The organism is Blautia marasmi (assembly GCF_900258535.1).
GTDB classification, from domain to species: domain Bacteria; phylum Bacillota; class Clostridia; order Lachnospirales; family Lachnospiraceae; genus Blautia; species Blautia hominis.
Genome location: NZ_OIWX01000001.1, coordinates 2827501 through 3058186 on the forward strand (window position 1 = coordinate 2827501; position 230686 = coordinate 3058186).

A 230686-nucleotide genomic window follows, 5' to 3' on the forward strand; every position below is an offset into this window, starting at 1 on the left:
GCGAAGGAGGGGTCTGATAGGAAAAACCGTCAGACAACCCAAAAGCGTGATGCGTACCGAACTAAAGTAGGGAAGTGTGTGAGCCATGCGTCAAGAAAAGCCGCTATTGTTTATACCGTACCCGTACCGTAAACCGACACAGGTGGATGAGGAGAGAATCCTAAGGCCGACGGAAGAAGCATTGCCAAGGAACTCGGCAAAATGACCCCGTAACTTCGGGAGAAGGGGTGCCAGGGAGACCTGGCCGCAGAGAATAGGCTCAAGCAACTGTTTAGCAAAAACACAGGTCTATGCGAAACCGAAAGGTGAGGTATATGGGCTGACGCCTGCCCGGTGCTGGAAGGTTAAGAGGAGATGTCAGGAGACGAAGCATTGAATTTAAGCCCCAGTAAACGGCGGCCGTAACTATAACGGTCCTAAGGTAGCGAAATTCCTTGTCGGGTAAGTTCCGACCCGCACGAAAGGCGTAATGATTTGAGCGCTGTCTCGGCAATGCATCCGGTGAAATTGAAGTACCAGTGAAGATGCTGGTTACCTGCGCCAGGACGGAAAGACCCCATGGAGCTTTACTCCAGTTTGGTACTGGGGTCCGGTATTGCATGTACAGGATAGGTGGGAGGCTTTGAAGGCATGACGCCAGTTGTGCTGGAGCCAATGTTGGGATACCACCCTTGCAGTATTGGGCTTCTAACCATCCGCCGTGACCCGGCGGTGGGACAATGCCAGGCGGGGAGTTTGACTGGGGCGGTCGCCTCCGAAAGAGTATCGGAGGCGCCCAAAGGTTCCCTCAGAATGGTTGGAAACCATTCGCAGAGTGCAAAGGCAGAAGGGAGCTTGACTGCGACACCGACGGGTGGAGCAGGTACGAAAGTAGGGCTTAGTGATCCGGTGGTATTAAGTGGGAATGCCATCGCTCAACGGATAAAAGCTACCCTGGGGATAACAGGCTTATCACTCCCAAGAGTTCACATCGACGGAGTGGTTTGGCACCTCGATGTCGGCTCATCGCATCCTGGGGCTGTAGTAGGTCCCAAGGGTTGGGCTGTTCGCCCATTAACGCGGTACGCGAGCTGGGTTCAGAACGTCGTGAGACAGTTCGGTCCCTATCCGGCGTGGGCGTAGGATATTTGAGAGGAGCTGTCCTTAGTACGAGAGGACCGGGATGGACGGGCCGCTGGTGTACCTGTTGCAGTGCCAACTGCATGGCAGGGTAGCCAAGCCTGGAAGGGATAAACGCTGAAGGCATCTAAGCGTGAAGCCCCCCTCAAGATGAGATATCCCATTCTATAAAGAAGTAAGACCCCTTGAAGACGACGAGGTGGATAGGGCAGAGGTGGAAGTGCAGCAATGTATGGAGCTGACTGCTACTAATCGGTCGAGGGCTTGACCTAAGCACGGAAGTGCGAACGGCGGGTAAGAAAAAAGGTTTTTGTGTTTTGTATATGCGGTTTTGAGGGTACGGTGTATCAGTGTATCTATTCCTCCTTAGCTCAGTCGGTAGAGCATGCGGCTGTTAACCGCAGTGTCGTTGGTTCGAGTCCAACAGGGGGAGTTTTTTGGCTCCATGGTCAAGCGGTTAAGACACCGCCCTTTCACGGCGGTAACAGGGGTTCAAATCCCCTTGGAGTCATTCAATAAAGAATGAAATAATAAGTTAAACAGGTACGCCGATGTGGCTCAATTGGCAGAGCAGCTGATTTGTAATCAGCAGGTTATCGGTTCGAGTCCGATCATCGGCTTTATGGACCTTTAGCTCAGTTGGTTAGAGCAACCGGCTCATAACCGGTCGGTCCTGGGTTCGAGTCCCCGAAGGTCCATTTATTAGTTAAAGGTTACAATTTTATAGGTTTTGGCCCAGTGGCTCAGTTGGTTAGAGCGCCGCCCTGTCACGGCGGAGGTCGAGAGTTCGAGTCTCTTCTGGGTCGTTTTGCCGCAGTGGCGGAACTGGCAGACGCCCGGGACTTAAAATCCCGTGGGTAGTGATACCCGTACCGGTTCGATTCCGGTCTGCGGCATCGTATTAAGAGCGTAATTTACGCTCTTTTTTTCGTTATTAGCATAATCGAAAATAGAAGTAGGAGGAGTACCTAAGGTGCTTCTCCTTTTTAGCAGATACAGAATTGTAAGAAATCCGTAAGGAATCTGTCCATTGTTTTGTAAGACAGAGGGGGTATTATAAATACAAGCTTTAAGGAGGAGGAAACATGAGCGAATGTATTCTAGTGGCAGATGATGACAGAGAGATCGTAAAGGCCATAGCTATTTTATTGGAGAGGGAAGGCTATAAAGTCCTGCCGGCCTATGATGGCCTGGAGGCATTGGACCTTCTTGCACTGAACCGGATCCAGTTGATATTGATGGATGTCATGATGCCCCGCATGGATGGCTTATCCGCTATTATGAAAATACGTGAGAGACGAAATATCCCGATCATTGTCCTGAGTGCTAAAAGCGAGGACACAGATAAGGTATTGGGACTTTCCATGGGAGCGGATGATTATGTGACCAAGCCATATAATTCACAGGAACTGGTTGCCAGAGTAAAAAGCCATCTCAGGCGTTATACCAGATTGGGTGATATTAATGCAGTGAGTGCCTCAAAGGAATTTAAGAGCGGCCGTCTTAGCTATCATGCGGAGGAACGGGTTCTGTATGCTGACGGGGAGTCCGTGAGGCTGACTGCCACGGAGACAAAGATTGTGGATCTGTTCATGCGCAACCTGGGACGTGTATTTTCAGCGGAGGAGATTTACCGCCGAGTCTGGGAGGAGGATGCTTTTGCCCCGGAGAATACAGTTATGGTGCATATCAGACGCATTCGCGAGAAAATTGAACTGAATCCAAAGGAGCCAGAATATTTAAAGGTGGTGTGGGGAATTGGATATAAAATCGAAAAAATGTAAAGTGATAGCAGCCTGGGCAGCGTTTTTCCTAAGTATTTGCCTGCTTGTGGAGAGTGGTGTGGCCGCTCTGAATGTGCTGAGTGGGAATGGCCCCCGCGGAGTGAGTACCAAAGATGCATTTTCATCAGATTATGAGGACACAAAGGAATTTCGCAGATTTTTGTCAGATTACCTGGATACCTTTCTTTCCATGGCAACAGGCGGACCGGTGAATTGGTATGGAAGGTATGGGGATGTTGCGTATTCTAATGACACCTCATGGAATATTGGAGATATTGAGAATACAGCCACTGCTGTAGTCGAGGAAATTGCTGAACAGGGCTGGGACTACAACGGGGATTACAGCGAGGATGACTGGGAGTACACGGTATCTCCGAAACAAGTGCATGCGTCTATAAAAAATGATAAAAATCTGCTCTATGATATCCGGTATGACGGTAAGTCGGTGTATACCAATGATGATGAAGGGGTTTTGAAGAACGGAGAGAAAGACCTGCCTTCTGATTATAACTTTTATCTGTCCTTTGCAGATGGAAAAGCATCTGTAGTTAAAGACAAAAAAGCCGTGGATGTGTATGGGGATAATCTATACCGGGATGACAGCAAGTGGCAGATCCCAGGGTACAAGAACTATACGGTAGATGATAAAACGAAGAAGGCTGAAGTACGCATGGCAGTCAGAAAAACGCCGGTAAACTATGTGCAGGGAAACTATTCTAACGACTCGGGAAGTTATTATGGAACCAGCAGCCTTTATGATACGGTCAGAAATCTGAAACAGGCCCAAAACGCCTATATAGCCCAAATTGTAAAATTTATCGTTGGTCTCATACTGCTGGGGATTTACCTGGCTTTGAGAAAGTATAAAAAAGATGGTGACAGGGCCATAGCGGTTTGTACAGGCAAGGTCTGGATGGAATGTAAAGCCGGGCTGGTCATTCTGGTGATCGCAGGGGGCATTGCAGGGCTTAATAACTATATAGATATTTATTATGGATGGGGGTATTATGAATACGCGGCGGAAGTTTTATATCCGATGATGTATTCCCTGTTTGCAAATCCCATTTTGGTGCTGGTATTTTTTTGGACCTTGTATCTCTTTGTGAATGATTACAGATATAACAAAAAGAGACCAAGGAAAACACTGGTCAAAGATATACAAAAACTTCTTCAGACCAGGAATATGGAATATCCTTTTCAAAAAAAAATGATCCGTAAATTTTCGCCGGTCATGATTTCCGGTATTATCTTATCAGTCATTGCGGCTCTGGCTTGTTTTGTGGCAGGGTATTACCTGTATGATGATGGCGGGAGTTTTGGAGTTGTATTGCTGCTTGTGGCTTTGGTAGTCCTTGTCATTGTACTTCTGGTGGGAATGATGAAACAGTATGCGTCCGATAACCAGGTATTTGCAAGTGAGATCGGCCGGTTAGTTGATCAGATAACAAAAGTTCACGATGGCAACATGACAGACAAACTGAAAGTGCCGGAAGATTCTGACCTGTATGAAGCTGTGCAGCAGTTAAATGACATTCAGAGCGGTATGGATACGGCATTGTCGGAAAGAATGAAAAGTGAGCGCATGAAGGTGGAGCTGGTGTCCAATGTATCGCATGATATTAAGACGCCCCTGACATCCATTATCAGCTACGTGGATCTTATGAAGCAGGAAGAAAATCTTCCGGAGGAGGTTAAGGATTATATACGCATTCTGGACGTTAAGTCCCAGCGGCTGAAATCTATGGTGCAGGATGTTTTTGAGATCAGCAAAGCGGCATCCAGGCAGCTTCCTGTAGATCTGGAGGACCTGGATCTGGGCAAACTGCTCCGTCAGACCCTGGCAGACATGGAAGAACAGATTGAAGAGAGCTCCGTGACAGTCAAGGCACAGATCCCTGCAGATGCGGTGATGATCCATGCGGATGGCAGCCGTCTGTACCGAGTGTTCCAGAACCTGCTGCAGAATGCTCTGAAGTATTCTCTGAACGGCTCCCGTGTGTTCATTACACTGAAAACAGACAGCAAAACAGCCAAAACCACTGTTAAAAATATCTCCCAGGACGAGATTCCTTGTGAGATTGACTTTACAGAACGTTTTGTGCGCGGAGACGAGAGCCGTACCGACGGCGGAAGCGGATTGGGACTTTCCATTGCCAGAAGTTTTACGGAGGCATGCGGAGGTGTTTTCGGAATAGAAGTGGATGCGGATTTGTTTGTGGTGACGGTGGAATTTCCGATTCTTCAGGATTGATACAATGAAAATGGATCACAGTTTCATTGTGGGAATTATAGAATGGTTATTTAACTAACACGTTTGATATAATAGAAAGGATTGCTCGGTGGGTTCGTAAATGTATGAACCAACTGGGGCAATCCTTTTTTTATACGCGCTGTACATGAAAGCACACCTTTCAGATGCGTGAAAAATAAAGAAAAAAGCAGTTAGTGTTTTTTGTATACAAACATAAAATAACACATAAAAATCCGGAAAAAAAGCCATATAATAATGGATAAAAAAAGTCTAAAAACAAATTGCACGCGGAAAAATACATAAAAATCAAGAAGTTTCCCTTTTTGTATGGCACGCGGCAGGTCAGAAGTTGTCAGAAAAATAATTTCACACATTAACGTGGTAGATAAGACAAAAAAATACAAAAAATCGTTAAAAAGTTGTTGTTAATTTCTTATCAATATGATATCCTAAATCAGTAACGCGAAATCAAATTCAACACCAAACCCCTAGAATCTGGGGCAATTGAGTTAAGATACTTTAACGGAATGCTATACTCAATAAAAAGGAATTTGTGATTTCATATTTTTTTGAACTTTATTTGTTAAAAAAAAGACAATAACAACAGCCCATATGGAAGGGGAAAGGAGCAAGCATGAGTAGTAAAATTACTGTCATCGGAGCCGGAAGCGTTGGTTCAACGATTGCTTACACATTATCAAACGGGGATATCGCATCAGAGATTGTATTGATTGATATCAACAAGGAAAAAGTTGCAGGGGAAGTAATGGATATCGCGCAGGGAACCTGTTTCCGCGATCCCGTTAATATCGTTGCAGGTGAATACGAGGATGCTAAGGATTCCGATATCGTAATTATCACATCAGGAATTGCCCGCAAACCGGGTCAGACAAGAATCGAGCTGACACAGACCAATGTAAATATTTTAAAGAGCATCACACCGGAAATCGTAAAAGCTGCACCGAATGCTCTTTACATCATCGTAAGCAATCCTGTTGACATTATGACTTATGTGTTTACAAAGATTTCAGGACTGCCGGAGAATCAGATCATCGGTTCCGGAACACTTCTGGACACTGCGCGTCTCCGCTGCGGACTTTCTGAACACTTTAAAGTTGCTCAGAAAAATATCCACGCTTATGTATTTGGTGAGCATGGTGACACTTCCTTTATTCCATGGACAGGTGCATATATATCAGGCGTGAGCCTTGACGAGTATTACGAACTGGCTAAGAACCTTGGAAAGAACGTGGAAGAGCTTGACAAGGAAGAAATGCTGACTTATGTCCAGAAATCCGGCGGCAAGGTGATCGCAAACAAAGGAGCAACCTTCTACGCGGTATCTGCAGCAGTATGTAAGCTGTGCGGAATCCTGCTGGCATCTTCTGACTCCATCGCAACCGTTTCCTCTATGATGCACGGCGAATACGGCATTGAGGATGTCTGCGTGAGCACACTGACTCTGGTTGGGCCAAATGGTATCCAGGGCAAAGTGCCGATGCGCATGAACAAAGAAGAGATCGCAAAACTTCAGGCAAGTGCCAACGCACTGAAGGAAGTTATCAAACATATAGAACTGTAGAAATAGGATAACTGTTCAGCATCCTCGGTTCCCCCAGACGGGAACCATGAGGGTACTGTTCCGTTTCCGGGATTATTAGGAGGAACTATGAAGTACAGTTATTATCCGGGGTGTACCCTGAAGACAAAAGCAGTGGAACTGGATGCTTATGCCAGAGCTTCTGCAAGGGCACTGGGATTTGAACTGGAAGAAATTGAAAACTGGCAGTGCTGCGGCGGCGTTTATCCGCTGGGTACTGATGAGATCGCCACAAAACTTTCTTCCGTCCGTGCTCTCAACGAGGCCAAAGAAAAAGGCCAGGATCTGGTAACGCTCTGTTCTGCCTGTCATCATGTGATCAAACGTGTCAACGATGATATGAAGAATGTAGATGACATCCGCACCAGAGCCAATAATTATATGCAGCTTGAGGAACCCTATGCAGGTGAGACGTCAGTGCTCCATTTTCTGGAGGTACTCCGTGACCGCATAGGTTTCGACACGTTAAAGGAGAAAGTAACCGCTCCGCTTACCGGGAAAAAGATAGGCGCTTATTACGGATGTCTGCTCCTTCGTCCAAGCACGCTTCTGCAATTTGATGATCCGGAGAATCCCGCCATCATTGAGGATTTCATCCGGGCCATCGGAGCAGAACCGGTTATCTATCCATACAGAAATGAATGCTGCGGCGGCTACATATCCCTGAAAGAAAAAGAGATGTCAAAGACCATGTCTGACAAGATCATGGAAAGCGCATCCGGTTTTGGAGCAGATATGCTGATCACTGCCTGTCCATTATGCCTGTATAACTTGAATAAGAGCACAAGCGGCAGCAAACTTCCTGTATTTTATTTTACAGAGCTCCTGGCAGAAGCTCTGGGCGTGAAAGAGGAGGTGGCAAAAGCATGAATACTCCAAAGAAACAGGCTGAAATGATAAAGGAGATCAGCGGCGTCAATCCGCTGAAATGTATGAAATGCGGCAAGTGTTCTGCGTCATGTCCATCCTACAACGAAATGGATATCAAACCTCATCAGTTTGTATCTTATGTGCAGAATGAAGACATTGAGTCCCTGGTAAATTCAAAATCCCTCTGGAAATGCCTTTCCTGTTTTGCGTGCGTGGAGCGCTGCCCAAGGGATGTGAAGCCTGGTAAACTTATTGACGCGGCAAGACAGCTGGTTGTCCGTGAAAAGGGCGGGGATTATCTGACGGCTGACGAGATCCCCGAGCTTTTGGACCCGGAACTTCCCCAGCAGCTTTTAGTCAGTGCATTCAGAAGATACAGGAGGTGAGGTTAAGTGCAGAGAATAGGTGTATTTGTCTGTCATTGCGGCAGTAACATTGCCGCCACGGTAGATGTGAAAAAAGTAGTGGAAATGGCTAAAATGGAGCCGGGAGTTGTCCATGCGGAAGACTATCAGTATATGTGTTCCGAGGCGGGACAGTCCAAGATCGCAGAGGCCATAAAAAATGAGAAGCTTACAGGACTTGTAGTATGTTCCTGTTCACCGCGTATGCATGAGACCACTTTCCGGAAAGCAGCGGAGAGAGCCGGCCTGAATCCATACATGGTGGAGGTTGCCAATATCCGTGAACATTGTTCCTGGATCCATAAGGACATGGAGGAGGCCACCAAGAAGGCAGTCATCCTTGCAAGAGCGGCAATCGCCAAAGTAAACTTAAACGCATCCCTGAAGCCGGGAGAGAGCCTTGTAACCAAACGTGCACTGGTGATCGGCGGGGGTATTGCAGGTATCCAGACGGCGCTGGATATTGCAGAGGCCGGATATGAAGTGGATATTGTGGAGAAGACCCCAAGTATCGGAGGAAGGATGTCACAGCTTGACAAAACATTCCCCACCCTTGACTGTTCCGCATGTATCCTGACACCAAAGATGGTGGAAGCATCTGCCCATGAGAAGATCAACATTTATACATACAGTGAAGTGGAAAAGGTTTCCGGCTTTGTGGGTGATTTTACTGTGGATATCCGCAAGAAAGCCAGAAGCGTAGATATGGACAAGTGTACAGGCTGCGGTGTCTGCCAGGAGAAATGTCCCTCCAAGAAAAATGCAAATGAATTTAACAGAGGGCTGAACACAAGAAGCGCCATCTACACACCATTTGCCCAGGCTATCCCCAATGTCCCGGTAATTGACAGGGAGAACTGTATTAAGTTCAAAACAGGTAAATGCGGTGTCTGTGCCAAGGTATGCCAGGCAGGTGCCATTGATTATGAGCAGAAGGATGAGATCGTTACAGAGAAGTATGGTGCCATTGTAGTTGCCACCGGTTTTGATACTATCAAACTGGACAATTACGATGAGTATGCATACAACCAGAGCAAGGATGTTATCACATCCCTGGAGCTGGAGCGTATCATGAACGCAGCTGGACCGACCAAAGGCCATCTGGAGCGCATGTCTGACGGAAAAGCCCCCAAGAATATGGTGTTTATCCAGTGCGTGGGCAGCCGCTGCGCAGACAAGCGGGGAAAGAGCTATTGTTCTAAGATCTGCTGTATGTACACAGCAAAACATGCCATGCTGATCCGCGACAAGTATCCGGATGTGAACGTGACTGTATTTTATATTGATGTCCGTACCCCGGGCAAAAACTTTGATGAATTCTACAGAAGAGCCGTGGAGGAATACGGTGTGAACTACATCAAAGGCCAGGTGGGAAAAGTCGCTCCCCAGCCAGACGGACAGTTACTCGTACAGGGCGTTGACCTCATTGATAACAAGCAGATCCTCATGGAAGCAGACATGGTGGTCCTGGCCACAGCCATTGAGCCGGACCCCTCTGTGAGAAAGATTGCTACCATGCTCACAGCCAGCATTGACACCAATAACTTCCTGACAGAGGCACATCCCAAGCTTCGTCCGGTGGAATCCCCCACAGCAGGTATTTTCCTGTCAGGCGTATGCCAGGGACCAAAGGATATTCCGGAGACCGTTTCTCAGGCAGGTGCTGCAGCGGTGAAAGCCATCGGACTCCTTGCAAAAGATAAACTGATGACCAACCCATGTACAGCCAAATCCGATGAACTTCTCTGCAACGGATGTTCCACCTGTGCAAATGTGTGTCCTTACGGTGCCATCACCTATGAGGAGAAAGAGGTGAATGACCACGGTATCCGCGAGACACGCCGCATTGCAGTCGTGAACAATGCACTGTGTCAGGGATGCGGAGCCTGCACAGTTGCCTGCCCGTCAGGAGCCATGGATTTACAGGGATTCTCCAACAGACAGATCATAGCGGAGGTGGATGCAATATGTCGATAGAAGCAAAAGAAGAATTCAGGCCTAAAATTGTGGCATTCTGCTGTAACTGGTGCAGTTATGCAGGCGCGGACCTGGCCGGCAGCAGCCGTCTGGCTTACCCTGCAGATGTTAAGATCATCCGCGTGCCATGTTCCTGCCGTGTAAATCCCATGTTCATTCTGCGGGCATTTGAGAAAGGTGCAGACGGGGTGATCCTCTGTGGATGTCATCCGGGAGACTGTCATTACAGCACAGGAAATTACTATGCCAGAAGGCGTATGACACTTTTATTCTCCATGCTGGATTATATCGGTGTGGAAAACGGACGTACCCGTGTGGAATGGGTGTCCGCAGCAGAGGGTGTAAAATTCTCCACCACCATGAACGAATTTGTGGAAAAAGTACGCTCTCTGGGCAAGAATGTAAGATTGGAGGATTTGAGATGCAGGAACTTGTAGCAGCAACGAGCCAAGTGGGAACTTGCTCACATTTGGCGACTGCAGAACAACGAGAGTCGCAGACTCGAGTGATAAACCGTGCAAAAGAGCTGTTAGCGGACGGTACCGTGGCCCGTGTCCTCGGCTGGAAAGCGGGAGACCTGCCTTATAATCCGGAACCGGCTTATTTTGAAAAAGAAGAGGACTTTGAGAACTTCGTGTACAACGGGTTCTGCGGAGCCAATTTAAGCAAATATATGATCGAGGCTTCCAAGCTGGAGGGGAAGACCCTTGTATGTCTGAAACCATGTGACACTTACAGCTTTAACCAGCTCATTAAGGAGCATAGGGTCGACAGAGAAAAAGCCTATATTATAGGCGTTGGCTGCAAAGGCAAGCTGGATATTGAAAAGATCAAGGGCATGGGGATCAAGGGAATTGAGAGCATTTCCGGAGCAGAGATCACAGAGGAAGCGGACACACTTGCCATCCGGACTCTTTACGGAGAGAAAACATGTTCCTATGCAGATGCCATGCTGGAGAGATGCCATGTCTGCAAGGGCAAAGAACATAAGATTTACGATGAGCTGATCGGGGAATCAAAAGAGACAAAGGATGCAGAACGTTTTGACGGTGTGGCGGCCATTGAGGCTATGAGCCCGGAGGAGAAATTCGCATTTTTCCAGAAAGAGTTAAGCAAATGTATCCGCTGTAATGCCTGCAGAAATGTATGTCCTGCATGCAGCTGCAGAAAATGTGTATTTGACAGCAACAAGTTTGACAGTTCCCAGAAGGCCAATGCGGATTCCTTTGAGGAGAAGATGTTCCATATCATCCGCGCGTTCCATGTGGCAGGGCGCTGCACAGACTGCGGAGAATGCAGCCGTGTATGTCCCCAGGGAATTCCCCTTCATCTGTTTAACCGGAAATTTATCAAGGATATTGATGAATTCTACGGAGAATATCAGGCCGGCGAGGATACAGATTCAAAAGGGCCGCTGACAAACTTTACATTTGATGACGTAGAGCCAGGCATTGTGGCAGAAAGGGGATAATGTATGTATAAGACAGCAAAAGAAAATCTGGCGGCATTATTCCAGTTAATTGCCGGTGCCCAGGAATTATATGTCCCGGTAAAGGTGAGCGGACAGGTGAACTTCAGGGCATGGAGTGAGGACGCGGAGGTGGACCTGGATACACTGAAGACAGTGAAATCCCCCAAAGACGTATTTTTCCCTCAGAGTGAGGATTTGTATACCTGCAAAAAAGACGGGAAAAAACTGACCATTGAACCGGAAGCACTGAAAGAGCAGGATTTCGTGGTATTTGGAATGAAAGCCTGTGACGTGAAGGGCGTGGAAGTTTTAGATAAAGTATTTTTAGCTGATCCGGTGGATTCCTTTTATGCGGCAAGACGTGAACATGGGACCATCGTAGCCATGGCGTGTCATGAACCGGAGGAAACCTGCTTCTGTAAGGTGTTTGGCGTGGACTGCGCAGAGCCTGCAGCGGATGTAGCTGTATGGATGGCGGGAGATGCGCTTTACTGGAAGCCTCTTACAGAGAAGGGAGAAGCCCTTACAAAATCTGTGGACAGCCTTTTGACGCAGGCCGATGCTGATGCGGAAAAGAAAGTGGAGGAAGAGAAAGCTTCCATCCGCGCAATTGTTGAAAAACTTCCTTATACCAATCTTTCCCTGGAAGGATGGGATGGGGATATGTTAAATGAAAAATTCAATTCTGAACTTTGGGAAGAGCTGTACAAGCCTTGTCTGGCGTGCGGTACCTGTACCTTTGTATGTCCCACCTGCCAGTGTTATGACATCAAGGATTATGACACAGGCCATGGGATCAAGAGATACCGCTGCTGGGATTCCTGCATGTACTCAGATTTCACCATGATGGCTCACGGAAACAACCGTACAAGCCAGATGCAGCGTTTCCGCCAGAGATTTATGCATAAACTGGTATATTTCCCGGCAAACAATGACGGGATGTATTCCTGTGTAGGCTGCGGCAGATGTGTGGAAAAATGCCCGGCTTCCTTAAATATTGTGAAAGTTATCAAATCCTTTCAGAAACAGGGAGGTGACAAATAATGAGCGAATGTACCTGTCATAAAAATTATACGCTGGATACGCTGATTCCTCAGGTGGGAGTCATTACAGATATCCGACAGGAGACACCGGACGTAAAGACCTTCCGGGTAAATGCACCGGAGGGCGGAAAGCTTTTTGAACATATGCCCGGACAGTGTGCCATGGTGTGTGCACCGGGCATCAGTGAAGGTATGTTTTCCATTACTTCCTCACCCACAAATAAAGAATTCCAGGAATTCAGCATCAAGAAATGCGGTATCCTCACAGATTATCTTCACAGCCTTGAGGTTGGCGACGAGATCACGGTGAGAGGTCCGTACGGTAATCATTTCCCGGTAGAGACCGAGTTAAAAGGCCAGAACCTGCTGTTTATTGCAGGCGGTATCGGTCTTGCACCTCTTCGCTCTGTTATCAACTATGTGCTGGATAACAGAGAGAACTACGGAACCGTGGATATTCTCTATGGTTCCCGTTCCGCAGACGATCTGGTCCAGTTAAAAGAGATACAGGAAGTCTGGATGAAGACAGAGGGTGTGAACGTATATCTGACCATTGACCGGGAACAGGAAGGCTGGGACGGCCATGTGGGATTTGTACCCAACTACTTAAAAGAGGTGGGATTCACCACAGACAAGACAGCCCTTGTCTGCGGACCGCCGATCATGATCAAGTTCGTGCTGGCAGCCCTCCAGGAGATGGGATTCTCTAAAGAGCAGGTCTACACAACACTAGAACTCCGTATGAAATGCGGCGTAGGCAAATGCGGCCGCTGTAATATCGGTTCCAAATATGTGTGCAAAGACGGACCGGTATTCCGCTGCGACGAGATCGACGAATTACCTAACGAGTATTGACAGGCAATGAGCAGTGCGCCGGAACGTCCAAGCTGGCAGCGTTGTGCTCGCACATAAGCGGACAGATTGTACGTTGCGGCATAGGGCGAATGCCCTCAACCGAGATGAAGCAAAGCGGAATCGAGGTGGCACTGCGGAGTAGAGGCAGTGCGCCGGAACGTCCAAGCTGGCAGCGTTGTGCTTGCACATAAGCGGACAGATTGTACGTTGCGGCATAGGGCGAATGCCCTCAACCGAGATGAAGCGAAGCGGAATCGAGGTGGCACTGCGGGGCAAAGATGAAGTTGATGAAAGGATTGATACCTATTATGGAAAAAATGGTTAATGTATTTTTCTTCGGTAAGAAATACAGTGTGCCTGCGGATCTGACGATCATGACAGCCATGGAATATGCCGGATATACCCTGAAAAGAGGATGCGGCTGCCGTCATGGTTTCTGCGGAGCATGTGCTACGATATACAGGATCAAAGGAAAGAACGAGCTGAAGACATGTCTTGCCTGTCAGACACAGGTGGAGGAGGGCATGTATGTGGCAAGTATTCCTTTCTTCCCTACAGACAAGAGAACGTATGATATAGAGGAGATCAAACCCACCCAGCAGATCATGATGGAGCTGTATCCGGAAATCTATAGCTGTATCGGATGTAATGCCTGTACAAAAGCCTGTACACAGGATCTGAACGTTATGCAGTACATCGCTTACGCACAGAGAGGTGAATTTGAGAAATGTGCAGAGGAATCCTTTGACTGTGTAAGCTGCGGCTGCTGTTCCGTAAGATGTCCGGCCGGTATTTCTCATCCTATGGTTGGTCTTCTTGCAAGACGCCTCACAGGAAAATATATTGCACCTGAGACAAAACACCTGGAAAACCGTGTGGAGGAGATCCATAAGGGTGCTTACGATGAACTGATCGAGCAGATTATGGAAAAACCCATTACGGAAATGCAGGAACTTTACAATACCAGAGAGATTGAGAAATAAGGAGGATAGCCATGTTTACACCAGAAATGCTTGAGTCCATTAAAAAGGTGGAAGCCACCAGAGACGAGCGTATGGGCATGGAACCCAGACGTATGACTGCTGATGAAAAGGATGCCCTCTTGAAGGCCTATCATCCGGACTATAAAAAAGACGGGTTTACTGAGATTAAGATCGGCCCGAACAAGGGCCAGAAAGCGCCCACAGAGCTGGGACATTTACTCCACTCCAACAGCCGTCTGTTAAATGTGGATATAGATCTGAACAAAGTGGATTATGACGTGGACGTGCTGGTGATCGGCGGCGGCGGAGCAGGCTCTTCTGCAGCCATTGAAGCTCATGAAGCAGGCGCCAATGTTATGATCGTCACAAAACTGCGTATTGGGGATGCAAACACCATGATGGCCGAGGGCGGTATCCAGGCAGCAGATAAAGAAAATGACTCTCCGGTCCAGCACTATCTGGACGCTTTCGGAGGCGGACACTTTGCAGCCAGGCCGGAACTGCTGAAAAGACTGGTCATGGAGGCGCCTGACGCGATCCAGTGGCTGAACAAGCTGGGCGTTATGTTTGACAAGGACGCAGAGGGAAATATGGTTACCACCCACGGAGGCGGTACTTCCAGAAAGAGAATGCATGCCTGCAAGGACTACTCCGGTGCGGAGATCATGCGTACTCTGCGGGATGAGGTTATAAACCGTCAGATCCCTGTTGTGGAGTTTACTTCCGCAGTGGAATTGATCAAGGATGACAAGGGACAGGTTGCAGGTGCTGTTCTGCAGAATATGGAGACAGATGACTACCTGGTGGCAAAAGCAAAGACAGTCATCATTGCCACAGGCGGTGCAGGACGTCTTCATTACCAGGATTTCCCAACTTCCAACCACTACGGGGCAACCGCAGACGGACTGGTTCTGGGATACCGCGCAGGCGCTCCGCTCTTATACCAGGATACCATTCAGTATCACCCAACAGGTGTTGCTTACCCGGCACAGATTTTCGGAGCCCTGGTCACAGAGAAGGTTCGCTCTCTGGGAGCTATGCTGGTAAACATTGACGGTGAAGCGTTCATGCATCCTCTGGAAACACGCGACGTGGCAGCAGCTTCCATTATCCGCGAGTGCAGCGACAGGGGAAAAGGTGTGGCCACGCCTCTGGGCAGCGGTGTATGGCTGGATACTCCCATGATCGAAAGGATCGGCGGAGAGGGAACTATTGAAAAACGTATCCCTGCCATGCTTCGTATGTACATGAACTATGACATTGATATGAGAAAACAGCCGATTCTTGTATATCCTACACTCCATTATCAGAACGGTGGTCTGGAAATCGGCGGGGACGGCTACACGAAAGCTATTGATAATCTGCTGGTAGCAGGCGAGGCAGTGGGTGGGATCCACGGAAGAAACCGTCTTATGGGCAACTCTCTTCTGGATATCATTGTATTCGGCCGCAATGCAGGCAAGGCTGCAGCAGCGAAAGCAAAAGAGACAGAACTGGGATCCATGACACTGGAACATATTGAACAATATGCAGAGGAACTGAAAAACGCAGGCATTGCTTCCGATGATGTATCTCCATTACTGCTTCCCAAGTATGCCCGTCATGAAAGATAACAAGTAAGACAGGAGAGTGAACGTATATGCGCGAAATTATGGCAAGCCAGATAACAGATGTCATTGAGAATCTTTGCATTCAGGCCAATGAACATCTGCCTGAGGACGTAAAATGTGCAATTAAAGACTGCAGGGCCTGTGAAGACTGGGAAATCGCACAGGGTGTGCTGGACAATATTATTGAGAACTTTGAAATTGCTGACGAACAGAATGTTCCAATCTGCCAGGATACCGGTATGGCCTGTGTATTCCTGGAAATCGGACAGGATGTACATATTTCAGGCGGCAATTTATGCGATGCTGTAAATGAAGGCGTGCGCCGCGGATATGACAAGGGGTATCTGAGAAAATCCGTAGTCAAGGACCCCGTACGCAGAGGCAATACCGGAGACAATACGCCGGCTATGATCTATACAGAAATCGTTCCCGGAGAGCAGATCAAAATCACAGTGGGACCAAAAGGGTTCGGAAGTGAGAATATGAGTGCGATCCGCATGTTCAAGCCTTCCGCAGGACTTCAGGGGATTAAAGACTTTATCCTGGAGACCGTCGAGACCGCAGGCCCGAACCCATGTCCGCCTATGGTAGTGGGCGTGGGTATTGGAGGTACTTTTGATAAGGCGGCTCTTCTCGCAAAGAAAGCACTGATGCGCCCCATTGATTCTTCCAATGAAGACCCATACTATGCAGAGCTGGAAGTGGAAATGCTGGACAAGATCAACAAGCTTGGCATCGGTCCCCAGGGATTCGGCGGCAAGACCACAGCCATTGGCCTGAACATTGAAACCATGCCTACACATATTGCAGGTATGCCATGTGCCATCAATATCAACTGCCACGTGACCCGCCACAAAACGGAGGTGATTTAAATGGAAAAACATATTACACTGCCCCTCACCGAGGAACTGGCAAAAACGCTCCATGCAGGAGATACCGTATATGTGACCGGAACGATCTATACCTCACGTGACGCAGGCCACAAGCGTATGTGCGAAGCCCTGGCAAGAGGCGAGGAACTTCCTTTTGACCCGGCAGATGCCACGATATATTATGTAGGTCCTACACCTGCAAAACCCGGTCAGGTGATCGGCTCCGCAGGCCCGACTACCAGCGGACGTATGGATGCCTATGCGCCCACTATGATGTCTGTGGGGGCCAGAGGCATGATTGGAAAAGGTGCCCGTCTTCCGGAAGTGATAGAGGCTATGAAAAAATACAGCGGTGTTTATTTCGGAGCCATCGGCGGAGCAGGCGCCCTGCTTGCAAAATGTATCAAGAAGGCAGAACTTATTGCGTATGAAGACCTGGGTGCGGAAGCGCTGAGAAAATTATATGTGGAGGATATGCCTCTGTTCGTTATCATTGACAGCGAGGGAAAGAACCTGTACGAAGAGGGAAGAGCCGCATATCTGGCACAACATAGAGAATAACAGACAGCAAAGACGAGCCTATAGAGACAGACCGCTTCTGAAATGACAGGAGCGGTCTTTGATAACACATTAAAAGAGGGAATGGAGAAAATATAATGACAAACCTATTAGAAGCACTTATGATACTCTGCTTCGGCTTATCATGGCCGATCTCAATCCGTAAATCCTGGATTTCCAGAACAGCAAAAGGAAAGAGCCTGTTCTTTGAATTTTTTATCTGGATCGGTTATGTATTCGGTATTGCCCGTAAAGTGATCCTGTGGATGGAAGCAGGGGCAGCAGGTACCTCACTTGACTGGCTGTTCTATTTGGGATGGTTCTTCTACATACTGAATATTGTGGAGATTTCCATTGATATGGCGCTTTACTTTAGAAATGTAAAACTGGATAAGGCAAGAGAAAAAGCCTGAGATCACCAAAACTTTTCCCCGGATAGTGGTGTGCAGACAAGGGCCATATGGGTCCACAGCCCGGTTCTAAGATTTTGATTCGTTACATAAACTGATACAGAATGTGACCGGGGGCCGGACATGAACAGACAGAGATGGAAAAAATATGGTTTTATGGCAGAGGTCATTGTGCTGACCCTGACAGCCGCGCTTTGCTGGAAAGATGTTTCACAAGGTGCCTTTGCCGCCGGACATGGCGCAGAGCAGGCAGAGAATAACTCTTCGTCAGAAAGTGCAGAGGATTCCGGCACGGGCAGCGGAGGGAATTCTGGCACCGATAGTGCGGAGGATTCCGACACGGGCAGCGGAGGGGATTCTGGCACCGATAGTGCGGAGGATTCCGACACGGGCAGTGGAGGGAATTCCGGTACGGACAGTGGAGGGAATTCCGGCACCGACAGTACGGGGAAGGACTACATAAAGTGGGTGGACTTCCATGTGACAAGTGAGGCCATGCGGCAGGCCTGTGCCTACGATGTGGATACATATGGGCAGGAAGGCCATCTTAACTGGGTGGACCTGCTGGCTTATCTGGGAGCCAGATACGGCGGTGATTTCAAGCAGTATAAGGCAAAAGACATGGATGAGATTGCCGAAAGGCTTCAAAAAGGTGAGACTACAGTGGAAAAACTGTCCGCTGAGATCAAATCTTTTGATTACTATCGGGAAGCCTACGGTGCAGTTCTGGATGGGCTGGTGGGAGAATACCAGATAGAGGCAGAAGACCAGGGACAGGGCGCCCAGGGTCAGGAGAGCCAGGGGGAAGTAAGCTGGACAAAAAAGTACGGTCTGAAAGGCTACAGCCCTATAGCAAAAAGTTTTCCCTATAACGACTATGACGATTTCGGTGTGGCCAGAAGTTATGGCTACAGGCGGGAACATCTGGGACACGACATGATGGGGCAGACAGGTACTCCCATTGTTGCGGTGGAATCCGGCTACGTTTCTGCCATGGGATGGAACCAGTATGGGGGCTGGCGGTTGGGTATCAGCAGCTTTGACGGCAGACGGTATTATTATTATGCTCACCTGCGGCAGAATTTTCCCTACTGCAAATCCCTGGAAGTGGGCAGCATTGTGCAGGCCGGGGATGTGATCGGTTATATGGGCCGTACCGGATACAGCGCCAAAGAAAATGTGAACAACATTGACACCACCCATCTGCATTTTGGACTGCAGCTTATCTTTGACGAATCCCAGAGGGAGGGAAACCATGAAATCTGGGTGGATGTCTATGAACTGGTGAAGTTTTTGTATAAGAACCAGTCAGAGGTAGTGAGAGATGATGCCACAAAAGAATGGTCAAGAGTATATCAGATAAAGGACCCTGAGGCTTCGGCGTATTTGGAGTCAGACCAGGGAAAACAGACAGCGGACATTGATCCCGCAAACAAATAAGATGTATTTTTCAGTCCAAAAAGAAATAAAAAGTTTTTACATTTTAAAAAAAGAGGCCGTATCAAAAGGAACAGTGACGATTTGCTGTCCTTTTGATACGGCCTTTTGATCATGCAAGGATTCTGGCCAGAACCACAAGCACATATACGTGCAGGGGATAATACACGTAGAAAAAGTATTTCATCCTTCTTCCCCGCTGTCCGTTATATAGCAGGATAAAGGGAAGGGAAAGGATCATAAACCACTGGTCATTCAGAATGAACAGATTTTCATAGGTCATTCCCCCGCCTGCTGCAGAGAGAAAGAAGAACCCGGACATAAGTACATAGAAGACGGAAAGACCAATTTTTTTATCCCTGAGAAAATAAAATCCGATTCCAAGGGCCACCCAGAACACAGAGCCTTCCACAAAGATTGGTGAGGGGATCAGAGTGCTTAATACGCGGACAGCCATTCTTCCTATAAATGAAACACCGGCGGCATTTCCCAGAAACAGGGTGACTGCAATGCTGGAAAATACAGGGATCAGGAACATAGCCAGGGCAGCACCTGTTTTTTTTCGGTTTTTTTCCTTTACACTTTCGACCAAAAGTTCCACAGCCCAGATATAAAGCCCTACAAGAAACAAAGTGGCAAACATGCCGTTAATTACCATGGCACCATTGGGATGAGGCAGATAAGAGTTGATCAGGTCATTGCCCACAGACATGAGAACAGAGGCAATATACATCCGTTTGAGATAAGCTTTCCGGTCATGGGTATGGGAAAAGCCCTCTGCCATTGCAAACAGAAACAGCGGTGCGGAAATCCGTCCAAGCAGAGTGAAAAAATGGGGGACAGGCAGGATCCCGCCGCCCAGATAATAGTAAATATGGTCAAGCGTCATAAGTAAAAGAGCCAAAACCTTCAGGGAATAGGAAGTAAATCCCCATCCAGTGACGCTTTTTTTGTCTGGTGATGCAATTATATTCATTTTTATTCCTCCGTATTTGATGTATTTCAGTTACAGATTATAAACAATGAAAGGGGAGTTATCCATCGATTAACCTTACATTTTTGGGCCGAATGTTACAGATTTGTAATATAGTTCAAATTTACCCAAATCACTGACAAGAGAAAGAACAGATACTTTGGTACAATAAAAGGAAAAAAAAAGGCAGACAGCAAGATACCGGAGGTTTGCAGGACAGATATGGGGCAGATCGCTCCATATCTGTGCATCGCGAAGCGTGTTACTGTTTACAGAACTGCGCTTTTTGCAGGGCTGTAAATAGTAACATTAGCTGTGAATGGCAGTAACAAAAGGATTGACATTTGTCTGAAAAAATAGTAGACATAAGGTAACCGGCTGTAAGTATAAAAAGGATGAGGATAAAATATGAGATATACAGATTATGTTTTTCAGGTGCCCGAGGAGAAAATCGTACGGCTGATCACAGATACAGATGCAAAAAATGAAGCGGATGACGACTTTGCCGTGGTACAGGCGCTTCTCAGCCCCAAAATAGAAAATGTAGGTTTAGTGGCAGCCCATTATGGCACAGACAGAGATAGGGACAGTATGGAGAAAAGCTACAGAGAGTTGGAAACTTTGGTAGGGAAGATGGGATTTGACGGGCAGGTGCCCCTGTATCATGGTGCGCCCTGCGGTCTGCCCGATGCGGGGACTTTTATAGAAAGTGAAGGAGCAAGGCTGATCGTGGAAGAGGCCATGAAGGGGGATGACAGGCCTTTGTTTGCCGTTTTTCTGGGGCCGCTGACAGATATAGCCAGCGCTTATCTGATGGAACCACGTATTGCCAAAAGGCTGACTGTTATCTGGATCGGAGGAGGGCTTTATCCCGACGGCGGTGAGGAGTTCAATCTGGGCAATGACATTCATGCAGCAAATGTAGTGTTTGGATCTGATATGGAAGTGTGGCAGGTGCCTAAGAACGTCTACGAGATGATGCCGGTAACTTTGGCAGAGCTTGAACTGCGGGTAAGACCCTGCGGGGAGATTGGTGAATATCTCTGTGACCAGCTCATGGAACATGCTATGACAGAGCAGCCAAGGAAGAGTGCGTTTAGGACAGGGGAATCCTGGGTGCTGGGAGATTCACCGGCAATTGGACTGATCCTTTATGAAGACAGGTTTTCTTTTGAGTGGAAACAGGCTCCTGCAGTGGGGGCTGACATGAACTATATACATACGGGCAGATTCCGTCCTATAAGAGTTTACAATAAAATAGATTCCCGGTTGATACTGGAGGATCTCTATGCCAAGCTGGCTTTATTTGCACAAAAGCGGAGGGAAGCAGATGGAGTATGTAAAAGATGAAATGGTATTTGAACGGGAATTTCCCTATCGGATGTTTTTATCAAATTCCCGGCAGATGTATCTGCATTCTCATGACCTTTTAGAGATCAATCATGTAAAAGAGGGAAGCGGCTATTATCTGATAGAAGAGAAAGAATATGAGATACACCCGGGAGATATTTTTATCATCAATAATCAGGAACGCCATATGGCAGTGCATGACGGCAGCCTTGTGCTGGAAGTCATAGTGTTTGACCCCTCTCTTTTGTGGGAGCAGAGGCGGGGGTACCAGTTTCTGGAGCCTTTTTTCAACAGAAGCACATCCTTTACCAACTGTATCAGAAAAGATACGCAGGGGTATGAGTGTCTGATGGAGGCATTTTCCCATATCCGTCTGGAGTACAGGGATAAAAAAGCAGGGTGGGAACTGTTTGTAAAATCCTGGACGCAGCTTTTTATGGCGGAGTTGTACCGTATTTATCTGGAAATACAGAGTGAGGAGGAGCAGACGGCAGGCCGGCATCAGATCTTCACACGGCTTCAGCCTGTGGTGGACTATATTCACGAGCATTATCTGGAGCAGATCGAACTGGATGATCTGGTGAAAGTAGCGATGATGAACAAGAGTTATCTTTGTTCTTGTTTCAAGAATGTGCTCCACATTCGGATGTTTGAATACATTGACCAACTGCGCATAGACAGGGCCTGTATGCTGCTGTCCACCACCAGCCATACCATCACGGAGATTGCCATGATGAGCGGCTTCAATAGTGTATCATATTTTAACAGAGTATTTAAAAGGGGACGGGATATGTCTCCCGGGGAATACCGCAGAGCAGTGACCAGTAGGGAGAGTGGAACGTGACATTTCGATAAATCCAAATATAGTTCAAAGATTGCCGGATATCAGACAAGCGTTCAGGATATGCCCATGATATGATAAATGCATAGCAATGGAGCACCTGAAGACAGAACAGGATAACAAACGGCGATTTATTGAAAATGGATAGTAGGAGGAAGTTGGAATGCGGTATAAAAAAGACTGGGAAGCTACAAAACAGAGATTTGAGGATTATTGGAAAGGGGAAAATACAGGAAGGCCGCTCATGCGCGTTACAGGCGTGAAGCCCGGTTATTATCCCTTCCAGATACCGGAGGAGATCAAGTCTAAAAGTCTGGAAGAAAAATATATGGACCCGGAAAGCGTGGTAAGGCGTTATCGTTATTATTGCGAAACCCATGAGTTTCTGGGAGAGAGTTTTCCGAATTTGAATGCGGATTTTGGTCCCGGTTCTCTTGCGGCATACCTTGGAAGTGAGATCGAGTTCCAGGACAGAACGGTATGGTTTCATCCCTGCGTAAAAGAGTGGGAGGATTATCCGGAATTGAAATTTGACCCGGAGAATAAATGGTTCAAAAAACATATTTGGCTTTTTGAGGAGTGCAAAAAGTTGATCGGAGATGATTTTCCTATTGCCATTCCGGATTTAATGGAAAATGTGGATGTGCTGGCATCCCTGAGAGGTTCCATGGATCTGCTTTATGATATGATCGAGGAAGATAATGATATTGTAAAGAGAGTACAGCAGGTAACAGACTGCTATCAGCAGTATTATGATGCATTCTATAAATATGCACAATATGAGGGCGGAAGTGCGTACACGGTGTTCCAGATTTTCGGAAGCGGAAAGACCCAGAAGCTGCAGTGTGATTTTTCGGCACTTCTGTCACCGGATTATTTCCGTACCTATGTGCTGGATTCTCTGAAACAGGCCACAAAGAGCCTGGATCATGTACTGTACCACTTAGATGGTCCGGAATCTATCAAACACATGGATGCCTTGATGGAAGTAGAGGGGATTGATGCCCTTCAATGGACCAGCGGTGACCATGGCCCGGACGGAACTATGGAAGAGTGGGATGTGATATATGACAAGGCCAGGGCAGCAGGAAAACAGCTCTGGGTAAAAGTGTACACCGGGGACCTGAAAGACTGGATCCGCAATACAGACCGCATTGTTAAAAAATACGGCTCCAAAGGTCTGTATCTGTTCTTCAACGATATGCCGCTGGAATGGGCAGAGGAACTGATGGACTATGCGGAAAAGAACTGGTGTGATGTAAAAGGAAGTTTTTAACTCAATATTCAGATTCAAAAAACCATTGTTTCTCATGGAAACAGAGGTTTTTTGAACTCTTCTGTGGTATACTGAATACACTTATGATTTATCTGTTCATAAGTTCTGCTTTTTGGCCGAAAGGCTGTCAAATGGGGTATTCCCCCGTTATTTCCATATTTAAAACAAAATAAGGGTCATTTTTCAGGGGAAAGTCTTGAATAATCTATAGGTTTTTTCTATACTTAGATATAGAAGAAGGTCTTCCTTTGGTCATATGACCTGTATAAGGAGGGCATTTATGGCAGCAAAAGAGAACCGGAAATACAAAAACAGTGTGTTTGTGGATCTGTTTTTTGAGGATGAATCCGCAGAGGAAAATGAGATTTCACTATACAATGCACTGCATGAGGACCCCCTTCCGGAGGGAACAAAGGTCCGGAAGATCAGAGTGGACGATGTACTCTATATGAACTTTTGCAATGACATATCTTTTGGCATTGAGGATAAGGTGATGGTGTTTGGAGAGCACCAGTCAACGATCAATGAAAACATGCCGCTGAGGGAACTTCTGTATATAGGCCGCGCATTAGAACAGATCGTCCCGGTGCGTGACCGTTACAGGAAAAGGATAGTAAGGATTCCGACGCCTGAGTTCTATACTTTTTACAATGGGAAGGAACCCTGGGCAAAGGAGAAGACACTGCACTTGTCAGATGCATATGCAAAAAAGGATGAATCCCCCATGCTGGATCTCTGTGTGAAGGTTATCAACATAAACCCGGAAGAGGGTCATGAAATCCTTGACAGGTGCGGGATACTGAGAGAGTACAGTGAATTTGTTGAAATCCTAAGGAAACATCAGCGGACGGGCAGCCCTGATGCATACAAAAATGCCATTGAGGAATGTATGAAGACGGGAATACTGGCTGATTATCTGAAAAAGAAAGGCAGTGAGGTGGTAAATATGCTGATAGCAGAGTATGATTATGATCTGGATGTGGAAGTACAGCGTGAAGAAGCCTATGCAGCGGGAAGACAGGAGGGAATGCAAGAAGGAATACAAGAAGGGAGACAGGAAGGTCAGCAGGAAAAATTGGAGGAATTGATAAAAAGAAAATTGAAAAAGGGAAAATCCATTGATGTCATTGCGGAAGAGCTGGAGGAAAGCCAGGAGGTGATCGCCGGAATGGTTAAGACGTTACAGGATACCTGATTTCCGAAAACAAAAAAGAATACATACTCTAAGAAGAGATAGTTAGCGGCTATCCTCTGTGGTCAGCACCATAGAGGATAGCTTTTTATATACTCTGCGTTCTATAAATTTTTCAACTTCATCTCTCTGCGGTAAGCATTGGGGGCTGCGCCGTATTTCCTTTTGAACTGGCGGTTAAAATAGGTCTGGCTGGAAAAACCGGCCCGGTCTACAATTTCCTTGAGTTTCATATCTGTATGTTCTACCAGATCTGCCGCGTATTTCAGGCGTTCTTCATTTACATAATCATTGAAATAATATCCGGTCTGCTGGCGGAAAATATTTCCCAGGTAAGAGGGATGCATATTCAGCCTGGCAGCCAGGGTTTTCAGGGAAATATCTTTATCTGAGAACTCATGTACCGCAGCGATCACCGCGTCCACGCATGGGTATGTGGCTGACTGGTCCTTGTGCTTTCTATCCACAATTTCGTAACAGGTACAGATAAATGTGTGCAGATACTGAAAAACACGGGATTCATCAGAAAAGTCACATACTATATTTTTCAAAAGTTCAATGATCTCCGGTTCCGGCTGCATCTCAGCGGAGGTCTGAAACACACCCCAGTTTAAGGTTCCAAGTACAAATGCCGAACGCCGTGAGGAGGGAATCGTGGAAAACAGATCCTTTAACTGTTCCATGTAGATATCCTTTGGCACAGTGTCATAATCACGCTCAATGATGCTGACAGAAACCATAGACAGATCCATATCCTTTGAGATGATACGGTGCATGGGGCTGTACTGGAGAAAAAGGTATTTGGCCGCATTTCGGTAACTGACACTGACTTCCTCATAATTATCAACGGTATTCCCGGTTGAGATAAAAAACGGAAAGTCCAGGATGATCCGCGCATTGTCTGTTTGTGACAAAAGACTGTCGATGGAGTGTGTTTGATTGGGGCTGCTGACAATACAGACCAGCCGTGTGGGCGTCTCAAAATAAAAATGGCTGATATAATTTCCTACGAAAAGAGAGAGAAGGTAATCAAACAGCCCGGCCATTTTTTCTTTGCCTTGCGGATAGGAGGCGGAAACGGTAAAGATCATGACCGTATAATTGTCCAGGTTGAGGTTAATGCCAAGCATCTGCGCACGGGTGATAAACTCATCTTCACTTAGAATGCCTTTTACCCAGTTCTCAATAAAAAGGCTTCTGAAGGTCAGCATGGTGGAGCCGTAGGTTCCTGACAACTCAGCCCGCTCCTGGATATGGCCCACAATATTACTGATGGATTCCCGCAGTTCGTCGGGGTCCAGAGGCTTCAGCAGATAATTTTCCGCTCCGTGGCGCATGGCGGAACGCACATACTCGAAATTATCATAGGCGGAAAGTACCAGTATAGAAATGAGAGGATTGATTTTCCGAACCTGTTCGATCAGCTCGATCCCCGTCATCTGCGGCATGGATATGTCTGTGATCAGCAGATCCGCAGAGTGGTGTTCCAGATAGGTAAGGGCATCACAGGGATTGGTAGTACAGCAGCAGAGTTCAAAGTTAAAACCCGACCAGTCAATGGCGGTTCTCATACCGTCCAGCACAAAAGATTCATCGTCTACGATCACAGCCTGATACATGGGTAGGCCCTCCTTGATTTATTATAAGCTATCATATACGACGGAACCATTGCGCATATCTGTCGCATAAAAAAAACTAAAATGATCGCTGTAGTTCTAATGGTATCGGATAAATTTCACAAAGTCAAGAATGCCAAAAAGAATTATATGAAATTAGTTCAAAAATGTTGAATCTCTACTATATAAAACCCATGGGGCGGAAGATATACTCTTGTTATAAAGAAAAGGAAACCGGAAGGAACCGGAATAAAAGGAAACAGGAGGGAATGGATTATGGTGGCAAAGCGGGGAAAAGGATACGCTGCCCGGAAAACTTTGAAAAAACAGCTTTGGGAATACAGGTGGATTTATGTGTTGGGAATCCCGGGGCTGATCGTTATGTTTTTAATGTTTTATATGCCCATGCGCGGGCTTTTGATGGCATTTCAGGATTACAATCCCCAAATAGGTATTCTTGGGAGCCCGTGGGTGGGGCTGAAGCATTTTAAGACATTGTTAGCAGAACCGAAATTTTACAATATGTTAAAGAATACGCTGGTCATCAGCGGACTGAGTCTGCTGACGTTCCCGGTCCCTATCTTTCTGGCAATGATCATGAATGAGGTCAGAAATAAGACCTTTAAGAAATTTGTGCAGACCTCTGTATACCTGCCTCACTTTCTTTCCTGGGCAATTGTAGCCAGCCTTACCTTTTTCCTGTTATCCACGGAACAGGGATTTTTGAATAAACTGGCAGAGATGAGAGGAAATGAGGCTACCGCATATCTGTTCAGTACCAAATGGATCTATCTGATCATTGTTGTCCAGTCTCTGTGGAAAAGCATTGGTTGGAATTCCATTGTATATCTGGCCGCGATCTCGGGGATTGACCAGAGCCTGTATGAAGCAGCCAAAATGGATGGAGCCAACAAATTTCAGTGTATGATGAAAATAACACTTCCAAGTATTATGCCGACCGTTATGGTTATGCTGATTCTTCGTATGGGAACCATCATCTCTGTGGATTTTGAGCAGGTATTCCTGATGAACAACCCCATGGTCAAATCTCATCTGGAAGTATTCGAGGTATACATATTTAACAATAGTATTGCAACAGGCAGCACCCAGTATTCCTATACAACTGCCATTGGTCTCTTCAAATCTGTTGTCAATACTGCACTGGTCATATTGACAAACTGGATCACCAACCGTAAGGGTTATGAAGGGGTTATGTAATGGAGGGAAGGAAAGGAGTTTACAGAGATGTCGAACGTGGTAAAAATTAAGAAAAAAAATGACCTGGGTATGAGGGCAAAAGAGAATGTATACCAGGCTATATTGTGGGTGTTCCTCCTGGCTATTGCTGCCAGCATGATACTTCCCTTTGTATATGTGGTGGTGCTTTCCTTTACAGACTCCTCCGTTTATGTGGCAGGTGAGTTCACGCTCTGGCCGAAAAAATGGTCTATGGCAGCATATGAACTGATCGTTACAGGGACAGGATTTTTGAATTCGCTGAAATCCACACTGATCATCACGGCAGTGGGTACGCCTCTGAGTGTATTCTTAAATGCAGGTGTGGCATATATGCTCTCCAAACCCATTCCGGGTAAAAAATTTATCAATACCTATGTCATGTTCACAATGCTTTTTGCAGCAGGTATGGTACCAAACTTCATGAATATGAAGTCCCTGCATCTGATCGACAGCTATTGGGCCTGCATCCTTCCCGCGGCCTGCGGGGCGTGGTCCATTATGGTTATGCGTTCTTTCTTCCAGTCATTGCCCATAGAACTGGAGGAAGCAGCTAAAATAGACGGCTGCGGACAGCTTAGGATTTTTGGCACGATCGTAATCCCCCTGTCCAAGCCCATGCTGGCAACCATGACATTGTTCGCTTTTGTCGGTTACTGGAATACCTATTTTAACTCCATCATGTACATAACATCCACGGCAAAATCCAGTCTGCAGGTGTATGTACAGAAAGTAGTTCTCTCATCCAATATTTCAGACGTGATTGACGTCCAGTCCAGTGTTGCCAATGCTGTGCCGCAGGAAGTTATGCGAATGGCAGCAGTAGTTGTTGTAGTTTTGCCCGTACTGGTCATCTACCCGTTTCTGCAAAAATATTTTCAGTCAGGTATGATGGTGGGAGCAGTAAAAGGCTGAGTATAAAAAATAAAATTATATCATTACAGGAGGTTTTCAAAATGAAAAAGAAGTTTAAAAAACATGCAGCCCTCACAATGGCAGCAGCCATGGCAGTGTCTTGCCTGGCAGGGTGCGGCGGCTCCGATGATGCGGATGCGGCGGCAAAAAAAGGAACGGGGATAAAGAAAGAGGAAAAGGAATCTTCCAAGGACAGCAATGGCAGAATGACTATCTCCGTAATGGGAATTGACTGGGGATATGGACCGGCCCAGGACAGTGAGATGGAAAAATACTGGGAAGATCTCTTTGATGTGAATCTGGATATCCAGTGGATCAACTGGGAGGATTACGATCAGAAGGTAAACACTATGATCGCCGCGGGAAGTATTCCGGATGTAGTGCAGATCAGCAAGGAGGGAAATGGTTCTTATTATTATCCAATCTTCACACAGGCTATAGATGCAGGCGTTTTCCTTGATATGACACCCTACCTTTTTGACAACGGAAACGGGATCGCAGAGACCAACGCAGTTATGAAAAACTGGGGCGAGGATATGTGGAACCAGGCAAAATATAATGAAGGTATCTATATCATGCCCCGGTCCAATACGGAAAAAGGCCAGTATTCCGGTATTGAAGTGCGCAGGGATCTGATGAAAAAATATGGGTTTGAAGAGGAGCCGGCCACTATGGACGAGCTGAAGACATGGTTGATCGACTTGTCCAATGCGGCCACAGAGGGAGAAGGCAAAAAAATCTATGCCCTGGAATACTTTGGGGACAACTTCATGGATACCCATCTGAAAGCTTTTGCAACTGCATTTACGGGACAAACGGACTGGACTATAGATGAGAACGGAGAGTATCAGTATATGCAGTTCAATGAGAAATATATTGATTTCCTGAACTGGGTAAAAGACCTTTACGATGCGGGCGTCATTGACCCTGAATTTGCATTGAATAACAGCGATACTTCCAAGTGGAAAGCCGGAAATTCCATTGACTATCTGGCAACCTGGTATAACTGGAACCAGTCCGCAGACCTGGTAAGCGACAAAAACTTTGATGAGAGCGCACCGGAGGGATGTGAAGCATGGTGCCTGAAGCCGGTGAAAGGACCGGAGGCGTATACAGTAAGTCCAAACTATACAGACATTGATTCCTGTATCGCTATAAGCGCAGACTGTTCCGAGGAAAAACTGGAAAAGATCATGGATATGTTCAATGCAACAGAAGAAAAATATCCAGGATATAATGATGTGATGAAATTTGGTATCCAGGATGTACATTATACCCTTCTGGATGACGGAACAAAGGATACGACAGACGAAAAATATAAAAAGGCCAGACAGGATGGATATGTAGGTGCGTGGAATCAGATCTTACTGAAAACAGACGTGGACCAGATAACAGACAAATTTATGAAAGACGGCGCAAAAAAAGCTTCTGATGAGAGTATTCAGAGAGCAAAAGAACTGAAGGAATTTGTCACCAATGACCTGCAGGCCACAGGAATGAAAAATGAGATCCAGAACCTGCAGTCAGAGACATACAACAATCAGTGGAATGTGCTGACAGACGATGTGAATACCATGTGCACGCAGTATGTTATGGGGCAGATCGGTGAGACAGAGTGGGAAACTTTTGTGAAAGGTATCGTTGACTCTGCCGACTACAAGGCAATACAGAAAGAGTTCAAAGACTCCGCTAAGGGCGGAAAATAAGATCATGACAATAGAAAGTTCGCAAAGCATACTTTCTTTTGTCTAACCGCGGCAGCAGAGAAAAGCCTCTTCAGTACAAAAATATATCAGGTATTTGGTACTGAGGGGGCTGTTTTTATAGACTGGGAGGAATTATGGAACAGATCACAATAATCAAAAATGAGACTTGCAGCGTCAGAATAGAACTGGGGATACAGAGAATCACAGAAGCACTCCAACATGCAGGATATGCGGTGGCAGAGGAGAAAATGCCTGAAAATTTTGTGGATTACCGAAATATACCGGGTAAAAAGCTTTATGCAGGGGTTAGGAAGGAGGATAGATTTCTTCAATGGCTGGAGGAAAACGAGATTCTTATCTTTCATACAAAGGAGCCGGAGGAGGAAGGATTTTACATAGAGTCCTGCCCTGCACGGCTTACGGTCATCAGCGGAGGAAGTGAGACGGGAGCCCTGTACGGCTGTATGGAACTGAAGGAGAGAGTGGAACGGATGGGGGAGATGCCGGCAGAGATCACCTTTGGAGATGCACCGGTATTCAAACTGCGCGGTCCGGCCGTTGGCCTTCAGAAGACAAAAGTGGAGGCTCCCCGCCTGACCTATGAATATCCCATCACACCGGGGCGTTTTCCCTGGTTTTATGACAGGGAAATGTGGACGAAATTCATGGATATGCTGCTGGATATGCGGTGTAATGTCCTCTATATCTGGAGCGGACATCCGTTTTCCTCTCTTGTAAAGGTGCCGGACTATCCGGAGGCATTGGAAGTGACAGAGGAGGAGTTTCAGCAGAACAGAGAGCTTTTCGGCTGGCTTACAAAGGAATGTGACAGAAGAGGGATCTGGGTGGTGCTGAAGTTTTACAATATCCACATTCCGCTTCCGTTTGCCCGTGCTCACGGACTGGAACTGCTTCAGAGCAATATCAGTCCCCTGGTGGCGGATTACACAAGACAATCTATCCGGGAGTTCATCAAATCCTTTCCTCATATCGGCCTTATGGTCTGCCTGGGAGAAGCGCTTAGGGGAACACAGAATAAGACGGACTGGTTTATCGACACCATTATTCCGGGCGTAAAAGACGGGGTAAGGGAAGCGGGACTTGCGGAGGAACCGCCCATTATCCTGAGGGGCCATGATTGTGACCCTATTGGGGCTATGGAGGAGGCAAAGAAAAGATATACCAATCTGTACACTATGTGGAAATATAACGGGGAAAGCCTTACAACCTACTATCCAAAAGGCAATTGGCAGAAAATACACCAGTCCCTTTCCGGTCTTGGAACCACTCATATTATGAATATACATATTCTGGCGGATTTAGAGCCATTCCAGTTCAATGCACCTCTCTATATCCAGAAATGCGTACAGGCGGGGCAGAACCGCTATGGCTGTAACGGACTTCATCTTTACCCGCTGTTTTACTGGGACTGGCCGTACACACCGGATAAAGTTTCACCTCGCCTTTTGCAGATGGACCGTGATCATATCTGGTTTGCCGCATGGTTTAGGTATGCATGGAATCCGGACCGGGAGGAAAACACGGAGAGGGAATACTGGGAAAATGTTTTTGCACGGCACTATGGGATCTCACGAGAATCAGCAGAAAAACTTCTGGCAGCACAGGAAAATGCCGCCCAGTGTGCGCCAAAGCTTTTGGGCCGTGTGGGCATTACGGAGGGAAACCGCCAGACACTCAGCCTGGGCATGAGCATGAGCCAGTTTACCAATGTGACAAGATTCCGGCCCAACCGGGAATTATGGGAATCTGTGGCAAGAAAAGGCGAGCAGCCGGATGACTATATGAAAAAAGAAGTGAACCGGGAACCGCATCTGGGTGAAACCCCTTATGACTGTGTGGAAGAAGTCAGCGCCCATGCAAAGAAAGCCCTTGCGCTGTGCGAAGCGGTGATAAAAGCGGAAGGGGAGGACAGGGAGGAACTGAACCGCCTTTATACGGACGCACAGGCTGTCTACAGTATGACCATTTCCTACTGCAGAAAGATAGAGGCAGCTATGGAGATCCTGCGGTATAAGTATACCATGGATGAAAATTGCAGGGGGGATATCACGTTTCTTGAAAAAGCAGAACAGAAAATGGCAGAGTCCCTAAAGGAGTACAAAAAACTGGCGGCGCTGACGCAGGAGACTTACCTCTATGCCAACAGTATGCAGACACCCCAGAGAAAGATCCCCTTTCCAAATGGAGAGACCTACGGGCACTGGACAGCCTGCCTGCCGGAATACCGGAAGGAATTGGAACATTTCAGAGCACATCTGGCAGAGCTGCAGCAGGGAATCCTGCCCACAGATCATGCAAAAGAAGTCACTGCAGAACCTCTGAAACCGGCGCCTTATACGCTTTTGAAATCCGAAAGTTGTGAGCCTTATGATCTGAAAAAGGGAGAGAGTGTATTTTCTGACTGCTCCTGCAAGATCATCAATCTGGCACCGGAGCTTGCCAATCTTACAGGTGTGCGCATGGGACTGGGAGCAGCCATTGAGGAGGGCGTTACGGTGAAGCTGGAGCTTCCTCAGGACTCTTATGTGCTGGTAGGGTATATGAATGCAAAAGGCGTGGAGTGGCTGCAGCTTCCGGACCTGGAGACCAACACCCATGCAGATGACAGGGGAGGCCTGACGGTGGTCTATGCAAATGCCATGAAGGCGGAGGCGTGCCCGCCCATCAATATACATGCCTACCGCTATGAGAAGGGAACCCATGAGATTTATTTTGGCACAGGAGCCTTTTTGATAGCAGGCGTGATAGCATCGGATACAGTGATGAAGCCGAGAAATGCAAATCTGGCCGGTGAGGGACTGGAAACCCTGGACTGGCTTTATGAGGAATAGAAAGAGCAAAAGGAGAGAATTTCAAGTGGCAGATAAATTACCAAGAGAGATGACGGGAGCGGAACTGAAATCCATGCTGAAAAGCAGCATCAGCCTGAAAAGTCTGGGAGGTGTCAAATGCCCGGAGCTGAAGCTTGCGCCGGAGGATCTGCAGTGGTGGAGAGATGCCAAGGTGGGCATGTTTGTACATTGGGGTCTGTATTCGATCCTGGGAAGAGGAGAATGGGCGCGCTTTAATGAGCAGATACCGAAAGAAGAGTATGAGGCCCTGGCTGACGAGTTCATTCCAGAGGATTTTTCCATGACCGAGTGGACAGAGCTGGCAAAGGATTTCGGCGCGAAATATATGGTGATGGTCACCAGACATCATGATGGGTTTGCCCTGTGGGACAGTCCTGCAAGCTATGAAGGGTTTACTTCCTATGAGAGAGGGGCAAAAAGAGACTTTGTAAAAGAATATACAGAGGCGGCAAGGGCGGCAGGCCTGAAGGTGGGGCTTTATTATTCCCCTATGGACTGGAGGTTCCCCGGATATTTTGATCCGGAGGGACTGCCAAAGAATGCACAGCTTATGAAAGACCAGTGCTACGGGCAGGTGGAAGAACTGTGCAGCAAATATGGCCCTGTGGATATCATGTGGTACGACGGAGGCTGGCTGGCCCACAAGGGAAGCGATACCTCCAGCGCCTGGTTCTGGGAGCCGGTAAAACTCAACAAATTAGTGCGCAGATATAATTCCAAAACTCTGCTGAATCCGCGGTCCGGTTACGAAGGCGATTTTTACTGTGACGAGGGTTCTCATGAGATTACAGGAAAGATCATTCCTGTACCCTGGGAAAAAAACATGTGCGTATGCAGCGGCTGTTCCTGGGGCTGGATGGCAGATGACTCGGTTTCCAGTTTTGAATGGCTGATAAAAATGCTGGTGGACGTTGTGTGCCGTGACGGCAACTGGCTTTTGAACGTAGGCCCTGACAGAAACGGAAAGCTTTCGGATGAGGTGAAAAACCGTATGCGGGAGATTGGCGCATGGCTTGCAGAGTACGGGGAGGCTGTCTATGGAACAAGAGGCGGCCCCATTGAGCCGATGGATGGAGTTTACGGGAGCACATCAAAAGAGAATAAAATATACTTTCATGTACTGGATACAGATGTGTGCAGCAAAAGCCAGATCCCGTTTGAGGGCTATAGAATTGAGACCGCGGCCCTGTTCCATGGGGAGCAGGTGCCTTTTGAACAGAAGGATGAAGCGTTTTCGCTGGATCTAAGCGGCGTAAAAAATCCGGAGCTAGACACCATTGTTGTGCTGACCCTGGATAAGGAAGTAGAGAGAAAAGAAAATTCGGAGATACATTTCACCGGAAAATAAAGAGAGCAGGAGGAAGGATCATGCAGTATGGAGTGGCATATTACCCGGAGCATAAGAGCGTCGGGGAGCTGGACCATGATATGGAGCTTTTGACAGCATCCGGCATCAACACAGTGCGCATGGGGGAGTTTGCCTGGTGCAGGATGGAGCCGGAGGAAGGCAGATATGATTTTGAGTGGCTGGAGGAGGCGGTGGAGCGTCTCGGAAAAGCAGGGATCCGCAGCATCATCTGCACGCCTACCGCCTGCCCTCCGGCATGGCTGGTTTACCGGCATCCGGAAATGCTGTATGTGGATAACAGAGGAAAAAAGCGGCCTTTCGGCGGCCGCCGTTTCTACTGTTACAATAATCCGGTGTACCGGGAGTATTCTGCTAAGATCACAGAGGAGATCGCAAAGCGTTTTGGGAAAAATCCGTACGTTTCAGGATTTCAGATTGACAATGAGCCGGCTCAGGAGGCATCCGGCAGGTGCCGCTGTCCGGTGTGCCGGAAAAAGTTCTCCAGGTGGATGGAAGATAAATATAAGACCATCCGTGAATATAACAGGCGCAGCGGCAATATCTTCTGGGGACAGGATTATGAGGATTTTGACCAGATAAAGCCGCCGGTAAATACAATAGAGGTCAGCGCTTGGCAGGATATGCCGGTATACTTTGAAAATCCCACTTTAAGGCTTGAATTTGAGCGCTTCAGCAGCCGGTCCCAGATCGAATACCAGAATATCCAGGCAGATATCCTGCACAGATATACGGACTATCCGGTGACAACCAACGGAACCGGACTTGCCACCAACAGTATTGACTATTATGAGAGCACGAAAAATCTGGACTGCTACGGATTTGATTATTACCCGGGCCTCAGGGACGCGGCGGTAGATTCGTTCCCTTACGCCTTTGCCAGGGGAGTAAAGGAAGGGAAGCCCTTCTGGGTTATGGAATTTATGTCGGGCGGCGGCCATCGGTTCGGCGGTTCCGGGCGTGTTCAGCCCAATCCGGGAGCACTGAAACAGGCCGTCATCCAGTCTTTTGCCCACGGAGCGGACATGATGCTGCATTTTCAGTTCAGGACATTTCCGTTCGGAGCGGAACAGCTCAATTATGCCATTGTGGATATGGATGGTGTTCCGAGACGCAGATATTATGAAATGCAGGACACAGCAAAATTACTGAAACAGCTTGCGCCTGTGGAGAGAGCGGAATTTTCCAACCAGGCTGCAGTCTGTGTGGATTATGATTCCCACTGGGCACTGCGCATGAAGCCGGTCAATGATCCGGACTTTCAATATCTGGACTACGCGGGAAGGATGTACCGGATCTTGGCGGAGCGGGGATACAATGCGGATGTTATCAGCTTTGACGCTGATTTTTCCAAGTATAAACTGTTGGTGCTCCCCGCGGCATTTATCACGTCCGGGGCGTTTCAGATGAAGCTGCGCAGATATGTGGAAAATGGAGGCATCTTACTTGCCACATTCCTGACATCCGTAAAAAACAAAGATAATGTGGGATATACGGAAACACTTCCCGCAGGCCTCACAGATGTGTTCGGTGTGTCTGTGGAGGAGGTGGAGCCAATCTTTGCGGGCAACCGTAATCAGGTACATCTGACTTTAAAAGATACGGAGGCAGACAGCGGGGACGGTATGTGGTGTGACCTGCTGGGGGGAACGGCGGAGGCTCTGGGAACCTATACCAGTGACTACAAAAAGGGTGCTATGATCGTCAGCAAAAATTCCTTTGGAAAAGGAAAAGCCTGTTATCTGGGGACCAATCTGAGTGAGAAGGCTATGGGTGGACTTTTGGCAGACCTGTGCAGGGAAGCTGGGATAGCCCCCAACCCGGTGAGGGCAGAAAAGAATGTGGAAGTGGTGCACAGGGTGCTGGACGGCGAAGACTATTATTATATCTTTAATTTTACAGCCGGGGATACTGTGGTAAAGACAGAGGTTCCCGTATACGATAATCTGTTAGGGTGTGTGTATGAAAATGACATACCAATGGAGAGAAACGGATTTGTACTGGTAAAAAGGTGGAGGCAGAGATGATTAAAAAGACAGGATTTATTACCCGCGTGGTGTGTACCCCTGATGGGCTGGTGAGAGAACCGGGAATGACCATAACAGATCCGGGGACCTATGACACGGTTGTGTGCACCCCGGGAATGGAAAAAGAAGCTGTTATTTTTGAAAACCATAAGACACAGTTCCTTGTACAGACAGAATATGAATTTACGCCCCGGGAGATCTGCAGGTTCATGATCGAGGGCGGAAAAGCCAGGATCGTCACAAAAAAGACCATTGACGGAGAGCGCTCCTTTGTGGAGAATGCAGCCACAGTGAAGACAGGGGATTCTTATTCCTGTACGCTTAGATTTAAGATAAGCGGGGAGGAAGCCATTTACGGACTGGGGCAGCATGAGAGAGGGATTTACAACTACAGAAATACGAAAGAGTATCTCTATCAGAATAACATGCAGATCCCCATGCCGGTGTTCCTGTCCTCCGCCGGATATGCGGTTGTTTTTGACGCGGACTGCCTGATGACTTACGAGGAAGCTCAGAATGAGATCCGTCTGGATTTGGATGCTGCGGATCAGATCAATTACTATGTGATCACCGGGGAAGGTTTTGACAGACTGGTTGAGGGGATCCGCTGCCTGACAGGGCAAGCTGTCATGCTCCCGCGCTGGGCATTTGGGTACATACAGTCAAAAGAGCGGTATGTATCCCAGGAAGATATCCTGGATACCCGGAAGGAATTTAAAGACAGGCAGATTCCCCTGTCCTGCCTGGTTCTTGACTGGAAATCCTGGGAGGAGGGCAAATGGGGCAACAAGATCATGGATAAAAACCGTTTTCCGGATCTTTCATCCATGACGGAGCAGCTACACGAAGATGACACGGCATTCATGGTATCGATATGGCCGAATATGAACCGGGGATGCGAAAATAACCGGGAAATGCTGGAGGCCGGAAAGCTTTTGGCAAACCTTTCCACCTATGATGCCTTTGACCCAAAAGCCAGGGATCTATACTGGCGCCAGTGTGAACAGGAATTGTTTTTAGGGGGCACGGATGCCTGGTGGTGTGACTCCACAGAACCCTTCACACCGGACTGGAATGGGCTGGAGAAAAGAGAGGATGGACAGCGGTATGAGCTGGCAAAAAGTGAGCTGACAAAATATTTTGATGCAAGGATCGCAAATAACTTTGCACTGGCTCATGCCAAAGGGATCTATGAACATCAGACGGCAGCGTGCAGGGAGAAAAGAGTAGTAAACCTGACCCGTTCCGGTTCCCTCTCCATTCAAAAATACGGAACGGTTCTCTGGTCAGGGGATATCATGGCCACCTGGGATGTTTTCCGCAGGCAGATCGCCGAAGGGCTCTCCATGTGTATGTCAGGCATCCCTTACTGGACACTGGATATCGGCGCCTTTTTTGCTGGCTCCACCCAGGGATTCCGCCGCTTCAGCAATGTGCGTGAGGGGGAGGCGCCCTGGTTCTGGCAGGGGCTTTTTGAAAAAGGTGTACAGGATCTGGGATACAGGGAATTATATACCAGATGGCTGCAGATGGGAACCTTCCTTCCTGTCATGCGCTCCCACGGAACAGATACACCGAGGGAACCATGGAACTTCGGGGAGCCCGGGGAGAAATATTATGACACCATAGTATCCTACATTCGTTTCCGTTATAAGATGCTTCCCTATTCCTATTCCCTGGCCCATATGGTTGAGGAGGATTCCTATACCATGTTCCGAAGCCTGATGTTTGACTTTGCCTGTGATCCGCAGGTAAAGAATATGGCGGGAGAGTTTATGTACGGCCCTGCCTATCTGGTCTGCCCTGTGACAAAAGCCATGGAATACGGTCCTGAGAATGAGAAGCTGAAGGGTCCCAAGAGCTGGGAAGTTTATCTCCCGTCGGGTGCACAGTGGTATCACCAGAAGACAAAGGAATTATATACAGGAGGCAGGGCTTATGAGGTGGAAGCCCCTGTGACCTGGCAGCCTGTTTTTATCCGGGCAGGTTCCATAATTCCCGTAGACAGCAAATGCGGCAAAAAAGGCATTGCCGATACCATTGAGGTTTATGAGGGTGCGGATGGCCGTTTCCTATATTATATGGATAACGGTATGGACTACCGGTACCGGGAAGGTCAGTATGCAGCCATTTCCATGCAGTACGATGATGAGACGAAGACCTTATCTCTGGACAAAGTGCAGGGCAGCTATGACTATCCAAGGACTTTTGGCATCTGCTTTTACAGGAAAGACGGCACGCTGAAAAAGGGAAAGATGGATTACTGCGGAAAAACAGCCTCCTACATGTTTGGCTGAGACTTACCCCTGGGGGCTTCCAAGGGTTTCAGGAAGCATGGGAGGGATCCGGAAAGTTACCCGGAATCCATGGTCTCCGAAACCTCTGGAGACATGCAGGCCGGAATCCTTGCCGAATACCAGCATCAGCCGTGTATTTACATTGGAAAGTGCAAAACCGTTATCCTCGTTGCGGCTTAGGACAGGCTGGGAAAGTTTTTCTTCCAGTGCAGCCAGGTCTTCTGAGGATATGGAATAACCGTCATCGTCAATGTAGAATTCCAGCCAGTTTTCCCCATTCTGTTTTACCGGCTGTACAGAAACGGTAAGAAAATTGTCATCCCGGTCCGGGACAAGACCGTGTACAAAATAATTCTCGATAAGGGGCTGCAGGGTGTTTTTGGGGATGCCGTAAATTTTCAGGGAGCCTCCGATGATGAATTCGTAGTCAAAGTTACCATAGCGGTACATGTACAGGTTGATCAGGTTTTCACAGAGATTCAGTTCCTCGCCGATGGAGACATAGAGGTTGCGTCTTGTCTGGTTCCGGTACATTTTTGAGAGAAGCAGCAGCATCTGGGAGGCATCACTGTACTGACCCTTCATGATCTGAACCCGGATCTGTTCCAGGGTGTTATACAGGAAATGGGGGTTGATGCTGGTCTGCATGGCATACAGCTCTGCCTTCTTTTGTGATATTTCATAGAGGTATGCTTTTTCCACATTTCGCTGGAGCTCATCACACATGCCGTTGAAGCTGCTGATGATCTGTGTGAATTCATCATTGCTTTTCGGTACGGGCAGCCGGTATTCCAGGTTGTTTTGTCCTACAAGGCCCATACCGGCCTGGATGGTCTTGATCTTCCGGTCTGAAGTACGCAGGGTGACCACGTAGAGAAGAATGGATGAAAGGCAGATAAAAAGGGCGAGGGATGCCAGGATTATCTGGGAAAAGCTGTTTTCTACCAGGGAAGCGGGAATCTGGTAGCCGGTATAATATTCATAGCGGCTGCTGCCTGTCCAGGCATGGTAATAAGGGTCCCCATGCAGCATCCGGCGGACCGCGGAGGTCTGCTGGGTATTGCCATCAACAGAGGTGATGTCAGGAAGGATCAGATCTTTCGGTGAGGTGTATTCACCTGCGGAGTTATAGATAATATGATCCTCCTTGTCCGTAATGGTGAAGACTCCCGATTCGTTCAGATGGGAGTCTGCTATGGCATTGGAAAACTCTGATACCCCATACAGAAGGATCATCTGTCCAAAGGGGATCAGCTCGTCTCCGGAGTAGTCAAAAACTGTTCCTGTAAGGCCGTACACATGATCCCCCGGTTTTTCATATTCGGAGCTGAGGGAATCAAGCTGGGCATCAGAAAGGACACGGAGCCGGTAAGGTTCCATCTTATAAGTGTTCTGACTGAGCTTCAGGGGCGTGATGGTGTCGTAAGCGGGACTGTACTGGTAAAGCCGTCCTGTTCTGGTCAGCAGAAGAATGCCGCGCAGATTCTGGTCATACCGGCAGATCTCCCCCAGCATCTGCACAATGGAATAGTTTGTGGAGGAATCAGGGGAAAAGCCTTCTCTGTAAAGCCTGCAGAGTGACTGGTATCTGGATTCGCTGGAAAATACAGGGGCCAGGGTGTTGGCCATGGAATTCTGCCTGGCAGTCAGGATGGCGGAGAGATTGCTGATCACAATATCATAATCTTTGAGAAAATCATTTTTTTCCTGCTCCTTAATGAGGCGGCTGCTTAAAAGAAAAAGAGAAACGGTGACCGTACATACAGTGATGATACAAATCAGCAGCATTTTAGAATAATATCCGGATGCCAGTTTCTTGATCATGGGTATCTCCTTGTTTATGGGAATGTATAGTGTTATCTGTTATAATGAAGACAGTAAAATGGCGGTTTAAGATGCCTATATTATAGCAGTGGATATTAAAAAATGCAATTACGATACCAAAGGATGCAGATACGGGAGGAAGAGGAAATGACTGGATCAGATAAGGGCAGAAGGAAGAAACAGGCTGAAACAGGATGGAAAAAGAAGGTTGTTTTGGCAGGGACGGCGGTTTTGGTCCTGACAGGATGCGGAGCCGGGGGCAAAAGTGCTTTGACTGAGGAAAACGGGGAAAATGATGTAGTGCTGACGGCTTTTGTCCAACAGGCAGTTACGGCAGACGCAGGGATCTGGGAAGGATGGGCAGCCAGAAAGCTTTATGAGGATACGAATATCAAAATAGAATTTTATCCCACCGGGACCGGAGTAGAGCAGAAGCTGAAGCAGTATATGGCATCCGGTAACCTTCCGGATATTATAGGCTTTAAGGATTTGGACCAGGCACAGATGGCCATGGACGCGGGGCTGCTGCTGCCGCTTAATGAGTATGAGGAGATTCTTCCATCCATATTCGAGACTGAGTATTATGAGAAGGCAGTGGATTATTCCAGAGAGTACAACAGCGGCAAAACAGGAAATTTATATATTATGCCCACTTCCATAGGCCCTGTCTCAGAGAATGCTTACAACTGGATGCCCATGCTGCAGTGGGATACTTACAAGAAAGCAGGAAAGCCAAAGGTGGAAACGCTGGAGGATTATCTTGATGTTGTGGAGAAAATGGTGGAGATCAAGCCATACACCCAAAACGGGGAGAAGGTATACGGATTTTCACTTTTTACCGACTGGGATAAATATTCGGTTCTGGAGATTGCGGCCCTCTCTTATTTCTACGGTATTGACACCGAGTATATATCACCTCTCATGGAGACAAATGTTCTGACAAAGGCCACCAGTTCCATACTGGACGAGAACAGTTTTTATAAGCGGGCACTCCACTTTTATTATGAAGCCAACCAGAGAGGTCTTCTTGACCCGGATTCCAGGACCCAGAGTTACAGTAACCTGGAGAAAAAATTCAGTCAGGGGCGGATCCTGTTCTCCTGGTTTTCCTGGCTGACAGGAACCTACAATGATGTTCCTTCCGGACATGTGAATAACAAATACATTCCGGACGGTTATGTAAATATTCCGGCGGACGATATGAAGATTTATGAAGCCCCGGACCAGACCATTGGAAGGAACTGGTACTATGCAGTCAGCAAAAACTGCAGAAATCCAGAGAAGGCATGTGAATTTCTCAATTGGTTTTATGATCCTCAGGTGGAAAAATATCTGTATAACGGGCCGGAGGGATGTCTGTGGGAGTATGACAGTGAGAAAACGCCGAAAGTCACAGAAGAGGGCTGGGAGATCATCAATAATAAGTCAGAGGATCTGATGCCGTTTGAGAACGGCGGCTCCTTTGCAGACGGTATTGACCCCTTCAATGCCCTTGGACTCCAGGCGTCCACAGTTATGGAAGACGGACACACCATCAGTTACAGGTACTGGCCGGACAGCGGGAAAAATAACGAGACGCTGGTTCAGCGGGAGATCAATGGATTTTTAGGCACAGATACCATCGGTGAGTATCTGAGGAAAAATGATATGATAGCAAAATCCACCATGGCAGTCAATATGATACCCACCGCGTCGGATGAGATGAAGACAAAAGTTTCGGCTATCGGTGAGATCGTCCGGGACATTTCATGGAAAATGGTCTATGCACAGGATGAGCAGGAGTTTGAAAAACTCTGGGAGTCCATGAGGGCACAGGCCGGACAGCTTGGTATGGAACAGGTTGAGACATATTACAGGGATGCCTGGGAAGCTGCGGTTAAAAAGGTGGAGGATTATGAATAGGGAGAAATATTTTGAAACAGATAAAATTTGACACGACACTGAGAGATTCCCAGGGGACGCAGGTGGCGCCCATAGACCCGGAAAACTTTGATCTTGAAGCATATGGGGAATATGAAGCCTCCATGCTGGAAAAAAACAGGGATTTTTGGGAAGGACAACAGGGTCTGCTGGTGTACCGGAGAGTGCGGGCAGACGGCGTATTTTATGATAAATGCAGGGATTACGGAGAATCTCTGGCATTGCAGCTCGGGGCCCTGAAAAAAAGCATGGATTATAAAGCAGATATCGCCAATTTTCTGGAGCCGTGGTATGGAATTGGGTATATTGCATCCTGTTTCGGCAGCAGTTACCAGTGGCTGCCCCAGCAGGCGCCCAGCGTTAAGGCGAAATTTTCATCTTCCCGGGAAATCCTGGATGCGGACTTTGTCCCCATATCACAGACACCGGAGGGCCGCAGGAACCTGGAAATGATAGAATATTTCATGGATAAGACCAAGGGAAAGGTTCCGGTATCCTTCAGCGATATCCAGTCGCCCCTCAATATGCTCACGTACCTGCTTCCGGTGACAGACCTGTTCATGGAAGTTTTCGAGAACCCGGATGGACTGAAAAGTGCTGCGGCACTGTGTGCGGACCTTCTGATCGGCTTTCTGCAGGAACAGAAAAAACTGATCGGTGATGCACTTGCAAGCCCGGGACATGGATTTGCCAGCAGCAGGGCTTTTGCGGGTGTGGGACTCAGTGATGATACCTCTATCATGATAAGCGGTGAGGATTACCGGGAACTTTTTCAGGGATCAGACGAGAGGATCGGAAATATCCTGGGCGGCATGGCATATCATTCCTGCGGCGTGTGGGAGAAAAAAATCCCCATGGTGAAGGGGTTCGGGAATATCCTCAGCGCAGACGGGGCATTTACCATTGAGACAGATCCCAGTCCAAATGATCCGGGGGTGTTTGGTGAGGCGTTTGCCCACAGCGGAATTATTCTCAATGCCAGGGCAGTGGGAGATGAGGAAAACAGCTTCCGGGCTTTTGAACAGCTTTGGAGGCCGGGGCAGCGCCTGATCTGTGTGACATACTGCAAAACACCGGAGGAACAGGAAAGACTGTACAGGCGTCTGCATGAGTTGGAGGAAAAGACAGGACTATGAGATATGATATAACCTTTCATCCAAGCTGGTGGCATAAGAATGCCGGCGTGGATTTTACCCAGGAATTTTTTGATGACCCCAGGTACCGGATAGAATGTGATGTGCGCATGAGAAAAACATTGTACGAACACTTCGGGGATTACGGGATTGGGGATAAGGAGCCAAAGAGACGTCCGCTTCTGGGCACAGACCTGCTGGCAGCAGGGTATCTGCATTCTGAGATACTGGGCTGCCGGATACGCTTCCAGGCAGATAATTCGCCGCAGGTGGAATGTCTGAATCTGGATGAGGATGCCATAGGGGAGGTGAAAGTGCCCAATCTGGATGAAAGCCCGGTATGGGCCGGAATACAGAAACAGATGGATTACCTGAAAGAGAGATTCGGCTATGTGGAGACCTATGTGAACCTCATGGGAATCCAGAATATAGCCATGGACCTTATGGGGCAGGAGGTGCTCCTCTCCTATTATACAGCCCCGGGGGAGGTGGAAGCTCTGTTGGAAAAGATAACGGAGCTTTCATTGGAAGTGGGAAAACGTTTTTACCGTCTTTCCGGTGATATTTCAGGTGGAGTGACCGCCATTGTCCGCAGGACGGTGCCGGATGTATATCTGACTTCAAACTGTTCCGTTGAGATGGTGTCCAATGATATATATGAAAAATTTCTCCTGAAGCACGACCGGAGGCTGGCAGATGCCTTCGGACAATTTGGCATCCATCACTGTGGGAAAAGTATGGAACACGTGGTGGATGGGTATTCCAAGATAAAGAACCTCGCGTTCGCCGAGGTGGGGGCCTTCTCTGATATAAAGGCGGTCCGGGGAAAGCTGCCGGGTGTGTTTTTGAATGCCAGATACAGCCCGGTCCGTCTGATGAGCGCCTCAGAAACCCAGATCACGGAGGAGGTGCAGGCCCTTGTAAGGGATGGGCAGGAAAACGGCAGAAAGGTGTCCGTGTCCTGTGTGGGCATTGACAGTCAGGTCCCCGATACACAGATACGGTATTTTCTCCGGGCGTGCAGGGAGATAAAAGGAATAGAGTAAAGAGAGATAAGTGAGGATATATAAATGAAACGGATAAAACTGGGCTTTGCCCCAACCAGAAGAAGTATTTTCAGCGCCCCGGATGCCCTGAAATATGCAGCTCTTACAAAAGCCCGCCTTTTGGAACTGGGCATAGAGGTGGTGGATATTGAGGATATAAATGAGGAAGGACTCCTCTACGATGACGGGGATGTTTCGCAGATAGCTGAAAAGTTTTTAAAAGCAGGGGTGGACGGTCTCTTCCTTCCGCACTGTAATTTCGGTACAGAGTATGTGTGCGCAAGGCTTGCAAAAACACTGCGGATCCCTGTTCTTCTGTGGGGGCCGAGAGATGAGCGGCCGGATGAGAACGGGATCCGGTTAAGGGACAGCCAGTGCGGGCTTTTTGCAACGGGAAAGGTATTCAGAAGATTTGGGATTCCTTTTACATACCTGACAAACTGCAGGCTGACAGACCCGGAATTTGCCAATGGCATTTCCAATTTCCTGGCTGTGTGTAACGTGGTGAAGGCATTTAGAAGCACCAGGATCTTACAGATTGGGCCCCGTCCCTTTGATTTCTGGTCAACCATGTGCAATGAGGGAGAGCTGCTGGAAAAATTTAATATCCAGCTTTCCCCGGTGCCCATTCCCGAGCTGACCGCAGAGATAAAGAGGGTAAAAGAGGAGGGTACTGAAGCTGCAGAGGTGGCTGCCTGGTGCAAAGAAAATATGTATATAAAGATCAGGGAACATGAGCTGGAAAATGTGGCGGCCCTGAAAGTGGCCATGAAAAACCTTGCAAAGAAATACGGATGCAATGCCATTGCCATCCAGTGCTGGAACGCTTTGCAGGGTGAGATCGGCATTATGCCCTGCGCCGCCAACTCCCTGCTTAATGAGGAAGGGATCCCTGTTGTATGTGAGACGGATATCCATGGTGCCGTTACAGCGGTTATGGCGGAGGCTGCCGGCATGGATGAGGCACGTACCTTTTTCGCGGACTGGACCGTACGCCATCCTGACAATGAGAACGGAGAGCTGCTTCAGCACTGCGGCCCATGGCCTGTTTCTGTGGCAAAGGAGAAACCGGCTATAGGATATCCTCTTGCCTTTGAGCATCCGGGGGCAGTGGAGGCAGAGGCAAAGCACGGTGAGATGACCCTGTGCCGTTTCGACGGTGATAACGGGGAGTATTCTCTGCTTCTTGGCAGCGCCAGGGGTGTGGAAGGGCCTTACACAAAGGGGACCTATGTATGGGTGGAAGTGGAGAACTTAAAACGGCTGGAAAACAAACTGGTCTGCGGCCCCTACATCCATCACTGTGTGGGTATCCATAAGAACGTGGTCCCTATTTTGTATGAAGCATGTAAATATATAGGCGTGACACCGGATCTATATGACCCGGTGGAGGATGAAGTCAGGGAAGCGGTTTATAACCCGGTTAAATAAAGGAGCAAAGACAGATGAATGATTTAAAAGCAAAGGCATATGCCATGCGAAGAGATGTCCTGGACATGGTTTACCGGGCCAAAACAGGCCATATCGGCGGTGATTTCAGTGTGATGGACATACTGACAGCGCTGTATTTTAAAGAGATGAATATAAGTCCGCAGAATCAGGATGACCCGGACAGGGATTATTTTGTCATGAGTAAGGGGCATTCGGTGGAGGCTTATTATGCAGTTCTGGCTGCAAAGGGTTTTTTTCCGGCAGAGGAAGTGAAAGAACAGTTTTCTGTATTTGGCTCAAAATATATTGGGCATCCCAACAATAAGCTGCCCGGTATTGAGATGAATTCCGGTTCCCTGGGGCATGGGCTTCCTGTCTGTGTGGGCATTGCAAAGGCATGCAGGATGGATAAGCGGCCAAGCCGTGTTTATACGGTAATGGGGGACGGTGAACTGGCCGAGGGATCTGTATGGGAGGGGGTTATGGCGGCCTCCCAGTATGGTCTTGATAACCTTCTGGCAGTTGTGGACAGAAACCGCCTGCAGATATCCGGGTGTACGGAGGATATCATGCATCATGACAATCTGGCCGCCCGGTTTGCAGCCTTTGGCTGGGAGGTGCTGACGGCGGCTGGGAATGATGCGGATGCGCTCTTAAAGGCATTTGAGAGAGCAAGAAAGGCGAAGGGAAGGCCTGCAGTTGTCATAGCGGATACCATAAAGGGCTGCGGGGTCTCCTTTATGGAAAATGCGGCAGAATGGCATCACAAAGTGCCCACAGCCCAGCAGTATGAACAGGCTGTGAGGGAATTAACAGAAAAAGAGGAGGCAGCCCGCAATGAATAAAATACCTAACAGGCAGGCGATCTGCCATGTATTAAATGAGCACGCGGATACCGATAAAGATATTGTAGTGCTCTGTAGTGATTCCAGAGGCAGCGCTTCCCTGGCTCCTTTTGCAGAGGCACATCCGGAACAGTTTGTGGAGGTGGGGATAGCGGAACAGAATCTGGTGAGTATTTCCGCGGGAATGGCCAAGGCAGGCAAGAAGCCTTTTGCAGCATCCCCGGCCTGTTTTTTAAGCACCAGAAGTTATGAGCAGGCAAAGGTGGATGTGGCCTACTCCGATACAAATGTAAAATTGATCGGTATCAGCGGAGGCATCAGCTATGGGGCACTGGGCATGAGCCATCATTCTGCCCAGGATTTTGCAGCTATGTGTGCAATTCCCAATATGCGTGTTTATGTGCCCAGTGACCGGCACCAGACCAAAAAGCTCATTGAGAACCTTTTAAAGGATGAGAAACCGGCTTACATCCGTGTGGGGAGAAATCCGGTGGAGGACATCTATACAGAGGAGAATGTACCGTTTGTTATGGACAGGGCAACTATCCTTCGGGACGGTACAGACGTGGCACTCATCGCCTGCGGGGAGATGGTGCGCCCTGCCATGGAGGCGGCAGAGATACTGCAGGAGAAAGGCATCTCTGCCTCAGTCCTTGATATGTACTGTCTGAAACCGCTGGACGAGGAAGCGGTGATCCGGGCGGCCTCCCGTGCAAAAGCAGTGATCACTGTGGAGGAACATGCGCCATACGGCGGTCTTGGTTCCATGGTCAGCATGATAATAGGTGCAGACTGCCCGAAAAGGACAGCCTGTATGGCACTTCCGGACGCCCCTGTGATCACGGGAACATCAAAGGAAGTATTTGATCATTATGGTCTGAACAAAGAAGGGATCGCCAAAAAGGCAGTGGAGTTATTGGGATGAAGCAAACATATTGTATCGGAATAGACCAGAGTACCCAGGGCACCAAGGCTATGCTGTTTGACGGCCGGGGAGATCTGCTTCTGCGCACGGATAAATGCCACGCCCAGCTTATAGATGAGAAAGGATGGGTGGAGCATGATCCGGAGGAAATCTACCAAAATACCCTGAAAACTGTAAAGGATCTGTTGGAACAAAGCAGGATAGACAAGGGAAAGATTGCCTGTGTGGGCATCAGCAGCCAGAGGGAGACAGCGCTTGCCTGGAACCGTCACACAGGAAAACCTGTATATAACGCAATTGTATGGCAGTGTGCCAGAGGAGAAGGCATCTGTAAGAGGCTGGAAAAAAGCGGCGTCTCAGAAGAGGTCAGGAAGCGGACCGGGCTGCTTTTATCACCCTATTTTTCCGCAGCCAAGCTGGCCTGGATCCTGGAACAAGTTCCGGGTGTCAGAACGGAGGCCGAACGGGGAAATATCTGCTGCGGCACAGTGGATTCCTGGCTTGTATACCGCCTGACCAAAGGAAAAGAATTCAGGACAGATTACTCCAACGCATCCAGAACACAGCTTTTTAATATTACCGCCCTTGCGTGGGATGAAGAACTTCTGGCTTATTTCGGGATACCAAAGGCGTGTATGGCGCAGGTCACAGATTCCGACGGTTTCTTCGGAGAGACAGACTTTGAAGGACTCTTACCCCATGCAGTGCCCATACACGGTGTTCTGGGAGATTCCCACGGAGCATTGTTCGGACAGGGGTGTCTGCGGCGGGGGATGATGAAAACCACCTACGGCACCGGATCTTCTATTATGATGAATATCGGGGAAAAGCCCGTATTTTCGGATTTGGGAGTTGTGACCTCCCTTGCCTGGAAGACAGAGGGGGAGGTCCGGTATGTACTGGAAGGAAATATCAATTATACCGGTGCCGTGATCACCTGGATGAAGGACAGGCTTGGCCTGCTGACTGCCCCGGGGGAGTCGGAAACCCTGGCCCGTGAAGCCAATCCGGCGGATAAGACATATCTTGTACCTGCATTTACCGGACTTGGGGCGCCCTACTTTAGAAGCGACGTGTCGGCTGCCTTCTGCGGCATGAGCCGTACAACAGGAAAGTCCGAGCTGGTCAAGGCAGGGCTTGAAAGTATTGCATATCAGATCGCAGATGTGGTGTCTCTTATGAAAAAGGCGGGGGAGGTTCCCCGTATAGAACTGCGTGTTGACGGCGGGCCCACCAACAATAAATGGCTGATGCAGTTTCAAAGTGATATTCTGGGCAGCACCGTTTATGTGCCGGATGCCGAGGAGCTGTCCGGAATCGGGGCGGCTTATGCTGCGGGACTGGGGTGCGGGATCTACAAAAAGGAGATGCTTTTTGAAGGAAAACACGGCACGTTTTATACACCTGTGATGTCAGGGGCAGAGCGGGAAAGAAAATACAGAGGATGGCAGGATGCTCTGTCTATGCTTCTGAAAAGTAATACAGAAGATGGATGACACTTGGAGGGCAGCCGGGCACGTCGCTGTGGTCCTGCATGGGTTTTTGTCCGAGACTGTGAATGGACGGGACATTACTGTATATTCAGGATAGAAAAGGAGTCAGAATGCTGAAAGTAAAAAAGATACATATGGATTATCAGGTCAATCCGGTGGGCGTGGAGGCTATGCCGCAGTTTGGATGGGAACTGGAAAGTGACAGAAGAAATGTGGTGCAGACAAGCTACAGACTGCAGATCGCAGCGGACCGGGCATTTTCGGAACTTATATATGACAGCGGGCAAATACAGGACCGTGAATCAGCGCATATTTTTGTTAAGGATACAGAGATCATGCCGGCATCTAAATATTTTGTCCGCGTCCGGGTATGGACAGCAGAAGAGGAGACAGGATGGAGTGAAACGGCCTGGTTTGTCACATCTCTTTTGGATGAGGGTCTTAAGGCTCCGTTTGTCTCCGGGGAGACGGATGATTCCTATAAAGAGGAGTCAAAAGGCACATATGTAAGGGGAACTTTCCGGGTAAAGGGAAAAGTAAGGGAAGCCTACGCATATACCACTGCCCTTGGTCTTTATAACTTTTATCTGAACGGGGAGAAGGTGGGGGAAGACGAGATGACACCGGGCTGGACCTCCTACCGCAGACATCTGCTGTATCAGACCTATGATGTGGCTTCTGCTCTGAAAGAAGGCATAAATGTGGCAGGGGCCATGCTGGGCGCCGGATGGTATAAGGGAATTATGGGTCTTACACGTGCCAGAAACAACTATGGCAGCAAAACCGGATTTGCCATGCAGATATATATCCGGTATGAGGACGGAAGTACAGAGACAGTGTGCACCGGCCCATCCTGGAAGGGGTGTGACGCTCCGGTTGTGTTTGCGGATATTTACAACGGCGAAATTTATGATGCGGCGAAAGAAATCCCAGGTTGGGCCGTGGATGCAGCCCCACAGGGAGAATGGAGAGATGTGGTACTGGTACCCTTTGATACAGGGGTTCTCCGGGCACAGAGCGGTTCCAGGGTCCGGGTAATGGATGAACTGCCTGCAAAGCGGATCTTCAGAACGCCGAAAGGGGAACTGGTCGTTGATTTCGGCCAGAACCTGGCAGGACGCATCCGGGTGACTGCATACGGAAAACCGGGTGACGTGATCGAGCTGCACTGTTTTGAGGTGCTGGACCATGAAGGGAACGTATATCTGGATAATCTGCGGCATGCAAAGGCTTCCATGAAATATACATTTGCCAGAGAGGGAACCGTCACTTACCATCCTCATTTTACTTATATGGGCTTTCAGTATGCAAAGATAGTCTCCTGGCCCGGAGAGGCAGAGAAAGAAAATTTTACGGCCTGTACCCTGCATTCAGAGATGGAGAGGACAGGAAACATAACCTGTTCCCATCCGCTTTTAAATCAGCTTCACCACAATTACCTGTGGGGGCTGAAGGGGAATTTTCTGGATGTGCCCACAGACTGTCCCCAGAGAGACGAGCGCCTGGGATGGACAGGGGATGCACAGATTTTCTGCCGTACCGCCTGCTATCTTATGAATACCTACACCTTTTATAAAAAGTGGCTCAGAGATGTGGAGGCGGACCAGACACCGGAAGGGGGCGTGCCCCATGTGGTGCCCAATATAGAAGAGGGCCGTACGGACGGAAACTGGCTTCTGAGACAGGGGCCTCATTCCGCAGCAGCCTGGGCGGACGTGGCAGTGATCAATCCCTGGACTTTGTATCTCATGTATGGGGATAAGGCCATTTTAGAGAGGCAGTACAGCAGTATGAAAGCTTGGATTGATTTCATGAGGTGTCATTCGGAAGATCATATCTGGAATTATAAACTGCAGTTTGGGGATTGGGTTGCCCTGGACGCGGAGGAGGGGAGCTATTTCGGCGCTACGCCCAATGACCTGACTTGTACGGCATATTATGCGTATTCCACCGGACTTTTTGCAAAGATGGCAAGAGTCCTTGGGAAAGAGGAGACTGCCCGGGAATATGAAAAGCTGTACAGCCATATTGTGGAAAAATTCCAGAGGACATTTTTTAAGGATGACGGAACCATGACTGCCCAGACACAGACAGCCCATATTGTTGCCTTGTATTTCAAACTGGTACCGCAGGCATATGTGAAGAAGACTGTGGCGGGACTGAAACGGCTCCTGGATAAGGAAAACGGGCATCTGGTCACCGGTTTTGTGGGTACACCGTATTTCTGTCATGCCCTCAGTCAGAACGGGTGTGTAAAAGAGGCTTATGATCTGCTTCTGAAGGAGGATTTCCCCTCCTGGCTGTATCAGGTGAAAATGGGTGCCACTACGGTCTGGGAACACTGGGACGGCATTAAGCCCGACGGTTCCATGTGGAGCCCCGGCATGAATTCCTTTAACCATTATGCTTACGGCGCCATCGGAGAATGGATGTACCGGGTCATGGCCGGTATTGAGGCTGATGAAGCCTGCACAGGTTTCAAACATGCTGCTTTTTATCCGCGCATAGGCGGCGGCCTGCAGTTCGTGGACGGTACTTATCATTCCATCTATGGGGAGGAGGGTGTGCGCTGGGAAAGGGAGGATGACAAGGTTATACTTACAGTCAGGATCCCTGCCAATACCACTGCCAGCGTGCGCTTGGACGAGGCAGAAGAGGTTCTGGAGGCGGACAGCCTTTCCTTTGTACAGAAAAGTGGCTATATGGAGGCAGAAGCCGGGTCAGGCACTTACCGTATCCTTTTCCGGAGAGGAGATCAGCATGGACTTGGGAATCTGTAAAATATACGAAAACACGACATGATAGATTTCAAGGTGTCGCAGATATCTCTAATAACCTGCAGGCAGAATGGTATAATAAGGACAAATAAAAAACAGCAGAAAACGCTGGAATTGAAGGATTGGGAGGATAACGATTATGGCAGTGAAAATGCTTCCGAAAAAAATGGCAGGTGCGATACTTCCGGGGAACAGCTCGGTTGAAATGAAAGAGTTCGATGTGCCCAAACCGGGCCATGGACAGGTGCTGATCCAGACAAAGGCAACCACGATCTGCGGCAGTGATATCCGCTGCATTTACAGGGAACACGTGGGAAAAGGACCGGAGGGGTATATTCCCGGCATGGTGGCAGGCCATGAACCCTGCGGTGTGATCGTGGAGGAAGGCGAAGGCCTCCGCAGATTCAAAAAAGGTGACAGAGTGATCGTTTATCACATTTCCGGATGCGGAGTGTGCAATGACTGCCGCAGAGGATATTATATTTCCTGTAAAAGCAAATTCCGCCAGGCATACGGCTGGCAGAGAAACGGCGGTATGGCTCCGTACATACTGGCAGAGGAGAAAGACCTGATCGCCCTTCCGGATGAACTTACATACAAAGACGGTGCACAGGTAGCCTGCGGATTCGGTACGGTTTATGAGGCGATTGAAAAGATCGGTATCAGCGGAAATGATGCGGTTTTGGTCACAGGGCTGGGACCTGTAGGACTGGCGGCCCTTATGCTTGCCAAAGCGCTGGGGGCGAATAAATTGATCGGTGTGGAAATGAATGAGTACCGCATTGATCTGGCTAAAAAATTGGGGCTTGTGGACCATGTATTTAAACCAGGCGAGAACACCCTGGATGAAATTCTGGCAGTGACCGGAGGCCATGGCGTAGAGCGGGCCATTGATGCCAGTGCCAATGATGCAGGCCGCCAGCTTGCCATCCGTGCCACAAGAGAGTGGGGCAAAATTGCATTTGTGGGAGAGGGCGGTACCTGTACCTTCAATCCAAGCCCGGATATTATTCACGGACAGAAGACCATTTACGGTTCCTGGGTGACAAGTCTGTGGAGGATGGAAGAACTGGTGGAACGGCTGGTGCGCTGGAACATCCATCCGGAGGACCTGATCACAGATGAATTTTCCATTGAGAGAGCCGGAGAGGCTTATAAGCTGATGGCAGGCGGACAGTGCGGCAAGGTTGCGGTTATTTTCGGCGACCAGGATGAAAGGTAGGTTTATTATGGCAAAAGGAGTAGACCCGGCAATAGTACCATACAAAACTTTATATACAGGTGCCAGGATGCCCGCTATGGGTATCGGTACCTTTGGTTCTGATAAATATTCTGCAAAGCAAGTATCTGACGCCGTATATGGTGCCGTCGAAAGCGGATACCGCCTTATAGACTGCGCTTCCGTTTACCAGAACGAGAAAGAGATCGGCGCTGTCCTTGGGAGGCTCTTTGAAGATCAAGTTGTAAAGAGAGAGGAACTGTTTATCACCGGAAAAGTGTGGAATGACATGCACGGGGAGGGGGAGGTCATAGCATCCTGTAAGCAGAGCCTTGCGGATCTGGGTCTTTCCTATCTGGATCTGTACTTTGTACACTGGCCGTTTCCCAATTATCATGCACCGGGGTGTGACGGGGATTCCAGGAACCCGGATTCCAAACCCTTTTCCATAGAGGAGTTCATGGGTGTGTGGAGACAGTGCGAGCAGCTTTTGGAGGAGGGGCTTGTGCGCCACATCGGCATGTCTAATATGACCATACCGAAGCTGGAAGCAGTGCTTCCCCTCTGCAAGATCCAGCCTGCAGCCATTGAGATGGAGCTTCATCCGGGCTTTCAGCAGCCGGAATTGTTTGATTACGTGCAAAAACACAATATCGTGCCAATCGGCTACTGTCCCATTGGCTCCCCTTCACGCCCGGAGCGTGACAGGACCTCTGAGGATGTTGCGGATACCCAGATGCCGGAAATCCTGGAGATCGCGGAAGCACACGGGATACACCCGGCAGTCGTGTGCCTGAAATGGGCTGTGCAGCGGGGACAGGTGCCAATCCCCTTCTCTGTGAAGGAACCACAATATATCAGTAATCTGAAATGTACCACCGAGGACCCGCTCACAGATGAGGAGATGGAGAAGATCCGTCTTGCCGACAAGAACTGCCGCCTGGTAAAAGGCCAGGTATTTCTCTGGGCCGGTGCAAAGGGCTGGGAAGATCTGTGGGATGTGGACGGAAACATCACAAAATAGAAGCATAGAAAACAGCACAGAGAACTGCGGAGGCGATTCACTGTGCTGTTTCTTTTTCTGACAACAGGAGCTTTGCAAAGAGACTTACTGTTGTCTGCCGCCCGGTTTATGCCGTGCAGGATGTTATTTTGTATAGTGGACGCCTTTCCAATACATAGGTGTGGTGACCTCTGCGATTTCCGGCAGTTCCACGCCGTCAAGCGCCCATTTTTTAAACTCCTCAAATCCGGTGCGGTCCACAATATAGCCAATGTGTTCCTTGCCGCCCGGTGCGGAGCGGTCGATATAGTGTTCCACGTATTTGTAGGTATTCAGGATGATCTTAATTATACTGTCCTCATCCGCCCATTTGATGAAGTCTTCGCCCAGACGCGGGTTTCTCTTTCCGGTTCGTCCGAGAAGTGTGAGGCGGTAATATTTCTTTTCGTCCCTGGTCCATGCGGAAGCAGGGCAGTTCAGGACACATTCGCCGCAGCCGATACATTTTTCTTCGTTTCTCTTTGGGCGGTAGTTTACGGTCTCCAGAGCCTCCACGGATTTGCGGCGGCAGTATTTCACGCAGGCACCACAGTTTACACACCGATCAGGGTCCAGGCGGGGAAGCGTCATGCCCATGATGCCGAAATCGTGCATGCGGACCTTGGCGCAGTCATTGGGACATCCGGTGAGAGCGATCTTGAAATGCAGATCATTGGGGAAGATGGCTTTTTCAATCCGCTGTGCAAATGCGGTGGTGTCGTAGCAGGCGTAAGGACATACACGGTTTCCAATGCAGGCACTTACATTTCTGGTGCCGGAGGCAGGATAACCTGTGCCTGGGTCAGTCTGGTTGATGTCCAGCCCTTCTATAATGGGCTGAAGCATCTCATTGACTTTGGGCATATCCGCATAGTCTATGCCGGGGATCTCAAATCCCTGCCGGTTGGTAATGTGTACCGTTCCGTTGCCGTACTTCTCTGCGATATCCTGTATCATGGACAGATAACTGGCATCCATATGGCCGCCTGGCACACGGACACGGGAGGCTGTTTTGCCGCGCTCTTTTGTGACGCGGAATGCATTTTTCTTTAAAGCCTTTGTATTGACATCCATTCCCTGCACCTCCTAATCCAACAGCTGGCGGCCCTTGGTAAAGTTAAAGACAGGACCGTCCAGACATACATAGACATCATTGATCTTACAGTGGCCGCATTTTCCAAGGCCGCAGCACATTTTGCGCTCCTGGGAGATCCAGATCTGTTCTTCTTTTAATCCCCGGTCCATAAGCGCCATGGTGGAAAAACGCATCATGGCAGGCGGGCCTACTACAATGGCACAGGCGTCCTCCATATTCCGGAACTCCAGGTCAGGGATATAGGCAGTTACCAGCCCTTCTCTGTAGGATTCATCACCTTCCCGGCTGTCAACCGTGAGGATCAGGTTCAGATTTTCTTCCCAGAGCTTCAGATCCCGATGGAATAAAATGTCGTGTGGGGATTTGAAACCGGCAATGACTGTGACACTTTTTGCTGTCTGGGGATTGCGGGCAAAATGATCGATCACGCCGCGTACCGGGGACACACCGGTACCGCCTGCTACGATGACAAGCTCTTTATTCTTATAAATTTCCAGGTCAAATCCATTTCCGTAAGGACCACGCAGGAGCAGGGTGTCCCCTTCATATTGTTCAAATACTTCATTTGTGACTTTACCCACACGGCGTATGGTCAGATCCACAAAGCCGTCCCCTATGCCGCTGACAGAGATGGGAGCCTCGCCGTATTTGGGGATGGATACCTCAAAGAACTGGCCGGGTCTTACATCGCCGGTGTATTCCATGCGGAAGGTGTACTCTATGTCTGTGTGACGGATCACTTCTTTGATCTCAGAGCGAAAAGGGATATATTCATTTTTTATCATAAATCTTCCACCTCCTTCATGGCATCAGAAAGACGGTTCAGACAGTTTGAGAAGGAAATGTACTCCGGACAGACATCGTCACAGCGTCCGCAGCCCACACACATCTGATAGCCGGCTCTCTGTTTGAAATCCAGTGCCTTATGCATGACTTTAAAGCGCATACGTTCCCCGTTGGTTTTGCGGTAACTTCCTCCGCCTGCCACATCGGTGTAGCCATCCACCATACAGGAGGCCCACACTCTGCGTCGTTCGCCCACCTTGCCGTTATCTGTATAGAACAGATCCTGCATGGTGAAGCAGGTGCAGGTTGGACATGAGAGATTACAGCGTCCGCAGTTTATGCAGCGGCTGTCATATTCTTTCCAAATGGAGCTTTTGGCTGCTTTGGCGGTGAGCTTTTCGGGAATATGTACGCGGGTCTTTGTCTCTGTCACAAAAGAGGGGGAGACGGCTTCTTCAGAGACCGCATATTTTTGAAAGAGTTCTTTCTGTTCTTCCCATTTTACATCTATTTTCCAGGTTTCGTCCGCAAAATCCAGGCTGAAATCATAATCAGAGTTTTTATTTGTCCCCATATCCACGCAGAAGCAGGAGTCAAAACTGGAGGAACAGCCAAGGAGCGCGAATCTTACATGGTCACGAAGCTGTCTGTAGTAGGAATCTTCGGGGCCGTTTTCCAGATACATGTAGTCCAGACGGCGGATTGCGTGAAGGTCGCAGCTTCTCAGGAAGATAATGGCGTCCTTTTTAGGGGGATTAGGTTCCGTCACCTTATCCTCTGTGAAATAAAATAAGGTCTGGGAAATGGGAAGCAGCACCTCCTTGGGGGAGAAGCGTGATTTCCTGTCAAGTACGATCTCTTCAGGGGATGTGATCCTGTCATAGCGGATCAGATCCGTGTCGGAAAAGGCTCCCTTTTTCGGAAAATGTTTGGGAGCGTAAAGGTCATAAGTTTCGGTAAGAGCAGAAAAGACTTGCCGTAAATCCTGCGTCTTGTAACAATAACCCATAATTTCACCTCTTTCATAAATGGTGTGAGAACGCAAAAAAACTGCGGCTTCACTTATTTGGCTGCAATGGAACGTAAGGTATGACCGTTCGGTTTCCAATGCTTATGCAGATAAGTATAGCCGCAGTATTTTTAAAATGCCGTGATGATTCTCACGTTTTATAAAGTTTTTTGTGTTTTACTGTCTTCTGAAACGATTAAAGCAGGCGTATATCTCCTGAGCCCTGGGCATAGCCAGTCCGCACGGGGTGTAGGAAGTCCCGCAGACAGAGGAGAGGCCTTTTGTCTCAAGGTGGTGCAGGAGCAGCCTGACAATCTGGTCTAAAGTCCTTTTTCCGTCTATCAGGTTTTCACAGGCATAGCGCAGGATGGCGGCAAGCGCTGCCGTCTGCTCGTAGTCTGTGAGCTGTTCCACATACCGCAGGTCTACAGATTCCTTACCGATGGAAAAGGTGTAGCGGTCATGTGTTTTGGTCTTTAAACTCCGTTCTTCCCTGGCGTCGTTTCCGCTGTCTTTCGGCCCGCGTCCCCGGTGGCGGGGGGAGGAATCACGAAAATCCGGTGTGGTCATGATCCTGCGGCTTTCGGGCAGGACAAAGGCAGGGGTGTCTGCAGGGGGAAGCGGAAAGTCTTTGCAGAGTTTTTTTACAGATTCAGTGATATCCACCGGGCGGTAGCAGTCCATCTGGATGATCGTGTCTGCAATGTGGAAGAAAGCGCCGCTGCTGCCTGCAACCAGGATGGTGGAGATCCCCGCTTTGGTGTATAAATCCCTGGCACGCTCTAAAAATGGAGTGATAGGTTCCTTGTGCCGGCTGATCACATGCTGCATGAAGGTATCACGGACCATAAAGTTGGTGGCAGAGGTATCTTCATCTATGAAAAACAGATGGGAACCTGCTTCCATGCTCTCCACTATGGCGGCAGCCTGGGAGGTGCTTCCGCTGGCATCCGGTGTGGAGAAGCAGTGGGTATCCTTCTTGTTGGGAAGGTCATTGATGAACATGGAGATGTCCACATCTTTTACAAAACGTCCGTCCTCGGAGCGCAGCTTCACTGCCGTGTCATCTGCAATGACGTACTCTCTGCCATCCCCTGCAATGTGATTGTACACACCGGATTCCAAGGCGTTCAGAAGAGTGGATTTTCCATGGTAGCCGCCGCCCACAATCAGGGTAATGCCCACAGGAATGCCCATGCCGGTGATTTTACCCTTATGGGGAAGGTGAAGCTCTGTGCGCATGGATTCCGGGGAGGAGAAGGGGACGCAGTCTGAAAGCGGCTTGTCCGATACGCCGCTCTGTCTGGGAAGGATGGCGCCGTCCGCCACGAAAGCGGCCAGATTTCGGTTTTTCAGCTCTTCTCTGATGAATTGCTGGTCTTCTGCCAAAAAGAACACATTTTCTACAGCTTTGGCATTCTGGTTTTTATACAGGAAGGATTTCCGCACACATACCGGCAGAAATTCAAACAGGATTTTTTCCAGCTCAGGAGCATTGATGGTCCTGCCGTTTGCAGGGAAACCTACGGTAAAACGGGCAGTCAGATCCCTGTCCGTGATTTCACAGGCAGTGCGGTCCAGGATTTCCTGTCCGCAGCGGCTTACAGAGATAAGCCCGCTTTTTCCGGAACCTTTGGCCTTGAAGCTGAAATGATACACCTGTTGTTCAAACTGTCTGTTCAGATAGTCCTGAAGGGCGATCCGGGTATGTTTTTCCTTGTAGTATTGGGACGGAAATCCCGCCGTCAAAAGAGGGATCCGGATACTCAGGCTGGAGGGGGCCGCAAAAGGGTCGCCCTGCACATGGTCAATGGATAATGTATAGTCACCAAAAGCGTAGACACCCCGCAGATCCTTGTAGGCAGGATAACTTTTCCGGTGGATGGAGGCCAGCATGGTCTTCAAATCTGATGATGCTCTCATAATATTGTAACTCCTTTATAATAGGTAAATTGCGCTTATCTTTTACTATAAACAATTCGCCGAAAAATGGCAAGTATAGAGGATAAAAAAGTTGTAACTGTTCAGTACCTTCCCAGTTACGGGCAAAAATCCATGCAGAATCGCCTTGGGTGATGGGATTTTTGCTTGCAGCTCAAGGTTTTTTTACGGTCGGCGCAGTAAATGCGCAGACCTACTGTATAGTTACAAAAAGTTTAAAAAAACCTATTGACATTTTTCGTACCATAAGATATAATAAGTTTCGTTGCTAAGGCAATAACAAATTAATATCTATCCAATGATTGGATGTGCGCGTAGCTCAGCTGGATAGAGCGTCTGGCTACGGACCAGAAGGTCGGGAGTTCGAATCTTCTCGCGCACGTTAAAACCCTTGTAGAATGAAAATTTTACAAGGGTTTCTTTTTGTTCAGATATATAAGCTGATAAAAGACATATCCGGTGCTGCGATCTTGTCTGCTTCGGGGAGGCCGCAGCCTTTCATGAAGTCACGGACAAAGACCAGAATGTGGCAGTAGCACGCACTGAGCTGTCCGGCAAAGGCTTTCCGGTCTTTTCTGCGCAGATATTGAAAGGCCTGCAGACCCATCTGGTTAATGATATTGGACATTTGGCTGCCCTCCGGATAGAAAGAAAAATAGTATCCCCAGTGCAGCATTTTTTTAACCTCCTTCAGAATGATCCGGAAGGGATACAGCGGCATCCGCGCTGTGATACAGTCCATAATTAAGTCCAGGGGAATGGCGTATGGTTCCCGGAATCTTTCCTCCAGTGATCTTAGATTCTCTTCTGTTATCAGGTCAAAGGTCAGCGTGACGGCAGGGGGAGCAGCCAGGGCCATGAACTGGAGACTGCTTAAATACAGCAGCGTGTCATTTTTATATGTCTTGTCCTTCATGCAGGAGTAAGTAGCCCGGTCATTGAAAAGAGTGACCTGCGTTCCTTTGACATTGTAGGTTTTGCAGAAGCCCAGCCTGTTCAGGTTGGAGAGCGCCCTGCGCACTGTGGCTATGGAAACTTGATACTGCCTGGACAAAGCCTCCTCTGAGGGCAGAAACTCCTTGTCTTTATAAATCCCTATTCCTATTTTGTCAATGATATCCCTGGTGATCTGCATATAATAATGGTCTCTGCCAAGGTCCGCATCCCAGGAGTATAGATTTTCATCAGATTCCTGTATCTGCGGATACTCCGGGGAAAGCCTGTCCAGGTATTTTTTGATCATATCTTTGGTGAACCGGTAATGCGCAGTAAAATAGCGCAGCGCCTCCTCCCCGTTTTCCGGTTTCAGGAGTCCGGTGTGCCAGAATGTGTTTTGTTTTATGATATTATCTGCAGGCTCAGTCAGGGAATCTCTGTGTTCCCAGAAGAAGGGGATCTGTGCATAGAGTTCAAGACTGATATATAAGTCCCGGAACAGCAGGCTGCCGGAAGCGGAAAGAATTTCATGCAGAAAGGTGGAGTAAGTCTGCCATTTGTTTCTGTGGGCTTTTTTCTCCTGCGCCAGGATCCAGAGGCAGTTCTGCATTTTTTCCTCACCGCAGACCATGGCGGAAAAGGAGAAAAGAGGAGGCATCAGCAGTGCCATGGTTTCATACACAGACAGAATGGAGGATCTGTGCGAAAGGATAGTCTTTATGGAAGGTTCCCGGGATGCACCTGCCTCAGGTATTTGGGCCTGCCCGTATATCACAAGGGTGGGTCTGCGCTGGGCTGTCCGGATATAGCCCTCACGTGCCAGTGCTTTCAGAACATCCCTGGCTGTGCGCATTCTCACATGATATATTTCACAGAGCTGACTCATGGAAGGCAGTGTGCTTCCGTATGGGAGAAGCCCGGTTACGATCTGTTTTTTCAGGCTTTGGTATAAAAAGTCAAATAATCTGTTTTTCTGTTCCATAGTACCGTCTCCTTTGCGCCGATAGTATGTGTATTATTATAATACTATATGTACATGTACACAAATATCAGATTGCACAGAAAAAGAAAGCCATTGTAGAATATTTTAAAAGAGAAAAGAAACCGTATTACAGCAGGAGTGTGGAACATGAGACGAAGAGCTGGAAGGGGCTCTGCATATCAGGGGCCTTTTTTAATAAGCGGGGCCCAGGTGGGGATCATCTCTATGGTTATCCTGGTTACACTGATGATATCTGCCTGGAATGTTATTGACCTTCAAAAGGTATTGGCCCGCAGTACAGAAGAATATTTGAACGATGTGACCATGTATATGGCGGGAGAGATAGGCAATACCATGAAACATAAATCCCGGGATCTGAAAATGGCGGCGGACCTTATCGCAGATGAAGATAAGGCCGGACTTGAAACCATACTGGAACAGAAAGCCAAAATATTGGAATTTAATTTTCTGGGGCTTATCGACAGACAGGGAGGTATGGTGCATACACCACTGCCCGAGACCATTGGCGCGGCGGATCTGGAGAAAATAGGGAAACTGGATTGTGTCAGGGATTCCTTTGAGGGAAGGGACGGGACCAGTTATCTTGGCGGTCAGGAGATCATCTATTCCGTGCCGGTTTATAGGGACGGTACGGTGGAGTATGTCATGGTGGGTACTCGGAGCAAGGAAAAAATGCAGGCTATGATCGCGTCCAAGAGCTTTGACGGTGAGAGCCTGAGCTGTATCATTGACAGCAGCGGGAAGGTGATCCTATCCCCCACAGACCTAAAGCCGTTTCTTCAGCTGGAAGATATCTTCAAGAAAAGTGGGGACCGGGAAGTCGTATCTGAGCTGGAAGAGATGCTGAAGGACATGCAGAAAGGTGCGGGCGGAATACTGAAATTCACTTCGGTGCATCAGGAGGAGCTGTTTCTGTCTTATGATCCCTTGGGAGTTAACGACTGGGTTCTTCTGACCATCATACCTGCGGATCTGATCTCAGGCAGTCTGGAAGGGAATATATGGAGATTCTTTTTGATCCTGGGATTTGTAATGGCAGTGTTTTTTGTCCTCCTTGTGAAAGTGTACCGCTTTTTCAACACAGGGAGAAGGGAGCTGGAGCGTTACGCCTTTCAGGACAATGTCACCGGAGGGATGAACCAGGCTGCTTTTTGCCTGAAATATAAAGAGACAGCGCTTAAAATGGAGCCTTCTGCCTTTTGTATTGTCATGATGAATGTAAAAGGCTTTAAGATGATCAACGAGAGGTTCGGTATTGAGGGCGGCAATGAAATGCTGTGTTATATCCATCAGGTACTGCAGCGCCATATCAGGCCATCCGAAAATGAATTTGCGGCCAGAGCTGAATCAGACAGTTTTTTTCTGTGTCTGCGGGAGGCGGAACCGGAACGTATACAGACGAGGCTGAAGACTGTGATTGCGGAGATCAATTCATTTTCCGGCACCGAGGCACCCCATTACCCGGTATCTTTCCGCCAGGGAGCCTGTATCATTGAAGATCCGGGTGAGGAGATCACGATCTTACAGGACCATGCGCGCCTTGCGGAACAGAGCAGTGAGAAAAAAGCAGGGGAGGAATGTGGGTTTTACGATGAGGGATTTGCGGAGCGCCTGAAATGGGAGGAGGAGATGAACGAAATGTTTGAGGATTCTCTTTCCGGCCATGATTTCCAAGTGTTTCTGCAGCCAAAGATCAGTCCAAAGTCAGGGGAAACAAAAGGGGCGGAGGCACTGGTTCGGTGGCAGCATCCTAAAAAAGGTGTGATTTATCCATCAGATTTCATTCCCCTGTTTGAGCGGAATGGAAAAATATGCAGGCTGGATATATATGTGTTTGAAAAGGTATGTGCTCTTATGAAAAAATGGGAGGAAATGGGCAAAAAGCTGATCCCCATATCTGTCAATTTGTCGAGACAGCATTTCAGTCGGCCGGAATTTCTGGAGGAATTATCCGTGATCGCAGGCCGTTATGGCGTCAGAACAGACTTGCTGGAATTTGAGCTGACAGAATCCATATTTTTAGAGGAGAATCAAATAGACATAGTAAAAGAAAGCATCCGTCAGATGCATAAACTGGGGTTTCGGTGTTCCCTGGATGATTTTGGCTCCGGATTTTCCTCCCTGGGCCTGTTAAAAGAGTTTGATGTGGATGCGCTGAAGCTTGACCGGATCTTCTTTCAGGATATGCACAGTGAGAAGGCGAGGGATGTGATCGCCTGTCTGATGGAGCTGGCCAAAAAGCTGGATGTGAAAAACGTGGCGGAGGGGATTGAAGAGCGGGAACAGGTAGAGTACCTGCGTATGGCGGACTGTGATATGATACAAGGGTATATATATTCCAGACCGGTTCCGGCAGATGTGTTTGAGGAAAAGTTTTTGCGTTGATCAGGCTTTATGGGTATGGGATAATATGGTATAGTCATTTTATGGAGTACAGCGGATAAAGGGGCAAGGGAGGATAACATGTTTCAGAATTCTATACTTTTCACAGCAGGACAGTTTGCCAGGCTGCATCATCTAAACAAACGCACACTGCACTATTATGATGATATCGGACTTTTTTCACCTGCATACAAGGGAAAGAACGGGTACCGCTATTACACCTACCAGCAGAGTGCCGAACTGGAAAGCATACTGGCACTCCGGGAGCTGAATATGTCCATTGGGGAGATCAAGGAGTATCTGAACCGGCCCACAGCCCCTAGATTCATATCCCTGTCGGAGAAAAAAATAGGGGAGATTGAGGATACCATCCGGAATCTGGAGAGCCTGAAGAAGGTCCTGAAGAAAAAGCAGGAGATGCTGCGGCTCTGTATGGAGGTGGAGGACGGACAGATGGATCTGGTGGAGTGTGAGGAGGAGTATCTTTTTATAACGCCTCTGTCCTCTGAAGTGCAGCAGGGAGAATTTGCGGATATGAGCACCCTGCTGGAGCATCTGCAGACAACATGGGATTTGAGTAAATATAAGACGAGCTGCGGCAGCATACTCTCTGAGGAAAAGATCCGGCGGGGAGAGTTTGAGATCTATGACGGGTTATATACCCAGATGGAGCATCCGGCAGAGGCAGAGGGGTATTACAGAAAGCCGGCAGGAACATATCTTAGGGGGTTCTGCAAAGGAAGCTGGGACAAGCTGCCGGAACTTTACCACAGAATGCTGGCCTTTGCGGATGACCATGGCTGCCGGATCACAGGATATGCTTATGAAATCGGACTAAATGAAATTGCGGTGTCAGATATGGAAGAATATGTCACACAGGTGACCATCCTGACCCTTCCAAAGCCTTAGCCTGCCGGTTTGGCAGGCTATTTTCATGCAAGTTCCCTGCAAGCCATTCCGGATAATGGAAAAAAATTACAAAATCGAACAGAAAAGTTTAAAATTCGCCTCGGTTGTAATACAATGATTATAAAGGATGGAGAACTTCAAATAAACAGGAAGAACGAAGGAGGCCGATTGAGCATGACGGAAAAAGAAAACAGCTCTACCGGGAAGGAAAAAATCGGCGGAGGCGTATTTAACTGTCGGTATGATGAACATTTTACTTTGATTGATGCCGATGATTATCTGTTCGCATTTTTAGGGTACACACGGGAAGAATTTGCAGAACGGTTTCATAACCATGTTCTGGATGCCGTTTATGAGGGCGACCGGGAAATGATCCGGGAGGAGATCAGCAGACAATTGGAAACCGGCAATGTCTTTATGTATGAAAACCGGCTGGTTAAGAAGGGCGGAACGATCTGCTGGGTATGGATCAGCGCGGAGTTTAAGGAGGATACGAAAGACGGAAACTGGTTCCACTGCATTTTTCATGACACCAGCGCTGAGAAGGAGGCGCAGCGGCAGCTTGCCATCAGTGAGCAGAGATATGAGATCGTGCTGTCGCAGATGCAGGATATTATTTTCGAGCTGGACTGTGTTACTTATGAGATATATTATTCTCCTAATTTTGAGAAGAAATTCGGTTATCAGATCCCTGCGGAGGGGTTTCCGGATTCTATGTTCGCCACAGACATCGTATATGAGGCAGATAAAGCGAGACTGAGAGGGGGATTCCAGGCCATTTTGAGGGGCAATGACAAAATGGAATGCGAGTATCGTCTGAAGGGAAGGGACAGTTCCTACCTCTGGGTGGATGTCCACGCCACAGCGCTCCGGGATATGGACGGAAAACTTTTGAAGATCCTGGGTATCATCTCAGATATTGACCAGCGGAAAAAGGAAATTATCAGGGCGCAGAAGGCGGCCACTTTAGACCCCCTTACCGGTCTGTTGAACCGCAGGGAGTGTGTGGCAAGAGTCGAGCAATACATCCGGCAGGGACAAAATCCTGCTGCAATGCTGCTGATCGATGTGGATAATTTTAAGAGTATCAATGATACTTACGGACACCTGTTTGGAGACCGGGTATTAACTGAAACAGCAGGAAGCCTCCGCACCATTTTCAGGCGGGAGGATATTGTTGCCCGGATCGGCGGCGATGAATTTGTGGTGTTCATGACAAATCTACAAAAGAGTGATTTCATTGCCGGCAAGGTGGAGGCGATCCGGAAGATTTTTGACCATTATACCACAGGGGAGACCACCTGCAGTATTGGCTGCAGCATTGGAGTCAGCCTGTTTCCGGGACACGGCACGGACTTTATGTCCCTGTTTGCAAAGGCGGATGCAGCCATGTACCAGGCAAAGAAAAACGGCAAAGGGCGGTACTGCATTTATGGGCAGAGAGGGGGAACACGCCAAGGACAGGCAGAGGATGAGAGAGTGCAGGCTGTCCGCCAGGGGATTGGCCCGGATGGGGAGAAGTCTCTGGAAAGGGAGCTGGCTCATAAGGAGATGGTCTACCGGACGGCCCTGAAAAAATCCCGTATCAATGTGTGGGAATATGATATCAGGTCCCGCACACTGACCCTGACTGAGGGGGCGCAGGAAAACCATGGATTCGGGCAGATGGATAACGCGCCGCAGACACTGCTGGAAAAGGGGTATATACACCCCAGAAGCCGCCAGGACCTGCTTGATCTGTACAGCAGGCTGGAACAGGGGCAGAGTCATGTGCAGGCAGACATCCTCACCCGTTCCGCAGATGGCAGCTACTGGTGGTGGGAGCAGGTAAGCTACACTATGCTCTATGATGAGAAGGGGGCACCCTACTGTGCGGTTGCCGTCGGCGAGGATATCACAAAACAAAAAAAGGCGGAGATGATCTACCAGCAGGAGCTGCAGCTCAGACTCACCTATGACGGAGGTGTGATCGCCAGTTTCCGCTGCAATCTTGACCGGAACTGCGTAGAGTATGTGGAGGGAAAGGTTCAGAAGGAATACCCGCCGGGAATGACATATGAGGAGCTGATGGAGCTTCACAATGAGAGTATGGCCAATGAGGAGGATATGCTGCGGCTGCAGAAGCTGATGAACCGGGAAGCCCTGTGCAAAGCGTATAAGGAAGGCAATACAGCCATAAACTTTGAGTACCGCAGGAAAAACAGGAACGGCAGTCTGTTATGGGTCAATGCCGTGGCACGTCTGGTACGTGATGTCCAAAATGGAGACTTGTACGTCTACGGAACCCTGGAAAATATCAATGAAAAAAAGAACCTGGAACTGGCGTTGAAAGTCCGTGCACAGTATGATATGCAGACCGGGGTTTATAATAAGGATACTGCCATTCAGATGATAGGGGACGCTCTGCTGAAAAACCACAGCAAAGGGCAGTCCTATGCACTGCTGGTATTCAATGTGGACTATTTTACAAGACTGGTCCAGGAGATCGGTTATGTGGCCGCGGATGACGTGCTGAAAGAAATTGGCAACCAGATTAAGATGAGGTTTATAGAGGATGCCATTATCGGCAGGTTTTATGGGGATGAATTTGTTGTTTTTGTGTACAACGATCCGAAATCGGAATTTGTGCGCCAGTGCGCAGAAGAGGTGATCAGGACCATCGCCCTGCCTTATCTGTTTCCCAATCTCAGTCAGTCGGTCAATGTATCCTGCGGGATCATTTTTGAGAACCGGCCGGATACTATTTTCCAGGGATTATACCGGAAGGCAAAAGCAGCACTGGAGACCGGTATCTCCATGGGAAGAAGCGGTGTCTTTGTCTACAGCAGACAATTGAAAAAATATAAGCTGGAAGCCCCCAAGGAACAGGTAGCAGCGGAGCAGTTGGCCTGCACCGGGGTTGACAGTGAGGGGGAAAAGGTCCTGCTGCAGAGTATGTTTGCTCTTACCGGGGCAGCTGATTTCAGACAGTCATTGGAGACGGTGCTGGAAACCCTGGCTGCATATTATGGCGGGGACAGGGCATATGTATTTTCATGTGACCCGGAAAACGGCTGCATACAGGAATTTTATGAGTGGAAAAAAGAGGGGACGCCATCTCTTTTTAAGGATAGCAGCCTATACCTCCAGCCCGGAAATCCAAATGTGCGGGAATGGGCGGATTTAAGGCAGCTTCAATATGTAAGCGATGTGGAGGCGTGGAAAGAGAAACGCCGTACACTTTATAAGACTTTAAAGGACCTGGATATTCCATCCTGTTTTATGACAGAGCTGGAGGAGGGAAAAAGGCTTGTGGGCTGTATGGGCGTTGATAATCCCACAAAAAATACAGAGTACAAGGCCATCCTCACCACCATGCGCTACTTTATGGCCAACGAACTGACAAAGCGCGGCCTCCAGGAAAAACAGGAATTCCTGCTTCATCATGACGAATTGACAGGTGTGCTGAACCGGAACAGTTATAAGGAGTATTGTTCCGGCCTGCAGGAGGAGGGGCTTATCTCTCTGGGGGTGATCTCCATAGATATCAACGGTCTGAAGGATATTAACAGGGTTTACGGAAATGCCTACGGGGACAATGTAGTACAGTTTACCGCAGGTATCATGCAGGAAGAATTTCCGGCCGCAAGGATTTACCGCTTTACAGGAGATGAGTTTCTGCTGATCAGTGAGAATATTTCCCAGGACTCTTTTACAAAACGTCTGAAAAGAATGCGTGAGAGAATGCGCGATGTGACCAGTGTCTCAGTGGGCAGCGCCTGGACGGATACGGATATCAGCCTGGATTTTCTGATAGCCAGCGCAGAAGAACGGAGGATGATAGCCAAGCAGGAGTATTATAATAAACATCCCTTTATGGAAGTACATAAAAGTGCAGGAGTGCTGAAGGATCTGCTGAAAGATTTGGCGGCCGGAAGATTTACAGTATATCTCCAGCCTAAGATTGATACCTATAATAATACCCTGTTCGGTGCGGAGGCGCTGGTACGGTATCAGGACCCGGACAAGGGGATCGTGCCCCCGGGAAAGTTTATTCCGTTCCTGGAAGCAGCGGGGCTGATCCATTATATAGATTTTTTTGTGTTTGAGGAAGTATGCAAAATCTTAAAAGAATGGGAGCGCAGAGGTGTGGAGCTGATTCCGGTCTCCCTTAATTTTTCCAGGGCTACGCTCCTGGAAGAACAGCTTATTGATAGAATGGAGGAGATCATCTTCCGCTACGGTGTAGATAAGCGGTATGTGGAGATCGAGATCACAGAGAGTATGGGAGAGGTGGAGCGCAGCACCGTGGCCCAGATCGGAAAACAGATCTGTCAGGCCGGCTATCATATTGCCCTCGATGATTTCGGTGCGAAATACAGCAATCTCTCCTTCCTGTCCGCTATCCGGTTCAATCATCTGAAGCTGGATAAGGGGCTGGTGAATAACCTGCTCACAAATGAGAATGCGCGTATCATCGTGAAAAATATTCTGACGCTCTGCCAGGAGCTGCAGATGGAAGTGGTTGCTGAGGGAGTGGAAAACAGGGAGCAGCTTGAGATACTGAAGGATTTGGAGTGTTTTTATATTCAGGGATATTATTTCAACAAGCCCCTTCCAAGGCCGGAGTTTGACAAGCAGTATCAGAAGTCAGGAAGCCCCAAGGAAGAGAAGCCGTGATGATATAAGAGCGGTTTCAGCAGTTTTGCAGCGGGACAGTTACCGTAAACAGGAGAAAGAAAGGCGTGTTATCGGTAAGCTGGTAACAGTTCAGACAAGCTGAACCGTTACGCATCCAGCCATTAAAAATCGCTTCGCGATGGGCTGGATGCCTGCTGGCACTACTTCTTCATACGGTCAGCGCAGTAAATGCGCAGACCTGTATGAACTGTTACGCAAGCTGTCCCACAGCTTCGATGTTTTTTCATTAATGTATTGACAACTCCGGCGCTCTGTGCTATATTCTATTCAAGCAATCGAAAGGGAGTAGCTGAACGTTCAGAGATGAACGGGTTTGAAATCGTCAACCGATACCGAGAGGTGTCCGTATCAAATGAGATAGCAAGACTTTTATTGTGGCGGATGTCATAATAGAGGTCTTTTTTTAGTTCCATCTATTAGCAAACACCTTCCAGATATCCGCCGCAGAAAAGCTGGCTGAAAAAATGGAGGAAAAGAAAGATGAGAGACGTAGTGAGAAGAAGAGAAATTGAGGAAGCAGCAGCGGCAGGTGAGAAAGCCCTGTATTGTCTGGAGAATGCAAAAGAGAGGCTTCAGGGAGCAAAGAACTGGGGGATTTTCGATATGCTGGGCGGCGGTTTTTTTACAGACTGGGTAAAACACTCAAAGATGTCAGATGCCACAGGCTATATGGAGGAAGCAAAGAGACAGCTTCTTGTGTTCCAGAGAGAGTTAAGAGATGTTCAGGTTCCCTTAGATCTGCGAATGGATATCAGCTCCTTCCTTACGTTTGCCGACTTCTTTTTTGACGGGCCTGTGTCAGACTATCTGGTGCAGAGAAAGATCAATGATGCCAGAGAGCAGGTGGATGACGCGATCATGCGGGTGCGGGTGATCCTTGAAGAATTAAGAGACTTGTTAGATGAATAGGATAGATAGGAGGTAAAGTTATGGGATGTCTTGGTAATGTGCTTTGGTTTGTATTCGGCGGCTGTATCAGCGGATTGAGCTGGTGCCTGGCAGGGCTTTTATGGTGTATCACGATCGTTGGGATCCCTGTAGGGCTGCAGTGCTTTAAATTCGCGGCGCTTGCCTTCTTTCCTTTTGGAAAAGAAGTGCAGTACGGCGGAGGGGCAGGCTCTCTGCTCCTAAATGTCATTTGGATGATCGTGACGGGGATCCCCCTGGCTCTGGAGTCCCTGGTCATTGGCATTTTACTCTGTATTACCATTGTGGGAATTCCCTTTGGCATGCAGCATTTTAAAATAGCGAAGCTGGCTCTGATGCCTTTTGGAGCAGATGTATACTAAAGGATAAAAATACAGGCGGCGCCGTATGGTTTGAACCATATGGCGCCGCCTTTTGAGGGGCCGCAGGAGCGGAGGAGCCGTGCGGCCCCAGAGGGTATGACGGGAGATCAGACGTATTTTTCCAGTGTGCTGCGGACAGCGCCTGTACCGGCTGTCATCTGTGTAAAGTAGCCGCATACAGTGTCAGCCATGCCGGCCTCATAGAGGTTCACACCGAAGATCTTTTCGTTTTCCAGAACCGGTTTCAGCAGTTTTTCTGCGTCCACAGGCTCGCCCAGTTTTACGTCTGCAACGTATGGGCGGACAGTGTCAAGAAGCGGGTCCGGGCTTAATTCAAAGGTATTGCCGTTGTCATCCACACCCATCAGGTAGCGGAGCCATCCTGCGAATACAAGAGGGATCAGCTTTAAGTCGGATACGTTAAGCTCAGGGGATGCCTGATAAGCCTTGATGGTTTCGCCAAAACGGATCGCCAGCTTCTGGGAAGTATCGGTAGCGATACGCTGCGGAGTATCCGGCATGAACGGATTGGGGATACGAACGCCTAATACTGTGTCAATGAACTCTTTCGGGTCCAGAATGCCGGGGTTGATAACAACCGGCAGACCTTCCACATAGCCGATGCCTTCCACAAGCCTTTTCAGGGTCTCGTCCTTCATCTCTTTGGAGATCAGGTCATAGCCCAGGATGCAGCCGAATACGGCAAGTGCAGTGTGGAGGGGATTTAAACAGGTGCAGACCTTCATTTTTTCCACTTTATCCACAGTTTCACGGGTGGTGAAGATCAGGCCGCCTTTTTCCAGCTCAGGTCTTCCGTTGGGGAATGCGTCCTCGATGACCAGGTACTGGCATTCCTCAGCGTTTACGAAGGGAGCCACGTATGTGTTTTTGGAGGTTACAACCGGCTCTAATTCTTCTACGCCATCCTTTTTCAAGATCTCTTCCACAGACGGGTCCGGTCTTGGGGTGATCTTGTCGATCATGGACCAGGGGAAGGAAACCTTTGCCGGGTTTTCAATATAATCCACAAAAGATTTATCTGTCAGGCCTGTCTCAGACCATTTTTTTGCAAATGCATAGACTGCGTCGTGGAGCTTGCTGCCGTTGTGGGAGCAGTTGTCCATGCTCACCATGGCGATCGGCTTTTCTCCTGCCTGGAATCTGGTGTACAGAAGGCTTACCACCTTGCCGATGTAGCTTTCCGGTTTTTCCGGACCTTTTTCCATATCCGCCACAACAGAGGGGAGCATCTCACCTTTGCCGTTTACAAGGCTGTAGCCTTTTTCTGTGATGGTGAAGCTGGCCATCTGCAGAGAATCTTTTTTGAAGATCTCACGCAGACGGTTGAAGTCTGCATCATTTTCAGAGTCAACGGTGAGGGACTCCACTACACTGCCCACAACGGTTTTTTCCACAGAGCCGTTTGCTTTCAAGGTGACCAGGATGCTGTAGCCGTCATGGGGGCGGTTCATTTTTTCCACGATTTCATAGTCAAATCCCTCTGCAACGACCAGACCGCGGTCCAGAACACCTTTGTTTAAAAGGTCCTGTACTACGTTTGCCTGGAACGCACGGAAGATGTTGCCTGCGCCGAAGTGTACCCAGAACGGATTTTCTCTGGTTTTCTCAGTCACGGCTGCTCGGTCAAATCCCGGAAGGGAGTAGCCTTTGCTTTCCCACTGTTCTTTATTTTTTAATCCCTGTTCATTTACCTGCATGACTATCTTGCTCCTTTCACGATTGCTTCCCAAAGACCATTTAAGTATGTTGCGCCAAGTGCCCTGTCGTAGAGGCCATATCCGGGCATTGCCACTTCATCCCAGATCATGCGGCCGTGGTCTGGGCGCACAGGTCCTTCAAATCCGATATCATAGAGAGCTTTCATGATCTCGTACATATCAAAGGTTCCGTCTGTGGAGAGGTGGGCTGCCTCCTCAAAATCAGTAGGTGAGTTGAATTTCAGGTTGCGCACATGAGCAAAATGGATCCTGCCTTTTAAGGAACGGATCATATCCGGCAGGTCATTTTCCAGGTTGGTGCCATAGGAGCCGGAGCAGAAGGTAACGCCGTTGTGCGGGTCATCCACCATTGCCATCATGCGGAGGATGTTGGCTTTGTTGATGATGATGCGCGGAAGGCCGAATACGCTCCATGCAGGATCATCCGGATGGATCGCCATGTTGATGTCGTATTTGTTGCAGACAGGCATGATGCGCTCCAGGAAGTATTTCAGGTTTTCAAATAATTTTTCGTCGTCAATGTCTTTGTACATGTCGAACAGCTCTTTGATCTTAGCCATACGTTCCGGCTCCCAGCCCGGCATGATCGTGCCGTTGGTGTCGCCTGCGATGGATTCAAACATGTTTTCCGGGTCAAGGGCATCAACCGCTTCCTGTGTGTATGCAAGAACTGTGGAACCGTCCGGTCTTACACGTGCCAGTTCTGTTCTGGTCCAGTCAAATACAGGCATGAAGTTGTAGCATACCAGATGTATGTCTTCTTTTCCCAGGTTTTCCAGAGTTTCGATATAGTTGTCAATGTACATGTCTCTTTCCGGGGAGCCGGTCTTGATGGCGTCATGGATGTTTACGCTCTCGATACCGGAAATGTGAAGTCCTGATGCAGCGACCTCTTCTTTCAGGGCAGCGATGCGTTCTCTGCTCCAGACCTCACCTGGCTGTGTATCGTAAAGGGTAGTGATAACCCCTGTTACACCGGGAATCTGACGAATCTGTTTCAGAGTGACTGTGTCAAATTTAGAACCATACCATCTTAATGTCATTTCCATAGTTTTTCGTATCCTTTCTCTTTTCCGCTTGGGATTCATTTACTTGTTATCTATTATTATAGCCATACCGGGAAAAAATCCAATTGACTGATTTGTTGTTTACATTGCAAAAGTTGCGGTTTCGTGGTAATCTGTTAAAAATAACGGAGGTGAAAGCTTTGAAAAAAAATCTGCAGACCGCATTCAGTACCAGACAGTATATGCTTTCCCAGGATTTTGAAATTTATTATTACAGTGATTTTTACTTATCTCAGGTAAAAAACCATGCGCACAGCTATTATGAGTTCTATTTTTTCCTGGAGGGCAATGTGACCATGATAATAGAAGAGAAAGAATATCCCATGAGGCCCGGGGACGTTGTGCTGATACCGCCCAGGGCGCAGCACCATGCGGTTATCAGGAACCAGGAGAATCCGTACAGACGGTTTGTGTTCTGGATCACAGAGGAATACTGTAACAGCCTGATGGAGATCTCTTCGGATTATGCCTATCTCATGCAGCATGTGAAGGTGACAAAGAATTATATCTTTCACACCGATGTGGTGATCTTTAATACCATTCAGTCTAAGGTTTTTGGACTTATTGATGAAATGCGTTCCAAACGGTTCGGAAGGGAAGCTAAAATCTCCCTGTGTGTCAATGACCTGATCCTCCACCTGAACAGGATCGTGCACGAACAGAATTATCCGAAAAGTGAGAGAGAGGAACTGAACCTGTATCAGGGCCTGGCTGATTATATAGAAGAAAACCTGGATGGTGATCTGTCACTGGAGAATCTGGCAAAACAGTTTTTTGTGAGTAAATATCATATTGCGCATATCTTTAAAGACAGTACGGGCTTGTCTATTCACCAGTATATCACAAAAAAACGTCTGGCAGCCTGCAGGGACGCCATACTGGGGGATGTGGGGATCAGTCAGGTATATCCCATGTTTGGGTTTGGTGATTATTCCAGTTTTTACCGTGCTTTCAAGAAAGAGTATGGAATATCACCAAAAGAGTTTAAGGATATGCAGGTGACGTTGTAAAAAGCATGTGAAAGTAGTTGACAAAATGAACTAATTGGTGTAGTATACCTTAATAGTTGATAAAGTAAACTAAAAAGGACCGTACCGGGGAAATTACGAACGCATATATGGGAGAAAAGCAATGGAATATGATTGGATAGAAATGATGGAGAGTATGCAGGATATCAGGCATTTCTGCAGCCTGCATGTAAGAAGGGCAAAAAAAGGCGGGATTTCCTCTGCCCAGGAACTGGACCTGCTCTCCCGCGTGGCACTCTCAAAGGAGAAGCTCACATCCCACATGCTCTGCGCGGGTATGGGAATCAGCAAGCCGGTGGTCAGCCGTTTGGTGGAGAGCCTGTGCAGAAAAGAATTTTTGGGGAAAGAGGCTTGTACGGAAGACCATCGCAGCTATTTTCTGTACATTACCCATAAAGGGCAGGAGGAGCTGGAACGCACGTACCAGTATTATTTGGAACCTCTGTATTCCATGAGGCGCAAGGCCGGGGAGGAGACGTTTGGCCGGCTTATGGAGCTGATACGTGTGGCCAATCATCATGCAGGGGAAACACAACAGATACAGCAGTAGTAAAAAATAGTTATTCAGGGAGTGGATCATTTGAGTATTTATCAGGAATTGCAGTTAAATCAGGCCGGTTCCAAGGCGCTGATCAAGAACAGTAAGGACAACAGAGAGAGGGGAAGGCATCTTCTCATCTATATTTTTAAAGTGTTTCTGACGCTTGCTTTTTGTATGGTATTTGTCACGGCTTATACCGGGATCTTCGGGGAGAGCAACAGCGTGGCCGGCGTGGTAGTGCTGCTTACCGTGATGGTTTTCAGGTCAGCGGATCTGGGAATCAGGGCTTCCCATGGAAATGGAGTTATCGCTGTTTTATTTGCCATTCTGGCAGTGGGACCTAAGCTGACCAATATGGTGTCACCGGGGTGGGGCTTTTTTCTGAATTTTGTCTTTTTACTTCTGATCCTTACACTGGGGTGCCATAACATCATCATGGCCAATCACGCCACCTGGGTTCTGGGCTATCTGCTCCTTCAGGGAAATGATGTGTCAGGCAGGGATTATCTCATGCGCGTCCTTGCACTGGCTCTGGGTGCGCTGCTGACTGTCCTGGTCTTTTACAGAAACCACAGGGGGATCCGGTATAAGAGGGGACTGGGGGATCTGCTGCGGGAGTTTGCATTTTCATCGGCCAGGACCAAATGGCAGCTGCGCATGGCCCTCGGCATATCGTCAGGCATGTTCTTTGCACAGCTTCTGCATCTGCCCAGGGTCATGTGGGCAGGATTTGCCATGATGTCCATTATCCAGCCGTTTCGCAGGGATTTGCTCAACCGGTTTAAATACCGTTTTCCGGGAAATTTGATCGGCTGTGTTCTGTTTTTCGGTCTCTGTGCTGTGATACCGGAGAGCTTTTACGGCTGTATCGGAATGCTGGGCGGCATTGGCGTGGGATTTTCCGCTACCTATCTGTGGCAGACTGTGTTTAACTCCTTCGGAGCCCTTACCATGGCTATGGGAATGTTCGGCATGGCAGGTTCCATGGCGCTGAGGCTTATAAACAACCTGTTCGGCGTTGTATACGGCCTGGTGTTTGACTTTTTGTTTGAGAAGGTCTGCTGCGCCATAGAGCGGATCACCGGGGGAATGGAATCAGCAGATGCGGCGTAGGCGTGTCTTTGATCCGGGCAGTGTCATTTCAGGAGGGAATAGAGTTCAGCGTATTCTTCCCTGAAAATGGTATCTTTGCGGAAGACAAAATTAAGTCCATGGAGCAGGTGGAATTCCTGTAATTTGATCTCTTTTAATTTCCGGCTGCGGAGCTCGTGTTCCGCGGCCTTTTTGTATAGAAAGGTAATGCCGCATCCGGCGGCGGTCAGCCGTTTGATGGCGCCGATGCTGCCGTATTCCACCACGCGGGAAAAGTCGGCAAGCTTCAGATTCTGCTGGGCAAGGATGGATTCCAGGATATCTCTGGTGCCTGAGCCTTTTTCACGGGTGATCAGGGTATAGGAAAGCAGGTCTTCCAGGACACAGGGGCATTGGGGCAGGGGAAAGCCGGGGGAACATACAGCAATATACGGTTCTTTGCTGTAGGGGAGAAAATCATACTCCTCCTTGGGGAAGGAGCCTTCCACTACGGCAAAGTCAATTTCGCCCGTGTCAATCTGGCGCAGCAGTTCCCTTGTATTCTGGACGGTGATCTTCATACGGCAGTCTGGGTCCTCCCTCAGGATATTTTTTATTTTCTCCGGGAGGATGTATTCAGCTACTGTGAGGGTTGCGCCGAAGTGGTATTCCCTTTTGGGCTGCTGTACATCGAAGAGCCTGCGGCGGAGATGAGCCTCATCATTTTTCATGGTCTGGGCAGAAGCGTGGAGAAGCTTACCGGCTTCTGTCAAATATAATTTCCGGCCCTGCACAGTGAACAGGCGTGTATTGTAGAACTGCTCCAGAAAATGGATGTGCTGTGAGACGGCGGGCTGTGTCAGCCCCAGCTTCTGGGCAGCGCGTGTATAATTCAATTCTTCACATACGGTTAAAAAAGTTTCCATGCGGAAATCCTGCATATCCTTATCCTCCTGTATAGGATATATTATAAAATATATTTATGGAAAAATAAATATAAATAATTTTTCTTTATTGTAGATCCATGGTAAGATATACCAGGAAAAGCAAATAAGAAAAGGGGAAAAGCACTATGGATTTTTTGAAAAAGAACTGGAAAGGTCTTCTGCTCTGTCTTGTCATCGCACTGCCCAGCTGGTTTTTGGGAAAAGCGCTGCCGGTGATCGGCGGACCGGTTTTTGCCATTCTTCTGGGTATGGCAGTCACACTTCTTCTGAAGGATAAATCGGGCGTACAGCAGGGCATCACATTTACTTCTAAAAAGGTTCTGCAGTATGCAGTGATCCTTCTGGGATTCGGTCTGAACCTATCCGTTATCCTGCAGACGGGGAAGCAGTCCCTTCCCATTATTGTAGCAACGATCACTACGTCACTGGTGATCGCTTATGTATTGCACCGGGTTATGCGGATCCCGGGTAAAATATCTACTTTGGTGGGGGTCGGTTCCTCCATCTGCGGCGGTTCCGCCATTGCAGCTACGGCACCGGTCATTGATGCGGATGACGAGGAGGTGGCTCAGGCTATCTCTGTTATCTTTCTGTTCAATATTCTGGCAGCAATCTTGTTTCCGGCTTTCGGAGCTTTGATCGGATTTGACACTCACAGCGGGGAGGCGTTCGGGATTTTTGCGGGGACGGCTGTCAATGATACATCCTCTGTAACCGCTGCTGCCTCCACTTGGGATTCACTTTATCATCTGGGGTCAGCCACTCTTGACAAGGCCGTGACCGTGAAACTGACCAGGACCCTGGCGATCATTCCCATTACCCTGGTACTGGCATTTGTAAGGGCAAAGAATGCTAAGGAGGAGGGGAATAAGGTTGAGTTCAAGAAGATTTTCCCCTTCTTTATCCTGTATTTTGTGGGGGCTTCTATTATTACGACCGCTGCGGTGAGCCTTGGAGTCCCGGCGGGAATCTTTAGTCCACTGAAGACCCTGAGCAAGTTTTTCATTGTCATGGCAATGGGGGCTATCGGGCTGAATACCAATGTGGTGAAGCTTATAAAGACAGGCGGGAAGCCGATTTTCATGGGGGCCTGCTGCTGGGGCGGGATTACGGGTGTGAGTCTGGTCATGCAGAAAATACTTGGAATCTGGTAGGAATAAAAAATGCCTGCGGGGTGGTCACAACACGTTGTATTGTGATCCCGCAGGCATCTTTGCGTCAAAATTCATGATGCGTGTTTTTTTAACTGCTTTTTTGCGTATTTTTTCACTTTGCATTCACAGTGGCCGCAGCCTTTTCCGGCTTTGGTCATTTTACGCACTTCTTTAAATGAGGAGGCTCCATCTTTTATGGCTTCCTTGATATCCTTTTTTGTGACCTTGAAACAAGGGCACAGATATTTTTCCCCGCTCATATCAGAGTACCAGGGAAGGGGCAGCGTATACTCTGGCTGCCAGTTCGGAATCCAGCATATAGAGGCTTTTGGAGTCGTGTCCGAAGAGATCAAATTTGCGGATCAGATCCTCTGCGTTCTTCTCCTCTTCCCCCTGTTCTTTAACAAACCAGTCCAAAAACTGCATGGTACGGAAATCCTTTACCGTGTATGCAGCATCGTAAATGTTATGGATCAGGCTGGTCACATAGCGCTCGTGCTCCAGGCTTGCATGGAGAGGCTGGTCAAAGGCGTCAAATACCTTGTCCGGCTTGGCTATGGATTCCAGCGATATCTGTTCACTGTTATTCTGCAGATACTGGATGAAGAGCATGGCATGGTCACGTTCCTCCTGGGCCTGTACGTTGTACCAGTTGGCAAAACCGTCAAGTCCCTGGTCTTTATAATAATTGGCAAAATCCAGATATAGATAGGCGGAGTAGAATTCTTTGTTAATCTGCGTGTTCAGCAGTTCAGATACTTTTTTGTCTAACATAGTAAAAACCTCCTTAAATTGGACTATTTTATGCAGGTATCCTGCAACTTAGATTATAGCACGCTCCGCTGGTTTCAACAATGGTAAAATTATGACCGGCATAATAAGGAAAGGGATGCCGGGAAGAGGGCAGTTTGTAATTTGACTTATGGTTAAAATTATTGACTGAAAATTAAAAAGGATTCAATAGTGCAGGGAATGCGCATCTGTTATAATGAACATAGCAAAGAACTTTGCCTTGGAAACGAAAAAGCAGAGCGGGGGCTGGCGCCGGCTGTCCGTCTTGAATATGGAGGACAATGTTATGAAGATCAATGAGATTATCAGAACGAGAAGAAAAGAATTGAAGCTGACCCAGGAACAGGCTGCAGAGTATCTGGGGATATCAGCACCGGCTGTCAACAAATGGGAAAAGGGAGTGAGCTATCCTGATATTATGCTGCTTCCGCCTCTTGCAAGGCTTTTGAAGGTGGATTTAAACACACTGCTGTCTTTTGAGGAGGAGCTGACCGACGAGGAGATCAATCATTTTTGCAGCCGCATTTTTGCAGTGCTGAAAGAGAGCGGGTATAAGCCGGGACATGAATTGGCGGTGCAGAAGATCAAGGAGTATCCCAACAGTTATAAGCTGATCTACAATCTCGCCGGGTTTCTGAAAGGTGCCCTTCTTATGTTTCCTACGGCGGAAGAGGATAAGGCGGGGTATGAGGAGGAGATAAGGGAATTATTTGAAAGAGTTGCCAGAGACAAAGAAGCCGATTGGGGAATCAGAGGCAGCGCCCTGAATATGCTGGTAGGTGATTACATCCAGATGGAGGAATACGACAAGGCAGAGGAACTGCTGGCGGAGATCCCTGACCTGGGCGTGGATAAAAGGCCCATGCTTACCCTCCTTTACAGAAAACAGGGTAAAACAGAGGAGGCAGTGAAGCTGACCCAGAGAAAGCTTCTCCAGGCAGCAGGAGATGTACAGAATTGCCTGATCGTCCTTATGGAAATCTGTAAGGAGCAGGGTTGCTATGAGGGGGTGGAATATTATGGGGGAAAACACAGAGATGTGGTGGAACTGCTGGATCTGTGGGAATACGGAAAGTATGTGGCGGATTATTCGGCTGCGGTGGCTGAAAAGGATGCGGATCGAACCTTGGAACAGCTGGAGGGGATGCTGGAATCTATGGGGAAACCATGGGATCTGGGGAAAAGCAGATTGTATGATAAGCTGGCAGAACAGGGCGCAGATAACGGACAGCAGAAGGAAGTATTTGAGAGAATGCGTAACGGGATGCTAAAGGAGATAGAAAAAGGGGAAGAGTTTGACTTTTTAAGGGACCGGCAGAAGTTTAAGGATTTATTTGCAAAGTTCCGGGAGGCGGCAGATAGAACCTGACAGAGCCGGGGCCGCACGTGGCTGACAGAGTGGTCAAGGGGTTACAGGAAGAGAACAGCGTGGGAAGAGAACTGCGTGGGAAGAGAACTGCGTGTGAAGAGAACTGCGGGGAAGAGAACTGCGTGTGAAGAGAACAGTGAGGGAAGAGAACTGCGGGGAAGACAACAGTGAGGGAAGAGAACCGCGGGGGAAGAAAACGGTTAGGGGATACGGAATGAGGCGTGTCAGGGGAAAGCAAAGGAGTGCGAAGATGGATGGAAAAATTTTAGTTGTGGGTGCCGCCATATTGGATGTCCTGGCAGGGCCGGCAGATGAGGGTGTTTTTCAGACCGGCTCAAGTCCGGCGGATGCTATTACCATGAGGACAGGCGGGGACGCGCTGAATGAAGCCACTGTTCTGGCAAAGCTGGGAGAGGAGGTCCGGCTTCTTACCGTGCTCGGTGAGGACCCGGCTGCAGAGATCATCAGAGGCCATTGCCGCAAATGGGAGATTGGACTTGAGTTTGCCAGGACAGAACCCGGCGTGGATACAGGCATCAATGTGGTGCTGGTGAAGGAAAACGGGGAGCGGTGTTTTCTGACCAACCCTCATGGAACTTTGCGCACACTTTCCGGGGAACATCTGGAGGGGGATTTTCTTCAGAATGTGAAAATACTTAGTTTTGCCAGTATCTTTGTCTTTCCCAGGCTTGGCAGCAAAGATATGGCCCGTCTGTTTTCCGGAGCCAAAGCACAGGGGATAACGGTCTGCGCGGATATGACCAAGAGAAAAAACGGGGAGACAGCTGAAGATATACGGGAGGCACTGTCCTTTGTGGATTTCCTTTTCCCCAATTATGAGGAGGCAGTGCTGGTTACCGGAAAGAGAGAGCTGCATGAAATTGCGGATGTATTTCTGGACTGTGGTGTGGGCAATGTGGTGATCAAATGCGGGGATAAGGGCTGCTTTGTGAAGAACAGGGAAATGTTTTTTGAAAGCCCGGCGGTTCCCGGAGTCCGGTGCGTGGATACAACAGGGGCGGGTGACTGTTTTGCGGCAGGGTTTGTGTATGCACTGGCGAAGGAAATGGATCTGCATACAGCGGCAGCGTATGCAAATGCCTGCGGCGCGCTGGCAGTGCAGAAAATGGGGGCCACGGAGGGGGTAGGGAGTATTACCCAGGTAGAAAATACAGTAAAGAAGTATCATTCTCCATGAAAGTATGGTAATATGGAACAGTGAAAAAAGTATCCGGTATTTTCACTGATTCCGGAGAATGGGGGATGATAATATGTGGAACAGAATGGAACTTAAAATGAACGGAAAAGCCAATTTTCTGAGAAATTACGGGCCTGCAGTATTGGTGTCCTTGATAGCTTCTTTGGTGGCGGCTAAGTACGGGCGTAATTATGACAGTGATGGGGCATCCGGTTCGTTTTTGGAATTTTCAGGGCTTCATTTAAGTTTTGACTGGGACCATTCATTTTTTAACTGGGGAGGAAATGCGTTCAGCTCAGGTGCTGTTTCACTGGCTGTGATTCTTCTCGATGTTTTCCTATTCCAGATGTTGTTGGTGGGAGCCTGCAGATTTTATGTGGAAAACAGGGATTATAAGGCGCCTGTTTCTAAACTGCTGTTTGGTTTCCAAAGCGGTTTTTATGGAAATTCCGTGCTGGTCATGTTCATGAAGAATCTGTTTGTGGCTCTGTGGACGCTGCTTTTTGTGATTCCGGGAATCGTGATGAGTTATGCCTACCGTATGGTCCCGTATATACTGGCGGAGCAGCCGGATATTGATTACAGGGAAGCACTGCGAATCAGTAAAGAGATGATGTATGGACAGAAGTGGGAAGCTTTTTTCCTGGATCTTTCTTTTATTGGATGGCTGATTGTGGGTGCGGTTACATGCGGGATCGCCGGGATTTTCTATGTGAAGCCTTATGTGGACGCTACTAATGTAGAACTTTATGTGACGCTCAGGGAAGATTGGTTTGCCAAGAGTGCAAGGGAAAGTTATTAGCGTGTGAAGCACAGATTGCGGAAGGCAGTCAGCGGGTATAGGCCGGCAGGCTGGTTCGGTAAAGGTGTGGAGCTGTTTTGAGAAAGCCTGGGATGCCGGGTTCTATATGGATGTATCATGCAGATGGTAGTGCATGAGGCATCTGATAGGATTCGGTATCCCGGGCTTTTTGTTGTCTGTAAAGGACCGGAGTTTAGAATCGCTTACGGTTTAGGGTAGATATCTTTTAATGCGTTCATGATGAGACGGAAGGTCAGATCAGCCATATGCTGGGGGGATTCCCCGGTGTCTGAGTCCAGCCAGGTTTTGATCAGGCCGATACATCCTGTCAGACAGAAGGAATAGGAGTATTTCAGGCTGTCCATGTTTTCCGGGAAGGTGGCTTTTAGGACCTTCAGGCTGTGCTCGGATATAATGCTCTCTATGCGGCTGACAAAGGACATGTCGCCGTTGGGGCCTAAAAGGGCACTGCAGATGTCTTTGTTTTCCCAGAGGATTAGGAAGATGTCCTCTATAAAGGGGAAGCTGGCCTCGTTGAAGGGGCTGACAGGGTGTTCCTGGATGATTTTCAGGATTTCTTCCTGGAGTTCGTTCTCTATGGTTTCCAGCAGGTTGTAGATGTCAGTGTAGTGGAGATAGAAGGTGGAACGGTTGATGTCTACTTCTTCTACCAGTTCTTTTACGGTTATTTCTTTGATGCTTTTGTGCTGCATGAGTTTGGAGAGGCCGGCGCGGAGGTGGGATTTGGTTTTGCGGACACGGCGGTCGGGTTTTTTGGGCATGGGGGCTCCTTTCGTGATAGGGGGGGACGGTGAAGTCGCAGCGGCAGGGCCGGGAGGGCAGGGTGTCAGGTGAGGGAAGCGTTCCGCTGCCAGGGAGCTAACCTGCTCCCATTCGCTAACTTCGTCAGCAACGGCTTCCTCAGTAAGCGACTGGGGCAGGTGGATCTCCCTGGCGCTCCACTAAAACATCCCTCACCTGACACCCTGCCCTCCCGACCCTGCCGCTGCGACTTCACCTGGTTGTATAGTGCGGTAGTGAGTGAAGCTTGTGGGGGTACCTGGTTGTATGGTGCGGGTGGGTGAAGCTTGTGGGATTACGTGGTTGTATGGTGCGGGTGGGTGAAGCTTGTGGGATTACGTGGTTGTATAGTGCAGGTGGTAAGTGGGTGAAGCTTGTGGGCTACATGGTTGTATGGTGCGTGGGTGAGCGGGTGAAGATTGAGGGATTTTGTGGTTGTATAGTGTGGGGAAATGTTAAAAAAGTATAAAATGCTACATATGGGGGTGGGTGTGTCTAGTAATGGATAGGGTGAGGGGGGATTGATGGTTGTGGGGGTGGGGTGATTTTAGTATAATACAGGTTGCTTTAAAAATCAACACGGTATCTATTAATGGAATTGGAGTATGTTATAAGTCACGGGTTATGGGATGTTGTGCTATGAGGCGGGGGGAAGGGGAAGTCTGAGTTGGCAGGTGCTATGGATGATGGGCTGTATTTTGCTGGGTGAGAGGCGGATATATCTGAAGGGGCGGAATTGTGTATGGCGGGGCTTGCTGTTGAGAATGGAGTGACAGTAACATGCTAAAATGAGGATGGGGCATAGAATGGTAGAGGGCGTGTTGGAAATCATGGTGATAGAAAGGGGAATGTGATTTGTTGAGAAAGGAATGGAAGGGACTGGTCCGCAATAAGCTGCTTTTGGTGGTGGTTGTGGCGATTGTTTTGATTCCTACGATTTATACGACGCTTTTTTTGGGGTCTATGTGGGATCCTTATGGAAATCTGGATAAGCTGCCGGTGGCGGTGGTGAATGAGGACAGAGCAGTTTCCTATAATGATAGGGAATTGAATGTGGGGAAGGAGCTGACAGAGAAGCTCAGGGATGAGGAGTCGCTTTGTTTCAATTTTGTGGATGCAGAGACGGCTGAGAGAGGACTGAGGAATGGGACGTATTATATGGTGATCACGATCCCTGAGGATTTTTCTGCCAATGCTGCTACGGTGATGGATGAAAAACCTGAGAAAATGGAGCTTGCTTATCAGACGAATCCTGGAACGAATTATATTGCGTCTAAGATGAGTGAGACAGCTATGGAGAAGGTGAAAAACAGTGTAGCGGAGGAAGTGACCAAGACTTATACGCAGGCTGTGTTTGACCAAATCGCTGAGGTTGGAGATGGAATGCAGGTGGCAGCCGACGGGTCCGGGGATTTGAAGGCGGGTATGGATAAGGTCTCTGAGGGGAACCGGACCATAACGGATAATCTTGAGACTTTGGCGGACAGCTCGCTTACGTTCCGGGAAGGGAGTGAGACGCTGCGTGTGGGGCTGAAAACTTATGTGGACGGCGTCAGCACAGTAAACAGCGGTGCCGGACAGCTGGATTCGGGGGCAGCCCAACTGAAGGATGGTGTGACGGCGGCAAAGTCAGGGGTCAGCGAACTTTCTGACGGGACTGGCACCCTGGTATCCGGGGCCCGGGAACTGAAAGACGGCGCCGGGGCACTGCATACAGGACTTTCGGAATTGGATGGAAAGGTGCCTGCATTGAAAGCGGGTGTGGATCAGCTTGCCCAGGGGACAGGTGCACTGGCGGACGGAGCGGTACAGCTTGAAGCAGGAGGTACGTCATTGAAAGTAGGGGTATCCAATGCGGATGCAGCTATGGCAGAGCTTTGCAGAGGGCTGGAAGTGCTCAGAGAGAGTACGGATACACTGCCGGATGCGGCAGAACAGATCCATGTTGGGGCAGAGGCTCTTGTCCAGGGGACAAAAGACCTGGAAACCGGAAGTGGAAATCTGAAAGCCGGAATTGGACAGGTGAAAGCCGGTATGGAGGCAGTCAATGGTGAAGGCGGAGCCAATTCGGAACAACTGGCAGATGGGGCTTTAGCGCTGAATCAGGGGCTGGAACAGCTTTATACCATGCTGACAGCAGGCGGAAGCGGAACACAGGCCTCCGGGGAGGAGACGACGGTTCAGACGGATGTGGATGTCTCAGAGGCAAGGCAGGCTTTGGATATCCTCTATGGGCAGGCAGATGCACTGCAGGGAAAAGCCGGGGAGCTGGAAACCTCTGCGGATGGAATTGGCAGTGTCAATGCCGTATCTTCGGATGGGCTGGCGGCAGCCCTTGAGGCTGCGGTGGCTTCGGGAGATATAGAACAGGTTGCCCAGGCGGCTGAGCAGGCTGTTGCGGCAGCACAGGAAAATGAGAATGCAGTAAATGAAAGCAACAGCCGGCTGGAGAATGCGGCAGCTCTGTTAAGGGAAAGCGGCACAGCTTTGAGAGGAACAGGGGAAGCTGTCTCGGCTTCCGCGGATGAGGCTTTAAATGCAGTAGACAGGGTGAAAGGACAGACCGTGACGACTGTGGAAACCAGCCAGGCATCCGATACGGAAGCGCAGGCTATGGAACAGGTGGTAACTGCGGTTGGAAAACTGCGGGACAGCAGCCGGACCCTTGCTGACAAAACAGCTGCTTATACAGGCGGCGTGAAGGCGGTAACGGGGAATATGGCAGCACTGGAAAACGGGGCTTTGGCGCTGTGTGAGGGTGCAGGCCAGGCAAAGGCAGGCGCAGAGCAGCTGGAGGCAGGAACGGATGAGCTGAATCAGAAGTCTCCTCTTCTGAAGGCCGGAATCGGGCAGGCGGCAGCGGGAAGTGAGCAGTTCAGAACAGAGGCTATGCAGCCGCTTTTGTACGGGAGTGACAGTCTTCTGAAGGGAATCACCGGTGTGAGTGCAGGTGCAGGCCAGGTGAATGATGGTGCCGGGGCACTGCAGGGAAAGGTACCTGAATTGGAAGCTGGGATCAGTCAATTAGATCAGGGAGCCGGCAGCCTGGACCGGGGAGCCGGGACTTTGGCGGACGGAGCATCACGGCTGGATGACGGAGCTAAGGAACTTCTCCGGGGAAGCGGTCAGCTTTTAGATGGAGCAGCAGAGCTGAAGGACGGCACCGGTTCTTTGGTTTCCGGGACCGGGGAACTAACGGCAAATAACAGCACATTGCTGGATGGAGCCTCCCAGTTAAGTGAGGGGGCCGGAGCAATCCGGGAAGGGGCCGGAAAACTAAAGGACGGCAGTGCAGAGCTGGGGGACGGCATCAGCCAGGCGGCCGATGGTTCCCGGACACTCAGCAGCAGTCTTCAGGACGGAGCAAGGCAGGTAAAAGATACAAAGTCCACGGATGATACCGTGGAAATGTTTGCTGCTCCGGTTGAGACCAGCGAGACTATGATAACCACAGTGGAGAATAACGGGCACGCAATGGCGCCCTATATGATGAGCGTAGGACTCTGGGTGGGATGCATTGCGTTCAGTTTGATGTACCCGCTGACAAAATATAAAGGTAAGCTAAGATCAGGATTTTCCTGGTGGCTCAGCAAGGCCTCAGTACTTTACACCATAGCTGTTTTGCAGGCGGTTGCCATGATACTGCTTCTTCATGTATTTGACGGATTTAATCCGGCAGAAATGGGCAGAACGATTGGATTTGCGTGTCTGGCCAGTGTGGCATTTATGTCAGTGATGTATTTCTTTACCAATTTCATCGGCAAGGTGGGAAGCTTTCTGATGCTGGTATTTATGGTGGTTCAGCTTGCGGGTTCTGTGGGAACCTATCCTCTTGAGATCTCAGGTTCCTTTGTGCCTTATCTTCATGGGTGGGTGCCTTTCACATATTCGGTGGAGGCATTCAGAAGTACGATTTCGGGAGGGGAAAGTATACGGGGCGCAGTGGTGTTTATGATCATCCTGTGCGCGGTGTTTACGTTACTGACCCTGATAGAATTCCAGCTTAGGGCCAGGAAGATCAAGGCCGGAAAACACATTTTGGCAGACTGGCTGGAGGAAAAAGGTCTGGCCTAACTAAAAAAATCACGGGAAACCGCAGAGCATTCAGCGGGATTCCGTGATTTTTTATGCGTATTGGTTTAGGATTCGGGTATAAGCGTTTATTCCTTATTGGCTCCGTGGGTGTGCTTTTTAATGGCCTCAAAGCTCTCAGCACTTATCACATGCTCCATACGGCAGGCATCCTCAGCAGCTATTTTGGGATCAACACCCAGGCGGATCAGCCATCCGGAAAGGAGCTGGTGGCGTTCATATATTTTTTCCGCTATTTTCCGGCCTTCCGGTGTGAGTGTGATAAAGCCTTCTGAGTCAACTTCAATGTAGCCGTTGATTCTGAGATTTTTCATAGCAACACTTACACTGGGCTTTGAGAATTCCAGTTCGTTGGCAATGTCTATGGAACGCACATGGGATTTTCTTTTTCCGATAACGAGAATAGTTTCCAAATAGTTTTCTGCGGATTCTTGTATTTTCAAAATCAACATCCTTCCTTTTCATTAAGATAGGACAGTGGTATTGTCCGTTTTTCTGCGGCTGAAAAAAGTTATGATCTCATATACCTGCGGATACATGGCAGGCGGCATTTTTTTCCGTTCAGCACACATTGATGATTACAGCATAACATAGATTTTAAAGAAGTTCAAATTTCCTTTGAAAAAAATTGTAAAAAATGTCTTGACAATTGGAACAATTTATTATATTATAAATAACGTCTTAAGGACAAACACACAACAGAATAACCTGCGGGTGTAGTTCAGTGGTAGAACACCAGCCTTCCAAGCTGGATATGTGGGTTCGATTCCCATCACCCGCTCTTATGCGCGAGTGGCTCAGTTGGTGGAGCGCGACCTTGCCAAGGTCGAGGCCGCGGGTTCGAGTCCCGTCTCGCGCTTTTCTTATTTCATGAAATAGGTTAATAGTAAAAATTAAATAACGGTATTAGATGAAAATGGTAGTGAGATTGTATGACATAATCGCAGCGAAAGTTACGGGTCATAGGTCTTGGTGCCTTTTTTTGTTGCCGAAATAAGGAGGATTTATTATGCCGAAAACAAAATTTCAGGACATTATCTTTACACTCATCATGGTGGTGGTGATGGTTTACGCTCTTGTGGTGTACAACATAGCATTGGACAGAGGCGGGCTTACCAATGAGGTGTTTGTCATGGCGTTTGGGGAACTGGCTGTTATGGGGATCGCAGGATTTCTGCTGGAGATGTTTATAGCGGGACCGCTGGCAAAGAAACTAGCTTTTCGCATTGTGACGCCGGGAGAGGACCGGATGACCGCAGTGATCCTTGCCGTATCTGCTATGACTGTGTGTATCATGTGCCCTCTTATGAGCCTTATAGCCACCCTTCTTTTTAAAGGAGTGGATTCCCAGGTAATAGCCAAATGGATCCAGACAACGGTTATGAACTTTCCCATGGCATTTTGCTGGCAGATATTTTTTGCGGGACCCTTTGTGAGATGGATCTTCGGACATTTGTTTCCGGAAAAGAAAGAGTGTACCGGGAATGTGACCGTGTAACATGCAGGAGCGTGGAAAAAAACAGGATAAGAACGGGGAGTCCCATAAGCCGGACTCCCCGTTTGCCGTTATATGGATATGCCTGTGTTGGGGATATATGGATTGAGATTCAGAAGCAAGTTTACAATTCCCCAGAGAGAGTTGAGAATATGGGTATTGGCTGTGCCGAGAGTCCTGCTTAAAGCACCGCTTGCCAGCAGAATGACCAAAATCCAGGTTCGGTAGGGGCGTATGCGCTGATAAAATGCGGAAACGCCCGGCCACAGTTCGGCCAGGACATTGGAGCCGTCCAGAGGCGGTATGGGAATCAGGTTAAATACCCCAAGGCCAATGTTCATAACTGCCGAATAGTAAAACGACCGGAGAAATACGGAAACGGATGAGGAGGCAGCACTGCCGTATTTTCCGAGAAGGCCGAAAAGGAGCAGGGAAAGGAAGGCCAGTATGAAATTCATGAAAGGCCCAGCCAGGGAAACCATAATGATACCCGATTTGCGGTTCTTATAATAGCGCGTATTGATCCTCACAGGTTTTGCCCAGCCCATTTTGAAAAAGATCAGGCACAGGGTGCCAAAGGGGTCCAGATGTTTCAGCGGGTTCAGGGTAAGACGGCCATCCATACGGGGAGTCGGATCACCCAGACGGTTTGAAACCCAGCCGTGTGCAAATTCATGCCCCATAATGGCAATGAGCACAACAGGCGCAATATATAGAATGTCTCTGAGCTGCTGAAGATAATAACTGGAATGAAGCATAAGCATTTCCTCCAATCTGAAATGTAATGTGTTCGTTTTGAACCATTATAATCAATGGAAGAAGATTAGGCCAGTGTTTTTTTCGTCATCTGCCCCATAATGTGCAGCATGGTCAGCGCTGCCAGCCGACAGCCTGTAGTGGCCGGGGTGTCGTAAGAGGGTGCGGTTTCCACCATATCGAAGCCGATGACGTCTGTTTTAGCACAAATTCCGGACAGCAGTTCACAGGTCTCGTCATAAAGAAGGCCTCCGGGGGATGGGGCTGCTGTGGCGGGCATGAGGGATAAGTCATACGCGTCAATATCAAAGGTGATAAAGGTTTTTCCTGAAGGGATCTGTTCCAGGACTTTTTCTGTGCCAAGACGATGGAACTCCTTTGCAGTGGTCACAGTATTTGCGCTTCTGGCGTCTGCCCAGTCCCCGCGGGAGCTGCTGCCCAGGCCGCGCATGCCGATCTGAACGATATTGCCAATATGGGACATTTCACTCATCCTGCGGACAGGGCTGCCGTTCCCGTATTTCTGAGGGCCCCTTGACATGGCAAAGTCCAGGTGGGCATCAAACTGGACGATATTGATGGTTTCTCCCAGTTCCTCCAGAGCCCTTGCCACAGGGATCGAGATGGAATGGTCACCACCTATAATGGCTGGGGCTGCACCGCGTTTCAGTATTCTGCGCACACTTTCTTCTATAGAAGAGAAGCAGTATTCCCGGTCACCGTGGAGCATATCCGCATCACCGCAGTCAGCTACCCTGATGGGGGCAGCCAGGAGATAGGCATCCTCCTCAGGGTCATAGAATCCTGTTTCACCTCTTGCATAAGCCGTGGAGATATTGCGGATCGCCCTGGGCGCCAGCCGCTGGCCTCCGTACCAGGCAGCTCCCTGGTCATAAGGGACACCGAGAACGGCGATATCAGCATCCAGAGTGTCAAGGTCAGTACAGATTGGATATTTGGCAAAGGAACAGATTCCTGTGATCGGTAAATTGATGTTTTCCATGATGAATACCTCCTGAGAGTGTTTTTTTGTTACTGTCTATATTTTAACAGCCGTAAATAGAAAAGAACATGGAGGGAAAAAGGTATATGGAGTGTATGACTTTTATAATTAAAGTAATTTTCCGCATTTTCTTAAAATATTAAAACCGTTGCTTTGTCATAGGGAAAATAGACCGCCGCTTTGTCATAGAGAAAATAGACCGCCGCTATGTCATAGGGAAAATAGATGGACAAGGTCAGGGGAAAGATTTATAATGGACAAAGTGAATTGGCAGTAACCGTTCAGATACCGGATTGCTGCAATCGGCAGGAGGCGGCAGAGACGTATGGACAGTACAGATAAAAAGATCCTGAATATTCTTCAGGGAAATGCCAGAATCTCCATGAAGGAGCTGGGAACTCTGGTGGGACTCACTTCCCCGGCGGTGACGGAGAGAGTGCGGCGCCTGGAGGAAGAGGGGATCATTGAAGGATACAGGACGATCATCAAGAGAGGGAAGATACAGAAGGGCATGGCAGCGTTTATCAACATGGAGATACCCAGCAGCAGCTGGCAGAAATTGGCCAGATACTGTGAGGATTCCCCTTATGTCCTTGAACTGTATCACACTATTGGCGTTTACGGGGCCACCATGAAGGTGTTTGTGCCAGATACGGGACAGTTTGAGGGACTTCTGAGAGAACTTGGCAAATTTGGCAATACTGTGTCATCTGTCATCCTCTCATCAAAATTCTCTAAGAAAGAATTGCCGGAATAAGTAATAATTTTTATGCAAATAACATAAAATTTTATGAGATTTTAGTGGAAAACACCGGAAAACTGTGATACTATTATTTATAACGAAATTTTGCGTTGTAACGTACTGAAATATTTAACAGGCGTTTTGCATGAGGAGGAGAAAACATGAAGTTACTTACATATAAACTTCAGGGTGACAATAAGGAGCGCCTGGGGATGATGTGTTCTTTTGCGTTTCATCGTTTTATTCCCATAGAAGATTTGGGGCTTCACTTCAGGGATATGAATGATCTGATCGAAAATATGACCCGGGAGCAGAGAGAGATCCTGGAACATGCCTGTGAAAAGCCGAATAAAAGACTTTTGTGTTATGAGGATGTTGTCCAGTGTGCACCCATTCCCCACCCAAAGCAGGATGTCATATGCCTGGGTATGAATTTCATGGACCATGCTGTGGAATCAAGCCGTTTTAAAAAAGAAGAGTTTAACCAGGACCGTCCTTACGCGGTGTATTTTTCCAAGCGGGTGAACGAGGCAACACCTGACGGCGGCACCATTCCTTCTTATCCGGGACTGGTGGACAGCCTGGATTATGAGGCGGAGCTGGCTGTCATAATCGGCAGAGAGGCAAAGAATGTAAAGAAGGAAGATGCATTTGACTATGTATTCGGTTATACCGTCATAAATGATGTGAGCGCCAGAAATGTACAGACCCGGCATAAACAGTGGTATTTTGGCAAGAGTTTGGATGGATTTACGCCCATGGGACCGTTTATTGTCACAGAGGATGATATTCCGAGGCCCCCTAAGCTGGCAATCAAGAGCAGAGTCAATGAGGTGCTGCGGCAGAACAGCAGCACAGATATGTTTATCTTTGATATCCCCCATGTGATCGCGGAACTGTCCGCCGGGATGACGTTGAAGCCAGGCACCATCATTTCCATGGGAACACCTGCCGGTGTGGGAATGGGTATGATACCCCCAAGATTCCTGAATCCCGGGGATGTGGTGGAATGTGGTATTGAAGGCATTGGATGTATCAGGAATACCGTAGTGTAATTGTTCTAATTTGCTGTTTTACCAGATTAATGTAAAAAAATGAAAAAAACTATTGAAATATAAAAGGGAATATGATAATATTGCAGTGTTGTTTGAGAAAACGGTGTAATAGTATCGTATTCCCATTTATGCCCAGATAGCTCAGTTGGTAGAGCAGAGGACTGAAAATCCTCGTGTCGCTGGTTCGATTCCGGCTCTGGGCATTTTTTTACACGGCGAATGTCTTTCGGTGGAAAACAAATATCTCCATAAGAAAGATAATACCGGTAAAGTATCCGCACAGCGGACTCTAAGGTTAATTATAAGAAAGGTGAGGATTGGAAAACATGTATTCATTAGAAGAAATTCAGGCAACAGATCCGGAAATAGCAAAGTGTATTAACGATGAGGTAGAGCGTCAGAACTCCCACATCGAGCTGATCGCATCAGAAAACTGGGTAAGCAAAGCGGTTATGGCTGCTATGGGAAGCCCGCTGACAAACAAATATGCGGAGGGATATCCGGGAAAACGCTACTACGGCGGCTGCGAATGCGTGGATGAGGTGGAGCGTCTCGCTGTGGAACGTGCAAAAGAACTGTTTGATTGTGAATATGTGAATGTACAGCCCCATTCCGGTGCACAGGCTAATATGGCAGTATTCTTTGCCATGCTGAAACCCGGTGACACTGTAATGGGAATGAATCTGGCCCATGGCGGACACCTTTCACACGGAAGCCCGGCAAACTTCTCCGGCGCGTATTTCAACATTGTGCCTTACGGAGTAAATGATGAGGGTGTTATTGATTACGAGGAAGTCCGCAAAATTGCACTGGAGTCCAAACCCAAGCTGATCGTAGCCGGTGCCAGCGCCTACTGCAGGGTTATTGACTTTAAAAAATTCAGGGAGATTGCCGATGAGGCAGGTGCTTACCTGATGGTAGATATTGCTCATATTGCCGGTCTGGTTGCAGCAGGCGTACATCCAAGTCCCATTCCGTATGCACATGTGACCACTACCACTACACATAAGACTTTGAGAGGCCCAAGAGGCGGTATGATTATGTGCAGTGCTGAGATCGCTAAGAAATTTAACTTTAACAAGGCTGTGTTCCCGGGAATCCAGGGCGGTCCGCTGATGCATGTGGTGGCTGCAAAAGCAGTCTGCTTAAAAGAGGCGCTGCAGCCGGAGTATAGAGAGTATCAGCAGAACATTGTGAAAAACGCCAAAGCGCTGTGTGACGGCCTTCTGAAACGCGGTATCAACATTGTATCCGGTACCACGGAGAACCACCTGATGCTGGTGGATCTGAGAGGTACGGGCGTTACCGGAAAAGCCATGGAGAACCTGCTGGATGAGGCAAACATCACCTGTAATAAAAATGCGATTCCAAATGACCCGGAATCCCCCTTTGTAACAAGCGGTGTGCGTCTGGGAACAGCAGCAGTGACATCCAGAGGAATGAACGCGGAAGATATGGATAAGATTGCTGAGGCCATTGCTATCATGGTGAAAGAGCCTGAGAAGAAAGAGCAGGCAAAAGCGATCGTGAAGGAATTGACAGATAAATATCCGCTGAATGCGTAAGCCATATAAAAATAACTGCCGGGCAGGGATGTGTTCCCTGTCCGGCAGTTTTTTTGCCTTTTTTGCCGGTTATCTGAATACTTCTTTGCTGTATTTCGCAATCTCTTCTGAGATCACATCATAAACACCGTCATATGTGCTTGTGGGAAGGCCGATGGATGCGTTGGGGATATAGTAATGTTTTCCGTTTTCGTCACAGGCTCTTTTTACTTCCCTGGCAATGACCTGGCGGGTCCAGCCCTCATAATCCACTTTCGCACTGTCAATGCCGCCCATGAAGGACATCCGGCCTCCGTATTTTTGGATCAGTTCTGGCACATTGTTGGTGGTCATGACACCCTGCCATATGTCCACACCCATGTCGATCATGTACGGCACAAAAGTAGCGGCATAGGAGTCAGAGTGATGAATGATCAAGTCAACTCCGTGGGATTTGTAATATCCGTAGATCTTTTTGTACCCCGGCAGATAAAACTCCTCAAACATCTCAGGAGACATAAAGGTGGAAGTCTGGCTGCCCCAGTCATCATGGTGGAACAATCCGTCAGGCTTCAGATGGGTGCAGATTTCTTCGGCGAGCTGAAGTTCAAAGTCCGTAAGATAGTCAATCAGCTCGTGCATGGCCTCCGGTTCTTCATAGAGATTGATCAAAGTGGACTGGATTTCGCCCAGGTGATGACACTGCTCGAATAGTCCGGGGGCTACAAACGCGGTTGCAAAATATTCGTTCCGGTCTGTCTCTTCTGCCTGTTTAATAAATGGCTCCCATTCCGCGTCAGGAAACTTAACGCTGGGGGCATGTACATAATCTCTCCAGTGTGTGATGTCTTTGATCACCACTTTTTCCGGGGTGTGCACCGGAAAAGCCCCCGGGGTACCTACCGGCCAGGAGCGGGTGATCCCCCAGCCGTTTACCACATTCATTTCCCCGTATTTGGGATTGGGATTGTGAAGCCCCAGTGGATTCTGGATGAGTTTGAAGGCCTCGTACTGGTTTACAAAACGGTCCGGATTTCCGCCTCTTATGGTTTCCATTAAATTCTGCCTTTTGGTTAACATAACTTTCCTCCTTTTTGTTTGCTTGGTTTTATAGGGTGCGGCGTATGACAAACGGGTGATTGGACGCCGCGGAAGCACTTACCTGGATCGTTTCCGTTTTTCCAGTTCTGCGGAATACTGTTCCATCTTGTTTCTGGTAAGACGGAAACCGAAGATCATGATCAGGGCCCCAAGACCGACTGCGATGGCGGGAATGATGGTAAATCCCATACTGATCCCTCTTTCCAGCTGCGGGGAGGTAATTCCTTTTTCCACTGTTTCCAGATCAAAGCCGGCGATTGCCAGACATGCGCTGATCAGGATGCCGCGGCTTACCACACCGATCTTCAGCGGAATATTGCTCAGGCCCATAATAAGTCCTGTTGCGTTCTTGCCTGTTTTGTATTCACTGTAGATGGCACAGTCCGCATACAGGGCAGGGCCGCAGGCATTTGTCATGGTACAGCAAAACTGGGCCAGACTCACCATGAGGATCACGATCCAGGCATTCTGGTAAAATAAAAACCCCAGGACCAGCACCACCGTCATAGCAAGATAGGCGTAGATCACCGTATTCCTTGCGGAAAATTTCTTGGCTGCTGCTTTAGAAAGATACGATGCAATAACACCCAGAAGGCTGGAGATCAGAATAAAAGTAGCGGTGAGCCCGGGCTTGCCTGCTACATAAGTAAAATAATAGACGGCAATTCCGCTTGCTACGAAGCTGTAGACATATTTGGCAAGGTCTGCCACGGTCAGTCCCAGAAGATAGGGATTTGTGGTGAGGCATTTGATCAGCCCGTTCCCTTTTGTCTGTTTTCCCTTTGCTTTCTGCTCCATCTGTTCTTTCTGCATTCTGGCACGTGCTTCTGCGCCGGTTTCCTCATAACCCTCAAACATTTTAAAGTGGGCGAAGTAACCTGCGGCCATCAGAGCGGCAAAGACAAAGGCTGTAGCGCCATAGGAGTTCTTTTCTCCCACCAGGCCGGCAAGGAGAGAAACCACTGCGGGGCCTACATAGGAATAGAAGACTCGTCCCAGTGACTGCCAGATCGCTCTTGAGGAGGACAGTGCCATGCGGTCCTCCGGTGTTTTGGATGCCATGTTGATCATGGAAATGTTGGCTACAAACGGAATATTCCAGGCAATATGGCTTGTTATGGTAGCTGCAATAATAATGATGACTGCTGCTGTGCCGTTTCCCACACGGATAAACTGGAAGGCGTACAGGAAGGGGACAAGCCATGGAATGATTAGCAGCCAGGAGCGGTAGCGTCCCCATTTCATAGGCTTGACTGTGTCCAGTATGACTCCGTAGATCCAGGATAATGCAGCATCCACTACGCTTGCGATGGTTGTGATCATAGTCACTACCGGCAGCGTGAATTCTGCAATATTTGTCAGGAAGTATGTGAAATAATAAGTTTCAATATTGGTCATAAAAGAAAAACCAAAATCCCCCACACCAAAAAATCTTTTCAGTGACTTGCTGATCCCATTACGTTTTTTGCTTTCCCTATCCCCCATATAGTCTCCTTTCTGCTGCCCGGGTCGCGGGCATCTGTAAAGTGTCTGCAATGCTATTTATTCTGTCTTCTTGATTTCACCTCCTGTCTTATATATGCAAATAAATAGATTGCAAATGTTATATGTGGATTATATCATCTGTAAAAAATAACGTCAATATAATTTGTTGTTATTTTGGTAATTGGGAGTGCAATTGGAGGGGGAGGAGCATTTTTTCAGATTTACAGGAGAAGAAGGGAATGAAAAACGCCATTCTGTCAAGCGGGAAAGAGGCGTGACAGAATGGCAAAAAGAATTTTTCTTGTGTTATGAGCTATTTGAGCCTTAATATCCTATGACTGCACCGGCAACCAGAAGGATGATACAGGCACCCCATGCCAACAGCATAAAGGGCATGATAAATTTTATCCATTTGTTAAAAGGAACACGTCCATAAGACAGAAATGCAATAAGTGCACCCATGGTAGGATAACACAAGTTGCTGAGACCGTCACCGAATTGGAATGCCAGGATGGTAAGCTGTTTGCTGAGGCCGGTAATCTCTGCAACCGGCATAAGTACCGGCATAGTGACCAGCGCCTGACTGCTTCCTGAGGGGATAAAGAAATTCAGAATGGTCTGAACTGCCAGCATTCCGATACTGGTAAGGCTTTCAGGAAGTCCCTTCAGCACACCGGACAGACCGTATATTATGGTATCCAGAATCAAGCCCTGCTGCATGACAACAGAAATCGCTCTTGCCATTCCGATAGCCATTGCCGCAATAAACACGGATTTTGCCCCATCTAAAAGTTCGTCTGCAATTTTTCCGCTCTTGTATCCTGCAATGATGCCGCATATGATACCGAATATGATATAGACGGCTGACATCTCGGGCATCCCCCATCCCCATTTAAGGCAGCCAATAACGATAAGTAGGATAGCTGCCAGAAAAACCACGACCACCAACTTCCGGCGTCCGGTAAACGCAGCCTCTTCCTGGTCTCCTGCGAGGTCAGAATAATCATGCCCGGCCATAAGCCCTTTTGATGGGTCTTTCCGTACCTTTTCAGCATAGCGGATAACGTAAAATATACTGATGATGCCAAGTACAACCAGAGCTGCCATACGATAGGAAAATCCGGAGAATAATTTCAACCCGCCGATAATCTGGGCGTTACCAACAGTATAATAGTTTGCCGGGCCTGCTGACCATCCTACGATATCTGCAATGAATACGACAGATATCCCTGTTATTACATCGTATCCAAGTGCAAGGCATATGGGAATACAGACGGCAGCAAAAGGAATGGTGCCTTCCAACATTGCAGGAAATCCTCCAATGAAAAGAAAGAAGATCATGATACCGATCAGTACCAATTTACTGTGCTTTTCTCCGAGTTTTTTGGAAAGTGTCATAACTGCGGCTTTTAAAGCCCCTGTGCTGTTCACAAGACCGATTGCAGCACCGATTGTAAAAATCATGGTGATCAAAGCAGCTCCATCCTGGATCCCTTGGGGAATGGATTGAAATAATCCCATAAAACCTACGGGAGATGACTCCACGTACTGAAAGCTGTCCGCATCCACAACCTGTTTTCCATCTACTTCCACTCTGTTGTACTGTCCCGCAGGAACCAGCCATGTGCAGATTACCATTAATACCAAAATGGCAAACAGAATGACAAATGCATGTGGAAATTCATGTTTCTTTTTGTTCATTTGTGTTTCCTCCTTCTTCACTGAGGTACTTTAGTATAATACAAGAGTATAGCGGAAATTTGTCGAATTTTTGTTGAAAGTTGATATCCCAGAAAGCAGCCGGCCCTGTATTCCGGGGGGCTGTCTGCTGTGGAAATTTGAACAGGCAGAGTTTAAAAGAAAGATGAGTAAAAGAAAAAGTCCACCCCCAAAAAGGCTGAACTTTTTTTGATGCCGAATGCTATTTTACAGTTATTTTGGCATGGACAATTAAATCTTCATCTTTGCGCACGATCCTCTGGGACGGCACCGAGAAGTTGGGCATCCCATCCTCATCCCAGTATATCTTCCCCACAGAAGCGTTGCGTCCGGCGTCGTAAAGGGGCTGGTAATCCTCCTCCGCCAGGTACCGTTCCTCCTGGCGGCCGTGGTAAATGATCAGGTCTTCCGTGTCATCATCTGATCTGGTAAAGCTGTTATGCCCAAGTCCGAACTGTCCGGTTGCACGGCTGCTCTGGAACACAGGGTAGGGCAGCTTTTTCCAGGAGGCTGCGTCCAGAAGGTCTGCTGTTTCCTCTGCATAGAGAAGTCCCACACAGTACAGGGCGTCCGTGCCGCTGCCGGAGAAGGTCAGGAATATCTTATCCCCGTGTTTAATGACACCGGGGCCTTCATCCACCGGGAAGCCATGGAGTTCCCAGGCATATTCCGGGTGGGACAGACGGACAGCCGGGGTGCAGAGGGTCCAGGGATTGGAGAGCTGGGCAATGAAAATATCGGACGTATTATTTGTTTTCTGGGCCCACAGAAAATAATGCTTTCCTTTATGCTCAAAATGTGTATGGTCCAGGGAAAAATCCGTAAATGCAATATCATCCTTGACTTCAGTGACAACAGGACCTTTTGACTCCCAGGTCCCGCAAAGGGGATCGCGGTCCCTGCACTCCAGGCAGTGAGGACGGATGCGCCAGGAGGATTCATCGGAGATAGTGGTGGTGTAGTAAATGTACCAGTTTCCCTCAATGTAGTGGATTTCGGGTGCCCAGATATGGGGACTCAAAGTGCCGCCGGCTATGGGCTTGCGTTCATAAACCACTTTTTCCTCATAGGCGCCGGAACCATCCGCCAGCCCCCCGAGGGTGGCAGAGCGGCGCAGTATGATGTAAAGATACTGGTATTTTCCCTCCAGGTTGTGTTCCATATCGGTGTAAGAAGCTGTGAAATAATACATGCCGTCTGTGTGCTTATAAATGAAAGGGTCAGCTCGGTGGAGGATAAAAGGATTAGGGTACACCGTTTCCTGCAGCCTTCCCACAACAGATACAGATGTGTGGCTGCCTGCGGTGTCTTCCGGTGCTTGGGCATTCCAGTTCACAGCCCGTTCTTCCTGCATACCGTTGGTATATTCTACAGTGATCTTCTCTGGAAGGGATGGGGAACTGCCGGGCTTCACACATACATTGATATCTTCTACGGCATGAAGCAGTACAGGTTCGGGTTTGCCGTATACGGCCTGGAGTTCCTTCAGTACAGATAGGGGGATTTCCAGGCTTCCGTCAGGAAGGGGCGCTTTTTTTATTTGGTAAGAAGCAGAGATTTCCCAGCCTGAACCAGTATAAGAGGCCCCTGTGTAATGAATAAAATCCTCTGTTCTTACGAGGTGCCGACGGTCTGCATTTTCTGCATCCCCCGCGGTTACAAGATAGCCGTGATTCTCAAGCAGGTATAAGGCTGGGGAGGTGATCCGTCCGGAGCCGAAATCGGGGAACCAGACACCATTGCCTCCATTTAACTGATACCAGTCTGACTTGTTGTAGCTGTATTCCAGATGCAGGCTGTCAGATTCAGGTGTGTTCCAATCCATTGTATAGGGGCGCAGCCAGGCTGTCTGCTGGCCTTCCCGGCACAGGCAGTCAGCGGTTGGAAGTATGTTCATTTGTTTCATATTTCAAAACTCCTCTCACGGCGGAAGCTTTTCTCCCGGTACTTTTTATGTATTGTAGCATATAGTAAAATAATTTACAAGAGAACAAGATTAAGGTAAAATATACAAGTTGATTCAATAAATAATCAATAAAAACATAATAAAAGACTTGCAAATGCGCGTATATTACAATATAATTTCGGTAAAGATAAAATATTTTAGCTATTTGTAAAAAGAAAGGAGGATATTATTTGAAACGAACACAGACAGTATTATTGGGGGCGTTGGTTATGGGGGTTGTCTTATATGGATGTGGAAGTGCGCAGGGCGAGGAAATGTCACCGGAAGAGATCAAGGAAAATCAGAAAGGCTATACCACCGGTGCGTCGGTTCATGATCCATCCATACTTAAGGCAGACGATACCTATTATATTTTCGGTTCCCATATGGATGCGGCAAAGTCGGATGACCTGGTAAAGTGGTCCATGTTTGTTTCCGGTGTGGACGAAAATAATAAACTGTTTGATAACTTATTTGAGGAACCCATGGAAGCTTTTTCTTTTGTGGGAAAAAACGATGCGGGCGGGTATTCCGTCTGGGCGCCGGATGTGGTTTTTAATGAGAAGATGGGAAAGTATGTGATGTATTTTAGTACCAGTTCCACCTACAAGAAATCTACGATCTGTTTTGCCACAGCAGATGAACCGGATGGACCGTATACTTTTCGGGATGTATTGATCCATTCGGGATTTACAAATCAGAACTGGGACACCATTAATTTTCAGGAGATCAACCCAAATGGAAAGATCACGGATTATCTCACAGCAGGCGATTATGATAACCTGCAGTGGCCAAATTGTATTGACCCAACGGTTTTCTATGATGCGGAGGGAAAGATGTGGATGACATACGGCTCATGGTCGGGTGGGATTTTCATTCTTGAGATTGACGAGGAGACAGGATACCCGATTCATCCGGAGGCGGACCCGGAAAACGGTGTGGATACCTACTATGGGAAACGTCTGCTCGGCGGTGGTCATAATTCCATCGAGGGGCCGTATATTATGTATGATGAGACAAGCAAATATTATTATCTTTTTGTTTCTTATGGTGAGCTTCAGGCAAAAGGGGGCTATCAGATGCGGGTTTTCCGTTCGGAAGATCCGGACGGACCGTACACAGATACAGCCGGACAGGAACTGGGAATGGTGGTGGATCACAGCATATATGGCCTGAAGATGATGGGAAACTATACATTTCCCAGTTTGAGTTTTACCTACATGGCGCCAGGGCACAACTCCGCCTTTGTGGATGACGACGACAGGATGTATGTGGTGTATCACCAGCGCTTTAAAAACGGGACAGAGGCTCATGAGCCAAGGGTGCATCAGATTTTCATCAATAAAAAGGGGTGGCCTGTAGCGGCACCTTTTAATACGTCCGGTGAGGTTTTGAAGGAATCCGGTTATGAAGAGAAAGACGTTTTGGGTACATACTATTATGTAAACCATGGCACAGACATCAGCTCGAAAGTACATAAATATGAGAGTATTGTTTTTGAAAAGGGTGGCGTCGTAAAGGACAGTGAAGGCGGAGCGTTGGGCCGTTTTTCTCTGGAAAAAGGAACTCCATATGTGACGGTTGAACTGAATGGTCAGAATTATGAAGGGGTAATGATCGAGATGAAAGAAGAGGCCGGAAACCGGACCATGTGTTTCACGGCGGCAGGAGACAATAACGAAACGATCTGGGGTGTACATTATTTTAAACAGGAGGACAAATAAATGGCAAAGTTGTATGTAAATGAGAAAAAAGTACAGGGGCATATCAATCCGGAGATTTACGGGCATTTCTCTGAACATCTGGGGAGATGTATCTATGAAGGACTTTATGTGGGAGAGGATTCGCCCATTCCCAATGTGAAAGGCATGAGAACGGATGTGGTGGAAGCGCTGAAAGAGATGAAAGTGCCTGTGCTTCGCTGGCCGGGCGGCTGTTTTGCCGATGAATATCACTGGAAAGACGGAATCGGTCCAAAAGAAAACAGGAAAAAAATGATCAATACCCACTGGGGAGGCGTAGTGGAAGACAACAGCTTCGGAACGCATGAGTTCTTTGAACTGTGCAGTCAGCTTGGCTGCAAGACCTATGTCAACGGCAATGTGGGCAGTGGGACTGTACAGGAAATGAGCGAGTGGGTGGAGTATATTACCTTTGACGGTGTTTCTCCTATGGCGGATCTGAGAAAAGAAAACGGGCATGAGAAACCGTGGAAAATTGACTATTTTGGTGTAGGTAATGAAAACTGGGGATGCGGTGGAAATATGACACCGGAGTATTATGGGAACCTGTACCGCAGATATCAGACTTATGTTCGCAGCTATGATAATGAAAAGCCTATCCGCAAAGTTTGCTGCGGGGCCAATGTAGCCGATTATTTCTGGACAGAAGGAGTATTAAACACCTGCTTTGCACAGCCGCAGCCGGGAAATGATAAGGATAGGGGATTTATGGATATGCTGTCCCTTCACTACTATGTTCATCCCGAAGGCTGGGAAATAAAAGGAAGCGCCACGGAATTTGACGAGAAAGTATGGTACAAAAGTCTGAATAAAGCTCTTTATATGGAAGAACTGATCAACCGCCACGGTGCGATCATGGACAAATATGACCCGGAGAAGAGGATTGGAATGGCAGTGGACGAGTGGGGCTGCTGGTTCAATGTTGAGCCGGGTACCAATCCGGGATTCCTCTACCAGCAGAATACCATGCGGGATGCCCTGGTAGCAGGACTGACTCTGGATATCTTTAATAAACATTGTGACAGGGTGAAAATGGCATGTCTGGCCCAGATCGTAAACGTGCTCCAGTCCGTGATCCTCACAGAAGGCGAGAAAATGCTCCTGACACCAACCTACCACGTATTTCATATGTACCGCACCCATCAGGATGCGGAACTGGTAGAAAGCTACATTGCAGACAATAAAACAGCCGAAGGTTCAGACGGAGAGTATGAAGTACCAAAACTCCACGAGTCTGTATCCATAGACAAAGACGGAATCCTGACCCTGACCCTGAACAATCTGTCAGTTACAGACAGCGAAAAAGTAGAAACCACTTTCGCTGAATGCAATCCCACAGAGGTCACGGCAACCATCCTGACCCAGGATATGAATGCCCACAATACGTTCGAGGATCTGGAACGTGTGAAAGAAGAGACCTTTGACAATTTTACAGTAACAGACAGAGGACTTTCCTTTACCATTCCACCCTGCAGCATTGTTTCTTTTAGAATAAAGTAGTTATAACTTAAATTATAAAGAACCGTTCTGCCAGCTTTATTATAAAAAGCCGGAAGAACGGTTCCTTTTTTTGGTTGATTACAGCGGACATTCGGATCTTATCCTTCTATGGCGCTATAGGAAATCTGTACATCAATATCCTGACTGTAATTTCCGAAATTTTTTCCGAAGATAGTCAGTCCACCCACATGCTTTGCATCTTTTTCTACTGCCAGCTTCAGCCGCAGCAGGCTTTGGGACGTGAGGTTGAAGCTGCGGATCCCCACATCGGAAATTTGTTTTCCGTCTATGAAGGTTCCTTTGTCATTAATGACCAGGAACTTCAGTAGACCGTATTGATTCAAGCTGGACAGCCACCAGGTAGGTGTGAAGGTACCTGGAACATCCCCGAAATCTCCGGGAGATATCCAGGAACCGATCTTGACGTCATTCAAATAGAAAGAAATATCGGAGGGCCAGTTGGGATTAAAACTGGGTGCTTCCGAGCAGATTTCCATAGAGATGGCAATTTGGTCAATCTTCTGTGCCGGCGGGATGAAGTTGGGAATCATATACTCAACATATCCCTGCGTGAACCAGAGAATATCCGCCTCATAATGGTCCGGATGGGCGAAATAACGGACATCATCCATCTCCCCTATCATATTGGTGGCAGAGGCCAGGCCGCAGGTGGGAGTTACCTGGAAATCGGAATAATGGCCCACCTTGACGGAAGCATTAAAGATGTTGGCATTTTCTGTCTGCGGTTCAAAGTCGATCAATATTTTATCCAGGAGCACCGAGCATTTTTTCTGGTTCCCATGGGATGCGGTTTCGTTTACGACAGAGATCAGGCCTGCTTCTTCCAGCTTCCGGATATGGCTGGTGAGGGCACCGTTGGTGATCTTCAGGTGTTGAGCAAGCTCGTTCATGTTCATTCCATCGCTTTTAAGCAGAATCTTGATGATTTCAACTCTTATCTCAGAGCCAAGGGCTTTGAAAATATTCAGTCCTTCTTCTAATGATTTAATGTGCAGCATTTGCGTTCCTCCAGTCTTGTGCGTAAAAATTAATAGATGTATCGACGACCATACAAGTTAAAAGAAAAAGGCCCTCTTTTTTACGACGTTAAATTTTAGAATTATATAAAGTATTATATCCTTTAATTTAAAAAAGTCAATATAATATGAAATAACTAAGGGCTTTTCTAAAATGAATCTCCTATCCTGCGGAAATGTTGTTTAGATAAATGTAAAATATAAGGGAGGTATTAAAAGTAAATGTAAACTAATTTTGATTTTACATAAATAAACATTGACAAAAATATAAAGGGTATTATACAATGTGAACATAAACCGGTACAAAACACACAAAAAATGTGCAATATGTACACTCGCGAGTGCATTAGTGGTACAAAATAGGAATGGATTTTTGTTTACTATGTTTATTTTTGAAAAATGAAAAGTAATTCAAACATTTGCAAAAAGATTTAGGAGGTTAAGGTATGAAGAAGAAATTAGTCAGTGCATTATTGGTTACAGCTATGGCAGCAAGTCTCCTGGCCGGATGCGGAGGAGATAAGGCAAGTTCTGCGGGGACAGACGGCGCAGACGCAGAGGATACACAGGACGCAGGGGCAGATGCGGAAGGGGAAGACGGTGAAGCAGAGCCGGAAGCAGTTACTACAGTAGGACCGGATTCAGGAACAAAGATGGAGATGTGGTCTTTCGTCGAACTGCACAACACGTTCTATGCACAGATGCTGGAAAAATGGAATGAGGAAAATCCTGACAGACAGATTCAAATGACCTTCACTACATATCCATTTGCTGATATGCACAACAAGATGATCATGGCGCTTCAGACAGGGGAAGGTGCACCGGATCTGTGCGATATTGAGAGAGGCCAGTTCCCCAACTTCCTGCAGGGTGAAGTACAGCTTTATCCGCTGAATGATGCTCTTGAGCCTTATATGGGAGATTTGGTGCAGTCACGTTTTGATATCTATTCCAAAGATGACAATTACTATGGCGCGCCTACTCATGTTGGTGCTACTGTTATGTTCTATAATGATGAACTGTTATCACAGTACGGGGTTGACTATACAACGATTAAGACCTGGGATGACTATACTGCAGCTGCAGAGACATTGAAAGAGGCATCAAACGGCGAGGTGAAGATGACTTCTGTCGATACAGGCGGTACAGACTGGATGTGGCTGGCAATGGCTGAGTACGGTGATGACCAGGTGGATAAGGACGGCAAGGCTGTGATCCCGGAATCCATGGAGAAAATGCTTACCATGCAGCAGGGATGGCTGGACGATGAACTGGCTATGGTTTCTCCGGACGGACACGTTGATCTGGAAGCGGGATTCCAGAACATTCTGGACGGCAACATTGCTTCTTTCCCGAAAGCTTTATGGTATATGAGCCGTTTCCTGGATTACATGCCTGAAGAATCCGGCAAATGGGCTATGGCTCCCTGCCCGGTATTTGAAGAGGGACAGCCTCGGTCCGTTGGTATCGGCGGTACAGGTACAGTTGTGACCAACCAGTCCTCTGATCCGGAACTGGCAGCAGACTTTATCGCCTATGCAAAATGCTCAGAAGAAGGCTGTAAGGGAATCTGGGAGAACCTTGGATTTGATGTCTGCAACACTGCAGTATGGGAAGATACAAGCATTACACAGGATACCAGCAACAAGTTCATTGCATTCTTTAAGACAAACCCATTCGATGTTCTGAATGAGATTAAAGATGAGATCGCAGCTATTACCGTAAATGAAAATACGTTTACATTAGGTGACTACATGTGCACAACTACCCTGAACAATGTGCTTCAGGATGGTATGGATGTGAAAGAGGCGATCCAGGATGCGCAGGATTACGTTGATTTGGAGCAGGATATAGACTGATGTAAATCTGGGTGATCGTAACGAAACAGAAAATTGCCCGGAGTGGTTTCACTCCGGGTAGTTTTTCAAGAGGGAGATGAATATATGAAAAAATTTAAGAAATTCTTCTATTCCCAGAAGGCTGCTCCGTGGGTGTTCGTATTGCCATTCATTCTGAGTTTCGCCATATTCTGGATATATCCGCTGTTTAGTGCATTTAAGATGAGCTTCGAGTCCATAAAACCGGGACAGATTGAGTGGGTAGGCATTTCCAACTATACAAAACTGCTGCGTGACAGTGCATTTCATATTGCGCTGAAGAACAGTGCCACATACATGATCGGAACGCTGGTTCTGCTGATCCCATTTCCCATGCTTTTTGCTGTGCTGATGGACAGCCGTCTGGTGAAGGCAAAGGGCCTGTGGAAAGCCATTCTTTACATACCGGCTTTGACCAGTGTAGTGATTTCAGGTACTTTGTTCCGTCTGATGTTCTCTGAGTATTCCACAGGACAAATGAATGTGCTGATGGAATTGTTGGGAAAAGCCCCTGTAGCCTGGCTGAAAAATGGGACAACGGGTATGATCGCCCTTTTGATCCTGGCCTGCTGGCGGTGGACCGGAGTCAATATGCTCTATTTTGTGTCGGGCCTTAAAGGTATTGATGGTGCCCTGTATGAGTCGGCAGATATTGACGGCGCTAATTCCTGGCAGAAATTCCGTTATGTGACACTGCCTCTTTTAAAACCCACCTCAATTTATGTTTTGACGATCAGTGTATACGCCGGACTGGCAATGTTCCTGGAATCATTCATGTTGTGGAACGGAAACTCCTCACCGAAAAATATCGGTCTTACTATTGTAGGATATTTGTACAAGAGGGGGATTGAGAGAAATCAGATGGGATATGCGGCAGCGGTTGGTGTGGTGCTGTTGGTGATCGCACTTATCATCAACTTTGTACAGTTAATATTAAATGGCACATTTAAGAAGGAGGAGAGATGATCATGAGTACAGTTTCCTCTGATAAAAGAAAGATGGGTATGAAAAAGAAGAATACGATTCTATCTGTGATATCAACTGCCTTTTTTGCTGTATTGGGATTTATCGTAGTGTTTCCCCTGATCGCGGGAGTTCTGGCGTCTTTCAGGCCCGGGCGTGAATTGATCCGGAGAGGCCTCAGCGTTAACCTTGATTTTTCATCTATGACGCTCAGTAATTATACATACCTGTTTTCCGGGAATGCTGATTCCAAAAAATATTTTATGTGGTTCAAGAACAGTTTGGTACTGACGGTTGTGACCGTGGTGCTGACACTGCTCATCTGTTATCTGGTAGCGTATGGACTCTCCATGTATGAGTTTAAGTTGAAAAATGTTCTTTTTTTCTTGGTAATAGCCACTATGATGGTACCATTTGAAATCCTTATGCTTCCGCTGTATCAGGAAATGATCGATCTGAAACTGATGAATACTTCCGCAGGTGTTATATTGCCCGGTATATGCGGTGCGTCCACGGTGTTTTTCTTCCGGCAGTATATGATCGGCCTGCCAAAAGAACTGCTGGATGCCGGAAGGATTGACGGGGCTACAGAATACGGGATTTGTTTTAAGATCATGCTTCCCATTACAAAACCGGCGTTTGCGGCCATGACGATCCTCTGTGCTATGGGGGCATGGAATAATATGCTGTGGCCTATGATGATTTTCCGGGATGCTGACAAATTTACGCTGCCCATTGGCTTGAATACACTGCTCACACCTTATGGCAACAACTATGATGTGCTGATCGCTGGATCCATGTTTGCGATCATTCCTATATTTGTCATCTTCCTTTGCTTCCAGAGATATTTTATAGAAGGTCTTACAACCGGTGCTGTGAAGGGATGATGTGGGACCGAAGCCTGACTGCCGCAAAAGCCGGACGCATGGAAGGATGCGGAAAAGCTTTTGCGGTTTTGTTATCAACAACTTGTTGATATGACCATACAACTAGTATAATAAAAGAAAAAGAGTATAGAAGACCGGAGGTTTTTCATTATGAGCAGACGCGCAAAAATGGTGCTGGATAAGGAATTCCGTATCGCACCTGTAGACAAAAGAATTTATGGTTCCTTCATTGAGCATCTGGGACGTGCCGTGTACGAAGGCATCTATCAGCCGGGACATCCGGCGGCGGACAAAGACGGATTCCGTCAGGACGTGGTACAGCTTGTAAAAGAGCTGGATGTGCCGATCATCCGCTATCCGGGCGGAAACTTTGTATCCAATTTTTACTGGGAAGATTCCGTAGGCCCGGTTGCCAACCGACCTCACCGTCTTGAGCTGGCCTGGAGAAGCCTGGAGAAAAATGAGGTTGGCCTCAATGAATTTTCAAACTGGGCAAAACAGGTAAATTCAGAGGTGATGATGGCAGTGAACCTGGGCACAAGAGGGATTTCCGATGCCTGCAATCTGCTGGAATACTGCAACCATCCCTCGGGAACAAAATACAGTGATATGCGTGTCAGCCACGGTGTAAAAGACCCGCATAACATCAAAGTGTGGTGCCTAGGCAACGAGATGGACGGTCCGTGGCAGATCGGCCACAAGACCATGGAAGAGTACGGACGTCTGGCTGAGGAGACGGCAAAGGCTATGCGCCTCATTGACCCCAGTATTGAACTGGTATCCTGCGGAAGCTCCAACCGCGATATGCCTACATTCCCGGACTGGGAGGCAGTGACACTGTCCCATACATATGATCATGTGGATTACATTTCCATGCACCAGTATTACGGCAACAGGGACAATGACAGCAATGATTATCTGGCCCAGTCTGATGATATGGATGACTTTATCCGCACTATCATATCCACCTGTGATTATGTGAAAGCCAAAAAACGCAGCAAAAAAGTCATGAATCTGAGCTTTGACGAATGGAACGTGTGGTTCCACTCCAATGCAGCGGATGATGATATCACAGAGAACCATCCGTGGCAGGTGGCACCGCCTATGCTGGAGGATATCTATAACTTTGAGGATGCCCTGCTTGTAGGCCTGATGCTCATCACTTTGATCAAGCACGCGGACCGTGTGAAGATGGCATGCCTTGCGCAGCTTGTAAATGTGATCGCCCCCATCATGACGGACGCAGCAGGCGGTGCATGGAAACAGACCATTTTCTATCCGTTTATGCACGCTTCCAAATACGGACGCGGCGAGGCACTTCTGCCTGTTATGAACAGCACCAAACACGCCACAGCAAAGCACGATGAGATCACTGACATTGAGTCCGTAGCTGTCTTTCATGAGGAGGCAGATGAGGTGACCATCTTTGCCGTGAACCGTAATCTGGAGGAAGACGTGGAGCTTCAATCAGACGTGAGAAGCTTTGAGGGATACCGGATCCTGGAACACATTGTTCTGGAAAATGAGGACCTGAAAGCAGTAAACGGCCTTGGAATGGAAAAAGTAGCCCCCGTAAATGCGGATGACCGCAGCAAACTGGACGGCGGTGTTATCACCAGTGTACTGAAAAAAGCATCCTGGAATGTGATCCGTCTAGGAAAATAGAAGCGAATAATATCTACCGCACAGCCTGTAAAAGTGATATAATACATCACTACAGGCTGTGCGTTTTTTGTACCGGGCGCAGCGGAAGAGGGGCGCAGACGGCTGCACTTTAGTGTGTCTGAAAATCCATTCCGACAATCTGCACGCCACACTTTGACGCGCAGGTCCGGCAGGCTGAACACTTATACAAGGGGAAATTGAAATGAAACAAAAGACAAGAGATATGACAAGCGGGAAGCCGGCAGGTATTATCGTTTCCTTTGCCCTTCCCCTCATGCTGGGAAATGTATTCCAGCAGCTATATACCGTAATGGACAGTGTGATCGTAGGCAGGGGAGTAGGGGTGGAAGCCCTGGCTGCCCTGGGGACATCGGACTGGCTGAGTTTTACTGCCATGGGCGGGATCACAGGCGTGGCCCAGGGGTTTTCCGTGCTGATCTCCCAGTGTTTTGGGGCAAAAGATGAAAAACGTCTGAAGAAAGCAGTGGCTATGTCTGTGTGGACCGGAAGCCTGATCACCCTGCTGGTCATGGCGCTCTTTATCTGCAATCTGTCGCGGCTGCTTGGACTGCTGCGTGTACCGTCAAATATTCGGGAGCCGGCCTACAACTACCTGCAGATCCTCATGTTCGGACTTGTGGCAACGGCGCTTTACAACATCTGTTCCGGAATCCTCCGGGCCATGGGGGACAGCCGGACGCCCCTTCGTGCCATGATCGGTGCGTCCGCTGTGAATATTATCCTGGACCTTATCTTTGTTCTGGTATTCCACTGGGGTGTGGAAGGTGCTGCACTGGGAACTGTGCTGGCCCAGGTCTGCTCCGGCACCATCTGCTTTCTGCAGCTGAAAAAATACGGTATTTGGAACATAGAGAAAACCGACTGGAAATGGGACTGGGATATGGCAAAGCACCTGCTGGGCCTTGGGATTCCCGTGGCGTTCCAGAATGTGATCATTGGCTTCGGCGGCATTGTCATCCAGTACGTCATCAACGGATTTGGTCTTCTGTATGTGGCCGGTTTTACGGCTACCAACAAGTTGTACGGACTTCTGGAGCTGGCAGCAGTCTCCTTCGGTTATGCCACATCCTCCTTTGTGGGGCAGAATCTGGGCGCGGGGGAATACGGCAGGATCAAGGAAGGTGTGCGCGCCTCAGCCAAAATATCCATAGGCATCGCGGTGGCCATCGGAGCGGTCCTCCTTCTTTTCGGGCACAGCATTCTAAAAATATTTATCTCCTCAGAGGCATCCAATGCATCAGAGGTACTGACCATTGCATATAATTATCTGGCGGTCATGGGGGCAACGCTGATCATCCTCTATCTGCTCCACATCTACCGATCTGCCCTGCAGGGAATGGGTGACACGCTCATCCCCATGTGCTCCGGGATCGCGGAGTTGGTCATGAGAATCCTGATCGCCCTGCTGCTGCCCCTTTTAATAGGAAAGGAAGGTATCTATTTTGCGGAGACAGGTGCCTGGCTGGGCGCTATGGTTATCCTCATGGTGGCGTATAGAAAGCGGATCAGTTCAGACAGGTCTGCGCATTTACTGCGCTGACCGTATGAAGAGGTAGCGCCAGCAGGCATCCAGCCCATCGCGAAGCGATTTTTAATGGCTGGATGCGTAACGGTTCAGCTTGTCTGAACTGTTACCAGAAAGCGGATCAGTTCAGACAGGTCTGCGCATTTACTGCGCTGACCGTATGAAGAAGTAGTGCCAGCAGGCATTCAGTCCATCGCGAAGCGATTTTTAATGGCTGGATGCGTAACGGTTCAGCTTGTCTGAACTGTTACCAGAAAGCGGATCAAGCGGCTGGATTAGCGGAATTGACTATTTACAACACTGCTTTTTTATAATAAAATAAAAAACAGTTGTTATCCGCCAAAAACAGACAGATGTCTGCAGCTAAAAGTCCGCCGGTAACAAGACATTCCATAGAACATAAAACGGGAGGAAAGAGACATGGGAAAAGTAACAATACCAGAGAACTATCATTCATGCTTATCCAGTTATGAGACACAGGAAGCGATTGGTATCATCAAGAATCTGATGCAGAAAAAACTATGTTTGGCTTTAAATCTGAAAAGAGTGACAGCGCCGGTTTTCGTAGATCCGGCTTCCGGTCTGAATGATGATCTGAACGGTGTGGAGCGCCCTGTAACATTTGACATCCCGGATGCAAATATGAACGCCCAGGTGGTGCATTCCCTGGCAAAATGGAAACGAATGGCCCTTTACCGCTACGATTTCCATGTGGGAAAAGGGATCCTCTGTGATATGAATGCCATCCGCAGGGACGAGGAGCTTGACAACCTGCATTCCGCTTACGTGGACCAGTGGGACTGGGAAAAGATCATCACAGCAGAGGACAGGACCATAGATTACCTGAAGGATACTGTGACCAGGATCGTAAATTCTATCTGTAATGCGCTGGAAGAGGTGAAATACCACTATGAGAATCTGGACACAGAGCTGTGCCGTGAGGTATCCTTCATCACTTCCCAGGAACTGGAGGATCGGTATCCGGACCTGACTCCAAAAGAGAGGGAGAACGCCTACGCAAAAGAGAAGAAGACTATTTTCATCATGCAGATCGGTGATTTGCTGAGATCAGGGGAAAAACATGACGGTCGTGCCCCGGACTATGATGACTGGAAGTTAAACGGCGACCTTTTGTTCTGGCATGAGCCGCTCCAGTGTGCTATGGAGATCTCTTCCATGGGAATCCGTGTGGATGCAAAAACCTTGAGCGAACAGCTTGAAAAAGCCGGCTGCAACCAGAGAAGAGAACTGACTTTCCATAAAATGCTCTTAAATAATGAACTGCCCCTGACCATAGGCGGAGGCATCGGCCAGTCCAGAGTCTGTATGCTCCTTCTGAAAAAAATACATGTGGGTGAGGTACAGTCCTCCATCTGGGACGAAGCCACTCTGACTGCCTGCGGCAAAGCAGGAGTTGAAATCTTATAAAGGATTCCGCAGCCAGGCAAAGTTCCCAGCGCCCAAAGCGATTCTGCATGGGGTTTGTCTGTATCTTTGAGGGGAGTGTACGGTTATAATTACCGTACTGTCACAGGGAAATGAGTAACTGTTCACATCTTACATCCTGCAGGGTATATGGGACAGATCAAGCACAAAGAGGAAAGATACGATATGGAGATACAGGAAATATTGAAACAGGTGAAAAACGGAGAGATGTCCATGGAGGATGCGGAGGGGATGCTGAAGAAGCTTCCTTATGAGGATCTGGGATATGCCAAGCTGGACCACCACCGCAAAGTCCGTTCCGGTTTTGGGGAGGTGGTATTCTGCTCCGGCAAGGCCACAGACCATCTGGTAGGCATTTACCAGCATTTTTATGAGCAGGACGGCTGCGTTCTGGGCACCAGGGCCAGGGAGGACCAGTATCTTGCCGTGAGAGAAGTACTCCCCCAGGTTCAGTATGACCCCCTCTCCCATATACTTGTCATTGAGAAAGAAGGGGCTGTGAAAGAGGGATGCGTGGCGGTCTGTACAGGCGGCACATCCGATATTCCGGTGGCTGAGGAGGCTGCCAGAACAGCGGAATATTTCGGCGCCAGCGTGGAGCGTATCTACGATGTAGGTGTAGCCGGGATCCACCGCCTTCTCTCGCAGCAGGACCGTCTCCGCCATGCCAACGCCATTGTGGCAGTGGCCGGAATGGAAGGCGCCCTGGCGGGCGTGGTTGCAGGTCTTGTGGAAGTGCCGGTCATAGCAGTGCCCACCTCCATAGGATATGGGGCCAACTTCGGCGGCCTGTCAGCGCTTCTTACCATGCTGAATTCCTGCGCGGAGGGAATCTCCGTGGTAAATATAGACAATGGTTTCGGCGGAGGGTACATGGGTGCCCAGATAAACCGATTGATATGCAGAAAATAGATGGTACAGCCGGTCGGATGTGCGGAGCTTTTCGGGCGGACAAGAGAGATGAAAAAAGATAACAGTTCAAATAGCTGAACTGTTACAAAAAAGGACACTTCGGCTGAGGTGTCCTTTTTTGTGCTTATTCATATTTTTTGAATACTTTGGAGAGCAGGAAGGCCTGGCAGTATGCCAGATAAGATCCGCCGAAAAGTACAAAGAGAAAGCGAAAAAACGGATTGATATAAAAAAGAAGCATTGAGGCAGCCGTGATTAGAAACAGGAGAACTGTCTGTTTTGGATTTGAGAGGGCCAGCAGTACTGCATTCTTAAGAGATCTCCTGACGGGATTCTCAAAACGGGCATTCAACGCAAAGGCGTACAACAGAGAGAGGGCATACAAGACCGCGCAGAATGTGAGAATTAGCAGAACAGCATTGGTTATCCATGTATTCAAATGTAGCCAGAAGATAAAATTATACAGTAGCACTGCACCTGTAATAAAGTAGAAAAGTGCCATAATGCAGGAGGATTTGAAGTTTTCCTTCACTGCGCGTAGATAGGCGCGGACCATATATCCATGCTCCCCTCTGACCTCCTTGAGGGCAACTGAGAAAAGTGCGCATACTGCAGGGCCAATCGTGACCACAGGGATACAGCTTGCCAGGAAGATAAGATTGAGTACAGTAAAATCGACAAGTGTGCCGAGAAACTGAAAAACAGGACTGCTAATACGAAATTTCATGGAAACCTCCTCCTAATGTAAGTGTAGGGTTTTTGTTATAACGGGAATCAAAGTTACAGAGCCAGCTGGAAGCTGATTGGCGGCATACTCTGATTGATAAAACCTATATTAGAAGAGAAATGTTAAAAAAACTATAGAAAAGAATCGAGATAAAATACAGGACAAAATGGAGATTTTCCTAAAACGCACGTAAAAATATGATTTTCTCTATATCAGTGGACGGATTTGAACGGTATTCCAAAGAAATATAGGATGATACAATAACCGTGACTTAAAGATAAGCTGCAGCGAAAAAAATAGAAGGAGATAGAAAGAATGAGAAAATCATCTACCCAGAGCCGCAGGCTGTTCTACTGCATCGTGCCGTTCATCATATTGAGCTTCCTGTTTTCTTACTTCCCGCTACACGGATGGATTTACGCACTGTTCGACTATAAGCCTCCGCTGAAATTGTCCCAGTGTGAGTTTGTGGGCATGAAATGGTTCCAGACTCTTTTTGCCAACAAAACACAGGTGGCGCAGATGGTGCAGGTAATGAAGAATACATTTGCCATGAGCCTTCTGGGAATCCTCACATCCATACTTCCCATCGGTTTTGCTATTTTTCTGAATGAGATAAAGTGTAAATGGTTCAAGAATCTGGTACAAACCTTAACCACTCTTCCAAACTTCATAAGCTGGGTACTGGTGTATTCTGTAGCGTTCAGTCTGTTTACAGACAGCGGTATGGTGAATACCCTGCTTGAGAATCTGGGAATCATCACGTCACCGATACGGTTCCTGGACAGCGATACCCACACTTATCTGTGGATGACTTTATGGAATCTTTGGAAAGGACTTGGCTGGGGTGCTATTATGTATCTGGCGGCAATCGCAGGCATTGACGCGGAGCTTTATGAGGCGGCCAGAGTGGACGGGGCCAGTAGGTTCCAGCTTATGAGAAATATTACTCTGCCGGCTCTTATGCCCACATTTTTTGTATTGCTCATGATGTCTGTTGCCAACTTCCTGAACAATGGCATGGATCAGTATTATGTATTCCAGAATTCTTTCAATAAAGAACATATTCAGGTGCTGGACCTTTATGTGTATAATATAGGTATGACCGGGAGCAGCCTGTCACTGGCTACTGCGATCAGTATGTTGAAAAGTGTAATCAGCGTCACACTTCTGGCACTTGTAAATCTGGTTTCCAAAAGGACTCGCGGAGAGTCTATCATTTAGAAGGGGGGAAGTCCTGTGAAGACTGACGTAAAAAAACGAAAAAGGATAAAATCCGGTGATATGATATTTCAGACCGTGAATTATCTGGTATTCCTGATCATCACTTTGATTTGTATCTATCCGTTTTATTATATGATTGTCAACACTATTAGCGCCAATGATCTAAGTTCCAATGGACTTATTAATTTCCTGCCGAAATCTATTCATTTTGACAATTATAGGCAGGTACTTATGCTGGATGGACTGTCCACGGCAACACTGGTATCTCTTGGAAGAACGGTGCTGGGAACCGCCTGTACGGTGCTGGCGTCGGCGTTTCTGGGATTTATGTTCACGCAGGAGAAGCTTTGGCACAGAAAATTCTGGTACCGATTCTTTGTGATCACCATGTATTTTAATGCAGGTCTGATTCCCATGTTTATCACTATGCAGACTCTGCATCTGACCAATACCTTCTGGGTCTATGTGATTCCGGCTATTGTACAGCCCTTCAATATTATACTTGTGAAGACTTATATTGAGTCCATGCCAAAGTCTCTGCAGGAAGCTGCGGAGATTGACGGCGCCGGGATATTCACGGTTTTTGGAAAAATCATACTGCCTACGGCCAAACCCATTCTTGCCACTGTGGCAATTTTTTCGGCAGTGGGACAGTGGAATTCGTTTCAGGATACTCTGCTTTATATTACAGACCAGAAACTGTATTCTCTGCAGTATCTGCTGTATACATATATTAATCAGGCCAGCTCGCTGGCTGCCATGGTGAGGAATAACGGCACAGGTGCCATAAGTGCAGTAACACTTGCCACCCAGCAGACGCCAACATCCATCCGTATGACAGTCTCTGTAATCGTTGTACTTCCTATTTTATTTGTTTACCCTATATTCCAGCGGTTCTTTGTAAAAGGAATCATGATCGGATCTGTGAAAGGTTGAGAGGAGAGAGAAAATGAAAAAGCGTGTAATCAGTATTTTATTGTGCCTTGCATTGACAGGGTCTGCTGCACTGTCCGGGTGCGGAGAAGATAAGAGTGTTTCTGCAGGCAACAGCAATAGCAAATATAAAGAGTTTATCACAGTAGACGTATTTGATGCCCTGGCAAATTATCAGGGAATCCAGTCTGGCTGGTTTGCAAAGGTTGTTAGGGATAAGTTTAATATGGAACTGAATATTATTGCTCCCAACGTAGCCGGTGGAGGCGATACTCTATTCCAGACACGTTCAGCAGCAGGTAACCTGGGTGACCTGATTATTGCAGGGGCTGACAACGGGCGTTTCAGCAACATGGTAAAAGCGGGGCTTTTGGCTGATATGACTGAGCTGTTGGAGAACAAGGACATTATGAAGAATTATGAGGCAGCAATCACAAAAGTTAATAAGATTGCCGGACAGGATGGGATATTTGGTATACCTAGTGAGATATCCAATCAGTCACCTGAGGTATCCGCGGATGGTATTGAACCGCTGGTAGCGCCTTATGTGCGGTGGGATGCCTATAAGGAAGCCGGATATCCCCAGATGAAGACACTTGAGGACTTTATTCCTGTCATGAAAGCTATGCAGGATAATACACCGAAAAGTGATTCCGGAAAACCAACCTATGCCATTTCCCTGTTCAAAGACTGGGATGGAAATATGATGGTTGGGGCAAAAAACTATGCATCGCTGTACGGCTACAATGAACTGGGCTTTGTGCTCTCCAAGGCGGACGGCAGTGATGACCAGGATGTGGTGGCAAGTGACGGGGTGTATGTGCAGGCATTGAGGTTCCTGTTTGAGGCCAACCAGGCCGGGCTTGTGGATCCGGAGTCCACCACCCAGAATTACGATATTCTCTCAAATAAATATCGGGATGGCCAGATACTAACCTCCCTATGGTCTTATCAGGGGCCTGCTTTTTACAATACAGCAGAGAGGAAAAATCAGGGAAAGGGCTTCATGCCGGCATTCATTGAAGACAGTTCCCCGTTCTCCTTTGGATGTTATGCAGATGGAAATGGCAAAACCATTATCGGAATAGGCAGCCAGGCAAAAGACCCGGAGAGGATGGCAGATTTTATTGATTGGCTTTATTCCCCTGAAGGAATGGAAATCGGCGGACAGTCCGGCGGCGGCGCAGGACCGGAAGGTCTGACCTGGGAGATAAAAGACAACAGGGCAGTGCGTACAGAGTTTGGTGATAAGGCACTGGCAGGTGAGAAAGTGGACGTACCGGAGGAATGGGGCGGTGGTGAATGGTCAGACGGCGGCCCGGCCTTGAATTTCAAGCCTTTGTCACCGGTGGATATTGACCCCAAAATCGACGAACCGTATCTGTCTACCATGTGGTCCTCCGTGCTGGAGAAAAATACCACGCCGCTGGATACGGACTGGCAGGAAAAATCCGGCGGAGCAAAGACTACCATAGAATTTCTGGAAAGCAAAGATGCCTTGTCTGTCTCGCCGGGAACCTCCTATATACAGCCGGAGGAATCCTCAGATATTACCACGCTCAGAAACCAGTGCAAGACGGTCATAGTGGATGATTCCTGGAAGATGATCTTTGCCAAGGACGAGGTAGAGTTTGAAAGTACCCTGAAACATATGCAGGACACGGTGAAAGGTCTTGGCTATGAAGAGGTTCTTGAACTAGATATGAAAAATGCAAAAGAACAGTCTGTATGCAGGACACAGGCAGTAGAGGAATATAACAGCAGAGAGAAATAGGAAGAAATATCCCAGTTAGCGCAGATTATGTACGGACTTGAAAATGAATGTGAAAAAAACAGCGAAACCTGTCAGGCGGTTTCGCTGTTTTTGTCTTTGCTGTGAAGGATTTGAGTCATCATTTTGACGGATGTGACTTTCTGTATTCCGCCGGACTCATTCCCACATACTTTTTAAATTTTTTATGGAAGTAGTCAACATTTGTGTAGCCCACAAGCTGAGAGATCTCATAGACTTTATAGTCATGGTCCAACAGTAGCTTTTTTGAATTTTCTATTCGGACTTCGTCGATATAGGAATTGAAATTTTTCCCGGTTGCCTTGCTGAATACTTTTCCAAGATAGGAGCTGTTATATCCGAATAATTCGGCAATGGTTCCGAGTTTCAGGTTTTCCTGGTAATTATGTCTGATGTACTGCAGGATTCCGTCCATAACACTCTCTCTGGTGGGAGAGCCAATAGCATTCATACTCATTTCAAATTGTACTGTTAAGAACTGCAGTATTTCATACAGGTAGCAATTTTCTTCTATGGTACTCATAATAGCCGCGTTGCTGGGGAACGGGATATTTATGGTGCCATAGGTGTGGGTGATGATAGATTTAACCTGTATCATGATATCTGCCAGGAAATGTTTAAAAAGAGATATTTCCGTTTTTGTGTGATATAAATAATCTTTCAATTCATCTAGTGCCGAGAGGAGCATATGCCGGTTTCCGGATTGGATGTAATCAGAAATTCGCTGGGAATAGATATCTTCCAGGACCGTATTTTCGTGGAAGTCCGCAGGAGTTTCAGGAAGGTCCCGGCAGTCCAGCACATGCTGGTTGAAGCGGCAGAAAAATCTGCGTTTCATCAGCAGTTTGGCGTCCTCAAAGGAAATATGTATCTGTTCTGGAGAATAGACAGGCCTGCCGCAGGTGAGGAACAGGGAATCCAGCGGGGAACCTTTCTGGGGCTGGCTGATATGATGTTTTATCAGCTCCTGAAAACGGTTCAGGGCAAATTCACCCTTTAATATAATGACATTCTGGTTTTCCATCCTGATATAGTCAAGTGAATTATGATTTTTATTAGCAAGCCTCAGGATACTGGCAAAATCCCATGTTGTCTGAAAAGATTCCTGGTTGTAATTTGTGTATAGCACTACCTGATAGACTGGTGATTCCAGCATGATATCGTGATAGTCCAGAAGTGCATAGCTGGCCTTATTGCAGAGAATATCTTGCAAAATGGACTCTCTTGCCCTGTCACGGTACTGGACCAGCTTTTTCCTGGTCTCCTGTTCGCTCTGTATAGAGTCCTTGGCTTCGAGGACAGCTTTTTCCAATTCATCTTCGTCGATGGGTTTGGTGAGATAACAGGTTACACCGTAGCGTATAGCTTCCTGGGCATAGGAAAAGTCAGAGTAGCCGCTCAGGATGATAAAGCGACCTTTAAATCCGTGCTCTTTTGCCTGTTTCACCACCTCGAGGCCGGAAAGCCTGGGCATACGGATATCCAGCAGTACCACATCCGGATGGGATTTAAGTATCTGCTCCAGGGTATCCTGACCGTTTTTTCCCTCCCCGCAGATATAAAAGCCCATTTTTCCCCAATCCAGAAGATACCGGATGCCTTCCCTGACATCTATTTCATCATCAGCGATAAAAAGCTTCATTTTTCTTTTCTCCTTTTCCGCAGTCTATACTTTCCGGCTTCTGTACCGGAAGTATCATTGTAAACAGAGTCCCCCAATTTTTACGGCTCCTGGCTTTCAGTCCGTATCCGGTGCCGTAACAGAGTACAATCCTTTGATAAATATTGTAAAGCCCGATACTTTTGGAGGATTCTTTGGGGTGATGGTAAATAGTTTGCTTCATCTGTTCCAGTTCCTGCGGCGTCATACCGCAGCCGTTATCAAAAATCTCAATATATAACTTTTCTTCTTTTATATGAATGTGAATAATGATCTTTCCATTCTGTTCCACCTCCTCCAGACCATGGAGGATGGCATTTTCCACTATGGGCTGCAGCAGTAGGGGCATGATCTGATATTCAGACAAATCCATATCCGGTGGTGTCTTCAGGGAATAATTTACCCTATCGTGAAAACGCAGTTTCTGGATGGCTAGATATGTCCGTATATAATCCAGCTCTTTTGAAAGAGTTGTAAATGAGGTGGCTGTGTTTTCAAGCACATACCGCATGGATTTTCCAAGGAGTTTTACCGCATTTGCCACCTCTGCGTTGCCAGCCTTAAGGGAGCGCATGCGGATCGTTTCCAGCGTATTATAGAGAAAATGGGGATTGATCTGGCTGGACAGCATCTTAAATTCCATGCGCTGCTGCTGATTCGCAAGCTCCTGGGCTTTGATCTGTGCCTCGTACACAGATGCCTCCTTGCGCAGGATATCCTGCACCATTATATTAAGGTCTGCAAAGGCCTCAGAAATCTCGTCCTCCCCGTGAAAGGTATCTGTAATATGATAATTGCCCCTGCTAGCCTTATGCATGGATTCCCTGAGGGTAATGACACGCCTGCTAAAGTACCGTGAGAAGACATAGATAAAGGTGCTGGTAATGAAGAGTATCAGCAGCAGGATTCCGAGATAGACTCCGGTGATCTTATTGATATAAGGATATCCGTCATAATTAAGAGTGGCAGCGTGGAAAATATCATCTGAGTAAGCTGTGGACATGGAGGAAACACAGCCTATGACACTGTAATCCGAAAACCGGAGTTTTCCCAGATAGTATCCGGTGGGACCTTGTGCATATGTCTCCAGTTCGGGATCAATGCTCCGTCTGTCACTGCAGTAAAAGATATCATCTCCTTCCAGCCAAAGCACAGTGTTCAGGGCGCTGTTCTCGATTCTGTTTTTAATATGATTGCTGCTCACGATCAGATTGAGAATGGCATAGCTGTTGATCTGCGGAAGGAAGATCCTGGTGTGCAGGCAGAGCATGAGGGATTCATTGCCGAAGTCATCCGCCACCATTTCCTCCGTCCAGAATGGGGTCACAGTTTCGTAAGCCCTTTTAAACCAATCTTCCTTTTGAACATCATCAGTTATCTGATGGATATACTTTCCGTCTCCAAGGGTGGTGTTGTAGGTATAAACAGATACGTGCTGGATAGAAACATCCTGAGAAAGCAGTTTGCGGAAACCATCGTAATTCTCCATAGCCTGGAAGGATTCATCGGATGAAGGAAAGGAAGAGGTCAGTAGTTTGGTCAGTTCATTGTCGTTGGCCAGGGATTCCGCTTTGTTATGTACATTGGCGGTCAGGTCAAGAAGAAGGGACTTCACCCTCAGATTGTCGGAATGTGACTGATCCTTATAATGTTCCAGGAGCAGCGTACGCGTATTGTATACAAGATAATTTCCTATCGTGATAACAGGAATAAAGATAGCGATGAAGAAAATAATGTACAGCTGTTTCTGTACTCTGATTCTGGTAAAAATATCCCACATTTTCTTGCATGTCATAAACAGTCCGGCCCTTTCTTTCATATCTTAAGTGACACACTTGCTGTGTCATGAGTTACGGGGTACTCATAGAGTATATTTTTTATTATATCGGCTTTTCCGAGGAATGGAAAGCGGATAGGAAAAAAAGGTACGGTAATTTTTGGTGGTATTTTGTATTCATTATTAGAGGCATACACTGATTTTTTGCGTGTTTTCCCTATAATTATATCTGTATGCAGGGCAGCGGCTCTCATTTATAATTCAAGTCAGAAGAAAGTCCGCACGGGGCTTTCCTGTATCAGGATGATCAAATTATAAAAGGAGGAAACAGTATATGAAATTCAGTAATGGATGCTGGCTTCAGAAAGAAGGATGTGCATGTTTTGCACCGCAGCAGGTATATTTTTTCAGAAAGGAACATAAAAGAGTGATTATCTGTGCGCCCACTGCCAGAATCACGCACCGGGGGGATACCCTGGGAGGGATTAACCTGACCCTGGAGATTAGTTCGCCGATGCCAGAGGTGCTGAGAGTTCGTACCATTCATCACAGAGGCGTGAAAAATAATGGCCCAGAATTTGAGTTGTATGGAGGGGAACCGGAGGACTTGGATGTAAAAGAGGACGCAGAGACCATACGGGTTTCAAGCGGCAGCCTCTCCCTGGTGCTGACAAAGGAAAACTGGAGTATGACATATGAGAGGGATGGTGAAGTGCTCTCAAAGAGCAGTGGGCGTGACTTGGCCTATATGAAAACAGACTGGAAGGGATACGCCTATGACAAAGGTAGCCGGGATGCCTATATGCGGCAGCAGTTGGAGTTGTCAGTGGGAGAACTGGTCTATGGCCTTGGAGAGCGGTTTACTCCGTTTATAAAAAATGGGCAGAGTGTAGATATTTGGAATGAGGATGGAGGAACAAGCACGGACCAATCCTATAAGAATATTCCTTTTTACCTTACAAATAAGGGGTATGGTGTCTTCGTAAACCATCCAGAAAAGGTGTCCTTTGAAGTGGGGACAGAACAGGTGTCAAAAGTGGAGTTCAGCGTACCGGGCGAGTGTCTGGATTACTTTTTTATCAATGGCCCCTACATGAAAGGCGTGCTGGAACGATATACTAGTCTGACAGGTAAACCGTCCCTGCCTCCTCAGTGGACCTTTGGACTGTGGCTTTCCACATCATTTACGACCAATTACGATGAGGATACAGTTATGAGCTTTATTGACGGGATGGAGGAACGGGGGATTCCGCTGCAGGTGTTCCATTTTGACTGCTTTTGGATGAAGGAATTTCACTGGAGTGATTTTGTCTGGGACAACAGAGTATTTCCCGACCCGAAAGGTATGCTTAACAGAATCCGAGAGAAGGGTCTGAAAATATGTGTCTGGATTAATCCTTATATTGCGGAGGAATCCTGCCTGTTTGAGGAGGGTATGGAAAAAGGATATCTGGCCATGAGAAAAAACGGCGATGTGTGGCAGTGGGATATGTGGCAGCCCGGGATGGCCCTTGTGGACTTTACCAATCCTATGGCCTGTAAATGGTACCAGGACAAGCTGGAATGTCTTCTTGATATGGGGGTGGACTGTTTTAAGACGGACTTTGGGGAGCGGATCCCCACAGAAGGTATCAGGTATTATGACGGCTCAGACCCGATGAAGATGCATAATTACTACACTTATCTCTATAATAAGACCGTATATGAACTGCTGGAGAAAAAAAGAGGTTCCCGGGATGCTGTCCTGTTTGCAAGGTCAGCCACTGTAGGGGGACAGAAATTCCCCGTTCACTGGGGCGGGGACTGCTGGTCCAGTTACCAGGCTATGGCGGAGAGTCTGAGAGGTGGGTTGTCTCTGGCCATGTCAGGATTCGGATACTGGAGCCATGATATCGGAGGATTTGAAAGTACCTCCACACCGGATGTCTACAAGAGATGGGCCGCCTTTGGCCTGCTTTCCTCCCACAGCCGGCTCCATGGAAGTACCTCTTACCGTGTACCCTGGGCATATGATGAGGAATCAGTAGAAGTTCTGCGTTATTTTACCAAGCTTAAACTGGAACTGCTGCCATATCTCTGCAGCAGCGCCGCAGAAACCTCCAGGAGCGGTGTTCCCATGATGAGGAGCATGGTGCTGGAATTTGAGCAGGACCCAGTATGTCAATACCTGGACAGGCAGTATATGCTTGGGGAGAAACTTCTGGTGGCACCTGTTTTTCGCGAGGACGGAGAGGTATCCTATTATCTTCCACGTGGAACATGGACGAATTATTTTACCGGAGAGACAGTCTCAGGCGGAATTTGGCGCAGGGAACATCACGGATATTTATCTGTCCCCCTCTGGGTAAGAGAAAACACGATTCTTCCCACGGCAGACAAACTGGCCAGGGCAGCAGACTCCTATGTGGAAAAATTGGTTCTGAGAGTATATAACCTTGGAAAAGAGGCTGGGACCGAGGTATATGAGGAGGGAAGGGAGATTCTGCGAATTAAGGCAGAACAGAAGGAAAATGTGATATCCTTCTGTTCTGCAGCGGACAGGGTATATCAGATCCGGTTTATGAACCGCAGTCTTGACAGCGTGAGCGGTGGTAGACTGACGCTGGATGGACAGGATAGTATTGTAGAAGTGACCAGGCCGTCTTCGGAGGTTGTCTGCAGATATCTGTAAATCAAGAATCTGGTAAAACAGGCTTTTAACAGAAGCTTCAGGAAAAGAGGATAGTTGAATGGATACAGAGATGGTAAAAAAGGCAAAGAAACTGCTGGGAGAAATGACCCTGGATGAAAAAATAGGAATGATCCACGGCGCGCAGCTTTTTGAAACAGAAGGGGTTCCCAGATTGGGCATCCCGCCTCTCAAAATGTCAGACGGTCCTATGGGCGTGCGCCATGAGTTTGAAGGTGACCAGTGGAAGACCGTGGGGTATTCGGATGATTATGTGACATACCTTCCCTGCAACAGTGCGTTGGCTGCCACATGGAACAGAAATTTGTCCTGGGAGACGGGGTGTGTACTGGGTGAGGAAGCCAGAGGCCGTGGAAAAGATGTGATATTGGCTCCGGGAATCAATATCAAGAGGAGTCCTCTGTGTGGGAGGAATTTTGAATACTTCAGCGAGGACCCCTATCTGACTGGAGAATTAGCAGTACCTTTTATCCGGGGTGTGCAGTCTTTTGATGTGGCAGCCTGTTTAAAACATTTCGCGGTGAACAATCAGGAGACAGAGCGTCTGTGGGTGGATGTGGAGATTGAGGAACAGGTACTAAGAGCTATTTACCTGCCTGCTTTTCACAAGGCAGTGGCAAAAGGCGGTGTGCTGGCAGTCATGGGGGCATATAATAAGCTCTGGGGGGAACATTGCTGTGAGAGCAGGTTCCTTTTGGACAAGATACTGAGAGAAGAGTGGGATTATGACGGGGCGGTGATCTCCGACTGGGGTGCCGTCCATGACACGGACAGGGCAGCCCGTTGCAGTTTGGATGTGGAGATGTCTGTCACATCTGATTTTAATGCGTATTGTATGGCGGACCCACTGAAGGAGAAAGTGCTGTCCGGGGAAATCAGTGAGAGTGTTGTGGATGAAAAGGTGATCAGGATTCTGGTTCTTATGATGCGCCTGCATATGCTGGATGGCAGGCGGAAATCCGGCAGCTATAATACAGAGGTTCACAGAAGGAAGGTTCTGGAGGCTGCCAGGGAATCTGTAGTTCTCTTGAAAAATGAAAAAGACCGCTTGCCTCTGCAGAGGGAAAATTTGAAAAATGTACTGCTGATTGGAGAAAACGCAGACCGCCTCCATGCAGACGGTGGAGGGAGTGCGGAGATAAAGGCTCTGTATGAAATCTCGCCGCTTATGGGATTGAAGTCCCGGCTGGGAGGGAATGTGAGAGTGGATTATGCGCGGGGATACTGCAGCAGTGAAGAGTTTGGAGAAAATGACAGGGAAGGAAACGGACAGGAACCCCATAACTGGCAGGAGACCAGCTTAGAAGATGGTGGTTCCCGCCTGACAAAAAAAGAGGCAGAGGGGAGTCTGCTAAAAGAGAAAAGGCGGAAACTCAGACAGGAGGCAGTGGAACTGGCAAAGTGTTTTGATACGGTCATTTACATAGGCGGTTTGGACCACAGCCATGACTGCGAGGGGAATGACCGGGAGAATATGAAACTTCCTAATGAACAGGATGACCTTATCCAGGAGCTTCTGGAGGTAAGGCCTGATATGATCGTAGTGATGATTGGTGGAAGCCCTGTAGAAATGGGAGCCTGGATTGATAAGACAGATACCCTGGTCTGGGGATGGTATGCAGGTATGGAGGGTGGAAACGCCATGGCAGAGGTGCTGCTTGGGGAGACTGTACCATCAGGAAAACTACCTGAGACATTTTATAAAACACACCTGGACTGTTCCGCGCACGCCCTGGGTGAATTTCCCGGAGATAAAAAGGTTTCATATAAAGAAGGTTTGTATGTGGGGTATCGATATAATGATACTTACAGTGTGGAACCACAATTTTGTTTCGGACATGGTCTTTCTTACACAACATTTGAATACAGTGCCCTGCAGATAAAAAAAGAGGAGAAGCGTATCTGTTTTAGAATTAAAAACACGGGAAAGACAGCGGGAAAAGAGACAGCACAGTTGTATATAAGAAGAAAGAAGAAAGACTGGCCGCTTCAGGAGTTGATAGGGTTTGAGAAAGTATTCCTGGAGACCGGAGAAGAAAAAGAAGTGGTGATGAATATAGAAACAGATACAGCGGGGTGTGAAATCCTGGTGGGAGGTTCCTCCAGGGACATCCGCCTGCGATGTGAAGGGTAGGGGATGCTGCGCGCGGTCAGCAAAATGTATACGATGCGTCCGTGTATCTGTTCAGTCATAAAAGAAACCGGGAAGAACCGCAATCTTCCAGGTTTCTTTTAATATACTATTTTTTTGATGAAAAAGTGAGAGGTTATTAATCTGAGAGATATTCCCCCCACACATACCCTGTTTCCCCTTCATAGACGATCCGGTGCCAGCCGTTATCGCAGATTCCGGTCCGTGTCACGGTGGCGCCGCCCTGCAGAACCCCAAGGACTTCCGCCTGACTTGCTGCGTCTGCTCTTACATTTACAGGGCTTTTCACTGTGACAGTCTCTGTTTTCTCCTCCACCTCAGTGCCGGAATCCGGCTCATCGTATCCGGCCTTGCCGGAATGGAATCCTTCCGCATCCCCGCTGGGGGAAATCACTTTTGTCCCGTCTGTTGGCAGCAGTCCCGCATTATCGTCTGTTGTGATGATCTTTCTAAGCCGCACCTTGCTGGTATCCGTCCCATCCAGGGGACCTACATAGATCAGCGTCACTTCATTGCCGGGAATAATTCCGTTTTTACAGTCAAGTTCAGCTTTCGTCATATCAAAAGTCAGTTTTTCATTATCTGAAGTGATCACACTGATTTCTTTTCCGGTAAAGGCCGTCACGGTTCCATCCATGGAAGCAGAAACAGAGTCCAGTGCAGCCTCTTCCTCTGCGGCACTGTCATCCTTGCCGCAGGCGTTAAGCACAGTCAGACACAGGACAGACAGCAGCAGCAGGAGAAGATATTTCAGTTTGTCTTTCATTCCTTATATCCCCTTTCCCATTTTCTAATATTTTAAAGTATTTCGGTAAAATGTCAACGAAAGTTTTTCTAAAGTCTTATTGGCGGAGCCGTTTTTCCAAATGTTTTTTAAAAAAGAGGAGGAATGCCGCAACTGCCATGACAGAGGCGATCCCATCTGCGATCGGCTGAGCATAAAACGCACTTTTGGCTCCAAAAAAGATAGGAAGAAAAATGGTAAAGAGCATATAATCCCCTTTTCGGAACATGGAGAGGAAGAGTGCAGTTCTGGAAAGCCCAAGTGCTGTAAACCCATCCACAAATACATACTGGAAGCTGAGGGGAATGATCAGCATTGTAAATACACCGATTCCCCATGTGGAGAGAGAGACCAGAGACGGTTCATCTGTAAAGATCCTGATAAAGTACCCCGGAACGACCCTGGAGAGGACAAACATCACGGTTGTAAAGCAAAGACACAGCAGCAGAATATATTTTTCTGCTTTTTTCACTCTGTCCACAGCCTTGGCACCGTAATTGTAGCTGAGTATGGCCTGTGTTCCGCTGGATATTCCCAGCATGGGGCCAGTGATAAGCATCATGTAACTCTGCACAATGGTGGCGCAGGTGATGAGCGTGTCGCCCTCGCCGGGTCCGCCGTACTTCTGCAGCATGGCATTTAAGACAATGATGATAACGCTGTCAGTGGCCAGGATCAGGAACGGGGAGACTCCCAGTATCAGGATCCGCTTTATGATCATGGGGGACCAGGCCGGTTTCCTGAGTAATGTGATCTTGATGGGAACCTTTTTGCCTATGAGGAAGCAGAAGGCAAAGGCGCAGGAGGCAAACTGTGCAATGACGGTGGCGATGGCCGCGCCTGCCACATCCATATGCAGGACAAAGATAAAGACCGGGTCCAGGATCATGTTGGTGACAGCCCCTATCAGCACAGTGGTCATTCCCACACCGGGAAATCCCTGGCAGGTGATAAAATAGTTCAGCCCGATCGCCATGAGCGCAAAAAAGGTTCCTGCGGTGTATATAGTGAGGTAGGTATCCGCGTATACAAAGGTTGCAGCACTTGCCCCGAACCAAAGCAGGAGATATTTTTTGGTCAGGAGAAAAAGGAAAGTCAGCAAAGCGGAGAAGACCACCAGCATGGCAAAGCTGTGAGCCAGTATGGACTGTGCCTGTTTCTTCCGCCCAGCGCCCAGGCGCATGGACATGAGGATAGAGCCGCCCAGTCCTATGAGGGTTCCAAAGGAGGTGAGGAGGGTGACAATAGGTCCGCATATCCCCACGCCTGCCAGTGCCAGATCCCCGATCTTGGGAATGTTGCCAATGAACATTCTGTCAATGATGCTGTAGAGCACAGTGACGAACTGGGCGATCATGGAGGGTACGGCCAGTTTGAGGACCAGCACCCACACCTTGTCCCTGCCCAGATCAGTTGTCTGTTTCATGATTTTAAGTATCCTTTCGTCTCTATTATTATGATGGCAGAACCGCAGATATTCTTATGCGGAAGTTCTGCGGGCTGCCGGTAATCTTTTACATCACGATTCCATTATAAAGAAAAAGCAGTAATTTGTCATCTGTATTTCATGATTTCCATTTGCGCGCGGGGCGAAACACAAGTGGACTGTCTGTTCAAAGCTGTGGACGCTTCATGATTTCCGTTTGCGCGCGGGGCGAAACACAAGTGGACTGTCTGTTCAAAGCTATGGACGCTTCATGATTTTCGTTTGTGTGTGCGGCGAAACACAAGTGGACTGTCTGTTCAAAGCTGTGGACGCTTCATGATTTCCATATGCGTGTGCAGCGAAAAACTGCCGGTAATGCTGGAATTTGCAGGGGAGCGGTAAAACAGCTTGCACCTCGTAAACAGCCTATGTTATAATTTCCTCAAAGAAGGTCCAAAGCAGCCGTTCGATTGTATGAACGGTTACGGTTGAAAAGAGGCTTTCTATAATTTGGCTATTGATAGGTTGACTTTTGGGAGCACTGCATCAGCAGTGTTTTTTTGAGCGATTCATATGAATCCATGCAGGCTGCCCAAAAACGGAGAGGAATGGATTATGCTTAAGATTAAAGAGTATGTGAAGGTGAACAGTCTGGAAGAAGCCTATGAGCTGAACCAGAAGAAATCATCCCGCGTGCTTGGGGGAATGGTCTGGATGAAGATGATGAACCGAAGTGTGGGGACTGCCATTGATCTGTCGGGACTTGGACTGGACACAGTGAAAGAGACAGAGGATGAGTTTGTGATCGGCTGTATGGCCTCCCTGCGGACTCTGGAGACACATGCCGGGATAAACACTTATACGGACGGAGCAGTGCGGGAGAGCCTGCGGCACATTGTGGGGGTGCAGTTCAGAAATTGTGCTACTGTGGGCGGCAGCATTTATGGAAGATTTGGGTTTTCGGATGTGCTTACTATGTTTTTGGCGCTGGATTCTTATGTGGAGCTGTTTGGAGGCGGCAGGATCTCCATGGAAGAGTTTTCAAAGAGGAAGGCGGACAGGGATATCCTGGTGAATATCATTGTTAAGAAACACGCACAGAGATCCGTGTATTTGAGCCAGAGGAATGCCAGCACAGATTTCCCTGTTCTGGCCTGTGCGGTATGTCTTGACGAGGAGGGTATGCGGCTTTCCATCGGGGCAAGACCGGGCAGGGCGGTCCTTATGAAAGAGGCAGCAGAAACCCCTGTGAACAATGAAAATATGAGTCAAAAGGAGTGGAACAGACAGGCAGAGCTGCTGGCAGAGAAGGCAGCCAAAAGTATAACCACAGGAAGCAATATGCGGGCTTCAAAGGAATACAGGACTCATCTGGTCCGCGTTCTGGCAAAAAGGGCGCTGCTGGCAGCAGGAGGTATGGGAAATGGAAATTAAATTTACTCTAAACGGAAAAAAAGTACAGACAGAGGCTGCTCCGGATCTGCTGCTTCTGGACCTTCTGCGGGAGAAGGGCTGTTACAGTGTGAAGCGGGGATGCGAGACAGCCAACTGTGGTCTGTGCACGGTATGGATGGATAAAAAGCCGGTACTGTCCTGCAGCATGCTGGCGGTGCGTGCAGACGGACGTGAGATCGTGACCCTTGAGGGAATGCAGAAAGAAGCGGAGGAGTTCGGTTCCTTTTTGGCAGACCAGGGGGCAGAGCAGTGCGGATTCTGCAATCCGGGCTTTCTTATGAATGTCTTTGCTATGCTGGAGGAGATCCAGGACCCCACAGAAGAGGAGATTGGGGAGTACCTGTCCGGCAACCTCTGCCGCTGTTCCGGGTTTATGGGGCAGACAAGAAGTATCCTGGCATTTTTAAAATATAAGAAGGAACAGAGGGAAGGAGGCAGTGACAGATGAGTTATGTAAACAAACCGGTGAGAAAAAAAGATGCCATGGCTCTTGTTACCGGTCAGCCGGTGTACACGGATGATTTGGCACCGAAGGACTGTCTCATAGTGAAGGTGCTGCGAAGCCCCCATGCCCATGCGTGGATAGAGGAAATTAAGACTGACAATGCCATGAAAGTTCCGGGGATTGCCTGTGTTCTCACATATGAGGATGTGCCTGGGGAGAGGTTTACCATGGCTGGGCAGACTTACCCGGAATTCAGCCCTTATGACAGGCTGATTCTGGACCAGAGAATGCGCTTTGTGGGAGACGCCGCTGCCATTGTTGCGGGGGAGACGGAAAAAGCCGTGGACCGTGCGCTGAAAATGATCAAGGTGAAATACAAAGTGCTGGAGCCTGTCCTGGATTTTCATGAAGCAAAGGACAATGCAGTCTGTATCCATCCGGAGGACAACTGGGAGTCACGTTTTCCTGTGGGGGCGGACAATAAACGGAATCTATGCGCCCACGCGGAGGAGGGCACCGGGGATGTGGAGCAGATCCTGGCAGACTGCGACTGTGTGGTGGAGCGGACATATCACACAAAGGCCAACCAGCAGGCAATGATGGAGACCTTCCGCAGCTATACTTATATGGACCATTTCGGAAGGCTGAATATTGTGTCCTCCACCCAGGTGCCCTTTCATGTGAGAAGGATCCTGGGACGCGCACTGGGGATCGGAGCGTCCAAAGTCCGTGTCATTAAACCACGTATTGGCGGCGGCTTTGGTGCAAAGCAGACAGTAGTGGCGGAGGTCTATCCTGCGATGGTGACCGTGAAGACAGGGAAGCCGGCAAAGATGATCTTTTCACGCTATGAGTCCCAAATCTGTTCTTCACCCCGCCATGAGATGGAATTAAAGGTCCGTATCGGTGCGGATAAGGAAGGCACCATCCGGGCTATTGATGTGTACACGCTGTCAAATACAGGTGCGTTCGGTGAACACGGCCCTACTACGGTGAGACTGTCCGGGCACAAATCCATTGCCCTTTACCGGAACACCGAGGCATACCGTTTTGTGTACGATGTGGTCTATACGAACCAGATGTCAGCCGGAGCTTACAGAGGATACGGAGCCACCCAGGGTATTTTTGCGGTGGAGTCAGCGGTGAACGAGCTGGCGGAAAAGCTGCATATGGACCCGGTTGTGCTGCGTGAGAAAAATATGACAAAAGAGGGCGGCAGATTTATTGGTTATGACGGCGGCACAGAGGTGACAAGCTGTGCCCTGGACCGCTGTATGGAAAGAGCCAAAGAGATGCTTGGATGGGATGAAAAATATCCTTGCAGGGTGATGCAGAACGGTAAAGTCCGCGGCGTGGGCGTTGCCATGGCTATGCAGGGTTCTTCCATCGCGTGTGTGGATGTGGGAGGTGCCTCTGTGAAGCTGAATGAGGACGGATCCTACACCTTGAGTCTGGGCGCTACGGATATGGGAACCGGCTGTGATACCGTGCTCTCCCAGATGGCAGCTGATACCCTTGGAACAGAGTTTGACAATATTGTAGTGTTTGGGGTGGATACCGATATATCCCCATATGATTCCGGTTCCTACGCATCGGCTACCACATATCTTGCGGGAAAAGCAGTGGTGAAGGCGTGTGAAAATCTCAGGGAGCGTATCTGGACCCTGGGCGCTGAAATGCTGGAGACATCCAGGGAGGACACGGAATTTGACGGCAGCAAAGTGAGCAGAAAAGACGGAAGTGCAGCGGTCAGCCTGGAAGAGATCGGTATCCGTGGGACTTTCGGTAACAATAATTCTCTTCAGGTAACGGAAAATGCCTCCTCCCCCATCTCACCGCCCCCATTTATGGTAGGCATGGCAGAAGTGGAAGTGGACCGGGAGACCGGAGCCGTGGAAATGATCGATTATGTGGCAGTCGTGGACTGCGGGACACCCATCAACCCCAACCTTGCCAGGGTGCAGACAGAGGGCGGTATTGCCCAGGGGATCGGCATGGCTCTTTTTGAGGATATCCAGTACAGCCAGCGTGGACAGATGCTGAACAATTCCCTGATGCAGTACAAGATCCCTACACGTCTCGATGTGGGAAAGATCCGTGTGGATTTTGAGAGCAGCTTTGAAGGAAGCCATCCTTTCGGCGCCAAATCCATCGGTGAGATCGTGATCGACACCCCCTGTCCGGCCATCGCGGCGGCAGTCTGCAACGCCACAGGGGTGAGGGTTTCTGAGATGCCCATCACACCGGAAAAAGTAGCCATGGGAATTGCAGGAATTAATTCTGATAATTGCAAAAAAGGCGAATTTTGACGATATTTAGACAGTTATTTTGGTACCTTGAACAGGCTGGCGATTCCCGGTGAGACTGATAAAAACCGGGAGAAAAAATCAAGGAGAGGTAAAAAATGAAACAACAAGAAAGTGAAAAGAAAATCTTGTGGTACAGCCTTGCGTTTATGGCATTTTCCACTGTTTGGGGATTCGGAAATGTGATCAACGGATTCTCAGAGTACGGCGGATTAAAGGCAATCATATCCTGGGTGATCATATTTGCCATATATTTTGTGCCATATGCACTGATGGTAGGCGAGCTGGGCAGTGCCTTCAAGGATGCGGGCGGCGGTGTCAGCTCCTGGATCCTGGAGACTATAAGCCCGAGAATGGCCTACATGGCCGGATGGACATACTGGATCGTCCACATGCCTTATATTTCCCAGAAGCCAAGTGCTTCCTTTATTGCAGCAAGCTGGGCGATCTTCAGGGACAACCGGATCAGCTCCATGAACACAAGAGTGCTGCAGGTTTTATGTCTGGTATTATTCCTGTTTGCCGTCTGGGTGGCATCCAAGGGGATCAATGTGCTGAAAAAGCTATCCACACTGGCGGGTTCCACCATGTTTATCATGTCCCTGCTGTTTGTGGTCATGATGCTGGCAGCTCCGGCTATCACTCATGCAAATGTACTGGATATAGATTGGTCTGTGAAGACCTTCATGCCGTCTTTTGATGCGAAGTTTTTACTGAACCTGTCCATTCTGGTGTTTGCCGTGGGCGGATGTGAAAAGATATCTCCGTATGTAAATAAGACAAAGAATCCTGCGAAGGATTTCTCAAAGGGCATGATCGCCCTGGCTATCATGGTTGCCGTCTGCGCTATGCTGGGAACCGTTGCCATGGGTATGATGTTTGACTCCAACAACATTCCGGAAGACCTTATGACAAATGGTGCCTACTATGCCTTCCAGACCCTGGGAGAGTATTACGGACTGGGCAACTTCTTCGTGGTGGTATATGCGATCTGTAACCTGATCGGACAGTTTACGGTTATGATCATCTCCATCGACGCGCCCCTCCGTATGCTGCTTGACAATGCGGATGACAATTTCATCCCTGCGTCCATGTTCAAACAGAATAAACACGGCACTTATACAAACGGCCACAAGCTGGTCATGATCATTGTGTCCATTCTGATCATTGTTCCAGCGATCGGTATCGGAAGCGTGGATACCCTGGTACGCTGGCTGGTAAAGGTGAACTCGGTTTGTATGCCTCTGCGTTACCTCTGGGTGTTTGTGGCGTACATTGCCCTGAAGAAGGCAGGGGAGAGATTCCCGGCGCAGTACCGTTTTGTGAAGAACAGGACTTTAGGCGTTATTTTGGGCGCATGGTGTTTCCTGTTCACCGCATTTGCGTGTATTCTGGGTATCTATTCTGAGGATACTTTCCAGTTTGTGCTGAACATTGTGACTCCCTTCGTACTGATCGGACTGGGATTCATTATGCCGCAGATCGCAAAACGTTCCAAAGCAAAGGGGCAGGCATAAATAACGGCAGGGGTGTGCGGCAACACATACCACTGCAGAAAGAGCGTCTGGCTGCCAAACGGCAGCCGGGCGTTTGTTATTCAAATTCCTGTTGGCAGAACCGGGCCGGACAGGTACAATAGAAAATAGGAAGTCCCATGAGCGGACAGAATTCAAGGAGGAAGATTTTATGTACAGAGAAACAGCAGAACAGCTTCTGGCCTTTATTGAGAAAAGCCCAAGCTGCTTTCACGCCATTAAAAATATGAAGGAAATCCTTTCGGCAGATGGTTTTGCAGAGCTGAAAGAGGAAGACAAGTGGGAGATTACTAAGGGGGGCAGATATTTTGTCACCAGAAATGACTCCTCCATTGTGGCATTTACCATTCCGGAGACCGGATTTACGGGATACCGGATCATGGCCAGCCACAGCGATTCCCCTACTTTCAAGATCAAGGAAAATCCGGAGATGGAAGTGGACCATAAGTATGTGAAGCTGAATGTGGAGCGTTACGGCGGGATGCTCTGCGCTCCCTGGTTTGACCGTCCCCTTTCCGTAGCAGGAAGAGTGATCGTAAAAGAGGGAGACGCTTTTGTCACAAAGCTTGTGGATGTGGACAGGGACCTTCTGATGATCCCTAATCTGGCAATCCATATGAACCGGGAAGTCAATGACGGGTACAAATATAATGCGCAGGTGGATATGCTTCCCCTGTACGGTGATTTTTCCTCTAAAGATACCTTTATGAGGACGATTGCAGAGAACGCAGGTGTGAAGGAGGAAGACATTTTAGGACATGATATTTTCCTGTATAATCGTGTAAAGGGAAGTATCTGGGGGGCTAATGAGGAATTTGTATCCTCCTCACGTCTGGATGATCTGCAGTGTGCTTTCTCCTCTCTTCAGGGATTTTTAAAGGGAGATAAGAAAGAGTATGTGGCAGTGCACTGTGTGCTGGACAATGAGGAAGTGGGAAGCGGAACCAAGCAGGGCGCGGCTTCCACATTCCTTTACGATACACTGGTGCGTGTAAATGAGTGTCTGGGACTGTCTTATGAGGAGTATCTGAGAGGGCTTGCAAAGAGCTTTATGCTCTCCGCGGACAATGCCCATGCAGTCCATCCAAACCACAAGGAAGCGGCAGACCCGGTGAACCGCCCTTATATGAACGAGGGAATCGTGATCAAACACAGCGCAAACCAGAAATACTGTACTGACGGTGTTTCCGCTGCAGTCTTCAAAGATCTATGCAGGGAGGCGGGCGTGCCGTTCCAGACATTTACAAACCGTTCGGATATGCTGGGAGGTTCCACCCTTGGAAACATTTCCAATACAAAAGTGGCGTTAAACGCTGTCGATATCGGCCTTCCGCAGCTTGCTATGCACTCTCCTTTCGAGACGGCAGGGGTGAAAGATACCTGCTATCTGATCCGGGCTGCTGAAAAATTCTTTAAATAATGGTATGCTTTGTCTAGCAGACAAGTAAAATATCTAAAATCAGGTACTAATAAATGGCCACACAGATTTAAGTGTGGTCATTTTCTATGCATACCACTTTTCTTTATATTTCTTAATTTGTTTATTTTCAGCTATAGGATATTCTGTGGGTTTATCACAGGTCATTGTTTCAATCCGTACCTCCGGAGGCGGCTTACACGGATACTTGTCCTGAGGACGTTCTTATGCCCTGATCTTGACATGGCCTGTTCCATGTTCTGTTTTTTCAGTTTCCCTTGAAATGAGGTATCATATCATTCGGGGCTGCTTTTTTCTGTTTCTGTACAGGGATTTACGAATGGCATGGGATTTTATGCTCTGCCGGAGATTGTTTCCAAACAGGAGAGAGGTGATGTATAATAGTATCTGTTATTTATACAGCAAAAGTGTGGACATCGTGCAGATCATGCCATGTAAAACACTTTTGACACACGTATTTACGGCCATGTAAAAGGGCTTTGATAGAAATAACGGCCTGAAGATCCTATACTGGATACAGGTCGAGAGAACAAATAATAACGAGGAGGCGGAAACATTGGAGCTGCATACGCAGATTAAGAAATATCGGACAGGTATGAAATTATCCCAGGAAGAATGGATGCGCACCCTTGATGTTCAAGCGTGCGGCATCCTCTTTTTTAGTTTGCACGCCGTGGGCGCGCTCTGATGGGTGTAAGTCGTGCACATGTGTATTCTATTTTCTGGCATGGTAAGGCATCAGATGCATCTTCTCACCTTTCACATGAAACCCAAATCCCAAGTTGTTCCCCGAATCCGTCACAGCTCCGCTGTCTTCGGAGTCCACCAGGCAGAATCCTGCTTTTTCCAGGGAGGAGAGGAAATAGCTCAGATGAAAGTTGCTGCTGCTGCACTCCGGGTACTGGCTTAGGAGGAGCCGCATGGATTTGGGGGCATTTTCAAAGTAGAAATAGGTGCCCACTAATTCCGCCTGTGCAGTCAGATAGGGAGCGATCCTTTCATATAAAAATGTGTCATGATAAAAATTATGTTCGTTTGCTGCAAAGAAGTCAAGATGTACATCTATGCAGTTTTCTTTCAGCGGAAAACGGGTGCTGGAGTCTGCCAGATACAGGATGTCCAGTTCCGGTTTCTGGCGTTCGATCAGATGTTTGTACATGAGGAGTGTTTCCGGATATTTGTCAATGACTATGTACAGGCTGTCTGTGGGCAGATATTCCAGGTGGTTGTGCATAAAAAACCAGGCGTTGACATATGTTTCCGCAACTACTTTTTTGTGCAGGCCAGACTCTTGGATCTGTTTGAGCATCCAGTTATAGGAGCGCTGGAAGGTGCTGATCAGGGCAGGGGGAAGGTCCTTGTAAAGTTCCCTGGTGATATCCGGAGTGTCCTGCAGGTTTTCATTTTTGTTTGGCGTCATGAGGATGCCTGAGGAGATATGAGCGCTGTAACCGCAGGCGCAGGATAAGTTCCCTTTGTAAATAAAGCGCTGGTCCATTTCCACCTCAGACAGAGAGAGGGGGCCGCCGCAGACAGGGCAGCGCAAAAGCGGCAGGGCCGAAAGAGGGACACCGGTACTGTGCTGCGGAACGTTTTCACGGGCTTCCATTGCTTTGATATGTGAGTCCAAATGTTCCAATATCTGCTGTTTGCGCCCGATTTCTTTCCTGCAGAAGTCGCGTTTTCCCTTGAAGATTTCTTTCAGTTCTTCCATATCCTGGGGGTCTGCTAATCCTGAGATGCGTTTCAGGGACAGGATAACGTGGATCTCCCGCAGAGAAAAATCCAGCTCTTTTAAGCCCAGGATCCATTCCAGGTCCCTGACGGTCTGTTCATCAAACACATACTGCCCTCTGGGTTTGGGCGGAACCAAGAGACCGTAATTGATATAATAGTAGATATTATCTACAGAAATGTGATATTTTTCTGATACTTTTCCTATGCGCACAACCCTGCACCTCCTGCAAAATCCATATACGTGTTTTGCCCGGCAAAGCACGGAGTTATTTCCGCGGGCAACGAGCCAAGTGGGCATGTTTGTATACACGTTTGACTTACTTTGACTTATACTAGCATAAATCTGGAGTATACTCAAGATTTTCGGCGGTTTTTAGAAAAACGGGTTATTGACCTAAAGCGGACTCTATGATTTATTATGGTATCACGATAAAGAAAACGTATGGAATTCATATAAAAGTGAGGTATGGATCATGAAAATATTAAAAAAAGCGCAAGAGAGAACAGAGGAGGACAGAAAAGAACTGTCCGGTATAGTGCAGGAGATCATAGACAATGTTAGGGCAAACGGAGATGATGCGCTCAGGGAGTACAGCAGAAAATTTGACCAATGTGAAAGAACTTCCCTGCGTGTTTCAAAGGAGGAGATCAGGGAGGCTTATATGCAGCTTTCGCCCCAGGAGGTTGCGGATCTAAAGGCAGCGGCATCCAACATACAGGCATTTGCCCAGGCACAGAGGGAGACTGTGAAGCCTCTCGAAAACTTCAGCCCCATGCCGGGGATTTTTCTGGGTCACAGGATCATTCCCGTAAAATCCTGCTGTTGTTACGTGCCGGGAGGAAATTACCCTCTGTATTCCACAGCCCTGATGCTGATCATTCCAGCCAGGACCGCAGGGGTGGAGCGTGTGACAGCGTGTTCCCCGGTAATGAAGGGAACGGGAAAGATCAACCCCAAGACACTGGCGGCCATGGACATTGCAGGTGTGGATGAAATTTACGCGGTGGGCGGGGCACAGGCTATCGCCGCATTTTCCTACGGGACAGAGGAGATCGCGCCGGTGGATATGATCGTAGGGCCTGGCAACCGCTTTGTGACAGAGGCCAAGAGACAGTGTTACGGCCAGGTGGGGATTGACTTTGTAGCCGGTCCAAGCGAGGTGCTGGTAATTGCCGACGGCAGCGGCACACCGGGGATCGTGGCAGCGGACCTGCTGGCACAGTCTGAACATGATGTCAATGCAAAGGGCATGGTAGTCACTACAGACGAGGCATTCGGCAAGGCAGTGATGGATGCAGTGGAAAAGGAACTGGAAGTGCTGGAGACCGCAGATATTGCGAAAAAATCATGGGAGACATACGGTGAGGTGGTTGTAGTGTCTGACCTCGAGGAGGCAGTGAATATAGTAAATGAGTATGCGCCGGAACATTTGGAGCTGAATGTGAAAAACCCTGATGCCTTGATTCCCGGACTTTGCAATTATGGCTCCCTGTTTATAGGGGAGAATACGGCAGAGGTGTTCGGGGACTATGCATCCGGCACCAACCATACGCTGCCCACGCTGAAAGCGGCCCGTTATACGGGGGGCGTATGGGTGGGAACCTTTTTGAAAACCTGTACGCAGCAGAGCATGACACCTGAGGCTATGAGAAATATTGCGCCTCTGGTTTCCAGACTGGCTGAAGGCGAGGGACTGAAAGGCCACAAACAGGCTGCCGATATCCGATTTTCAGAGGGAAAGCAGGACTAAATTGACAGAAGGAAGAGGGAGAGATCATCGTGAGTAATCAGAATACAAATACATTGAAAAGAACCTTCGGGATGAAGGAAGCGGTCACGATCACAGTGGGGACCGTGGTTGGTGTAGGTCTGTTCACCACAGGTGCCAATGTGGTGGGCGGCCTGGGACCGGCTGTCATCCTGGCTACTTTTGTTGCTATGCTTATCAGTATTTATCCGGCGCTGCTGTATGCGGAGATGGGAGCTGCGCTCCCCTACGCAGGCGGCACATATCAGTACGCATCCCTGGGTATAGGAAAACCCATGGGAATGCTTGCCGGGTGGAATTTTATAATTTCCCTGGTAGCGGTTACCAGCGGGGAGGCACTGGCCTTTAGTTTTTACTTCAAAACTTTTTTCTCTGCACTGGGTATTGAACTGCCTGTGAGCGACCGTGTGGTTGCCACAGTCGTGGTAATAGCGTTCATTATCACAAACGTCCGGGGTGTGGAGATGACCGGAAGGCTCCAGAACGGATTTATGTTCTTTTTCTGGGGTGTAGCGGTCATCTGGTTTTTGACCATGATCCCCAACGTGAATATGCCCAATTTTGTTAAACTCCCTGATTTTATTGCCCAGTCCACTCCGCTTGGTTTTATCGCATCCGTCAGTATGATATGGTGGTGTTTTGCAGGGTTTGAGACCTGTTGCGCCATGGGTGAGGAAATCAAATATCCGCAGATCAACATCCCCCGCGCCCTGTTTCTCGCACCGTTTATTGTGTTTGCGGTGAATGCGGCATTCCAGTGGTTCCTGGTGGGAATCGTGCCCACAGAGCAGATAGCCACCTTGTCCACAGCCAGCGCACCTTTTGCGGAGGCTATGAAAACAGCGGGCATCCTTGGATTTCCATTGATCCTTCTGGCAGCGGGAATTGCTTTTGGCGGTGACTTCTCAACCTTGAATGCCAGTATTGCCGTGCCGCCCAGGTATCTTTTTACCATGGCACGTGACGGAGCTATGCCGAAGGTATTTGCAAAGGTTCATCCTAAATATAAGACGCCTTATATCTCCATCATTGTACTTGGTCTGCTTTCTGCCTTTTTGATCGCGTCCAATTCTATGATCTACATAGCGTCCGTGAGTCTTTTTGCGGATTTGTTTTACTATGTGATCGGTATTGCGGCCTCTTTCGGGCTTCGCAAGAAACACCCTGATCTAAAACGGCCTTTTAAGGCTCCGGGTATCATGATCGGAGCGCCGGTCAGTGTGATCATCTACCTTGTCATGATGACACAGCTTGACAGGGAGGCACTGGTGACAGGTGTTATCTGGTGTGCGCTGGGGCTGATCATATATGCTGTCTGCAGGAAACGTTACCAGAGTGATGAGACGAGGGAAGTGGACCGCCTGATCATGGAGGAAGAGATCCCCACACCTCAGGAGAGACAGAAGATGGATAAAGAATTTAAGATCTGGAGAACTGTGGTGACGTGTGCTGTTGTCATTGCTGTTGTGGCGTATGTGATACCGTTTATTGCGGTGTAAGTTGAAACAGCTTAATATAAGTCTGGCTTACCTGACGGCCGGTGCGGATTGAGAATATAATCCGTGCCGGCTGTTTTTGGCATGAGCCCGCTACGCCGTAGATTTGCAGACGCGCTTGCAGATATCAGGCACTCTATATTCGAGGCATTTACGCCGGCACTAGTGCTCCATCCGGTCAGAAACAATACCGGATGGAATACTGCCGGCTTCAAAAAATTTTATTGATCAATGGCAAATAGAGACAAATTTGGATGGTTTGTAACCGGCAGATTTTGTATCATATCACGAAAATAGAATGTATGTTCGATTTGCATTGAGGGAATTTGCAAAGTGTGATAAACTATGTTTATGACAGGATAAGGTTACTGTTCACAGGCCACTGTACCGGGAGGCGTTTTCATGCCGGAAGCATGAAAATCCCCAGGCAGCCTGCGCGATATGGGGCAGAATGCTCCATATCTGTGCATCGCGAAGCGTGTTACTGGACACGGAGTGAACAGTAACAGGATAATTCCTATCGAAAAAACGGCTGTCTTAAAATTGCTGTCCGTATCTTGTAAAACAGCAGTAAATTTGATAGTGTTTATGTAACGATTCAGCAAATCCCTGCGTTTACCAGGCCGATTATAAGACAGTTTCCTTGTGAAAAAAGGCAGCGCGGCAGTTAAATTTTCAAGGCTAAAGGCGGTTCCCCATAAATTTTAGTCTGTGGATGCAGGGTATGGAACAGTTGCCTGTTCCTAACGATACGGGAGGGTGGAATATGACAATAGAAGAAATTTACTCCGGTGAATCAAAAAATATGGAATTTAAACAGGAGGTTCCCACCAGAAGTGAGCGATATATGAAGACAGTTGTTGCCTTTGCCAACACAGCGGGAGGCAGGCTGATTTTTGGGATTGAGGACGGGACGCACCAAATTTTAGGCGTGCCCCGGGAAACCGTCTTTCAGGCCATGGACAGTCTCACCAATGCTATTTGTGACAGTTGTACGCCCATGATCATTCCTGATATTACCCTGCAGACCATAGAAGATAAGACACTGATCGTGGTGCAGATTTATCCGGGTGGGCAGAGGCCATATTATATAACATCATTGGGAAAAGAAGCAGGGACATATGTGAGGATTTCAGGGACTTCGCGGCCTGCGGACAGTTATCTGCTGCGGGAGCTGGAGTTCGAGGGGATGAACCGGTGTTTTGACCAGACTTATGCAGCCCCCCGTTTGGTGGGAGATACACAGATAGAGGCATTGTGCAGTTCTATGAGACAATACGCGCTGAAGATGTGCGGTACGGAGAATGAGAGAGCGGCAGTAAAGACAGTGACAAAAAGTAATCTGCTGTCCTGGGGAATATTGACCGAAAAGGAAGGGAGAATACTGCCTACCAATGCTTTTGTGCTGCTGACAGACAATGATTTTCTACAGGCAAAGATACAGTGCGCTGTGTTCAGAGGGACAACGAGAGGTGAGTTTCTGGAGCGGCGGGAGTACACGGGACCTATTTATGATCAGATCGATGAAGCATACAACTTTGTTCTGCGCAACATACGTTATGGGGCAAAGTATTCTGGGCTGTACAGAGTAGATGACTATGAACTGCCAATTATCTGTATTCGTGAGATTATTGCTAACGCGGTGACACACAGGAGTTATCTGAACCCCGGATGTGTGCAGGTTGCCATATATGATGACCGTCTGGAGGTAACATCTCCGGGTATGCTGTTCGGAGGGCTGACACTTGCGCAGATGAGAGAGGGATATTCCCGGCCGAGAAACAGAGCGATCGCCAATGCCTTTACCTATATGAAGATTATTGAACAGTGGGGAAGCGGCGTACCCAAAATGCTGAAAGCATGCAGGGAGTTCGGGGTAGGAGAACCTGAATTTTTGGAATCGGGAATGGATTTCCGTGTGAATCTGTATCGGGAATCAGCAGATTTTACAAATCATTCTTTTATAATGGAAAGGCTTCCCGTATACGGAACAGAAAAACAGAATCCGAAAGGGATAACCGCCTGGCCTGCTGTCAATAATACTACCCAAACAGTTGGAAATACTACCCAATCAGTATGCGGCCCTACCCAAACTACGCCGAATACTACCCAAAATGGAGGAGATACCACCCAAATCCCCACGGCACCTATGTCCGATTATGATAGGCAGATATTGCAGGCAGTTAAGGATAATCCATTTATTTCTCAGAGGGAGCTGGCAAGAGAACTGCGGTGGAATGTAGACAGGGTAAAATATTATATGAAGAAGTGGAAAGACAAGGGAGGTCTCCGCCATGTGGGGAGCAGTCATAAAGGATATTGGGAGGTGCTTGTACCGATGGAATGACAGGTATGAGAGCAGCCGCATAGCACAGGAGCTATGCGGCTGGGGTTCTACAGTTTATCGTATATTTTTTCCTTGTTATCCGCGGATTTGAGCAGCAGATATTTACGGACAGCGAAGATGATTGCTATGGATATGATTCCGATCAGGGTATCAATCATATCAAGATGCTCCACGATCATCTGTCTGGCAATGGCAAACATAAGTACCTCAAGCAGATTTTCCGCGGTATGTTTTGCAAGCATCTTTACAAACTCCACTCCAATGATCAGAGTCAGGATATTGCCCAGAAATTCATTGAACTGACTGGCCTTTATACTGAGCAGGGGGATGCTGATGAAGTTGTAGATCATGGGTATGATCAGGACGATTATGACCATCAGCATAATTGCCGACAGAGCAATTTCAGTATAGCGGGAAATTGCGTAGATCAATTCATTTAATTTTTTCTTCATGCTTATCTCCGTTTCTTTTATACTATTGATTTGAAATTTGCGATCAACACATTCTCGTTTTTCACATTTTAACATAAAATGGGAGCGGAGCAAAGAAAATACGCAAAAAATAACGAAATATTCCTAAGAAAATCAGGTTGCTTCATTGCTTTGACGTGATAAATATGATAAGATAGGAAGCACAGACAGCTCTGCGGGGAGGCAGCAGGTTTCCCTGACACGGATGAGGGCTGAGAAATGAAGGGAAGAAAGTTATGATTTGGGCAAAAGAAGAGACACTATCCCGGGAGGAGATCAAAGAGATTCAGACCGCGCGCCTCAGAGAGACGGTGGAGCGTGTCTATAATACAGTGGAGCCTTACCGGAAAAAGATGGATGAGGCAGGCATCAAGCCGGAGAATATCAGGGGTCTGGAAGATTTACATAACCTGCCGTTTACCACAAAGCAAGACATGAGGGACAATTATCCGTTTGGGCTGTTCGCAGTACCGAAGAAAGATTTGATTCGTATCCACGCATCCAGCGGAACAACAGGTAAGCCAACAGTTGTAGGTTACACCAGAAAAGATTTGGATATCTGGTCAGAATGTGTTTGCCGTATTGCATGTATGGGCGGGGCGCAGCCTGACGAGATCGCGCAGATTTGTTTCGGATACGGTATGTTTACAGGAGCGCTGGGACTTCACTATGGTCTGGAAAGACTGGGGGCTGCCATTGTTCCTTCCTCTACCGGGAATACAGAGAAGCAGCTTATGTTTATGAAGGATTTTGGAACTACACTGCTGATCGCTACACCCTCCTACGCGCTGCGTATCGCGGAGGTTGCGGAGCAGATGGGCATTCATCCGCAGCGTGATCTGGATATGAGGACCGCGCTGGTGGGAAGCGAACTGATGACAGAAGCCATGCGCCAGGAGATGTACAAAGCCTGGGGCGATCATATGAATATCACGCAGAATTATGGCATGAGTGAACTGATGGGACCGGGAGTCTCCGGGGAATGCCTGGAGCTGAACGGTATGCATGTCAATGAAGACCATTTTATACCTGAAATTATTGACCCCAGGACCGGTGAGGTCCTTCCGCCGGGAGAGAAGGGTGAGCTGGTCATCACCTGTATTTCCAAGGAGGCGCTGCCCCTGATCCGCTACCGCACCAAAGACATCACAAGGCTTATGTACGAACCCTGTAAGTGCGGCAGAACCACGGTGAGAATGGAGAACCTGTTGGGAAGAACCGATGATATGCTGAAGATCAGAGGTGTAAATGTGTTCCCAAGCCAGATAGAGGAGGTGCTTCTTAATATTGAGGAGTGCGGACCCCATTATGAGATCGTGGTGGACAGAAAGAATCACAGTGACACCCTGGAAATCCGTGTGGAAGTCCTTTCTGATTATATGATGGATTCCTATGCAGCCCTGCAGGAACTGGAAAAGAAGATCAAATCTAAGATCCGAGTGGTTCTGGGACTGGACGTGAAGGTTTCCCTGGTATCTCCAAATTCCATCCAGCGTTTTGAAGGGAAAGCAAAACGAGTGATTGATTTAAGAAAGAATTAGTTTTACAATAGTCTTTATATATAGTAGAAACACAACTGTTCAGTACTTCACAGTTACCTGCAGGAATCCATGCAGACTTGCTGAATAGCTGTGCAGAAACACAATAACAGAAAGAAGGTAGGAAACGTGGGCGAAAAGAAAATCATGCTTGGCAATGAAGCCATTGCAAGAGGTGCCTGGGAAGCAGGGGTAAAGGTTTCCGCAGCATATCCCGGAACACCCAGTACAGAGATCAGTGAGAACATAGTAAAATATGAGGAAATTTATGCAGAGTGGGCCCCAAATGAGAAAGTGGCAACAGAGGTGGCAATCGGTGCGTCCATCAGCGGTGTGCGGGCCATGGCATCTATGAAGCATGTAGGGCTGAATGTGGCAGCAGACCCGCTCTATACAGCAGCCTACACCGGTGTGACCGGAGGTTTGGTCCTGGTAGTGGCAGATGACCCCGGAATGTACAGTTCTCAGAATGAGCAGGATACCAGAGCGGTGGCAAGGGCTGCGCAGGTTCCGGTACTGGAGCCGTCAGATTCTCAGGAGGCTAAGGATTTTGTTAAGACAGCCTATGACCTCAGCGAAAAATATGATACCCCTGTATTTGTGAGAACGACCACACGTTTGGCACATTCCCAGGGAATTGTAGAGCTGGAAGACAGAGTGGAGAGAGAAGATACTCCTTATGAGCGTAAGTTCCAGAAATATGTAATGATGCCGGGCAATGCCATCAAGCGTCACCCGGTAGTGGAAGAGAGAATGAAAAAGCTGGCTGAGGATGCCAACAGCCTGGAGATCAACAAGGCAGAGTATCATGACACCTCTATTGGCTTTATTACCAGCGGGATTCCCTATAATTATGTGAAGGAAGCCATGCCAAACGCAAGTGTACTGAAATTAGGTATGGTACATCCGCTGCCGAGAAAGCTCATAGAGGAGTTTGCGTCTAAGGTTGATAAGCTTTACATATTTGAGGAATTGGAGCCTGTATTTGAGGAGCAGATCAAATCCTGGGGCATTGCATGTTCAGGAAAAGATGTATTTACCCTGCAGGGAGAATACAGTGCCAACATGATACGCAGAAAAGTATTAGGGGAGGAAATCGAGGCAGCAGCACCGGCACAGGTACCGGCCCGTCCACCGATCCTCTGTCCGGGATGTCCTCACAGAAGCGTGTATTCCGTTCTGAAAAAGATGAAGATACACGCAGCAGGCGATATTGGATGTTATACTCTGGGAGCGGTTGCTCCGCTGAGTGTTGTGGATACCACAATCTGTATGGGAGCATCTATCAGTTCCCTGCACGGAATGGAGAAGGCCAGAGGAAAAGAATATGTCAAAGACTGGGTGGCTGTTATCGGTGATTCCACATTTATGCATACAGGTGTGAATTCCCTTATGAACATGGTTTACAACCAGGCTACAGGAACGGTCATCATTTTGGATAACTCCACAACAGGTATGACCGGTCATCAGGACCATGCCGCAACAGGTAAGACCCTGAAAGGCCAGGTGGTGCCTGCCATAGATATCTACAAACTCTGCAAGGCGATTGGTATTGAGCATGTCAATGTGGTGAATGCATTTGATATTAAGACACTGGAAAAGACCATCAAGGAGGAAGTGGCAAGAGATGCTGTCTCTGTGATCATCGCTCAGGCACCTTGTGTACTTTTAAAAACTAATGTGTTTAAAACAAAGTGCAGACCGGTTTCGGAGAAATGTAAAAAATGCGGACTTTGTTTGAGACCGGGATGTCCGGCCCTCACAAAGAATGAAGATGGAACGATTTCCATTGATGATACCATGTGCAATGGCTGCGGACTTTGCAAACAGCTCTGTCCCGCTGATGCAATAGAGGAGGTAGAAGTGTAATGGCAACAAGAAATATTATGATAGTGGGAGTCGGCGGTCAGGGAACACTTCTCACCAGCCGTATTTTAGGAGGACTCGCCGTGGAAGGCGGATACGATGTAAAGCTTTCCGAGGTGCATGGAATGGCACAGAGAGGCGGCAGTGTAGTTACTTTTGTCCGTTACGGAGAAAAAGTACAGGAGCCTATCGTGGAGGAAGGCCAGGCAGATGTGCTCATTGCCTTTGAACGCCTGGAAGCTCTGCGTTACCGTCAGTTTCTTAAAAAAGACGGTGTGATCATTGTAAATGACCAGAGGATTGATCCTATCACAGTTGTGACCGGAGTAGCGGAATACCCGGATGGAATTCTGGATACACTTCGCCAGACGCACAAGGTCTATGCAGTGGATGCTATGAAGGTGGCAAGGGAACTGGGCAATACAAAGGTATTTAATGTTATTGTACTGGGGGTTGCTGCACAGCATATGGATTACTCCAGGGAAGAGTGGCTCAATGTGATTGAAAAGACCGTTCCGCCTAAGACTGTGGAGATAAATAAAAAAGCGTTCCTGACAGGATATGAATTAAAATAGCAGAAAATTCCCTGTTTTTACAGATACAGAAGACAGAGAAAGGATAGGTAGCGTAAATGTTTATTGAACAATTGTCCATATTTCTGGAGAACCGTCCGGGTAAACTGAAAGGGATCGCTGACGCGCTCAAGGAAAATCAGATCAATATTATTTCCCTGGGACTTTCCGATACCACGGACTATGGGATCGCTAGGATGATCGTCTCTGATTCCGCCAAGGCGAAACAGGTACTTCTGGAAAAAGGGTACACAGCAGTGCTGACACCGGTGCTTGTAGTGGAACTGCAGCAGGAAGTGGGCGCACTGAGCCGGATCATGGATACATTAAGTGCAAAAGGGCTGAATCTGGAATATATGTATGCACTGGTTACCGGCAAAGAGGGCGGTGCCATGGTGGTGAAGACTTCTGACCAGGCACGTACATATCAGACATTAAAAGATGCAGGTATGAAGATGTTCTCGGAAGAAGAACTGAATGATCTGAAAAAATAGAAACCGGATAGTTAACTATTCAGAAAATCTACAAGAAGATAAGAAGCGTCCGCTTTTCTGAGCGGAAAGCGGCGCCTCTTTTTCTTTGCAATTATTGCTTTAATGGTTTAAACCGTTGCGGTTTAAAGCATAAGCGAAAACTTATAAAAGGAGAATAAAAAAATGGAGATTAAGATACTGTTTTTGCTGCTGTTTTTCGGCTCTATGGTGGGTATTGGCCTGTATTCCCGAAAACATGCTACAAATGTGGCTGGGTTTGTGCTGGGAGGGAGAAGTGTAGGTCCCTGGCTTACCGCGTTTGCATATGGAACCTCTTATTTTTCCGCAGTCGTGTTTGTAGGATATGCAGGACAGTTTGGATGGAAATACGGACTGGCAGGTACATGGATCGGGATTGGGAATGCCATAATCGGAAGCCTTTTGGCATGGGTGGTTCTTGGAAGAAGGACACGTGTTATGACAAAGCATCTGCATGCAGCTACCATGCCGGATTTCTTTGGCAAGCGGTTTGACAGCAATGCACTTCGGATCGCTGCGTCAGCCATTGTATTTATTTTCCTGGTTCCCTACACAGCATCTATCTATAACGGGCTGTCCAGATTGTTTGAGCTGGCCTTTGATGTACCGTATGCTGTGTGCGTAGTGGTTATGGCAGCTCTTACAGGAGCATATGTGATCCTGGGCGGTTATATGGCCACAGCTATCAATGATTTTATACAGGGGATCATCATGCTGTTTGGGATTGCGGCTGTTATCGGGGCCGTATTAAGCGGGCAGGGAGGATTTACAGAGGCTGTGAGACAGCTTGCCGATATTCCAAGCGACGTACCGGTTACTGCAGGGCAGTCAGGTGCTTTTACCTCCTTCTTTGGACCGGACCCTATAAACCTTCTGGGTGTAGTTATCCTGACTTCCCTGGGGACCTGGGGACTTCCGCAGATGGTTCAGAAATTTTACGCGATCAAGGATGAGAAAGCGATCCAGACAGGGACGGTGGTTTCTACAGTTTTTGCTATTGTAATCTCCGGAGGTTGTTATTTCCTGGGAGGTTTTGGCCGTCTTTTTGACAATCCATCCTTATATAAAGCGGATGGTACAGTCATATATGATGGTATTGTTCCTTACATGCTGTCTACACTGCCGGATATATTGATCGGTGTTGTGATCGTACTGGTGCTCTCCGCGTCCATGTCCACCCTCTCTTCCCTGGTACTGACATCCAGTTCCACGCTGACACTGGATTTCCTGAAGGGAACCGTGGCAAAGGATATGAGTGAGAAAAACCAGCTTCGGGTCATGCGCGGACTGATTGTAGTGTTTATAGCCATTTCGGTGGTGCTGGCCCTGGATCCGCCTACATTTATAGCACAGCTTATGGGAATCTCATGGGGGGCATTGGCAGGAGCGTTCCTGGCCCCGTTTTTATTCGGCTTGTATTGGAAAAGAACAACCAAACTGTCCGTATGGGTCTGCTTCATAACCGGAATCGGTATAACGGTTTCCAACCTGTTCTTACATTACATTGCATCCCCTATTAATGCAGGCGCTTTCGCCATGGTAGTTGGGTTTGTTGTTGTGCCTGTGGTGAGTCTGGTCACTCCTAAAATGGAAAAAAACAAAGTGGAAGATATTTTCTGCTGTTACAATCAGGAAGTGGTATCCACGCCTAAAAAGGTACTGCCTCAGGACAAGGAAGACGGTAATTCCCTGGTGGTTGAAGCATAATTATTAAAAGTGTGTCTCGCTAATTATTACGAAAAAGTGCCATTTTGTAACAAATAATTAATGATTTGGAAATTTAACTCTTGCATCTGTAATAATTATGTGGTATTATGGGTGACAGATAAGAAATATTTCAAAAATGTTACAAGTAGTTACAGATTCAGACATGATTAGTGAGGTACATAATAATGAAAAAAAGATTTCTTATTCTCAGTCTTATTTTTACAATGGCCATGACCCAGGTTGTGCCGGTAGCAGCTGCAAGGGAAGATGATGTGCAGGCTGAGAAGGCAGAGACACAAAGTAAATTATCAGCAGCAGAGAGCAAAGAATCTGAGTTGGAAGACCAGAAAACAGCGTTATTGAACGAAATTGACTCCATTGACCAGAACCTTGTACAGGTTATGGCACAGATAGATATTCTGAATGGTGAGATCACAGATAAAGAGAGTGCGATCGACAAGACAAAAGATGATTTGGCTGTTGCAGAGGCGAACCGTGACAAACAGTATGAGGATATGAAGAAAAGGATCCAGTATCTGTATGAGAACGGCGGAACTAATGCATGGGCACAGATGCTCTTGGAATCTGACAGTATTACCGGACTTCTCAGCAAAGCAGAGTACACAGAGAAGATGTATGATTATGACAGAGATGAGCTGAAGAAGATGAAGGAAACTGTTCAGGAAGTAACAGACCTTGGCAATCAGCTGGCTCAGGAGAAAGCTGAACTGGAAGAGATGAAACAGGCTCAGGAACAGCAGCAGGCAAGTCTGCAGAGCGCTCTTGATGAAAAGAAAGCCACAGCATCCGATTATGAAACACAGATTGCAAATGTGCGTGCACAGGCAGATGAATACAGAAGCCTGATCGAACAGCAGAATGCAGAACTGCAGAAGATCCAGGAAGAGAAAGCCCGTCAGGCAGAGGAAGCGAAAAAAGCCGAGGAAGCCAGAAAGGCTCAGGAGAAAGCAGCTCAGGAAGCCGCACAGCAGCAGGCACAGGAAGATGCTGAGGAAGAGGACAACAGCCAGAACAGCGCGGATGTAAGCACTGATAACGGTAATTCCAATGAGAATACCAACGATAATACAGATAATGATGTCTCTGATGATAATAATGATACAGAGGAACCGGAAGACAATAATAATGTGACACCTCCGGCAGAAGTACCGGAAACACCGGATTATAATGAACCTGAGACACCGGATTATGACGAGCCGGAAGAAGACCAGGGCAGCGACAGCGGTTACAGTGCAACAGGACAGGCAGTTGTAGATTATGCAAGTCAGTTTATCGGTAATCCATATGTTTGGGGCGGAACAAGCCTGACAAACGGTGCTGACTGTTCCGGATTTGTACAGTCTGTATTTGCACACTTTGGCTACAGCCTTCCGCGTGTAACGGATGACCAGGCGGGTGCAGGCCGTGGGATTTCTTATTCTGAATCCCGCGCAGGTGATATCATTGTATATTCCGGACACGTTGGAATCCTTACCGGAGACGGTGGAATCGTACATGCATCCAACTCTGCACCGTATCCGCAGGGTGGAATCAAGTATTCCAGCAATGCTCTCTACAGACCATATATTGCAGTCAGAAGAATTGTAGAGTAATTACATAGAGCAATACATGATGATACTTAACAGGGCCGTGCCCCGTCACCAAAAGGTGGTGGGTACGGCCTTTGTATATTTTAGTGAGTGCTGAAAAAACAGGAAATGAAAGGGATTGTCTAAGTGCCCTATAAAGGCATAATGATATGGCCGGATTTTATAAAATATTACTATAAAATTTATTTTTGTAACAAAAACTTAAAGATTTCAGTGATTTCCTCTTGCAAGTGTAATAAATTTGTGATATCATAAGCGGGAAGTGAAAATTATTTCGGAAATATTACTTAGAGAGTAGTAAATATTAAATACCAACAGTGAGGTACATAGCAGTATGAAAAAGAGATTCCTTTGTCTCAGCCTTATTTTTGCACTGGCCGCAGCACAGGTGATGCCGGTAGCAGCTGCAAGAAAAGACGAAGTGCAGGCTGAAAAAGCAAACACACAAAGCAAACTGTCCGCAACAGAGAGCAAGGAAGCGGAGTTGGAAGAGAAAAAGAATAATTTACTTGGAGAGATTGATTCTCTGGATCAGAATCTGGTTCAGGTAATCGCACAGATTGACATACTGAAAGGTGAAATCTCTGATAAAGAGGGCGCCATCGTTGAAACAAAAGAGGATTTAGCAGAAGCAGAAGCTGACCGTGATGAGCAGTATGCTGCAATGAAAAAGAGGATCCAGTATCTGTATGAGAACGGCGGAAGTGACGCATGGGCACAGATGCTTCTGGAGGTTAACAGCATCACAGACCTGCTCAGTAAAGCTGAATACACAGAGAAGATGTATCAGTTTGACAGGGACGAGCTGGAGAAACTGAGAGACACTGTTCAGCAGGTAACTGACCTGGGCAATCAGCTGGAGCAGGAAAAGGCCGAGCTGGAAGAGATGAAACAGGCTCAGGAAGACCAGCAGGTAAACTTAGAGGCAGCGCTGGAAGAGAAAAAAGCAGTTGCTTCTGATTATGAGACTCAGATCGCAAATGTTCAGGCACAGGCAGATGAGTACAGAAGCCTGATCGAACAGCAGAATGCAGAGCTTCAGAGAATCCAGGAAGAAGAAGCAAGACAGGCTGCAGAGGCTAAGAAGGCGAAAGAGAAAGCTGCTAAGGAAGCTGAAGCGGCTGCACAGAGACAGGAACAGCAGAACGTAGCGAATACACAGAATACTAATACTGATAATAACAACAATAACAACAATAACAACAATAACGTTACTGACAACGACGTGGACGATGAGGACGAGCCAGAGGTTCCGAGTAATAACTATGTACCGGAAACTCCTTCCTATGAAGAGCCGGAAGAAGAAGAACAGGGCGGCGGCGGATACAGCGCAACAGGAGAAGCAGTTGTTGCTTACGCAAGCCAGTTTATCGGGAATCCGTACGTATATGGCGGTAACAGTCTGACGAATGGTATTGACTGTTCAGGATTTACACAGCAGGTGTTCGCTCATTTTGGATATAGTATTACAAGAACAAGTGATTCACAGGCTGGAGACGGACGCGGAATTTCTTATTCCCAGTCACGCGCAGGCGATATCATCGTTTATTCAGGACATGTTGCTATCCTGACAGGTGACGGCGGTATTGTACATGCATCCAACTCTGCACCGTATCCGCAGGGTGGTATTAAATATTCAAGCAATGCGCTGTATAGACCTTATATTGCGGTTAGACGTATTGTGGATTGATTTTGTACATAGTTTGGGACTCATGCTTTTGGGGCATGAGTCCTTTTTTGGGTTAATGGGGATGGGGGATGGGGGGACGAGGGACGGGGAATGCAAAGTATCGGGAGCGGGCCGGTGTCTATGTGGGGTGAGCGAAGCGTTCCGCTGCCGGGAAGCTAACCTGCTCCCAGTCGCTAAATTCATCGGCAATGGCCTCTTCATTAAGCGTCTGGGGCAGGTGGATCTTCCCGGCGCTCCTCTGTACATCGCTCACCCCACATAGACACCGGCCCGCTCCCGATACTTTGCATTCCCCTGGTAGTGAAAGGCGGAAGGATAAAAGTAAAAAAGATAAAAGAAAAGGTAAAAGAAAAAGATAAAGGCCAAAAGATAAAGGTCGAAAGATAAAGGCCAAAAGATAAAGGTCGAAAGATAAAGGCCAAAAGATAAAGGTCGAAAGATAAAGGCCAAAAGATAAAGGTCGAAAGATAAAGGCCAAAAGATAAAGGTCGAAAGATAAGGGCCAAAAGATAAAGGTCGAAAGATAAGGGCCAAAAGATAAAGGTCGAAAGATAAGGGCCAAAAGATAAAGGTCGAAAGATAAGGGCCAAGAGATAAGGGCCAAAAGATAAAGGCCAGAAGATAAGGGCTAAAAGATAAAGGCCAAAAGATAAGAACCAAAAGATAAGGTCCAAAAGATAAAGGCCAAAAGTATAGGTTAAAAGATAAAGGCCAAAAGTAAAGGCAAAAAGATAAAGGTCAGAAGATAAAAAAGAAAGATAAAGAACAAGAAGTTAAAGACAGAGGATAAGAGATAAATGATAAGGAGTGAGAAATGATGGGGAGGAGTATGTGGTAAGAAATATTGTAGTGTAAGTGTAAATAGGGGGTGGTAAAGTGGAGGAAAATAGTATATATTTTGGTTATGAGGGTTATAGGTAAATAAGAATTTCTTTTTTGAAGGATTTGGAATATAATGGGGTTGTGGGGTAAAACTGATAATAAAGAGAGAAAGAAGGTATAGGAGTTGAAGACATTGGAACTTAGGAAGAATTTTTATTGGACAGGAATTGTGGATGCGGATTTGCGGGTGTTTGATATTATTATGTATACGGAGTTCGGCACTACATATAACTCTTATGTGCTGAAAGCCGGGGATAAGACGGTTTTGTTTGAGACGGCTAAGGTGAAATTCTGGGATGAATATTTGGAGAAGGTCCAGGAGATCACAGCGGTTGATAAGATTGATTATCTTGTTGTTAGTCATACGGAACCGGATCATGCAGGCAGTATTGAGAATTTGTTGAAGCTGAACCCGGGACTTAAGATTGTAGCAACCGGTTGTGCACTTGGCTTTTTGAAGGAGATTGTAAATGGTGACTTCACTGGGATCGCGGTGAAGGATAATGAGACCATGAAGATTGGGGACAAGACTCTGCGTTTTCTTGTGGTGCCGAATCTGCATTGGCCGGATACCATGTATACTTATATTGAGGAAGAACAGATTTTGGTGACTTGTGATTCCTTTGGGTCCCACTATGGATTTCCGGATGTGCTGGCAAGTAAGGTGACAGATAAAGAAGGATATATGCGGGCCACAAAGTATTATTTTGATTGTATTTTGGGACCGTTTAAACCTTATATGCTGAAAGCGCTTAAAAGAGTGCGTGAACTGGATGTGTCCATGATCTGTACCGGACACGGGCCGGTGCTGGATGATAAAATTGAGCAGATGTATGACATTTATGAGGAATGGTGTACAGTTGTGAATCCTAACAGCACGAAAACCGTAATTATCCCTTATGTAAGTGCTTATGGGTATACCAAGACATTGGCAGAAAGGATTGCCAAAGGCGTGGAGGACAGCGGGGATGTGGCTGTGCGGAGTTATGATCTGGTAGATGCAGAGCAGGAGAAGGTGCTGGAGGAACTGGGATTTGCTGATGGTATCCTGTTCGGTACACCGACTATTTTGGGAGAGGCATTGAAGCCTGTCTGGGATTTGTTGATTTCCATGTATCCTGTGACTCACGGGAAGAAGCTGGCAAGTGCATTCGGCAGTTACGGATGGAGCGGCGAGGGCGTGCCTCATGTGATGGAGCGGCTGGAACAGCTTCGTATGCGCACCGTTGACGGCTTTCGCGTTCGTTTTAAGCCAAGTGAAGCGGATTTGATCGATGCTTATGACTTTGGTTATAATTTTGGGTGTATGCTTCAGGATAAGGAGAATGAGAGAAAGTCAGGAAGAAGCAGGCTGGTGAAATGTCTGGTCTGCGGAGCTATTTTTGATTCGTCTATTGATATTTGTCCGGTTTGCGGAGTGGGAAGAGAGCATTTTGTACCTGTGGAGGAGGAAGAGAATCAATTCCATCAGGATACAAAGAATTTCTATCTTATTCTGGGAAACGGGGCTGCGGGAATCAGTGCGGCGGAGGCTGTCAGGCAGAGGGATAAGACGGGGTCCATCACTATGATCTCTAATGAAATATATAGTACCTATAACAGACCTATGCTGACAAAATCAATTATGGCAGACCTGGATGCCAGTCAGATCGCTGTGCATGAGACATCATGGTATGAGGAAAACAGAGTATTTCAGATTCTGGGGCGCCGGGTGGACAGGATTGATACAGACAGTAAAGAGGTAGTTCTGGATGATGGCATGAAGCTGAAATATACGAAACTTATCTATGCTCTGGGGGCAGAGTGTTTTGTGCCGCCTATGAAGGGTGTGGATAAAAAGAATGTGTTTGCTATCCGAAGACTGGATGACACCAAAAAGATTGCAGATATGCTTCCTCAGGTGAAGAATGTAGCAGTGATCGGCGGCGGTGTGCTGGGCCTGGAAGCTGCATGGGAACTGAAAAAAGCGAAGTGCAGGGTGACAGTGCTGGAGCTGGCGCCTGTTATCATGGGACGTCAGCTTGATGAGCCTGCGGCTGAATTGTTGAAGAAGATAAGTGAAGCCCAGGATATCGAGATCCGCACAGGTGTTAAGATCGCATCTATTGAGGGAGATGATTTTGTTTCCGGAATCCGCATGGAGGATGGCCAGGTTCTCCCGGCTGATATGGTGGTAGTTTCCTGTGGAGTGAGGGCGAATACTGCTGTGGCAAATGAGGCAGGTCTTGAGGTAGACCGTTCTGTTGTGGTCAATGCCAGGATGGAAACCAGTATGGAGGACATATATGCGTGCGGAGACTGTGCCCAGTATCAGGGGATCAATTATGGATTGTGGAGTCAAGCTGTGGAACAGGGCAAGACAGCCGGAGCCAATGCGGCAGGTGATAATTTGGAATATGAGACCGTATCAGCGGCACTGAATTTCCATGGAATGGGGACCGCGCTTTTTGCTGCGGGCGATAATGGAAAGAATCCGAATTTGATTTATAAAACAGTTGAATTTAAGGATATGGGAAAGAAGCAGTATCAGAAGTTTTACTTCCTGAATAACCGGCTCTGTGGTGTGATTTTGATCGGAGATGTAAGCCGTCTGGCAGAGATGACGGAGGCGTTGGAAAAACATGCAACTTATCAGGAAGTGATGAAATAGTAAATAGTATTTATGGGAAAACCAGGCATGGGCGTGCGTCCAATGCCTGGTTTTTTGCGGTTTTCAAAGATAAACTTCCCATATGGCAGATAAATAAGAAAAGATATTTCATGAAAATGTGTGAGAAAACGTGGAATTATGTATAATTGCATAAATTGCAGGTGCATAAAAATGGAAAATAGTGTAATATATACCATAAGAGAGAAGCGCTGATGTTTAAAGATTGTGTAAAGTGTTAAGATAATGACGAAAAACAATGCTGAATGGGGAAATATTACATATGGGCTGTTTTATGATGTGTTCTGAATTATAAAAGATATGTGGAACGCGAAATGATAAAAGTATGATCAAGTCAAAGGAGGAGATGCTATGCGCTATTTAATGATACTGGAGGTATCACAAAAGCAGGCATATATATTTGCCAGTACAAAACTAAAGGACAACATTGCAAATTCTGAATCTATCTGTCAGGTGACTGATCCGGGATATTTCCGGGAAATCGCAGCGGGAGCAGGAATACCTTTTTGCCAGGAGGATAACTTGGTATATTCCGGAGGCGGACATACTGTTTTGGAGTTTGCATCCGAGAAAACTGCCAAGGCATTTGCTTTTCATATATCCCAAACCGTGCGTAGAGAATTTCCGGAGATGGAATTGTTCATTAAAACAATACAATATAACGATGCAGAGGAACCGGGGCAAAATTTAAAACGTCTGTCAGAGGCACTGGAGGCAAAAAAATCTGTGCGTGCCGCATCTTTTCATCAGGGAACCTTCGGTGTGGAGAGAATGGATGCCACCCTGCGAAAAGCGATATGCACAGTAGAAGAGGATAATAGAATCTCGTGGGAGCCTATTCCGGAATATGTACCGGAAGGATATTCTGTCCCAAAGCAGTTTGATGATCTGGGAAATGCAAAGAATGAATCCAGCTTTGTGGCAGTCATCCATATTGATGGAAACGCTATGGGAAAAAGGGTGGAAAAAATACGGAGGGAAAATCGGACGAAGCCGTGGGCAGAATATAAAGATATTTTGAGAAAATTCAGTAAGTCCGTAGACGATGATTTTAAAGAAGCATATAAAGAAATGCTTGACCGAATTGCGCAAAACTTAAAAAACAGGAAGCTTACGGCTTTGAAACTACAGGGAAATACCTTCCCCGTCCGCAAAATTATCCTTGCAGGGGATGATGTCTGTTTTGTGACAGAGGGAAGAATCGGACTGGAAGCTGCAAGGATCTTCATTGAGCAGTTGGGAAGTAAAACAAATAAGCAGGACCATCAGGGGTATACGGCCTGTGCCGGTGTGGCGATCGTTCATAAGAAGTATCCATTTTATAAGGCATATGAGACGGCAGAAATGCTTTGCTCTAATGCAAAAAAATACGTTGCATCTTTTTCCCATGAGCAGAGGGATGCCAGTGCATCTGCCATTGACTGGCATATTGAATTAGGGGTTATGCTGGAATCCTTGTCTGAGATGAGAAAACAGTATGAGACTGCAGATGGGAAACAATTAGAACTTCGGCCATACCTGCTTTCAGCAGAAGAAGAGATTTGGGATAGAGAAAAAATCCGCCGATATGAAAATTTCAGAACATTGGTAACAAATCTCCAAAGCGATCAAATTGCGTACGCTCGGGGAAAGATCAAGGAATTCTGTGCAGCACTAAAAGAGGGAGAGCAGACTGCCTGGTATTATATGAAAAACAATCTGATGGATGAGCTGGCATTGGTAGGCTTTGCGGATATTTATGAGGAAGTGAAGAACGACAGGCTTTTTACAGGAAGAGGATTGGATAGAAAGATTTTTGCGCAGACAGCGGATGGTAAAGACAGGGCATTATTTTTTGATGCCATTGAAATGCTGGATACTTATATATCTTGATTAAAGGATGCGGGAGGTGCGGGAATGCAGTTAATGATACAAATGCATTTGGAATCAGATGCAATATTTGGAAATGGAATGAGCATTCCGGGAGGGGAAGACATTGGTGTCCGGACAGATGCCCATGGATTTCCTTATATGAAAGGCAGTACATTAAAGGGACTGTTCCGGAAAGAGTTGATCAATTATTTGAACTGGGAGCAGAAGTCTCTGGAGGAGATCAAAGAAACCGTGCAGAGACTGGCAGGAGAAAGAGGAAATGATGACATTTATAACCCTCGAAAACTGATTTTTTCTGATTTGACATTTCATCCGGATCTTCAGGAATCAGTATTAGCAGAGGATATTTCCCGGCAGGAGCTGCAGAATATTTTTACTTATCTGCGTACTTTTACCGGTTTGGAGGACGGGCTGGCAAAAGACGGCTCTCTCCGAATGGCAAGATGTATTAAAAAAGGATTGAATTTTTATGGAACATGCTGCTGTGACCAAAAAGATGAGGCTCTGGTATGCAGTGTATTGTCCATGATCAAATGGGCAGGGAGCATGAGAAACCGGGGGTTTGGAAAAATAGAGATGAAGGTGGGGAAAGCGGATGAGTAGATTTATAAGATTTGTGATTGAAAACTGTGGCCCTGTCAGAATCGCTAATGATGAGACAAGCCAGCATGGGCAGACTGATACACTGAAATATATTCCGGGAAGTACGCTGCGCGGTCTTGTTGTAAACAGCCTGCTCTCACAGGGAGAGAAGTTTGAAAAATATAAAAGGCGGATCTTCTCAAGTCAGGTACAATTTATGAATGCATATCTGATGATAGAAGAAAAGGAACTGATTCCGTCACTGAAGGGTTTTTACGAAGATAAGAAAGAATATATAGGAAAAAAACAAATAGAGAATGGAATGGTGACCGAAATCGCCGCAGGTGCCAAAAGAGCATCTTTGGGTCATTATTGTTATATTAATGACGGTTGTATTTTTTATACCGATGTACAGACCGGGGAAGACCTGAATATTAATACCGGAAAAGACAGTGATAAAGCCATATTCCGGAGTCAGTATATGAAAAAGGATCAGCGTTTTGTGGGATATATCAATTTTACGGAAGATGTAGAAGAGGAATTGATCTTGCTGATCGAACAGGTATTCCATGGAATTATTTACATCGGTAATAAGCGTTTTGCAGGATATGGCGCATGCAAATGTATAGACACTGAAATAAAAGAGGGTATGCCTTATGAGGAACTACGAAATGTACAGACGTCTGATGCATTTTTCCTTGTTCTGCTTTCCGATACGGTGATGGTAAATGAGTACGGCGAAATGTCAGGCCTTTACATTCCAGAACTGGAACAAGAGCTGGGGTGTGAAAAGCTGGAAATTGTCCGCTGTGCCACATCCATTCGGGAAGTATATGGTTACAACCGAATTTGGAAGGGAACTGTGCCGTCAGCGGTGATGTACGAGGCCGGAAGTGTTTTTTACATAAAAGCAGCAGGAAAGGTTGAGGCGGAGAGACTACGCAGTCTGGAGAAAAAAGGAATCGGGATCAGAAGGAATGAAGGGTTTGGACAGATAGCCATATGGGATTCTTACAGCGAGATCACATATAAACAGGCCCTTTCTGACGGAGAAGCAGAAAATGAGAAAGATGCAGATACTGTAAAAGAGCGGCCTCTGCACACAACAGAAATCCAATTGGATCTTAAGATCGCAGCCAAAGGTCTTTTACAGTATCGCATCGAAAGAGGAATAGAAAGGTACATTGTGGAAGATGCCTCCACCGGCAATCTGGAAGAGATTTCAAAAAGTAAAAGGGGTGTTGTGGAGTCTATGTGTATGCAGCTGCGTTATACGCCCCGGGAAGCACGGGAACGGCTTGAAAGTTATATTCAACATGAAAAAGAAAAGGACAGTCGATTGAAAGGCTACACACAAAAGAGGCAGCCCCTGCATCTCTATGTAGAGGACATTCTTCATAAGGATTTAAGTAAGATCCTGGGTTTGGAGTGGAAGGAAAATAAAATATTTGGTATCCGCGTACAGGATATTCTCTCCGGTGATGATGAGATAAAATATAAGCTGAAGCTTATGATCGATCAAATCCGATATGTCAACAGGAAGGAGAAAGACCATGCAGAATAACCGGGAATCCCAAAGCTGCTATGACAGCATATATGACAGAGTAATAAAGTATCAGGTAAGGGCGGAGTGCAGGGAACCTCTCCACATTGGTTCCGGAGAAAAGGAACAGGGTGAAATTCTGATCCATCCGGTGGAGGATCGCCCGTTTATTCCAGCCACAGGGATTGCAGGGGCTTTCCGCGAACATTTTACGGACGAGGAGCTGCGTAACGAAATGTTTGGAAACGTAAATGAAAATGGCAGTGACGGAAGCAGGATTCGCTTCTGCGATGGATTTTTTGAGAAGGCTTCTGTAGAAACAGAGCTGCGGCCACATGTAAAGATTGATGGGGAAACAGGAACCTGTCAAAGTAATGCTGTAAAAGGTGCCGCAATTTCCAGCGGACAGAAGTTTGAGATTGAATCCGTAGCGGCAGGCTCTGAGTTTGCATTCTCTGTATATATATTTGAAAAGGAAAGATCATACGAAAAGCCATTTGAAGAGGCATTAGAAGCCTTACACTGTGGTAATATCCAGTTTGGCGGGCAGAAAAGTAATGGTTGTGGCTATGTAAAGCTTGCATCAGTAAAAAAATCGGTTTATACAATGACAGATGAAAATGACAGAAAGCAGTGGCCAAAAGAAGAAAAAGCAATGAGGGATATCACTGCTGAGATCACTGATAAAGCGGAAGCACAGGACCAGCGCCTCCATTTTGAACTGTCAGGAAAAACAGAAGGTGCCATTCTTGTGAAAGCGGTCAGCATAGCCGATTACAGCGAGAATGCTCCGGATGCACAGAATATTGTAAATCACAGGAAAGAGTATATGATTTCGGCGTCTTCCCTAAAGGGCATTATCCGCAGTCAAATGGAGAAGATTGCAGTTTATAAAGGGATGGGTTTAGAGATAATTGATGATATATTTGGGACCTGTGCAGATGACAATAGCGGAGGAAAGCGGGGGGAGATAAAATTCTTTGATTGTGTTGTGGGAAATACGACTGATAATGACAGGGTAAAAGCGCAGGCGCGGATACATATTGATAAGTTCACCGGTGGTGTGATTTCGCAGGCACTTTTTAGTGAAAAACCAGCGTATGGTTCCCTGGTGGTTCGTGTGGATATGGAAAATGCAGATAACTATGCCGGAAATGCTCTTCTTTTAATGGCACTGCGTGACCTGGGCATGGGAATCCTTCCTGTGGGAAGCGGGAGCAGTATTGGACGTGGCTATCTTACCTGTGACCGTTTGAAGATCAGTAAGGGGTCAGAGGTTCTTGCAGAAATAGATCTAAAAGCCGGCAAAGTAGTCGAAGGTGCCGCTGTTATAGAAGAATATATCGGTTTTACAGACGGGGGGATTAGGAATGGCACAGATAGTTGAAAACCTTGAAGTTGAAGCGCTGACACCGGAAGAGGCAAGGGCCACTCTTGGGAATTATGATTTTGCCATTGTCCATATGATCAGTCAAATGCAATATGGAGAGATAGACAGTATCAATGTTAACTGGGAAGAACTTTTGGAATTGAGGGCATTCAATGACAAAGAAGAACTGCATGTTTTCGACAGGAACGGTGAAAGTAAGGCAGTCCATGTTTTTGAAACAGGCAATGTTAAGGACATTATCATAAAATCTTATCTTATGAGAAACGGGAAGAAACTGGTGGTTAAAGAATACCTGCAGCCGGATGAAGACGGGCAGGCAGTGGCAAGTTATAACAGGCCATTTTCCATGAAGTGAGGGAGGAAGCCATGGGTCAGAAAAAATATGAAGGTTATGTGGGTGCTCCATACAACTTTGTAGGGCTTAGTGACAGGGTCTATAAAAAGGATAAGCTGCAGCCCAACAATGTAATTGAAAAAGAAAGAAAGTCCGGAACTATCACATATGAAATAACTGCAAAAACTCCAATTTTTATTGACAACGGAGAGAGCGAGTTTTATAAAGACTGTTACGGTCAATATGCCATTCCCGGGAGTACCATAAGGGGGCTGGTGCGTTCAAATGTGCAGATCTTGAGCTGCTCCTCTGTGAAAGATGATATTCAGGACGGACATCTGATGTACCGCCACGTTGCCGGTGGATTATATAAAGAAACTTATAATCATGTCCTGGGAAATGGAACGGCAGAGATCCCTCTTCCCAGCGGAAAAAAGCTCCATATGTCTGTTCTGAAAAATGTGAAAGCCGGATATATCAGAAATGTGGGAAAACACCGTTATGTCATTATGAAAACTTCCCTGGACAGTATCAGGGAAGAGATGGGGGAAATGAATTATTATGTACTGAGTGAACGGAAAATTATGGAAAGCGGATATGAGGGTTTTGAATTTTTGAAAACTCTGGATCTTCAAAACCTGGATGGTGAATTTGAACTGCATTATGACAAACACAGACGTATCCATTATATAGGGACAAAAAATGATGAGTATAAGCCTTATTATAAAGAGGTGTCTTATCAGGTGAACGGAAAGGATAAAGTGAGTGCCATTGATGGACCCGGAAAATATGATAAAAAGGGATATCTGTTCTCATCAGGCTATATGCAGGAGAAAAAAGCCCTCTATCTTATTCCGGAGATAGATGAAAAGAAAGAGGGAATCCCAATCCCGGAAGAAGATATAGATAATTTCAGGCGAGACTATGAAAGCAGAAAAAACCAGGTGGAGGCTGTCAGTAAGACATTTTTTAAACTACCGGAAAACGGCAGAACTAAGCCTGTATTTTATATTCGGCTGGGCGGAAAATTATATTTTGGCTTTACCCCCAGGCTTCGGGTCTTCTATGATCACAAGATTTCAGATGGCTTGAAAGGTGACCAGGGGAAAGTCTGTCTGGATTACAGTAACTTATTATTCGGATTTTCCAATGAAACAGGAGGCTATAAATCAAGGATATCCTTTATGGATGCCCGGGTGGAAACGAATCATGGGGAAGCAGATGAACAGTCCGTGATTCTGGGGAGTCCGAAACCGACAAGCTATCTGGATTATCTGGAAGCACCCAATGGACAGGATGCTGTTTCGTATAATGAGGATTTCCTGCTTCGGGGTATCAAACAATACTGGCTGAAAAGAGATATCGTAAAAGGTACGGTAGGGAAGAACCAGAAGGTGGCATCTCATCTCTATCCATTGGATGCAGGGGTGAGATTTAACGGAAAAATAAGATTCAACAATGTTACAGAGGAAGAGCTTGGCATGCTGCTGTGGGGACTCCTGTTGGAAGAAAACAGCCAGCAGAATATTGGGAAGGGAAAGCCATATGGTTATGGGCGGATTTCAGTTGAATTGAAGGAGCTTGCGTTTTTAGATAACGATGCTTTATATAATGGCAATAGCTTGTGCCTGCAGCCGTATAAACCTGAAAAAGGGACGAAAATGTATAAAAAGTTTATACAGATGGCAAAGGATGATATGACATGCTTTGTGGGCAGCGATATTATGAATGTGCCGCAGATTCGTGACTTTTTGGATATGAAGGATCCTGAGAAGATACCGCCAAACAGCAGGACCCGATATATGTCTCTTGATCAAAATAAGAAAGAGTACCAAAAACGGAATGCAAAAAAGATACGGCTGCCCTCTGTGGATGACGTGATAAAGGGCAATCCCATCATGTGTGAGGACCGCGGTGGGGAGTCTTATGGTGGTAATACAAAGCAGTATATGAAAAGGGATAAAGACAATAAACGGCAGCCGGGTAAAAAAAATACGAAATATTCGGGCAGTAAGAAACAGTCTGGAAGGGGAAAATATGAAGATAAAGGGATAAACTCTATGGCGGATTTTACTAAAAATATTCATTTGGATTGATCGTCAGTTAAGAACGCAGGGTATTCCGGGAATATCCTGTTCCATAGCCATATATGAAACAGGAGGCCTGCATAGTCTCCTGTTTTCGTATATCTAATATACAGCTAAGCTATTTGTACCCTCAAAGGCGATTAGATATAGAAGGTTGATTAATATGTGTTACCGCAAGGGCAGAAAAATTAATTAATTAGCACTCACCTCTTGTTATCACGGCGTGGATTTTGTCTAACTTCATAAAGTGTCGTAAGTGCCTATTTACAGGCATTTCACGGGTTTTATGATTTTATCACGTTTCATCTGAAATCGTCATTTGGCAGAAAAATGGTGTCAAAATCGGTGTCAAAAGGCACTTATCTATGAGGTTTACACACAGCATATCAGTATTGAAAAAGTGAAAATTAAATAGGATTTACAGGTAGAGGAACGCAAAATGTAAAGCGTTCCTTTTCTCTTTTAAGACGTTCAGAAATGAGCGTCCATTTTTTTACCCAAAATCACGAAAGGAGGATTTACAACGATATGAAAAAGATTATGAAACGCCTTTTAACGGGCGTACTAAGTCTGGCTGCGGTATTCACAACCTTACCAGCTTCACAGGTACAGGCTGCGGAAAAGCAATACTGGACAGACGCACAGGAAAAGGCAGGCTATGTGGAAAAAGTAATGAATGATGGCAGTATCGGTTCTACATTCCATGAGGGCATTATGCAGGTGGAGGGCGAAACCGCCTACTGTATCGACATCAACACAGATTTTCAGTCCGGCTACAAGACACGCTCGGACGCAAGTTCTCGTATGAGTGCCGACCAGATTGCTGACGTTGCCCTCTCACTGGAATACGTCAAGGAATATGCAGCCAGCCACAAAGAACTGAATTATAAGCAGGTCTATCTATTGGAGCAGTGCGTTGTCTGGCAGCGTTTAAGCGTGCATTTAGGATGGAGCTGCGACAATGTACGGGCTGCCTATGACGAGGTATCCAAAGCGGTACAGGACAAGGTATACGCTGGCGCAAAGGCTTTTGTAAAAGCGAACAAAAGACGCTACGACTGCGGCGGCTATATCTATTCCGGCGACGGGCAGGAATTAGGACACTTCTGGGCGAAGCTGGATGTGGGAAATGCAACACTGCAAAAGGTGTCCTCCAATCCCACCATCACCAAAGGGAACAACAGCTATTCCCTTGCTGGTGCAACGTATGGTGTCTTTGCTGACAAAGGCTGCAAGGAACAGCTTGCCACCCTTACGACAGATAACGACGGGAACACCGAAACTGTGGAGGTAAAGGCTGGTAAAGTCTATATCAAAGAGTTATCCGTTCCGGCGGCAGGTTTTCAGTTAGACAAGACAGTATATCCGTTGACTGTCAAAGCTGGTGAAACAGCTACCTTGAAAGTCAGTGATACGCCCAAAGTCACAACCACACTGATTGAGCTTTTCAAAATAGATATGGAAACTTCAAAGTCTGTCTCACAGGGGGCAGCTTCTTTGGAGGGTGCGGAGTTCGTCTGGAATTATTATGACGGGTACTACAATAAAGACAACCTGCCAGCAAAACCAACCCGTACATGGACGACAAAGACCGTGGCTGAAAATAACAATGACGGAACAACCCATTACATCACAAAGCTGACAGATAGTTATAAGGTATCCGGCGACAGCTTCTACTTACAGGATGGCGTGCCATGCCTGCCGCTTGGAACACTGACTGTATCTGAAAGTAAGAGTCCGACAGGCTACTTATTAGAGGGTGCGTATATGCAGGCAGGTGGCAGTGAGGAACAGATTAAGGGAATGTATCTGACACAGATCACCGAAGATGGGGAGCTGGCTGTACTTACAGGCAGCAACCAGTATTCCGTTTCTGACAAGGTTATCCGTGGCGGCGTGAAAGTCCAGAAGCGTGACCTTGAAACAAAGGACACGAAGCCACAGGGCGGTGCGACCTTGAAAGATACAGAGTTCACAATCACCAGCCTAAATGAGAACGCTGTGCTGGTAGATGGCAAGCTCTACCACAAAGGTGAGGTTGTAAAAACCATCCTTACAGGCATTGACGGTATCGCTTCTACGGCTGCGGATGCACTGCCTTATGGAACATACCGCCTAGATGAAAGCAAGAGTCCGGCAGGATATTTGACGACAGGTGCGGTTTCCCGTGAGTTTACCATCAAGGAAAATGGCAAAATCGTGGATTTGACTGGTGCGGAACAATCCATCTACAACCAGATCAAGCGTGGCGACATTGAGGGTGTAAAAATCGGCGACGGTACACACAAGCGTCTTGCTGACGTTCCATTCCGCATTACCAGCAAGACCACAGGTGAGAGCCACGTTGTCGTGACTGATAAAAACGGTCAGTTCTCTACTGCTGCTGACTGGGTATCCCATAAACAGAATACCAACAGGGGCAAGACCAGCGAGGACGGTATCTGGTTCGGTACGTCTGAACCGGACGACTCCAAAGGTGCGCTGCTCTACGATACCTACGAGATTGAGGAATTACGCTGTGACAGCAACAAAGGCTTCAAGCTCATTCCTAATTTTGAGATTATCGTTTCCAGAGATAAGACAGTCATTGATTTAGGTACACTCACAGATGATTACGAGAAAGAAATCACCATCCATACAACCGCTGCTGACAAGGTTACGGGTGAAAAGTCAATCGTCGCTGGCAAAGAGGTCACAATCGTGGATACTGTGACGCTGGATGGTCTGAAAAAAGGAACAAAGTACCAGCTTAAAGGCTGGCAGATGGTAAAGGACGAAAATGCAGAGCTTCTGGTTGACGGCAAGCGTGTAGAAAGTGATTACACATTCACCGCCGACAGGGAGGAAATGAAAGTCAAGGTAGAATATACCTTTAACGCTTCTGCCCTTGGCGGCAAGGACTTGGTGACATTTGAGGAATTGTATGATCTATCCGATAAAGACGAACCTGTAAAGGTGGCAGAACACAAGGACATAGAGGACGACGGGCAGACCGTAACCATCACGGAGCGTGTAATCAAAATTCATACGACCGCTGCGGACAAGGCTACGGGTGAGAAGTCAATCGTCGCTGGAAAAGAGGTCACAATCGTGGATACGGTCACGCTGAACGGTCTGGAAGTAGGAACAAAGTACCAGCTCAAAGGCTGTCAGATGGTAAAGGATGAAAATACCGAGCTTCTCATGGATGGCAAGCGTGTGGAGAGTGATTACACATTTACTGCCGATAAAGAGGAAATGACAGTGGAGGTCGCCTTTACATTTAACGCTTCTGCCCTTGGCGGCAAGAACTTGGTGACGTTTGAGGAACTCTACGACGTAACCAATCCCGACAAGCCTGTAAAGGTCACAGAACATAAGGACATAGAGGACGACGGGCAGACGGTTCTAATCACCGAGCGCATTATCAAAATCCATACGACAGCTACCAGCAAAGACGGTGAAAAAGTCATAGAAGCTGGCAAAGAGGTCGCAATCGTGGATACGGTCACGCTGGACGGTTTAGAAGTAGGTACAAAATACCAGCTCAAAGGCTGGCAGATGGTAAAGGATGAAAATGCCGAGCTTCTCATTGACGGGAAACGTGTGGAGAATGACTATATATTCACCGCTGCCGACACCAAAATGGAGGTTGAAATTGTCTTTACATTCGACGCTTCAAAGTTGGGTGGCAAGCAGCTTGTGACCTTTGAGGAACTCTACGACATCACCAATCCCGACGAGCCTGTAAAGGTCACAGAACATAAGGACATAGAGGACAAGGGGCAGACGATGACAATCAAGGAAGTGCCGGAAACGCCTACGCCAGAAGAACCAGAGAAGACACAGACACCAGATACACCGAGCCATAAGGCAACGGACTCCCCGAAAACAGGTGACAGCACAAATGTGGCTGCCTTTGCTATCCTGTTTGGACTCTCTGCGGCTGGTATTGGATTTGCAGCTTATAAGAAACGCCGTTCTGTGAAACATGGCAGCAATGAGTAAATTGTGAGGTGACTGTCTATGAAGCTGCATACACGCTCGCCGCCTGCCGTGATGGTTTAGACTGCCGGATAAAACCTTTACACTGTTTCTTTTCTGTCAATCGTCTTTTTGATTGATAGAAAAAAACAGTTTACTAGGGGGTATGGGGGATTGTAGCTCCCCCATGCTCTTTCCTTAAAGCTACGCACATAAAAAGAAAAGAGGTAAAAACATATGGAATTAAAACACGTAATCCCTAACATGGAAAAGACATTCGGAAACTTGGAATATGCCGGAGAGGGCAAGACCGAGCAGCGTCGGGTAAACGGACGCATGACGGTCATTTCCCGAAGTTTCAATCTGTACTCTGACGTACAGAGAGCCGACGACATTCTTGTTGTCTTGCCTGCTTCTGCCGGAGAGAAAAATTTTGAGGTGGAGGAAAAGGTAAAACTTATCAACCCTAAAATCACGGCTGACGGTTACAAAATCGGCACCCGTGGATTTACCAACTATATCCTGTCCGCTGACGACATGGTGAAAGCATAAGGAGGTCAAGAGATTATGAGATTAGCAAACGGAATTATCATAGACAAAGAAAAGACATTCGGTGTGTTGAAATTCTCTGCCCTTAGACGTGAAGTACACATCCAGAATGAAGATGGTACGGTATCCGAGGAAATCAAAGAGCGTACCTATGATTTGAAGTCCAGAGGACAGGGGCGCATGATACAGGTAAGTATTCCTGCTTCTGTGCCGTTAAAAGAGTTTGACTACAACGCCGAGGTGGAGATCATGAACCCGGTGGCGGATACGGTGGCGACCGCCACGTTTCAAGGGGCAGACGTGGACTGGTACATCAAAGCCGACGATATTATATTGAAAAATAAAGGCGGTCAGCCAGCAGCCAATCCACAGAACCATAATCAGCAGCCGAGAAAGGACAATCCCAACGGGAAATAAGCCTGTTCATTGGATTTTGACAACCGACAGAAAGGAGAATTAGATTTATTGAGCGTTTAGCAATACGGGAAATCCCCAAAGATACGGCAGTCGCTTTCATACGGGAGTACCACTATTCCAAAGTGATACCACGGCTCTGCGTCTACTTCTTGGGGATTTACCATGAAAACCGATTGACGGGGGTTGTGGAGCTTGGATGGGGCACGCAACCCTTACAGACCATCCGCAAGATTTTCCCACAGCATGAGCTGGTGACATCCGATTATCTGGAAATCGGGAAAATGTGCTTTATACCAGAAATGAACCATAACCAGTATTTTGGCAGCCTTGCCCTCTCCGCTTTGATAAAGTGGCTACGGGTGAACACAGGCTGCCTTTTTCTATACACCCTTGCGGACGGCATTGAGGGAAAATGCGGTTATGTGTATCAGGCTTCTAACTTCTACTACCTTGGCAGCTTCAAGACGAGCGTATACCGTGACCGGGAAACGGGCGAAAAGATACATCCCCGAAGTGCCAGAATACTGCTGGAAGAAAATGCCCGTATGGATGGCGTAAAGAAGCGGCACTGGCTGACCCATGTGTTTTGTGAGTACAAAGGGATAGAGAAGATCAATGGACTTATGTTCCGGTATATCTACCCACTGACAAAAGAAGCAAGGCAGATTTTAAACGCCTATCCCTGTTACGCCAGACACCACTATCCCAAAGATGGCAGCCTGCTGTTTCAAAGACGGGTTTCTAACAGAGTCTATGAAACCATCCGGCAGCCGCATTTTGATAAGAACACCTGCCGCTATAACACACAGGACTATAACCACTGTTGAAAAGGAGGACTTATGCAACTTTACAAACACTATAAAGGCAACCGTATCCGAGCCAGTGACAGGTCGCTGGTGGTGCGGTCATTGGGCGGTCGGCTGGCGTGCCTGCTCCTTGCGGTCGTACTGCTTTTAAATATCCATACGCTGCTGCATACGGACTGGAACACGGTTTCGCTATTTCACAATGGCAGCATAAAGTTCACGGTCACGCCCTACATGATAGTATCTCTCATAGCGGCGGTGCTGGTGTGCGGCTTATCTGCGTTCCTGTACGCCCGTTACCAGCCGGACAGGATAAAACAGCTTTTTCACCGTCAAAAGCTGTCACGGATGATACTGGAAAATGGCTGGTATGAGTCCGAGCAGTCACAGGATGGCGGCTTTTTCAAAGACCTGCCAGCCAGCAGGTCAAAGGAGAAAATCACCCACTTTCCCAAAGTATATTACCGCTTGGAGAATGGACTTATTCATATACTGGCAGAAATCACCCTGGGAAAATATCAAGACCAGCTCCTGCACTTGGAAAAGAAGCTGGAAACAGGCTTGTACTGTGAGCTGGTTTCCAAAGAGCTGAAAGACAGTTTTGTGGAATATGTGCTGCTCTATGACACCATTGCCAACCGTATCACCATAGACGAGGTACAGGCGGCAGGTGGCAGCCTGCGGCTCATGAAAAATGTGTATTGGGAATATGACAAGCTCCCCCACATGCTGATTGCTGGCGGCACTGGCGGCGGTAAGACCTATTTTATCCTTACCATCATAGAAGCACTCCTGCGTACTAACGCCGAACTGTATGTGCTTGACCCGAAGAACGCCGACCTAGCCGATCTGTCCGCTGTCATGCCCGAAGTCTACTACCGAAAGGAGGAAATCACAGACTGTATCGACCGTTTTTATGATGGCATGATGGAACGGAGCGAAACCATGAAGCTCATGGACGGTTATAAGACAGGGGAAAACTATGCCTATTTAGGTCTGCCGCCCCACTTCCTTATTTTTGACGAGTATGTGGCGTTTATGGAAATGCTGACGACAAAGGAAAACGCTTTGGTCTTGAATAAGCTCAAACAGATTGTTATGCTTGGACGGCAGGCAGGATACTTTCTTATTCTCGCCTGCCAGCGACCCGACGCAAAATACCTTGGCGACGGTATCCGTGACCAGTTCAATTTCCGGGTGGCACTTGGCAGAATGTCAGAGCTTGGGTATTCTATGATGTTCGGTGAAGTGGACAAAGACTTTTTCTTAAAGCAGATCAAAGGGCGTGGCTACGTGGATACGGGAACGAGTGTCATATCGGAGTTTTACACTCCCCTCGTACCAAAAGGGCATGACTTCCTAAGAGAAATAGGACGACTCATGCAGAACAGGCAGGACGGACAGGCGGCGTGCGAAGCGAAAGCCGCTGGTTCGTCCTAGCCGTGTTGGGGCGGCTTGCCGCCACAACCATTCGCCCCCCGGTATCTAACAGGGGGGCACAAATACAATAGGAAACAGTCAAAGAAGTTGGGAAAGTTCTTGTAAATGAAGGACTTTTTCTACTTTCATAAGATGTCAACTGGAACGCTTCTAGTTGACACTTTTTCCAGAATGGAGGGATTTTAACTGAATGATACAGACTGGAACACGGATTTAAAAGAAAAACGACTGGCATACGGCGTTTCACAAAATAAGCTGGCGGTGGCGGCTGGCATTACAAGGCAGTATCTTGGCAAGATAGAGTCCGGCGGTGCTGCCCCTAGCGAGGAAATCAAAAAAATTCTGCTGCAAGCTCTGGAACGGTACAATCCAGAAACACCGCTTACCATGCTGTTTGATTATGTGCGGATACGCTTTCCCACCACAGACGTGAGATTTGTGGTTGAAACCATCCTCAAATTGAAGCTGGATTTTATGATACATGAGGACTTCGGCTTTTACTCCTATCCAGAGCATTACTACATGGGGGATATATTCGTCTTGGTTTCCCCCGAACAAGAAAAGGGGGTGCTGCTGGAACTGAAAGGTAAAGGCTGCCGCCAGTTTGAAAATTTCCTGCTGGCACAGCATAGGAGCTGGTACGACTTCTTCACGGGCGCTCTCTGTGAGGGCGGCGTGTTTAAACGGGTTGACCTTGCCATCAATGACAGGGTGGGGATACTGGATATTCCAGAACTGACCGCTAAATGCAGGAATGAGGAATGTATTTCCGTGTTCCGAAGTTTTAAGTCCTACCGCTCCGGCGAGCTGGTGCAGAGCCACGAGGAAAACAAGTCCGGCATGGGGCATACGCTCTATATCGGTTCGCTGAAATCAGAAGTCTACTTCTGTGTGTATGAAAAAGATTATGAGCAGTACGTGAAATACAACATCCCTGTTGAGGAAACACCTGTAAAGAACCGCTTTGAAATCCGCTTAAAGAACGAGCGAGCCTATTATGCGGTGCGTGACCTACTGACCTACTATGACGCTGAACGCACTGCGTTTTCCATTATCAACCGCTATGTGCGGTTTGCCGATAAAGATGAAACAAAGCGGCGGAGCGAATGGCAGACCAATGAACGCTGGGCGTGGTTTATCGGTGAGGGGCGTGGGCGGCTGAAGTTGACGACTGAACCAGAACCTTACAATTTCCAGCGTACCTTAAACTGGCTGGCAAGGCAGGTCGCCCCTACCTTACAGGTAGCGGAAAAGCTGGATAAACAGAACAACACGACGGTGATTAAGGACATGGTGAAACATGCGAAGCTCTCCGACCGATTGGAAAAAGTCTTGCGGCAGCTCTCCGTCACCGTGGAGGAAATGACCGTCAAGGACAAGGAGGAATAGGAAAATGTGACACATATTGTTTGACTTGCTGCTGGTATCGGCAGGAATGGGAATGGGCGTGGTACTTATGTGTATCCTGCAAGTCGGGAAAGAAGCAGATACCCACTTAGAAGAAATGGAAAGGAGCAATGAAAAATGAATTTTGGACAGAACCTATACAACTGGTTTTTGAGTAACGCACAGAGCCTTGTGCTAATGGCAATCGTGGTGATTGGCATTTATTTAGGCTTTAAGCGTGAGTTCAGTAAGCTGATTGGCTTTCTGGTGATTGCCTTAGTCGCTGTCGGTCTGGTGTTCAACGCTGGCGGCGTGAAAGATGTACTCTTAAACCTGTTTAACAAGATTATCGGAGCTTAAAATCAAAGGTTTGCGCCTGCCGCAAACCTACCTCTCCCCCTATGGGAGTTCGGGCATAGGGGGAATGAAAAGGGGGTGACGGAATGGTACAAAAAGACATCTTCACGGAGATACAGGCAAAAATCGGGTGTGACAGACGTACCGAGCTGCCCTACTACAAACGTGAAATCTGGCAGGAAATCAAAAAACTGCTGCTTGCTGCCTATCCTCTGAACCAATTAGAAGAATTTTCCCACTTTGTATTTGATGTAGATTATGCAGTCTTGGTGGGAATACTATCAGAATTGAAAGGACGTGATTTATCACTATGTATGAAATGAGATTATATATCCTCAACACCACAAAGCCTTATCATGACGACGAGGACGAGTATGCAGGCGCATGGTTCAACTGCCCTGTGGATTTTGAGGAAATCAAGGAAAAATTAGGCGTGGAAAAAGAGGAAGATTTTGAAATCGAGGACTACGAGCTGCCCTTTTCCCTAAGTCCTGATATGCCCCTTTGGGAAATCAACGCCTTGTGCCGCATGGTGCAGGAAATCGAGGGCACGCCCCTTGGCAATGAATTAAGCGAGATACAGGCAAAGTGGTTTCACAACATCAGTGACTTTTTCGACCACAAGGACGAGATACGCCACTATGATGTGCCGGACTCCGCTTCTCTGGCAGAATACCTTGTCATGGAAGAACACCGCTTCGGGGAGCTGCCGCCGGAACTTATTAAGCACATAGACTTTATTTCCTACGGTCATGAGCTGGAACAAAGCGACGAATATCTCTTTACCACCAGCGGCGTGTTCCGTTATCGGTAAGGTGGTGGCTGCTTTTGGAGGAAATGCGTGTTTATATTGCCAACCTTGGCAAGTATAACGAGGGGGAGCTTGTGGGTGACTGGTTTACGCCGCCTGTGGACTACGACGAGATGGCAGAACGGATTGGCTTGAATGACCGATACGAAGAATACGCCATCCATGACTATGAGCTGCCCTTTGAAATCGACGAGTACACGCCCATTGAGGAAGTCAACCGCCTGTGCGAGATGGTGGAAGAACTGGACTATCCGCTAAATGAGGTGATTGACGACCTGCTCTGCCATTTTTGCAGCGTGGAAGAACTCTACGACCACAAGGATGACATTATCCAATACCCTTGCGACAACATGGTGGACGTTGCCTACCATTTGATTGACGAGTGCGGTGTTTTGGGCGAGATACCCGACCGATTGCGTAACTACATAGACTATGAAGCCTTTGCCCGTGACATTGATTTGGAGGGGTGCTTCATAGAAACCAGATACGGAGTCTTTGAGTGTCCGTATTAACAAGCTGGCAGACCTGCACAAACGTGTGATTCTGGCAGCTTATTTTATGAGCAGCAGTCTGTGAAATGCAGGCTGCTGTTTCCATTTTAGAAGAAAGGAATGGTACAAAACATTGAAGAAAATAAGAAGCTATACCAGCATTTGGAGCGTGGAAAAGGTCATTTACGCTATCAATGACTTTCAGCTCCCGTTCCCCATCACATTTACACAGATGGCATGGTTCGTGGTATCCCTGTTTGCGGTGATCGTATTTGCGGAGCTGCCGCCCTTAAATATGATTGACGGGGCGTTCCTCAAATACTTTGGTATCCCCGTGGCGGTGACGTGGTTCATGAGCCAGAAAACCTTTGACGGAAAGAAGCCATACGGTTTCCTAAAGTCCAGTATCAGCTACCTGCTGCGCCCCAAAGTGACCTACGCCGGAAAAGCGGTGAAGCTGAAAACGGAACTATTGAATACAGCCATAACGGCAGTTAGGAGTGATGTGTATGTTCCCCATTAAATATATCGAAAACAATCTGGTGTTCAACCATGACGGGGAGTGCTTTGCCTACTATGAGCTGATACCCTACAATTATTCGTTCCTGTCGCCGGAGGAAAAGTACATGGTGCATGACAACTTCCGGCAGCTAATCGCACAGAACCGTGACGGGAAGATACACGCCTTGCAGATCAGTACCGAGTCCAGTATCCGGCAGACACAGGAACGCTCCAAAAAAGAGGTCACAGGCCGGCTCCGTGAGGTGGCTTGTGCAAAGATAGATGAACAGACCGAAGCGCTGGTTGAGATGATTGGGGAAAATCAGATTGACTACCGCTTTTTTCTTGGCTTCAAGCTGCTGGTGAACGAGGAAGAAATCAGCTTGAAGCACGCCGGAAAGTCCGCTGCCATGACCTTTTCCGACTTTCTGTACGAGGTCAACCATCAGCTCATGGGGGATTTTGTGTCTATGAGCAATGATGAAATTGCCCGTTTCCAAAAGATGGAGAAGCTCTTGGAGAGCAAAATCTCCCGCCGCTTTAAAATCCGGCGATTAGAAAAGCACGACTTCGGCTACCTAATCGAGCATATTTACGGGAAAACAGGTGTTGCCTATGAGGACTATGCCTACGACTTCCCGGTAAAGAAGCTGAAAAAAGAAACGCTGGTGAAGCGGTACGACCTTATCCGTCCGACACGCTGCCAGATTACGGAGAACCAGAGGTACTTAAAGCTGGACAGTGAGGAACAGACGACCTATGCCGCCTACTTCACCATCAACAATATCGTCGGGGAGCTGGATTTTCCATCTTCGGAAATCTTCTACTATCAGCAGCAACAATTCACGTTTCCCGTGTCCACGTCCATGAATGTAGAAATCGTCACCAACAAGAAAGCATTGACGACGGTTCGCAATAAGAAAAAGGAATTGAAAGACTTGGACAACCACGCTTGGGAGTCCAACAACGAAACCAGCAACAACGTGGTGGACGCTCTGGACTCTGTAAATGAGCTGGAAACCACCTTAGACCAGTCCAAAGAGTCCATGTATAAGCTGTCTTACGTGGTGCATGTGGCGGCTGACAGTTTAGACGAGCTGAAACGCCGTTGCGACGAGGTAAAGGACTTTTACGACGACCTCAATGTAAAGCTGGTGCGCCCGTTCGGGGATATGCTTGGTCTGCATGGTGAATTTCTTCCTGCCAGCAAGCGGTATATCAATGACTATATCCAGTACGTGACAAGTGATTTTCTGGCAGGTCTTGGCTTTGGTGCGACACAGCAGTTAGGGGAAAGCGACGGTATCTATATCGGCTATAACCTTGACACGGGCAGAAATGTGTACTTAAAACCGAGCCTTGCGGCACAGGGAGTCAAAGGCTCTGTCACAAATGCGCTGGCGGCTGCGTTCCTTGGCTCACTTGGGGGCGGTAAGTCCTTTTGCAATAACCTCATTGTCTACTATGCGGTGCTGTTCGGCGGCAGTGCGGTCATTGTAGACCCAAAATCCGAGCGTGGGAACTGGAAAGAAACGCTGCCGGAGATTGCACACGAAATCAATATCGTGAACCTTACCAGCGAAGCAAGGAACAAAGGACTGCTTGACCCTTACGTGATTATGAAGAACCTAAAAGACGCTGAAAGCCTTGCCATTGATATTTTAACATTTCTTACGGGTATATCCTCCCGTGACGGTGACAAGTTCCCTGTACTTAGAAAGGCAATCCGCTCTGTCACACAGGGCAAAAGGCGAGGTCTTTTGTGCGTCATTGACGAGCTGCGGAAAGAGGACACGCCTGTTGCCAACAACATAGCGGAACATATCGAGAGCATGGTGGACTACGACTTTTCCCACCTGCTCTTTTCCGACGGTACGGTGGAACAATCCATTAGCTTAGATAAGCAGCTCAACATCATACAGGTGGCTGATTTGGTGCTGCCAGACCGTGACACGAAGTTTGAAGAATATACCACAATGGAACTGCTCTCCGTGGCTATGCTTATCGTTATCAGTACCTTTGCCCTCGACTATATCCACTCTGACCGGAGCATTTTCAAGATGGTGGATTTAGACGAAGCGTGGACGTTCTTACAGGTGGCACAGGGCAAGGCTCTGTCCAACAAGCTGATACGTGCCGGACGCTCCATGAACGCCGCCGTTTATTTTGTGACACAGAACTCCGGCGACGTGGACGACGAAAAAATGAAAAACAATATCGGTCTAAAATTTGCGTTCCGCTCCACGGACTTCAGCGAGATCAAGAACACCCTTGAATTTTTCGGGGTGGACAAAGACGACGAGAACAACCAGAAGCGGTTACGGGATTTGGAGAACGGGCAATGCCTGTTTCAAGACCTCTACGGCCGGGTGGGCGTGATCCAGATACATCCCGTCTTTGCCGACCTGTACCACGCCTTTGACACCAGACCGCCAATCCAGACAGAAGAAACGAGGTGAAGCCTATGCGTAAACATAAAATCCTGCGCTATGCAGGTATCACCCTCTTAGTCATTGTGGGTATCCTCACTTTTTTATCTATTACAGGTACGGTGGCTCATGCCGCCGGATTGGTGGACGACACGGTGGACGCTGCCAACCAGTATTCTAAGTATCCGCTGGAAAACTACCAGCTTGACTTCTACGTGGACAGCTCATGGGACTGGCTGCCTTGGAACTGGCTGGACGGTATCGGCAAGAGTATCCAGTACGGCTTGTATGCCGTCACCAACTTTGTCTGGACGGTGAGTATGTATATCTCCAACGCCACAGGATATGTGGTGCAGGAAGCCTACAAGCTGGACTTTATTTCCGATACCGCAAACGCAATCGGAACAAACATCCAGACTCTTGCCGGAGTAAATGCAGGCGGCTTTTCCACACAGGGGTTTTACGTGGGTTTCCTGCTTATCCTTGTGTTGCTGGTGGGTATCTACGTGGCGTACACAGGACTTATCAAGAGGGAAACCACAAAGGCTGTCCATGCAGTCGTCAACTTCCTTGTTGTGTTCGTCCTGTCAGCGTCCTTTATCGCCTACGCTCCCAACTACATTACGAAAATCAATGATTTTTCTTCGGACATCAGCAGTGCGGCACTGTCACTGGGTACGAAAATCACTCTCCCAAACTCCGACAGTCAAGGGAAAGACAGTGTTGACTTGATACGGGATAGCCTGTTTTCCATACAGGTGCAGCAGCCGTGGCTGTTATTGCAGTACGGCAGCTCCGATATGGAGGACTTGGGTGCAGACCGTATGGAAAGCCTGCTCTCTGCCAGTCCAGACACCGACACCAGAGAGGATACGGTGATTGCTGAAATTGAGGACAAGGACAACCCGAACATGAGCGTCACAAAGACCATGAACCGCTTGGGAACGGTGGTCTTTTTGTTCCTGTTCAATATCGGTATTTCCGTCTTTGTATTCCTGCTTACGGGCATGATGATTTTCTCACAAGTGCTGTTTATTATCTATGCCATGTTCCTGCCTGTGAGCTTTATCCTGTCCATGATACCCTCCTATGAGGGGATGGCAAAGAAAGCCATCACAAAGCTGTTCAACACCATCATGATGAGGGCAGGCATTACCCTCATTATCACCGCCGCCTTTAGCGTGAGTACCATGTTCTACTCTATCTCGGCAGGCTACCCGTTCTTTATGATTGCCTTTTTGCAGATCGTCACCTTTGCAGGTATTTATTTCAAGCTAGGCGATTTGATGGGAATGTTCAGTTTGCAGTCCGGCGACGCACAGCAGGTCGGCAGGCGTATCTTCCGGCGACCTTATATGCTCTTAAACCGTGGAGCAAGACGCATGGAGCGTCGTGTCGGCAGGACGTTAGCCGCTGGCATGGCTGGCGGTGCGGTGGGTGCTGCGGTGGCTTCTGGCAGCCGTAAACCCGATACAAGGAAATCTGCGGACAGACAGAACCACGCCACAGGCAGCCGCCCCAATCACGATACCGGGCAGTCCGGGGATACTGCTACTTTTGGCAAGCGTGCTGGCTCTAAGGTGGGTGCGGTGCTGGATACAAAGCAGAGAGTCAAGGACAGGGCACAGTCCGTTAAAGAACAGGTGAAAGATATGCCGATACAGGCTGGATACGCCGTTCATTCCGTGAAAGAACGGGCAAAGGAAAACGTGTCCGACTTCAAGCGTGGCATGGTGGAGGAAAAAACCACCCGTCAGCAAGGACGGGCGGCAAGGCAGGACAGCCACAGGCAGACCATAGCGGAAAAACGGATGGCAATGGAAAAGGCAAAGCCGATAGGATCAGCGGTAAAAGGTGCTGCCCCTGTCCATGAGCGACCAGCCACAACGCCTGTATCCGGCGTAACACTACCACAGGCGACCGCTGCGAAAGGTGCTGCCCCTAAGACAGAGCCGACCAGCAAGGAACGTCCGGCGGCAGTATCCAGAGAAAGCTATGAGAAGCCGCCGCACACAAAAGGCAGAGAGCCAGCGGCAAAACCACAGGAACAGCGCACGCAAGTGGTACGGGAGTCTGCGGCACGTCCACAGACGGTCAAAGAACTAACAAAGGCACAGATAAAAGAGCCTGTTCCTGCCGGAACTAATGCTGTCCGTCAGACCACGGTACAAAAAACGAGCCGAAATATCCAGCGTAATACCGTGAAAAAGTCCTCCACCCACAACACAAAGAAAGGACGGAAAAAATGAAGCTGCGGCATTTAGCACTGCTTGGTGGGATTTTCACGGTGATTATCAGCCTGCTGTTGTTTCTGTTTATTGTCACAGCAGACGACGAGGAAAGCGGCGGCAGTTCCGGCTTTGACTATTCGGGGATGAACCTATCAGCAGAGGTCTTAAAACACCAGCCGACCGTGGAGAAGTATGCGAAGCAATACGGCATTTCAGACTATGTGAATTACCTGCTTGCCATCATGCAGGTGGAGTCCGGCGGCACAGCAGTGGACGTTATGCAGTCCAGCGAGTCTTTAGGTCTGCCGCCCAACTCTTTAGGAACAGAGCAGTCCATTGAACAGGGATGTAAATATTTTGCTTCTCTGCTTGCTTTGGCAAAAGCGAAAGGCTGTGATATAAACACCGTCGTCCAGAGCTACAACTATGGCGGCGGTTTTATTGATTATGTGGCAAGCCACGGGAAAAAGTATACCTTTGAACTGGCGGTCAGCTTCGCAAGGGAGAAATCCGGCGGTGTCAAGGTGAATTATAAAAATGAAATCTCCATCAAGGAAAATGGCGGCTGGCGGTACAAGTACGGAAATATGTTTTACGTCCGTCTGGTGGCGCAATATCTGGCAGTGCCTAATTTCAACAACGCCACGGTACAGGCAATTTTCAATGAAGCTCTCAAATATCAAGGCTGGACGTATGTGTTTGGGGGCGATAACCCGAACACCAGCTTTGATTGCAGCGGTCTGGTGCAGTGGTGCTATGGAAAGGCTGGTATCAGCCTGCCGAGGGTGGCGCAAGACCAGTACGACGCAACACAGCACATCCCACTGTCACAGGCGAAAGCTGGTGATTTGGTATTCTTCCACAGTACCTACAATGCCGGAACCTATGTAACACACGTCGGCATATATGCAGGAAATAACCGTATGTATCACGCTGGCAATCCGATTGGCTATGAAGACCTTAACACTTCGTACTGGCAGCAACACATCATTGGTGCTGGACGTGTGAAATCCAACTAAGACAGAAAGGAAATGGTAACTATGAGATTTAAGAAAAAAGAGAAAGAAGCAAAACCCAACAAGACGAAAAAAGTGCGTGTTCTAAAAGCAGGAACGCACAAGAAATCCGTGATTGCCCTGTGGCTGGTGCTGATTGCCAGCGTCAGCTTCGGGGTATATAAGAATTTCACCGCCATTGATATGCACACCGTCCATGAGAAAGAGATCATAGAGCAGCGTATCGTGGATACCAACAAGATTGAAAATTTTGTCAAGGACTTTGCAAAAGCCTATTATTCATGGGGGAATAACAAAGAAGCCATTGAAGCAAGGACAAAAGCCATCAGCCAGTATCTAACAAAGAGCTTGCAGGATTTGAATGTGGACACGGTGAGAAGCGATATTCCCACCAGCTCTGCGGTGAACGAGGTGAAAATCTGGAACTTGGAACAGGCTGGCACAGACGGGTATACCGTCCTCTATTCGGTCGATCAGACTATCACAGAGGGCGACCAGATCAGCCGTAATACTGCTGCTTACACGGTGGTGGTTTATGTGGACAGTGACGGGAACATGGTAATTACAAAGAACCCCACCATCAGTAAGATACCAGCAAAATCCGGCTATGAACCAAAGGCAGCGGAAAGTGACGGAACGGTGGACGCTGCCACCACAGAGGAAGTGACCGAGTTCTTGGAAACATTCTTCAAGCTGTATCCGGCGGCTACGGACAAGGAGCTTTCCTACTATGTGGCTGGCAATGCACTAAAGCCTGTAAACACTGATTATCTGTATTCCGAGCTAATCAATCCGCTGTTTACAATGGATGGGGATAAGGTCAAGGTGTCGGTATCGGTGAAGTATCTCGACCAGAGGACAAAGGCGGCACAGATTTCACAATTTGACTTGGTACTGGCTGAAATAGATGGGAACTGGAAGATTGTAAAATAAAGTGACAACAGCGTGTATTTCTCACATAGGACTTACACGCTGTAAAAAAATAATAAATCTTTATAAAATCTTGAAAATCATTTTTTATCCTTAATTTAGAAATCAAATTAGGAGGAAACAAAATGAAGATTTTATTAGAAACTTCGATGTTATGTAAAACATTCAAAAAGCAAAAAGCAGTGAAAAGTGTTTCACTACATGTACGAGAAAATACGGTGTATGGATTGTTAGGACCAAACGGTGCAGGAAAATCCACTCTGTTAAAAATGGTTACAGGTATGTTACATCCTACAAATGGTACGATTTTCTTTGACACACATACATGGAGCAGAAAAGATTTAGAGCAGATAGGCGCATTGATTGAAACACCGCCGCTTTATGAAAACCTAACAGCCATTGATAATCTGCAAGTAAGGGCAACTTTGCTTAATCTTCCTTATGCCAGAATAGAAGAAGTATTAAAGATAGTAGATTTAAAAAATACAGGCAACAAAAAAGCTGGACAATTTTCTATGGGGATGAAACAAAGATTAGGGATTGCTATTGCATTATTGAATAATCCAAAGTTATTAATATTAGATGAACCGACCAATGGGTTAGACCCTATTGGAATACAAGAATTACGTGGACTTATCCGTTCATTTCCAGAAAAAGGGATTACTGTTATATTGTCAAGTCATATTTTATCAGAAGTACAGTTGATTGCTGATGATATAGGTATTATTGCTAATGGTGTTCTTGGATATGAAGGACATATAGATAAAAATGAAGATTTGGAACAGTTATTTATGGACATAGTACGTCGAACACAAGGGGGTGATTTCTAATGTTGAACTATATCGCTGCCGAAAATCTTAAACAGAAAAATACTTTTGCAAAAAAGTTAATTTGGTTGGCACCAATAATAACGATACTTTTAAATGTTTTTGCTCCTATATGGTATCAACAGAACTCATATAATTGGTGGTATATTCTTTTGCATACAGGACTTGTTACTCTGCTTTGTACTCTGGTAATGCAAAGAGATAGTGGCAAATTAAAATATAGAGCGATTTTCCCACTTCCAATTAACCTTGAAAAAGTATGGTACGGAAAGATTTTTCTGTGTTCGATTTATATGATTGTATCCAATGTATTATTTATGGTATTAAACCTTGTTGGTGGATATATGATATATCTTATTTACGATATTCCAATGAAAGTAAGTATCTTGCAGGCAATTACAGGTACTCTCTGCATTATTATAGCGAGTCTTTGGAATATTCCTTTTTGCCTTTGGTTTATAAAAAAGATAGGGATATTCGGCACTTTGATTTTTAATGTAGCTTTGAGTTTTGTTTTGGGTGCATTACTAAGTAATATGGATATTTGGTTGTTATGTCCGTATAGCTGGGTGCCACGTTTAATGGTTTGCACTTTAAATATCTTGCCAAATGGGGAGCCAGCCTTAAACTCTGAATTATATGTACCTATAATTTTAATTTTTGTAATATTAATAATAGCGATTTTATTGTTTGTTTTGCTTACAAAAATGACCGCTCATGCTTTTTCACGACAGGAGGTAAGATAGAAATGAGTAATTTTATAAGATATGTTCATGCTGAAATGATAAAGAGCAAACATTCGCCGCTATTATTTATACATCTTATTTTTCCACTGATAGGAGCATTCGTATTTGCAGGTTACTTCCGTATATCAGGATGGACACCTGAAGAAAATGTGAGTGTATTTTTTCAAGCTGTCGCTATACTCTTTCCTTTCCTAGTGGGAATTGTCGTAGGATTAGTGATCCAGATTGAAAATCAAGCTGGTCATTTTCAGCAAATGTTAAGCAGCCTGCACAGAAACACTATATATATCAGCAAAATAGCATATCTTTTACTATTAGCGGCTATCTCTGTAATCATTTGTTTTGGCGTGTTTCATGCACTATATCCTGTCATGCCATTAGCCATATATATAAAGGCTTTGGAATATTTATTACTGTCCATATTGCCTATATATTTGTTATCGCTGCTTCTCGGTTTGATGTTCGGAAAAAGCGTAACAATGGGGTTAGGGATTGTTGGGAGCTTAATATCTGCCCTTATGCTCACAGGTTTAGGTGATAATGTCTGGCAGTTTATTCCGTGGGCGTGGGGGGTTAGGTTTATGGACTACTGCATGATTGAATATATAAATCCAGATATGATTGTCTATATTTCGGCTTCGTTTAAAACTGGGCTGATGTTGCTAGTGGGCTTTGCAATATTACTTACTGTGTTCAGCTTGGTATGGTTTCATTACTGGGAGGGAGCGAAAGAAAATGAGTAAGAAAAAAATAGTTTTGAGAGCTGTACTAATGGTATCTATACTTTTAATAGTGCCACTATGTTTATATGCATGTAGGCTGCATGATACGGCAGAGAAGAATAAGCAACTAAATGCTACACTTCCATATGTGGAATTAGACCCTACAAATTACGAGATACTCCGTATTGATGGCGTTTCGTATTTGATTACGGAGGAAACTGTTGAATATTCCGATCTTGATAAAGAAATAGGGCAAATATCAAAGCGGTTAGAGAGTGTAAATGGAGAAACTATGAGTTATGGTTATGTTTATCAAATCAAGGATACATCTGTAGATAAAAAGATAGCTGTCAACATAAATAATAAATATTTTGTTGCTTCTATAGATTTATGATAGAATTTCTAGTTGATTTCCTTTATACTGGCGATGGAGGTGTTTTGAATGGCTAAGATTTTAGTGATAGATGATGAAGCTGGCATTTTGGAACTGATTAAAAATGGACTTCAAAAGGATAACCATGTTATTTCTGCCTATACATCAGCGACACAGGTATCTGTAAATAATTTATCTTATTATGATTTAATTATTTTAGATGTGATGATGCCCGATATAGATGGATTTTCATTCTGTAAAAAAATACGAGCTACTGTTGACTGTCCGATTTTATTTTTGACAGCAAAGACCTTAGAAAGTGATGTGCTTTACGGATTGGGTATAGGTGCGGATGATTATTTGACAAAACCCTTTCGCATTGCGGAATTGCGTGGACGTGTAAACGCTCATTTAAGACGAGAAAAACGGGAAAAAAATCACTCACTGAATTTTGGAGATGTTACTTTGAATTTGTCTGCCAAAGAAATTCTGATTAAAGGAAAGTCTGTTCCATTAACGAGAAGTGAATTTATGATTTGTGAATTTCTTGCAAAGAATAAAGGGCAGGTTTTTTCAAAAGAGCAGATATATGAAGCTGTTTTTAGCTTAAATGGAGAAAGTGATAATTCGACGATCCCAACACATATCATGAACATAAGAAACAAGTTTTCTGACTTTATCGAGTCGCCTATACTGACAGTTTGGGGGATTGGTTATAAATGGAAGTAAATAAAACAACTACTTTGAAAACCTATTTTAGATATTTTATTATAAAGTTATCTTTACTATTGTTCTTAGCTGTTACAATTCCTTTTTTGACGCTTCTCATAGCTTCAAATAATGGACTTGTAACAAGAGCAAATCAAAGTGAAATACAGGCAAAGGAATTAAAATCTACAATGATGATTGCACCAGATATTACAAAAGTAGTTGTGCCCACCAGTTGTAAGTATATAATACTGGACAAATCTTTCAATGAGCTATATAGCAATATGAAAAGTACCAAGGATAAAAGCCGTGCCATTACTTTTGCTAAAGGGGAGGAATTAGGTCATAATGGCAATAGCCAATACCTTTTAGTAATTCGAGAGAATGAGTATTGTGTTATCCAGTATTTTATAGGTTCTCAATATACAAACCAATGGTTTGCCAAACATTTTCCTGCCCCCGATATATTAACAGGTATCGTCATCATCATTGGAAGTATTCTTGTTTTTGTAATTATGACTTCAAAATTTTCTCGAAAATTAGCAGCACAGCTAAATCCATTATTAACTGCCACAGGAGAAATATCGTCTCAAAATCTTAATTTTGAAATACAACAATCTTCTATTAAAGAGTTTAATGATATAGTGATTTCGTTTGCCGATATGCGTGATAAATTAAAGAGTTCATTAGAAAAACAATGGAAAGCAGAACAAGCCCAAAAAGAACAGATTTCCGCTTTGGCTCATGATTTAAAGACACCTTTAACTATGATACAGGGAAATGCAGACCTTTTAGCTGATACAGTTCTGGATAAGGAACAAAGACTTTATACGCAATATATAAGCGAAAGTTCAGAACAAATGAAATTGTACATTCAAATTCTGATAGATATTTCTAAGGCAATTACAGGATATGAATTAAAAAAAGAAGATGTGTATTTCCCAGATTTCTGGACTCATATTTTGTTACAGATAGACATGTTGTGCAAAAGTAAAAATATAGTATTGAGTGTAACGCAAAATGATCTTCCAGAACATCTAGTAATTGATAAAATAACGATGGAGAGAGCTATAACAAATATTGTTGCTAATGCTACCGATTATGCACCATCAAATACAACTTTATATGTAGAACTTAAAGTTATTTCAAACAGTCTGATAATTATTTTCACAGACTGTGGCAGTGGTTTTACTAAAGAGGGTCTTAAACATGCTTTAGACAAATTTTATATGGATGATCAAAGCCGGGGATCGAAATTGCATTTTGGTATGGGATTGTTTATAGTTGATTCCATAGTAAAACAACATGGAGGGAAACTACTTCTGGAAAATTCAGACAAAACGCATGGTGCACAGGTTACTATGTCAATTCCTTTGAAAAGTTAAAATAAAAAATGTGTGCATTTCATAGATAAATGATTTGCACACTATTTTTTTACTCTGCTTCTACATTTATTTCATGTAAGTATTGTGTTCCCCAATCGCATAACGATTTAAGGACTGGTTCCAATGTCTGCCCCAATTCAGTAAATGAGTATTCAACTTTTGGGGGAACTTCTGGATATACAGTTCTTTTTATGATTTTTTGTTCCTCCAATTCACGTAATTGGTCGGTCAAAGTTTTTGTGGTTATATGCCCTAACTCTCTCTGCAATTCATTAAAACGTATTATTTTCTTGCTGTATATATTCCATAATATCTGTAACTTCCATTTTCCACTTAAAACATTGATACCTAACGCCATAGGGCATGTGTTATGTGGGGTAACTGATTTAGCCATTTTATAATCATCCTTTCTCTAGTGAGATACATATCAAAAAAGATACTGTATATCAAAAATGTGCGTACTTGTTCCTGTTTTTGGAACATGATACCCTTTTATTATAACAAGTATGTCAATACAGAGAAAGGATGATTTTTATGATTATTGATAGCCATGAACATTTAATGTTCCCAACAGAAGTTCAGATTAAAAAAATGGATGAAGCAGGAGTGGACAAAACGATTTTATTTGGCACAGCTCCCCATCCAGAGCGGGCTGTTACATTTTCAGATTTAAAAAGTGAAATGGGTGCCTTATATAAGATTTTAGCTGGTTCTACAACCAGAGAAGCCAATATCCAAAGGATGAAAGACAATATTTCCGAGGTAATGCAGGTGATACATGAGTATCCGGACAGATTTTATGGATTTGGTTCTGTACCGCTTGAATTATCGTTAGAGGATACCGTTGATTGGATTAAAAAACAGATTGTGTCTAACGGTTTAAAAGGGGTAGGTGAATTTACTCCTGGTTCTGATGAACAAATAAAGCAGCTAGAAACAGTATTTAAGGCATTGGAAAGTTTTCCATATTTACCGATTTGGATACACACATTCAATCCCGTTACTTCCAATGGGATTAAATATCTTATGGAACTAACACAAAAATATCCTGCTGTTCCAGTCATATACGGACATATGGGAGGATACCACTGGATGGATGTGATTGATTTTGCTAAAACAGTACAGAACGCTTATATTGATTTATCAGCAGCTTTTTCTACGCTTGCTGCTCGAATGGCAGTTACCGAGTTGCCCGAAAAATGTCTGTATAGTTCAGACGCTCCATATGGAGAACCTTTGTTGAGCAAACAGCTTATAGAATTTGTAAGTCCATCCAATGAAATTAGTGAGAAAATTCTCGGTGGTAATATTTTAAAACTGATTGGAGAGGACAATGCATAATGGAACAATCATTGAATGAAACCTCAAAACTAATTAAAAAATTAGCAAATGACAGATATACCCTTTATAGGGAAGTCAATCAAGAGTTATCTAAGGGGGGTATTGTTCTGTTTGGTGATTCCTTAGCAGAAAATTTTCCAATTAATGAGTTATATAAAGGATCAAAAAGAATATTGAATAGAGGGATATTTGGAAGTACCACATACGATGTAATTAATCGGTTGGATGATATAGTAAATGTATTAAAACCCGATACCGCTATTATATGGGTAGGTACAAATGATTTTATGCCTATTGTGCCACATAATACAGAAATAGAAGTATCAAAGAGAATAATACAAATTGCAGACTTAATCAAAATGCAAAGCTGTACTACTAAAATATTGATTTTATCATTGTTGCCTGTTAATACTTCCTCACATTCTAAAATCTATCACGAATGGTTGATTGGGAAAGACAATGATAAACTAAAAAATACAAATGAGAAATTGGAAATGCTCTGTATACAAAAGAAATACAAATTTCTGGATTTCTTCAACTTGTTTTGTGACAAAGAAAAACAGCTTCAACTAAATTATACGATAGACGGTACTCATATAAATTTTGCTGCTTATAAGATTATTTTTAATAAATTATTGCCATTTCTGCAATAAAAATGGAGGAACTAATCTTCCTCCACCTCCTTAGATTTGATGATACCGTCAGCGACACTTTCCATGATAACCATATCTTTATCATTGAATGTATTAAGTTGCTGTTCCAGCCGCCTGCGCCTAGTGTTCTTCACTTTGTCACTGGCAGGTAAAAAAATTTCATCAACGGATACATTGAGTAAAGTTACGAGGTCATAGAATACCTGTAAACTTGGGTGCTGCCCTTTATTCTCAATGTTTGTCAGATAGCGTGGGTCAATTTCAATTTTTGCTCCCACCTGTTCACGGGTCAGACCTTGTTTTATCCTTGCAGCTTTGATTGCAAGACCAAAGGCTCTGAAATCGTATTTATCTTCTGTTTTACGCATAACTAATCACCTCACTACATTTTACTGTTCCTAAAGATTTTGTGACAGGTACAGTAAAACGTATTGTAAGGTTTATCAGTTCCTATTGCATAGACAAATAACAAATTTATATGCTGCTTGGCGGTAATAAAAAAAACCGCTGTCAGCAGTAACGCTTTTTTGCGCCCCTTTGAATAAGACGACGGTTAATATAGCCGCCGTTTTATTTTTGCCTAACGGTGGACAAACATACTGGATGGTTTTGTTTTAGCGGCTTTAGGGGGTAGCCGCATGAAAGACTTACATATTCGACAACTTTCGACCATTGGTAGTTTGTTAAAAAAATCCATTTAATTTGTGTGGATTATAACGCTCCTGTATATGGTTTTTTACATCATATAGTAGGAATAATTTGCATAGCACAAGATCAATACGTCCGTATTGCCCTTGTGCTTTTTTGCTGCATAAAACTTTCTCAAAAAGTTTTTGCGGTTGGGTATCAAATCCCACCTCCCACGGTGAGTGTTAGTGCGAAAAGAGGTAGAAGCCTTTTCGCTTTAGCAACTTTCGCTGGAAAGGAGGTGAGATTATGAAACCATCTTCTTTCGAGGACGCTATCAGACTTCAATTTGATTGTCTGGCTCGCAAGGTTGTAGGACGAACTGTAAAGAACTATGACCGAGAGCTTGGCAGGCGTGCAAGACGTGAAACGCCGTTCTGTGAATTATCTGAAATGGAGTTAAACCAGATCGGTGTCATGGACGAGTATTGCGTTGAGTTTACGTCATTTGATGTATTTGGTTCAGAAGTCCGTATCTATGATGAACGCTTATGTGAAGCTATCAAAGAATTAACAGAAAGCCGACGTAACATTCTGCTTATGTCCTACTTTCTTGAAATGACCGACGCTGAAATTGCAGAGGTTATGGAAATGGAACGATTTTCCGTATGTAGAAACAGGCTGCACACATTAAAGCTCATTAAGGATATGTACGAGGAGGAATAAAAACATGATGAAGTCTACAAAAAAGTGCCCGTCATTCTCGACCATCAGCTCTGCGGCTGACGGTAACGAGGTGGCAATCGAAAAGATTTTGAACCACTATGACGCTTACATATCAAAAGCCAGCCTGCGCCCATTCTATGACGAACACGGGAATATGTATATCGTGGTTGATATGGAACTGAAAGGCAGGATACGGGCAGCATTGATTAAAGCAATCTTGGGGTTTGAAGTCAAAGTGAAGTAAATATAACAGAGAGTGTCTACCACCTCATTTCAGCTCTTTTACTGTTCTTTGAAAATTGAATAAAGCAGACAGGTACGTTTGTGATACAGCGAGCCAGCGGAAATTGTACGCCATGACCTTTCCATAAGAAAGCGAGCGACCATGCAATGATCCGAAAGCGATTTATGGAATGGTCGCTTTGCTATGACCTGCAATCACAGGATAATGATACACCCGTATGACACGGTTCACCCATCAGAATGGGAATGGTGAAAGTCCAGTGGAGCTTGCCAAAGCCGCCTGCCTGCTTCTTTACTTACAGAACAAAGGAGGTGCTGCATTATGAACAATACTGAAGTGTGCGCTTTTACGAGCATAGAAATTGATGTGAATGGGGTTGTGATAAATGAATAAGACAAAAGAAAGAAATACCAGTCAGCCACTTACAGTTGATATAGAAGCTCTTTCCGCTATGCTGTCCTGTGGACATGCAACCGCAAGGAAAATCGGACAACAGGCAGGTGCTAAAATTGTGATAGGACGTAGGGTTCTTTATTCCGTTGAAAAGGTCAAAAACTATTTGTCATATCTTGAAGAATAAGCCTTTTTTCGTTTATGTTTTATGTGATTTGTGCTATACTATTAGTAGACAAACCACGTCGTGAGAACATAAAAGGAGGCTAAACAGAAAGGATTGGTTCTCATGGCAAACAGTAGAAAAGACCACAAAGGAAGAAAATTAAGAGAGGGCGAGAGCTGGCGAAGTGATGGCAGATACAGTTACCGCTACACAGATATTCGGACAGGTAAACGTCTTACCGTCTACGCACAGGACTTACCAGAATTGAGGGAAAAGGAAAAACAGATTGCAAAGGATATGGAGGATAACATTCTGACTGACGGAGCAATCAAGAAAATGACGCTCAATACATTGTTCAGCAGGTACATGGCTACCCTTGAACTGGCAGAGTCTACAAGGACGAATTACACTAACATCTGGAAGAACCGTGTAAAGGATGAAATAGGAAATATCAAGGTCATACAGATGTTACCCTCCCACGTAAAAGCGTATTACGCAAAGCTGTCAAAGGCCGGATATGCCTACTCTACCATAAAATTCATTCACAATATGCTATACCCTGCATTGGAAATGGCAGTTGATGATGATATTATCCGAAAAAATCCTGCAAAGGGTTCTATCAGTGATTATGGCAGACCAGCAGAGAAACGTACCGCATTGACGATACCCCAACAGGAAAAAATGCTGGCGTTTGTGCACAAGCACAATGTCTACAACGCCTATTACCCTATGCTTACAATTATGATCGGTACAGGGTTAAGATGTGGGGAATTGATTGGACTTACATGGAAAGATGTAGATACAAAAGCAAGGACAGTCAGCATAGATCATCAGCTCATTTACAAAAATCTGGGTGATGGCTGTCGCTTTCATATATCTACACCGAAAACAGATTCTGGTGTCCGTACCATTCCTATGACGCAAGATGTTCTAAAAGCGTTTGAGGATCAGCGCAAAATCAATTTCATGCTTGGAAAAGGTAAAGATGTTGAGATAGATGGATATAAGGGGTTTGTTTTTATGGCAAAGACAGGCAGACCGTTAATGCCGAGTGCAGTCAACAATGTACTGTATAACATAGTAGACGCTTACAACAAAACAGAAGTAATGTCAGCAAAGAAAGAACACCGCAAAGTAGAACTTCTTCCTAAAATTTCCGCTCACATTATGCGTCATACAGCTTGTACCAGAATGGCAGAGTGCCGTATGGATATAAAAGTATTACAGTATATCATGGGTCATGCACACATTGATGTGACTATGGAAGTGTATAACCATTTGGGCGATAGGGCAAGAATTGAAAGTGAGATTGCGAAGCTGGACAGTATGGCAGTAAACTTCTGACACCAGAAAAACAAAAATTGGTGTCAAATTGGTGTCAAAATAGAAAAAATGACAATTTCAAGAGAAATAGATAGTTGCAAACCATTGATTTTAAAGGGTTTGCAAAAAAAATCAGAAAACATTAGCACTCACCTCTTGACACTGCTAACAATTAGTGTTATATTAGCACTAGAACAAATAACAAACAGCTCAAATCTCGAAATGGAGGGATTTTATGAACATCAGCAAATTTACACAGAAATCACTTCAGGCAGTTCAGGACTTGGAAAAGACAGCTTACGAGTTCGGCAACCAGGAGGTCGAACAGGAGCATTTACTATACAACCTTTTACATCAGGAAGACAGCTTGATCCTGAAACTGATTGAAAAAATGGAGATCCAGAAAGAACACTTTCTGAATAATGTAGAAAAAGCATTAAATGCCCGGACAAAAGTATCCGGGGGTCAGCCTTATATCGGGCAGTATCTGAATAAGGCTCTGGTCAGCGCCGAGGACGAGGCAAAGGCCATGGGAGATGAATACGTCTCCGTGGAACACCTGTTTCTGGCCCTTATCAACAATCCAAGCCCGTCCGTGAAGAAAATCTGGCAGGAGTACGGAATCACAAAGGAGCGCTTTCTGCAGGCTTTGAGCACTGTGCGGGGCAACCAGCGTGTGACTACTGACAATCCGGAAGCCACCTATGACACACTGAACAAATACGGCCAGGATCTGGTGGAAAAAGCAAGAGAACAGAAGCTTGACCCGGTTATCGGCAGAGATGCTGAGATCCGTAATGTCATTCGTATTCTGTCCAGAAAAACAAAAAATAACCCGGTATTGATCGGTGAGCCGGGCGTTGGTAAAACCGCCGCTGTAGAGGGCCTTGCACAGCGGATCGTTCAGGGCGATGTGCCGGAGGGGCTGAAAGATAAGAAGATTTTTGCCCTGGATATGGGTGCTCTGGTAGCAGGCGCCAAATACAGAGGCGAATTTGAGGAACGTCTGAAAGCAGTGCTGGAGGAAGTCAGAAAAAGTGAAGGACAGATCATCCTGTTCATCGACGAGCTGCATCTGATCGTAGGCGCAGGAAAGACAGATGGTGCCATGGATGCAGGCAACATGCTGAAGCCCATGCTGGCCAGAGGAGAACTGCATTGTATCGGTGCCACAACTCTGGATGAATACCGCCAGTATATTGAAAAAGACGCGGCCCTGGAGCGGCGGTTCCAGCCGGTAACAGTGGACGAACCGACCGTGGAGGATACTATCTCCATTCTCCGTGGCCTGAAAGAGCGTTACGAGGTATTCCATGGTGTCAAGATCACCGACAGTGCACTGGTAGCAGCAGCCACCTTATCAAACCGCTACATTTCTGACAGGTTCCTGCCTGATAAGGCTATTGACCTGGTGGATGAAGCGTGCGCTCTCATTAAGACGGAGCTGGATTCCATGCCCACAGAGCTGGATGACCTGCGCAGAAGGATCATGCAGATGGAGATCGAGGAGGCTGCCCTGAAAAAAGAGAACGACCGCCTCAGCCAGGACCGTTTGGTGGATCTGCAGAAGGATATGGCAGAGCTGCGTGATGAATTTAACGGAATGAAAGCCCAGTGGGACAATGAAAAATCCTCTGTGGAAAAGCTTTCCAGACTGCGGGAACAGATTGAAGATATGAATAAACAGATTCAGGTTGCCCAGAGAAATTACGACCTGAACGAAGCCGCAAGACTTCAGTACGGCGAACTTCCCAAGCTCCAGAAACAGTTAGAGATCGAGGAGGGGAAAGTGAAGGACCAGGATCTGTCCCTGGTACACGAGAGTGTCACGGATGAGGAGATCGCAAGGATCATTTCCCGCTGGACGGGTATCCCGGTTGCCAAGCTGACGGAGGGCGAAAAGACCAAGATCCTGGGTCTGGCAGCAGAGCTGCACAAACGTGTGATCGGTCAGGAGGAGGGCGTGGAAAAAGTAACAGACGCCATCATCCGCTCCAAAGCCGGTATTAAAGACCCCAGCAAGCCCATCGGTTCCTTCCTGTTTTTGGGACCAACGGGTGTAGGTAAGACAGAACTTGCCAAGACACTGGCGGCCACCTTGTTTGATGACGAGCAGAATATGGTGCGTATTGATATGAGTGAGTACATGGAGAAATATTCCGTGTCACGTCTGATCGGAGCGCCTCCGGGATATGTGGGATATGAGGAGGGCGGCCAGCTCACAGAGGCTGTCAGAAGAAAACCTTACTCCGTAGTCCTGTTCGATGAGATAGAAAAGGCACATCCGGATGTCTTCAATGTTCTGCTTCAGGTGTTGGATGACGGCCGTATCACAGATTCTCAGGGCCGCACCGTTGACTTTAAGAATACCATCCTGATCATGACATCCAACCTGGGCTCCACCTATCTTCTGGACGGCATTGAACCAAACGGTGAGATCAGTCAGGAAGCCAGAGATATGGTTGACAAGGACCTGCGTGTGCATTTCCGTCCGGAGTTCCTAAACCGTCTGGATGAGATCATCATGTTCAAACCGCTCACCAAGGAGAACATCGGCGGTATTGTGGACCTGCTGGTTGAGGATCTGAACCGGAGGCTAAAGGACCAGGAACTCTCTTTGCGCTTGACAGATGCGGCGAAAGATTATATTATTGAGGGCGGATACGACCCCATTTATGGCGCGCGTCCTCTGAAACGTTACCTGCAGAAATACGTGGAGACACTGACTGCGAAACTCATTCTCTCCGGCAATGTGGGAACAGAGGACACCATTGTCATTGATGTGGAAAATGGTGAACTTACAGCCCGCAGGGCATAAGAGGTGAGAGAGACTATGATACCAAAAGATCCGGTAATGCTGCTGAGCTTTGCCAACATGAAACTGAGAGATTTCTATTCTTCTCTGGATGCTATGTGCGAAGACCTGCAGCTTGACAGAAAAGACCTGGAGAAAAAACTGGGCGCAATTGACTACGCCTATGATGAAAAATTAAATCGTTTTATCTGACACAAAAAGCCTGTATGCCAAGATGTAAATCCTGTGGCATATGGGCTTTTTACGATTTTCATGTCTTGCCAAGACATGTATATGTGATAAAATAAGAGCAGATGAACATTCAGAAACAGCCGCTGTGATTTCTGCTCAATGTTTAGGCTGGCATTTATACGAGCAGGGAAAGAATACAGTGCGCGGCTATGTAACGGTTCCGTTTTTGAACTGTTGCGCAGCAATAAAAATCAGGAGGATCAGGCAATGAAAAAAACAATTCAAGTAGAGATCAAAGAGCCTCAGTATATCGTGGACACCAATGTCACCTTTGCCCAGGTGCGTGACTGGTTTGGGCATACAACGAAAGATTTGAAGATGGATATTATTTTTCCGGAGCAGGGGGAGAAAAGAAGTCCGTGCATTATCTGGATATGCGGCGGAGCCTGGCAGCAGATGAGCACAAGTGCCCATCTGGCTTATCTGGCAGATTTGGCAAGACAGGGATTTGTGGCTGCCAGCGTCCAGTACCGGACCAGCAATGAAGCCATATTTCCCGCCCAGCTCCAGGACATTAAAGCAGCGGTCCGGTATCTGAGGGCACATGCGGAGCGTTACTGCATAGACAGCGAACATTTCGGCGTTATGGGTGAGTCGGCAGGCGGACATCTCACAGCCATGGCTGCACTTACGGGGGACAGAAGAGAGTTTGATACAGGGGACTATCTGGAGTATTCAAGCGCCGTACAGGCAGCCTGCCCCTGGTACCTGCCCGCAGATATTACCAAAATGCCTGTGGATGCGGCAAGGGATATGCAGGCCGCACCGGAATCTCTTCTGATAGGTATGAACGCAGTCCATCACCAAAAAGAAGCCCTGAACGCGTGCCCGGTCAGCTATGTGACCAAACAGGCACCGCCATTTTTACTGCTTCACGGGTTATGTGACCGCACAGTCCCCTTTTCCCAGAGCGAGGCCATGTACGCTGCTCTTGAGGAAAAAGGCGCAGATGTACAGCTCGTAGCCATTGAGGGGGCGGATCATGCGGACATCCGGTTTTTCCAGAGAGAGGTATGGGATTTGATCACTGGATTTTTTAAGGAGAAGCTGGCAGAGAAAAGCGGAAAATAACCGGGCAAAACGGGAAGGGTGCCAAACTGCTGCCAAGGATAATTTTATATGAGCCGGGAAAAAAGCCTGTATACCATGATATCAATGAGGTATACAGGCTTTTGACGTTGCCTGTGTGTGTCAAATCAGTGATATTTTTAAGTCAGACCAGTTATAGAAAAGAAACAGGGAAAAGAATAAGATAGACGTATCAAAGGAACAGAAATGAAGGAGGAAATCACATGAAGAAAAAGATAGTAGCTGCCATGCTCACAGCAGCCATGGTATTGTCACTGGCAGCCTGCGGAGGCGGAAGTGGCAGTGAGGGTGAGGGGACAGCATCTGGGGATGACGGAAAGGAACCTTACACGGTGACTATGGTACTGCAGGGCAGCCAGCCAGCTGACGAAGAGCGGATCGAGGAGAAGATCAATGAGATCCTGGAAAAGGAGGTAAATGCCAATCTGGATATCGTAGTGCTTCCCTGGGCCAGCGCCACACAGCAGCTCCAGCTTATGCTTGCAGGTGATGAAAAGATTGACTGCTTTTATACAAATGCCACCAATGCCATCCAGTACATGCACAGCGGACAGATCATGGACATGTCAGAGCTGGTGGAAAAATACGGAAAGAACCTGAAAGAAATTTATGGCGGGGATGTACTGAACAGCAACACAATGGATGGTTTCATGTACGGCGTGCCAAACCAGATTGAAAGAGGAAGTATCCCTGCTGTCTTCATGAGAAAAGATCTGGTGGAGAAGTATAACATAGATACCTCAGCGATCAAAGCCCCCAAAGATATGGAATCTGTATTTGAGACAGTAAAAGCAGGGGAGCCGGACATGACCATGCTGTTTTCCATCAATGAGGGAGATACACCGCTGACAAGACTGTTCGGAGGCGACCCCTTGTCAGATGCCAACTACCTGGGCGTGCTCATGGATCAGGAAAACGACACTACCATCACCAATTTCTTTGCCAGCGATTGGTATAAGGATACCACTACCATGCTCTATGACTGGTATCAGAAGGGATATATCAGCAAGGATGCGGGAACAGATACAGAAAACTGGCGTACTGTCTGCAAGGCCGGCAATCTGTTCTCCCTGTTTTTTGCCTATCATCCGGGAACGCCCGTGGAATTCAAAAGCTCAACCGGGTATGACTTTGAGATTATTCCGTTCAGGGATTACCCAATCAAAAACTGCCAGACCTACAACGGTATTATCTACTCCATTGCGCAGAACTCAGAGAACCCGGAAAAGACCATGGAAACCCTTGATTACATCTATGGCAGCCCGGAGATCATGAATCTGCTGAACTGGGGTGAGGAAGGCGTGGATTATGTCATAGAGGATGAAGAAAACGGCATCATTAATTATCCGGAAGGCATCACCGCCGACAATGTGGGATACAGCCTGAATCTGGGCTGGGAGCTGCCCAACCAGTTCATCGCACACAAATGGACCGGCTCTGATCCGCAGCTTTGGGAGAAGATGGAGGAATTCAACGATTCCGCAAAAGAGTCAAAAGCAGTGGGCTTCTGCTTTGACAATACCCAGTATGAAAGCCAGGTGGCTGCCCTTGCCAATATTGTAAAACAGTACACCGGCTCGCTGAACAGCGGTTCCGCTGACCCTGAGACGTATCTGCCTGAATTTTTGGATGCTCTTGAGGCAGCAGGTATTGATGAGATCATTCAGGCAAAACAGGAACAGTTTGACAAATGGCTGGAAGAGAATAAATAAACCGCGTTATTTTTGACAACAGGCTGCCGCTCTATAGAAAAAGCTCTTAGTGCGGCAGCTTTTTTGCGGGAAAGAAACCGTTGCCGGAGTGTGTCTGAATGAATTTAGACACACTCTAAGACAGAGGAGGAAGAATATGAAGAAAAGATCCAAGCTCAGTGTCTACAAACAGCACTGGCCTTTATACCTGATGATGCTGCCGGGCCTTTTGTACCTGCTGATCAACAACTATATTCCCATGGGAGGAATCGTGATCGCCTTTAAGAAGCTGAACTTTGCAAAAGGCATATTTGCAAGTCCCTGGTGCGGTCTGGATAACTTTAAGTTTTTATTCCAGTCAAAGGATGCATGGATCATTACCAGAAATACACTGCTTTACAACGTGGCCTTTATAGCTGTAAATATGATCGTAGGTATTGCGGTTGCCATATTGATCTGTGAAGTGCGGAACAATAAAATGAAAAAGCTCTACCAGAGCGCCATTTTGCTGCCGTTCCTCATGTCCATGGTAATACTTAGCTACATTGTTTATGCACTGCTCAGTTCCGAGAACGGCTTGATAAACAACACCATTTTAAGTGCTCTCGGAAAAGAGCCGGTGCAGTGGTATCAGCAGCCGAAATACTGGCCGTTTATCCTAGTATTTGCCAACTGCTGGAAGGGGGTGGGATATGGGTGCCTCATCTATATTGCTTCGATCATCGGTATTGACCCGTCCTACTATGAAGCCGCCAGCCTGGACGGTGCAACGAAATGGCAGCAGATCACAAAAATCACTCTGCCAAGCCTGGTACCCACCATCGTTACCCTGCTTCTGCTAAATATCGGACGTATTTTCTATTCGGATTTCGGCCTGTTCTATCAGGTGCCCATGAATTCCGGGGTTCTCTTTCCGACCACCAATGTGATCGACACCTATGTGTACAGAGCACTCATTGAGCGGGGAAATATCAGTATGTCTTCCGCGGCAGGCGTGTACCAGTCCGTTGTGGGATTTGCTATTGTCATGCTGAGCAACTGGGTCGTGAGAAAAGTAGATAAAGAACAGGCATTGTTTTAGGAGGAGAGGGAATGAAAAATTCAGCAAAAGAAAAACGGTATCAGTTTTTTATCAATATAATTCTGATCCTTATGACATTGATCATTGTACTGCCCTTTGTATTGGTGTTCATTTCTTCCGTTACAGATGAAAATACACTGATCCGCAACGGCTACTCATTTTTTCCTGAGAAATTAAGCCTTTACGCTTACCAGTACATTATCAAACAGGGAGAAAAAATACTGCGCGCCTACGGGGTCACCATATTTGTCACCATCGTGGGCACCATTCTGAATATCAGTTTGTCCGCGCTGATGGCTTACCCGCTGACCATCAAGACACTTCCCCACAGAAGGGCACTGACCTTTTTTGTATTTTTTACCATGCTCTTCAACGGCGGCCTGGTACCTACATATCTCATGTATGTGAATTATCTGCACATCAAGAATACGATCTTTGCACTCCTTCTGCCGAACCTGCTGCTGAGTGCCAACAATGTGCTGATGATACGGAGCTATTTTATCACAAGTATACCGGATGCCCTGTTTGAAGCGGCCAAGATAGACGGCGCGGGGCATATGAAGATATTCACCAGCGTGGTTCTGCCACTGGGCAAGCCAATCCTTGTGACTATGGGACTGTTTTCCGGACTTGCCTATTGGAACGACTGGACCAATGGTTTATACTATTTATCAGGGAACCAGGGACAGAAGCTGTTCGGTATACAGAACCTTCTGAACCAGATGATCACGGATATCCAATACCTGGCAAGCGGAAAAGTCGTGGGAAATATCGGTGCGGAGGTTGCCAAGCTTCCAACAACATCCATCCGAATGGCTATTGCATTCATAGCCATGCTGCCGCTGTTTATCGTGTATCCATTCCTTCAAAAATATTTCTCGGAGGGAATCACTCTGGGGGCAGTGAAAGGATAAGAAACAAAAGATGAAAGTTCCGAAATACAGAAAACAAAAAAGTATGGCCCAGCAGATGAAGGCCATCCTCATCATTCTCATGGTAGTGCTGGCTGTGTATGTGGGTGTCAGCGCCATGCTGCTTGGAAGGACCAGAAAACAGGCCATTCAGGAGATGGATGAAATGTCAAAGCTCTATACAGATGAGCTGGACAACCGTTTCCTGCGGATCAGCCGGAGCTTGTTTTCCAATATCATGGAGAAAAACCAGGGGTATTCTGTATTGGGGGACTACATTGAGACAATGGAGCATTCCGATGATCCCATAAAAATAAATAACGCAGTCAGCAATCTGCGGAGGATCTGTCTCTCCTATGCGTGGGAGTACGGCACAGAATACCACTTTTTCCTGTACTTAAAGGAGAATGATATGTTCACTATGCTCACCATGACGGGAGTGGGGTATGACATTGATAAAGACCTGGAGGATGCGGTGAGAAACCAACTGGGGCTTATCACGGATACCTCCTACTCGGTCAAGAAAAAGTGGAACCGAATGGACAGCGGCGAAGAAAATTATATCTGCAAAATAGCCCAGAACCAGGATGTGTACATGGGCTGCTATGTGAATGTGAAAAGTATCCTGGAGCCTTTCACTGACACGATCGTGGGCGATGACGGCTATGTGCGCCTGGTGGACGCCAAGAACCGGGTGGTGGGCCAGATCACCAGCAAGGGCATAGAACAGGAACCGGATTCCCGGGAGGCGAACAGCGGATACTCACTCAGCAAAAATCTGAATCAGGCCCCCTTTGGCATCCAGATGAAGATATCAGGGGACAAAATACTGGGTGTCATGATGGGCAGCCTGGGATTCCTTTTAGTCCTGGCAGCAGCACTGGTCCTGGCCGGGGCCGCAATCCTTTTATATCTGAAAAAATATCTGCTGGAGCCTGTGAGGGAATTTACGGATAACCTGACAAAATATGATGACGATGACTATACCTTCCACATCACAGAAAACAACCTGATGGAGCTGGAGCAGATTGACGGCAAGTTCAAGAGAATGATACATCAGATCCGCCGTCTGAAGATCACTTTGTATGAACAGGAGCTGGAGAAACAGAAGATAGAGATGGATTATCTGAAGCTACAGATCCGTCCTCATTTTTATCTGAACTGTCTGAATTTTATTTACAGCATGATTGATTTCAAACAGTACGGCAATGCCCGGAAGATGACCAAGACCACCTCAGACTACCTTCAGTATGTATTCCGCAGCACCAGCGGCCTGGTGCCTGTAAAAGCGGAGGCGGCACACTGTGAGGACTATCTGAAAATACTGCTCCTGCGCTACCCGGACAGCTTTGAATACTATTTTGAGATAGATCAAGAGGTGGAGAATGGGGAGATATTCCCTTTCATGCTCCAAGTTTTTGTGGAGAATGCGGCAAAACATGCGCTGACCCTGGAGGAGAAGATATTGATCTCAGTCACGGCATTTCCGGAGGACAGGGAAGATGGGAAATACATCAATCTGTATATTTCCGACACCGGAAGGGGATTTCCCAAACATGTTCTGGAGAGGCTGAAGCATGGGGAGGGTATCAGCGAAAACGGCAGTCATGTGGGGATTGAAAACTGTCTGAAGCGTTTCCGTTACTATTACGGGGGACAGGGGGAGATCAATTTTGACAACAGCCCTCTTCAGGGGGCCATTGTGGATATCCACATTCCTTTCCGGGAGCATAAGAAGGAGCATGATCCGGGGTTGGCAGAGAAAACTGTTCAGGGAGGTACCGATGAATCTGTTATTGGTTGACGATGAGGAATATGTGATAGAGAGTATTAAGAAAAATGTAGACTGGGATCTGCTGGATGTGGAGCAGATTTATACGGCGTCCTCCATGCAGCAGGCCCAGACGGTCATGGGACTCATGCCCATCCATGTGATCGTGAGCGATATTGTCATGCCCAAAGGCAGCGGTTTCGATTTTATGGAGTGGGTGCGCAGGGAAGCCTACGAGGTGCAGGCCATATTTCTCACCAGCTATGCCGAGTTTGATTTCGCACGCCGTGCCATTGCCCTGGACAGTGTGGATTATCTGCTGAAGCCCATAGACTTTACAAAACTTACCGCCGCCATCCGGAAGGCATCCGACAGGGTAAAGGCAGCCCAAAATTACCAGGTTTACCGCCAGGAGAGCAGGATATGGGAACAGAACAGAGAGATCCTTCTGAAAAATTTCTGGTCTGAGCTGCTCTCGGGCAGGATGAAACGATCCGCCATAGAGGAGGAGATCAAAAAAAGGAATCTGGATTATAAACCGGAGGACAGGTTTCTGGCAGTGCTCCTGCATCTGTCCGGCAGAGGTGGAAGAGAGAAAAGGGAACACTGGGATGAAAAGATTCTGCTATTTATCATAAAAAATATTCTGGGGGAGCTGGCAGAAGAATATCAGGTGACTCTGGAAACGGTCTCGCCCTGCCGGAAAGACAGCTATACGGTTATATGCCGGGGCGCGGTCCGGAATTTGGAGAGACTCAGCGAGGAAGGTGTATTTTCCTCTTTTCGGAATCTGCTGGGGGAGCGTATGCAGATGGATATCTGGTGCGGAGCCGGCAGCAGTGTGGAGATCGGTGTTTTGGAGGAATGCCTTGCCCAGTTACAGGACATGCGGGACAACAGCCTGACTGTTTGGGATAAAGTCCTGTATCTGTCCGATTTCCGGCAGCCCTGCATTTCCTATCAGAATAAACAGCGCGCCGTGTGGGAGGCCCTTCTCGGTGAGCAGAAACCGGAAGCGCTGATAGGCAGTATGCGGCAATACCTCACAGAACTTGCGGGACGCGAACTGGTCACACGTGACCTATTAAAAAGCTTCCGCATGGACATTACCCAGATAACCTACACCTGGCTTGCTGCAAGGGAGATCAAGGCCCATCTGCTCTTTGCGGGAAGTGAGAACGAACAATATTACCAGGAGGCACTGGAGAGTGTGGAAGGTGCCATGCAGTTTGCTTCCCACCTGGTGACCAGGGCTGTGGAATACACAAAATACATCAACAAAAGCGAATCCGTGGCAGACCAGTTAAAAGAATACATAGACACACACTACCAGGAGGATATCAGAAGGGAGACCTTGGCTGAACTCGTATATCTGAATGTAGACTATATGTCCAGGATCTTTAAAAAGGAGGCAGGCATATCCATCAGTGCCTACCTGATGCAGAAACGGGTGGAGGCAGCCAAAAAAATGCTGACCCAGAGCAGTCTGCCCATCAACACGGTTTCCATCTATGTGGGATACAGCAATTTCTCCTATTTTACAAAAATGTTCCGGGAGAATACAGGATTCTCACCCCTGGAATACCGCAGAAAATTTAAAAAGAATCAAGAAAACAGAGAGGAACGATCATGACAAGACAACAATTAATCCAACTTTTAAAAGATATGCCGCTTCAGGAAAAAGTCAATCAGATGTTACAGGTGGCCGGCAATTTTTACATGGACGACACCGTTATCACAGGCCCCATGAAGGAGAACGGCTTCACAGAGGAGAACATCTCCCAGGCCGGTTCCGTTTTAGGTGCCCTCGGCGCGTCAAAACTAAAAGAAATCCAGAAAAACTACATAGAAAAACATCCGCACAAAATCCCGCTGCTCTTCATGCTGGACATCATCAACGGTTTCCGCACCATTTTTCCCATTCCTCTGGGACAGGGTGCCACCTTTGAACCGGAGTTATCCGAAAAGTTAGCAGCCGCAGCAGCCAAAGAGGCTGCCGTCAGCGGCCTTCATGTGACTTTTGCCCCCATGGTGGACCTGGTAAGGGATGCCCGCTGGGGCAGAGTCATGGAATCCACCGGGGAAGACACCTATTTAAACAGTCTCTTCTCCGAAGCCATGGTCAAAGGCTTCCAGGGGGATGACCTGAAAGCTCCCTACAAAATAGCAGCCTGCGTGAAACACTTTGCAGGATACGGCGCCCCCACAGCGGGCCGCGATTACAACACCGTGGAGCTTTCCGAACACACCCTGCGTGAATTTTACCTTCCCTCCTACAAAGCTGGCATCGACGCAGGCGCAGCCCTGGTCATGACCTCCTTCAACACCATAAACGGAGTCCCGGCAACCGGCAATAAATGGCTCATGCGCCACATCCTGAGAGAGGAAATGGGCTTTGACGGCGTCCTCATATCCGACTGGGCCGCCATTGAGGAGATCATTTACCACGGCTACTGCGAAGATCGAAAAGAGGCAGCCGTAAGAGCAGCCGAGGCAGGCGTTGACATTGACATGATGACCGGCATCTACTCTGAGCATCTGACAGCTCTCATAGAGGAGGGAATCCTGGATGAAGCACTGATAGACGAAGCAGTTCTCCGCATTCTGGAATTGAAAAACAAACTGGGCCTCTTTGAGAACCCATACAAAGACGCGGACGAGGCCAAAGAAAAAGAGATCATCCTATGCGAAGAACACAAAACCCTTGCCAGGGAAGCTGCCCGCAAGTCCTTCGTCCTCCTGAAAAATGAGTCTGTCCTTCCCCTTAAAAAAGGACAGCACATTGCATTCATAGGCCCCTACACAGACAACCGTAACATGTCAGGCTCCTGGTCCTTCATCGGCAAAGCAGAAGACACCCTGACCCTCCGGGAAGCCGCCCTGGAATCTCCTGAAACTGCAGAAGCCACCTTCCATCCAGGCTGCCCCCTCCTTGGAAACGACATCCATCTGGAAGGCTTCACAGAACAGACAGAGGAACCTGTTTCCCCCGTTCAGCAGCAGAAAATGCTCACAGACGCCATAGAAGCTGCCAAAAAAGCAGACCTAGTCATCATGCCTTTAGGCGAGCACTACGTCCAATCCGGCGAGGCCACCAGCAATGCCAACATACAGATACCCCAGATCCAGCAGACCCTGTTCAATAAAATTTACGAGGTAAACCAGAACATTGCAGTCATCCTCTTCTCCGGAAGACCCCTGGACATCAGAGAACTTTCCCATAAAGCCAAAGCCATCCTCCAGGTCTGGATGCCCGGAACCGAAGGTGCCCACGCTATTATGGACATTCTCACAGGCATCTTCGCCCCCAGCGGTAAACTCCCCATGAGCTTCCCCTACAGTGTCGGCCAGGTTCCTGTCCACTACAACGAATACGCCACCGGCCGCCCCTATACCGGAGCAGACAAAGACCGCTTCCGCTCCAAATACCTGGACATCCCCAATGCCCCCCTATATCCCTTCGGATACGGCCTGAGCTACACCACCTTCTCCCTCTCCCCCATAGAGCTGGACAAGTCTGCAATGACCAAAACCGAAACCATCCAGGCATCCATAACCATCAAAAACGAAGGCTCCTTACCCGGAACCGAAGTCATCCAGCTCTACATCCACGACCGAGCCGCCACCGTCGTCCGCCCCGTCAAAGAGCTAAAACACTTCCGCAAGATCCACCTCCAGCCCGGTGAATCCCAAAAAGTAACCTTCCACATCACGGACCGGGACCTCCGTTTCCTCACCGAACACTCCCGCCTGGAAAGCGAACCCGGCACCTTCGACCTCTACATAGGCACCGACAGCACCACCACCAACCAAACCCAGTTCACCCTCATACCCTAACTAAAAAGTATATTCTTATACAAATATACAATCCCTCTCCCGCTTAGAATCTTACAAGCAGGAGAGGGCTTTTTTCCTTTCCTTTCCACAACCCAGCGGCCATCCAATACCAGGGGAATCCGGTGCGGCGTGGGGGAGGGCGGGGATATCCAGGGGGCGATNCCCGTCCACATTGCATTCCGCCTCCCCCTCTTGCACCACCCCCCTTTTCGTGATAGTATAAAAAAGAAAAAAACCACGGAGGCACCCCATGAGTTCCTACGAAAATTTCGCCCGCGTATACGACCTCTTTATGGACAACATCCCCTATGAAGAATGGTGCGCATATCTCACCGGGCTTTTGAGAGAATATAACATAGAAGACGGCCTGATCCTGGAATTAGGCTGCGGCACCGGCAATGCGACTAGGATCCTGTCATCATCCGGCTACGACATGATAGCCATAGACAATTCCCCGGACATGCTGGAGATCGCCATGGAGAAAAAAGCGGAAGACGGCCAGGACATCCTCTACATTCTGCAGGACATGCGCGAATTCGAGCTTTACGGCACTGTGCGGGCAGTAGTCTCCATCTGCGACAGCATGAACTACATCACAGAAAAGGAAGACCTCCTGGAAGTGTTCCGTCTGGTCAATAACTACCTGGATCCAAAAGGCATTTTCATATTTGACCTGAACACCCCCTACAAATACAGAGAGATCCTGGGCGAACAGACCATAGCTGAGGACAGGGAGGATGCCAGCTTTATCTGGGACAACTATTTTGATGAGGAGGAGAACATCAACGAATACGATCTCTCCCTCTTTATTCCTGAGGAGCACAGCGGGGAGATCCTCTACCGCAAATATGAGGAAGTCCACTACCAGAAAGCTTACACCCTGGAGGAGATCAGACGTGTCATAGAGGCATCCGGCATGAAATTCCTTGCGGCTTATGATGCCTTTACCCATGATCCGGTAAAGGAAGACAGTGAGCGCATCTATATCCTTGCACAGGAAAGCGGAAAATAAAAAGCGATTCCCACAGGCTGCGCGATCAGAAATAAACCTGTAGGTAATTATAATAAAAGGAGAAATAACATGGCAGACTATATAGTAAGAGCAACCGCAGCAAACAGCCAGATCCGTGCATTTGCTGCAACCACAAGAGATTTGGTAGAGTACGCCCGGGCAGCACACAACACAAGCCCGGTAGCCACAGCAGCCCTGGGCCGCCTTCTCACAGCCGGAAGCATGATGGGTGTTATGATGAAGGGCGATAAAGATTTACTGACCCTGCAGGTCAAGGCAGGAGGCCCTCTGGAAGGTATCACCGTGACCGCGGATTCCAAAGGAAATGTCAAAGGCTATGTGGGGAATCCCAATGTCATCCTCCATGCAAACGACAAGGGAAAACTGGACGTGGCAGGAGCCGTAGGCGTGGGCTTCATGAATGTGATCAAGGATATGGGGCTGAAAGAGCCATATGTGGGCCAGACGGTACTGCAGACCAGTGAGATCGCCGAAGATCTGACCTATTATTTCGCCACAAGCGAGCAGGTGCCCTCCTCTGTGGGCTTAGGCGTTCTGATGGAAAAAGACAACACCGTAAAACAGGCAGGGGGCTTTATTATCCAGCTCATGCCTTTTACAGAGGAAAAGGTGATCAGCCGTCTGGAAGAAAACCTGAAAAATGTAACCTCTGTGACCACCATGCTGGAGGAGGGCCACACCCCCCAGTCCCTGCTGGAAACCCTGCTCAATGGTTTTGACATAGAGATCAACGAGACCATTCCCACACAGTTCTACTGCAACTGCAGCAAAGACCGGGTGGAAAGAGCACTCATCTCTGTGGGCAGAAAAGAACTGCAGGATATGATCGATGAGGGGAAAGAGATTGAGATGAACTGCCATTTCTGCAACAGGAATTATACATTCTCTGTGGAAGAAATGAAAAATATATTAAAACGCTGCAAAAGAGGGTAGAGAAAGGTCAGGTACAATATGAGAGATGGTTTTATCAAAGTAGCAGCCGCCACACCGGATGTTCTGGTAGCAGACTGTGTACACAACAGACAGGCAATTGTAGAGAAAGCCAGGGAGATGGCAAAGAACGGGGCAAAGGTCCTGGTATTTCCGGAACTCTGCCTGACAGGGTATACCTGCCAGGATCTGTTCTGGCAGGAAACCCTGCTGCACAGAACAGAGGAAGAGCTTAAGATCATGCAGAGAGAGCTTCAGGATATTGACGGACTGATCTTTATCGGATTGCCCCTGCGGCATAAAGGAAAGCTCTACAATGCGGCAGCAGTGTTGAATCAGGGCAGGCTCCTGGGGTTTGTTCCCAAGCATCATCTGCCCAATTACGCTGAATTTTATGAGGCCAGATATTTTGTACCGGGTCAGGCTTTTGACGGATATGTGGATTGGCAGGGGGAAAAGGTTCCCTTTGGCCAGAATCTTTTGTTCCACTGTGCGGAAGTGCCGGGACTCAGTGTGGCAGCGGAAATCTGTGAGGATCTGTGGGCACCTAACCCGCCCAGTATATTCCATGCCATGGCAGGGGCCACTTTGATCGTCAATCTCTCAGCCAGCGATGAGACAACAGGAAAAGACGCTTACCGCAGGGAACTGGTAAGCGGACAGTCCGCGCGCCTCATCTGCGGATATATATACGCCACGGCAGGCAACGGAGAGTCCACCCAGGACCTGGTATTCGGGGGACAGAACCTGATTGCGGAGAACGGCACTGTTCTGCGGGAGGCAAAGCGCTTTGCAAATGAGACCATTTACGGGGAAATTGATGTGGAGCGTCTGGAGAGTGAGAGACGGAGGATCTCCACCTGGCAGCCGGAATCCAAGGAAGAGCATACGCAGATCAATTTCCATGTGAAAGTGGAACAGACTCCTCTGTCCAGATTTTTTGACCCCAGTCCCTTTGTACCGGAAGATAAAACGGACAGGGACAGAAGATGTGATGAGATTCTCACCATACAGGCTATGGGCCTGAAAAAACGTCTGGATCACACAGGCTGCAAAGCCGCAGTCCTGGGCATATCGGGGGGACTGGATTCCACCCTTGCCCTGTTAGTGACAGCCAGGGCATTTGACCTGTGCGGCCTTGACAGAAGCCAGATCACAGCGGTGACCATGCCATGCTTCGGTACCACGGACAGGACCTATACCAATGCCTGTGAGCTGACAAGAAGGCTGGGAGCCACCCTTCGTGAGGTTGACATAAAAAAGGCAGTGCTGCAGCATTTTGAAGATATCGGACATGATTATGAGGACCACAGTGTGACCTTTGAAAATGCCCAGGCAAGGGAGAGGACCCAGGTCATTATGGATATTGCCAACAGCCTGGGTGGTCTTGTGATCGGAACGGGGGATCTGTCAGAGCTTGCTCTGGGCTGGGCAACCTACAACGGAGATCATATGTCTATGTACGGAGTCAACGGCTCTGTTCCGAAAACACTGGTACGGCATCTGGTGCGCTACTATGCGGATACCTGCAAAGAGCCGGAACTGGCGGCTATCCTGGAGGATGTGCTGGATACGCCTGTAAGCCCGGAGCTGCTCCCTCCAAAAGATGGGGTCATTTCCCAGAAGACAGAGGATTTGGTAGGCCCGTACGAGCTGCATGATTTCTTCCTGTACTATATGATGCGTTTCCAGTTCGGACCGGGAAAAATTTACCGGATCGCCAGAATTGCCTTTGCCGGCATGTATCATGACGAAGTGATATTAAAATGGCTGAAGAAATTTTACTGGAGATTTTTCTCCCAGCAGTTCAAGCGTTCCTGTCTGCCGGACGGTCCAAAAGTGGGAAGTGTGGCGGTGTCACCGAGAGGGGATCTGCGCATGCCAAGTGATGCGTGCGTGAGGATCTGGATGGATGAACTGGAAACATTGGGATAACAGGTTGGGGAAAAGAAGGTGTAAAAGTTGCAGAAAAATAAGATGCGTGCTGTTGTATATCAGGGAAAGGGAAACATAGCCCTTGAAGAGCGGGATATCCCTGTTATCCGAAATGCCGCGGATGCGATCGTAAAAGTAACGCTCACAACCATATGCTCCAGTGATATCCATATAAAACACGGAGCGGTGCCCAGGGCAGTGCCGGGAACCATTCTGGGCCATGAGTTTGTGGGACAGGTAGTGGAGACCGGAAGTGCTGTAAAGAAGGTCCGCCCCGGTGACCGGGTGGCGGTCAATGTGGAGACGTTCTGCGGGGAGTGCTTTTTCTGCAGAAGGGGATTTGTGAATAATTGCGAGGATGAAAACGGCGGCTGGGCGCTTGGATGCCGCATAGACGGAGGTCAGGCGGAATACTGCCGCATTCCCTATGCGGACAATGGCCTGACTAAGATACCTGACCATGTGACCGACGAGGAAGCTCTGTTCACCGGGGACATCCTTTCAACCGGTTACTGGGCAGCCAAACTGGGCGGATTAAAACCTGCGGATACGGTTGCGGTCCTGGGTGCCGGTCCCACAGGGCTCTGTACCATGATGTGTGCCCGGTTATACAGTCCGGCAAAGATCATTGCCATAGATGTGGATGCGGACAGGCTGGAACTGGCCAAGAGACAAGGGCTGGCTGACGCGGTGGTATGCCCCATGCCAGAGCGCTGCCGCTGCGGAGCCGAGGATTATGCGGACGTGGCAGGAAAAGTGCAGGAGTATGTTGTAGGGCGTGTCCTCTCAGAGAGCCATGGGAGAGGCGCTGATGTAGTATTTGAAGCTGCAGGCGGGGCGGATACTTTTGAGACAGCATGGAAGATTGCCAGACCCAATGCATCTGTCGTGATAGTTGCCATGTATGAGGAGGAACAGGTCCTTCCCCTGCCCCAGATGTACGGCAGGAACCTGACCTTTAAAACAGGCGGAGTGGACGGATGCTATTGTGAGGAGATCATGGAGCTTTTGTCAGCGAAAAAACTGGATACAAGCTGCCTGATCACTCACAGGACGAACTTGGACGGTATCTTGCAGGCATATGAAATCTTTGAAGGCAGGCAGGATGGGGTAATAAAATTTGCGGTGAAACCATGAGGATACAGCGGAAATTCATTCCACAGAAGGAGACAGGCATGAAGAAGCTAAGGAAATTTATTCCGCAGAAGGAGACAGGCATCAAGAAGCTAAGGAAATTTATTCCGTAGAAGGAGATAGACATGGAAAAATTAAGAATGGGTGTGTTAAGTACAGGGAATATTGCTGCGACTATGGCGGAGACACTTCGGTACATGGAGGATGTGGAACTGTACGCAGTGGCGTCCAGAAGCCAGCAGAAAGCGGATACTTTTGCCGCAAAATTCGGATTTGAAAAAGCATACGGTACATATGAAGAGATGGCAGCAGATGGGAAGGTGGATCTGGTATATGTGGCGACTCCCATTTCCGAACACTGCTCCAATGTAAAGATGCTGCTGGAAAACGGCAGGAATGTTCTGTGCGAGAAAGCATTTTCCGTAAATGCACAGGAAGCCAGGGAGATGACGGTGCTGGCAAAAGAAAAAGGTCTGCTGCTGGCAGAGGCCATGTGGGTGAGATATATGCCCATGGCAGAGACACTGCAGGAGGTCATTGCCTCAGGGGCCATCGGTAAGCCGTATACTCTGACTGCCAATCTGGGATACCTCCTGGAATCCGTCCACAGGATGATGGTGCCTGAACTGGCAGGGGGTGCGCTGCTGGATGTAGGTGTTTATACCCTGACATTTGCATCTATCGCATTTGGGGATGACATTTCATCCATAGATACCTCTGTGGTAATGACAGACACAGGCGTGGATGCGCAGAGCAGCATTACCCTCTGCTACCCGGACGGCAGGATGTCTGTGCTGAACAATTCCCTCCGGGCGCTCTCTGACAGGCAGGGCATCATTTACGGAACAAAAGGTTTTCTTGTGGTGGAGAATATCAATAATTTTGAATCCATCACGGTCTATAATGAGAAACGGGAAGTAACGGCCCGGTATGACCAGCCAAAGCAGATAAGCGGTTATGAATATGAGGTGAGAGCCTGCAAAAAGGCTATAGAGGAGGGACTTTGTGAGTGTCCTCAAATGTCCCACAGCCAGACTGTCCGGATCATGGAGCAGATGGATGCTGTCCGTAAAAAATGGGGACTTTGCTATCCTATGGAAAAATAACAGGATTTAATAAAATAACAGCGGCCAGAGTTCAGAAGAGGCACAGTAGAACAGAAAAATCAAGCCAAACCGGGGAATGTACATGAGTACGTTCCCTTGTTTATTTTTACCGTTGTTATTATGACTAAAATCATCTCGGGAAATTTGTGCATAAAACCATATATAGGCAGAAAAATGCGGAAAATATGCCATAATGTATTTGATATATATTGTATGAAGTATAAATTATGCGCAAAAGGTATTGCGGCATAAATAGGCATGTGCTATGATGTCCAAATAATAATGGAGAACCAGGAGGAATAGACATGATACGGAAATACACATACGGAAATCCTTTCTGTACGGACGCGGTTGTAAAGGAGATAACAGCAGAGGATCATACGCTGCCTTACCTGAAACAGACCGTACAGGATGGCAGACTCACATTTTCCTGCCGCCTTGGGGAAAAGGACCTGGTATACGGACTGGGTGAAAATGTGAGAGGGATCAACAAAAGGGGATGGCTTTACAAGAGCTGCTGCGCGGATGAGCCGAACCATTTGGAAGACAGGCATTCCCTGTACGCATCCCATAACTTTTTGGTGGTCGCAGGTGAAGAGACCTTCGGTGTTTTTTTCGATTACCCGGGAATCATCAGCTTTGATGTAGGCTATACTCATTTGGATGAACTGGTCATTACACTGGAGGAGCCGGACGCTGATGTATATATTCTGGAGGGCAGCGATATCCGTTCCATCGTAAAAGAATTCAGAGGGCTTATCGGCAGAAGTTATATACCGCCCAGGTGGGCATTCGGATATCAACAGAGCCGCTGGGGATATAAGTGTGAGGCGGACATCCGAGAGGTGGCAGAGGAGCACCGGAAAAACCACCTGCCCCTTGACAGTATTTATCTGGATATTGATTATATGGAGCGGTACAAAGACTTCACCATTGATGAGGAGCGCTTCCCTGATTTTGAAGGCCTTGTGAGAGATATGAAGGCACAGAATATCCGTCTGGTGCCTATCATAGACGCGGGTGTGAAGGTGGAGGAAGGTTATCCGGTCTATGAGGAAGGTGTGGAGAAAGGCTATTTCTGTAAGGATAAGGACGGAAAAGAGTTTATCGCCGGTGTATGGCCGGGACAGGTGCATTTTCCTGATGTGTTAAACCGTGAGGCACGGGAGTGGTTCGGAAATCAGTATCAGTTCCTTTTGGATAAAGGAATAGAAGGTTTCTGGAACGATATGAACGAGCCTTCCATCTTCTTTGCTCAGGACCGCATGGATGATACCATTGATGCCATCGCAGAGCTGAAGGGAAAGAACCTGGATCTGGATACTTTCCAGAAGTTTACGGGTCTGGTGGATAGTCTGGCAAACAATACGGAGGATTTTAAAAAATTTTATCACAGCACAGACATGGGAACTGTGCGCCATGACAAAGTACATAACCTGTTCGGCTATAATATGACAAGAGCCGCAGGGGAGGCATTTGAGCGCCTGTGCCCGGACAAGAGGATCCTCATGTTTTCACGTTCCTCCTACGTGGGTATGCACCGGTATGGCGGCATCTGGACAGGGGACAACAAGTCCTGGTGGCAGCACCTGCTTCTCAATCTGAAGATGATGCCGTCCCTGAATATGGTGGGAATACTCTATACAGGCGCCGATATCGGCGGCTTTGGTTCGGATACTACGGAAGATCTGGTCATGCGCTGGATCCAGCTTGCCATGTTCTCCCCGCTTATGAGGAATCACACAGCACTGGGGACCAGAATGCAGGAGGTTTACCGGTTTGACCATATGGAGCAGTTTGCGGATATACTGGGGATCCGCTATGGACTGCTGCCCTATATTTACAGTGAATATATGAAAGCTGCCCTTTTCGGGGATATGTACTTTATGCCTCTGTCTTTCGTATACACAGAAGATACCTTTGCCTCCCAGGTGGAGGACCAGCTCTTAGTGGGGGACAGCCTTATGATCGCTCCGGTCTACACACAGAATGCGGAGGGAAGGTATGTATATCTGCCGGAGGAGATGGCACTTTTCCGTTTCCGGAGCCTGACTGACTATGATACGGAAATCCTCCCCGCAGGACATCACTATGTGAAGGCCGGTCTCAGTGAAATGCTGGTATTTCTGCGTCCAGATAAAATATTGCTCCTGTCCGGCGGCGGAGAGTATACCGATGAAGTGGACATGGACCGGGTAAAGGCCATTGCATTTGTAAAAGAAGGGGCATCTTATGAGTGGTATGAGGATGACGGCAAAGGGAAAGACTATGAAAATCCCGAAAATTATGGTAAGATTGTAATCGACAGAAGCGGAAAATGTACTTATACAGGAAGCCGCAGAAAAGAGATCACTGCAGAAATACTGTAAACAGATTAGAGTAACAGTTCAGACAAGCTGAACTGTTACTCATCCAGCCATTAAAAATCGCTTCGCCATGGGCTGGATAAAGCGGGCACTACTTTTTTATACGGTCAGCGCAGTAAATGCGCAGACCTGTCTGAACTGTAAACAGATTGGGGACTTAGAAATGATTACAATTAAAGAGATAGCCAATATGCTGAACGTGAGCACCACCACGGTGTCAAACGTCATTCACGGCAAGACAAAAGAGGTTTCACCAGCCAATGTGGAGCGTATCAGGAAGGTTTTGGAGGAATATGACTATATGCCAAACATCAATGCCAGGAATCTGGCAAGCAAACGCTCCAGGATCATTGGTATGGTGGTCAAGGTCAACGGAAAAGAAAACCCATTTAAAGACCAGTTCTTCGGCGAACTGCTGGGCGCAGTGGAAGAGCGTGTGAGGAGCAAAGGTTATAATCTGATGGTCTATGCACTGAATGATGTACAGCAGGTACAGAAGTTTATCCTGTCCTGGAACATGGATGGACTGGTGACCTGTGGTTTTGTGGAGGGTGAGATCTCATATCTGCAGGAACGCTACAAAAAGCCCATTGTGATCATTGATGATTATGACACCGATGATTTGGACAACTGTATCAACGTCCGTCTGGAAGACAAAAAAGCAGCATATGAGATGACAAAATATGTGATAGGCTGCGGCCACAAGAAAATAGCTTTTCTGGCAGATAATAATATAAACCTGGATCATCAGCGCTTTCTGGGATACTGCCAGGCAATGGAGGAAGCCGGACTTCCGGACAGTGAGGAGAACTTCCTGAAGATATGTTCCGGAAACAGAGGAGAGCAGGATAACCTGAAAGAAATGTGTGAAAGATCCTATGCATACACAGCCATTATATGCGCCTCGGATTATTATGCCTCCATGCTTCTCAATGCACTGCAGGACAGCGGAAGGAAGATTCCGGAGGATATTTCTATCACAGGATTTGATGATGTGGAATACGCTTCCCTGGTAAGACCGGCGCTGACCACAGTGCGTCAGGATATCCAGGAGAAAGGCCAGGTGGCTGTTGACATGCTGGTGAAGATGCTGGAGGGGAAACCGGAGGAAGCAGAGACTTTGGTGGTGCTTCCTACCCGCATGGTCATCCGGGACTCCGTAAGAAATATAAATAAATAATAAAGGATCAGAACTTTATGCCGTATGGCTTGCAGGTTAACTGCAGCCATACGGCTTTTTTGTCTTATAGGAAAGTTCGCCTATAAGATAAAAAATCCCTCCCGGCGGGGTGTGCACTGCGGCGTAAGCTGTAGATGTCGCGATGCGGCTGCGAGTTTCGCAAACGAAACTCTATTATACTTTATAGGAAATTTCGATTTTGGGGGCAATAAAAAAAACATACGTTCCTTGAACATATGTTGGATAACGGTGTGTTTGAACATGACTGCATGACGACACAGTTAGAAGATATAAAAACCTTCCACACCAGCCTCGTCAGCAAACAGGTCATCTTCATTTAAGAAATAATCCATATCCAGAAGTGCATCTTCGCTCATGCGGCGAATGTCCTCGGGTGTCATTCCTTCTGGTGGGTTATCCATATATTTGTCTTTAAAAATATCTTGTAGTATGCTCATAAGCCTATTATGAAGGAAAACGGAAGAAAAAGAAACCCCTAATTCCCCTCATGAATGAGGGGCTAGGGGAGTTGAAGTGTCGAAGACACTTTTTCAATATAAAAAGGGAACAGATTGCTCTGTTCCCAAGATTGTTGATGGATTGCAGTTCATACTACCGGCCAATCTGCTTTGATGCAGATACAGTGAGCTTCAGACCAAGCGGTTGAAAAATCTTTAGCAAGGTATCTAAATTTGGTGTGGTTTTGAAGGATTCAATTCTTGCCACAGAAGATTGGGGGATTCCGCAAATGGAGGCAAGTTCCCTCTGACTGATTCCAAGTGCATTGCGCTGTTCAATCATAGCTCCTACAATGGCGGCAAGATTTTCAGCTTCCTCGATATTAGTTTTACCTTCGGGGTCAATTGTTTTTACATGGTCTTTGTAATCATTCCAGGTTTTCATGCTTCAGCCTCCTTTCTGGATAAATAATCATCACGCTCTGCTTTGGCTTTGTCAATTTCGCGGCGTGGTGTTTTTTGTGACTTTTTGCGGAATTGATGGAGAAGAACAAAGGTGTCATTTCTAAAGTAGAAATAGAATACACGGTTGTTTCCTGGGCGCAGTTCCTATATACCATCGCCGAGGTGCTTCGTAACATTTTCCGGAAGGCGGGTGCCATTGTCCTGCAGCAGCTGAATGTACAGAACTGCCTGTTTATATTGTATGCGGGCATCTTTGTTCGTTGATGCTTTTATTCGCAATGTTTCAAGAAACTCCCAAATTTCGGATTCCCCATTGTCTTTTTCATAGAATTCGATTGTGCATCCTTAGTATGATTCAAAGTGTTTTATTTATTTCTTAATGATATGATAGCATAAATGCTATCAAGGGTCAATAGTTTCATAAATTTTTAGAGGGAGTGTGATGATATATGAGAATATTCAGCGGTCTGTTTCGGTCAAGGGATAAGCCTACCAACAGCACCACTGGCAGTGCCTACCGATTTTTATTCGGCGGCAGCACTTCCGGCAAACTTGTAACGGAGCGTTCCTCCATGCAGATGACGGCAGTATATTCCTGTGTCCGTATCTTAGCGGAGGCAGTCGCAGGACTGCCGCTGCAGTTTTACCGATACACGGAGGAAGGCAGTAAGGAAAAGGCCATCGACCATCCGCTGTATTTCGTTTTTAGTGAATTTGTTCAAAATTGACAAAGCAGACAAAGCATTACAGCGGACGTCATACAATACTTGCTTTTGCGCAAAAGTACACAGATGTCGAATTTTGTAAAAAGGTTTTGCGAAAAACCTTTTGTTAAATATAGACAAAAATACAGCCGTATATAGGTTGAAATAGGGAGGAATTCTGTTAAAAATGGAGAAATGCATATTAGGTGTTATAAAAAACATTGATTTTACGCGGGGTTGGTGGTAAGATACAAAACATCAAAACCTTATGCGCAAAAGGTATAAAAAAATAATCCTCAGAAAGGTTGGTAAGAGAAATGAAAAAGAAGATTTTAGCGGCATTACTTGCGGGAGCAATGACAGTTACACTGGGAGCATGCGGAGGAAATACAGACAGTGGAAATGACACCGGCAAAGCTGACGACAGCACACAGGGGACAGCGGACACAGCGGATGTGAGCAAGGACGCAATTCGCTTTATGAACACAAAAATTGAGATTGACGGAGCTTTGAAGGAGTTCGCAAAGCAGTATCAGGAAGAGACCGGGCAGGAGGTTGTCATAGAATCCCTGGGCGGCGGTGTGGATGTAAACGGACAGCTCAAGAACTATTATGCAGCAGGCAATATGCCGGATATTTTTGCATTTGCCGCAGACTCTTACAAATCTTCTTTTAAAGACTGGCTGGAACCATTGGACGGAGAATCTTGGATTGAAGATACAGAGTATGCGTTTAAGGGAGAGGACGGAAAGGTATACGGTATGCCATTTGCGCTTGAGGGCATTGGCCTGGCATATAACAAAGACATACTGGATCAGGCAGGTATAGATCCCTCCACACTGACAAATATCAATGCGTATAAAGAAGCATTTGAAAAAATAGACGGCATGAAGGACGAGCTGGGGATCACATCTGTCTGCGCTGTGGCAGCAGAGTCAGGGCAAATGTATTGGTCCACAGGAAATCACATGATGGCAGCCTATATTTCCCAGGGAAAAGACAGAACAGACAAAGATATCATTGATAAGCTGAATGCAGGGGAGATTGATAAGGATAGAATGGGAGAATTTGGGGACTGGCTGCAGTTGCTGTTTGACTACTCAGACCAGAACGTACTGATCTCCGGTACATATGATGACCAGCTTGCGCTGTGGGCAACAGGAAAAGCGGCATTCATCACACAGGGCAACTGGATCGACCCGTCACTTCCCACATATAAGGCAGAGTTTGCCTGCGGCCTGGCACCGGCTGCTTTCTCAACAGAGGACACTGACGGTATTATCGTAGATGCACCGGCTGTTTGGGGTATTTATAATGAGAGCGATAAGATTGACGCCTGCAAGGCATTTTTAAAGGCACTGGCTGAGAGCGAAGAGGGACAGAAAGCCCTGGTTGAGGACTGCGGAATGGTTTCCCCGTATAAATCCTGCACTCTGGAGCCAAGCACACCACTTGCAAAAAGTATGCTTCCTTATATCAAAGACGGCAAGACATATGCCTGGGATTGGCTGACACAGCCGGAAGGTATCGCACAGAATGCCACAGGCGCTGTATTTGAGCTGTACGCAAAGGGCCAGCTGGACAAACAGGGATTTGTAGACACCATGGAATCAGTGATCAAAGATTATGTAGCAACTAACGGAAGCAATTAACCAGTTTTGCCGGCGGTTTTTCCTTAGGGTGTGCGCGGGAAAGGTCCCGGGCATATCCGGGGAGGACAGCCGGTAAATTTTCAAAAGGGGAAAAGACATGAATGTTCAATTGAAAAAAACAATATCAATCGCTGCCATAGCTGCGGGCATCCTATGTATGGCAGCAGCACTGTATATGGATTTTTCCGGCAGCTCCTCCGCGGTCAGAGGGCCGCTTCTCATAGCAGGAGCTGTGCTTGTAATGGCTGGTGTGTATCTGCTTCCTACCAGAAAACACCGTTCCATTATCAATGTATTGTTTTTGTTTCCGCTGATCTTCGCGTTTGCGGTGACGGTGCTGATCCCGTTTGCCTGCGGTATTTTCTATTCCATGACGGACTGGAACGGAATCAAATTTGAAAAGTTTGTGGGACTTGGCAATTACATAAGTATGTTTAAATCAAACGATTATATATATTCCTTTGTAGTAACCTTTATTTTTACGGTTATCAACATGCTGGCTGTCAATCTGGTGGCTTTCGGACTGGCCCTTCTGTGTACGTCAAAAGTAAAAGGACGAAATTTTTACCGCGCAGCTTATTTTATACCGAACCTGATCGGTGGTATTGTTTTGGGTTATGTATGGCAGTTTATTTTCAACAAGGTAATGACAACTGTGATCGAGGGCAGTACATCCATGCTGACAGACCCCAATCTGGCGATTGCGGCGATCCTGATCGTGAGTACCTGGCAGTATGCGGGTTATATCATGATGATTTACGTGACAGGGCTTCAGAGTGTGCCTAAGGATATCCTGGAGGCATCCAATGTGGATGGTGCCAACCAGATCACAACACTGCTGAAGATTAAAGTCCCTATGATAGCCAATACATTTACCGTATGTATTTTCCTGACACTTGTGAACTCGTTCAAGCAGTTTGACCTGAACTTGGCCATCACCAACGGAGCGCCCAGCCGTATCCTGGCGGGAAAACCGGTACAGGCCACAGAGTTCCTGGCTTTAAACATATATAATACGGCTATCAGCAAGAATCAGTATGCACTGGGGCAGACAAAGGCAGTGGTTTTCTTTATTATCCTGGCCATTGTTTCCCTGACACAGGTATCCATCAGTAAGAAGAAGGAGGTTGAAATGTAATGAAGGCACAAAAAATAAGAACCGGAATCGCAGAGGTTATCGGTGTGATTCTTACGATCATCATCCTGGCTCCTTTCCTGCTGGTTGTTGTGAACTCTGCAAAAAGCAGCGCGGACATTATCACAAGTCCCATTACCCTGCCGGAACACTGGGGGCAGATTTTTACCAATCTGAGCAATGTGATTCATAACCAGAACTTTAATTACTGGAACTCTTTCTTCAGCTCTCTGCTGATCACGGCAGTTTCTCTTTTGCTGCTGACGGTATTTTCCAGTATGGCGGCATGGGTACTGGTGAGAAATAAGACCAAATGGTCAAGCTTTATTTTTATGCTTTTTGTATCCGCTATGGTCATTCCTTTCCAGGTGGTCATGCTGCCGCTACTTTCCACATTCCGGGAAACCTCCAACTTTTTCGGAATCCAGATGCTGCAGAGTTATAAGGGAATCATCTTTGCTTATCTGGGCTTCGGCGGGTCTATGTCTGTGTTCATTCTGCACGGATTTGTGAAGGGGATCCCTTATGAACTGGAGGAGGCCGCGTGGATTGATGGGTGCAGTCCCGAGGGGACTTTCTTTCGGATCATTTTCCCGCTTTTGAAGCCTGTGCAGGTGACGGTCCTGATATTGAACGGTATCTGGATCTGGAACGACTACCTTCTGCCTTCTCTGATGCTGGGACTGAATGGCCGGATCAAAACACTGCCGGTTGCGGTCAGCAGTTTTGTGGGGTCTTATGTGAAACAATGGGATTTGATCTTGTCGGCAGCGCTGCTTGCCATGATACCCATCATTATCCTGTTCTTGTTTGCGCAGAAGCAGATCATACAGGGAATGGTGGACGGAGCGATCAAATAGAAGGGGATTTTGAAAATTATATAGTTTGTTGAGTAAGACGCCGGATAGGAGTAAGGGACCTGTCCGGCGTCTTTTTTGTGTCGTGTATCGTTAATATTAAGTTTCATCCTGAGGGAGGTCAGGACAGATTTTTGGTGTTTACAACACACCCCTTTTCTGCGGATTCTAATGTGGCGAAGACTGCCTTCATAGATTCAAAGGAAGATGCTCCGGAGATCAGGGGCGGGGTGTTTGTGGTCAGGCAGGTCATCCAGGTATCTATGATACCGGAACCGTTTTGACCGCAATGATAGTTGTTCATATCAAAGTTAATCTGTTCTCCGCTCTTTTTTTCTAAGATAATAGGGTACTGGGGATCACAGTTGATTTTCAGGCTGCCGTTGGTACCGTATATTATGGTGGATTTATCTTCCTGGCCGTAGCAGGTCCAGCTCACTTCCATGGTCCCGATGACGCCCTTTTGGGTGCGGAAGATGCAGACTGCATTGTCGTCCACGTCAATGGGAGTTCCATCAGGATTTTTTTTGTCCAGGGTCTCGGTTACGGCCATGGCGCTTTCGATCACATCATCTAACAGGTAATGTATCAGGTCTGCTTTATGTATCCCCAGATCAGCCATGGCGCCGAAGGCGGCGGATCTTTTGTCAAAGAACCAGACTTTTTGGCGGTCAACGGTCCAGTTTTCGGGACCGGAGTGGCGGAAATTGGTGTGGAAGCTTAAAACGTTTCCAATGGCACCGCTCTGAAGGATCTCTTTGGCCTTTACGTGGGTGGGGAACAGACGCTCCTGCTGGCCGATCATCAGAAACTTCCCGGTCTCTTTTGCGGCGTTTACCATAGCCTGGCATTCGTCGTAGGTGACAGCCATGGGCTTTTCACACAGGACATGTTTTCCCGATTTTAGTGCCTTTATGGAAATTTCGCAGTGTGAGTGATTTGCTGTACAGATGCTGACCGCGTCAATGGCCTCATCATTTAGCAGGTCCTCGTAAGACTTATATGGGACTGCATGATATTTTGCCGCGATTTCTTCGGTACGCTTTTCATTCATGTCATATACCCCGTAAATACAGGCATCCGGGTTCTGATCATATTCCGGGATATGACGTACCTGCGCAATTCTGCCGCATCCTATAATTCCAATGTTTATCAATTTAGTTACCTCCTTTTTTATGGTATGTTTGAAAATTACCGTTAGGGTCTTTCAAATACACTTTAGAATTATAGAACTTGAACAGAAGAAATATATGCAATATTTTTACTGGAATCCTGTCTATTTTTACTATCTCAACTTTCATTGCAGACGCTGTCCGGTAACAGTTCAGACAGGTCTGCGCCTTTACTGCGCTGACCGTATGAAAAAGTAGTGCCAGCTTTATCCGGCCCGTCGCGAAGCGATTTTTAATGGCTGGATGCGTAACGGTTCAGCTTGTCTGAACTGTTACGCTGTCCGGGCAAAGCCGGCCTGCCCGGAACGGTCCGGGTATAGGAAAGGCACCAGGGGGAGGAACATGTTTGCAGTGGTAAAAATAGATAGGATTTCGGTAAAATAATTAAGATAGAATTATGGAAAAAGACGATATACTAGGCGCAGAAGAGTTATATCAACACTACGAAAATTTAACAAAAGGAGAGGTTTCCATGAATAAAACAATTATTTTTCCATCAGCAGGAAATGTGGAGCTGCAGGACAGGGAATGTCCAAAACCCCAAAAGGGAGAGGTCCTGATCCAGACAGAGGTATCTTTGGTCAGCATTGGCACAGAACTGACCTTTTTAAATGGGGAATGTCCCAAAGATTCCAAATGGTCTTCCTATATCCATTATCCAATGACACCGGGCTATTCCAATGTAGGAGTTGTGGTAGAGACAGGAGAAGGGGTTTCAAAAGAATGGATTGGCAGGAGAGTAGCCAGTTTCAGCAAACATGCACAGTACGTGACGGCAAAGGAAGAGGAACTCCGCGTGATCCGTTATGATATCACCTCAGAGGAGGCTGCCTTTTTTGCCATTGCAGAAGTTGGTTTAAATGGGATCAGACGAACCAAGATTGAACTGGGAAACCGGGTGGTGGTCTACGGTGCGGGAGTCATCGGCCAGGTTTTAGTCCGTTATCTGCTGGCCGGAGGGTGTACAGAAATAGTAGTTGTGAACCGTTCCCAAAAAAGGCTGGAATATCTTCCGAAATCTTCAGCAGTGATTCCTGTGTCCTCAAAAACAGAGTCCGTAATGGAAGCAGTAAAGCAGGCCACACAAGGTGAGCTTGCGGACATTGTGTTTGAGACCACCGGAAACGCAGATTTGATCCCGGAGGAATTTCAGGTGCTGCATCAGCAGGGGAAACTTTGTATGCTGAGTTCACCGAGAAAAGAAACAAAATTTGATTTTCACGATTTCTGCAACGCGGGGAGTTTTCAGATCATAGGGGCGCACATCTCCTCCCAGGCTGTGACGGCAGGGTTTGATGATCCCTGGACCTGTGTGCGTAACAGTGAAGTGTTCTTCAAGATGATCGCCACCGGGCAGATGGAAGTGGCCAGTCTTATCAGCCACCGAGTTTTTTATGAGGAGGCTGCCGGGATATATAAACAGATGCAGGAAAACCGTTCCCCGTTCATGGGCGTTGTGATTCAATGGAGATAAGGAGATTAGGATGGAAAGAAAATGTTATGCACCGGAAAAACTTACCTGTGAATATTCTGTAAATCCCATGGGGATCCACAGCAAAAACCCCAGATTAGCATGGAAGATGGCAGGATATGGAAGAGGCAGAAGACAAACCGCCTATCAGATATGGGCATCGCACAGCAAAACCCAGCTTTCAGATGAGAGCGGCCTGTGCTGGGACAGCGGCAGGGTGGAGAGTTCCTGTTCTGTGGGCATTTATTACGGAGGGGAATCCCTTCATTCCAGAGAGAGGATATACTGGTGCGTGAGGATCTGGGACGAGGCGGGCAAAGTGTCTCCCTGGAGTGAGATAAACTTTTTTGAGGCAGGACTCTTGGAGGAAAGCGACTGGAAAGCCAGTTGGATCTGTGCAGATGACCAGGTGAGTGCACCTTATTTCAGAAAAGACTTTTCGGTAAAGAAAAAGCTGGAAAAAGCCACGGCTTATATCTGCGGGTTAGGATTCTATGAGCTTTCGTTCAATGGAGAGAAAAGGAATGAACAATTTCTGCTGCCCAACAGAACGGATTTCACCAAAAGAGTTTATTACCATACCTATGACATTACGGAAGACCTAAAAAATGGGGAAAATACCATGGGCGTGATTTTGGGAAATGGCTGGTATAACCAGAGGGATAAGGTCAATGTGAAACTATTATGGTATGGCTGTCCGAAGCTGTTATTTCAGATTGAACTGTATTATGAAGATGGAACCAGGGAGACAGTAGGCAGTGATACTTCCGTGACATGGCAGCAGGGGCCTATACAATATAATAATATTTATTTCGGAGAGATATATGATGCACGTCAGGAACTGCCAGGGTGGAACCGGCCCGGTGTGCGAAAGGAGGAATGGAATCAGGCGGGACCGGCAAAAGAACCCGGAGGGAGTCTGACAGAACAGAGGGCATCCGGTGACGCTGTGACAGGCACGATACATCCTAGAACGATTACGAAGGTCAAAGAGGATATGTATGTGCTGGATTTCGGGCAGAACATCACAGGCTGGTTAAAGATGAAAGTGAGGGGCAGTGAGGGACAGACCATAACCATGCGTTTCGGCGAGGAGCTGTGGCCGGATGGGAAGATCAATTATTACAGCACCGGAACCGGATGGAAACAGCAGAAAGACGTGTATATCCTGAAGGGAGGAGAGGAGGAGGAGTATCAGCCCCGCTTTACCTGGCATGGATTTCGATACGCGGAAATACAGGGATACGGGAAAATGCCTGAAACAGAAGATATTGAGGCTGTGGTAGTACATACAGGGGTGGAAGAAGACGGACAGTTTAGCTGCTCCAATGTATTGATGAATCAGATCCAGCAGGCCTCCCGCTGGTCCCTGTTAAATGGGCTGCACTGCGGCATGCCTCTGGATTCTCCCCACAGGGAAAGGCAGGGGTACGGCGGGGATGCACTGACAGCAGCGAAAGCCTGTATCTGTAATTTTAATATGGAGAATTTTTATGCTGCCTGGATGGACGATTTTGCGGATGCCCAGGATGCGGAAACAGGTTTTGTGCCTCACACGGTACCTTGTCAGGACGGCGGGGGCGGTCCGGCCTGGGGCTGTGCCTATATTATCATTTCCTGGTTATGCTATGAATACTATGGGGATACAGAGATACTGAAAAAACATTTTGGAAATATGGAACACTGGATGGAGTTCCTGGCTACAGGTGTCCGAAACGGTATCGTAGAAGCGGAAGGGACAGATAAGGATTGCCTGGGAGAGTGGTCAACGCCGGGTGAGACCTTGATTCCGCCCCGGTTTGTGAATACCTATTTTTACGGTTATTGTGCTTCTTTGATGGAAAATATAGCGAAGGTTCTGGGAAAGGAAGAGGAAAGGCAGTCCTACAGTGTTTTAAAGGAAAATACCATACAGGCTTTCCGACGGGAATTTTTCCATAAGGAGACAGGCCGGTACAGCATCGGGGCACAGGGCAGTGAAGCCTTTGCCTATAAACTGGGAGCTGTAAAAGAACAGGAAAAAGAACAGGTCTTCAGATATATGGCAAAGCATGTTGCTAAGGAATGTGATGGTCATCTGGATACAGGGATCTTTGGGACACCTTATCTATTTGAAACACTTGTGGATAACGGGTATGGGGATATTGCATATCAGATGATCACAAATACTACATATCCCGGCTATGGCTATATGCTTACCAACGGGGCCACGGCGCTGTGGGAGTATTGGGAAAAAGAATACGGGTTCTATCAGTGTTCCTGCTGTCATAACCAGCCCATGTTCGGAAGCATCAGCGGATGCTTTTACGAAAAAGTGGCGGGGATCGTGCCCCTTTCGCCAGCCTGCAAAGAGGTTCTGATCGCACCGGGGCCAATCGGTGATCTGCGGTTTGCGGCAGCTAAGAAAGAGACCATGTATGGGATGGTTTCTGTAGAATGGGAAAAAACAGACATGGATTTTTCTTTGTATTTAACCATTCCCTGCAATACCGGCGCAGTGGTGCTGCTTCCGGCCACCGGAGAAGCGCTGCAGGAAGGCGGCGATCTCTTATTGCCCGGGGAAGAGGGAAAAGAAGGGATCCGCTCTGTAGAACAGACGGATAAGGGATACTGTATCCGGGTAGGATCAGGAGATTACCGGTTTACACTTAAAAAATAGATACTGTCCACAGGCAGGCATCTGGACAGTAACATGGCATATCCGCTGGGAACCGCTTGCGGCCAGGGGTATGCCCATTGGCTGTATGATACAGTGGCTTATAGCTTATCTAGCAGGTGACAAGCTATGGATTGAACAGTAACAAAAATGGAACAGTTGCAATAAATGAACAGATTGAGCAGGAGCGCTGGTATGAATACGAGAAGCAGTGATATTTTAAAGGGACCTCAGTGGGCAAATGTGAGGGCGTTGTATAAGGCGGACGGGTATACCCGGGAGGAACTGGAAAAACCCATGATCGCCGTGGTGAATTCCTACAGCACAGTCTGCCCCGGGCATGTGATATTTAAAAATTTATCGGAGCGTGTCAGAGAAGGAATACAGGCAGGAGGCGGTACGCCCGTAGAATTCGGCGTGATCGGGGCATGTGACGGGATAGCAATGGGACATAAGGGAATGCGGTATATTCTTCCCACAAGGCAGATGATCGCGGACAGCATAGAAGCCATGGCGGAAGCACACAGACTGGACGGCCTTATCTTACTGGGGAGCTGTGACAAGATCATTCCCGGTATGCTCATGGGAGCCATGCGGGTGAATCTTCCGGCCATTCTTATAAACGGCGGTCCCAGCCTGCCGGGACGTATGAAGGAGGGGAATCCTTACGGAGGAGAATACATTGACCATTCTATTATCCAGGAATCAGAAGGTGCGCTGAAGAAGGGACTGATCAGCGAGGAAGGATTTAAGTGGATAGAGGAACATGCTATGCCCTCCATCGGCTCCTGCGCCATGCTGGGTACGGCCAACACCATGGGATGTCTGGCAGAGGCCATGGGGATCATGCTGCCCGGTACAGCGGCTATCCCTGCGGTGTATAGTGAGAGATTGTCCGTGGGATATCAGAGCGGCAAGCAGATTGTAGAAATGGTACGCAGAAATATAAAAATAAGAGATATCATAACGAAACAGGCAATTTATAATGGGATCAGGGTGAACGCCGCCATAGGAGGTTCCACCAACGCAGTCCTTCATTTGCTGGCTGTTGCATATGAAGGTGAGATCGAGATGTCTGTATTTGAATTTGGAAAGATATGCGAGGGGATCCCTCATCTGGTCCCCTTGATCCCGGCAGGCAGCAATACTCTCCTGGATTTTTATGAGGCGGGAGGGATACCGGTACTTATGAAGGAGTTACAGGAGGTTTTGTGGACACAGGAAAAGACCTGTACAGGTAAAACCGTTGGAGAATTGTTGGAGAATGTAACCAATCACAGAAAAGAGGTGATCCACCCCATGGAAAATCCCGTACATAAAATGGGAGGGATCAAAATCCTGAAAGGAAATCTGGCGCCGGAGGGCGCAGTGACGAAGCCTTCCGCTATTCCGGAAAAAGCCCTGGTGTTTCGCGGAAAAGGAAAGATATACGAGGGGGAGGAAGAGGCGCTTAACGGCATCAGATGCGGCGAGGTCAAAGCCGGAGATGTGGTAGTGATCCGCAATGAGGGCCCCAAGGGTGGACCGGGTATGCCTGAAATGTACAAGGCAATGAAGCTGTTGGTGGGGATGGATCTGGGAGACAAAGTGTGCCTGATCACGGACGGAAGATTTTCCGGTTCCAATAACGGCTGTTTTGTAGGGCACATCTGCCCCGAAGCCGCTGACGGCGGCCCCATCGCCTATCTGGAGAATGGAGATGAAATCCTGGTAGATGTACGGCAGGGGACCATAGAGGCTGTTTGCGTTGACTTTGTACAGCGCCGTAAGACAAAAGCCAGAGTCCATAAGAATATCACAGGCTGTCTGTATCAGTATGCTCAAAATGTGGGATCAGCATCGAACGGAGGAGTCATCCCCACGCGGGAAAGGCAGAGCAGGCCCGGGTGCCCGGCTCCCGTTGGCACCCGGACCGGAAAAAGAGAGGATTGAGATTGTATGAAAATAATTGATGTACACGCACACCTTGGGGATGACTGTGTTTTTGACCATCATATCAGCGAGGAGGATCTGTTAAAGGGATACGAGGATACCCCGGTGGCGGGAGCCATTGTGCAGCCATCCCTGCCCCGGTTTTCCCTGCAGGCAAACCGGGAGATACATGACCGAATTGCCCGTCTGTGTGCTTCCAGGAAAATGAAGTTTTGGGGGCTGGCCTCCATCTATCCCCATTTTACAAAGGAAGAGTACAGAGAGGAGGCATACAGATGCATCAAAGAACTGGGATTTGTGGGCTTGAAGATCACACCTGTAGGGCATGCGGTAGATCCGGAATCGGAGGACGGCATGTTCGCCTTTTCCGTTGCAAATGAGCTTCAGGTGCCTATGATGGTCCATACAGGCTCCGGCGTGCCGTTTTCCCAGCCTTTGAAGATATGGAAGGCAGCCCGGAAATATCCGGATCTGAAAATTGTGATCGCCCATTCCGGTATGGATTGGGATACTCATCAGGCCATATTTGTGGCAAAAGAATGTCCCAATATCTACCTGGAGACCAGTTGGACAGGAATCTATAACACAAGGGAGATCTACAGGGAAATAGGACCACACAGGATGATGTTCGCGTCAGACCATGTGAATAATGTAAAGGTGGAGCTGGAAAAGTATAAGCAGATCCTGAAACCTGAGGATATGGATCAGGTATTTTGGAAAACTGCAGAGAGCGTATTTACATGCAGCAGTCCACACGCTGTAACGGTTCAGCTTGTCTGAACTGTTACCACACGCTTCTGTTTTTTGAGGTGTGTTCTCGCCTTTATTGATTTATTACGGAAAATAGTGTATAATTTACAAAATTCTTTGAAAATTATAAGGAAAAAAGGAAAATTATGCCAAATACAAAAGATTGGAAGCGTAAAATACAGCATTTTATTTATTCAAAGAAAATTGCAACGAAAATGTCAGTTTTGATGATCACGATTATCACCTTAGTATTTCTTTGCACCGTGGCAATTTTCCAGACCTATAATAAGCGTATTTTATATGAAAATACCCAGGAAGCTGCCATCACGAATCTGACAAGTGTGAACACATTAGTGGAAAATATAATCGAAAATATCAATACATATTCCTATATCTGTCTGTCAGACTCTGATCTGCAGCAGGGACTGGTAAAGGAAAAGGTGGAAATCACCGATTTCCGCAATATAGAGCAGATAGAAGATTCCCTGATAGAATTGATCTCCAAAATTGATCTGATCGAGTCCGTTTATATTTTTGATACGGAAAATTTTTTGTGCTACTCAGACAAGTCGGGAAACAATCCCCTGCGGCACAGTAACATACAGGACTATAGCTGGTACCGGGACGTAGGGCAGGACGGGCAGTATCACGTCATCTACCGCTGTGATGACTTTTTCCGCAATCCCGATAAGATACCGGGCATTTCCTTTGCCCGTGCCATCAGAAGCCTTGATTCCATGCAGACCATCGGATACATGATGATCCATATCTCCCAGGAAATGGTGGAGAAGCTGCTGCTGAATCTAGATGATAATGAGTCACAGATGAAATTTTACATTTTTTCGAATAAAGACCATGTGTTGCTGAATACCTTAGACAGCAGTATGCAGAAGGAGGCGGAAAGACTGGGAATCCAGCTTGTGAAAGAAGGCCGGGACTCCGCCACGGAGCAGATCGGAAACGTCCGCTGCCAGATATCCGTGTACCAGACGGAGACGCTGACTTACATGGGGGTCACGCCTTTTGATGATCTTCATCAGCAGGAAAAAGGAACGGTTCTGCTGACCATGATACTCCTTGCTGTCCAGGCGGCGATCATTATCATTGCGGCACTGTTTGTGTCCCACTGGTATACTCGCCCCATTGAAAAATTAATGGAATCTATGGAGGAGGTAAAGAACGGACATTTCAAACAGATTGAGATAAAGACCAAGCACCGTGAAGTGCAGAATCTGATAGATGTTTATAATGAAATGGTGGGGGAGATCCAAAATCTGCTGGAGAAAACAAAACAGGTGGAAATGCAGAAAAGAAAAGCGGAATTGGAAGTTCTGAGTACACAGATGAACCCCCATTTTCTCTATAATACCTTTGATTCTATTAAATCCCTGTTTTTGTTAAAACGCTATGAGGATGCCTATCACATGATGTGTGAACTGGCCCAGTTCTATAAGATCAGTCTGAGCAAAGGCGATGAGTATATCACCATAGAAAAAGAAGTCCAAATGGTGGCAAACTATATCGAAATACAGAAAATGCGTTACGGTGAGGACCTGCAGGTGGACTATGATGTGGACCCCGAAGTGGGCGGATATAAAATATTAAAGCTGGTCTTACAGCCTTTAGTTGAAAATGCCATCACCCATGGAATCCACGGTTTCGTGGAGGAAGGCCGTATCGCTGTGCGGATCAAAGAGGAAAAGGGATATTTAAGCCTGGTGGTGGAAGATAACGGGATTGGAATGACAGAGAATACACTAAACAATGTCCTCAATGGCAAAAATACAGGAGCCGGGAAATCCTTTGGGTTAATGGGGACCATTCGGAGACTGGTATACTGTTACGGCGGGGATATGGTCTATAAAATAACAAGCAGGATCAACCGGGGAACAAAGATACAGATTTATATTCCTATGAAAGATCTCCGTAACAGTTCAGACCGGCCTGCGCATTTACTGCACTGACCGTATGAATATGTAACGACAGTAGGCATCCGGCCCATCGCGAAGCGATTTGAATAGGCGGATGCATGTAACAGTTCAGCTGCCTGAGCTGTTACAGATCTCCAAAGATGAGGGTGGTTATATGCAGAAGCTGAAACTTATGATTGTAGATGATGAATATTTGAT

General features: G+C 47.3%; 179 protein-coding genes, 10 tRNA genes, 1 rRNA gene and 1 pseudogene (2 of these 191 running past the window's edge). 157 read left to right on the forward strand and 34 right to left on the reverse strand.

Features of this window, described 5'->3' with window-relative positions; translation table 11 throughout:
- The 23 genes from C6P39_RS12235 to C6P39_RS12350 all read left to right on the forward strand — a co-directional run.
- A 23S ribosomal RNA gene (locus tag C6P39_RS12235) occupies window positions 1-1391 on the forward strand (it extends 1494 nt beyond the left edge of the window).
- An 88-nt stretch (window positions 1392-1479) separates the two neighbouring features.
- Window positions 1480-1552 (forward strand) — tRNA-Asn (locus C6P39_RS12240).
- 6 nt (window positions 1553-1558) lie between these two features.
- A tRNA-Glu gene (locus C6P39_RS12245) sits at window positions 1559-1630 on the forward strand.
- Between the two features lie 36 nt (window positions 1631-1666).
- A tRNA-Thr gene (locus C6P39_RS12250) sits at window positions 1667-1739 on the forward strand.
- Between the two features lie 4 nt (window positions 1740-1743).
- Window positions 1744-1817: transfer RNA gene (locus C6P39_RS12255), tRNA-Ile, on the forward strand.
- A gap of 34 nt (window positions 1818-1851) precedes the next feature.
- Window positions 1852-1925 (forward strand) — tRNA-Asp (locus C6P39_RS12260).
- Window positions 1926-1929: 4 nt separating this feature from the next.
- Window positions 1930-2015: transfer RNA gene (locus C6P39_RS12265), tRNA-Leu, on the forward strand.
- 189 nt (window positions 2016-2204) lie between these two features.
- Window positions 2205-2903, forward strand: a complete 699-nt coding sequence (locus C6P39_RS12270; RefSeq protein ID WP_104803961.1) for a response regulator transcription factor — start codon at window positions 2205-2207, stop codon at window positions 2901-2903.
- Window positions 2878-5154, forward strand: coding sequence for a sensor histidine kinase (locus C6P39_RS12275; RefSeq protein ID WP_104803962.1), 2277 nt, complete (start codon window positions 2878-2880; stop codon window positions 5152-5154). Before C6P39_RS12270 ends, C6P39_RS12275 begins: the two co-directional genes overlap by 26 nt.
- Window positions 5155-5788: 634 nt before the next feature.
- On the forward strand, window positions 5789-6736 hold the full coding sequence (locus tag C6P39_RS12285) for an L-lactate dehydrogenase (RefSeq protein WP_104803964.1): 948 nt from the start codon (window positions 5789-5791) through the stop codon (window positions 6734-6736).
- Window positions 6737-6823: 87 nt separating this feature from the next.
- Window positions 6824-7624 carry a CoB--CoM heterodisulfide reductase iron-sulfur subunit B family protein gene (locus C6P39_RS12290; RefSeq protein ID WP_095176052.1) on the forward strand — a complete coding sequence of 267 codons (801 nt, stop codon included), beginning with the start codon at window positions 6824-6826 and terminating at the stop codon, window positions 7622-7624.
- Window positions 7621-8010, forward strand: a complete 390-nt coding sequence (locus tag C6P39_RS12295; RefSeq protein ID WP_018595172.1) for a 4Fe-4S dicluster domain-containing protein — start codon at window positions 7621-7623, stop codon at window positions 8008-8010. The genes C6P39_RS12290 and C6P39_RS12295 overlap by 4 nt, the downstream gene beginning before the upstream one ends.
- Before the next feature lie 6 nt (window positions 8011-8016).
- Window positions 8017-10005, forward strand: coding sequence for a CoB--CoM heterodisulfide reductase iron-sulfur subunit A family protein (locus tag C6P39_RS12300; RefSeq protein ID WP_104803965.1), 1989 nt, complete (start codon window positions 8017-8019; stop codon window positions 10003-10005).
- On the forward strand, window positions 9996-10442 hold the full coding sequence (locus C6P39_RS12305) for a hydrogenase iron-sulfur subunit (protein ID WP_095176050.1): 447 nt from the start codon (window positions 9996-9998) through the stop codon (window positions 10440-10442). Before C6P39_RS12300 ends, C6P39_RS12305 begins: the two co-directional genes overlap by 10 nt.
- Entirely contained in the window at window positions 10427-11476 is a 1050-nt protein-coding gene (locus C6P39_RS12310; protein ID WP_242987031.1) for a 4Fe-4S dicluster domain-containing protein, read from the forward strand. Before C6P39_RS12305 ends, C6P39_RS12310 begins: the two co-directional genes overlap by 16 nt.
- A gap of 3 nt (window positions 11477-11479) precedes the next feature.
- Entirely contained in the window at window positions 11480-12520 is a 1041-nt protein-coding gene (locus C6P39_RS12315; protein ID WP_104803967.1) for a 4Fe-4S dicluster domain-containing protein, read from the forward strand.
- Window positions 12520-13374 carry an FAD/NAD(P)-binding protein gene (locus tag C6P39_RS12320; protein ID WP_095176047.1) on the forward strand — a complete coding sequence of 285 codons (855 nt, stop codon included), beginning with the start codon at window positions 12520-12522 and terminating at the stop codon, window positions 13372-13374. The genes C6P39_RS12315 and C6P39_RS12320 overlap by 1 nt, the downstream gene beginning before the upstream one ends.
- A gap of 308 nt (window positions 13375-13682) precedes the next feature.
- Complete coding sequence (locus C6P39_RS12325) at window positions 13683-14357, forward strand: 4Fe-4S dicluster domain-containing protein (protein ID WP_095176064.1); 675 nt, start codon at window positions 13683-13685, stop codon at window positions 14355-14357.
- Between the two features lie 11 nt (window positions 14358-14368).
- A complete protein-coding gene (locus C6P39_RS12330; protein WP_095176046.1) occupies window positions 14369-15970 on the forward strand; it encodes an FAD-dependent oxidoreductase in 1602 nt (533 codons plus the stop codon).
- 26 nt (window positions 15971-15996) lie between these two features.
- Window positions 15997-16839 carry a fumarate hydratase gene (locus C6P39_RS12335; protein ID WP_104803968.1) on the forward strand — a complete coding sequence of 281 codons (843 nt, stop codon included), beginning with the start codon at window positions 15997-15999 and terminating at the stop codon, window positions 16837-16839.
- Window positions 16840-17400 (forward strand): Fe-S-containing hydro-lyase, encoded by a 561-nt coding sequence (locus tag C6P39_RS12340; RefSeq protein WP_095176044.1) that lies wholly within the window; start codon window positions 16840-16842, stop codon window positions 17398-17400.
- Between the two features lie 95 nt (window positions 17401-17495).
- Window positions 17496-17810: a hypothetical protein gene (locus C6P39_RS12345; protein ID WP_018595182.1), complete on the forward strand. Its 315-nt coding sequence runs from the start codon at window positions 17496-17498 to the stop codon at window positions 17808-17810.
- A 120-nt stretch (window positions 17811-17930) separates the two neighbouring features.
- On the forward strand, window positions 17931-19247 hold the full coding sequence (locus tag C6P39_RS12350; protein WP_242987032.1) for a M23 family metallopeptidase: 1317 nt from the start codon (window positions 17931-17933) through the stop codon (window positions 19245-19247).
- Window positions 19248-19356: 109 nt separating this feature from the next.
- Here the strand turns inward: C6P39_RS12350 and C6P39_RS12355 are convergent, their stop codons facing one another.
- Window positions 19357-20220, reverse strand: coding sequence for a TraX family protein (locus tag C6P39_RS12355; RefSeq protein WP_104803969.1), 864 nt, complete (start codon window positions 20218-20220; stop codon window positions 19357-19359).
- Between the two features lie 405 nt (window positions 20221-20625).
- Here C6P39_RS12355 and C6P39_RS12360 point away from each other — a divergent pair, with 405 nt between their 5' ends.
- From C6P39_RS12360 to C6P39_RS12375, 4 genes are all read left to right on the forward strand, one after another.
- Window positions 20626-21567 carry a nucleoside hydrolase gene (locus C6P39_RS12360; RefSeq protein ID WP_104803970.1) on the forward strand — a complete coding sequence of 314 codons (942 nt, stop codon included), beginning with the start codon at window positions 20626-20628 and terminating at the stop codon, window positions 21565-21567.
- Complete coding sequence (locus tag C6P39_RS12365) at window positions 21548-22411, forward strand: helix-turn-helix transcriptional regulator (RefSeq protein WP_158661553.1); 864 nt, start codon at window positions 21548-21550, stop codon at window positions 22409-22411. The genes C6P39_RS12360 and C6P39_RS12365 overlap by 20 nt, the downstream gene beginning before the upstream one ends.
- A 160-nt stretch (window positions 22412-22571) precedes the next feature.
- A complete protein-coding gene (locus tag C6P39_RS12370; protein ID WP_104803972.1) occupies window positions 22572-23684 on the forward strand; it encodes a uroporphyrinogen decarboxylase/cobalamine-independent methonine synthase family protein in 1113 nt (370 codons plus the stop codon).
- Window positions 23685-23964: 280 nt separating this feature from the next.
- Window positions 23965-24879, forward strand: coding sequence for an RpnC/YadD family protein (locus C6P39_RS12375; protein WP_104803973.1), 915 nt, complete (start codon window positions 23965-23967; stop codon window positions 24877-24879).
- 101 nt (window positions 24880-24980) lie between these two features.
- On the opposite strand, the gene C6P39_RS12380 is transcribed toward C6P39_RS12375, so the two are convergent.
- Window positions 24981-26495 (reverse strand): response regulator, encoded by a 1515-nt coding sequence (locus tag C6P39_RS12380; RefSeq protein ID WP_104803974.1) that lies wholly within the window; start codon window positions 26493-26495, stop codon window positions 24981-24983.
- A gap of 273 nt (window positions 26496-26768) precedes the next feature.
- On the opposite strand from C6P39_RS12380, the gene C6P39_RS12385 reads away from it, so the two are divergent.
- The 7 genes from C6P39_RS12385 to C6P39_RS12415 all read left to right on the forward strand — a co-directional run bounded on the left by C6P39_RS12385 (window position 26769) and on the right by C6P39_RS12415 (window position 38912).
- Window positions 26769-27710 (forward strand): ABC transporter permease, encoded by a 942-nt coding sequence (locus C6P39_RS12385; RefSeq protein ID WP_095176037.1) that lies wholly within the window; start codon window positions 26769-26771, stop codon window positions 27708-27710.
- 27 nt (window positions 27711-27737) lie between these two features.
- Window positions 27738-28643 carry a carbohydrate ABC transporter permease gene (locus tag C6P39_RS12390; RefSeq protein WP_104803975.1) on the forward strand — a complete coding sequence of 302 codons (906 nt, stop codon included), beginning with the start codon at window positions 27738-27740 and terminating at the stop codon, window positions 28641-28643.
- Between the two features lie 41 nt (window positions 28644-28684).
- Window positions 28685-30349, forward strand: coding sequence for a type 2 periplasmic-binding domain-containing protein (locus C6P39_RS12395; RefSeq protein ID WP_104803976.1), 1665 nt, complete (start codon window positions 28685-28687; stop codon window positions 30347-30349).
- Between the two features lie 134 nt (window positions 30350-30483).
- Window positions 30484-33201 (forward strand): hypothetical protein, encoded by a 2718-nt coding sequence (locus C6P39_RS12400; protein ID WP_104803977.1) that lies wholly within the window; start codon window positions 30484-30486, stop codon window positions 33199-33201.
- A 25-nt stretch (window positions 33202-33226) separates the two neighbouring features.
- Window positions 33227-34570, forward strand: a complete 1344-nt coding sequence (locus C6P39_RS12405) for an alpha-L-fucosidase (protein ID WP_104803978.1) — start codon at window positions 33227-33229, stop codon at window positions 34568-34570.
- Window positions 34571-34590: 20 nt separating this feature from the next.
- On the forward strand, window positions 34591-36615 hold the full coding sequence (locus tag C6P39_RS12410; protein ID WP_104803979.1) for a beta-galactosidase: 2025 nt from the start codon (window positions 34591-34593) through the stop codon (window positions 36613-36615).
- On the forward strand, window positions 36612-38912 hold the full coding sequence (locus tag C6P39_RS12415; protein ID WP_104803980.1) for a glycoside hydrolase family 31 protein: 2301 nt from the start codon (window positions 36612-36614) through the stop codon (window positions 38910-38912). The genes C6P39_RS12410 and C6P39_RS12415 overlap by 4 nt, the downstream gene beginning before the upstream one ends.
- 3 nt (window positions 38913-38915) lie before the next feature.
- Here the strand turns inward: C6P39_RS12415 and C6P39_RS12420 are convergent, their stop codons facing one another.
- Entirely contained in the window at window positions 38916-40736 is a 1821-nt protein-coding gene (locus tag C6P39_RS12420) for a sensor histidine kinase (RefSeq protein WP_104803981.1), read from the reverse strand.
- A 147-nt stretch (window positions 40737-40883) separates the two neighbouring features.
- On the opposite strand from C6P39_RS12420, the gene C6P39_RS12425 reads away from it, so the two are divergent.
- The 10 genes from C6P39_RS12425 (at window position 40884) to C6P39_RS12470 (ending at window position 54549) form a co-directional block, all read left to right on the forward strand.
- Window positions 40884-42638, forward strand: coding sequence for an extracellular solute-binding protein (locus tag C6P39_RS12425; protein ID WP_158661554.1), 1755 nt, complete (start codon window positions 40884-40886; stop codon window positions 42636-42638).
- 11 nt (window positions 42639-42649) lie between these two features.
- Window positions 42650-43792, forward strand: coding sequence for a uroporphyrinogen decarboxylase/cobalamine-independent methonine synthase family protein (locus C6P39_RS12430; RefSeq protein ID WP_104803983.1), 1143 nt, complete (start codon window positions 42650-42652; stop codon window positions 43790-43792).
- A complete protein-coding gene (locus C6P39_RS12435) occupies window positions 43789-44835 on the forward strand; it encodes a uroporphyrinogen decarboxylase family protein (RefSeq protein WP_104803984.1) in 1047 nt (348 codons plus the stop codon). Before C6P39_RS12430 ends, C6P39_RS12435 begins: the two co-directional genes overlap by 4 nt.
- 24 nt (window positions 44836-44859) lie before the next feature.
- Window positions 44860-46266 (forward strand): L-fucose/L-arabinose isomerase family protein, encoded by a 1407-nt coding sequence (locus C6P39_RS12440; RefSeq protein ID WP_104803985.1) that lies wholly within the window; start codon window positions 44860-44862, stop codon window positions 46264-46266.
- 14 nt (window positions 46267-46280) lie between these two features.
- Window positions 46281-47111: a transketolase gene (locus C6P39_RS12445; RefSeq protein ID WP_104803986.1), complete on the forward strand. Its 831-nt coding sequence runs from the start codon at window positions 46281-46283 to the stop codon at window positions 47109-47111.
- Window positions 47104-48036, forward strand: a complete 933-nt coding sequence (locus tag C6P39_RS12450) for a transketolase family protein (protein ID WP_095176024.1) — start codon at window positions 47104-47106, stop codon at window positions 48034-48036. The genes C6P39_RS12445 and C6P39_RS12450 overlap by 8 nt, the downstream gene beginning before the upstream one ends.
- Window positions 48033-49532: an FGGY-family carbohydrate kinase gene (locus C6P39_RS12455; RefSeq protein WP_104803987.1), complete on the forward strand. Its 1500-nt coding sequence runs from the start codon at window positions 48033-48035 to the stop codon at window positions 49530-49532. The genes C6P39_RS12450 and C6P39_RS12455 overlap by 4 nt, the downstream gene beginning before the upstream one ends.
- 107 nt (window positions 49533-49639) lie before the next feature.
- Window positions 49640-52309, forward strand: coding sequence for an alpha-L-rhamnosidase (locus tag C6P39_RS12460; protein ID WP_104803988.1), 2670 nt, complete (start codon window positions 49640-49642; stop codon window positions 52307-52309).
- Window positions 52310-52445: 136 nt separating this feature from the next.
- A complete protein-coding gene (locus tag C6P39_RS12465) occupies window positions 52446-53528 on the forward strand; it encodes a zinc-dependent alcohol dehydrogenase family protein (protein ID WP_207657128.1) in 1083 nt (360 codons plus the stop codon).
- Window positions 53529-53535: 7 nt separating this feature from the next.
- On the forward strand, window positions 53536-54549 hold the full coding sequence (locus tag C6P39_RS12470; protein ID WP_104803989.1) for an aldo/keto reductase family protein: 1014 nt from the start codon (window positions 53536-53538) through the stop codon (window positions 54547-54549).
- 123 nt (window positions 54550-54672) lie between these two features.
- On the opposite strand, the gene asrC is transcribed toward C6P39_RS12470, so the two are convergent.
- The 4 genes from asrC to C6P39_RS12490 form a co-directional block, all read right to left on the reverse strand.
- Window positions 54673-55641, reverse strand: coding sequence for a sulfite reductase subunit C (asrC, locus tag C6P39_RS12475; protein WP_104803990.1), 969 nt, complete (start codon window positions 55639-55641; stop codon window positions 54673-54675).
- A 12-nt stretch (window positions 55642-55653) separates the two neighbouring features.
- Entirely contained in the window at window positions 55654-56448 is a 795-nt protein-coding gene (gene asrB, locus C6P39_RS12480; protein ID WP_104803991.1) for an anaerobic sulfite reductase subunit AsrB, read from the reverse strand.
- Entirely contained in the window at window positions 56445-57458 is a 1014-nt protein-coding gene (gene asrA, locus C6P39_RS12485) for an anaerobic sulfite reductase subunit AsrA (RefSeq protein ID WP_104803992.1), read from the reverse strand. Before asrA ends, asrB begins: the two co-directional genes overlap by 4 nt.
- 177 nt (window positions 57459-57635) lie before the next feature.
- On the reverse strand, window positions 57636-59381 hold the full coding sequence (locus C6P39_RS12490) for an ABC-ATPase domain-containing protein (protein WP_104803993.1): 1746 nt from the start codon (window positions 59379-59381) through the stop codon (window positions 57636-57638).
- A gap of 326 nt (window positions 59382-59707) precedes the next feature.
- On the opposite strand from C6P39_RS12490, the gene C6P39_RS12495 reads away from it, so the two are divergent.
- A tRNA-Arg gene (locus tag C6P39_RS12495) sits at window positions 59708-59781 on the forward strand.
- 45 nt (window positions 59782-59826) lie between these two features.
- Here the strand turns inward: C6P39_RS12495 and C6P39_RS12500 are convergent.
- Window positions 59827-61317 (reverse strand): GntR family transcriptional regulator, encoded by a 1491-nt coding sequence (locus C6P39_RS12500; RefSeq protein ID WP_104803994.1) that lies wholly within the window; start codon window positions 61315-61317, stop codon window positions 59827-59829.
- A gap of 147 nt (window positions 61318-61464) precedes the next feature.
- Between C6P39_RS12500 and C6P39_RS12505 the strand changes: the two genes are divergently transcribed.
- The 5 genes from C6P39_RS12505 (at window position 61465) to C6P39_RS12525 (ending at window position 70598) form a co-directional block, all read left to right on the forward strand.
- Window positions 61465-63723 (forward strand): EAL domain-containing protein, encoded by a 2259-nt coding sequence (locus C6P39_RS12505; RefSeq protein ID WP_167398045.1) that lies wholly within the window; start codon window positions 61465-61467, stop codon window positions 63721-63723.
- 78 nt (window positions 63724-63801) lie between these two features.
- Window positions 63802-64629, forward strand: a complete 828-nt coding sequence (locus C6P39_RS12510) for a MerR family transcriptional regulator (RefSeq protein ID WP_095176000.1) — start codon at window positions 63802-63804, stop codon at window positions 64627-64629.
- A gap of 174 nt (window positions 64630-64803) precedes the next feature.
- The gene (locus C6P39_RS12515; RefSeq protein WP_104803996.1) at window positions 64804-69288 is read left to right on the forward strand and encodes a diguanylate cyclase domain-containing protein; all 4485 of its coding nucleotides are present in this window, start codon (window positions 64804-64806) and stop codon (window positions 69286-69288) included.
- Between the two features lie 501 nt (window positions 69289-69789).
- Window positions 69790-70218 carry a hypothetical protein gene (locus C6P39_RS12520; RefSeq protein ID WP_104803997.1) on the forward strand — a complete coding sequence of 143 codons (429 nt, stop codon included), beginning with the start codon at window positions 69790-69792 and terminating at the stop codon, window positions 70216-70218.
- A gap of 20 nt (window positions 70219-70238) precedes the next feature.
- Window positions 70239-70598 (forward strand): YccF domain-containing protein, encoded by a 360-nt coding sequence (locus C6P39_RS12525; RefSeq protein WP_095175997.1) that lies wholly within the window; start codon window positions 70239-70241, stop codon window positions 70596-70598.
- A 107-nt stretch (window positions 70599-70705) separates the two neighbouring features.
- Here C6P39_RS12525 and C6P39_RS12530 read toward each other — a convergent pair whose 3' ends face one another.
- Both C6P39_RS12530 and uxuA read right to left on the reverse strand, forming a co-directional pair.
- Window positions 70706-72316: a mannitol dehydrogenase family protein gene (locus C6P39_RS12530; protein ID WP_104803998.1), complete on the reverse strand. Its 1611-nt coding sequence runs from the start codon at window positions 72314-72316 to the stop codon at window positions 70706-70708.
- A gap of 2 nt (window positions 72317-72318) precedes the next feature.
- Window positions 72319-73386 carry a mannonate dehydratase gene (gene uxuA / locus C6P39_RS12535; RefSeq protein WP_018595261.1) on the reverse strand — a complete coding sequence of 356 codons (1068 nt, stop codon included), beginning with the start codon at window positions 73384-73386 and terminating at the stop codon, window positions 72319-72321.
- Window positions 73387-73544: 158 nt separating this feature from the next.
- Here uxuA and C6P39_RS12540 point away from each other — a divergent pair, with 158 nt between their 5' ends.
- From C6P39_RS12540 to C6P39_RS12550, 3 genes are all read left to right on the forward strand, one after another.
- Window positions 73545-74414, forward strand: a complete 870-nt coding sequence (locus tag C6P39_RS12540; RefSeq protein WP_095175995.1) for a helix-turn-helix domain-containing protein — start codon at window positions 73545-73547, stop codon at window positions 74412-74414.
- A gap of 121 nt (window positions 74415-74535) precedes the next feature.
- Window positions 74536-74982 (forward strand): MarR family winged helix-turn-helix transcriptional regulator, encoded by a 447-nt coding sequence (locus C6P39_RS12545; RefSeq protein ID WP_095175994.1) that lies wholly within the window; start codon window positions 74536-74538, stop codon window positions 74980-74982.
- Between the two features lie 30 nt (window positions 74983-75012).
- On the forward strand, window positions 75013-76086 hold the full coding sequence (locus C6P39_RS12550) for an FUSC family protein (protein ID WP_095175993.1): 1074 nt from the start codon (window positions 75013-75015) through the stop codon (window positions 76084-76086).
- A 23-nt stretch (window positions 76087-76109) separates the two neighbouring features.
- Here the strand turns inward: C6P39_RS12550 and C6P39_RS12555 are convergent, their stop codons facing one another.
- Window positions 76110-76985 carry a LysR substrate-binding domain-containing protein gene (locus C6P39_RS12555; protein WP_104803999.1) on the reverse strand — a complete coding sequence of 292 codons (876 nt, stop codon included), beginning with the start codon at window positions 76983-76985 and terminating at the stop codon, window positions 76110-76112.
- Between the two features lie 131 nt (window positions 76986-77116).
- Here C6P39_RS12555 and C6P39_RS12560 point away from each other — a divergent pair, with 131 nt between their 5' ends.
- Window positions 77117-78145, forward strand: coding sequence for a YeiH family protein (locus C6P39_RS12560; protein WP_104804000.1), 1029 nt, complete (start codon window positions 77117-77119; stop codon window positions 78143-78145).
- A 71-nt stretch (window positions 78146-78216) separates the two neighbouring features.
- On the opposite strand, the gene C6P39_RS28485 is transcribed toward C6P39_RS12560, so the two are convergent.
- A complete protein-coding gene (locus tag C6P39_RS28485) occupies window positions 78217-78405 on the reverse strand; it encodes a (2Fe-2S)-binding protein (protein ID WP_095175990.1) in 189 nt (62 codons plus the stop codon).
- Window position 78406: 1 nt separating this feature from the next.
- A complete protein-coding gene (locus tag C6P39_RS12570) occupies window positions 78407-78919 on the reverse strand; it encodes a ferritin (protein WP_104804001.1) in 513 nt (170 codons plus the stop codon).
- 304 nt (window positions 78920-79223) lie between these two features.
- On the opposite strand from C6P39_RS12570, the gene C6P39_RS12575 reads away from it, so the two are divergent.
- The 3 genes from C6P39_RS12575 to C6P39_RS12585 all read left to right on the forward strand — a co-directional run bounded on the left by C6P39_RS12575 (window position 79224) and on the right by C6P39_RS12585 (window position 82306).
- Window positions 79224-80306, forward strand: a complete 1083-nt coding sequence (locus C6P39_RS12575; protein WP_158661555.1) for a helix-turn-helix domain-containing protein — start codon at window positions 79224-79226, stop codon at window positions 80304-80306.
- A 124-nt stretch (window positions 80307-80430) separates the two neighbouring features.
- Window positions 80431-81504: a carbohydrate kinase family protein gene (locus C6P39_RS12580; protein WP_242987033.1), complete on the forward strand. Its 1074-nt coding sequence runs from the start codon at window positions 80431-80433 to the stop codon at window positions 81502-81504.
- A gap of 73 nt (window positions 81505-81577) precedes the next feature.
- On the forward strand, window positions 81578-82306 hold the full coding sequence (locus tag C6P39_RS12585; protein WP_242987034.1) for a DUF975 family protein: 729 nt from the start codon (window positions 81578-81580) through the stop codon (window positions 82304-82306).
- Window positions 82307-82509: 203 nt separating this feature from the next.
- Here the strand turns inward: C6P39_RS12585 and C6P39_RS12590 are convergent, their stop codons facing one another.
- A complete protein-coding gene (locus tag C6P39_RS12590) occupies window positions 82510-83088 on the reverse strand; it encodes a TetR-like C-terminal domain-containing protein (RefSeq protein ID WP_065543325.1) in 579 nt (192 codons plus the stop codon).
- Window positions 83089-83962: 874 nt separating this feature from the next.
- Here C6P39_RS12590 and C6P39_RS12595 point away from each other — a divergent pair.
- A complete protein-coding gene (locus tag C6P39_RS12595) occupies window positions 83963-87181 on the forward strand; it encodes a YhgE/Pip family protein (protein WP_104804004.1) in 3219 nt (1072 codons plus the stop codon).
- A gap of 86 nt (window positions 87182-87267) precedes the next feature.
- Here the strand turns inward: C6P39_RS12595 and C6P39_RS12600 are convergent, their stop codons facing one another.
- A complete protein-coding gene (locus C6P39_RS12600) occupies window positions 87268-87642 on the reverse strand; it encodes a metal-dependent transcriptional regulator (protein ID WP_095176060.1) in 375 nt (124 codons plus the stop codon).
- 267 nt (window positions 87643-87909) lie between these two features.
- Here C6P39_RS12600 and C6P39_RS12605 point away from each other — a divergent pair.
- The 3 genes from C6P39_RS12605 (at window position 87910) to C6P39_RS12615 (ending at window position 88697) form a co-directional block, all read left to right on the forward strand.
- Window positions 87910-87980, forward strand: a tRNA-Gly gene (locus C6P39_RS12605).
- Between the two features lie 5 nt (window positions 87981-87985).
- Window positions 87986-88058: transfer RNA gene (locus C6P39_RS12610), tRNA-Gly, on the forward strand.
- Window positions 88059-88208: 150 nt separating this feature from the next.
- A complete protein-coding gene (locus C6P39_RS12615; RefSeq protein ID WP_095175984.1) occupies window positions 88209-88697 on the forward strand; it encodes a DUF2798 domain-containing protein in 489 nt (162 codons plus the stop codon).
- A gap of 68 nt (window positions 88698-88765) precedes the next feature.
- Here C6P39_RS12615 and C6P39_RS12620 read toward each other — a convergent pair whose 3' ends face one another.
- Together C6P39_RS12620 and C6P39_RS12625 are read right to left on the reverse strand one after the other, a co-directional pair.
- Entirely contained in the window at window positions 88766-89452 is a 687-nt protein-coding gene (locus C6P39_RS12620) for a site-2 protease family protein (RefSeq protein WP_104804005.1), read from the reverse strand.
- 65 nt (window positions 89453-89517) lie between these two features.
- The gene (locus C6P39_RS12625; RefSeq protein WP_104804006.1) at window positions 89518-90453 is read right to left on the reverse strand and encodes an agmatinase; all 936 of its coding nucleotides are present in this window, start codon (window positions 90451-90453) and stop codon (window positions 89518-89520) included.
- Window positions 90454-90778: 325 nt separating this feature from the next.
- On the opposite strand from C6P39_RS12625, the gene C6P39_RS12630 reads away from it, so the two are divergent.
- The 4 genes from C6P39_RS12630 to glyA all read left to right on the forward strand — a co-directional run bounded on the left by C6P39_RS12630 (window position 90779) and on the right by glyA (window position 93815).
- Window positions 90779-91210: an Lrp/AsnC family transcriptional regulator gene (locus C6P39_RS12630; protein WP_095175981.1), complete on the forward strand. Its 432-nt coding sequence runs from the start codon at window positions 90779-90781 to the stop codon at window positions 91208-91210.
- A 146-nt stretch (window positions 91211-91356) separates the two neighbouring features.
- On the forward strand, window positions 91357-92250 hold the full coding sequence (locus C6P39_RS12635; protein WP_104804007.1) for a fumarylacetoacetate hydrolase family protein: 894 nt from the start codon (window positions 91357-91359) through the stop codon (window positions 92248-92250).
- A 130-nt stretch (window positions 92251-92380) separates the two neighbouring features.
- Window positions 92381-92453, forward strand: a tRNA-Phe gene (locus C6P39_RS12640).
- Window positions 92454-92576: 123 nt separating this feature from the next.
- Window positions 92577-93815 carry a serine hydroxymethyltransferase gene (glyA, locus tag C6P39_RS12645; RefSeq protein ID WP_104804008.1) on the forward strand — a complete coding sequence of 413 codons (1239 nt, stop codon included), beginning with the start codon at window positions 92577-92579 and terminating at the stop codon, window positions 93813-93815.
- Between the two features lie 69 nt (window positions 93816-93884).
- Here the strand turns inward: glyA and C6P39_RS12650 are convergent, their stop codons facing one another.
- The 4 genes from C6P39_RS12650 to C6P39_RS12665 all read right to left on the reverse strand — a co-directional run bounded on the left by C6P39_RS12650 (window position 93885) and on the right by C6P39_RS12665 (window position 100005).
- Window positions 93885-94874 carry a uroporphyrinogen decarboxylase family protein gene (locus tag C6P39_RS12650; protein ID WP_095175978.1) on the reverse strand — a complete coding sequence of 330 codons (990 nt, stop codon included), beginning with the start codon at window positions 94872-94874 and terminating at the stop codon, window positions 93885-93887.
- A 78-nt stretch (window positions 94875-94952) separates the two neighbouring features.
- Window positions 94953-96380 carry an MFS transporter gene (locus tag C6P39_RS12655; RefSeq protein ID WP_095175977.1) on the reverse strand — a complete coding sequence of 476 codons (1428 nt, stop codon included), beginning with the start codon at window positions 96378-96380 and terminating at the stop codon, window positions 94953-94955.
- A 324-nt stretch (window positions 96381-96704) separates the two neighbouring features.
- On the reverse strand, window positions 96705-98081 hold the full coding sequence (locus tag C6P39_RS12660) for a YfcC family protein (protein ID WP_104804009.1): 1377 nt from the start codon (window positions 98079-98081) through the stop codon (window positions 96705-96707).
- Window positions 98082-98301: 220 nt separating this feature from the next.
- Entirely contained in the window at window positions 98302-100005 is a 1704-nt protein-coding gene (locus C6P39_RS12665; RefSeq protein WP_104804010.1) for a family 43 glycosylhydrolase, read from the reverse strand.
- A 230-nt stretch (window positions 100006-100235) separates the two neighbouring features.
- Between C6P39_RS12665 and C6P39_RS12670 the strand changes: the two genes are divergently transcribed.
- Both C6P39_RS12670 and C6P39_RS12675 read left to right on the forward strand, forming a co-directional pair.
- Window positions 100236-101768, forward strand: coding sequence for a glycoside hydrolase family 43 protein (locus C6P39_RS12670; protein WP_104804011.1), 1533 nt, complete (start codon window positions 100236-100238; stop codon window positions 101766-101768).
- On the forward strand, window positions 101769-103286 hold the full coding sequence (locus C6P39_RS12675; protein ID WP_104804012.1) for an alpha-N-arabinofuranosidase: 1518 nt from the start codon (window positions 101769-101771) through the stop codon (window positions 103284-103286). It begins immediately after the preceding gene.
- Between the two features lie 98 nt (window positions 103287-103384).
- Here the strand turns inward: C6P39_RS12675 and C6P39_RS12680 are convergent, their stop codons facing one another.
- On the reverse strand, window positions 103385-104305 hold the full coding sequence (locus tag C6P39_RS12680; protein WP_065543311.1) for an ArsR/SmtB family transcription factor: 921 nt from the start codon (window positions 104303-104305) through the stop codon (window positions 103385-103387).
- Between the two features lie 464 nt (window positions 104306-104769).
- Here C6P39_RS12680 and C6P39_RS12685 point away from each other — a divergent pair, with 464 nt between their 5' ends.
- The 7 genes from C6P39_RS12685 (at window position 104770) to larB (ending at window position 113619) form a co-directional block, all read left to right on the forward strand.
- Entirely contained in the window at window positions 104770-106182 is a 1413-nt protein-coding gene (locus C6P39_RS12685) for an ABC transporter substrate-binding protein (protein WP_095175952.1), read from the forward strand.
- 84 nt (window positions 106183-106266) lie between these two features.
- Window positions 106267-107166 carry a carbohydrate ABC transporter permease gene (locus C6P39_RS12690; protein ID WP_095175951.1) on the forward strand — a complete coding sequence of 300 codons (900 nt, stop codon included), beginning with the start codon at window positions 106267-106269 and terminating at the stop codon, window positions 107164-107166.
- Window positions 107167-107168: 2 nt separating this feature from the next.
- Complete coding sequence (locus C6P39_RS12695) at window positions 107169-108050, forward strand: carbohydrate ABC transporter permease (protein WP_278277970.1); 882 nt, start codon at window positions 107169-107171, stop codon at window positions 108048-108050.
- A 150-nt stretch (window positions 108051-108200) separates the two neighbouring features.
- On the forward strand, window positions 108201-109715 hold the full coding sequence (arfA, locus tag C6P39_RS12700) for an arabinosylfuranosidase ArfA (protein ID WP_095175950.1): 1515 nt from the start codon (window positions 108201-108203) through the stop codon (window positions 109713-109715).
- Window positions 109716-109917: 202 nt separating this feature from the next.
- The gene (locus C6P39_RS12705; protein WP_104804013.1) at window positions 109918-111276 is read left to right on the forward strand and encodes an MATE family efflux transporter; all 1359 of its coding nucleotides are present in this window, start codon (window positions 109918-109920) and stop codon (window positions 111274-111276) included.
- A gap of 405 nt (window positions 111277-111681) precedes the next feature.
- Window positions 111682-112689: an aspartate--ammonia ligase gene (gene asnA / locus C6P39_RS12710; protein WP_095175948.1), complete on the forward strand. Its 1008-nt coding sequence runs from the start codon at window positions 111682-111684 to the stop codon at window positions 112687-112689.
- Between the two features lie 183 nt (window positions 112690-112872).
- Window positions 112873-113619: a nickel pincer cofactor biosynthesis protein LarB gene (larB, locus tag C6P39_RS12715; protein ID WP_095176059.1), complete on the forward strand. Its 747-nt coding sequence runs from the start codon at window positions 112873-112875 to the stop codon at window positions 113617-113619.
- 124 nt (window positions 113620-113743) lie between these two features.
- Here the strand turns inward: larB and C6P39_RS12720 are convergent, their stop codons facing one another.
- The gene (locus C6P39_RS12720) at window positions 113744-114346 is read right to left on the reverse strand and encodes a YesL family protein (protein ID WP_104804014.1); all 603 of its coding nucleotides are present in this window, start codon (window positions 114344-114346) and stop codon (window positions 113744-113746) included.
- Window positions 114347-114661: 315 nt separating this feature from the next.
- On the opposite strand from C6P39_RS12720, the gene C6P39_RS12725 reads away from it, so the two are divergent.
- Genes C6P39_RS12725 through C6P39_RS12735 form a run of 3 tightly spaced genes read left to right on the forward strand, consistent with a single transcriptional unit; the run spans window position 114662 to window position 118277 of the window.
- Window positions 114662-115570 (forward strand): ABC transporter permease, encoded by a 909-nt coding sequence (locus C6P39_RS12725; protein ID WP_104804015.1) that lies wholly within the window; start codon window positions 114662-114664, stop codon window positions 115568-115570.
- A gap of 15 nt (window positions 115571-115585) precedes the next feature.
- Window positions 115586-116506 (forward strand): carbohydrate ABC transporter permease, encoded by a 921-nt coding sequence (locus tag C6P39_RS12730; protein WP_242987035.1) that lies wholly within the window; start codon window positions 115586-115588, stop codon window positions 116504-116506.
- Window positions 116507-116519: 13 nt separating this feature from the next.
- A complete protein-coding gene (locus C6P39_RS12735; RefSeq protein WP_104804016.1) occupies window positions 116520-118277 on the forward strand; it encodes an ABC transporter substrate-binding protein in 1758 nt (585 codons plus the stop codon).
- Between the two features lie 118 nt (window positions 118278-118395).
- On the opposite strand, the gene C6P39_RS12740 is transcribed toward C6P39_RS12735, so the two are convergent.
- Entirely contained in the window at window positions 118396-119937 is a 1542-nt protein-coding gene (locus C6P39_RS12740) for a response regulator (RefSeq protein ID WP_104804017.1), read from the reverse strand.
- Window positions 119918-121750, reverse strand: coding sequence for a sensor histidine kinase (locus C6P39_RS12745; RefSeq protein WP_158661556.1), 1833 nt, complete (start codon window positions 121748-121750; stop codon window positions 119918-119920). The genes C6P39_RS12740 and C6P39_RS12745 overlap by 20 nt, the downstream gene beginning before the upstream one ends.
- Before the next feature lie 316 nt (window positions 121751-122066).
- Between C6P39_RS12745 and yicI the strand changes: the two genes are divergently transcribed.
- Both yicI and C6P39_RS12755 read left to right on the forward strand, forming a co-directional pair.
- Complete coding sequence (gene yicI / locus C6P39_RS12750) at window positions 122067-124403, forward strand: alpha-xylosidase (protein ID WP_104804019.1); 2337 nt, start codon at window positions 122067-122069, stop codon at window positions 124401-124403.
- A 58-nt stretch (window positions 124404-124461) separates the two neighbouring features.
- Window positions 124462-126555 carry a beta-glucosidase family protein gene (locus tag C6P39_RS12755; protein ID WP_104804020.1) on the forward strand — a complete coding sequence of 698 codons (2094 nt, stop codon included), beginning with the start codon at window positions 124462-124464 and terminating at the stop codon, window positions 126553-126555.
- A gap of 136 nt (window positions 126556-126691) precedes the next feature.
- On the opposite strand, the gene C6P39_RS12760 is transcribed toward C6P39_RS12755, so the two are convergent.
- Window positions 126692-127339, reverse strand: coding sequence for an SH3 domain-containing protein (locus C6P39_RS12760; protein ID WP_095175946.1), 648 nt, complete (start codon window positions 127337-127339; stop codon window positions 126692-126694).
- 76 nt (window positions 127340-127415) lie between these two features.
- Window positions 127416-128783, reverse strand: a complete 1368-nt coding sequence (locus tag C6P39_RS12765) for an MATE family efflux transporter (protein ID WP_095175945.1) — start codon at window positions 128781-128783, stop codon at window positions 127416-127418.
- A gap of 615 nt (window positions 128784-129398) precedes the next feature.
- On the opposite strand from C6P39_RS12765, the gene C6P39_RS12770 reads away from it, so the two are divergent.
- From C6P39_RS12770 to C6P39_RS28180, 6 genes are all read left to right on the forward strand, one after another.
- Window positions 129399-130217 (forward strand): FAD binding domain-containing protein, encoded by an 819-nt coding sequence (locus tag C6P39_RS12770; RefSeq protein WP_104805921.1) that lies wholly within the window; start codon window positions 129399-129401, stop codon window positions 130215-130217.
- Window positions 130207-130686: a (2Fe-2S)-binding protein gene (locus C6P39_RS12775; protein ID WP_095175944.1), complete on the forward strand. Its 480-nt coding sequence runs from the start codon at window positions 130207-130209 to the stop codon at window positions 130684-130686. The genes C6P39_RS12770 and C6P39_RS12775 overlap by 11 nt, the downstream gene beginning before the upstream one ends.
- Window positions 130683-132992, forward strand: coding sequence for a xanthine dehydrogenase family protein molybdopterin-binding subunit (locus C6P39_RS12780; RefSeq protein ID WP_104804021.1), 2310 nt, complete (start codon window positions 130683-130685; stop codon window positions 132990-132992). The genes C6P39_RS12775 and C6P39_RS12780 overlap by 4 nt, the downstream gene beginning before the upstream one ends.
- Window positions 132993-133087: 95 nt before the next feature.
- Entirely contained in the window at window positions 133088-134506 is a 1419-nt protein-coding gene (locus tag C6P39_RS12785; RefSeq protein ID WP_095175942.1) for an APC family permease, read from the forward strand.
- 169 nt (window positions 134507-134675) lie between these two features.
- Window positions 134676-135944 (forward strand): M18 family aminopeptidase, encoded by a 1269-nt coding sequence (locus tag C6P39_RS12790; protein WP_104804022.1) that lies wholly within the window; start codon window positions 134676-134678, stop codon window positions 135942-135944.
- Window positions 135945-136518: 574 nt separating this feature from the next.
- Window positions 136519-136650, forward strand: a complete 132-nt coding sequence (locus tag C6P39_RS28180; protein WP_278277971.1) for a hypothetical protein — start codon at window positions 136519-136521, stop codon at window positions 136648-136650.
- Between the two features lie 27 nt (window positions 136651-136677).
- Here C6P39_RS28180 and C6P39_RS12795 read toward each other — a convergent pair whose 3' ends face one another.
- Entirely contained in the window at window positions 136678-137910 is a 1233-nt protein-coding gene (locus C6P39_RS12795) for a MerR family transcriptional regulator (RefSeq protein ID WP_158661557.1), read from the reverse strand.
- Window positions 137911-138172: 262 nt separating this feature from the next.
- On the opposite strand from C6P39_RS12795, the gene hisD reads away from it, so the two are divergent.
- The 3 genes from hisD to C6P39_RS12810 all read left to right on the forward strand — a co-directional run bounded on the left by hisD (window position 138173) and on the right by C6P39_RS12810 (window position 143311).
- The gene (gene hisD / locus C6P39_RS12800; protein ID WP_104804024.1) at window positions 138173-139450 is read left to right on the forward strand and encodes a histidinol dehydrogenase; all 1278 of its coding nucleotides are present in this window, start codon (window positions 138173-138175) and stop codon (window positions 139448-139450) included.
- A gap of 29 nt (window positions 139451-139479) precedes the next feature.
- A complete protein-coding gene (locus C6P39_RS12805) occupies window positions 139480-140967 on the forward strand; it encodes an APC family permease (protein ID WP_104804025.1) in 1488 nt (495 codons plus the stop codon).
- 763 nt (window positions 140968-141730) lie between these two features.
- A complete protein-coding gene (locus C6P39_RS12810; RefSeq protein ID WP_104804026.1) occupies window positions 141731-143311 on the forward strand; it encodes an ATP-binding protein in 1581 nt (526 codons plus the stop codon).
- Window positions 143312-143358: 47 nt separating this feature from the next.
- Here C6P39_RS12810 and C6P39_RS12815 read toward each other — a convergent pair whose 3' ends face one another.
- Window positions 143359-143763, reverse strand: a complete 405-nt coding sequence (locus C6P39_RS12815) for a phosphate-starvation-inducible PsiE family protein (protein WP_095175936.1) — start codon at window positions 143761-143763, stop codon at window positions 143359-143361.
- A 254-nt stretch (window positions 143764-144017) separates the two neighbouring features.
- Here C6P39_RS12815 and C6P39_RS12820 point away from each other — a divergent pair, with 254 nt between their 5' ends.
- The 36 genes from C6P39_RS12820 (at window position 144018) to C6P39_RS13000 (ending at window position 186722) form a co-directional block, all read left to right on the forward strand.
- Window positions 144018-145322: a phenylacetate--CoA ligase family protein gene (locus C6P39_RS12820; protein ID WP_104804027.1), complete on the forward strand. Its 1305-nt coding sequence runs from the start codon at window positions 144018-144020 to the stop codon at window positions 145320-145322.
- 126 nt (window positions 145323-145448) lie between these two features.
- Window positions 145449-147188: an indolepyruvate ferredoxin oxidoreductase subunit alpha gene (iorA, locus tag C6P39_RS12825; protein WP_104805922.1), complete on the forward strand. Its 1740-nt coding sequence runs from the start codon at window positions 145449-145451 to the stop codon at window positions 147186-147188.
- The gene (locus tag C6P39_RS12830; RefSeq protein WP_095175933.1) at window positions 147188-147760 is read left to right on the forward strand and encodes an indolepyruvate oxidoreductase subunit beta; all 573 of its coding nucleotides are present in this window, start codon (window positions 147188-147190) and stop codon (window positions 147758-147760) included. The genes iorA and C6P39_RS12830 overlap by 1 nt, the downstream gene beginning before the upstream one ends.
- Window positions 147761-147816: 56 nt before the next feature.
- Window positions 147817-148251 carry an amino acid-binding protein gene (locus tag C6P39_RS12835; protein WP_104804028.1) on the forward strand — a complete coding sequence of 145 codons (435 nt, stop codon included), beginning with the start codon at window positions 147817-147819 and terminating at the stop codon, window positions 148249-148251.
- 162 nt (window positions 148252-148413) lie between these two features.
- A complete protein-coding gene (locus tag C6P39_RS12840; protein WP_095175932.1) occupies window positions 148414-149976 on the forward strand; it encodes a sodium:solute symporter family protein in 1563 nt (520 codons plus the stop codon).
- 185 nt (window positions 149977-150161) lie between these two features.
- A complete protein-coding gene (locus tag C6P39_RS12845) occupies window positions 150162-151589 on the forward strand; it encodes a C40 family peptidase (RefSeq protein ID WP_095175931.1) in 1428 nt (475 codons plus the stop codon).
- A gap of 331 nt (window positions 151590-151920) precedes the next feature.
- Complete coding sequence (locus C6P39_RS12850) at window positions 151921-153276, forward strand: C40 family peptidase (protein WP_104804029.1); 1356 nt, start codon at window positions 151921-151923, stop codon at window positions 153274-153276.
- A 1006-nt stretch (window positions 153277-154282) separates the two neighbouring features.
- On the forward strand, window positions 154283-156808 hold the full coding sequence (locus C6P39_RS12860; RefSeq protein WP_104804030.1) for an FAD-dependent oxidoreductase: 2526 nt from the start codon (window positions 154283-154285) through the stop codon (window positions 156806-156808).
- A 369-nt stretch (window positions 156809-157177) separates the two neighbouring features.
- Complete coding sequence (locus C6P39_RS12865) at window positions 157178-158698, forward strand: Cas10/Cmr2 second palm domain-containing protein (RefSeq protein ID WP_104804031.1); 1521 nt, start codon at window positions 157178-157180, stop codon at window positions 158696-158698.
- A gap of 24 nt (window positions 158699-158722) precedes the next feature.
- Window positions 158723-159301, forward strand: a complete 579-nt coding sequence (locus C6P39_RS12870) for an RAMP superfamily CRISPR-associated protein (protein ID WP_242987036.1) — start codon at window positions 158723-158725, stop codon at window positions 159299-159301.
- Entirely contained in the window at window positions 159294-160844 is a 1551-nt protein-coding gene (locus C6P39_RS12875; protein WP_104804032.1) for an RAMP superfamily CRISPR-associated protein, read from the forward strand. The genes C6P39_RS12870 and C6P39_RS12875 overlap by 8 nt, the downstream gene beginning before the upstream one ends.
- Window positions 160834-162210, forward strand: coding sequence for an RAMP superfamily CRISPR-associated protein (locus C6P39_RS12880; RefSeq protein WP_158661558.1), 1377 nt, complete (start codon window positions 160834-160836; stop codon window positions 162208-162210). The genes C6P39_RS12875 and C6P39_RS12880 overlap by 11 nt, the downstream gene beginning before the upstream one ends.
- A complete protein-coding gene (locus C6P39_RS12885; RefSeq protein WP_104804034.1) occupies window positions 162194-162568 on the forward strand; it encodes a hypothetical protein in 375 nt (124 codons plus the stop codon). Before C6P39_RS12880 ends, C6P39_RS12885 begins: the two co-directional genes overlap by 17 nt.
- A gap of 11 nt (window positions 162569-162579) precedes the next feature.
- Window positions 162580-164643 carry a TIGR03986 family type III CRISPR-associated RAMP protein gene (locus C6P39_RS12890; protein ID WP_104804035.1) on the forward strand — a complete coding sequence of 688 codons (2064 nt, stop codon included), beginning with the start codon at window positions 162580-162582 and terminating at the stop codon, window positions 164641-164643.
- Window positions 164644-165162: 519 nt separating this feature from the next.
- A complete protein-coding gene (locus tag C6P39_RS12895; protein WP_104804036.1) occupies window positions 165163-168621 on the forward strand; it encodes a VaFE repeat-containing surface-anchored protein in 3459 nt (1152 codons plus the stop codon).
- Between the two features lie 213 nt (window positions 168622-168834).
- The gene (locus C6P39_RS12900; RefSeq protein ID WP_104804037.1) at window positions 168835-169149 is read left to right on the forward strand and encodes a YdcP family protein; all 315 of its coding nucleotides are present in this window, start codon (window positions 168835-168837) and stop codon (window positions 169147-169149) included.
- Between the two features lie 15 nt (window positions 169150-169164).
- Window positions 169165-169563, forward strand: a complete 399-nt coding sequence (locus C6P39_RS12905) for a YdcP family protein (protein WP_104804038.1) — start codon at window positions 169165-169167, stop codon at window positions 169561-169563.
- A 62-nt stretch (window positions 169564-169625) separates the two neighbouring features.
- Entirely contained in the window at window positions 169626-170390 is a 765-nt protein-coding gene (locus C6P39_RS12910; RefSeq protein WP_104804039.1) for a Mom family adenine methylcarbamoylation protein, read from the forward strand.
- A 12-nt stretch (window positions 170391-170402) separates the two neighbouring features.
- On the forward strand, window positions 170403-171809 hold the full coding sequence (locus tag C6P39_RS12915; protein ID WP_104804040.1) for an FtsK/SpoIIIE domain-containing protein: 1407 nt from the start codon (window positions 170403-170405) through the stop codon (window positions 171807-171809).
- Between the two features lie 186 nt (window positions 171810-171995).
- Window positions 171996-173198, forward strand: coding sequence for a MobT family relaxase (gene mobT, locus C6P39_RS12920; RefSeq protein ID WP_167398061.1), 1203 nt, complete (start codon window positions 171996-171998; stop codon window positions 173196-173198).
- A gap of 25 nt (window positions 173199-173223) precedes the next feature.
- Window positions 173224-173337 (forward strand): DUF3789 domain-containing protein, encoded by a 114-nt coding sequence (locus tag C6P39_RS12925; protein ID WP_456318622.1) that lies wholly within the window; start codon window positions 173224-173226, stop codon window positions 173335-173337.
- On the forward strand, window positions 173334-173555 hold the full coding sequence (locus tag C6P39_RS12930) for a hypothetical protein (protein ID WP_018595057.1): 222 nt from the start codon (window positions 173334-173336) through the stop codon (window positions 173553-173555). The genes C6P39_RS12925 and C6P39_RS12930 overlap by 4 nt, the downstream gene beginning before the upstream one ends.
- Before the next feature lie 83 nt (window positions 173556-173638).
- Window positions 173639-173875: a hypothetical protein gene (locus C6P39_RS12935; protein WP_104804041.1), complete on the forward strand. Its 237-nt coding sequence runs from the start codon at window positions 173639-173641 to the stop codon at window positions 173873-173875.
- On the forward strand, window positions 173863-174366 hold the full coding sequence (locus C6P39_RS12940) for an antirestriction protein ArdA (protein WP_104804042.1): 504 nt from the start codon (window positions 173863-173865) through the stop codon (window positions 174364-174366). Before C6P39_RS12935 ends, C6P39_RS12940 begins: the two co-directional genes overlap by 13 nt.
- Before the next feature lie 23 nt (window positions 174367-174389).
- Complete coding sequence (locus C6P39_RS12945; protein WP_038270254.1) at window positions 174390-174875, forward strand: antirestriction protein ArdA; 486 nt, start codon at window positions 174390-174392, stop codon at window positions 174873-174875.
- Between the two features lie 112 nt (window positions 174876-174987).
- Window positions 174988-175377, forward strand: coding sequence for a conjugal transfer protein (locus C6P39_RS12950; protein ID WP_002592290.1), 390 nt, complete (start codon window positions 174988-174990; stop codon window positions 175375-175377).
- On the forward strand, window positions 175364-177814 hold the full coding sequence (gene tcpF, locus C6P39_RS12955; protein WP_104804043.1) for a conjugal transfer ATPase TcpF: 2451 nt from the start codon (window positions 175364-175366) through the stop codon (window positions 177812-177814). Before C6P39_RS12950 ends, tcpF begins: the two co-directional genes overlap by 14 nt.
- A 5-nt stretch (window positions 177815-177819) precedes the next feature.
- Window positions 177820-180033, forward strand: coding sequence for a CD3337/EF1877 family mobilome membrane protein (locus C6P39_RS12960; protein ID WP_104804044.1), 2214 nt, complete (start codon window positions 177820-177822; stop codon window positions 180031-180033).
- Window positions 180030-181034: a bifunctional lytic transglycosylase/C40 family peptidase gene (locus C6P39_RS12965; protein WP_104804045.1), complete on the forward strand. Its 1005-nt coding sequence runs from the start codon at window positions 180030-180032 to the stop codon at window positions 181032-181034. Before C6P39_RS12960 ends, C6P39_RS12965 begins: the two co-directional genes overlap by 4 nt.
- 21 nt (window positions 181035-181055) lie before the next feature.
- Window positions 181056-181964, forward strand: a complete 909-nt coding sequence (locus C6P39_RS12970; RefSeq protein WP_104804046.1) for a conjugal transfer protein — start codon at window positions 181056-181058, stop codon at window positions 181962-181964.
- Window positions 181965-182086: 122 nt separating this feature from the next.
- Window positions 182087-182791: a lantibiotic protection ABC transporter ATP-binding protein gene (locus tag C6P39_RS12975; protein ID WP_104804047.1), complete on the forward strand. Its 705-nt coding sequence runs from the start codon at window positions 182087-182089 to the stop codon at window positions 182789-182791.
- Window positions 182791-183534, forward strand: coding sequence for a lantibiotic immunity ABC transporter MutE/EpiE family permease subunit (locus tag C6P39_RS12980; protein WP_104804048.1), 744 nt, complete (start codon window positions 182791-182793; stop codon window positions 183532-183534). Before C6P39_RS12975 ends, C6P39_RS12980 begins: the two co-directional genes overlap by 1 nt.
- 2 nt (window positions 183535-183536) lie before the next feature.
- The gene (locus C6P39_RS12985) at window positions 183537-184277 is read left to right on the forward strand and encodes a lantibiotic immunity ABC transporter MutG family permease subunit (RefSeq protein ID WP_104804049.1); all 741 of its coding nucleotides are present in this window, start codon (window positions 183537-183539) and stop codon (window positions 184275-184277) included.
- Window positions 184270-184650 (forward strand): NisI/SpaI family lantibiotic immunity lipoprotein, encoded by a 381-nt coding sequence (locus tag C6P39_RS12990; protein ID WP_242987038.1) that lies wholly within the window; start codon window positions 184270-184272, stop codon window positions 184648-184650. Before C6P39_RS12985 ends, C6P39_RS12990 begins: the two co-directional genes overlap by 8 nt.
- Before the next feature lie 48 nt (window positions 184651-184698).
- Window positions 184699-185358: a response regulator transcription factor gene (locus C6P39_RS12995; RefSeq protein WP_104804050.1), complete on the forward strand. Its 660-nt coding sequence runs from the start codon at window positions 184699-184701 to the stop codon at window positions 185356-185358.
- Window positions 185349-186722, forward strand: coding sequence for a sensor histidine kinase (locus C6P39_RS13000; RefSeq protein WP_104804051.1), 1374 nt, complete (start codon window positions 185349-185351; stop codon window positions 186720-186722). Before C6P39_RS12995 ends, C6P39_RS13000 begins: the two co-directional genes overlap by 10 nt.
- A gap of 49 nt (window positions 186723-186771) precedes the next feature.
- Here C6P39_RS13000 and C6P39_RS13005 read toward each other — a convergent pair whose 3' ends face one another.
- Complete coding sequence (locus tag C6P39_RS13005) at window positions 186772-187116, reverse strand: winged helix-turn-helix transcriptional regulator (protein ID WP_104804052.1); 345 nt, start codon at window positions 187114-187116, stop codon at window positions 186772-186774.
- Between the two features lie 140 nt (window positions 187117-187256).
- On the opposite strand from C6P39_RS13005, the gene C6P39_RS13010 reads away from it, so the two are divergent.
- Together C6P39_RS13010 and C6P39_RS13015 are read left to right on the forward strand one after the other, a co-directional pair.
- Window positions 187257-188063 carry an amidohydrolase family protein gene (locus C6P39_RS13010; RefSeq protein WP_104804053.1) on the forward strand — a complete coding sequence of 269 codons (807 nt, stop codon included), beginning with the start codon at window positions 187257-187259 and terminating at the stop codon, window positions 188061-188063.
- Window positions 188063-188716 carry an SGNH/GDSL hydrolase family protein gene (locus tag C6P39_RS13015; RefSeq protein ID WP_104804054.1) on the forward strand — a complete coding sequence of 218 codons (654 nt, stop codon included), beginning with the start codon at window positions 188063-188065 and terminating at the stop codon, window positions 188714-188716. The genes C6P39_RS13010 and C6P39_RS13015 overlap by 1 nt, the downstream gene beginning before the upstream one ends.
- 11 nt (window positions 188717-188727) lie before the next feature.
- Here the strand turns inward: C6P39_RS13015 and C6P39_RS13020 are convergent, their stop codons facing one another.
- Complete coding sequence (locus C6P39_RS13020) at window positions 188728-189084, reverse strand: helix-turn-helix domain-containing protein (RefSeq protein WP_104804055.1); 357 nt, start codon at window positions 189082-189084, stop codon at window positions 188728-188730.
- Between the two features lie 568 nt (window positions 189085-189652).
- On the opposite strand from C6P39_RS13020, the gene C6P39_RS13030 reads away from it, so the two are divergent.
- From C6P39_RS13030 to C6P39_RS13135, 20 genes are all read left to right on the forward strand, one after another.
- On the forward strand, window positions 189653-190069 hold the full coding sequence (locus tag C6P39_RS13030) for a sigma factor-like helix-turn-helix DNA-binding protein (RefSeq protein WP_104804056.1): 417 nt from the start codon (window positions 189653-189655) through the stop codon (window positions 190067-190069).
- Between the two features lie 4 nt (window positions 190070-190073).
- On the forward strand, window positions 190074-190313 hold the full coding sequence (locus C6P39_RS13035) for a helix-turn-helix domain-containing protein (protein ID WP_104804057.1): 240 nt from the start codon (window positions 190074-190076) through the stop codon (window positions 190311-190313).
- A gap of 385 nt (window positions 190314-190698) precedes the next feature.
- Entirely contained in the window at window positions 190699-190893 is a 195-nt protein-coding gene (locus C6P39_RS13045; protein ID WP_104804058.1) for a hypothetical protein, read from the forward strand.
- A 102-nt stretch (window positions 190894-190995) separates the two neighbouring features.
- Window positions 190996-192216 carry a site-specific integrase gene (locus C6P39_RS13050; RefSeq protein WP_104804059.1) on the forward strand — a complete coding sequence of 407 codons (1221 nt, stop codon included), beginning with the start codon at window positions 190996-190998 and terminating at the stop codon, window positions 192214-192216.
- A gap of 214 nt (window positions 192217-192430) precedes the next feature.
- Entirely contained in the window at window positions 192431-195013 is a 2583-nt protein-coding gene (gene clpB / locus C6P39_RS13055; RefSeq protein WP_095172313.1) for an ATP-dependent chaperone ClpB, read from the forward strand.
- 15 nt (window positions 195014-195028) lie between these two features.
- Window positions 195029-195202 carry a DUF4250 domain-containing protein gene (locus tag C6P39_RS13060; RefSeq protein ID WP_095172312.1) on the forward strand — a complete coding sequence of 58 codons (174 nt, stop codon included), beginning with the start codon at window positions 195029-195031 and terminating at the stop codon, window positions 195200-195202.
- 246 nt (window positions 195203-195448) lie between these two features.
- Window positions 195449-196312, forward strand: a complete 864-nt coding sequence (locus tag C6P39_RS13065; RefSeq protein WP_104804060.1) for an alpha/beta hydrolase — start codon at window positions 195449-195451, stop codon at window positions 196310-196312.
- A gap of 221 nt (window positions 196313-196533) precedes the next feature.
- Window positions 196534-198042, forward strand: a complete 1509-nt coding sequence (locus C6P39_RS13070) for an ABC transporter substrate-binding protein (RefSeq protein WP_104804061.1) — start codon at window positions 196534-196536, stop codon at window positions 198040-198042.
- 136 nt (window positions 198043-198178) lie between these two features.
- Complete coding sequence (locus C6P39_RS13075) at window positions 198179-199102, forward strand: ABC transporter permease (RefSeq protein ID WP_104804062.1); 924 nt, start codon at window positions 198179-198181, stop codon at window positions 199100-199102.
- An 11-nt stretch (window positions 199103-199113) separates the two neighbouring features.
- Window positions 199114-200016 carry a carbohydrate ABC transporter permease gene (locus tag C6P39_RS13080; protein ID WP_104804063.1) on the forward strand — a complete coding sequence of 301 codons (903 nt, stop codon included), beginning with the start codon at window positions 199114-199116 and terminating at the stop codon, window positions 200014-200016.
- Between the two features lie 10 nt (window positions 200017-200026).
- On the forward strand, window positions 200027-201817 hold the full coding sequence (locus C6P39_RS13085; RefSeq protein ID WP_104804064.1) for a sensor histidine kinase: 1791 nt from the start codon (window positions 200027-200029) through the stop codon (window positions 201815-201817).
- Window positions 201798-203417: a response regulator transcription factor gene (locus C6P39_RS13090; protein ID WP_158661559.1), complete on the forward strand. Its 1620-nt coding sequence runs from the start codon at window positions 201798-201800 to the stop codon at window positions 203415-203417. The genes C6P39_RS13085 and C6P39_RS13090 overlap by 20 nt, the downstream gene beginning before the upstream one ends.
- Window positions 203414-205621, forward strand: coding sequence for a beta-glucosidase BglX (bglX, locus tag C6P39_RS13095; RefSeq protein ID WP_104804066.1), 2208 nt, complete (start codon window positions 203414-203416; stop codon window positions 205619-205621). The genes C6P39_RS13090 and bglX overlap by 4 nt, the downstream gene beginning before the upstream one ends.
- Window positions 205622-205871: 250 nt before the next feature.
- Window positions 205872-206633 carry a class I SAM-dependent DNA methyltransferase gene (locus tag C6P39_RS13105; protein WP_104804068.1) on the forward strand — a complete coding sequence of 254 codons (762 nt, stop codon included), beginning with the start codon at window positions 205872-205874 and terminating at the stop codon, window positions 206631-206633.
- A gap of 69 nt (window positions 206634-206702) precedes the next feature.
- On the forward strand, window positions 206703-207587 hold the full coding sequence (gene hslO / locus C6P39_RS13110; protein WP_104804069.1) for an Hsp33 family molecular chaperone HslO: 885 nt from the start codon (window positions 206703-206705) through the stop codon (window positions 207585-207587).
- An 18-nt stretch (window positions 207588-207605) separates the two neighbouring features.
- A complete protein-coding gene (locus C6P39_RS13115) occupies window positions 207606-209519 on the forward strand; it encodes an NAD(+) synthase (RefSeq protein ID WP_104804070.1) in 1914 nt (637 codons plus the stop codon).
- A 42-nt stretch (window positions 209520-209561) separates the two neighbouring features.
- Window positions 209562-210656, forward strand: a complete 1095-nt coding sequence (locus C6P39_RS13120) for an alcohol dehydrogenase (protein ID WP_104805924.1) — start codon at window positions 209562-209564, stop codon at window positions 210654-210656.
- A gap of 122 nt (window positions 210657-210778) precedes the next feature.
- Window positions 210779-211759: a Gfo/Idh/MocA family protein gene (locus tag C6P39_RS13125; protein ID WP_104804071.1), complete on the forward strand. Its 981-nt coding sequence runs from the start codon at window positions 210779-210781 to the stop codon at window positions 211757-211759.
- Between the two features lie 305 nt (window positions 211760-212064).
- Complete coding sequence (locus tag C6P39_RS13130; RefSeq protein ID WP_104804072.1) at window positions 212065-214128, forward strand: glycoside hydrolase family 31 protein; 2064 nt, start codon at window positions 212065-212067, stop codon at window positions 214126-214128.
- Window positions 214129-214288: 160 nt separating this feature from the next.
- Window positions 214289-215305, forward strand: coding sequence for a LacI family DNA-binding transcriptional regulator (locus C6P39_RS13135; RefSeq protein WP_158661560.1), 1017 nt, complete (start codon window positions 214289-214291; stop codon window positions 215303-215305).
- A 612-nt stretch (window positions 215306-215917) separates the two neighbouring features.
- On the opposite strand, the gene C6P39_RS13140 is transcribed toward C6P39_RS13135, so the two are convergent.
- Entirely contained in the window at window positions 215918-216208 is a 291-nt protein-coding gene (locus tag C6P39_RS13140; RefSeq protein ID WP_104804074.1) for a helix-turn-helix domain-containing protein, read from the reverse strand.
- The gene (locus C6P39_RS28490; RefSeq protein WP_242987186.1) at window positions 216205-216369 is read right to left on the reverse strand and encodes a type II toxin-antitoxin system RelE/ParE family toxin; all 165 of its coding nucleotides are present in this window, start codon (window positions 216367-216369) and stop codon (window positions 216205-216207) included. The genes C6P39_RS13140 and C6P39_RS28490 overlap by 4 nt, the downstream gene beginning before the upstream one ends.
- Between C6P39_RS28490 and C6P39_RS27955 the strand changes: the two genes are divergently transcribed.
- The 5 genes and pseudogenes from C6P39_RS27955 to C6P39_RS13165 all read left to right on the forward strand — a co-directional run bounded on the left by C6P39_RS27955 (window position 216304) and on the right by C6P39_RS13165 (window position 220579).
- The gene (locus C6P39_RS27955; protein WP_242987039.1) at window positions 216304-216492 is read left to right on the forward strand and encodes a hypothetical protein; all 189 of its coding nucleotides are present in this window, start codon (window positions 216304-216306) and stop codon (window positions 216490-216492) included. The two genes, C6P39_RS28490 and C6P39_RS27955, sit on opposite strands and share 66 nt — an antisense overlap.
- 185 nt (window positions 216493-216677) lie before the next feature.
- Window positions 216678-216941, forward strand: a pseudogene (locus tag C6P39_RS13150) (phage portal protein); the annotation flags it as partial.
- Between the two features lie 308 nt (window positions 216942-217249).
- On the forward strand, window positions 217250-218584 hold the full coding sequence (locus C6P39_RS13155; RefSeq protein WP_104804075.1) for an ABC transporter substrate-binding protein: 1335 nt from the start codon (window positions 217250-217252) through the stop codon (window positions 218582-218584).
- 97 nt (window positions 218585-218681) lie between these two features.
- Window positions 218682-219722 (forward strand): carbohydrate ABC transporter permease, encoded by a 1041-nt coding sequence (locus C6P39_RS13160; RefSeq protein ID WP_104804076.1) that lies wholly within the window; start codon window positions 218682-218684, stop codon window positions 219720-219722.
- Window positions 219722-220579: a carbohydrate ABC transporter permease gene (locus C6P39_RS13165; protein WP_095172297.1), complete on the forward strand. Its 858-nt coding sequence runs from the start codon at window positions 219722-219724 to the stop codon at window positions 220577-220579. The genes C6P39_RS13160 and C6P39_RS13165 overlap by 1 nt, the downstream gene beginning before the upstream one ends.
- A 118-nt stretch (window positions 220580-220697) precedes the next feature.
- Here the strand turns inward: C6P39_RS13165 and C6P39_RS13170 are convergent, their stop codons facing one another.
- Window positions 220698-221732 (reverse strand): Gfo/Idh/MocA family protein, encoded by a 1035-nt coding sequence (locus tag C6P39_RS13170; RefSeq protein ID WP_104804077.1) that lies wholly within the window; start codon window positions 221730-221732, stop codon window positions 220698-220700.
- A 488-nt stretch (window positions 221733-222220) separates the two neighbouring features.
- Here C6P39_RS13170 and C6P39_RS13175 point away from each other — a divergent pair, with 488 nt between their 5' ends.
- From C6P39_RS13175 to C6P39_RS13200, 6 genes are all read left to right on the forward strand, one after another.
- Entirely contained in the window at window positions 222221-223222 is a 1002-nt protein-coding gene (locus C6P39_RS13175; RefSeq protein WP_158661561.1) for a zinc-binding dehydrogenase, read from the forward strand.
- 10 nt (window positions 223223-223232) lie between these two features.
- Complete coding sequence (locus C6P39_RS13180; RefSeq protein ID WP_104804078.1) at window positions 223233-225878, forward strand: alpha-L-rhamnosidase; 2646 nt, start codon at window positions 223233-223235, stop codon at window positions 225876-225878.
- A 192-nt stretch (window positions 225879-226070) separates the two neighbouring features.
- Window positions 226071-227807 carry a dihydroxy-acid dehydratase gene (gene ilvD, locus C6P39_RS13185; protein ID WP_242987040.1) on the forward strand — a complete coding sequence of 579 codons (1737 nt, stop codon included), beginning with the start codon at window positions 226071-226073 and terminating at the stop codon, window positions 227805-227807.
- Between the two features lie 6 nt (window positions 227808-227813).
- On the forward strand, window positions 227814-228587 hold the full coding sequence (locus C6P39_RS13190) for an amidohydrolase family protein (protein WP_104804079.1): 774 nt from the start codon (window positions 227814-227816) through the stop codon (window positions 228585-228587).
- A 116-nt stretch (window positions 228588-228703) separates the two neighbouring features.
- Window positions 228704-230521, forward strand: a complete 1818-nt coding sequence (locus C6P39_RS13195; RefSeq protein WP_104804080.1) for a cache domain-containing sensor histidine kinase — start codon at window positions 228704-228706, stop codon at window positions 230519-230521.
- A 121-nt stretch (window positions 230522-230642) separates the two neighbouring features.
- On the forward strand, window positions 230643-230686 hold the 5' end (the start) of the coding sequence (locus tag C6P39_RS13200; RefSeq protein WP_158661562.1) for a response regulator transcription factor. 1555 nt of this gene lie beyond the right edge of the window; the window shows 44 of its 1599 coding nt (coding positions 1-44); its start codon is at window positions 230643-230645; its stop codon lies beyond the right edge, outside the window.

Bases quoted from the DNA above. Each gene is read 5' to 3' on its own strand.
- C6P39_RS12270 (WP_104803961.1), top strand. From the start codon at position 2,205: ATGAGCGAATGTATTCTAGTGGCAGATGATGACAGAGAGATCGTAAAG.
- C6P39_RS12285 (WP_104803964.1), top strand. From the start codon at position 5,789: ATGAGTAGTAAAATTACTGTCATCGGAGCCGGAAGCGTTGGTTCAACG.
- C6P39_RS12290 (WP_095176052.1), top strand. From the start codon at position 6,824: ATGAAGTACAGTTATTATCCGGGGTGTACCCTGAAGACAAAAGCAGTG.
- C6P39_RS12295 (WP_018595172.1), top strand. From the start codon at position 7,621: ATGAATACTCCAAAGAAACAGGCTGAAATGATAAAGGAGATCAGCGGC.
- C6P39_RS12305 (WP_095176050.1), top strand. From the start codon at position 9,996: ATGTCGATAGAAGCAAAAGAAGAATTCAGGCCTAAAATTGTGGCATTC.
- C6P39_RS12310 (WP_242987031.1), top strand. From the start codon at position 10,427: ATGCAGGAACTTGTAGCAGCAACGAGCCAAGTGGGAACTTGCTCACAT.
- C6P39_RS12315 (WP_104803967.1), top strand. From the start codon at position 11,480: ATGTATAAGACAGCAAAAGAAAATCTGGCGGCATTATTCCAGTTAATT.
- C6P39_RS12320 (WP_095176047.1), top strand. From the start codon at position 12,520: ATGAGCGAATGTACCTGTCATAAAAATTATACGCTGGATACGCTGATT.
- C6P39_RS12325 (WP_095176064.1), top strand. From the start codon at position 13,683: ATGGAAAAAATGGTTAATGTATTTTTCTTCGGTAAGAAATACAGTGTG.
- C6P39_RS12330 (WP_095176046.1), top strand. From the start codon at position 14,369: ATGTTTACACCAGAAATGCTTGAGTCCATTAAAAAGGTGGAAGCCACC.
- C6P39_RS12335 (WP_104803968.1), top strand. From the start codon at position 15,997: ATGCGCGAAATTATGGCAAGCCAGATAACAGATGTCATTGAGAATCTT.
- C6P39_RS12340 (WP_095176044.1), top strand. From the start codon at position 16,840: ATGGAAAAACATATTACACTGCCCCTCACCGAGGAACTGGCAAAAACG.
- C6P39_RS12345 (WP_018595182.1), top strand. From the start codon at position 17,496: ATGACAAACCTATTAGAAGCACTTATGATACTCTGCTTCGGCTTATCA.
- C6P39_RS12350 (WP_242987032.1), top strand. From the start codon at position 17,931: ATGAACAGACAGAGATGGAAAAAATATGGTTTTATGGCAGAGGTCATT.
- C6P39_RS12355 (WP_104803969.1), bottom strand. From the start codon at position 20,220: ATGAATATAATTGCATCACCAGACAAAAAAAGCGTCACTGGATGGGGA.
- C6P39_RS12360 (WP_104803970.1), top strand. From the start codon at position 20,626: ATGAGATATACAGATTATGTTTTTCAGGTGCCCGAGGAGAAAATCGTA.
- C6P39_RS12365 (WP_158661553.1), top strand. From the start codon at position 21,548: ATGGAGTATGTAAAAGATGAAATGGTATTTGAACGGGAATTTCCCTAT.
- C6P39_RS12370 (WP_104803972.1), top strand. From the start codon at position 22,572: ATGCGGTATAAAAAAGACTGGGAAGCTACAAAACAGAGATTTGAGGAT.
- C6P39_RS12375 (WP_104803973.1), top strand. From the start codon at position 23,965: ATGGCAGCAAAAGAGAACCGGAAATACAAAAACAGTGTGTTTGTGGAT.
- C6P39_RS12380 (WP_104803974.1), bottom strand. From the start codon at position 26,495: ATGTATCAGGCTGTGATCGTAGACGATGAATCTTTTGTGCTGGACGGT.
- C6P39_RS12385 (WP_095176037.1), top strand. From the start codon at position 26,769: ATGGTGGCAAAGCGGGGAAAAGGATACGCTGCCCGGAAAACTTTGAAA.
- C6P39_RS12390 (WP_104803975.1), top strand. From the start codon at position 27,738: ATGTCGAACGTGGTAAAAATTAAGAAAAAAAATGACCTGGGTATGAGG.
- C6P39_RS12395 (WP_104803976.1), top strand. From the start codon at position 28,685: ATGAAAAAGAAGTTTAAAAAACATGCAGCCCTCACAATGGCAGCAGCC.
- C6P39_RS12400 (WP_104803977.1), top strand. From the start codon at position 30,484: ATGGAACAGATCACAATAATCAAAAATGAGACTTGCAGCGTCAGAATA.
- C6P39_RS12410 (WP_104803979.1), top strand. From the start codon at position 34,591: ATGCAGTATGGAGTGGCATATTACCCGGAGCATAAGAGCGTCGGGGAG.
- C6P39_RS12415 (WP_104803980.1), top strand. From the start codon at position 36,612: ATGATTAAAAAGACAGGATTTATTACCCGCGTGGTGTGTACCCCTGAT.
- C6P39_RS12420 (WP_104803981.1), bottom strand. From the start codon at position 40,736: ATGATCAAGAAACTGGCATCCGGATATTATTCTAAAATGCTGCTGATT.
- C6P39_RS12425 (WP_158661554.1), top strand. From the start codon at position 40,884: ATGACTGGATCAGATAAGGGCAGAAGGAAGAAACAGGCTGAAACAGGA.
- C6P39_RS12435 (WP_104803984.1), top strand. From the start codon at position 43,789: ATGAGATATGATATAACCTTTCATCCAAGCTGGTGGCATAAGAATGCC.
- C6P39_RS12440 (WP_104803985.1), top strand. From the start codon at position 44,860: ATGAAACGGATAAAACTGGGCTTTGCCCCAACCAGAAGAAGTATTTTC.
- C6P39_RS12445 (WP_104803986.1), top strand. From the start codon at position 46,281: ATGAATGATTTAAAAGCAAAGGCATATGCCATGCGAAGAGATGTCCTG.
- C6P39_RS12450 (WP_095176024.1), top strand. From the start codon at position 47,104: ATGAATAAAATACCTAACAGGCAGGCGATCTGCCATGTATTAAATGAG.
- C6P39_RS12455 (WP_104803987.1), top strand. From the start codon at position 48,033: ATGAAGCAAACATATTGTATCGGAATAGACCAGAGTACCCAGGGCACC.
- C6P39_RS12460 (WP_104803988.1), top strand. From the start codon at position 49,640: ATGCTGAAAGTAAAAAAGATACATATGGATTATCAGGTCAATCCGGTG.
- C6P39_RS12465 (WP_207657128.1), top strand. From the start codon at position 52,446: ATGGCAGTGAAAATGCTTCCGAAAAAAATGGCAGGTGCGATACTTCCG.
- C6P39_RS12470 (WP_104803989.1), top strand. From the start codon at position 53,536: ATGGCAAAAGGAGTAGACCCGGCAATAGTACCATACAAAACTTTATAT.
- asrC (WP_104803990.1), bottom strand. From the start codon at position 55,641: ATGGATGTCAATACAAAGGCTTTAAAGAAAAATGCATTCCGCGTCACA.
- asrB (WP_104803991.1), bottom strand. From the start codon at position 56,448: ATGATAAAAAATGAATATATCCCTTTTCGCTCTGAGATCAAAGAAGTG.
- asrA (WP_104803992.1), bottom strand. From the start codon at position 57,458: ATGGGTTATTGTTACAAGACGCAGGATTTACGGCAAGTCTTTTCTGCT.
- C6P39_RS12490 (WP_104803993.1), bottom strand. From the start codon at position 59,381: ATGAGAGCATCATCAGATTTGAAGACCATGCTGGCCTCCATCCACCGG.
- C6P39_RS12500 (WP_104803994.1), bottom strand. From the start codon at position 61,317: ATGGAACAGAAAAACAGATTATTTGACTTTTTATACCAAAGCCTGAAA.
- C6P39_RS12505 (WP_167398045.1), top strand. From the start codon at position 61,465: ATGAGACGAAGAGCTGGAAGGGGCTCTGCATATCAGGGGCCTTTTTTA.
- C6P39_RS12510 (WP_095176000.1), top strand. From the start codon at position 63,802: ATGTTTCAGAATTCTATACTTTTCACAGCAGGACAGTTTGCCAGGCTG.
- C6P39_RS12515 (WP_104803996.1), top strand. From the start codon at position 64,804: ATGACGGAAAAAGAAAACAGCTCTACCGGGAAGGAAAAAATCGGCGGA.
- C6P39_RS12520 (WP_104803997.1), top strand. From the start codon at position 69,790: ATGAGAGACGTAGTGAGAAGAAGAGAAATTGAGGAAGCAGCAGCGGCA.
- C6P39_RS12525 (WP_095175997.1), top strand. From the start codon at position 70,239: ATGGGATGTCTTGGTAATGTGCTTTGGTTTGTATTCGGCGGCTGTATC.
- C6P39_RS12530 (WP_104803998.1), bottom strand. From the start codon at position 72,316: ATGCAGGTAAATGAACAGGGATTAAAAAATAAAGAACAGTGGGAAAGC.
- uxuA (WP_018595261.1), bottom strand. From the start codon at position 73,386: ATGGAAATGACATTAAGATGGTATGGTTCTAAATTTGACACAGTCACT.
- C6P39_RS12545 (WP_095175994.1), top strand. From the start codon at position 74,536: ATGGAATATGATTGGATAGAAATGATGGAGAGTATGCAGGATATCAGG.
- C6P39_RS12555 (WP_104803999.1), bottom strand. From the start codon at position 76,985: ATGCAGGATTTCCGCATGGAAACTTTTTTAACCGTATGTGAAGAATTG.
- C6P39_RS12560 (WP_104804000.1), top strand. From the start codon at position 77,117: ATGGATTTTTTGAAAAAGAACTGGAAAGGTCTTCTGCTCTGTCTTGTC.
- C6P39_RS28485 (WP_095175990.1), bottom strand. From the start codon at position 78,405: ATGAGCGGGGAAAAATATCTGTGCCCTTGTTTCAAGGTCACAAAAAAG.
- C6P39_RS12570 (WP_104804001.1), bottom strand. From the start codon at position 78,919: ATGTTAGACAAAAAAGTATCTGAACTGCTGAACACGCAGATTAACAAA.
- C6P39_RS12575 (WP_158661555.1), top strand. From the start codon at position 79,224: ATGAAGATCAATGAGATTATCAGAACGAGAAGAAAAGAATTGAAGCTG.
- C6P39_RS12585 (WP_242987034.1), top strand. From the start codon at position 81,578: ATGTGGAACAGAATGGAACTTAAAATGAACGGAAAAGCCAATTTTCTG.
- C6P39_RS12590 (WP_065543325.1), bottom strand. From the start codon at position 83,088: ATGCCCAAAAAACCCGACCGCCGTGTCCGCAAAACCAAATCCCACCTC.
- C6P39_RS12615 (WP_095175984.1), top strand. From the start codon at position 88,209: ATGCCGAAAACAAAATTTCAGGACATTATCTTTACACTCATCATGGTG.
- C6P39_RS12620 (WP_104804005.1), bottom strand. From the start codon at position 89,452: ATGCTTCATTCCAGTTATTATCTTCAGCAGCTCAGAGACATTCTATAT.
- C6P39_RS12625 (WP_104804006.1), bottom strand. From the start codon at position 90,453: ATGGAAAACATCAATTTACCGATCACAGGAATCTGTTCCTTTGCCAAA.
- C6P39_RS12630 (WP_095175981.1), top strand. From the start codon at position 90,779: ATGGACAGTACAGATAAAAAGATCCTGAATATTCTTCAGGGAAATGCC.
- C6P39_RS12635 (WP_104804007.1), top strand. From the start codon at position 91,357: ATGAAGTTACTTACATATAAACTTCAGGGTGACAATAAGGAGCGCCTG.
- glyA (WP_104804008.1), top strand. From the start codon at position 92,577: ATGTATTCATTAGAAGAAATTCAGGCAACAGATCCGGAAATAGCAAAG.
- C6P39_RS12650 (WP_095175978.1), bottom strand. From the start codon at position 94,874: ATGTTAACCAAAAGGCAGAATTTAATGGAAACCATAAGAGGCGGAAAT.
- C6P39_RS12655 (WP_095175977.1), bottom strand. From the start codon at position 96,380: ATGGGGGATAGGGAAAGCAAAAAACGTAATGGGATCAGCAAGTCACTG.
- C6P39_RS12660 (WP_104804009.1), bottom strand. From the start codon at position 98,081: ATGAACAAAAAGAAACATGAATTTCCACATGCATTTGTCATTCTGTTT.
- C6P39_RS12665 (WP_104804010.1), bottom strand. From the start codon at position 100,005: ATGAAACAAATGAACATACTTCCAACCGCTGACTGCCTGTGCCGGGAA.
- C6P39_RS12675 (WP_104804012.1), top strand. From the start codon at position 101,769: ATGGCAAAGTTGTATGTAAATGAGAAAAAAGTACAGGGGCATATCAAT.
- C6P39_RS12680 (WP_065543311.1), bottom strand. From the start codon at position 104,305: ATGCTGCACATTAAATCATTAGAAGAAGGACTGAATATTTTCAAAGCC.
- C6P39_RS12685 (WP_095175952.1), top strand. From the start codon at position 104,770: ATGAAGAAGAAATTAGTCAGTGCATTATTGGTTACAGCTATGGCAGCA.
- C6P39_RS12690 (WP_095175951.1), top strand. From the start codon at position 106,267: ATGAAAAAATTTAAGAAATTCTTCTATTCCCAGAAGGCTGCTCCGTGG.
- C6P39_RS12695 (WP_278277970.1), top strand. From the start codon at position 107,169: ATGAGTACAGTTTCCTCTGATAAAAGAAAGATGGGTATGAAAAAGAAG.
- arfA (WP_095175950.1), top strand. From the start codon at position 108,201: ATGAGCAGACGCGCAAAAATGGTGCTGGATAAGGAATTCCGTATCGCA.
- C6P39_RS12705 (WP_104804013.1), top strand. From the start codon at position 109,918: ATGAAACAAAAGACAAGAGATATGACAAGCGGGAAGCCGGCAGGTATT.
- asnA (WP_095175948.1), top strand. From the start codon at position 111,682: ATGGGAAAAGTAACAATACCAGAGAACTATCATTCATGCTTATCCAGT.
- larB (WP_095176059.1), top strand. From the start codon at position 112,873: ATGGAGATACAGGAAATATTGAAACAGGTGAAAAACGGAGAGATGTCC.
- C6P39_RS12720 (WP_104804014.1), bottom strand. From the start codon at position 114,346: ATGAAATTTCGTATTAGCAGTCCTGTTTTTCAGTTTCTCGGCACACTT.
- C6P39_RS12725 (WP_104804015.1), top strand. From the start codon at position 114,662: ATGAGAAAATCATCTACCCAGAGCCGCAGGCTGTTCTACTGCATCGTG.
- C6P39_RS12735 (WP_104804016.1), top strand. From the start codon at position 116,520: ATGAAAAAGCGTGTAATCAGTATTTTATTGTGCCTTGCATTGACAGGG.
- C6P39_RS12740 (WP_104804017.1), bottom strand. From the start codon at position 119,937: ATGAAGCTTTTTATCGCTGATGATGAAATAGATGTCAGGGAAGGCATC.
- C6P39_RS12745 (WP_158661556.1), bottom strand. From the start codon at position 121,750: ATGACATGCAAGAAAATGTGGGATATTTTTACCAGAATCAGAGTACAG.
- yicI (WP_104804019.1), top strand. From the start codon at position 122,067: ATGAAATTCAGTAATGGATGCTGGCTTCAGAAAGAAGGATGTGCATGT.
- C6P39_RS12755 (WP_104804020.1), top strand. From the start codon at position 124,462: ATGGATACAGAGATGGTAAAAAAGGCAAAGAAACTGCTGGGAGAAATG.
- C6P39_RS12760 (WP_095175946.1), bottom strand. From the start codon at position 127,339: ATGAAAGACAAACTGAAATATCTTCTCCTGCTGCTGCTGTCTGTCCTG.
- C6P39_RS12765 (WP_095175945.1), bottom strand. From the start codon at position 128,783: ATGAAACAGACAACTGATCTGGGCAGGGACAAGGTGTGGGTGCTGGTC.
- C6P39_RS12770 (WP_104805921.1), top strand. From the start codon at position 129,399: ATGCTTAAGATTAAAGAGTATGTGAAGGTGAACAGTCTGGAAGAAGCC.
- C6P39_RS12775 (WP_095175944.1), top strand. From the start codon at position 130,207: ATGGAAATTAAATTTACTCTAAACGGAAAAAAAGTACAGACAGAGGCT.
- C6P39_RS12780 (WP_104804021.1), top strand. From the start codon at position 130,683: ATGAGTTATGTAAACAAACCGGTGAGAAAAAAAGATGCCATGGCTCTT.
- C6P39_RS12785 (WP_095175942.1), top strand. From the start codon at position 133,088: ATGAAACAACAAGAAAGTGAAAAGAAAATCTTGTGGTACAGCCTTGCG.
- C6P39_RS12790 (WP_104804022.1), top strand. From the start codon at position 134,676: ATGTACAGAGAAACAGCAGAACAGCTTCTGGCCTTTATTGAGAAAAGC.
- hisD (WP_104804024.1), top strand. From the start codon at position 138,173: ATGAAAATATTAAAAAAAGCGCAAGAGAGAACAGAGGAGGACAGAAAA.
- C6P39_RS12810 (WP_104804026.1), top strand. From the start codon at position 141,731: ATGACAATAGAAGAAATTTACTCCGGTGAATCAAAAAATATGGAATTT.
- C6P39_RS12815 (WP_095175936.1), bottom strand. From the start codon at position 143,763: ATGAAGAAAAAATTAAATGAATTGATCTACGCAATTTCCCGCTATACT.
- C6P39_RS12820 (WP_104804027.1), top strand. From the start codon at position 144,018: ATGATTTGGGCAAAAGAAGAGACACTATCCCGGGAGGAGATCAAAGAG.
- C6P39_RS12830 (WP_095175933.1), top strand. From the start codon at position 147,188: ATGGCAACAAGAAATATTATGATAGTGGGAGTCGGCGGTCAGGGAACA.
- C6P39_RS12835 (WP_104804028.1), top strand. From the start codon at position 147,817: ATGTTTATTGAACAATTGTCCATATTTCTGGAGAACCGTCCGGGTAAA.
- C6P39_RS12840 (WP_095175932.1), top strand. From the start codon at position 148,414: ATGGAGATTAAGATACTGTTTTTGCTGCTGTTTTTCGGCTCTATGGTG.
- C6P39_RS12845 (WP_095175931.1), top strand. From the start codon at position 150,162: ATGAAAAAAAGATTTCTTATTCTCAGTCTTATTTTTACAATGGCCATG.
- C6P39_RS12850 (WP_104804029.1), top strand. From the start codon at position 151,921: ATGAAAAAGAGATTCCTTTGTCTCAGCCTTATTTTTGCACTGGCCGCA.
- C6P39_RS12865 (WP_104804031.1), top strand. From the start codon at position 157,178: ATGCGCTATTTAATGATACTGGAGGTATCACAAAAGCAGGCATATATA.
- C6P39_RS12870 (WP_242987036.1), top strand. From the start codon at position 158,723: ATGCAGTTAATGATACAAATGCATTTGGAATCAGATGCAATATTTGGA.
- C6P39_RS12875 (WP_104804032.1), top strand. From the start codon at position 159,294: ATGAGTAGATTTATAAGATTTGTGATTGAAAACTGTGGCCCTGTCAGA.
- C6P39_RS12880 (WP_158661558.1), top strand. From the start codon at position 160,834: ATGCAGAATAACCGGGAATCCCAAAGCTGCTATGACAGCATATATGAC.
- C6P39_RS12885 (WP_104804034.1), top strand. From the start codon at position 162,194: ATGGCACAGATAGTTGAAAACCTTGAAGTTGAAGCGCTGACACCGGAA.
- C6P39_RS12890 (WP_104804035.1), top strand. From the start codon at position 162,580: ATGGGTCAGAAAAAATATGAAGGTTATGTGGGTGCTCCATACAACTTT.
- C6P39_RS12895 (WP_104804036.1), top strand. From the start codon at position 165,163: ATGAAAAAGATTATGAAACGCCTTTTAACGGGCGTACTAAGTCTGGCT.
- C6P39_RS12900 (WP_104804037.1), top strand. From the start codon at position 168,835: ATGGAATTAAAACACGTAATCCCTAACATGGAAAAGACATTCGGAAAC.
- C6P39_RS12905 (WP_104804038.1), top strand. From the start codon at position 169,165: ATGAGATTAGCAAACGGAATTATCATAGACAAAGAAAAGACATTCGGT.
- C6P39_RS12915 (WP_104804040.1), top strand. From the start codon at position 170,403: ATGCAACTTTACAAACACTATAAAGGCAACCGTATCCGAGCCAGTGAC.
- C6P39_RS12930 (WP_018595057.1), top strand. From the start codon at position 173,334: ATGAATTTTGGACAGAACCTATACAACTGGTTTTTGAGTAACGCACAG.
- C6P39_RS12935 (WP_104804041.1), top strand. From the start codon at position 173,639: ATGGTACAAAAAGACATCTTCACGGAGATACAGGCAAAAATCGGGTGT.
- C6P39_RS12940 (WP_104804042.1), top strand. From the start codon at position 173,863: ATGTATGAAATGAGATTATATATCCTCAACACCACAAAGCCTTATCAT.
- C6P39_RS12945 (WP_038270254.1), top strand. From the start codon at position 174,390: ATGCGTGTTTATATTGCCAACCTTGGCAAGTATAACGAGGGGGAGCTT.
- tcpF (WP_104804043.1), top strand. From the start codon at position 175,364: ATGTTCCCCATTAAATATATCGAAAACAATCTGGTGTTCAACCATGAC.
- C6P39_RS12960 (WP_104804044.1), top strand. From the start codon at position 177,820: ATGCGTAAACATAAAATCCTGCGCTATGCAGGTATCACCCTCTTAGTC.
- C6P39_RS12965 (WP_104804045.1), top strand. From the start codon at position 180,030: ATGAAGCTGCGGCATTTAGCACTGCTTGGTGGGATTTTCACGGTGATT.
- C6P39_RS12970 (WP_104804046.1), top strand. From the start codon at position 181,056: ATGAGATTTAAGAAAAAAGAGAAAGAAGCAAAACCCAACAAGACGAAA.
- C6P39_RS12975 (WP_104804047.1), top strand. From the start codon at position 182,087: ATGAAGATTTTATTAGAAACTTCGATGTTATGTAAAACATTCAAAAAG.
- C6P39_RS12980 (WP_104804048.1), top strand. From the start codon at position 182,791: ATGTTGAACTATATCGCTGCCGAAAATCTTAAACAGAAAAATACTTTT.
- C6P39_RS12985 (WP_104804049.1), top strand. From the start codon at position 183,537: ATGAGTAATTTTATAAGATATGTTCATGCTGAAATGATAAAGAGCAAA.
- C6P39_RS12990 (WP_242987038.1), top strand. From the start codon at position 184,270: ATGAGTAAGAAAAAAATAGTTTTGAGAGCTGTACTAATGGTATCTATA.
- C6P39_RS12995 (WP_104804050.1), top strand. From the start codon at position 184,699: ATGGCTAAGATTTTAGTGATAGATGATGAAGCTGGCATTTTGGAACTG.
- C6P39_RS13000 (WP_104804051.1), top strand. From the start codon at position 185,349: ATGGAAGTAAATAAAACAACTACTTTGAAAACCTATTTTAGATATTTT.
- C6P39_RS13005 (WP_104804052.1), bottom strand. From the start codon at position 187,116: ATGGCTAAATCAGTTACCCCACATAACACATGCCCTATGGCGTTAGGT.
- C6P39_RS13010 (WP_104804053.1), top strand. From the start codon at position 187,257: ATGATTATTGATAGCCATGAACATTTAATGTTCCCAACAGAAGTTCAG.
- C6P39_RS13015 (WP_104804054.1), top strand. From the start codon at position 188,063: ATGGAACAATCATTGAATGAAACCTCAAAACTAATTAAAAAATTAGCA.
- C6P39_RS13020 (WP_104804055.1), bottom strand. From the start codon at position 189,084: ATGCGTAAAACAGAAGATAAATACGATTTCAGAGCCTTTGGTCTTGCA.
- C6P39_RS13030 (WP_104804056.1), top strand. From the start codon at position 189,653: ATGAAACCATCTTCTTTCGAGGACGCTATCAGACTTCAATTTGATTGT.
- C6P39_RS13035 (WP_104804057.1), top strand. From the start codon at position 190,074: ATGATGAAGTCTACAAAAAAGTGCCCGTCATTCTCGACCATCAGCTCT.
- C6P39_RS13045 (WP_104804058.1), top strand. From the start codon at position 190,699: ATGAATAAGACAAAAGAAAGAAATACCAGTCAGCCACTTACAGTTGAT.
- C6P39_RS13050 (WP_104804059.1), top strand. From the start codon at position 190,996: ATGGCAAACAGTAGAAAAGACCACAAAGGAAGAAAATTAAGAGAGGGC.
- clpB (WP_095172313.1), top strand. From the start codon at position 192,431: ATGAACATCAGCAAATTTACACAGAAATCACTTCAGGCAGTTCAGGAC.
- C6P39_RS13060 (WP_095172312.1), top strand. From the start codon at position 195,029: ATGATACCAAAAGATCCGGTAATGCTGCTGAGCTTTGCCAACATGAAA.
- C6P39_RS13065 (WP_104804060.1), top strand. From the start codon at position 195,449: ATGAAAAAAACAATTCAAGTAGAGATCAAAGAGCCTCAGTATATCGTG.
- C6P39_RS13070 (WP_104804061.1), top strand. From the start codon at position 196,534: ATGAAGAAAAAGATAGTAGCTGCCATGCTCACAGCAGCCATGGTATTG.
- C6P39_RS13075 (WP_104804062.1), top strand. From the start codon at position 198,179: ATGAAGAAAAGATCCAAGCTCAGTGTCTACAAACAGCACTGGCCTTTA.
- C6P39_RS13080 (WP_104804063.1), top strand. From the start codon at position 199,114: ATGAAAAATTCAGCAAAAGAAAAACGGTATCAGTTTTTTATCAATATA.
- C6P39_RS13085 (WP_104804064.1), top strand. From the start codon at position 200,027: ATGAAAGTTCCGAAATACAGAAAACAAAAAAGTATGGCCCAGCAGATG.
- C6P39_RS13090 (WP_158661559.1), top strand. From the start codon at position 201,798: ATGAATCTGTTATTGGTTGACGATGAGGAATATGTGATAGAGAGTATT.
- bglX (WP_104804066.1), top strand. From the start codon at position 203,414: ATGACAAGACAACAATTAATCCAACTTTTAAAAGATATGCCGCTTCAG.
- C6P39_RS13105 (WP_104804068.1), top strand. From the start codon at position 205,872: ATGAGTTCCTACGAAAATTTCGCCCGCGTATACGACCTCTTTATGGAC.
- hslO (WP_104804069.1), top strand. From the start codon at position 206,703: ATGGCAGACTATATAGTAAGAGCAACCGCAGCAAACAGCCAGATCCGT.
- C6P39_RS13115 (WP_104804070.1), top strand. From the start codon at position 207,606: ATGAGAGATGGTTTTATCAAAGTAGCAGCCGCCACACCGGATGTTCTG.
- C6P39_RS13120 (WP_104805924.1), top strand. From the start codon at position 209,562: ATGCGTGCTGTTGTATATCAGGGAAAGGGAAACATAGCCCTTGAAGAG.
- C6P39_RS13125 (WP_104804071.1), top strand. From the start codon at position 210,779: ATGGAAAAATTAAGAATGGGTGTGTTAAGTACAGGGAATATTGCTGCG.
- C6P39_RS13130 (WP_104804072.1), top strand. From the start codon at position 212,065: ATGATACGGAAATACACATACGGAAATCCTTTCTGTACGGACGCGGTT.
- C6P39_RS13135 (WP_158661560.1), top strand. From the start codon at position 214,289: ATGATTACAATTAAAGAGATAGCCAATATGCTGAACGTGAGCACCACC.
- C6P39_RS13140 (WP_104804074.1), bottom strand. From the start codon at position 216,208: ATGAAAACCTGGAATGATTACAAAGACCATGTAAAAACAATTGACCCC.
- C6P39_RS27955 (WP_242987039.1), top strand. From the start codon at position 216,304: ATGGAGAAGAACAAAGGTGTCATTTCTAAAGTAGAAATAGAATACACG.
- C6P39_RS13155 (WP_104804075.1), top strand. From the start codon at position 217,250: ATGAAAAAGAAGATTTTAGCGGCATTACTTGCGGGAGCAATGACAGTT.
- C6P39_RS13160 (WP_104804076.1), top strand. From the start codon at position 218,682: ATGAATGTTCAATTGAAAAAAACAATATCAATCGCTGCCATAGCTGCG.
- C6P39_RS13165 (WP_095172297.1), top strand. From the start codon at position 219,722: ATGAAGGCACAAAAAATAAGAACCGGAATCGCAGAGGTTATCGGTGTG.
- C6P39_RS13175 (WP_158661561.1), top strand. From the start codon at position 222,221: ATGAATAAAACAATTATTTTTCCATCAGCAGGAAATGTGGAGCTGCAG.
- C6P39_RS13180 (WP_104804078.1), top strand. From the start codon at position 223,233: ATGGAAAGAAAATGTTATGCACCGGAAAAACTTACCTGTGAATATTCT.
- ilvD (WP_242987040.1), top strand. From the start codon at position 226,071: ATGAATACGAGAAGCAGTGATATTTTAAAGGGACCTCAGTGGGCAAAT.
- C6P39_RS13190 (WP_104804079.1), top strand. From the start codon at position 227,814: ATGAAAATAATTGATGTACACGCACACCTTGGGGATGACTGTGTTTTT.
- C6P39_RS13195 (WP_104804080.1), top strand. From the start codon at position 228,704: ATGCCAAATACAAAAGATTGGAAGCGTAAAATACAGCATTTTATTTAT.